Source organism: Methanosarcina flavescens (assembly GCF_001304615.2).
Classification (GTDB): domain Archaea; phylum Halobacteriota; class Methanosarcinia; order Methanosarcinales; family Methanosarcinaceae; genus Methanosarcina; species Methanosarcina flavescens.
Map to the genome: position 1 here is coordinate 1,845,488 of NZ_CP032683.1, position 230,686 is coordinate 2,076,173.

At 41.1% G+C, this 230,686-nt stretch carries 186 protein-coding genes, 1 tRNA gene, 3 pseudogenes and 1 CRISPR repeat array; of the genes and pseudogenes, 88 read left to right on the forward strand and 102 right to left on the reverse strand.

Annotated features, from left to right (window positions below):
* The first annotated feature begins 86 nt into the window (after positions 1-86).
* Both AOB57_RS08220 and rtcA read left to right on the forward strand, forming a co-directional pair.
* Positions 87-1,571 carry an NAD(P)/FAD-dependent oxidoreductase gene (locus tag AOB57_RS08220; RefSeq protein WP_054299018.1) on the forward strand — a complete coding sequence of 495 codons (1,485 nt, stop codon included), beginning with the start codon at positions 87-89 and terminating at the stop codon, positions 1,569-1,571.
* Positions 1,572-1,607: 36 nt separating this feature from the next.
* Positions 1,608-2,603 (forward strand): RNA 3'-terminal phosphate cyclase, encoded by a 996-nt coding sequence (gene rtcA, locus AOB57_RS08225; RefSeq protein ID WP_054299017.1) that lies wholly within the window; start codon positions 1,608-1,610, stop codon positions 2,601-2,603.
* 111 nt (positions 2,604-2,714) lie between these two features.
* On the opposite strand, the gene AOB57_RS08230 is transcribed toward rtcA, so the two are convergent.
* Together AOB57_RS08230 and AOB57_RS08235 are read right to left on the reverse strand one after the other, a co-directional pair.
* Complete coding sequence (locus tag AOB57_RS08230) at positions 2,715-3,338, reverse strand: RNA 2'-phosphotransferase (RefSeq protein ID WP_054299016.1); 624 nt, start codon at positions 3,336-3,338, stop codon at positions 2,715-2,717.
* 92 nt (positions 3,339-3,430) lie between these two features.
* The gene (locus tag AOB57_RS08235) at positions 3,431-4,399 is read right to left on the reverse strand and encodes an MFS transporter (protein WP_226999444.1); all 969 of its coding nucleotides are present in this window, start codon (positions 4,397-4,399) and stop codon (positions 3,431-3,433) included.
* 1,148 nt (positions 4,400-5,547) lie between these two features.
* On the opposite strand from AOB57_RS08235, the gene AOB57_RS08240 reads away from it, so the two are divergent.
* The 6 genes from AOB57_RS08240 to AOB57_RS08270 all read left to right on the forward strand — a co-directional run bounded on the left by AOB57_RS08240 (position 5,548) and on the right by AOB57_RS08270 (position 13,505).
* The gene (locus AOB57_RS08240) at positions 5,548-7,002 is read left to right on the forward strand and encodes an OB-fold nucleic acid binding domain-containing protein (protein ID WP_054299015.1); all 1,455 of its coding nucleotides are present in this window, start codon (positions 5,548-5,550) and stop codon (positions 7,000-7,002) included.
* Between the two features lie 715 nt (positions 7,003-7,717).
* Positions 7,718-8,983 carry a CBS domain-containing protein gene (locus AOB57_RS14530; protein ID WP_226999445.1) on the forward strand — a complete coding sequence of 422 codons (1,266 nt, stop codon included), beginning with the start codon at positions 7,718-7,720 and terminating at the stop codon, positions 8,981-8,983.
* 76 nt (positions 8,984-9,059) lie between these two features.
* The gene (locus AOB57_RS08255) at positions 9,060-9,875 is read left to right on the forward strand and encodes a CBS domain-containing protein (protein ID WP_054299014.1); all 816 of its coding nucleotides are present in this window, start codon (positions 9,060-9,062) and stop codon (positions 9,873-9,875) included.
* A 324-nt stretch (positions 9,876-10,199) separates the two neighbouring features.
* Positions 10,200-11,195 carry a CBS domain-containing protein gene (locus tag AOB57_RS08260; RefSeq protein WP_054299041.1) on the forward strand — a complete coding sequence of 332 codons (996 nt, stop codon included), beginning with the start codon at positions 10,200-10,202 and terminating at the stop codon, positions 11,193-11,195.
* A gap of 518 nt (positions 11,196-11,713) precedes the next feature.
* Complete coding sequence (locus AOB57_RS08265) at positions 11,714-12,559, forward strand: CBS domain-containing protein (RefSeq protein ID WP_054299013.1); 846 nt, start codon at positions 11,714-11,716, stop codon at positions 12,557-12,559.
* A gap of 169 nt (positions 12,560-12,728) precedes the next feature.
* The gene (locus AOB57_RS08270; protein WP_193726261.1) at positions 12,729-13,505 is read left to right on the forward strand and encodes a CBS domain-containing protein; all 777 of its coding nucleotides are present in this window, start codon (positions 12,729-12,731) and stop codon (positions 13,503-13,505) included.
* A 305-nt stretch (positions 13,506-13,810) separates the two neighbouring features.
* Here the strand turns inward: AOB57_RS08270 and AOB57_RS08275 are convergent, their stop codons facing one another.
* The gene (locus AOB57_RS08275; RefSeq protein ID WP_054299011.1) at positions 13,811-14,602 is read right to left on the reverse strand and encodes a TIGR00266 family protein; all 792 of its coding nucleotides are present in this window, start codon (positions 14,600-14,602) and stop codon (positions 13,811-13,813) included.
* 222 nt (positions 14,603-14,824) lie between these two features.
* On the opposite strand from AOB57_RS08275, the gene AOB57_RS08280 reads away from it, so the two are divergent.
* The 3 genes from AOB57_RS08280 to AOB57_RS08290 all read left to right on the forward strand — a co-directional run bounded on the left by AOB57_RS08280 (position 14,825) and on the right by AOB57_RS08290 (position 17,902).
* On the forward strand, positions 14,825-15,997 hold the full coding sequence (locus AOB57_RS08280; protein WP_054299010.1) for an RNA ligase: 1,173 nt from the start codon (positions 14,825-14,827) through the stop codon (positions 15,995-15,997).
* A gap of 260 nt (positions 15,998-16,257) precedes the next feature.
* Positions 16,258-17,334, forward strand: coding sequence for a hypothetical protein (locus tag AOB57_RS08285; RefSeq protein ID WP_054299009.1), 1,077 nt, complete (start codon positions 16,258-16,260; stop codon positions 17,332-17,334).
* Between the two features lie 31 nt (positions 17,335-17,365).
* Positions 17,366-17,902: a gamma-glutamylcyclotransferase family protein gene (locus AOB57_RS08290; RefSeq protein WP_054299008.1), complete on the forward strand. Its 537-nt coding sequence runs from the start codon at positions 17,366-17,368 to the stop codon at positions 17,900-17,902.
* 62 nt (positions 17,903-17,964) lie between these two features.
* Here AOB57_RS08290 and AOB57_RS08295 read toward each other — a convergent pair whose 3' ends face one another.
* The 4 genes from AOB57_RS08295 to AOB57_RS08310 form a co-directional block, all read right to left on the reverse strand.
* On the reverse strand, positions 17,965-18,738 hold the full coding sequence (locus AOB57_RS08295; RefSeq protein ID WP_054299007.1) for a sugar phosphate isomerase/epimerase family protein: 774 nt from the start codon (positions 18,736-18,738) through the stop codon (positions 17,965-17,967).
* 97 nt (positions 18,739-18,835) lie between these two features.
* On the reverse strand, positions 18,836-19,315 hold the full coding sequence (locus AOB57_RS08300; protein ID WP_054299006.1) for an RNA-binding domain-containing protein: 480 nt from the start codon (positions 19,313-19,315) through the stop codon (positions 18,836-18,838).
* 139 nt (positions 19,316-19,454) lie between these two features.
* On the reverse strand, positions 19,455-20,021 hold the full coding sequence (locus AOB57_RS08305; protein WP_054299005.1) for a dephospho-CoA kinase: 567 nt from the start codon (positions 20,019-20,021) through the stop codon (positions 19,455-19,457).
* Between the two features lie 725 nt (positions 20,022-20,746).
* The gene (locus tag AOB57_RS08310; RefSeq protein WP_054299004.1) at positions 20,747-21,991 is read right to left on the reverse strand and encodes an ORC1-type DNA replication protein; all 1,245 of its coding nucleotides are present in this window, start codon (positions 21,989-21,991) and stop codon (positions 20,747-20,749) included.
* 2,303 nt (positions 21,992-24,294) lie between these two features.
* On the opposite strand from AOB57_RS08310, the gene mfnA reads away from it, so the two are divergent.
* The 3 genes from mfnA to AOB57_RS08325 all read left to right on the forward strand — a co-directional run bounded on the left by mfnA (position 24,295) and on the right by AOB57_RS08325 (position 29,177).
* The gene (mfnA, locus tag AOB57_RS08315) at positions 24,295-25,497 is read left to right on the forward strand and encodes a tyrosine decarboxylase MfnA (RefSeq protein ID WP_054299040.1); all 1,203 of its coding nucleotides are present in this window, start codon (positions 24,295-24,297) and stop codon (positions 25,495-25,497) included.
* Between the two features lie 561 nt (positions 25,498-26,058).
* Complete coding sequence (locus tag AOB57_RS08320; protein WP_054299003.1) at positions 26,059-27,153, forward strand: CBS domain-containing protein; 1,095 nt, start codon at positions 26,059-26,061, stop codon at positions 27,151-27,153.
* A gap of 494 nt (positions 27,154-27,647) precedes the next feature.
* Entirely contained in the window at positions 27,648-29,177 is a 1,530-nt protein-coding gene (locus tag AOB57_RS08325) for a TraB/GumN family protein (protein ID WP_054299002.1), read from the forward strand.
* A 499-nt stretch (positions 29,178-29,676) separates the two neighbouring features.
* On the opposite strand, the gene fhcD is transcribed toward AOB57_RS08325, so the two are convergent.
* From fhcD to AOB57_RS08360, 7 genes and pseudogenes are all read right to left on the reverse strand, one after another.
* Positions 29,677-30,570 (reverse strand): formylmethanofuran--tetrahydromethanopterin N-formyltransferase, encoded by an 894-nt coding sequence (gene fhcD, locus AOB57_RS08330; protein WP_054299001.1) that lies wholly within the window; start codon positions 30,568-30,570, stop codon positions 29,677-29,679.
* Between the two features lie 569 nt (positions 30,571-31,139).
* A pseudogene (locus AOB57_RS08335) lies at positions 31,140-31,619 on the reverse strand (chemotaxis protein CheD).
* A 348-nt stretch (positions 31,620-31,967) separates the two neighbouring features.
* Positions 31,968-32,249, reverse strand: a complete 282-nt coding sequence (locus AOB57_RS14535) for a hypothetical protein (RefSeq protein ID WP_054299000.1) — start codon at positions 32,247-32,249, stop codon at positions 31,968-31,970.
* Between the two features lie 105 nt (positions 32,250-32,354).
* Positions 32,355-33,296, reverse strand: coding sequence for a CheR family methyltransferase (locus AOB57_RS08345; RefSeq protein WP_054298999.1), 942 nt, complete (start codon positions 33,294-33,296; stop codon positions 32,355-32,357).
* Between the two features lie 129 nt (positions 33,297-33,425).
* A complete protein-coding gene (locus AOB57_RS08350; protein WP_226999446.1) occupies positions 33,426-35,441 on the reverse strand; it encodes a chemotaxis protein CheA in 2,016 nt (671 codons plus the stop codon).
* Positions 35,442-35,489: 48 nt separating this feature from the next.
* Positions 35,490-36,575: a protein-glutamate methylesterase/protein-glutamine glutaminase gene (locus AOB57_RS08355; RefSeq protein ID WP_054298997.1), complete on the reverse strand. Its 1,086-nt coding sequence runs from the start codon at positions 36,573-36,575 to the stop codon at positions 35,490-35,492.
* A 228-nt stretch (positions 36,576-36,803) separates the two neighbouring features.
* Entirely contained in the window at positions 36,804-37,169 is a 366-nt protein-coding gene (locus tag AOB57_RS08360; protein WP_054298996.1) for a response regulator, read from the reverse strand.
* A gap of 944 nt (positions 37,170-38,113) precedes the next feature.
* Here AOB57_RS08360 and AOB57_RS08365 point away from each other — a divergent pair.
* The 11 genes from AOB57_RS08365 to AOB57_RS08415 all read left to right on the forward strand — a co-directional run bounded on the left by AOB57_RS08365 (position 38,114) and on the right by AOB57_RS08415 (position 49,276).
* Entirely contained in the window at positions 38,114-38,488 is a 375-nt protein-coding gene (locus AOB57_RS08365; RefSeq protein WP_054298995.1) for a response regulator, read from the forward strand.
* A 167-nt stretch (positions 38,489-38,655) separates the two neighbouring features.
* The gene (locus tag AOB57_RS08370) at positions 38,656-40,725 is read left to right on the forward strand and encodes a methyl-accepting chemotaxis protein (RefSeq protein WP_054299039.1); all 2,070 of its coding nucleotides are present in this window, start codon (positions 38,656-38,658) and stop codon (positions 40,723-40,725) included.
* Between the two features lie 105 nt (positions 40,726-40,830).
* Complete coding sequence (locus AOB57_RS08375; RefSeq protein ID WP_054298994.1) at positions 40,831-41,343, forward strand: chemotaxis protein CheW; 513 nt, start codon at positions 40,831-40,833, stop codon at positions 41,341-41,343.
* Between the two features lie 66 nt (positions 41,344-41,409).
* On the forward strand, positions 41,410-42,684 hold the full coding sequence (locus tag AOB57_RS08380) for a GntP family permease (protein ID WP_394339689.1): 1,275 nt from the start codon (positions 41,410-41,412) through the stop codon (positions 42,682-42,684).
* Positions 42,685-42,899: 215 nt separating this feature from the next.
* Positions 42,900-43,361, forward strand: coding sequence for a metal-dependent transcriptional regulator (locus tag AOB57_RS08385; RefSeq protein ID WP_054298992.1), 462 nt, complete (start codon positions 42,900-42,902; stop codon positions 43,359-43,361).
* Positions 43,362-43,617: 256 nt separating this feature from the next.
* The gene (locus AOB57_RS08390) at positions 43,618-44,604 is read left to right on the forward strand and encodes a metal ABC transporter solute-binding protein, Zn/Mn family (RefSeq protein ID WP_054298991.1); all 987 of its coding nucleotides are present in this window, start codon (positions 43,618-43,620) and stop codon (positions 44,602-44,604) included.
* Between the two features lie 88 nt (positions 44,605-44,692).
* A complete protein-coding gene (locus AOB57_RS08395) occupies positions 44,693-45,457 on the forward strand; it encodes a metal ABC transporter ATP-binding protein (protein ID WP_054298990.1) in 765 nt (254 codons plus the stop codon).
* 36 nt (positions 45,458-45,493) lie between these two features.
* The gene (locus AOB57_RS08400) at positions 45,494-46,330 is read left to right on the forward strand and encodes a metal ABC transporter permease (RefSeq protein ID WP_054299038.1); all 837 of its coding nucleotides are present in this window, start codon (positions 45,494-45,496) and stop codon (positions 46,328-46,330) included.
* A 403-nt stretch (positions 46,331-46,733) separates the two neighbouring features.
* On the forward strand, positions 46,734-47,189 hold the full coding sequence (locus AOB57_RS08405; RefSeq protein ID WP_054298989.1) for a hypothetical protein: 456 nt from the start codon (positions 46,734-46,736) through the stop codon (positions 47,187-47,189).
* Between the two features lie 1,137 nt (positions 47,190-48,326).
* Positions 48,327-48,782, forward strand: coding sequence for a hypothetical protein (locus AOB57_RS08410; RefSeq protein ID WP_054298988.1), 456 nt, complete (start codon positions 48,327-48,329; stop codon positions 48,780-48,782).
* Positions 48,782-49,276, forward strand: coding sequence for a nuclease-related domain-containing protein (locus tag AOB57_RS08415; protein ID WP_264371744.1), 495 nt, complete (start codon positions 48,782-48,784; stop codon positions 49,274-49,276). The genes AOB57_RS08410 and AOB57_RS08415 overlap by 1 nt, the downstream gene beginning before the upstream one ends.
* 75 nt (positions 49,277-49,351) lie before the next feature.
* On the opposite strand, the gene porB is transcribed toward AOB57_RS08415, so the two are convergent.
* The 7 genes from porB to AOB57_RS08445 all read right to left on the reverse strand — a co-directional run bounded on the left by porB (position 49,352) and on the right by AOB57_RS08445 (position 54,553).
* Positions 49,352-50,242: a pyruvate synthase subunit PorB gene (gene porB / locus AOB57_RS08420; protein WP_054298986.1), complete on the reverse strand. Its 891-nt coding sequence runs from the start codon at positions 50,240-50,242 to the stop codon at positions 49,352-49,354.
* Positions 50,239-51,447, reverse strand: coding sequence for a pyruvate synthase subunit PorA (gene porA, locus AOB57_RS08425; RefSeq protein ID WP_054298985.1), 1,209 nt, complete (start codon positions 51,445-51,447; stop codon positions 50,239-50,241). Before porA ends, porB begins: the two co-directional genes overlap by 4 nt.
* Complete coding sequence (gene porD, locus AOB57_RS08430; RefSeq protein WP_054298984.1) at positions 51,447-51,782, reverse strand: pyruvate synthase subunit PorD; 336 nt, start codon at positions 51,780-51,782, stop codon at positions 51,447-51,449. Before porD ends, porA begins: the two co-directional genes overlap by 1 nt.
* Positions 51,779-52,327: a pyruvate ferredoxin oxidoreductase subunit gamma gene (locus AOB57_RS08435; protein WP_054298983.1), complete on the reverse strand. Its 549-nt coding sequence runs from the start codon at positions 52,325-52,327 to the stop codon at positions 51,779-51,781. Before AOB57_RS08435 ends, porD begins: the two co-directional genes overlap by 4 nt.
* 725 nt (positions 52,328-53,052) lie before the next feature.
* Entirely contained in the window at positions 53,053-53,352 is a 300-nt protein-coding gene (locus AOB57_RS14540) for a tRNA-dihydrouridine synthase (protein ID WP_264371688.1), read from the reverse strand.
* On the reverse strand, positions 53,298-53,546 hold the full coding sequence (locus tag AOB57_RS14545) for a tRNA-dihydrouridine synthase (RefSeq protein ID WP_226999447.1): 249 nt from the start codon (positions 53,544-53,546) through the stop codon (positions 53,298-53,300). The genes AOB57_RS14540 and AOB57_RS14545 overlap by 55 nt, the downstream gene beginning before the upstream one ends.
* Positions 53,547-53,995: 449 nt before the next feature.
* Positions 53,996-54,553, reverse strand: a complete 558-nt coding sequence (locus tag AOB57_RS08445) for a signal peptidase I (protein ID WP_054298982.1) — start codon at positions 54,551-54,553, stop codon at positions 53,996-53,998.
* An 852-nt stretch (positions 54,554-55,405) separates the two neighbouring features.
* On the opposite strand from AOB57_RS08445, the gene AOB57_RS08450 reads away from it, so the two are divergent.
* The 7 genes from AOB57_RS08450 (at position 55,406) to AOB57_RS08480 (ending at position 65,543) form a co-directional block, all read left to right on the forward strand.
* Positions 55,406-57,331, forward strand: a complete 1,926-nt coding sequence (locus AOB57_RS08450) for a DNA-directed DNA polymerase II small subunit (protein ID WP_054298981.1) — start codon at positions 55,406-55,408, stop codon at positions 57,329-57,331.
* Positions 57,332-57,483: 152 nt separating this feature from the next.
* Positions 57,484-58,512 (forward strand): 4-demethylwyosine synthase TYW1, encoded by a 1,029-nt coding sequence (gene twy1, locus AOB57_RS08455; protein ID WP_226999448.1) that lies wholly within the window; start codon positions 57,484-57,486, stop codon positions 58,510-58,512.
* A gap of 691 nt (positions 58,513-59,203) precedes the next feature.
* On the forward strand, positions 59,204-60,451 hold the full coding sequence (gene prf1, locus AOB57_RS08460; RefSeq protein WP_054298979.1) for a peptide chain release factor aRF-1: 1,248 nt from the start codon (positions 59,204-59,206) through the stop codon (positions 60,449-60,451).
* Between the two features lie 224 nt (positions 60,452-60,675).
* Complete coding sequence (gene argS, locus AOB57_RS08465; RefSeq protein ID WP_054298978.1) at positions 60,676-62,385, forward strand: arginine--tRNA ligase; 1,710 nt, start codon at positions 60,676-60,678, stop codon at positions 62,383-62,385.
* Between the two features lie 244 nt (positions 62,386-62,629).
* Positions 62,630-63,040 carry a hypothetical protein gene (locus AOB57_RS08470; RefSeq protein WP_054298977.1) on the forward strand — a complete coding sequence of 137 codons (411 nt, stop codon included), beginning with the start codon at positions 62,630-62,632 and terminating at the stop codon, positions 63,038-63,040.
* Positions 63,041-63,216: 176 nt separating this feature from the next.
* Positions 63,217-64,254, forward strand: coding sequence for a methionine synthase (locus AOB57_RS08475; RefSeq protein WP_054298976.1), 1,038 nt, complete (start codon positions 63,217-63,219; stop codon positions 64,252-64,254).
* Positions 64,255-64,508: 254 nt separating this feature from the next.
* A complete protein-coding gene (locus AOB57_RS08480) occupies positions 64,509-65,543 on the forward strand; it encodes a methionine synthase (protein WP_054298975.1) in 1,035 nt (344 codons plus the stop codon).
* 242 nt (positions 65,544-65,785) lie between these two features.
* Here AOB57_RS08480 and AOB57_RS08485 read toward each other — a convergent pair whose 3' ends face one another.
* Together AOB57_RS08485 and AOB57_RS08490 are read right to left on the reverse strand one after the other, a co-directional pair.
* Positions 65,786-65,956 (reverse strand): ribbon-helix-helix domain-containing protein, encoded by a 171-nt coding sequence (locus tag AOB57_RS08485; protein WP_054298974.1) that lies wholly within the window; start codon positions 65,954-65,956, stop codon positions 65,786-65,788.
* Between the two features lie 292 nt (positions 65,957-66,248).
* A tRNA-Lys gene (locus AOB57_RS08490) sits at positions 66,249-66,322 on the reverse strand.
* 517 nt (positions 66,323-66,839) lie between these two features.
* On the opposite strand from AOB57_RS08490, the gene AOB57_RS08495 reads away from it, so the two are divergent.
* From AOB57_RS08495 to AOB57_RS08515, 5 genes are all read left to right on the forward strand, one after another.
* Entirely contained in the window at positions 66,840-67,055 is a 216-nt protein-coding gene (locus tag AOB57_RS08495; RefSeq protein ID WP_394339690.1) for a TRAM domain-containing protein, read from the forward strand.
* Positions 67,056-67,111: 56 nt separating this feature from the next.
* A complete protein-coding gene (locus AOB57_RS08500) occupies positions 67,112-67,318 on the forward strand; it encodes a TRAM domain-containing protein (RefSeq protein WP_054298972.1) in 207 nt (68 codons plus the stop codon).
* 57 nt (positions 67,319-67,375) lie between these two features.
* Positions 67,376-67,582: a TRAM domain-containing protein gene (locus AOB57_RS08505; RefSeq protein ID WP_054298971.1), complete on the forward strand. Its 207-nt coding sequence runs from the start codon at positions 67,376-67,378 to the stop codon at positions 67,580-67,582.
* 48 nt (positions 67,583-67,630) lie between these two features.
* Positions 67,631-67,837, forward strand: a complete 207-nt coding sequence (locus tag AOB57_RS08510) for a TRAM domain-containing protein (protein WP_054299037.1) — start codon at positions 67,631-67,633, stop codon at positions 67,835-67,837.
* A 419-nt stretch (positions 67,838-68,256) separates the two neighbouring features.
* Complete coding sequence (locus AOB57_RS08515) at positions 68,257-68,706, forward strand: bactofilin family protein (protein WP_054298970.1); 450 nt, start codon at positions 68,257-68,259, stop codon at positions 68,704-68,706.
* Positions 68,707-68,799: 93 nt separating this feature from the next.
* On the opposite strand, the gene AOB57_RS08520 is transcribed toward AOB57_RS08515, so the two are convergent.
* The 3 genes from AOB57_RS08520 to AOB57_RS08530 all read right to left on the reverse strand — a co-directional run bounded on the left by AOB57_RS08520 (position 68,800) and on the right by AOB57_RS08530 (position 71,479).
* Positions 68,800-69,564, reverse strand: a complete 765-nt coding sequence (locus tag AOB57_RS08520) for an ABC transporter ATP-binding protein (RefSeq protein ID WP_054298969.1) — start codon at positions 69,562-69,564, stop codon at positions 68,800-68,802.
* Position 69,565: 1 nt separating this feature from the next.
* Complete coding sequence (locus tag AOB57_RS08525) at positions 69,566-70,354, reverse strand: ABC transporter permease (protein WP_054298968.1); 789 nt, start codon at positions 70,352-70,354, stop codon at positions 69,566-69,568.
* A 123-nt stretch (positions 70,355-70,477) separates the two neighbouring features.
* The gene (locus AOB57_RS08530) at positions 70,478-71,479 is read right to left on the reverse strand and encodes an ABC transporter substrate-binding protein (RefSeq protein ID WP_054298967.1); all 1,002 of its coding nucleotides are present in this window, start codon (positions 71,477-71,479) and stop codon (positions 70,478-70,480) included.
* A gap of 424 nt (positions 71,480-71,903) precedes the next feature.
* Between AOB57_RS08530 and AOB57_RS08535 the strand changes: the two genes are divergently transcribed.
* Complete coding sequence (locus AOB57_RS08535) at positions 71,904-72,425, forward strand: helix-turn-helix domain-containing protein (RefSeq protein ID WP_054299036.1); 522 nt, start codon at positions 71,904-71,906, stop codon at positions 72,423-72,425.
* Between the two features lie 193 nt (positions 72,426-72,618).
* Here AOB57_RS08535 and AOB57_RS08540 read toward each other — a convergent pair whose 3' ends face one another.
* From AOB57_RS08540 to AOB57_RS08560, 5 genes are all read right to left on the reverse strand, one after another.
* On the reverse strand, positions 72,619-76,056 hold the full coding sequence (locus AOB57_RS08540) for an S-layer protein domain-containing protein (protein ID WP_054298966.1): 3,438 nt from the start codon (positions 76,054-76,056) through the stop codon (positions 72,619-72,621).
* A gap of 165 nt (positions 76,057-76,221) precedes the next feature.
* The gene (gene thiL / locus AOB57_RS08545; RefSeq protein WP_054298965.1) at positions 76,222-77,244 is read right to left on the reverse strand and encodes a thiamine-phosphate kinase; all 1,023 of its coding nucleotides are present in this window, start codon (positions 77,242-77,244) and stop codon (positions 76,222-76,224) included.
* Between the two features lie 601 nt (positions 77,245-77,845).
* Positions 77,846-78,628 (reverse strand): anaerobic ribonucleoside-triphosphate reductase activating protein, encoded by a 783-nt coding sequence (locus tag AOB57_RS08550; protein ID WP_054298964.1) that lies wholly within the window; start codon positions 78,626-78,628, stop codon positions 77,846-77,848.
* A 48-nt stretch (positions 78,629-78,676) separates the two neighbouring features.
* Positions 78,677-81,061, reverse strand: coding sequence for an anaerobic ribonucleoside-triphosphate reductase (gene nrdD, locus AOB57_RS08555; RefSeq protein WP_054298963.1), 2,385 nt, complete (start codon positions 81,059-81,061; stop codon positions 78,677-78,679).
* Positions 81,062-81,139: 78 nt separating this feature from the next.
* Positions 81,140-81,391 (reverse strand): glutaredoxin family protein, encoded by a 252-nt coding sequence (locus tag AOB57_RS08560; protein WP_054298962.1) that lies wholly within the window; start codon positions 81,389-81,391, stop codon positions 81,140-81,142.
* A gap of 750 nt (positions 81,392-82,141) precedes the next feature.
* Between AOB57_RS08560 and radB the strand changes: the two genes are divergently transcribed.
* Positions 82,142-82,855, forward strand: a complete 714-nt coding sequence (radB, locus tag AOB57_RS08565; RefSeq protein ID WP_054299035.1) for a DNA repair and recombination protein RadB — start codon at positions 82,142-82,144, stop codon at positions 82,853-82,855.
* Between the two features lie 217 nt (positions 82,856-83,072).
* Here radB and AOB57_RS08570 read toward each other — a convergent pair whose 3' ends face one another.
* Positions 83,073-84,173 carry an inositol-3-phosphate synthase gene (locus AOB57_RS08570; protein WP_054298960.1) on the reverse strand — a complete coding sequence of 367 codons (1,101 nt, stop codon included), beginning with the start codon at positions 84,171-84,173 and terminating at the stop codon, positions 83,073-83,075.
* Between the two features lie 594 nt (positions 84,174-84,767).
* Between AOB57_RS08570 and AOB57_RS08575 the strand changes: the two genes are divergently transcribed.
* The 5 genes from AOB57_RS08575 (at position 84,768) to ppk1 (ending at position 92,179) form a co-directional block, all read left to right on the forward strand.
* Entirely contained in the window at positions 84,768-85,787 is a 1,020-nt protein-coding gene (locus AOB57_RS08575) for an S-methyl-5-thioribose-1-phosphate isomerase (RefSeq protein WP_054298959.1), read from the forward strand.
* A 292-nt stretch (positions 85,788-86,079) separates the two neighbouring features.
* On the forward strand, positions 86,080-86,247 hold the full coding sequence (locus AOB57_RS08580) for a preprotein translocase subunit Sec61beta (RefSeq protein ID WP_054298958.1): 168 nt from the start codon (positions 86,080-86,082) through the stop codon (positions 86,245-86,247).
* Positions 86,248-86,272: 25 nt separating this feature from the next.
* Entirely contained in the window at positions 86,273-87,244 is a 972-nt protein-coding gene (locus tag AOB57_RS08585) for an alpha/beta hydrolase family protein (RefSeq protein WP_226999449.1), read from the forward strand.
* A gap of 52 nt (positions 87,245-87,296) precedes the next feature.
* Positions 87,297-89,456 (forward strand): MutS-related protein, encoded by a 2,160-nt coding sequence (locus tag AOB57_RS08590; protein ID WP_054298957.1) that lies wholly within the window; start codon positions 87,297-87,299, stop codon positions 89,454-89,456.
* Positions 89,457-89,992: 536 nt separating this feature from the next.
* A complete protein-coding gene (ppk1, locus tag AOB57_RS08595; RefSeq protein WP_082384234.1) occupies positions 89,993-92,179 on the forward strand; it encodes a polyphosphate kinase 1 in 2,187 nt (728 codons plus the stop codon).
* Positions 92,180-92,431: 252 nt separating this feature from the next.
* Here ppk1 and AOB57_RS08600 read toward each other — a convergent pair whose 3' ends face one another.
* The gene (locus tag AOB57_RS08600; RefSeq protein ID WP_167829580.1) at positions 92,432-92,608 is read right to left on the reverse strand and encodes a hypothetical protein; all 177 of its coding nucleotides are present in this window, start codon (positions 92,606-92,608) and stop codon (positions 92,432-92,434) included.
* 1,267 nt (positions 92,609-93,875) lie between these two features.
* Here AOB57_RS08600 and AOB57_RS08605 point away from each other — a divergent pair.
* Positions 93,876-95,534 carry a Ppx/GppA phosphatase family protein gene (locus AOB57_RS08605; protein ID WP_226999451.1) on the forward strand — a complete coding sequence of 553 codons (1,659 nt, stop codon included), beginning with the start codon at positions 93,876-93,878 and terminating at the stop codon, positions 95,532-95,534.
* Positions 95,535-95,590: 56 nt separating this feature from the next.
* Here AOB57_RS08605 and AOB57_RS08610 read toward each other — a convergent pair whose 3' ends face one another.
* The gene (locus tag AOB57_RS08610; RefSeq protein ID WP_054298956.1) at positions 95,591-98,284 is read right to left on the reverse strand and encodes a CHAD domain-containing protein; all 2,694 of its coding nucleotides are present in this window, start codon (positions 98,282-98,284) and stop codon (positions 95,591-95,593) included.
* 626 nt (positions 98,285-98,910) lie between these two features.
* Here AOB57_RS08610 and AOB57_RS08615 point away from each other — a divergent pair.
* The 3 genes from AOB57_RS08615 to AOB57_RS08625 all read left to right on the forward strand — a co-directional run bounded on the left by AOB57_RS08615 (position 98,911) and on the right by AOB57_RS08625 (position 101,215).
* Positions 98,911-99,096 carry a hypothetical protein gene (locus AOB57_RS08615; RefSeq protein WP_054298955.1) on the forward strand — a complete coding sequence of 62 codons (186 nt, stop codon included), beginning with the start codon at positions 98,911-98,913 and terminating at the stop codon, positions 99,094-99,096.
* Positions 99,093-99,827, forward strand: coding sequence for a class I SAM-dependent methyltransferase (locus AOB57_RS08620; protein WP_054298954.1), 735 nt, complete (start codon positions 99,093-99,095; stop codon positions 99,825-99,827). The genes AOB57_RS08615 and AOB57_RS08620 overlap by 4 nt, the downstream gene beginning before the upstream one ends.
* 269 nt (positions 99,828-100,096) lie before the next feature.
* Complete coding sequence (locus AOB57_RS08625) at positions 100,097-101,215, forward strand: ORC1-type DNA replication protein (RefSeq protein WP_054298953.1); 1,119 nt, start codon at positions 100,097-100,099, stop codon at positions 101,213-101,215.
* A gap of 200 nt (positions 101,216-101,415) precedes the next feature.
* On the opposite strand, the gene thsA is transcribed toward AOB57_RS08625, so the two are convergent.
* From thsA to AOB57_RS08650, 5 genes are all read right to left on the reverse strand, one after another.
* The gene (gene thsA / locus AOB57_RS08630) at positions 101,416-103,065 is read right to left on the reverse strand and encodes a thermosome subunit alpha (RefSeq protein WP_054298952.1); all 1,650 of its coding nucleotides are present in this window, start codon (positions 103,063-103,065) and stop codon (positions 101,416-101,418) included.
* 235 nt (positions 103,066-103,300) lie between these two features.
* Complete coding sequence (locus tag AOB57_RS08635; RefSeq protein ID WP_226999452.1) at positions 103,301-103,987, reverse strand: DUF169 domain-containing protein; 687 nt, start codon at positions 103,985-103,987, stop codon at positions 103,301-103,303.
* 95 nt (positions 103,988-104,082) lie between these two features.
* The gene (gene sepS, locus AOB57_RS08640) at positions 104,083-105,702 is read right to left on the reverse strand and encodes an O-phosphoserine--tRNA ligase (RefSeq protein WP_054298951.1); all 1,620 of its coding nucleotides are present in this window, start codon (positions 105,700-105,702) and stop codon (positions 104,083-104,085) included.
* A 393-nt stretch (positions 105,703-106,095) separates the two neighbouring features.
* Entirely contained in the window at positions 106,096-106,719 is a 624-nt protein-coding gene (locus AOB57_RS08645) for a translin family protein (protein ID WP_054298950.1), read from the reverse strand.
* Between the two features lie 604 nt (positions 106,720-107,323).
* Positions 107,324-107,605, reverse strand: coding sequence for a UPF0147 family protein (locus tag AOB57_RS08650; protein ID WP_226999453.1), 282 nt, complete (start codon positions 107,603-107,605; stop codon positions 107,324-107,326).
* Between the two features lie 252 nt (positions 107,606-107,857).
* On the opposite strand from AOB57_RS08650, the gene AOB57_RS08655 reads away from it, so the two are divergent.
* Positions 107,858-108,493, forward strand: a complete 636-nt coding sequence (locus AOB57_RS08655; RefSeq protein WP_054298948.1) for an Sjogren's syndrome/scleroderma autoantigen 1 family protein — start codon at positions 107,858-107,860, stop codon at positions 108,491-108,493.
* A 315-nt stretch (positions 108,494-108,808) separates the two neighbouring features.
* Here the strand turns inward: AOB57_RS08655 and AOB57_RS08660 are convergent, their stop codons facing one another.
* From AOB57_RS08660 to AOB57_RS08670, 3 genes are all read right to left on the reverse strand, one after another.
* A complete protein-coding gene (locus AOB57_RS08660) occupies positions 108,809-111,550 on the reverse strand; it encodes a DEAD/DEAH box helicase (RefSeq protein ID WP_082384238.1) in 2,742 nt (913 codons plus the stop codon).
* Between the two features lie 157 nt (positions 111,551-111,707).
* Positions 111,708-113,510 (reverse strand): glycine--tRNA ligase, encoded by a 1,803-nt coding sequence (glyS, locus tag AOB57_RS08665; protein ID WP_054298946.1) that lies wholly within the window; start codon positions 113,508-113,510, stop codon positions 111,708-111,710.
* A 226-nt stretch (positions 113,511-113,736) separates the two neighbouring features.
* Positions 113,737-114,537 carry a CPBP family intramembrane glutamic endopeptidase gene (locus AOB57_RS08670; protein ID WP_054298945.1) on the reverse strand — a complete coding sequence of 267 codons (801 nt, stop codon included), beginning with the start codon at positions 114,535-114,537 and terminating at the stop codon, positions 113,737-113,739.
* Positions 114,538-115,150: 613 nt separating this feature from the next.
* Here AOB57_RS08670 and AOB57_RS08675 point away from each other — a divergent pair.
* The 3 genes from AOB57_RS08675 to surE all read left to right on the forward strand — a co-directional run bounded on the left by AOB57_RS08675 (position 115,151) and on the right by surE (position 116,936).
* Positions 115,151-115,390: a hypothetical protein gene (locus AOB57_RS08675; protein ID WP_054298944.1), complete on the forward strand. Its 240-nt coding sequence runs from the start codon at positions 115,151-115,153 to the stop codon at positions 115,388-115,390.
* Between the two features lie 169 nt (positions 115,391-115,559).
* Positions 115,560-115,691: a hypothetical protein gene (locus tag AOB57_RS14850; RefSeq protein WP_264371689.1), complete on the forward strand. Its 132-nt coding sequence runs from the start codon at positions 115,560-115,562 to the stop codon at positions 115,689-115,691.
* A gap of 441 nt (positions 115,692-116,132) precedes the next feature.
* Positions 116,133-116,936, forward strand: a complete 804-nt coding sequence (surE, locus tag AOB57_RS08680; RefSeq protein ID WP_054298943.1) for a 5'/3'-nucleotidase SurE — start codon at positions 116,133-116,135, stop codon at positions 116,934-116,936.
* Between the two features lie 165 nt (positions 116,937-117,101).
* On the opposite strand, the gene AOB57_RS08685 is transcribed toward surE, so the two are convergent.
* The 3 genes from AOB57_RS08685 to AOB57_RS08695 all read right to left on the reverse strand — a co-directional run bounded on the left by AOB57_RS08685 (position 117,102) and on the right by AOB57_RS08695 (position 120,368).
* Positions 117,102-117,266: a hypothetical protein gene (locus tag AOB57_RS08685; protein ID WP_167829581.1), complete on the reverse strand. Its 165-nt coding sequence runs from the start codon at positions 117,264-117,266 to the stop codon at positions 117,102-117,104.
* Positions 117,267-117,312: 46 nt separating this feature from the next.
* Positions 117,313-118,311 carry a GTP 3',8-cyclase MoaA gene (gene moaA, locus AOB57_RS08690; RefSeq protein WP_048167652.1) on the reverse strand — a complete coding sequence of 333 codons (999 nt, stop codon included), beginning with the start codon at positions 118,309-118,311 and terminating at the stop codon, positions 117,313-117,315.
* Positions 118,312-119,042: 731 nt separating this feature from the next.
* On the reverse strand, positions 119,043-120,368 hold the full coding sequence (locus tag AOB57_RS08695; protein ID WP_167829582.1) for a hypothetical protein: 1,326 nt from the start codon (positions 120,366-120,368) through the stop codon (positions 119,043-119,045).
* 517 nt (positions 120,369-120,885) lie between these two features.
* Between AOB57_RS08695 and AOB57_RS08700 the strand changes: the two genes are divergently transcribed.
* Complete coding sequence (locus AOB57_RS08700) at positions 120,886-122,205, forward strand: cobyrinate a,c-diamide synthase (RefSeq protein WP_054299031.1); 1,320 nt, start codon at positions 120,886-120,888, stop codon at positions 122,203-122,205.
* Positions 122,206-122,751: 546 nt separating this feature from the next.
* Positions 122,752-123,216: a glyoxalase/bleomycin resistance/dioxygenase family protein gene (locus AOB57_RS08705; RefSeq protein WP_054298941.1), complete on the forward strand. Its 465-nt coding sequence runs from the start codon at positions 122,752-122,754 to the stop codon at positions 123,214-123,216.
* 77 nt (positions 123,217-123,293) lie between these two features.
* Here the strand turns inward: AOB57_RS08705 and priL are convergent, their stop codons facing one another.
* The 4 genes from priL to AOB57_RS08725 all read right to left on the reverse strand — a co-directional run bounded on the left by priL (position 123,294) and on the right by AOB57_RS08725 (position 126,243).
* The gene (priL, locus tag AOB57_RS08710; protein WP_054298940.1) at positions 123,294-124,487 is read right to left on the reverse strand and encodes a DNA primase regulatory subunit PriL; all 1,194 of its coding nucleotides are present in this window, start codon (positions 124,485-124,487) and stop codon (positions 123,294-123,296) included.
* Between the two features lie 3 nt (positions 124,488-124,490).
* On the reverse strand, positions 124,491-125,228 hold the full coding sequence (locus AOB57_RS08715) for a DNA polymerase sliding clamp (RefSeq protein ID WP_054298939.1): 738 nt from the start codon (positions 125,226-125,228) through the stop codon (positions 124,491-124,493).
* A gap of 306 nt (positions 125,229-125,534) precedes the next feature.
* Positions 125,535-125,849, reverse strand: coding sequence for a transcription factor S (locus AOB57_RS08720; protein WP_054298938.1), 315 nt, complete (start codon positions 125,847-125,849; stop codon positions 125,535-125,537).
* On the reverse strand, positions 125,809-126,243 hold the full coding sequence (locus AOB57_RS08725) for an NUDIX domain-containing protein (protein WP_054299030.1): 435 nt from the start codon (positions 126,241-126,243) through the stop codon (positions 125,809-125,811). The genes AOB57_RS08720 and AOB57_RS08725 overlap by 41 nt, the downstream gene beginning before the upstream one ends.
* 606 nt (positions 126,244-126,849) lie before the next feature.
* On the opposite strand from AOB57_RS08725, the gene artA reads away from it, so the two are divergent.
* Genes artA through AOB57_RS08745 form a run of 4 tightly spaced genes read left to right on the forward strand, consistent with a single transcriptional unit; the run spans position 126,850 to position 129,568 of the window.
* The gene (gene artA / locus AOB57_RS08730) at positions 126,850-127,725 is read left to right on the forward strand and encodes an archaeosortase A (protein WP_054298937.1); all 876 of its coding nucleotides are present in this window, start codon (positions 126,850-126,852) and stop codon (positions 127,723-127,725) included.
* Positions 127,725-128,348: a phosphatidylserine decarboxylase gene (locus AOB57_RS08735; RefSeq protein ID WP_054298936.1), complete on the forward strand. Its 624-nt coding sequence runs from the start codon at positions 127,725-127,727 to the stop codon at positions 128,346-128,348. Before artA ends, AOB57_RS08735 begins: the two co-directional genes overlap by 1 nt.
* Positions 128,349-128,350: 2 nt before the next feature.
* Positions 128,351-129,142 (forward strand): archaetidylserine synthase, encoded by a 792-nt coding sequence (locus tag AOB57_RS08740; RefSeq protein WP_054298935.1) that lies wholly within the window; start codon positions 128,351-128,353, stop codon positions 129,140-129,142.
* Between the two features lie 57 nt (positions 129,143-129,199).
* Positions 129,200-129,568 carry a dihydroneopterin aldolase family protein gene (locus AOB57_RS08745; protein ID WP_054298934.1) on the forward strand — a complete coding sequence of 123 codons (369 nt, stop codon included), beginning with the start codon at positions 129,200-129,202 and terminating at the stop codon, positions 129,566-129,568.
* Between the two features lie 81 nt (positions 129,569-129,649).
* On the opposite strand, the gene hisC is transcribed toward AOB57_RS08745, so the two are convergent.
* The 4 genes from hisC to AOB57_RS08765 all read right to left on the reverse strand — a co-directional run bounded on the left by hisC (position 129,650) and on the right by AOB57_RS08765 (position 134,385).
* Positions 129,650-130,750 (reverse strand): histidinol-phosphate transaminase, encoded by a 1,101-nt coding sequence (gene hisC, locus AOB57_RS08750; protein WP_054298933.1) that lies wholly within the window; start codon positions 130,748-130,750, stop codon positions 129,650-129,652.
* A complete protein-coding gene (locus tag AOB57_RS08755) occupies positions 130,731-131,936 on the reverse strand; it encodes an acetylornithine transaminase (RefSeq protein ID WP_054298932.1) in 1,206 nt (401 codons plus the stop codon). Before AOB57_RS08755 ends, hisC begins: the two co-directional genes overlap by 20 nt.
* A 529-nt stretch (positions 131,937-132,465) precedes the next feature.
* A complete protein-coding gene (locus AOB57_RS08760) occupies positions 132,466-133,605 on the reverse strand; it encodes a polymer-forming cytoskeletal protein (protein ID WP_082384231.1) in 1,140 nt (379 codons plus the stop codon).
* A 297-nt stretch (positions 133,606-133,902) separates the two neighbouring features.
* Positions 133,903-134,385 carry a PUA domain-containing protein gene (locus tag AOB57_RS08765; protein ID WP_054298931.1) on the reverse strand — a complete coding sequence of 161 codons (483 nt, stop codon included), beginning with the start codon at positions 134,383-134,385 and terminating at the stop codon, positions 133,903-133,905.
* 397 nt (positions 134,386-134,782) lie between these two features.
* On the opposite strand from AOB57_RS08765, the gene AOB57_RS08770 reads away from it, so the two are divergent.
* Complete coding sequence (locus AOB57_RS08770) at positions 134,783-135,892, forward strand: hypothetical protein (protein WP_054298930.1); 1,110 nt, start codon at positions 134,783-134,785, stop codon at positions 135,890-135,892.
* Between the two features lie 67 nt (positions 135,893-135,959).
* Complete coding sequence (locus AOB57_RS08775; protein WP_054298929.1) at positions 135,960-136,526, forward strand: hypothetical protein; 567 nt, start codon at positions 135,960-135,962, stop codon at positions 136,524-136,526.
* A 163-nt stretch (positions 136,527-136,689) separates the two neighbouring features.
* Here the strand turns inward: AOB57_RS08775 and AOB57_RS14550 are convergent, their stop codons facing one another.
* A complete protein-coding gene (locus AOB57_RS14550) occupies positions 136,690-136,848 on the reverse strand; it encodes a DUF1894 domain-containing protein (protein WP_264371745.1) in 159 nt (52 codons plus the stop codon).
* A gap of 805 nt (positions 136,849-137,653) precedes the next feature.
* On the opposite strand from AOB57_RS14550, the gene AOB57_RS08785 reads away from it, so the two are divergent.
* Together AOB57_RS08785 and AOB57_RS08790 are read left to right on the forward strand one after the other, a co-directional pair.
* The gene (locus AOB57_RS08785; protein WP_054298928.1) at positions 137,654-138,112 is read left to right on the forward strand and encodes a DUF1890 domain-containing protein; all 459 of its coding nucleotides are present in this window, start codon (positions 137,654-137,656) and stop codon (positions 138,110-138,112) included.
* Positions 138,109-138,483, forward strand: a complete 375-nt coding sequence (locus AOB57_RS08790; protein ID WP_054298927.1) for a DUF1894 domain-containing protein — start codon at positions 138,109-138,111, stop codon at positions 138,481-138,483. Before AOB57_RS08785 ends, AOB57_RS08790 begins: the two co-directional genes overlap by 4 nt.
* A gap of 321 nt (positions 138,484-138,804) precedes the next feature.
* On the opposite strand, the gene purM is transcribed toward AOB57_RS08790, so the two are convergent.
* Together purM and AOB57_RS08800 are read right to left on the reverse strand one after the other, a co-directional pair.
* The gene (gene purM / locus AOB57_RS08795) at positions 138,805-139,806 is read right to left on the reverse strand and encodes a phosphoribosylformylglycinamidine cyclo-ligase (RefSeq protein ID WP_054298926.1); all 1,002 of its coding nucleotides are present in this window, start codon (positions 139,804-139,806) and stop codon (positions 138,805-138,807) included.
* A 21-nt stretch (positions 139,807-139,827) separates the two neighbouring features.
* On the reverse strand, positions 139,828-141,246 hold the full coding sequence (locus AOB57_RS08800) for an aspartate kinase (RefSeq protein WP_054298925.1): 1,419 nt from the start codon (positions 141,244-141,246) through the stop codon (positions 139,828-139,830).
* Positions 141,247-141,675: 429 nt separating this feature from the next.
* On the opposite strand from AOB57_RS08800, the gene AOB57_RS08805 reads away from it, so the two are divergent.
* Complete coding sequence (locus AOB57_RS08805; protein ID WP_054298924.1) at positions 141,676-142,872, forward strand: cofactor-independent phosphoglycerate mutase; 1,197 nt, start codon at positions 141,676-141,678, stop codon at positions 142,870-142,872.
* Here the strand turns inward: AOB57_RS08805 and AOB57_RS08810 are convergent.
* Entirely contained in the window at positions 142,865-143,050 is a 186-nt protein-coding gene (locus AOB57_RS08810; protein WP_054298923.1) for a hypothetical protein, read from the reverse strand. The two genes, AOB57_RS08805 and AOB57_RS08810, sit on opposite strands and share 8 nt — an antisense overlap.
* Positions 143,051-143,111: 61 nt before the next feature.
* Here AOB57_RS08810 and AOB57_RS08815 point away from each other — a divergent pair, with 61 nt between their 5' ends.
* Positions 143,112-143,573 (forward strand): Hsp20/alpha crystallin family protein, encoded by a 462-nt coding sequence (locus AOB57_RS08815; RefSeq protein WP_054298922.1) that lies wholly within the window; start codon positions 143,112-143,114, stop codon positions 143,571-143,573.
* Between the two features lie 236 nt (positions 143,574-143,809).
* Here AOB57_RS08815 and AOB57_RS08820 read toward each other — a convergent pair whose 3' ends face one another.
* Positions 143,810-144,790, reverse strand: a complete 981-nt coding sequence (locus AOB57_RS08820; protein ID WP_054298921.1) for a cation diffusion facilitator family transporter — start codon at positions 144,788-144,790, stop codon at positions 143,810-143,812.
* 401 nt (positions 144,791-145,191) lie between these two features.
* A complete protein-coding gene (locus tag AOB57_RS08825) occupies positions 145,192-145,614 on the reverse strand; it encodes a hypothetical protein (protein ID WP_226999455.1) in 423 nt (140 codons plus the stop codon).
* A 345-nt stretch (positions 145,615-145,959) separates the two neighbouring features.
* Here AOB57_RS08825 and AOB57_RS08830 point away from each other — a divergent pair, with 345 nt between their 5' ends.
* A complete protein-coding gene (locus tag AOB57_RS08830; protein ID WP_054298920.1) occupies positions 145,960-146,724 on the forward strand; it encodes a coenzyme F420-0:L-glutamate ligase in 765 nt (254 codons plus the stop codon).
* Positions 146,725-146,888: 164 nt separating this feature from the next.
* Here AOB57_RS08830 and AOB57_RS08835 read toward each other — a convergent pair whose 3' ends face one another.
* Positions 146,889-147,212, reverse strand: a complete 324-nt coding sequence (locus AOB57_RS08835; RefSeq protein WP_054298919.1) for a cupin domain-containing protein — start codon at positions 147,210-147,212, stop codon at positions 146,889-146,891.
* Between the two features lie 60 nt (positions 147,213-147,272).
* On the reverse strand, positions 147,273-147,776 hold the full coding sequence (locus AOB57_RS08840; protein ID WP_054298918.1) for a deoxycytidylate deaminase: 504 nt from the start codon (positions 147,774-147,776) through the stop codon (positions 147,273-147,275).
* Between the two features lie 463 nt (positions 147,777-148,239).
* On the opposite strand from AOB57_RS08840, the gene AOB57_RS08845 reads away from it, so the two are divergent.
* From AOB57_RS08845 to AOB57_RS08855, 3 genes are all read left to right on the forward strand, one after another.
* Positions 148,240-149,145, forward strand: a complete 906-nt coding sequence (locus tag AOB57_RS08845; protein ID WP_054298917.1) for a protein translocase subunit SecF — start codon at positions 148,240-148,242, stop codon at positions 149,143-149,145.
* The gene (locus AOB57_RS08850) at positions 149,142-150,854 is read left to right on the forward strand and encodes a preprotein translocase subunit SecD (protein ID WP_054298916.1); all 1,713 of its coding nucleotides are present in this window, start codon (positions 149,142-149,144) and stop codon (positions 150,852-150,854) included. The genes AOB57_RS08845 and AOB57_RS08850 overlap by 4 nt, the downstream gene beginning before the upstream one ends.
* 63 nt (positions 150,855-150,917) lie before the next feature.
* A complete protein-coding gene (locus AOB57_RS08855) occupies positions 150,918-151,943 on the forward strand; it encodes an AAA family ATPase (protein WP_054298915.1) in 1,026 nt (341 codons plus the stop codon).
* A 759-nt stretch (positions 151,944-152,702) separates the two neighbouring features.
* Here the strand turns inward: AOB57_RS08855 and AOB57_RS08860 are convergent.
* The 4 genes and pseudogenes from AOB57_RS08860 to mtbA form a co-directional block, all read right to left on the reverse strand.
* Positions 152,703-153,959: an ammonium transporter family protein gene (locus AOB57_RS08860; RefSeq protein ID WP_082384229.1), complete on the reverse strand. Its 1,257-nt coding sequence runs from the start codon at positions 153,957-153,959 to the stop codon at positions 152,703-152,705.
* Between the two features lie 324 nt (positions 153,960-154,283).
* Positions 154,284-155,660 (reverse strand): annotated as a pseudogene (locus AOB57_RS08865) (monomethylamine:corrinoid methyltransferase).
* A gap of 19 nt (positions 155,661-155,679) precedes the next feature.
* Positions 155,680-156,333 carry a methyltransferase cognate corrinoid protein gene (locus AOB57_RS08870; protein ID WP_054298912.1) on the reverse strand — a complete coding sequence of 218 codons (654 nt, stop codon included), beginning with the start codon at positions 156,331-156,333 and terminating at the stop codon, positions 155,680-155,682.
* A gap of 915 nt (positions 156,334-157,248) precedes the next feature.
* Entirely contained in the window at positions 157,249-158,268 is a 1,020-nt protein-coding gene (gene mtbA / locus AOB57_RS08875; RefSeq protein WP_054298911.1) for a methylcobamide:CoM methyltransferase MtbA, read from the reverse strand.
* A gap of 441 nt (positions 158,269-158,709) precedes the next feature.
* Between mtbA and AOB57_RS08880 the strand changes: the two genes are divergently transcribed.
* On the forward strand, positions 158,710-159,411 hold the full coding sequence (locus tag AOB57_RS08880; RefSeq protein ID WP_054298910.1) for a class I SAM-dependent methyltransferase: 702 nt from the start codon (positions 158,710-158,712) through the stop codon (positions 159,409-159,411).
* Between the two features lie 683 nt (positions 159,412-160,094).
* On the forward strand, positions 160,095-161,717 hold the full coding sequence (locus tag AOB57_RS08885; protein ID WP_054298909.1) for a methylamine methyltransferase corrinoid protein reductive activase: 1,623 nt from the start codon (positions 160,095-160,097) through the stop codon (positions 161,715-161,717).
* 105 nt (positions 161,718-161,822) lie between these two features.
* On the opposite strand, the gene pylD is transcribed toward AOB57_RS08885, so the two are convergent.
* The 5 genes from pylD to tnpA form a co-directional block, all read right to left on the reverse strand.
* Entirely contained in the window at positions 161,823-162,602 is a 780-nt protein-coding gene (gene pylD / locus AOB57_RS08890; RefSeq protein ID WP_054298908.1) for a 3-methylornithyl-N6-L-lysine dehydrogenase PylD, read from the reverse strand.
* A 103-nt stretch (positions 162,603-162,705) separates the two neighbouring features.
* Complete coding sequence (gene pylC / locus AOB57_RS08895; protein ID WP_193726262.1) at positions 162,706-163,797, reverse strand: 3-methylornithine--L-lysine ligase PylC; 1,092 nt, start codon at positions 163,795-163,797, stop codon at positions 162,706-162,708.
* A gap of 1 nt (position 163,798) precedes the next feature.
* Positions 163,799-164,851, reverse strand: a complete 1,053-nt coding sequence (pylB, locus tag AOB57_RS08900; protein WP_054298906.1) for a methylornithine synthase PylB — start codon at positions 164,849-164,851, stop codon at positions 163,799-163,801.
* A gap of 231 nt (positions 164,852-165,082) precedes the next feature.
* Positions 165,083-166,336: a pyrrolysine--tRNA(Pyl) ligase gene (gene pylS, locus AOB57_RS08905; RefSeq protein WP_054298905.1), complete on the reverse strand. Its 1,254-nt coding sequence runs from the start codon at positions 166,334-166,336 to the stop codon at positions 165,083-165,085.
* 954 nt (positions 166,337-167,290) lie between these two features.
* Positions 167,291-167,686: an IS200/IS605 family transposase gene (gene tnpA, locus AOB57_RS08910; RefSeq protein WP_054297573.1), complete on the reverse strand. Its 396-nt coding sequence runs from the start codon at positions 167,684-167,686 to the stop codon at positions 167,291-167,293.
* Positions 167,687-167,731: 45 nt separating this feature from the next.
* Here tnpA and tnpB point away from each other — a divergent pair, with 45 nt between their 5' ends.
* Both tnpB and AOB57_RS08920 read left to right on the forward strand, forming a co-directional pair.
* The gene (tnpB, locus tag AOB57_RS08915; protein ID WP_054297574.1) at positions 167,732-168,844 is read left to right on the forward strand and encodes an IS200/IS605 family element RNA-guided endonuclease TnpB; all 1,113 of its coding nucleotides are present in this window, start codon (positions 167,732-167,734) and stop codon (positions 168,842-168,844) included.
* Positions 168,845-169,020: 176 nt separating this feature from the next.
* The gene (locus AOB57_RS08920) at positions 169,021-169,836 is read left to right on the forward strand and encodes a DUF1638 domain-containing protein (RefSeq protein WP_054298369.1); all 816 of its coding nucleotides are present in this window, start codon (positions 169,021-169,023) and stop codon (positions 169,834-169,836) included.
* 148 nt (positions 169,837-169,984) lie between these two features.
* On the opposite strand, the gene AOB57_RS08925 is transcribed toward AOB57_RS08920, so the two are convergent.
* The 3 genes and pseudogenes from AOB57_RS08925 to AOB57_RS08935 all read right to left on the reverse strand — a co-directional run bounded on the left by AOB57_RS08925 (position 169,985) and on the right by AOB57_RS08935 (position 172,078).
* Positions 169,985-170,704 (reverse strand): prenyltransferase/squalene oxidase repeat-containing protein, encoded by a 720-nt coding sequence (locus AOB57_RS08925; protein WP_054298368.1) that lies wholly within the window; start codon positions 170,702-170,704, stop codon positions 169,985-169,987.
* Positions 170,705-170,869: 165 nt separating this feature from the next.
* Positions 170,870-171,427, reverse strand: a pseudogene (locus AOB57_RS08930) (universal stress protein).
* Between the two features lie 153 nt (positions 171,428-171,580).
* Positions 171,581-172,078: a universal stress protein gene (locus AOB57_RS08935; RefSeq protein ID WP_054298367.1), complete on the reverse strand. Its 498-nt coding sequence runs from the start codon at positions 172,076-172,078 to the stop codon at positions 171,581-171,583.
* 288 nt (positions 172,079-172,366) lie between these two features.
* On the opposite strand from AOB57_RS08935, the gene AOB57_RS08940 reads away from it, so the two are divergent.
* Positions 172,367-172,591 (forward strand): hypothetical protein, encoded by a 225-nt coding sequence (locus AOB57_RS08940; RefSeq protein ID WP_054298366.1) that lies wholly within the window; start codon positions 172,367-172,369, stop codon positions 172,589-172,591.
* An 88-nt stretch (positions 172,592-172,679) separates the two neighbouring features.
* Here AOB57_RS08940 and AOB57_RS08945 read toward each other — a convergent pair whose 3' ends face one another.
* Both AOB57_RS08945 and AOB57_RS08950 read right to left on the reverse strand, forming a co-directional pair.
* Positions 172,680-173,339 carry a TfuA-related McrA-glycine thioamidation protein gene (locus AOB57_RS08945; protein WP_226999456.1) on the reverse strand — a complete coding sequence of 220 codons (660 nt, stop codon included), beginning with the start codon at positions 173,337-173,339 and terminating at the stop codon, positions 172,680-172,682.
* Positions 173,336-174,610 (reverse strand): YcaO-related McrA-glycine thioamidation protein, encoded by a 1,275-nt coding sequence (locus tag AOB57_RS08950; protein ID WP_054298364.1) that lies wholly within the window; start codon positions 174,608-174,610, stop codon positions 173,336-173,338. The genes AOB57_RS08945 and AOB57_RS08950 overlap by 4 nt, the downstream gene beginning before the upstream one ends.
* 302 nt (positions 174,611-174,912) lie before the next feature.
* Between AOB57_RS08950 and AOB57_RS08955 the strand changes: the two genes are divergently transcribed.
* The 4 genes from AOB57_RS08955 to AOB57_RS08970 all read left to right on the forward strand — a co-directional run bounded on the left by AOB57_RS08955 (position 174,913) and on the right by AOB57_RS08970 (position 181,820).
* Positions 174,913-175,158, forward strand: a complete 246-nt coding sequence (locus AOB57_RS08955) for a YgaP family membrane protein (RefSeq protein WP_226999457.1) — start codon at positions 174,913-174,915, stop codon at positions 175,156-175,158.
* Between the two features lie 528 nt (positions 175,159-175,686).
* A complete protein-coding gene (locus AOB57_RS08960) occupies positions 175,687-178,491 on the forward strand; it encodes a cation-translocating P-type ATPase (protein ID WP_082384156.1) in 2,805 nt (934 codons plus the stop codon).
* A 550-nt stretch (positions 178,492-179,041) separates the two neighbouring features.
* The gene (locus AOB57_RS08965; RefSeq protein ID WP_167829583.1) at positions 179,042-179,197 is read left to right on the forward strand and encodes a hypothetical protein; all 156 of its coding nucleotides are present in this window, start codon (positions 179,042-179,044) and stop codon (positions 179,195-179,197) included.
* Between the two features lie 499 nt (positions 179,198-179,696).
* On the forward strand, positions 179,697-181,820 hold the full coding sequence (locus AOB57_RS08970; protein ID WP_082384155.1) for a heavy metal translocating P-type ATPase: 2,124 nt from the start codon (positions 179,697-179,699) through the stop codon (positions 181,818-181,820).
* A 304-nt stretch (positions 181,821-182,124) separates the two neighbouring features.
* Here AOB57_RS08970 and AOB57_RS08975 read toward each other — a convergent pair whose 3' ends face one another.
* The 9 genes from AOB57_RS08975 to AOB57_RS09015 form a co-directional block, all read right to left on the reverse strand.
* Positions 182,125-182,574 carry a hypothetical protein gene (locus AOB57_RS08975; protein WP_167829584.1) on the reverse strand — a complete coding sequence of 150 codons (450 nt, stop codon included), beginning with the start codon at positions 182,572-182,574 and terminating at the stop codon, positions 182,125-182,127.
* A gap of 385 nt (positions 182,575-182,959) precedes the next feature.
* The gene (locus tag AOB57_RS08980; RefSeq protein WP_226999459.1) at positions 182,960-183,226 is read right to left on the reverse strand and encodes a hypothetical protein; all 267 of its coding nucleotides are present in this window, start codon (positions 183,224-183,226) and stop codon (positions 182,960-182,962) included.
* A gap of 268 nt (positions 183,227-183,494) precedes the next feature.
* Positions 183,495-183,812 (reverse strand): hypothetical protein, encoded by a 318-nt coding sequence (locus tag AOB57_RS08985; RefSeq protein ID WP_054298359.1) that lies wholly within the window; start codon positions 183,810-183,812, stop codon positions 183,495-183,497.
* 238 nt (positions 183,813-184,050) lie between these two features.
* Positions 184,051-185,529, reverse strand: a complete 1,479-nt coding sequence (gene pheS / locus AOB57_RS08990; protein ID WP_054298358.1) for a phenylalanine--tRNA ligase subunit alpha — start codon at positions 185,527-185,529, stop codon at positions 184,051-184,053.
* Between the two features lie 69 nt (positions 185,530-185,598).
* On the reverse strand, positions 185,599-187,074 hold the full coding sequence (locus AOB57_RS08995; protein ID WP_054298357.1) for a tryptophan--tRNA ligase: 1,476 nt from the start codon (positions 187,072-187,074) through the stop codon (positions 185,599-185,601).
* A gap of 288 nt (positions 187,075-187,362) precedes the next feature.
* Positions 187,363-188,589, reverse strand: a complete 1,227-nt coding sequence (locus tag AOB57_RS09000) for a radical SAM protein (protein ID WP_054298356.1) — start codon at positions 188,587-188,589, stop codon at positions 187,363-187,365.
* Positions 188,590-188,800: 211 nt separating this feature from the next.
* Positions 188,801-189,409 (reverse strand): translation initiation factor IF-2 subunit beta, encoded by a 609-nt coding sequence (locus AOB57_RS09005; protein WP_054298355.1) that lies wholly within the window; start codon positions 189,407-189,409, stop codon positions 188,801-188,803.
* A gap of 34 nt (positions 189,410-189,443) precedes the next feature.
* Positions 189,444-189,968, reverse strand: coding sequence for a 50S ribosomal protein L16 (locus AOB57_RS09010; RefSeq protein WP_054298354.1), 525 nt, complete (start codon positions 189,966-189,968; stop codon positions 189,444-189,446).
* Between the two features lie 360 nt (positions 189,969-190,328).
* The gene (locus tag AOB57_RS09015) at positions 190,329-191,462 is read right to left on the reverse strand and encodes a DUF1786 domain-containing protein (RefSeq protein WP_054298353.1); all 1,134 of its coding nucleotides are present in this window, start codon (positions 191,460-191,462) and stop codon (positions 190,329-190,331) included.
* Positions 191,463-191,620: 158 nt separating this feature from the next.
* Between AOB57_RS09015 and AOB57_RS09020 the strand changes: the two genes are divergently transcribed.
* Positions 191,621-192,160 (forward strand): MogA/MoaB family molybdenum cofactor biosynthesis protein, encoded by a 540-nt coding sequence (locus AOB57_RS09020; protein ID WP_054298382.1) that lies wholly within the window; start codon positions 191,621-191,623, stop codon positions 192,158-192,160.
* 77 nt (positions 192,161-192,237) lie between these two features.
* On the opposite strand, the gene AOB57_RS09025 is transcribed toward AOB57_RS09020, so the two are convergent.
* The 4 genes from AOB57_RS09025 to AOB57_RS09040 all read right to left on the reverse strand — a co-directional run bounded on the left by AOB57_RS09025 (position 192,238) and on the right by AOB57_RS09040 (position 195,811).
* Positions 192,238-192,489: a FeoA family protein gene (locus AOB57_RS09025; protein WP_054298352.1), complete on the reverse strand. Its 252-nt coding sequence runs from the start codon at positions 192,487-192,489 to the stop codon at positions 192,238-192,240.
* On the reverse strand, positions 192,483-192,650 hold the full coding sequence (locus AOB57_RS09030) for a toprim domain-containing protein (RefSeq protein ID WP_167829585.1): 168 nt from the start codon (positions 192,648-192,650) through the stop codon (positions 192,483-192,485). Before AOB57_RS09030 ends, AOB57_RS09025 begins: the two co-directional genes overlap by 7 nt.
* The gene (gene feoB / locus AOB57_RS09035) at positions 192,647-194,809 is read right to left on the reverse strand and encodes a ferrous iron transport protein B (protein WP_054298351.1); all 2,163 of its coding nucleotides are present in this window, start codon (positions 194,807-194,809) and stop codon (positions 192,647-192,649) included. Before feoB ends, AOB57_RS09030 begins: the two co-directional genes overlap by 4 nt.
* A 210-nt stretch (positions 194,810-195,019) precedes the next feature.
* Entirely contained in the window at positions 195,020-195,811 is a 792-nt protein-coding gene (locus AOB57_RS09040) for a helix-turn-helix transcriptional regulator (protein WP_054298350.1), read from the reverse strand.
* Positions 195,812-196,425: 614 nt separating this feature from the next.
* Here AOB57_RS09040 and AOB57_RS09045 point away from each other — a divergent pair.
* Together AOB57_RS09045 and alaS are read left to right on the forward strand one after the other, a co-directional pair.
* Positions 196,426-196,686, forward strand: coding sequence for a YhbY family RNA-binding protein (locus tag AOB57_RS09045; protein ID WP_054298349.1), 261 nt, complete (start codon positions 196,426-196,428; stop codon positions 196,684-196,686).
* 504 nt (positions 196,687-197,190) lie between these two features.
* On the forward strand, positions 197,191-199,977 hold the full coding sequence (gene alaS / locus AOB57_RS09050) for an alanine--tRNA ligase (protein WP_054298381.1): 2,787 nt from the start codon (positions 197,191-197,193) through the stop codon (positions 199,975-199,977).
* Between the two features lie 177 nt (positions 199,978-200,154).
* Here the strand turns inward: alaS and AOB57_RS09055 are convergent, their stop codons facing one another.
* Complete coding sequence (locus tag AOB57_RS09055) at positions 200,155-201,237, reverse strand: class I SAM-dependent methyltransferase (protein ID WP_167829586.1); 1,083 nt, start codon at positions 201,235-201,237, stop codon at positions 200,155-200,157.
* Between the two features lie 23 nt (positions 201,238-201,260).
* Positions 201,261-201,743 carry a hydrolase gene (locus AOB57_RS09060; RefSeq protein WP_048167721.1) on the reverse strand — a complete coding sequence of 161 codons (483 nt, stop codon included), beginning with the start codon at positions 201,741-201,743 and terminating at the stop codon, positions 201,261-201,263.
* Positions 201,744-202,123: 380 nt separating this feature from the next.
* On the opposite strand from AOB57_RS09060, the gene AOB57_RS09065 reads away from it, so the two are divergent.
* Positions 202,124-203,446, forward strand: a complete 1,323-nt coding sequence (locus tag AOB57_RS09065; protein ID WP_054298348.1) for a TIGR02710 family CRISPR-associated CARF protein — start codon at positions 202,124-202,126, stop codon at positions 203,444-203,446.
* Between the two features lie 134 nt (positions 203,447-203,580).
* Here the strand turns inward: AOB57_RS09065 and cmr6 are convergent, their stop codons facing one another.
* From cmr6 to AOB57_RS09105, 8 genes are all read right to left on the reverse strand, one after another.
* Positions 203,581-204,528 carry a type III-B CRISPR module RAMP protein Cmr6 gene (gene cmr6, locus AOB57_RS09070; RefSeq protein ID WP_052721876.1) on the reverse strand — a complete coding sequence of 316 codons (948 nt, stop codon included), beginning with the start codon at positions 204,526-204,528 and terminating at the stop codon, positions 203,581-203,583.
* A complete protein-coding gene (gene cmr5, locus AOB57_RS09075) occupies positions 204,512-204,940 on the reverse strand; it encodes a type III-B CRISPR module-associated protein Cmr5 (RefSeq protein WP_048167723.1) in 429 nt (142 codons plus the stop codon). The genes cmr6 and cmr5 overlap by 17 nt, the downstream gene beginning before the upstream one ends.
* 15 nt (positions 204,941-204,955) lie before the next feature.
* A complete protein-coding gene (gene cmr4 / locus AOB57_RS09080; RefSeq protein ID WP_048167724.1) occupies positions 204,956-205,900 on the reverse strand; it encodes a type III-B CRISPR module RAMP protein Cmr4 in 945 nt (314 codons plus the stop codon).
* A 28-nt stretch (positions 205,901-205,928) separates the two neighbouring features.
* Positions 205,929-207,008, reverse strand: coding sequence for a type III-B CRISPR module-associated protein Cmr3 (gene cmr3, locus AOB57_RS09085; RefSeq protein WP_054298347.1), 1,080 nt, complete (start codon positions 207,006-207,008; stop codon positions 205,929-205,931).
* Positions 207,008-208,780 (reverse strand): type III-B CRISPR-associated protein Cas10/Cmr2, encoded by a 1,773-nt coding sequence (gene cas10 / locus AOB57_RS09090; protein WP_048167726.1) that lies wholly within the window; start codon positions 208,778-208,780, stop codon positions 207,008-207,010. The genes cmr3 and cas10 overlap by 1 nt, the downstream gene beginning before the upstream one ends.
* Positions 208,777-209,622: a type III-B CRISPR module RAMP protein Cmr1 gene (cmr1, locus tag AOB57_RS09095; RefSeq protein WP_048167727.1), complete on the reverse strand. Its 846-nt coding sequence runs from the start codon at positions 209,620-209,622 to the stop codon at positions 208,777-208,779. Before cmr1 ends, cas10 begins: the two co-directional genes overlap by 4 nt.
* 47 nt (positions 209,623-209,669) lie before the next feature.
* Positions 209,670-210,344, reverse strand: a complete 675-nt coding sequence (locus AOB57_RS09100; protein WP_054298346.1) for a CRISPR-associated endonuclease Cas6 — start codon at positions 210,342-210,344, stop codon at positions 209,670-209,672.
* Between the two features lie 121 nt (positions 210,345-210,465).
* Positions 210,466-210,732, reverse strand: a complete 267-nt coding sequence (locus tag AOB57_RS09105) for a hypothetical protein (protein ID WP_054298345.1) — start codon at positions 210,730-210,732, stop codon at positions 210,466-210,468.
* A gap of 172 nt (positions 210,733-210,904) precedes the next feature.
* Here AOB57_RS09105 and AOB57_RS09110 point away from each other — a divergent pair, with 172 nt between their 5' ends.
* Entirely contained in the window at positions 210,905-211,396 is a 492-nt protein-coding gene (locus tag AOB57_RS09110; RefSeq protein WP_226999460.1) for a stage III sporulation protein AH, read from the forward strand.
* Between the two features lie 311 nt (positions 211,397-211,707).
* On the opposite strand, the gene AOB57_RS09115 is transcribed toward AOB57_RS09110, so the two are convergent.
* From AOB57_RS09115 to AOB57_RS09130, 4 genes are all read right to left on the reverse strand, one after another.
* Positions 211,708-213,150: a radical SAM protein gene (locus AOB57_RS09115; protein WP_054298344.1), complete on the reverse strand. Its 1,443-nt coding sequence runs from the start codon at positions 213,148-213,150 to the stop codon at positions 211,708-211,710.
* A 121-nt stretch (positions 213,151-213,271) separates the two neighbouring features.
* A complete protein-coding gene (locus AOB57_RS09120; RefSeq protein WP_048167732.1) occupies positions 213,272-213,529 on the reverse strand; it encodes a hypothetical protein in 258 nt (85 codons plus the stop codon).
* A gap of 414 nt (positions 213,530-213,943) precedes the next feature.
* Positions 213,944-220,330: a CRISPR direct-repeat array (repeat unit 37 nt; unit sequence GTTTCAATCCTTGTTTTAGTGGATCTTGCATTCGAAT).
* A gap of 604 nt (positions 220,331-220,934) precedes the next feature.
* Positions 220,935-221,564, reverse strand: coding sequence for a GNAT family N-acetyltransferase (locus AOB57_RS09125; RefSeq protein ID WP_054298343.1), 630 nt, complete (start codon positions 221,562-221,564; stop codon positions 220,935-220,937).
* A 230-nt stretch (positions 221,565-221,794) separates the two neighbouring features.
* A complete protein-coding gene (locus AOB57_RS09130; protein WP_167829587.1) occupies positions 221,795-222,220 on the reverse strand; it encodes a helix-turn-helix domain-containing protein in 426 nt (141 codons plus the stop codon).
* A gap of 538 nt (positions 222,221-222,758) precedes the next feature.
* Here AOB57_RS09130 and AOB57_RS09135 point away from each other — a divergent pair.
* The 6 genes from AOB57_RS09135 (at position 222,759) to AOB57_RS09160 (ending at position 230,299) form a co-directional block, all read left to right on the forward strand.
* A complete protein-coding gene (locus AOB57_RS09135; protein WP_054298341.1) occupies positions 222,759-224,351 on the forward strand; it encodes an ABC transporter substrate-binding protein in 1,593 nt (530 codons plus the stop codon).
* A gap of 569 nt (positions 224,352-224,920) precedes the next feature.
* Positions 224,921-226,528: an ABC transporter substrate-binding protein gene (locus AOB57_RS09140; protein ID WP_054298378.1), complete on the forward strand. Its 1,608-nt coding sequence runs from the start codon at positions 224,921-224,923 to the stop codon at positions 226,526-226,528.
* A 284-nt stretch (positions 226,529-226,812) separates the two neighbouring features.
* Positions 226,813-227,805, forward strand: a complete 993-nt coding sequence (locus tag AOB57_RS09145; protein ID WP_054298340.1) for an ABC transporter permease — start codon at positions 226,813-226,815, stop codon at positions 227,803-227,805.
* 22 nt (positions 227,806-227,827) lie between these two features.
* Positions 227,828-228,685, forward strand: coding sequence for an ABC transporter permease (locus AOB57_RS09150; RefSeq protein WP_054298339.1), 858 nt, complete (start codon positions 227,828-227,830; stop codon positions 228,683-228,685).
* 35 nt (positions 228,686-228,720) lie between these two features.
* Positions 228,721-229,698 (forward strand): oligopeptide/dipeptide ABC transporter ATP-binding protein, encoded by a 978-nt coding sequence (locus AOB57_RS09155; RefSeq protein ID WP_054298338.1) that lies wholly within the window; start codon positions 228,721-228,723, stop codon positions 229,696-229,698.
* Positions 229,688-230,299, forward strand: a complete 612-nt coding sequence (locus AOB57_RS09160) for an ABC transporter ATP-binding protein (protein ID WP_054298337.1) — start codon at positions 229,688-229,690, stop codon at positions 230,297-230,299. Before AOB57_RS09155 ends, AOB57_RS09160 begins: the two co-directional genes overlap by 11 nt.
* Positions 230,300-230,686: the final 387 nt, after the last annotated feature.

The window sequence follows — 230,686 nt, forward strand, 5'->3', positions numbered from 1 at the left end:
CTTTGATAGATTCTGTATTCGATAGCTTGTAGACTTCTAGGGCACTTAAAAACTTATAATAGGCGTGAAACACAACTACTAAGAGTATGGGAAGCCGTTTTGCCACACAAGGTGCTGTAGATGTTGATATTCAGAAGGCGACCGGAGCTAAGGGAAAATTTCAGGAAGCAGTATCCGCGCAGAACCCTGAAAAAGAAAATCCATCAAGGGTAGTTATTATAGGAGGCGGAGCCTGCGGCATGGCAGTTGCCACCAAAATTCGAAGGCAGAGTGATTTTGAGATTACTGTACTTTCAAGAGATTCTCATACTGCTTATAGTCATTGTGGAATCCCTTTTGTTCTGGGCAGGGAAATTGAGAATTTTGAGAAGCTGATAGTAAAGCCCCTGGATTTCTTCCAGAAAAACAGAATAGACGTCAGGCTAAATGAGTGTGCAAGCTCAATAGACCTGGATTCAAAGATTGTTCGGACAGGGAAAGGAGTTTATCCTTTTGACAAACTTGTAATTGCTACAGGCAGCCTGCCCTTTGTACCTCGAATAAGCAGCGCAAATATTCTCCCCTATGGAGTCTTTACCCTGAGAAGCCTCAAGGATGGTATACTTTTTGAAAGAGCCCTTGAAACTGCTAATAGAGTTTGTATAATAGGCGCAGGAACACTAGGAATAGAGTGTGCAGTCGCGCTTGCAAAAAGAGGAGTAAAACCTTTCCTCATAAGCAGAAGCAAAAACTTGGTTTCCAAGCAGCTTGATCCTGATATCTCTGTAATTATACGGGAACATCTGGAGAATATTGGGATTGAGGTTATCACCGGAGCAACTGTGACTTTTCCTGAAAATTTCTGGAAAGAAAAAATCCTGTTCCTTGAGGATAGGAAGCTCCCTGCAGATCTTGTACTTTTTACAAGCGGAGTCAGGCCTGAGACATTCCTTGCCATGGATGCAGGAATAAAAATCGGAAAATCCGGAGGGATAATTGTAAATGAAATGCTCCAGGTTAAGGCGGGAAAAGAATTTCTTCCCTATGTATATGCAGGTGGGGAGTGTGTAGAAGTAACAGACCTTATAACAGGAGAAGCCAGGTTAAGTCAATTGGGTACAACAGCCCGCCATATGGCCGACATAATCGCCAACAATATCACAGGAAAACGTGCCGTTCTCGGGCCGCTTGCCGACCCTTGGGTAGCCGTGGCAGGAGATTTGCAATTTGGTGGAGTTGGTATCACTTCAAAAGAAGCCGAAAGCCATGGAATAAAGGTAGTCACAGGATTTTCCCGAGGACGTACAAGAGCCTTCTATTACCCGGGCAGGAAAGATCTGTACATTAAACTCCTGTTCAAAGATGGGGTTCTGGTGGGTGCTCAGCTTGCAGGAGGAGAAGGGATAAAGGAAAGAATCGATGCACTTTCTCTTGCAATCAGAAAGAAAACAACGATAAGAGACCTCCTTGACCTGGAAACATGCTACGCACCGCCGTTATCTATGCTTGTAGATCCTCTCAAACCGGCTGTGAAAGCTGCAATCCGAAATATAAAGGAAGAAGAAAAAAAGAAAAAGATGGCAGCAGGATAAAGTAAGATCGAATCAGAACAGGAATGGGGGAAGGAAATGTTAGAAATCGATGGTTCTTACGGTGAAGGGGGAGGGCAGCTTGTCAGAACAGCTGTTGCTCTTTCTGCAGTTACAGGCAAAGAGATCAGGGTTATAAATATCAGGAAAAACAGGCCAAGCTCTGGATTAAAACAACAGCATTTAAAAGCTATTGAAACTGCATCGAGAATTTGCGAAGCCCGAGTTTCGGGACTTTTCCTGGGATCTACTGAGCTTTCTTTTGCTCCAGTGGAAATAAAGGGGGGTAAGTATGATATTGATATTGGGACCGCAGGAAGCATAACCCTGCTGCTCCAGTGCATTATGCCAGCTCTTCCATTTGCGAAAGAAGAGGTCGAATTAACGATAAAAGGAGGGACAGACGTGGCATGGTCTCCAACAATACACTACTTACAACATGTGACCCTCAAGGCTCTGGAAAAGCTTGGCTATTCAGGTAGCGTAACCCTGAAGGAACACGGTTACTATCCTAAAGGAGGAGGGAAAATTTCAGCTTTTTTTAAACCTTGCAAGCTTAAAGGATTTCATTTTTTAAAAGAAGAGGAAGAGATAAAGGGGATTTCTCACGCTTCGAATCTTCCTGCCCATGTACCTTTACGTCAGGCTGAAGCTGCCACCGCAAGATTAATAGATGCCGGATATTCCTCGCAGATCGAAACTCAATCTTTTGAAACCTTTTCGACTGGAAGCGGGATAACTCTCTGGACAGGTTATATGGGTGGGAGTGCACTAGGGGAAAGAGGGCTTCCCGCAGAAAAAGTAGGCAAACGTGCCGCAGATGAGATTATTTCTGAACTTAGAGCAGGAGCTTCTGTGGATACACATCTGGCAGACCAGCTAATACCGTACATGGCTCTTGCAGGAGATAGTTCTTACACAGTAAGGGAACTTTCTCTTCATGCTGCGACAAATATCTGGGTTACTGAACAATTCCTTGATGTCAAATTCAGGATAGAGGAAAAAGAAGGCGTTTTTGAAGTATCCGTGAATTGAGATATTAAAGAAAGGACAGATACAGGAAACTGCAGAAAAAAGAGAAAAAAGAGAAGAGAAAAAGAATAGAAAGTAAAATTACAAATCGAAATTTGCTGGAAATTTTTAAGGTCAATCTTCAATGATAAAAAGATATTCAGGGGGTATCTTTTCCGTAAGTACGATGTCGTCAGTTGCAAGTTTGAGAGAGATCCCGTCTTCCTGGGCTTTAAATGCATCTATTTGAAGGATGATAGGGTTTTCAGTATGAATAAGGGCTACTTCTAATGCCTTCTCATATGAGGTGCTGAGGTGGACGTATCTCTGTTTTACCGGAAAAATCCCGTTCTCAAGCAGAACATCGACTTCCTCAGGGCTTGCCCCATAATACAGGTATGGATAATCGCTTTCCTTATAGTCCAGGTCAATATTGACAGAATGCCCATAGCGTGCCCTGATTTTGGAATTACGAATTTCATACCGTCCTTTTTCATCGGATTCTACAAGGGCATAAAGGTATTCCTTTTTCATCCAGTTGTACCGTTTTTTCATAACATCATAGAAAGCATTGAGATTAACCCAGCCGAACATGTCCATTTCAACCCCTGCAGACGCTGGGAAATGCCGGAGAGTGCCTGATACAAACCTGCCAAGCTTTTCTTCCTTGCTGTCGTCCAGCAGGTATCTGCCAGGGCGTTTACACTGCAGACAGCTGCCTCCTCTAAAATAGCCGTGCTCAGTGCATTTCCTAATCATGGTATCACGTACATAATGAAACTTTACTATAAATAAGGTTTTGTTTTAATGTCCTGTTTTGACAAAGCTGCGATGTTAAAGTTTTCAGTCTCTCAACCATTCTCGGTGTTAAAATTGTCTCCAAATATTTTGTAGAATAAGAGACCTGAAATAGCCAGAAAGGCAGCTCCTAATGCTGTTTCCCTAAAACCGAAAAGCTGGGAAGAAACTCCCCCTAGGAGAGCGCCTGCAACTCCTGCAGCGCCAATCATTGAGTTGATAAGACCCGCTACTGTTGCTTTATCTGGATTCAGTTCGACAACTTGGCGGGTGGAGCCCACATACAAAAAAGACCAGGCACAGGCAACGAGAAACATACTGGGTATAATATAAAGATAAAATGGAGCTAGTGCATAACTCACAAAGCCAATAGCTGAAATAAGGTATCCTGCATAGATCAGTTTCCTGTTTTCAAAGGAATCCAGCCTGCACATAATTAAAAACTGGATTGCGGGGTTAATAGCGTAGATAAATCCTATCCAGAAAGCACTTGCTCCTAGCTGCTTAAGATACAGAGGATAAAATGCCCAGACTCCCAGGGCTCCGGTATGGCGGAGGAAAAGAGGAAAATAGATTCCTGAATTCTTCAACAGAGTATTCAAAGAAAAGTATGAAACGCCAAGCCTGGGTTTTAGAACGCTTTTCAATTTTAAGGCCTTTAAAAAACATAATAGGTAAAAAGTGGCAGAAAGCAAGAAGAGTATGTTCATTTTTTTTCCTATAAGACCTGCTAACAGGAAGCCAGCCAGCCATCCCAGAGAACCTAGGGAAATAAATCTTCCCAGGCTCTTTTTCTGGTAGTACACATACATAATCAATGCTCCAGGGCAAATTCCTACGGTGAAACCTGTAAAAGCTCTTGAAAGCATTAGAGAACCCGGATCATTGGCAAAAATCTGAAGGAAAAAAGCTACAGATGAAAATCCAAGACCTCCAAGGAGAATTGTGCGTAAATTATGAAAGTCTCCAAGCCGGCCGAAGATAAAGGAGGAAAGCAAGATCGCAGCTGAGTAAATACTCACTATGAGACCTACCTAAAAATAAGAAGCTCCAAAGGATGTTGCAAATACAGGAATGAAGAATAAAGAAAGCACATTTGCTGTATTCGAGAGGAACTGGATCTTATTTACCTGTATCAAGCAATCAACACCAGAAAAGCATGGGTGCAGTCTATTAATATTGTTTCCGTTTTTGTTAGGAAATACTTTCGTCGGGCACACGGTAGTCTTTAGTAGAACGGCTTGCATACCGTAGCGAGATTTAAGGTATTTTTACTGAACGCTGCATTCAACGCTACTTAAAGCCTGATGGCATATAGATTAAAACTTTCGAAACTAGGTTGAGAATTGGGTCAACAGTCCCACTGAGATGATTTATGAACTTGGATTCAAACATAGTGTAAAGCCTTTATCCAAAAGCCTTTGGATTCAAACATAGTGTAAAGCCTTTATCCAAAAGCCTTATAGGGGCAAAACCTTCTAAATTGCCTGCGAGTGGTTACTGCAACCAGGACAAAAAAACATAAAATATAACTTAGACAATAGGAATTAAAACATAAGATTTAGCAGATTAAATTTAGTAGATTAAAGTTTAAAGCAGTGAAAACACAAGATAAAAAGAATAAAGAGAACTCTACAAATATCTGGCTACAACCTTTGTCTGGCTATAACCTTTCTTGTAGTAGATTCATTAAAAGATATAAATTTTGAGATACGTTACTTTGAAATCTTGTCTGAAATATGTCTGAATATCTGGAACATGTCTGAATATCTGGAACATGTCTGAATATCTGGAACATGTCTGAATATCTGGAACATGTCTGAATATCTGGAACATGTCTGAATATCTGGAACATGTCTGAATATCTGGAACATGTCTGAATATCTGGAACATGTCTGAATATCTGGAACATGTCTGGAAATGCTAAAATGCGCGTAAAACTTAACTGAGACATTCTTAACTTTTATAGTAATACCAAATTTTCTAATCAACTGCTATCATAAACATTTATAAACAATTTTTAGATTGTATACCTTAATGCCGAAACTTGATCCAAAGCAATATCCTCACTAGCAGCAACCTTACCAGCACATTACTGCCACCGGAACTTAAACAAATAAAAAACACTGAAAAAACACTGAAAATAAGAATTATACTTTAAAGGGATAATATGACAGATATTGAATCGATATATAAAAAGCTCAGCCATGTCATCAGTAAAGAAGATTTTCTGCAGCGTGTCCAGAAGAAGATGGAAAGCATGGGCGGGCTTTGTGATGAACCTATGGCTGCCATGCTGGTTGCCAATGAACTCGGATTTTCAGATGTAGGTCGGGACAGTGTAAAGATTGAGGACATTAAAGCCGAGAACGGACCAGTTAACTTTATTGCAAGGGTATTATCGGTTTTTGATGCCAAGGAATTTACCCGGAATGACGGGACGATAGGCAGGGTAGGAAATTTAATTGTCGGAGATGAGACCGGAAAAATAAAGGTTACTCTCTGGGACAATATGGCGGATCTCATTAAGGTTGGAAAAATCAAAACAGGGCAAACCCTCCAGATCAGCGGCTATGCAAAGCAGGGATACTCCGGAGTGGAAGTCAATGTAGGAAATAATGGAGTCATAACCGAAAGTGAAGAAGAAATCGATGTGGCTGCAAGCAGCCAGAAGATTAAGGATGTAAAGGATGGCATGGGAGACCTGAATTTGGTAGGTAAAGTTCTTGAAGTCTCAGAAATAAGGACTTTCCAGAGAAAAGACGGTAGCAGCGGAAAGGTTGGAAGCCTGCTCCTAGGGGATGCAACAGGCACAATCAGGGTGACATTATGGGATGAGAAGACCGAGTTTCTGAACCAGATAGAATATGGAGATACTGTGGAACTTGTCAATGCTTATGCCCGGGAAAATGCATTTAGTCAGAAAGTTGAGCTGCAGGTAGGAAGCCGAAGTATAATCCGGAAAAGTGAGAAAAAAATCGAGTATGAGGAGAAATTTACCCCGATTGCGGATATCAGTGCCGATATGAACGATATCAATGTTTCTGGGAGGGTACTGGACATTGGGGAAACTCGCACCTTTGAGAAAAAAGATGGGTCTACCGGAAGAGTTGGAAATCTCCTTCTTGGGGATTCCACAGGCAAAATCAGGCTAACTCTCTGGAATGAAAAAACCGATTTTCTGGATGAGATTGATTTTGACGAGACAATAGAAGTACTCCATGCCTATTCTCGGGAAAATGCTTTCAACCAGCAGGTGGAGCTGAATCTGGGAAGCAGAGGGATAATCCAGAAAAGTGAGAAGGAAATTGAGTATAGAGAAAAGTTTACGGATATCGCTGATATTGTCCCTGGGGAGAGTTACTCAGTCCAGGGGAAAGTTTACGAAATTGGAGAACTCCGGGAGTTTGAGAGGGAAGACGGAACCGAAAATGTGGTTGCAAATCTGCAACTTAAAGACGAAACCGGCAGCATAAGGTTAACTCTCTGGGGAGAGCAGGCATATGTTATCGAAGATCTTGATATTGATTCCGAGATACAGGTTATTAACGCATATGCGAAATATGGCCTGAACGAGGAAATCGAGTTGAGTGTCGGGAACCGAAGCAGAGTGATTATACTTTGATCATTCCCCTTCTTCGCTTTATTTCCTGATTTACTCCTTCAACCTGTGCTTTATCAAGATAAAAGTTTACGAAGTTGCGTTCCAGTAGAAATTAAGGGGTCTAAAAATTTCCTGTGAGAAAAATAGAAAGCATTACAAATATAATTTGAGTTTTTTCTAAACTGTATAAGCCTGCTTTCTAAAATATACTTTTCCTCTGCACCTATTCTTTATACTTTCTGCAGACGGCTGAAGATATTTCATTCTCAGCAAAAATCTCCAGTGGAAACAAAGGGGTTCTGAAAAAATTCCTGCGAAAATCCCTTAAATTTTTCTTCATGAAAAGCAAAAGGTACCTTAAAAAGAATGCCCTCCTTACTTCTTGCAAACTTCTATTCTCTTCAAAAAAAGCAAATGCCGTTATCGTTATGTACCATTGACTCATATATATAAGTGTCACAAAAACATCCGAAAAGTGTGGGGAAGACACTTAGAGGGAGCGGACAAAAAAAATAAATCCGAAAACTGAGGAGACAAAAGAAATAAATCCGAAAACTAAGGATTTACCGGAATGTCACCTTCAAAAAGCTAATTATTGCAGGATCTGAACCGGAGGGAAGACTAAAGTAGTCTGAAATCTTTTTCCAAAGGAAACTGGAAGCCTGAGATGAGCTTTTGTATCGTGAATTTTATATTGAATTGCCGGAGTTTGGAACGGAAGGGGGAACGGCAGTAAATGGCAGATGGACCTGAGAGGGACATGGATGCTGATAATGGAAAATATGCTGGCATTCACAACAGAGAGATTGAAAGAGAGCTCTCAGTTGCTGAAGTTATGAATAAAGCAGTTATAGTAATGGATATCAACTCAGATATTCCTGCTATTGCAAGGGAAATGGTCAGTCGTGATGCAGGAAGCGTCATTATCACTGAGAATGGTAAGGCTACGGGCATCATAACTGAAAGAGATCTTGTAAAAAGTATTGTTACAGAAAACAGAAAACCAGATGAAGTGAAAGCGGAGGAAGTCCTCTCAAGCCCTCTTATAACTATAGAGCCTGAAACTGATATAATAAAAGCTTCCGAAATCATGTTAAAGGCAAATATTAAAAGGCTGCCAGTCCTGAAAGACAGAACAGTAGTAGGAGTAATTTCGAATACTGATATCCTGATGGTAACACCTGGACTTAATACTATTCTTAAAGACCTTATTGAAATGAATAGAGACGCTCTCCTCTCCATTCCACCAAGAGACGAGATCCCAGATTTAAAAAATTCCAGAATAAATGTATGTGAATCCTGTGACTCTATTTCCATTGACCTCAGGTACCTAGACGGCAGGTATTTATGCGGAAACTGTCGGCATGAACAGGATATAGAGGCTGACAGGGGAAGATATGCTGGTATCCACAATAGGGATGTCGGTAAAGTTTCGGTTGCTCAAGCTATGAACAAGGCAGTCATAGTAATGGACATCGACTCAGATATTCCTGCTATTGCAAGAGAGATGGTCGGTCGTGATGCAGGAAGCGTTATTATCACTGAGAATGGTAAGGCTATGGGCATCATAACTGAAAGGGATCTGGTAAAAGGTATTGTTACAGAAAACAGAAAACCAGATGAAGTGAGAGCGGAGGATATTCTCTCAAGTCCTCTTATAACTATAGAACCCGAAAAAAGTATTGCAGAAGCTTCCAAAATTATGTTAAAAGCAAACATTAAAAGATTGCCAGTTTTGGAAGACAGAACAGTAATAGGAGTAATTTCGAATACTGATATCCTGATGGTAACACCTGGACTTAGTACTATTCTTAAAGATCTTATTGATATGAATAGAGAGGCTCTACTATCTGTCCCATCAATTGAAGAGATTTCAGAGTCAGAAGATTTTCCCTCGGGTATATGTGAATCCTGTTATACTTTCTCATATGACCTTAGATTAGTGAATGGACAGTACTTATGTGGAAGATGTCGGGAAGAAATAGGGGAAAATTACGAGTAATATATAATCTTGAATATAATCTTGAAATAGTAATTTCCAGAAATTCTTTTCTAAAGGGAGTATAGGAAGGTAAGCAATGAACGTTAGCGAGATTATGTCAGAAGAGCCTGTGAGCATCAAAGAGGAGGACTTTGTTACTCATGCCCGTCAGCTGATGCGAAACCACCTTCTTCGAAGCCTCGTTGTTATTGACGAAGAGAACAGGCTTGTTGGAATGTTGAACGACCAGGATATCTTGAGGGTTACATCTACACGCTCAAATATCACAGTAGGGGGGTATGCAAGCCAGTCTCCTACAATCACCCCAGATATGGATATCATGAAGGCTGCAAAGTTAATGGTAGAATCAAAGCAAAATAGAGTTCCGGTTGTTAAGTCAACTACGGACCGCACCGTTATTGGAATTCTCAGCAGTGTGGATATTCTTAGAAATGTGGAAGTCCCAAAAAATGTTCCCAGGACACTGGAGGCTATAATGACAAAAAAAGTCAAAACCTGTTCGCCAGAGGACAAAGTTAACACGGTTTGGGGGCATATGCTTGAGACAGATTATACGGGTATTCCTGTTGTCTCAAAGAAGGGCGAGCCCATTGGAATGATAACCAGAAGGGACATAATCAAATCAGGTGCAGTCCGTATTGAAGTTGAAGACGAAAGACGTACAAGGCCTAATGACAGCCCGAAAGTTGAGAGGGTAATGTCAACTCCTACCTATACACTTTCTGAAAATGACTCAGTCCAGAGTGCAATTGAGATGATTGTTCGCTATGATATCGGAAGAGTTACCATAGTAAATGAAAAGGGTAGAGTTTCCGGAATCGTTGATAGACAGGATCTTCTGGAATCTATTGTCAATGTATGGCCCGAAAAACTCCTCGATAATCGCTTTTGAAAGAAATTATATGGGATATCTTTGGTGAAGATATAGCGACTAACTGAAGGCAACAACTGACAGAGAATTAACCTGAGAAGCAGTTGCGTATTTTCACGCAAAAAGATTATAACATCAAAGATCATCATTAATAATAATTATAAATTCACAAATAAAGGAAACTTCTAGGAAAGATTCGGGAGAAATTGCTTTCAGGTTTTATTTTTTCCAGGAGCAAACCCGTGCCTGCTAAAAATTGAACTGTGGACTTCAGGTAAATTTCTGCAAGACAGAAAGAAAAAGAAACGGAATATGAAAAAAGCAATTAACTGTAACTCGAATTCGGTGATCCTATTGAACAGAAATAATACATTTTCGTCCGTCGATAAGATGAAAGTTCAGCCAGGTGTGAGCAAGTCCAAGAAAGCGCAGCACAAAGACCCGCATACGATTAGCAGCATGGGCACTATGCGAATAGGTCCTGAGTTTAAATCCCGTATTTCAGAACATGAGGGAAAGATCCTGGCCCTGGCAACAAGAAATGTAGTAACCCTCCCTCCTACCGCAACAATCATGGAAGCAATCAGAATTATGACTGAGAGGAGGTTCCGGCGCATTCCTATTACAGACGCCGGAACGAGAAGACTGGAAGGGGTGGTTACTTCCGTGGACATTATCGATTTTCTGGGGGGTGGCAAAAAGAACCTGCTTGTTGAGAATCGCTTTAAAGGTAACCTTCTGGCTGCAATCAATGCCGAAGTAAGGCAAATAATGGAAACTGATATTCCTTATCTCAATGACCAGGCCGACTTTAAAGATGCAGTCTCAATGATGCTCGAAAGAAGGACAGGCGGACTGCCAATTGTGAATAATAACATGCAGGTTGTTGCAATCTTTACCGAAAGGAATGCAATTGAGCTGATGGGCGGGCTTGTGACAAATCGGACTGTTGATGAGTACATGACCGAGAATGTCAAGATGGTATCAACCGATACACCTATTGGTCAGGCAGCAAGAGTAATGGTAAATAACAGACTCCGAAGGCTTCCTGTAGTTAAGGATGGGATCTTTGCGGGAATTGTCACTGCCTCTGATATTGTCCATTTCCTTGGCAGAGGAGATGCTTTCACCAAATTGACAACAGGAAATATTCATGAAGCACTTGACCAGCCTGTAGGATCTATCGTCTCAAAAGAACTGATATGGACTGGACCGGGGACAGACCTGGGAAAGGCAATGGAAATAATGCTTGAGAAAAAGATAGGTTCACTCCCGGTTCTGGAGGATGGGGTGCTCCGTGGCATCATTACTGAAAGGGATTTCCTGAGATCGCTTGAATGAATTCCGGAAGACAATGAATTGATTGGAACCAATCCCTGTTAGTTTGAAGCGATGCGGGACAGTTCGAGCTGGCAAAAATTGACGAAAAACTGTCCCAAACGTCCTCAAACTATCCCGGAATTTGATGCAGTTTAGTGAAATTGGAGTGTAAGAACTGGATCTGAAGTGTAAGAACTGGATCTGGAGTGTAAGAACTGGAATTACAATAGACCCGGAATTAGAATAGGTCCGAAGGTTTTCGGATTTAATCTTTAGAGAGCTTAAGTTTTCAGAAGTTTTGGAGGAAAGAAGATTCCCTAGTAGATAGACTGAGAAGTAACTCGACTTTGAATGTTCAGGATTTTGAAGTGTGGCTCATTTTGAACAGAATTTTTTCAAGTTAGCCCTCACTTCAACAAAAAGCGTATGTTACTTCTCTAAAACTTTAGCGTATATAGCTAAAAATTGTGAAGTCTGCAATCAATTCAAAAACTATAATTATCGATACTTATATATTGTGAAAGTGAAGGAGGTACTTCATGAACGTGGCGGACATCATGAGCTCACCTGTGTATGTTATAAATGAAGATGAGCCCGTGTCACATGCGAGAAAACTGATGTTAAGACATAAAATCAGTACGTTGCTTGTCCTCAACGAGGGCAAGATGGTGGGAATCGTCACAAAATCAGATATCGTTAACCGGCTGGCTCAGGCCGAACCCCTCTGGAGGAGGAGGCCAATAGACCAGGTGCCTATCAAGTTATTGATGACTGAATCGGTTATTACCATCTATCCCGAAGCCTCTATTTCCCAGGCAGCTGCCTTAATGCTTGAGAACAGGGTGCATAACATTCCGGTAGTAAAGAACGATATTGTAGGCATTGTAACCAGGACAGATCTTGTGCGCTATGTTGCGGAAAACGACGAGGAAATAAAAACAAAAATCTCCAAATTAATGACGGAGGACATCATTTCTGTTCACAGACATCATACTATCAACCATGTAATTGACGAAATGAACAGAAATGAGATCGAAAGAGTAGTCGTTAAAGATGATGCAGGAAAACCAGTGGGGATTATTTCCAGCAAAAGCCTTGCTTTAAACCTCTTAACTGACTTTCAGGGCGAACTTTCCACAAAAAACATAAAAATGACTCGTAGATCTTCCCCTGGGGGCCAGAAGACCTATAGATACGTAAAAGAGGTGCCTTTGACTGCAGAAGACATTATGGTTTCTCCGATAGTTTCCATTGACGTAAATGAAAACGTCAGTGCAGCCGCAAAAAAAATGATTGAAGAAGGACTGACTGCGCTACCTGTCAGTGACGGAGAAGATATAGTGGGCATATTAAGCAGAACCGACATTATGAAAGCCATCCTCTGATGTAGTGCGAGGTACATGCTGCATAAAAAATATCGATATAGAAGCTAATAAATCGGCAAAAAGTAAGAGAAAGATGCAAAATTAAAGCACAGGAAAACGGATGAAGAAAACACGCAAAAATTGCGAAAAAGTATAATTCAAAATTCTGGATACGCATGAGGTGAATTGCATGCAAGTTAAAGACATAATGGTACAGCCATATAAAATTAGCAAGTCAGACACCATATCTCACGCCCTAGACCTTATGGAAAAGAAGGATACAAAACGCCTGCTAGTAGTCAACGGCGATCAGGTACTCGGTGTACTTACAATGAGAAGTCTGACAGAGCAGCTCGGAACTCGCAAGAAACTGAGCAAACCTGCATCCTCTCTGCATGTTGCAACAGCCGTATCCGACAACTTTGTAAAGGTTCTGCCCGATACTGATATCAGGGATGCCCTTACCCTGATGAAAAAGAAAAGTGGCGTAATTATTGTCACTGATAACGGAAACGCCCTGGGCTGGGTAACACCTCAGGAATTCATGAAAATAAACCACTTCGCAGGCTTTGTTGGGGAAGTAATGGAAAAAAACCCTATCGTTGTCAGCCCATCTGACAGAGTGAGCCACGCCAGAAGGCTTATTCTTGATAAGAATGTGGGAAGGCTGCCAGTAATTGAAAATGGAAAACTCGTAGGTATTATTGCTGAGGACGACATTGCCTTTGCCATGCGTTCTTTCAGAGACCTGGTAGCTGACAACCAGCAAGATTCAAGGATAAGGAACCTGCTGGTAGGGGACATTATGACCCGCAGTGTCGTAAGTGTCTATACCAATACCCCTCTTGCAGAAGCTGTCCAGATAATGATAGAACACGATGTCGGAGGTGTTCCGGTCCTTAACCTGGAAGAGGAACTTGTTGGTTTCCTGGCCCGGAGGAATATAATAAATACAATTGAGGAATAAGCTCAAATCCAGAAAAACTGAGCCAGAAAAAACTTAATTAAGGCACTAAATCAAATAATTAAGAGAAAGAAAATAATTAAGAGAAGGCCTGTTCTATTAAGGCAGGCCTTTTTCAATTTCTAAAATTTCCTTTAGATTGATTTCTCATTTCTTAATGATTTCCGTTTTATAGTGGACCCCATTTTGCAGCGGGTTCTATCCTGCAGCAAACTCTATTTTGCAGCAAGTCCTGTTTTGCAGCGAATTCTATTTTACAGTAATTTCTGTTTTAGTGTGATTTTTTGGTCTTACAACTATCTTGCGTTTTAAAATGCTTTATCTCCACCAATCAAACCTCCAAAGACATCACTTCCAAGAATGCCGCTCTGTTCTTCCCGGTTACGACCGTAGGCAGAAGCTGCAAAGATCCTGTCAGCGAGGCGGGAGAAAGGCAGGCTCTGCATATATACTGTGCCCGGACCTGTAAGGGTTGCAAGGACAACTCCTTCACCGCCGAAGAGAGCATTTTTAAAATTCCTTGACCAGGTTATATCATAGGTCACAGTTTCGGTGAAAGCTGCCACACAGCCCGTATCGACACGGTATGTCTCGCCAGGTGCCAGATCCTTTCTTATGACTGTACCTCCAATATGGAGAAAAGCCAGGCCGTCACCCTTCAGTCTCTGAAGAATAAAACCTTCACCACCGAATAGCCCTGCTCCGAGCTTGCGGGTGAAAGCGACTTCCACTTCTACCCCGCGAGCTGCACAGAGAAATGAGTCTTTCTGACAGAGGAGGCTGCCTCCAAACTTAGTAAGGTCAATAGGAATAATCTTGCCCGGATATGGAGCTGCAAATGCTACATGCCCTTTCCCGGAACCCCTATGGATAAAGTTTGTAATGAAGAAACTTTCTCCTGTAAGCACTCGTTTAAGTCCTTTTTTCAAGCCTCCGAAAAGTCCACCTCCTTCATTACCCATGCTTGTCTGCATCTGGATTCCTGGTCCCATATAAGCCATAGCCCCGGCTTCTGCCTGGACGGCTTCTTCAGGATCGAGCTCGATTTCAACAATCTGCATATCGTCGCCCATAATCTGGTAGTCGATTTCATCTGCCATTTTACAATCTCCAATTTTTTTGCAAGCTCAAATAAAACAGGATTAGAAACAGATTAGAACCGAATACTTAAAAAGATTTTTTATGTACGGTCATTTCCTAGTATTTTTCAATTTATTTCCTGAAAAATAGCCTATTATAGAATATACCTGATTTGAAGACATGTTCCGAATATATGCCTGAGAATGATAATTTATTTCAGGGCTGAGAACAGATAAATAAACATGAAAAGAGATGGGAATGAAGAAATAGATCCTGAATTTGTAGCTCGGATTACCAGTTACCTGGGGTTTAATAAGGAAAGGGTTCAGCGTCTTTTTGAGAAGAGTTATCTCGCCCGAAACTGGGGAAAATATGAAAATTTGCTCCGTTTCGATAAGGAAATTTCCCATATCGAGAGAGGAACAGTACTTTATGAGAAGGACAGTTCTTTCGAAACCATTATGGGCTTTCCGAAAATCCGACGAGCTATGGTGCTGGATCCTACGATTAAAAAACACTTCAGTGGCCTTGAAAAAGTAGCCGTGGAAGAAAAAATGAATGGATATAATGTCCGTATAGCGATTGCAAAAGATGAGATCCTTGCAATTACACGAAGCGGATATATCTGCCCTTATACGACTCAAAAAGCAAAGGAAAAATTGAACCTGAAATTCTTTGAAGATTTCCCAGAGTTTGTACTTTACGGAGAAATGGTAGGACCTGATAACCCATATGTTCCAAAAGAAGTCTATGATGTCGAATCTGTAGAATTTTATATCTTTGATATTCGGAAGAAAAACAGCGGTGAACCTCTTCCAATAAAAAGGAAGCAGGAAATCCTGAAGAAATATGGTTTTTCCCAGGTAAGGTTTTTCAATGAGTTCCCGCTGGAAACTGCTGCTGAAGAAATTGAAAAAATTATCCGGAAACTTGGGGAAATAGAGCATGAGGGTGTTGTAATAAAGGACCCAGACATGATTCTTTCCCCGTTAAAATATACTTCTTCACAGAGTAATTGTTCGGATCTCAGACACGCCTTTAAGTTTTACAATGAAACAGGCAGAGATTACATGCTTTCCCGGATTGTCAGAGAAGGCTTCCAGACAGTTGAATGGGACGAAGGCGAGACCGAATTTGAAAAACGCTGCATGAAACTTGGAAAAAGCATATTGGGTCCTCTCAGAGAATCCATAAGAAGTGTGAAAAACGGTCAAAGGCTATATGAGGAGGTAAGGATAAGGGTGAGTGACTTAAAAACCGCAGCCGATTTCGAGGACTACCTTAAAAGACTAGGGATCGATGCAGTTTTTGAAGAGCCTCAACCGATTGGAGAAGAGTATCGGATAGTTATAAGGAAAATTAATAAGAGCACCAATGATAAAACTCATGCAATCTTGCAGGGTGAGACGTGGTAATTCTTTCCTCAGAATGTTATTCTCGAGCTTTGAAGTCTTGAGACCCTTTTTCAAAATGCTTCGAAAAGAAATATATTACAGTATAATTATACCAGATGCAAATTTCAAAGTTGTAATATCACTAAGGTCTCAGAGTTGCATAAAACAATTCTCACTTATAAAACAATTCGCACTTACAAAATAACTCATAATAATAAAATAACTTACATTTAAACAGTTTTTAAATATAGCAATTTAAAGAACTAAAAAAGGGATCCAGTATGACAAATCTTGCAATTATCGGGGCAGAAAAAAGTGGAAGAACTTCCCTTGCCGCAAACCTGGGGAAAAAAGGGACATCCTCCGACATAACTATGTACAATAACGATAAGGAAAGTCGGAAAATGGTTTTTGTGGATCCTCACGGCTATCCTAAAGCCATAAAGCCGTTGATTACGGCACTGAATATTTCGGACATGGCGATTCTCTGCATCCCTCCTGACGGCCTGGACAGGGACAATCCTGCAAGTGTTCATACAGGAGAATGTATTGTTGCCCTGGATCTGCTCGGTTTCAAGCATGGAATAATTGCCCTGACAAAGTCCGACAGTACCCATATGCATGCGATCGATGAGCTGAAAAAGAAAATAAAACTAATGACTGCGGGCATTTCTCTCCAGGACTGGGAATGCATTTCCCTGAATACCAATAAAGGTGCAAAAAATCCTTTTGAAGGTATGGAAGATCTTAAAGCCAGAATTAACGGGATTTCGGAAAAGATCGAAGCTGAACAGGCTGAGTTGAATAACCTGCCTGCCAGGGTGTTTATAGACCATGCCTTCAATGTTACTGGAAAAGGCTGTGTTGTTCTTGGTGTTGTCAAACAGGGAATCTCAAAAGATAAGGACAAGACCAAAATTTTCCCTCTGGACAGGGATATTGAAATCAGGTCGATTCAGAGCCATGATGTTGATATTGACAGCGCACCCACAGGCACCAGAGTTGGGATGCGCCTTAAAAACGTGCAGGCCAAAGATATCGAAAGGGGATTTATTATCTCTGATAAGGAAATTGTAAGTACTGACTATATCCTTGAATGCACCATCTCAAAATTTACGCGCGCAATTGAGACCTCAGGTGTGCTTCATCTCTTTGTTGGTCTGCAGTCCGAACCCGTGCGTGTGGAAAAGATTCTGGTTGATGGTCAGGAAGTTAAAGAAGTAAAGCCTGGCAGTACCTGTGTGATGGAACTTTCAGGCAATAAAAAAGTAGCTTATAGCAGAGAGGACCGTTTCCTGCTGGCAAACCTCGATCTACCCCAGCGGTTTGCAGGCTACGGCTTCCCCAAGCTTCCTTAAATTATTTTTTAAGGGAATAAAAGGTAATAATATGGAAAACGACTTAGGAAAAAAGGGAACCATACATGAAAACGGAGAAAATAAGGTAAGGGACAGAACCTTTTATGGGCACGTTTTTCACAGAAATGTCTGCTGGCAGCGTTCTTATGAGAGGCTGGAAGGTGAGGAGCTTATTATGGCACTATACGGCAGCCTCAGAAATGGTCTTTACAACAGCAGGCGTTTCGACCTACCGAACAGGTCAGAATTCCTGGGCACAACAAAAGTGAGAGGATACTCTCTTTACTCTCTGGGTCCCTATCCTGGCGTCTACCCTTCAGAAGAGGATTCCTATGTCATAGCTGAGGTGCGCAGGTTTTCAGGAAAACAGCAACTTGAGGTCGCCAGAACAATTGATTATATTGAACTCTTCGGAGGATACCACAGAGAATATGTGGATCTTGAGGTTGGTGAACAGAAGCTCAAAGGTTTTATTTATGTTTATGATGAGAAGCCCGAGTCAGAAAAGATCGAGCATGGCGACTGGGTCAGATACCTGAAAGAAAGAGGGCTGGAGGAAAGAGAGTAATCTGAATGAAGGAAACAAATAAAAAAGTAGGATTATATTCCTTAAGAAATGAGGCCTGAAAATCACAGGTTCCTTAAAAACTCAAGACTTTCGATTCCTTCTTCTACCGAACTCACTTCGGTAACAAAAATTCCTTTATAATCAGAAAGCTTTTCCATAACTCGTTTCCAGTCTATTGTTCCTTTACCCAGTGGAAGGTGTTCATCTTTTTTGCCCATATTGTCATGGATATGTACATGGGAGATTTTTTCTGTAAGAAGGTCAAGGAAGTCGTCAATAAGCCCAACTGTATTCGCATGACCGACATCAAAAGTAAAGCCAACGTTATGGCTTCCAATAGAGTCTAGCATTTCTAGTATTTCTTCAGGATACTTCCCGAAAATTTTCGGCAGATCAGGCATATTTTCAACGGCAACTAGGATTCCAAAATCTGCTGCAAAATCACAAATCTCCTGGAGAGAGGCAAGATTGGTAAAATAAGCTTCCTGCGGAACCTGCACACCATAAGGGGAAAGATAACCTGGGTGAATTACAGCCAGATTAACATAGTTAGAGGCAAGAGTCAGAAAATGTTTCATTTGCCTGATCACCTCTGCCCTGATTGAGTTATTCAGACCTGCCAGATTCATATCTGAGAAAGGCAGATGCAGAGTTAACTCAAGGCCAGTGGTTTCGCTTATGTTTTTTAAATTCTGGATGTTCTTGCTATTCAGGCATTGAGACCCTTCCTGTACGATCTCCCAACCGGTATACCCGTGATCCTCAAGCGTGTAAGCCCACTTGAAAGGGTCTTCAACGACTGCGCGCGACGAATAGCTTATTCTCTGCAATTGCATAACAAAACTTCATTCCTTTTCATTTATCAATACGTCTGTGGGCGCGAATTGAGATATATTTAACTGAATGTGAATGAACCGCTAAAACTTAAACTCCTCAATCTCTTTGCACATAGTCCATCTCTACTTCAACAACAGGTTTTCCTTCTTCAGTAAGAGGTAAAAGCCATTCAAAAAGTCTTTCCATTTCTTCCTGGGAGTCAGTTCTGATAATAACTTCGATAGATCCGAGAGGTTCTTCCTGTGCAGGAATACTGGGAACTCCGACAATAGCAGCCTGTTTGTTGAGTAAAAACCGGATCGAAAGCCCATCACTGGATAAGCCTTTAATGAAAGCTTTGTTGCGAACACTATCTATGATTTCTTCTCTGCGAATTAGCCCATGCAGAGTATGTAAGATCTCAATTCCTCCCTCAGCTGAAAAGAAAAAAGAAGGAGAAGCCTCTGTTTCAGGTCCTGTGGTTTTAATAACTTCTTTTCTGAGTTTGATGTCATTAAAAAGGGATGAAATAGCTTTAATAACCTTTTCCGGATCTTCCGTAGGGTATACAGCTGTTGAAACTTTAACTCGTATCATAAGTCCGCTCCAATGAATTAAAAAATGGATTGTCTCCGTACCTACCATCTATTTCGTTCAGAAGATCATACCTATAGTATATTTCGTTCAGGAAATTAATTTCGTAGTCTGTTCAGAAAAATTATTTTTCTATCCCATTTTAAGATTTATTCTGTGGGCTCTTTCCTAAGTAGTTGCTCAAAACTTCAATAACATCCTTTCTGAAAGTCTCCAGAGTGAAATTATTTTCAATTTCGACATTGGATGCTTCTATAGCTTCCCCCATACCCCAGCCGAGTTCTCGCTCGTCCCGACGGCGGAGCCCTTCTATACTGTCCATATCATCACTTCGGCCTCGTTTCTTGATTCTGGAGAAACGAACTTCGATAGGAGCGTAAATGGAAATCAAGATGAAACCTTCTCCGAATTCTCGCCTGAAACATTCCACTTCAGCAATCCCGCGTACCCCATCCACAACAATGAGGTCAGAACCTGTTTCATAGATTTGAGAAATGCAGCGTATGGCAACTGCATCCATGCCCTCACACTTACGAAGCTGTGTTGCAACCATCCCGGTATTGGAATCGTTGGGCTCAAGCCCGCGCCTTAGAACTTCCTTCCGGATTACGTCACCCATATTAACAACGGGAATACCCATCTCAGAGGCAATTTTAGCAGCTTCGGATTTTCCAGACGCTGGCATGCCTACGAATGCTATTATTTTCATAAAAAATTACCTTTTAAACTTGAATAATTAGACTTAAGTTATTAAATTGACTGTTAGTCCTGAATCATTGACTGAACTGTTATCAATGATTGAACTGTTATCAATGATTGAACTGTTATCAATGATTGAACTGTTATCAATGATTGAACTGTTATCAGTAACTGAACTGTTATCATTGGATGAACTGTTATCATTGACTGAGCTGCTTTCATTGACTGAGCTGCTTTCATTGACTTATTAAATTTACATTAATAAGTTAAACTACCGAATCATTATATTTGTGTTAATAAGTTAAACACCAGGCATTAGATTTGAATTATTGAGCCATTGGATTTAAATAAGAATCTGGCTGTCATCAAATTTTAATTACAAAGTGAGCAGGATTTGAACCATAACTGAGTAGTAGCTTGAATAATGAAGCCTATATATTAGATGCATAAGTCCATACGTTAACTGCATAGTTGATACGACTCTAGTTACGATTCTAGTCAAACCACAGGATCATATATATTATTTCCTGAAAACTTGCGCTTGATTAATTGGAAAATAAGCCAGAACAGGGAAAACTAAAAATATTGAGAGTTAAAGAATATTGGGAGTTGAAAGTTTAGAAAGGACAAAGCCTGAAGTAAGAGCAATTAAGAGTGGCTGAGGGAAAACTTGAAAAGTAAGGAATCAACGCTGTGTCAGGAAAAAATCAGGATAGAGATAAGAGGGGAAGACCCTCATGAAAACATCTTGCTAAAAACGGATGTTTTAAAATCCACCAGGGGTTTGAGCCTGTAATCCTCAAGGAGTACTTTTCGAGTGTTTTCTACCGGAACACTCAGGGAAATTTCTTTAGTCCTGCCGTAACGACCTTTGCTTACAACCACTGCATTGACTATGCCCAGCATATCAAGCTCGGACATGAGATCGGTAACCCTGCGTTGTGTAAGGATATCTACGTCAATGTGATGGCAGAGCTGGCGGTAGACATTGTACATCTCGCCTGTCGTAACATTCTTACCTTCTCTGCCCCGGCTCCGCAGCAGAATAATGCTGTAGAGTACGAGTTTGGACTGGGTAGGAAGGGTCCTTACTACTTCGACCACGCGATCGATTTCGATTTTTTCCTGAGCACGTCTGACATGCTCTTCAAGAACCTGGGGCTGGTTTTCCCGTTCTGCAATTTCTCCTGATACCCGAAGGAGGTCAAGCGCACGCCTTGCATCACCGTGCTCCTGGGCTGCAAAAGCAGCGCATAAGGGAATTACCATTTCACCTAGAACGCCGTCAGTGTAAGCCATCTTTGCCCTTTGTTTCAGGATATCACTGATCTGTTCAGCATCATATGGAGGGAAAATGAGTTCCTCTTCACCCAGGGAACTTTTAACCCTGGGATCCAGAAACTCAGTGAACTTCAGATCGTTTGAGACGCCAATCATACTGACTTTGGCTTTCCGCAAATCTGTATTGATTCTCGATAGATTATAAAGGACATCGTCACCTTTTTTGATAAGCTTATCGATTTCGTCCAGAATTATGATAATTACCTGCTCTTTTGAGTCAATTGCCTCCTTAAATTTCATGAAGACCTGATCTGTAGGCCACCCGGTCATAGGAACTTCTTCTTCAAAATGTCTGGCAAGATTTGCAAGGAGCCGGTATTGTGTGTCGATTACTTCACAATTGATATAAACAACCGAGCAAAAAAGTGATTTGTCTTCACTTACTCTTTCAAGTTCCTTTCCAACGTAACGAGTGACAGCCGTTTTTCCTGTTCCTGTTTTTCCATAAATCAGCACATTGGAAGGAGTTTCTCCTCGAAGTGCAGAAACCAAGATTGTTGCAAGACCATTAATTTGCTCGTTCCTATGCAGCAAAAGATCAGGCGTATAAGAAGGCCGAAGTACCTCTTTATTTTTGAAAATTGATTTTCCGTCAAGTAATTTTTCGAATAAGCCGTCTAATGATTGAGCTTTTATCATAGATGATCCTCTATAAAAATTTATGATGTCAAATATATTTGGGTTAAGACAGTTGATATACATTTTTTATACAGATAATTTATACAGATAATTGGCACATTTATTTACTTTTAACACGGATAATTGACATATTCAGCGTATAATTAATTTGAATAATACTAATATATGTGGTTAATTAATAAAGTAATATAATATACATAGTTATATAATATACATAGTTATATAATATACATAGTTATATAATATACATGGTTAATTAGATTATAAAGTAATCATGATATACACAGTTAATTGACACAGTATATAACTCGTATACTACCTTTACACACTACTTTCATTTTTGCTTTTACAGCAACTATTTTTAATGTTTTACTGTTTTAAAGTGTTTTACAGCTACCTGAGATAAGAGGATTTTTCACAGGCGGCTCCGTTTTTAATTTTCTAAACCCACAGCATTGAATATTCATGTTTTATTAATATTACAATAACTGTCAAACTATTCTCAGGTAATATTTTTTAAGTGAAGTTATTTTTAGGTAATATTTTTAGACAATGTTATGCTTTTGATCAAAGGGGGGCCTCAGAGCCGTTATGAATAAGATTTTTAATGAGATTTCTGAAAGGGGATTTGGAAAAGAATGTTTTTTTAATTCCAGAATTTCACTTTGAACTTCTAATTTTAAACCTCTAATTTTAGGCTTTTAATATAAACTTTAATTTTAGTTTTTAATTTCGAGTGTTTAATTTTAATTTTGAATTTGAGCGTCTAACTGCAAATTCTTAATTTAGAATTCTTAAACCTATATTATTATTTCGAGACTTCGAAAACTAAACTCTACTTTATGATTGTTGGATTTTTACTACATTGGATTTTTACTACATTGGATTTTTACTACATGATTTTTTTTCTGCTTTCTATGAGAAAGCATATAAATCCCGATCATGAGGAGGAAGAGAAAGAAGATACATATTTCTTATAGTTAATGCCTGAAATTCTTACCTTCTATCAATTGCTCCTAAGACGGCGGGCAAAATTTTACTTATTGAAGCGCATCTCAAGCCTGAAGAAAACCTTTATTCCGGGTCTTCTTTAGCCAAAATTTTAGGTGAAATTAGTATATAAACAAGTAATTTTAAGTTATATTTGCAGTAGATGCAATGGAAGTACACGTTATTAATTGTTATGGTATAGACCCGTTTATTTCCACTGGAGATTGATTTTATTTTAAATATATATCAAAAAACGATAACAAGAAACACAGTTAATTTGAAACAAAATATTCTTGATTCCATAACCACTGGAGGTTAAATTTTTATCCTTCTTTTCGCATGGAAGAAGTTATGAAAAGTTTTTACTCTTTTTCTTAAGTTAAAAGAATAAAAATTTTAAGATAAAATAAGAATTATATGTGAATTTAGTATGCGTGAATTTATTGCTTATGATAAATTGAAAAATTAAGATAGAGAAAATTAGAAAAAATAAAAAATGAAAGAAATGAGTAAAGTGAAAGAAAAATAAGGGAAATAGGAAAATAAGGGAAATAGGAAAATAAAGAAAAATAAAGAAAATAGAAAAAAGTGAAAGAAAATAAGAAAAGACCCCTTTGTTTCTACTGGAAAGCTTATATAACTCCCGGACCCCATGATTTCCACTAAAGGACATTAGGGCTTGAAGCAACAAAATAAAGCTTCGTTTTATTTAGTTGGTGACAAAATAATGTTGTTTGGTTATAAAACTTTTAGTATATATAGTTAACTATTTTAGTTTTTTTATAACAGATTCTTTTTAGATCTTAAAATAGGATTTTTCTTATTCTTCAAAATTCGTTTTACTTATTCATGAAAAAAAATCTCCAATCGAAATAAAGGGGTCCCTCTCTAAAGAAGACATCTCCATGATTAAGATAATCTGCCACTCTTTCTTCTCGTTAAATCTGTTTTAAGTAAACATGATACCTTTTCTTTCGCATACGTTTCTTTATACATTATACTTATTTTATTTTCTTTATCTTCTTATTTCCTTAAATCCTTTAATTCTTTCTTTAATTGGTTTTCATCAATTTAATTCTCTTTTTATGCTTGATTCTCCTCCTTTTATTGCTACTTTAGTGCCTTACATTATATCTCTGTGTTAATCTTCCTACCTTATCCTATCAATAATTACATATTTTTTGTGGGACTTTTTCTCTACTGTTTAATCTTTAAGGCACGACTTGGCTCTCTTAAGTGCATTTAAGTTATCCGGTAATTTTAGCAGGTATATTCCATAAATCTTTTAAATAAAATTGGTTTACTCTATGCATATGAATGAGAAGGGTCTTTCTGAGAAGGAGATATTTTCCTATCTGGAAAATGTAAAGTCAGAAGATACAGATTACTATAAGGTTTTAAGTTCAATGTGTACACGCCCACATAAAATTGCGGTTGAGGCTCACAGGCTGTTTATTGAGGCTAACCTCGGTGACTTGGGACTTTTTGCAGGCGCTCACAGGCTGGAAAGGGAAGTGATTATGATGCTTGGAGAACTTCTCCATGCTCAATCTGTTGATGCTCAGTCTGCTAAAATTCCTTCTGGGAAATCCGGTAAGGGTTCGATTTATGGCTATCTCACAACAGGAGGTACGGAATCCAATATCCAGGCTGTTAGAGGCATGAAAAATCTGGTTACTGCGGGTGAGAAGAAGATAGTGGGGACGCCCAACATAGTTATTCCCGAATCAGCTCATTTCTCGTTTGACAAAGTTGCCAATATGATGGGCATTGAGGTTAAAAGAGCTCTTCTGGACTCTGAATTCAAGGTGGATATTTCATCTGTAGAAAGCCTGATAGATGCAAACACTATAGGACTTGTAGGAATAGCAGGAACTACAGAATTTGGCCAGATAGACCCTATCGAGAAACTTGCAAAACTTGCTCTTGATAATGAGCTATTCCTTCACATTGATGCAGCTTTCGGCGGGTTTGTGATCCCATTCCTTGAAAACCCACAGCCATTCGATTTCAAAGTTTCAGGTGTCACTTCCATTGCGATAGACCCACACAAAATGGGGCTTTCTACAATCCCATCGGGTGCCCTGCTATTTAGATCTCCTTCTTTCCTTGACTCCCTCAGGGTAAACACTCCGTATCTTACAACCAAGGCACAGTTTACTCTTACAGGCACCCGCAGCGGGGCTTCAACTGCTGCCACATATGCAGTCATGAAACATCTGGGCCGTGAAGGGTATAGAAAAAATGTACAGTATTGTATGCAACTTACTGAAAAACTGGTTAAAGAAGCCAGGAAACTAGGTTTCGAACCTCTGATCGAACCCATAATGAATGTAGTTGCTCTGAGAGTTCCAAACCCTGATCTTGTTCGAGAACAACTCCTTAAAAGATTCGGATGGAATGTCTCAATCACCCGTACTCCCAGATCTCTCCGTCTAGTTCTCATGCCCCATAACACAGCCTGGGACATAGAAGAATTTCTGCAGGATTTGAAAAAAATAACAACAGAAATTTAAAACTTTACCCTTTTGTCCGATTCTCCCTGCATTCATTTTTCCTTTGCATCTACATTTCTTCTTAGTATCCTATAATTTACTAATTACTAATCGCCCATAAAGATATGTATAGTATTATCGCCAAATAATAAATGGGATCAACTATCCTTATTAGAGAAAATATTAAAAACTACTTTACGAGGAAAAATTTGCAAGGTAGCCCGCTCAAGAAAATTTATCAAACAACTCTATAATGGAAAATTATCATGGAGACTCATGAGGAAAATAAGGGAAACTGGAAAACCAGGAAAACTTGTGAGCAGAATCAGGATAATCTGTGGCAGAACGAATGGGTAAATCCAATTTCCTGAGAACAATACTGTTTGTGACATTCTGGACTTAATATTTAAGTTCAAATTTGATGTCAAGATTTATAATATAGAAATTCATAACTTAATAAAGATATAATAAGCAGAAACTTCTAATAAGCAGAAACTTTTTGATATCGTTTAGCATTAATCCATACTCAGCGCTAACTATCTGTTCAGTGTTATAACAATTAAAATGGGGGGTGTTTATCTCGTGAAATCATCATTGAAAATTGGAAGTGTGATGGGTATACCTATCATGCTGCACATAACTTTTCTTCTCATACTACCCATATTTACTTATGTGTTTGCAATCAACCCGCAACCTTTCGGTTTTAAGGGAGTTGAGCCGGCTGTCACAAGATATTCTCTTTCAGTCCTGACCGCTATACTGCTTTTTGCTTCAATCGTTTTACATGAACTCGCACACTCATACATGGCAATGCGTTATGGGGTTAAAATTGAGAGTATTACTCTCTTCCTGTTTGGGGGCGTATCGGCTATGGAAGAGATACCTAGGAAACCCGGGGAGGAGGCAAAGATGGCTTCTGCTGGACCCCTTACAAGTCTTGTAATAGGCTTTGTCTGCCTATTTATTTATGGAAACCTGATCTCCCCTAACCCTGCACTTTCTCAAAACCCGGTATACCTAGTTATCTGGATTCTTGGAGTTATGAATCTTGTACTGGGGATCTTCAATCTGCTACCTGCTTTTCCAATGGATGGGGGCAGAGTGCTTCGTTCATTTTACGCAAGAAGAATGTCTTATGTGAAGGCTACCCGGAGTGCAGCGACCGTAGGGAAATTTTTTGCTATTCTTATGGCAATTTTCGGAGTTCTCATAAACAATCTCTGGTTCCCTTTGATTGCACTCTTTATCTATGTCGGTGCATCTGAAGAAGAGCGCTCTACCCGTGCCGAGGTGACGCTAGAAAATATTCTGGTGAGTGATATTATGACCAGAGATGTGGTTTCAGTCAGTCCTTCCATGAGCGTTGAAGATCTGGTCAAATTCATGTTTGAAAAGAAACACATGGGCTACCCTGTAATGGAGGGAGACAACCTCAAAGGAATCGTAACATTTACCGATATCCATCGAATTCCATATATTGACCGCCCCGTATCCCAGGTCTCGGATATCATGAGTAGAAATGTTATCTCGGTACCTCCGGATGCACAGGCCAGTGATGTACTGAAACTGATCACATCTAAAAACATAGGAAGGGTTATTGTTATTGACAATGGGTCAGTAATAGGGATACTCTCAAGAACAGACCTTGTACGGGTACTAAAGCTCCGTTCAGAGTAATATCATATTATAAATGCTCATTAAAGGTTATAAGGCATTAAAGGCTATAGGGCATTAAAGGCTATAGGGCATTAAAGGTTAATAAGGAGATTTTCATCAAAAGATATTTTTATCAAAAGATCTTACTTCCTTAAGATATTAATAAACAAAATCTTCCGAAAATATATTAAATATATTGTATAGTTTATAAAGAATTATATAAAATGAGAACTATAGAAAATAGGGATAAAACCTGAAGAAAGACTTGAAGGAAAACCTGAAGGAAAATCTGAAGCGGTAAAATATTAATTTACAGATTATTACCACCGGTTAATTATCTGCTTATAGCTAACATCTGCTTATGGCTAAGTTGTTTATAACTTGGTTATTTTATGTGAAGATTATATCTTGGTTATTTTATGTGAAGAGCTTAATTATTCATGCGATAAAATACAATCTTTCAGTGATGTATTCTCATGCATCACTTTTAACTCGTCACAACAGAGAGATTAACAATGAACAAACCTGGAATTACAAATTCTCAGGGCAGGGACCCTGAGTACAGTTTTCATAGTTCATCTCAGGAGTTAATATATTCTATGGACAAACTTATGACCGAATCCGCAGAAAACTTTATTTCTGCCGGAAAATCTAGACTTTCTGATTCTTCAATTAACGTGCCACAGGAAGACAAAATTTCTGCACCGGCACCCGAAGTAGAAGCCGACGAGCTTGAAACACGGCTTGACATAAGCTCTGAACTTATTGCAGAATCCATTCCTAATTCTGCCTCTAAAGTTTCAGTTTCCTCGCCTTCCCAGTTATCAGATGGTTTTCAGGCTGAATACCAGCCATCAAAAATTGTGCTTATAGGGACAGCCCATGTCTCGGAAAAGAGTGTTGCTGAAGTTAAGGATGCTATAAGGAATCTGAAGCCGGATATCGTAGCTGTTGAACTTTGCAGGGGACGGTATGACGCCCTCAAGGGTAATGTGCAGGAAAAGCAAGTTCCGATAAAAGAAATTCTCACCGAAGGCAAGGTTTACTATTACATTATTCACTGGCTGCTTGCCTATGTGCAGAAAAAGATCGGTGATGACATGGGGGTAAAACCCGGAGCCGAGATGCTTTCTGCAATCGAAGAAGCTGAAGCTATCGGGGCTAAAGTTGCTTTAATTGACCGAGATATCCAGGTGACACTCCAGCGTTTCTGGGGGAAGATGAGATTCCTGGAGAAAATCAAGATGATCGGCTCTCTGCTGGGCGGTCTGATAGGGATAGGAAAAGGGACTGAGATCGATATCGATAAAATCACGGATAAGGACATTGTGACTGCCCTTGTAGATGAACTCAGAGGTTTTGCCCCGACTGCAGCTGAGGTTCTTATTGATGAAAGGGACGCATACCTTGCAGGGAGCATTCTCAGGGTTGCGGCAGGTGGAAACAAAACTGTAGTTGTGGTAATCGGAGCCGGACACAAACCCGGAGTGTTCAAGTATCTCAAGAATCCGAAAACTGTCCCTTCTCTGAATGCCCTTATGGAAATTCCGAAAAAACGCATAGGAATAGGAAAAGTTGTAGGTTTTGCTTTTGTAGGCCTTATAGTCGGATTTTTCTTACTGCTGCTGCTCTCCGGCGTTGATCTGAGTGTTCTTTTGACGGCTTTTGGGTGGTGGTTCATTATTACTGGAACTTTGAGTGCAGCTGGCACTCTGCTTGCAGGAGGGCATCCTTACTCAGTCTTAACTGCCTTTTCAGTTGCCTGGCTAACCACTCTGCACCCGCTAATTGCTGCAGGCTGGTTTGCTGGCGTTGTAGAAGCAAAACAGCGAAATCCTACCACTGAAGATATAAAAGCCCTGGCAGGAATAGAAACTTTTAGTGAAATGTTTAAAAACAGGTTCATGCGCGTTCTCCTTGTTGCAAGTTTTGCAAATATAGGAAGCATGACAGGGACTTTCCTTGGAGCTTATGTTATGATGCATGTTACTGGTCTTGACCCTAGAGAGATTCTCCTTGCAGGTCTCAACGGAATTGGACTTTGAAGGTCTTATAAGGCTCTAAAATTCAGTAAAAGATGAGCAATAGATGAGCAATCACAAAAATCATTATCAAGATTCCAGATTTACTATGTAGTCAGACCCTGGTAGCTTTCGTTAATCCTATATACGGCATATCTCCCTCATGGAATTCCCAAAGGTATAAAATAATACATGAATAGTCCCATGTTTGCGATTGTAAAAAAGAATTGTTATAATAAGGTCTACTAAATTATTGTTTTTTATTTGTTCAGATTCTCATTCCCATTTCTATTTCTGTATTATCTGAAGAATGAACTCCTGTAAGTATAAAGTTAGATGAATCCGCTTTCTATCACTTACTTTCTAAGATGCACATTACTTATTTCCTAAAATAGAGTTTTTCTTGAAGACATTTATTTCTTAAATAATTTGCTATGTGAAATAAAAATTCATGTGAAAAAAGTCTATTGAAAGTAATAGTTGTAAAAATCACGGACATTAAACAAAAAATAAATTTTTGAGCTCAGAAGAGCTCGTGCAATTTAAACTGATATTTCCCAAGCTTTCCGCCGTAGTTTCCTGCAGAGATTTTCTTAATGCCAGGAACAGTTACAGCGGCTTTAATTCCTGCTTTCATGGCAGCTTTTATGCTTTCTTCATCAAGCCCGTTAATAACAATTTCATAAATAGCATTGACGTCTGCCGGGACTTCAGTGTTCTCAACTTTATCCTTTATGGAAGGGCAGAATTTTTCGTTAGCAGTAGCTTTCAGGAATTTGTATTTGTTAGCACCGGATTTGGATCCGCTGGCTACAATGCCTCCAGGGAAGGGAGTAATTGTACCTTCAAGCTCTGAGATTGCATCGACAGCGGCTTCAGCTGCGGTCAAAGCACTCATCTGGGAGTCCCCGAAGATGAAGAAGTTCCCGCCTGCAATTCCAGCTACAGCGCCTATATTGTCTTCGGTCAGGAAATCCCCCTCCATGATTGGAATTTTATACACCTTGCGACCTGCAATCTGGGTTTCGGATTCCATACCATCTGCGAAGAACTTGAGTTTAAAGCCGATATTAAATTGTTTTTCAGCCTCAGGAAGCGCGTTGAAAACTGCAGTTGTAGGTGCTGTAAGCACACATTGTCCAATCCTCTCAAGCAACTGTTCTTCCAGAGCTTCATATTTGAAAGTGCATATCTGGATATAAACTCCAGGCCTTCCGTCAGGGGTTTCGCTGGGACTTGCTAACCTCTCGATTCCTGCTTCTGCGGGACACATTATAACAGATGTTGCAAAACCTGTAGCTTCAGTAGCTGCCACAAGAGCCCAGCGCTTTGTAGCTGCTGTTATTAGTATCCTTGCAATCTTGATCGGAAACGCTTCTGCATATGTATCTTCGATTTCTACTCCATTAATTTCCATAAAGATTCCTTCTTTGTCTATCACTGTTATTTGGAATTGGTTTGTTAATAGTCAGGTTTAGATTTTCCCTGTTTCTCAGTCTTCTATAAGCTTTCAGAGCTTTCCAGATACCTTACAGAATAACATAATATATCGTTTACTCAAAGTGTCACTGAAAGCTTCAAAGTGCTACTGAGAGCATTGAGTTTCACTGAAAGCTTTTGGAGTGTCACTGAAAGCTTTGGAGTGTTACTTAAAGCCTTAGGGTTTTACTGAAAGCTTCAAAGTGCTACTGGGAGTATTGAGTTTCACTGAAAGCTTTGGAGTGTTACTAAAACACTACTTAACCTCAGACTTAGCCTTAGGCATACATTTAAAGTTCTATGCTAATTTTATTTACTTTGGTTTATTAGTGCGGCTAACAATGTCAATCATAATATTTATATCAAATATATAATTTTTCAAAGAAAAGATAGAAAAATAAAGTGGCTTTACTTAATTATATACAATATAACTCTCAATCTCTCAATATAACTTCAGCGATAATCAAACAAGTAAAATTATATACAAGTAAAAATTATATTAATTTCTCAAATTATCCAGTTCCCTCTCAAAATTGTTCTTACGAGGAGATCACCAGTGGAGGTATCAAGGGTTACTGAGCGCCCGTAATTTTTCCCTGTATCCTCAGCTACAACTGGTATCTCAAATCTTTCCAGGATAGTTCTAGCACATTCTATATTCCTTTAGCCTATGTTCATGTTCCGATTCTCAAACATATGCGCTCCTCCAACAAGTTTTGCTTCGAGCCTTTTTTTGGAAGAGCCCTTTTTTACTATCTCAGTTACGAGATATTCTATCCCGGAATCCGTATATTTAAGGGGGTTATCCTTTATCCGTGTTTGATTTATACTAGGAAGCATCGCATGGATAAGCCCACCTCTTCTCTCCTGCTTATCATATAGTGTTATACCTACACACGAACCCAGTCCGAAGGTCTTAATTTTCACCGGACTTCTAGCTAATGCACAGGCTCCTATTCCCACTGTAATTATGCCCGAGTCAGCCAACCTTAGAAAGCCTCTTGATCTCGAAATCTCCCTAGCTAAAATCTCCCTAGTTAACATCTTCTGGTTAGAAGTGGTCTTATAGCTAGAAGCGATTTCCTGATTATCTCCTGATTAGAAATGGTTTTCTGGTTAGAAAAAGTCTCCCTGGTTAGAGATATCTTGAGTCTATCCCTAGCCTGCCTGATTTTATTAGGATAGGGCATAAAAGTCAGATTTCTCAAGAAATTAAATAAGAATTCCTTAATCATTAATATTAAGCAAGTTAGATCTTCGGTTAATCAAATTTCTAATGAGGTATCTAGTTGATTCGTTTTAACAGGTATTCCTGGGAAGCAGAATCAAAAAGAGTTAAAACATAACCGTAAAAATTTTCTTTTCTTTTATCAGAAACTCTGTATCGAGCAGGAGGGTAAAGTCCGTCTTGTAACTCATCTCCGTAAGCACAGAATTGAGGATAGAGCCGGACATATCATACACTGTATAAGGTGCTGAAATCAGAATTGTGAGATCAAGAAACTTTGAGTGTGCAGTTACATAAGTTCCTGCTAGGATATGGCTAACTTCTTCTATTAAAGACCTGCTCATAGTATCAATCAAATCTGTTTCTTTTTCTATTAAAGGTCTACTCATAGCATTAATCAGATTTGTTTCTTTTTATTTGTTAGCTTATAAAGAGAAATTGCTGAATTTCCGATTCTGATGTCTCCAAGCTCTTTCAAAGCCCCATACTAGTATTCACTTAAATTCCTTAGATTCTCGATCTCTTCTATAAATATCCCTTGAGATTTCTTTTACATACAGGCGCTCTCTTGTATTATAAGGTTTAAATAGACTGGATGCAGTCCCAATCAGTGTTTCCGACTTCCCTATTACAAAAAATCCTCCTTTTTCAAGAGCTTGATAGAAATTAAGTTGCAATTTTTCCTGAATCTCCTTTTTAAAATATATCATTACATTTCGGCAGACAATAATATCAAAACGATCAATTCTTGTACCTGAAATCAGATCATGATGTTTAAAACGTGTTATGTTTCTCAGCTCGTCTATTACCTGATATGCATCTCCCTGCTTCAAAAAATAGCGTTCTTTTGTGCTGAGATCAAGATTTTTAAGTGAATTCTCGCTGTAAACGCCTTTCCTGGCTTTCTCCAGACTTTTGGCATCAATATCTGTACCTATAATTCTTATTTTATATTTATTGAAATCAGTTTTCATTACTCTGTGCAGCAGAATAGCAAGGGAATAGGTTTCTTCTCCTCCCGCACAGCCAGCACTCCAGATGCGGATTGATCGGATCAATGACTCAGATCTGTATTTAACAATAGAAGGAATGATCTCTTTTTCAATTATACTGAAGGTCTCGGGGTTTCGGAAAAATTCACTGACATTTACAGTAAGGGTGTCAACAAGAAATTTATATTCCTGAGGGTCTTTTTTTAAAAGTTTAAGGTAAGCTCCATAACTCCCGGAATTGGTGGCTCGAACGCGTACGTTAATCCTGCGTCTGAAATGAGCTTCTTTATAATGCTCACAGTTAAAGCCGGTCTTTCCAGTAATAATTCTCTTTAACAGCTCAAAGCCCGGATCTATCTCCTGGTTTCGACTGGACTTTGTTTCTCTGTTTATCTCTTTATTTGTTTCATTCTCATTTGCTTTCCTAACTGGATCATTACCCATCTCTTCACCGGCGATTCGTTTATCCAGACACTTTAACTTAATCTTAGTCTATGTACTATATTTTGTCCATTATGCAAACTTAATCCTTTTCGAAAACTTAATCAGTCTCGGTTATTCCAAATGAGGGAGTTAGCACCAATTATCAAAATTTGATATTAAGGCATTAACATCAATTATCAAAATAACGTTTCCGTCGCCCAGAATTGTCGCCCCTGCAAATCCCCTGGTGTTCTCAAGGAACTTGCTTTTGAAACTCTTAACTATTACTTCCTGTTTTCCAAGCAGTTCATCAACAATTAACCCAATATGTTGCCCATGCCTCTCAACCAGAATTACAAAATTATTATTCTTATTCTTATCCTCATCAGGCAACCGAAATATATTTCTTAACCTCAGAAGCGGAAGAACTTTATCATCTATTAAAATGACTTCCTGCCCCCTGATATGCTTGATTTCCTGCGAGCTGATTTCTATATTTTTTACTATATTTGTAAAAGGAATTGCATATCTTTCCTCTCCCACTCTTATCAGCATAGCCTGATAAACTGCAATAGTTAAAGGCAGCTTCAATTCGAATCTGGAGCCAATACCGGGCTTTGACTCTACTTTTACTGATCCTCCAAGATACTCAACTCTGTTTTTTACAACATCCATCCCAATTCCCCGTCCAGAGATATCGGTAATGATGTCAGAGGTACTGAATCCCGGAGCAAAGATAAGCTGCATTACCTCTTTTTCCTGAAGCTGTTCTGCACTTTCTCTTGATATGATTCCTTTTTTCAATGCAACTCTCAGGATTTCGCTGGTATCTATTCCGCGTCCATCATCCTCGATTTTTATAAGGGCAAAATTTTCCTGTCTTGAAGCTGTAATAATTATAGTGCCGGTCTCTCTTTTCCCAAGTTCAGCACGTCTTTCAGGAGTCTCGATGCCGTGATCAACTGCGTTTCTTAGCAGGTGCACCAGAGAATCTCCGATTTCTTCAAGAATAGTCCTATCAAGCTTGATTTCCTTCCCTTTGATTATAAAATCAATTTTTTTATTCTGGGTTCGTGCAAGATCCCTTACCATCCTGGGATAGATATAGGTAATGTGGTCCAGAGGCACCATTCTTGCCTTGATAACCTCATCTTGCAACTCTCTCGTCAGTTTATAAAATTCTGAAAGTGCAATCTCAAGATCCTTCGATCTCAAGTTGATTGTAAGCTCATTTATCCTGCTACGATTAATTATGAGCTCGCCCACAAGATTCATCAATTTATCAAGCTGCCCGGTGCTAATTCTTGAGCTCTGGATAGTTTTTACTTTAAGATCAGATTTTGGAGAAATAGAATTTTTTTCCTTTTTTTCTACCTGATGAGTTCTTTTTTCAATTTCGTAACTTTTTTCAGTTTCGTAAATTTTTCCTTTAATCCTGTAAGATTTCTTTTCAGTTTCCTCAGTACTTCTTTCAATTTGATGAATAGCCTTTGAAATTCTTTCAGTCAATGCCGCTTCTTCAATACTTGATACGTTCTGATTTTTATTGCTCTCCTCTTCCACAAATAAGGATCCGTCTTCTTTTAAGGATCGTTCATCTAAAGACTTATCTTCATTTAAGGACCGGTTGTCTTCATCTAAAGATCTATTTTCATTTAAGGACCGTTCATCTTCATCTAAAGATTTATCTTTATCTTCTTGAAATGGAATTTTTTTGAGAGGCTGATTAATATTTCTTAAAGTTCTCAGCAACTCGTCAATATCAGAATAAGGTTCGTATTCATTGCCTGTATCTTTTTCTATCTTTCCAGAGTTATTTTTATTCTCATCAAGGAAATTTTCAACAAGCTTCTCAAGAGTGTCCATACATATCAGAAGAACATCAATCAGAGAAGAATCAAGTATAAGTTGTCGTGTGCGCAGCTTATCTATCAGGCTTTCCATTTCATGTGTTAACTTGACAATCTGATTGAAACCCATTGTTGCAGCCATACCTTTGAATGTATGAGCTGCACGAAATAGTGTATTCATCTGTTCTGAGTTATCAGAATCTTTCTCAAGTGCAAGCAGGGAATCGCTCATTTCTTTAATGTATTTTTCAGATTCTGCCCTGAAAATATCCATATATATTGACATGTCCATAATTTTTCCCTGCTCTGGTTCCACAAGTTACTTTATTTTTTTATAAAAGTTACTTATTGTTCTTATAAAAAGTTAGCTTATTATTTTTATAATCTCTTCAGCCATTTTGTCCAGAGGAAGCACAAGGTCTGCAAGATTTCGCTTAACAATTTCTTTTGGCATTCCGTAAATTACACATGAACTCTCTGCCTCAGCAATTATTTTTCCTCCCATTTTTTTAACTTCCTCAGCTCCATCCGCTCCATCGCAGCTCATTCCTGTCAGAACGAGGGAAACCACTCTGGAGCCATAAATCGGGGCAATAGACCTGAAAAGGGCATTTACTGACGGTTTTGAGCCCAGTTCTTTCGGGCCACATGAAAGATGCACGATTTCTTTTTTTCGACCGTTTACAGTTCTCTGTATGATTTCCATATGATAATTTCCAGGAGCTACAAGAACAGTCCCTTCTTCTACCCTGTCTCCCTCCTGTGCTTCTTTTACCCTGAGGGCTGTTTTTAAATTAAGTCTTTTACAAAGAGATGTCGTAAAACCTGGAGGCATATGCTGTACTACTAGGACTGCGGCAGGAATGTCGGCAGGAAATGCACTTATGAGTTTCTCCAGGGCTCTTGGACCTCCGGTGGATGCGCCTATTGCAAGCACATTTCTCACGGAAACATTTTCTTTCTGGAGTCTATTCTTTTCTGTTTTTTCTCTCATTCCATTTATTTCCGGCTCTATCAGTTCTTGATTTCGCATGCATTCCAGATTCTCAAGATTGGCTTTTGCAGCTGCCCGGACTTTTTTACAAATTTCTTCTGCTATTTCTGGCATGCTCTGACTGAGAATCCCTTCAGGTTTCTGGATTACATCCACTGCGCCGTATTCAAAAGCTGTAAGCGTAATTTCTTTAGCTCTCTCCCCAAGGGCTGAAACTATCACAACAGGAGTCGGACATTCTTTCATAATTCGAGCAAGAGTCTTGAGACCATCAAGGACAGGCATAACATTGTCTAGAAGAACAACATCGGGCCTCAATTTATCAATCTTTTCAAGTCCGTCCTTTCCGTTAACTGCCGTTCCTATGACCCTAAGATTTGGGTCTTTACTGAGAATATCGGAAAGAAGCTTGCGAATTAAAGCAGAATCATCTATTATGAGTGCGCGGATAGTCATCTCAAGCACTTTTTGTTAAATGTGGAGCTATGTAGAGTTCAATTTTTAATACTTTGACCAGCAATAGTTGAGTTAAAATAATAATAGTTTAATCAAAAGCAACTGGATTTGATAAGTTAATTTTCTATTTGATAATTCAGATTTATATTGATAAGCTAGATTTATCTAGCTTCACTTAACGAAGTTTGATTTAACAGCAACCTGATTTAATGGTGGTTTCAAACCTATCTAATTTGGTTCAGCGATTTTTCGAATTACATCCAGCATTCCATTAGGCTCAAAAGGCTTTACAATAAAACCCATAGCACCTATCTTCATTGATTCGGTTATGAGCGCCTGTTGTCCAAGGGAGGAGCACATTACTATCTTTGCTTCCGGGTCCACAGTAAGAAGCTTTTGCAGTGCCTCTTTTCCATCCATATCTGGCATAATTATATCCATTAACACAATATCGGGCTTTACTTCGAGATACGTCTGAATTGCTTCTTCCCCATCACCGACCTCAGCAACCACTTCATGTCCATGCATAAGAAGGATATCTCTAATTATCATTCGCATAAATTCGGCATCATCCACGATCATAACTCTGGCCATGCATTTCCCTTCTTTCGTTCTTGAACAAGCAACAATATCGGAAATTTTTACACTCTTATTTTTGAGTGCTCCGACACCTTATTACTATGTGTGCCGAATTTCGTTTCTTGCCTGCGTATTCTTCATAAACCAATCTATGAATCAAAACACCTCAGTTGAAAGCTACTCATGGTTAACAAACGTAACCAGCGCAAGTTCTCCTATTAAGGCAAATCTATCCCAATTATGTAGAAAAATATATGCTAGACCTGCTATATTAAACTTTTTTAATTATCTTTTTCAAATTATTAAGTTAAAAATTTATTAAGAAGATTCAAAAAATAGCATGTTAACATTGTCTTCATAAAATTGGTAGACTGTATTATAGACTGTATTTGATTCTTCAGCTTAATCTTGATTTGATCTGTAAATTTAAATAAAAACATTAATAACGTTCACTTTAAAAAGTAAGAATACTACCGCACTTGTTTTTAACCTGGTTTTGCCTTAATTTTAAATCTTTTTTCTAAAATAATAACGCCAAAAATGATACCATAGTTTAAATAAGTTATTTTTATCGCTGTTTATATATTGAAAATATGACTCTATAGTTAGCAAATAAATTTATATTCTCTCAAACTTCATATATGACTAAGTAAATTGAGAAATTCATTCTGATATAATTTGCAGGTCTAAATATGCTTGCTGAGAATATAAATGAGAAATTTCATTTCATATTTTCCTGTATCAGATCTTTCAGAGAAGGTTCGTTATTCAATGCTCCTTTAGAAATCCCATTATATGGAAGCTTGTTTACAAAATTTCTCTTGTAAAAAATCTTGCTTATAAAACTTCCTTCACAAAAACTTTATTTATAGAAATCTTAACGAAGACTACATTTATAAGAAATTCTCTTGTAGAGATCCCTTTACAAAATCTTCAAGTCCCCCCAGGAGTAGATTCTAGTGTTTGAAATCCTGATTGTTGAAGATAATTTACTCAATCTGACGGTTGAAGCTAACTTACTTAAGTCCTTTGGGTATGAACCGAAAAAGGCTAAAAATGGCTTTGAAGCCCTCGAGATTCTCAATAAAGTGAAAATTGATCTAATATTGCTTGATATGGAACTCCCTAAAATGAACGGTCTTGAGTTGCTTCAAAAAATCAAACTTAATCCTGAAACCCGGAGCGTTAAGGTAGTTGCAGTTACAGGTCATTCAGACTCCGATAGTAGAGAGAAGTTTCTTAAGGCTGGATGTCATGCCGTTGTCGCCAAGCCCATAAATTTTGGCAATTTTGGTTCGCAGATCGAAAAGTTTCTTGCAAGTTCAGAATCCTGATAACTAAAGATTAAACATAAACATGGAGTTGCAATCTCAAAAACAAAATATTAATAATTAAGGCAAAGACCTTCTTCAGCAGGTGGTGCTGACAACTTAATAGCTCAATTGCAGGTAGAAAGGGTATAGAGGCAGAGAAGCTGGAGGTACGGGTGAGGGTGAAAAAGATGTATAAAACCACAAAAATAGGGCATGTAGTTGTAGGTTTTGCTCTTCTTCTGATTTTGATTTTTTTTGTTGGGTATACAGGCTATCAGGGTATGAGCGACGTTGAAAAAAAGAGCCGAGCCATTCAAAACATGACCTTTATAATGAATAACATGCAGGGAGCCCTGGGAGCTCAGGAATATTATGTTATTCATGGTGACCCTGATTATAAGAACGAGACTTATAGACGTCTTGATCTTGTACCCACACAGGCAGCTATATCCAGGGAAATATATCTGGACTATCTTGACCCTGCTAATCAGGGTCGAATGGATTCCATTCTGGAGACGTCGGAGAAATTTAGAGAAAATTTTGACAGTTACGTTGAAGCAGAGAGTGAAGAGACTGCCCTGAGGATCGATATTGTCTCAAATGGCGAGCTTATTCTGCAGAAAGCGGATGAGATCTATCAGGACCAGATGCTTCAATATGAGCAGTATCAGGAGAACGGTTCATCGGGTGAGATTCTACATCAAAAATTGTCCAATGCTCAGGAAGCACAGAAAGTCAGCATACTTGCAATGAAAGCTCAAAATGAATATCAGAACTATATAATTACCTCCGAAAATGAACATGCGGAAAACTTCGATCGGCTTATGGAAGATATAATTGAAGTCACCGGGAACCTGGAAGAGCAGATGGTGAGACCTGAAAATGTTGAACGTGGAAATACAATAATTGCCAGTGCCAGAGAAACCCGGACTGCATTTGATCGCCTGAAAGTTCTTAAAGAAAGAAAGGCTGCTGAGATGCAGAATATGGCAATCATAGCCGCGGAGGTTGAAGGGATCGCTCAGGAGGCCAGCGCTGACCAGAAAGAGAGACTTGATACTCTGATAACAGATTCTATGAATAAAATCCTCCTAGTTACTTTTCTTTCAATACTTATCGGTGCCTTACTTGTTTTTGTAATTCTGAATGTCTACAGGAAACCTATTTACGAATTACTTGAAGCAGCCGAAAGTATCTCTGATGGAGACCTCAATGTTCAGATAAAAGGAAATTCCAGGAGTGAAATCTCTCAACTATCAGAGGCTTTTAAATCAATGGTTGAGAACCTTCAAAGTCTGATCAAAGAAATTCAGGAGAGTTCAATTCACCTCTCCACACTTTCGGAGGAGATGTCTGCCTCTTCCGAGGAGGTAGCGTCGGCGTCAAGAAAAATTTCTGATACCGCAGCTGAGATCTCAAACGGGACAGAAATACAGAGTGTAAAAATAGTGGATATAACTCATGCAATGCGGGACATGACCCATAATATCCAGGAAATTGCAGACAACACTCAGAAAGTCTCTAAAAATACAAATCTTGTTAATAATACTGTAAGTAATATTGGAAACGCTTCAAGAGAAATCCTGTCAAAAATGAACCTTATTCGCTCCTCCGTTGATGAGACCGAGGATGTGATAATGGAGCTGGACTCTAAATCTCAGCAGATCTATGAGATTGTAACTCTTATTACCCGAATTGCGGAACAGACAAACATGCTTGCACTGAATGCTGCAATTGAGGCTGCCCGAGCTGGCGAACACGGCCGAGGTTTCTCTGTTGTGGCCGATGAGGTCCGGAAACTTGCTGATGAATCCGGCCGCGCAGCGAATAGTATTTCCAAACTGATCGACGAAATAAGAAGCAACATCAGCGAAACCGTTGAAAGCATAGAAGCCAGCAAGAAAGAGGTGCAGGTCGGCTCACAATCCGTTAACAGCGCGGTTGAAATGGTTGCGGGGATTGTTTCTACAATTAATGAAATCACAAATATGATAGAGGACATTGCAGCCGCTACAGAAGAGCAATCCGCATCCATTGAAGAGATCACTTCCACCCTGGAGGATATTTCCTCAATCTCGGAGCAGTCAGCCGCAGGAACCCAGGAAACTGCTGCAGCTCTCGAGGAACAGAGTGCTTCAATGTCAGAGCTTGCCAATATGGCAAGCGACCTTTCTTTGCTCGGAGAAAAGATGAGAAAAGCTACGGAGAAATTCAAGCTTGGTAACTCAAAAGAAGGTTTGGAAAGTATAGTAGATTAAAATTCGGAATCAGAAGGTTCGGGAAGTACAGTAGATTAAAATTCGGAATCAGAAGGTTCGGGAAGTACAGTAGATTAAAATTCGGAATCAATTTGAGGAATGCAAATGTTTGAAGAAACATTAGAAGAGGATTCAAAGTTCCAGGAAGAGAATCTCCATTTAGTAACCTTTGAGCTTTCAGGCGAAGAGTTCGGGGTAGATATCATGCAGGTCTCTGAAGTTATTCCTGTCCCGAAAATCACCCGCATTCCTCAGGCTCCTGAATGCGTAAAAGGACTCATTAACCTGCGGGGAAAAATTCTCGTGGTAATAGATCTTAATAAGCGGCTTGGCTTTCAGTCAAAAGATACTGACAGTTTGTCCAGAATTCTCATAGTGGAAGTCAAAGATACCGTCACTGGAATGCTTGTAAATTCTGTAAAGGAAGTCATGCACCTGCCTCTCTCCTCAATTGAACCGACCCCTGAGATAATCAAATCGAAAATCAATTCAGAATATCTAACAGGTGTCGGAAAAGTGGGGAACAGGCTTCTTATTCTTCTGAATCTTTCAAAAGTACTTGGAGAAGAAGAAATTGAAGAACTCAATGAACTGTCCTCTGCTAAAGAAAATATTTAAAAACTCATGAGCAAATTTTAAAACATGCATCCTGTGATTATATTTTTTTTCGCCCTTTTCTTAATTTTGCTTCTTACAGCTAGACTCAGGTTGCACCCTTTTCTTAGCCTTATTCTTGTATCCGTGTTTACGGGCATTCTTGCAGGAGAACCCCTGGGTACGGTTGAAGCGATAACCAAAGGGTTAGGCAGTGTTTTTTCCCGTTTTGCTATCATTATTACATGTGGAAGTGTCATCGGACTTCTGCTACAGAGCACGGGAGGAATGTCCTTAATAGCCTCTGATATTATACGTTTTTCCAGAAATCCTCTACTTGCCCTGAATCTCCTTGGTTTTCTTCTTTCTGTGCCCCTGATGTGTTACATTCTTGCCTATGTTATCTTTATTCCAATAGCTAAAGAGTTGGCTGCCAGACTTGATAACCCCTCTATTTCCACTGCAACTGCACTTGCACTTGGGGCTGTTGCTTCGTTTAACCTGGTCTATCCATCACCTGTAGTAATTTCGGCAGCAGGGGAACTCTCAGCTAGAATTGACAGGCTTTTTATTCTGGGGTTTCTTGTCGCAGTTCCGGTTTCCATTACAGGTTACCTTTATGCCAGATGGCTGGGAGAAACTGAACTCAGAAGCATTTCTAATAAAGTAAATGAAAAAAGAGCTGAAATTCGGAGGAAAAATATAGAAGTTTATAAGAGTACTGCCGAAAAACCCCGAAGGCTTGAGGCTTACTCTCCTATCTTTTTCCCTTTAATCTTTATTTTCTTTAAGACAGGTTTTGAACATTCGTACCCTATGCTTGCGTTTCTAGGAGATCCGAATATTGCGTTTCTTACAGGAGTTATCCTCTCCATCTTTTCCGGTAGGAGGCTCGGATCTTCCGTGCTCAGAGAACTGATAGAGAAGGCTGTGAGGAGAAGTGGAGTTGTCCTCCTCGATCTCTGCGGAGGGGGAGCACTCGGAGCAACTCTTGCTATAACAGGGGCAGGGGAAGCCTTGGGCCAGCTTTTTCTGCAATTTAGCCTTCCTCATATCCTTATACCTTTCCTTGTTGCCGCAGCCCTTCAAACTGTACAGGGATCGAGGGTTGTGACCATGCTTATTGCTCCTTCCCTTATACTACCTTTGGCTCCTCAACTTGGACTTCCTCCGGAAATCCTTATTCTCTCAATGGCTTCCGGCACTTTTGTGGTTTCCCATGTCAATGACCCCTTCTTCTGGATTTTCGGAGAACTTGCAGATCTGGAACCCTCAGAAGTTTTCAGGTCAAACACTTTTGGGAATGCTCTTATGGGTATTGCGAGCTTCCTACTGGTATCTGCTACTTATTTCCTATTTTATTAAAAATTCTATCCTAAGAATTTTTCCACCAGGACTTCCTTCACTAAGAGTTCTTTCAGTAAGAAAAAAAATTTTACTGAACATTTCCTTTTACTCCAGGTTTGAAGCTCGACTCTTTCTGTATTTTCATATCCTTTCTACTTTTGCTAAAGCACAACTATAAGTTCATAATTTGGCGTGTGGCAAACAATAAATACCGGTTTTTTGTATTTCTTTATATGAATGAGCAAAGCTACCCTGAATTTACAGGTCTTGAACTCTCCCCGAGAAAGGTAGATTATCTTAAGTTCATTCTTGAAAAAGGAGGCACTGTAAAAACTACAGAAATATCCTCTGGTCTGCAGGTTGACCCTTCAACTACAAGCAAAACCTTAAACGAACTTGCAAGTGCAGGCTACCTGAATCACGTCCCCTACAGGGGTGTAGACCTGACTGAACTAGGAAAGGCATATACTCGATTTCTTATCCGAAGACACAGGATTCTCAGTCTTCTTTTAACCCACTACGGGCTTTCTTCGGAGGAAGCATGTGATGAAGTCTCACGCTTTGAAGCTTTTGTCTCCAGGGATGCTGTAAATAAAATCTGTAACTCGATGGGTCATCCGATGTTTGGAGTATGCGGAGAAATAAGTCATGAAAAGTGCCTGCATGAAGAAAATCATCATTCGGTGCCGAAATAAATGAAGTGATAGATGAAATACTAATACGAAATAAAACCCTATTAATAAATTTTGAGATAAATTTGGGCTTGTACCAAAAAAGTTTCCTGATAACTCAAAAGTTTGGGGTATATCCAAATTTGAATATTACAGACTCTGGGTGTAATAATAAATTCTGGATATTCTAGGTTTATTCTTCCTGATGTAGGTCTTATTTTATCCAGAAGTAAGTTAATTAGCCAAAAAAAGTGAAAATGAAGAAAGCGTGATCTCAAGCATGAATCTGAAAATTCTACCTTTATTGATGCTATTGACTGTAGGTTTGAGCATTTTTGCCAGCGGTTGCATGAGTCCAGGCGATTCCCAGATAAATGGAAGTACAGGACAGACAGTAGAAAAAGCAGAGCCGGGTGAGCCTATAATTGTAGCTGTAAGTGTACTTCCTCAGGTCGAATTTGTAGAAAAAGTGGGCGGAGGTAAAGTAAAAACCATTGTCATTATTCCTCCGGGAGCAGATCCTCACACTTATGAGCCTTCTCCAAGAGAACTGAGGGAAGTGAGCGAAGCTCGCATGTATGTAACGGTCGGAACTGGAATGCCCTTTGAGGAAGTCTGGATTGAGAGGTTTGAAAGCACCAACAGTGAGACTCTTATCGTAAACTCTTCTAGTGGAATTGAGCTGAAGGAGCTTGCTGCCCATGGTGAAGAAGAGGCAAAAGGAAGATCTCCAGGCGAGCCTGAAGAGCACGCGAACGAATCTGTGGCTGATGCTCACAAAGAGCTTGATCCCCATATCTGGACGTCTCCTGCAAATGCAAAAATAATGGTTGAAAATATTTATGAGGGGCTTGTGATAATCGACCCTGAGAACAAAGAATACTATGCCCAGAACAGGGATGCTTACCTTAAGGAACTTGATGCCTTGGATACAAGAATCCGGGAAAAACTCGAGGGAAAAAAGGAAAGGAATTTCATGGTTTTTCATCCATCCTGGGGATATTTTGCAGCAGAGTACGGGCTTACAATGATTACTATCGAAACTGAGGGTAAAGAACCGAGTGCTCAGAATCTGGCGAAAATTATTGATTTTGCAAAAGAAAAACGGGTTAGGGTGATCTTTGTCCAGCCTCAATTCAGCACACGGAGTGCGCAGGCTGTAGCCGAAGAGATAGGTGGTGAGGTTATAGCTGTAGACCCGCTTGCAAAGGATTACATTACAAACATGGACAGTGTATCCGATGTTTTTGCCAGAAACCTTGTGTGAAGGCGATGAAGTCTGCATTCGAGTTTCACAGCTAAATACCAGAAGAACATAATCCAATTATATAAAAACGACACCGGAAGGGAAGGCGATGGAGAAGGTCATAGAACTGAAGGATGTCTGGGTTCGCTACGGAAATCAGACAATTCTTGAGGGAATAAATCTGGAGCTTAAAGAGCCCAACGGATTGCTTGGAATAATCGGACCCAATGGGGGAGGAAAGACCACATTTCTCAAAGTGCTCCTGGGGCTCTTGAAGCCTTACAAGGGCAGTGTGAAGCTCTTTGGGAAACCTCCCGAGAAAAGCAGGGAGCTTGTAGGCTATGTCCCTCAATACAAAGGGTTTGACTTTGATTTTCCAATTAGCGTCTGGGAAGTTGTGCTTACGGGCAGGATGAGCCATACGGGTTTTCTGAAAAAGTATAGGGAAGAGGACAGAAAAGCTGCTGAAGATGCCCTGAAGACGGTAGAGATGTTCCAGTACAGAGACAGGCAGATCGGGCAACTCTCTGGCGGGCAGCGGCAAAGGGTCTTCATTGCACGGGCTCTTGCTACAAACCCTAAACTCCTGCTTCTGGACGAACCCAATTCTGGGCTTGACCCTCATATGCAGGATGAACTTTACCGCCTGCTGGATAGGCTCAAGCATAAGATGGCTATTATCATGGTTACTCACGATCTGAGTGCTGTTTCGATTTATGTTGATAAAATAGCTTGCTTAAACCGCAAACTCCATTACCATAACTCCAGGGAAATCCCGGTTGAAGACCTGGAAGCCACCTACCAGTGCCCCGTCGAACTAATTGCTCATGGTATGCCTCACAGGGTGCTGAGTAACCATGAGGGAAATCCCTGAAGACCAAGTTGGTTGAAAAACGAGGGAGAAACAAAGATGTTTGAGCTTCTGCAATACAGTTTTATCCAGAATGCCCTTGCAGCTGCAGTTCTTGCAAGCATAGCCTGTGGGATTATTGGGGTCTACGTTGTCGTCAAAAAAATAGTCTTCATTAGTGGTGGAATAGCCCATGCTTCCTTTGGGGGCATCGGGCTGGGTTATTATCTTGGAGTCAACCCCATGTACGGGGTTCTTCCCTTCAGTCTGATTTCGGCTCTTATAATGGGAACCGTAAGCAAGAGGTCTAAAATTCCGGAAGACAGCGCTATAGGCATACTCTGGTCGCTTGGAATGGCGCTTGGGATAATTTTTGTCTACCTGACCCCAGGCTATGCCCCTGATCTTATGACCTACCTTTTTGGAAACATTTTGACAGTACCTCGCTTTGACCTTTACTTTATGCTGGCTCTTGATATCCTGATAGCATGTGCAGTTTACCTGTTTTATAAGGAGTTCCTTGCCCTCTCTTTTGATGAAGAATTCACAACTGTGCAGGGCCTTCCTACAGAAAAGCTTTACCTTTTCCTGCTCTGTATTATTGCCTTGACAATCGTAGTTCTTATTAAAGTCGTAGGAATTATTCTTGTGATCGCCCTTCTTACCATTCCTGCTACCCTTAGTCGGAAATTCACTCATAACTTGAAGCAAATGATGCTGATTTCCATAGTCTTCGGAACTGTGATCAGCGTCACTGGAATAGGCCTTTCGTATGCTCTGGATGTCCCATCTGGTGCAACGATTATTCTTGTACTGAGTCTTGTATACGGACTTACAGCTTTCGGGATGGAGTTACTTGAGAATAGAAGAAGCTCCGGGGATTTAGAGAAATCCTGAGCCTATGTTCGATATATGATGTGGAAATTTTAGCGAAATCGAGAACTAATTCTCTCGTAATTATATTTATGGCGTCTTATTAAGACAAAATTTTATATATAGTGAGATATAAGAGCCTAATCGTTTAATAGATTTTATTTTATAGAATCCCAGGACTAAATCTCTCAGCTGGATTCGAAAAGAAAAACGGAATCTGAAGCATCTAACCCATGTGCGTAAAACCGCTTCGAGTGGGGGAGCGACGGATACGCTGGCAAGTTAACATACTGGATTTATCTGGAGCCACCCTATGCAGATCCAGTAAATGTATCTAAAAGCCACCCCAAACAAGTGACTGAACCCGTTATTAAGACGGAACCACCAGACTATTTATTGAAACAGAATGCCACATCAGGGTGATAAAATGGATCGTGATACAACCCGGGATCAAGATATAGAAGAAAAAGAATCTTTTGACGGAAAATACCTCGGCCTTCCGGATATCCCCCTTCCGGAAACTGATAATGTGCTATATTCAATCCTTAACTCCTTAAACCAGAATATTGCAGATTTTCACACTTTTGTGAAATTTAACCCCTATCTGTCTGAGGATCACCTGAACGTTGAACTGCTTAAAAGAAGCATGGGTATCCACAGGGACTTTACAGCCCTGTTCCTGCACACCAAAGAGGAAATGGTATTAACTTACCCTGAATTTATAGAAAAAATAGAAAAACAGTTGTTTAAGGGGAATGTAGGTACCAACTGCATAAAATATACTCAGAAATTATGTGTATCAATAAGCGACTATAAAATTGCCCTACACAGAGAAGGCTATCTGCCTGATCTGAGAAGACAGTTACCGTTAGTTGATCTGTAATTATCCGATAAAAGCCGGATATCGCCAGCTGATATGATTATCCGGTAAAAGCTGGATATCGTCAGCTGATATATGATCATACAGTAAAAGCCAGATCAGCTGATTATGATCATCCGATAAAAGCCGGATATCGTCAGCTGATATATGATCATCCAGCAACTTCCTTTTTTCTATAAGTTACTCTTTTATGATTTAGGAAGGTTTAAACTTACATATTTTAAAAATGTTGTAGAAGCTGTAAAAAGACCTGGGAATTTATTAGTCTTAACAACTAAAGGTGTTTTCAGGCCTGGTTTTTCTTACGTGGAAGGAAATTTTCTTTATTGTTTATTCCTAAACTTTTAATATATTTTACGGTACTTCCAAAACCTTATATTTAATTTTCAGTACATCCGTAAGTTTATATTACTCAAAGATATCTGGATTGCAAGGCATCTGTGAAAAAAACGGTGTCTTTGAAAAACGGTCTTTTTAAAAAACGGCATGCGAAAAACGGATTTATTAAAAAACGGTCTACGAAAAACGGTACAAAAAACGGCATTTAAAACAGATGCCTATTTATATTTGATACGAATCTATTCTTATTTATCCTAATCTTTACCATTTTTTTCTTATTTATCCTAATCTTTACCATTTTTTTCTTATTTGTCTTAATTTTTACCATTTTTTTCTTATTTGTCTTAATTTTTACCATTTTTTTCTTATTTGTCTTAATTTTTACCGTTCCTTTTCTAATTTATCTCAAAAATTTTTCTCATTCTCTGTTCTATATTTCTCACTTTGACGTTTAATGTACTTAAGTTTTAAATTTAGGTTTACCTTTAATCTGTATCTAGAGCGTCTCTATACAATATCTTATTGGCAATAAAATTACACAGGTTAATGTTTTTTGGCTTGAGATCTCACAGGACCATTTATTCAAGAAGTTCGGGTTTAAAAACATAATTTAAATATATAGACAGTCTACTTTTAGAGTATTCTCTACAGATACTTAACGGTGGAATTTAAATCGTTCAAGTCTTCGGGTATTCGGGCGCTGAGAAAAGTTTAATCGAAATTGCCAGAGAACTAGGTTTTCAGTTTAGATGCTTTGATGATATATCCAAAGAGGAAAAACATCTTAAAAACCAGTACAGGTTGAGATATTCGGCTGAATATGATAAAATTGAAACTGAAATAAGAGAACTAGAAGCCGAAATAGGTAATCTTGAAAGAGAGATAGAATCAAGGTCGTTCGAAATTAAGAACAATATTAGTCAGAGGATAGAAGATCTCGAGAGTGAGATATATGAGCTCGAGAATATCAGATTTAGCCTGAGTTCATTATTTTCGTACTTAAGAGCTAAATTAGCCTTATATAATAAGACAATCCTCATTCAGGATTTGAGGCTCAATCCTCAAAAAGAAATCAATAAATTGCTTCGAGAAGAATACTCTGAGTTCCAAAACTTGAATAACAGATATGCCTATTTAAAAAGTAACAAAAATGAAGAGATAAAAAGGCGGCTACAGCCTCTTTCTGAGAACCTTGAGAAGATAAACAAATCAAAAGTACCAATGAATATAAAGGTGCAATTGGAGAGCTTGAGGTAATCAAAAACCTTGAAAATTTATCTGAGAGTTATTTCTTACTTAACGATTTATTTCTGGAGCTTGATGAGTACATAACTTTTCAGGGCTCGAAACTAAAATCAGCCCAGATTGATCATCTGGTTGTGGGTCCAACTGGAGTCTATGTCATTGAGGTAAAGAACTGGAGTTATGAATATATCCAGAAAGTATTCAGAGAGAACTCCTATACACCTTACGATCAAATTCAAAGAAGCAGTTACCTTACTTACAGATATCTGAATAATCTTAAATACGGGAATATGCTTCAAAAAATTTACTTCCGATTTGCAAAAGGCGAGATAAAGGTAAGGTCAATAATAGCTGTCACTGGTGCAGACATTCCCTATATAAAAGAAAAACATACGGCTGTAGTGCGTTCAAACGAGTTAAGTGACTACATAAAAACAGGCTATCAAATTCTTTCTCCTGATGAAGCCCGCGAGATTGCCGAAAAACTAAGCTATCGAGTTCTATAATTCCTTAACTGAAAACGAAGAAAACGATGCCGATTTCAGAGTAAAAACAAAATTAAAAAAGCAGAACTTCAGTTTTCACTGAAGCCCGAAGTATTTTATGTTCCAGTCTGCCATCGCCTGAATTTTCTTTATTTCTTCGTCTCCGCCTTCCATGGTGAAGAGATGCTTGAACCTTTTCTGGGTCTTGAGGTACTCTTCAACCGGTCTTGGGTTCTTGACTTTTCTGACCTGTGTAATTTCCCCGTTTTCCATTTCGTACATAGGCCAGAGGCAGGTTTCGACTGCTAGTTTGGCGATTTCAAGGGTCTTTGAGGTGTCAAAGCCCCAGCCTGTTGTACAGGGGGCGTGCGCGTGGATGTAGGTCGGGCCAACGATTTCGGTAGCTTTCTTGACTTTACGCATCATGTCTCTCGGGAAACCTATCGAGGTTGTGGCTACATACGGGGAGCCGTGGGCTGCCATAATGGCAGCCATATCTTTTTTGGGGCGTGGGTTACCAAAGGAAACTTTTCCTGCCGGACTTGTTGTTGTGCTGGCATCATAGGGAGTCCCACTGCTGCGCTGAATCCCGGTGTTCATGTAGGCTTCGTTGTCCATACAGACATAGGTGAAGTCATGCCCTCGCTCAAAAGCGCCTGATAAGGCACCAATTCCGATGTCCATAGTCGAACCGTCGCCTCCAATTGCTACAATCTTGGTATTGTTCTTTCTTCCCAGGGCTTTTAACGCAGCTTCAATCCCAGAGGCAACTGCGCCTGCGTTTTCAAAGAGGGAGTGGATCCAGGGAACCTGCCAGGAAGAATTCGGGAAAGGTGTGGACATTACTTCAAGGCAGCCTGTAGGGTTAACTACAATGGTGTCAGGACCTGAGCCCATAAGTGTGAATTTCGCAGCAAAGGCATCACAGCAACCTGCGCAGCCGCTATGCCCTGAGCTGATGTATGTTTTTGGTGCGGTTTTGCTCATAGCAACTCCTCCTTAAGATCCAGGAACTGGCTTTCAACTGTAATCCCGGTCTTTGCAACTTTCTTGGTTTCTTCAATAATCTTTGCAATGCTTTCTGCGCGTATGTCCCGACCTCCGTGGCCGACTGTGTAACCAGTTAAGGGTACACGGACCTTGCTGTTATAGAGGCAGGACTTGGTTTCGGTAAAGAGGGCACCTTCATTTGTGCCTATGGAGATATTTTTATCAAGTACGACAACAGCATGTGCGTTCTTAACGGCTTCTCTAATCTGCTCCTTGGGGAAAGGTCTGAAGGATCTTACCTTTAAGACGCCGATCTTTTCTCCTCTTGCCCTGTATTCATCAACAACGTCCTTAACAGTCCCGAGAATAGAACCCATAGACATGACGATAATCTCAGCATCATCAAGCATGTATTCGTCAATAAGTCCTCCGTGGAATCTGCCAAAGACTTCCTCGAACTCCTTGGCCACAGCCTCGATTTTCGGAAGAGCTTTCTGCATTGCCTGTTCCTGAAGATACCTGAACTCTTCATAAGTATCCGGGGTTGCAAAGGCTCCGAAGGTCTTGGGGTCTTCAGGGTCAAGAATATTTTCAGGCTGGAAAGCAGGAAGGAAATCATCGGTCAATTCCTGTTCGAGCAGGACAACAGGTTCGTAAACATGAGACAGGATAAAGCCGTCCATGCAGACCATGCCTGGAAGCATGATATCATTGTCTTCTGCGATCTTGTAAAGCTGGGGCAGGGTGTCAGACGCTTCCTGAACATCTTCTACATAGAGTTGCATCCAGCCTGTGTCCCTCTGGGCAATCGCATCCTGGTGGTCGTTCCAGATATTGATCGGTGCGCCTACTGCCCTGTTAGCCACAGTCATTACAATGGGTAGCCTCATTCCCGAGGCATTAAAAAGCACTTCGTGCATAAGCAGAAGTCCCTGGGAAGTTGTGGCTGAATATGTTCTTGCGCCGACTGCCGATGCACCTATAAGGGCAGAGATTGCCGAGAACTCAGATTCCACATTAATGTACTCACAGTTGGGAATTTCCCCATCTGCTATGAACTGAGCCAGGTTTTCAACAATATGAGTCTGGGGAGTAATCGGATAAGCTGAGATTACGTTTGGACGGCAGATTTTTGCAGAATGAGCCACAGCATAGGAACCTTCCACAACCACCATTTTTTTCTTGTAAGCTGGGTCAATCATTATTTCTCCTCCAGTATCATTTCAATTGCATCCGCAGGACACTCATTTGCACAGATGCCGCAACCCTTGCAATAATCATAATCGTATTCAAAAAAGCCGTCTTCCCTGGGTTTGACAGACATATCAGGGCAGACAATCTCACAGATTCCGCACTTGGTGCATTTTTCATAAATATAAACAGGACGGAAATTTCTCCAGCCACCGGTTTTGTTTTTAAGGGTTGAACCAGGCTTACAGACTCTGCAGCGTGTAATGTTTAAACCCGTTTCTTCTTTTTCCTCGGTTTTCAGAACTTCAGGACGTATTTTACGATCTTGCTCAGATCCGTTACTCATGCTTCTTCCCCCCTGATAAGCTTATAGGCCTTCTGAATGGCGTTTGCATTCTTTTCTCCAACTCTTCCAGGAAAACGAGCCTTTATTGCATGCTGGATAGATTCAACATTGATCTCACCTGTTGCACCCGCAAAAGCACCGAGGAGGACGGTGTTCACAATGGGGACACCTATAATGTCCATTGCCACCTTTGTGGCATCCACGGTCATGACCCTGGCTTTTGTATTGAGTTTCAGGCTTTCCGGCGCTTCGGTTGTGTTAATAATAATTATCCCATCATCTTTTATCCCGCTTGCAACGTCAACAGTCTCAAGCAGAGTTGCATCCTGGACAATAACATAATCAGGAGTATAAATCTGGCTTCGAAGCCTGATAGGGTTATCGCTAATCCTCGTGAATGCCTGCACCGGGGCACCTCTACGCTCTACCCCAAAAGCGGGGAAGGCCTGGCTGAACTTTCCATCTTCAAAAGCTGCAACGGAAAGCAGTTCAGCCGCGGTAACAGAACCCTGGCCTCCTCGACCGTGTATTCTGATTTCCTTCATCTGGATTCTCCTTTTTAATGCGGTTTTATCTATCGTTTTTCTAATGTTTTTCTGTATTTTTGCTGTTCTCGGCAGTCTGTTTGGCAAGTCTTAATTAGCTGTATAGCACACTGCTAGTAATTGAATATTAATCGAGTTAACCTAATATTATTCAATTTATTAACCTGTCAGACACTACAGATAGTATATGCATCTGTTTCTTTCCTCAGGCACTCGCACTAATACTGTAATATACTGTTATAATAATGCACATGCAGGTTCAGGTATCAAAATCCTGGGTGGCAAATTGTTAACCTGCGTCTCCTTCATTAAGTTATAGTTAATATTGAAAGCATTTATTTTCAATTTTGAGTTCACGCCGTTTTGTGCCTGATAGTTCATGGATAATAATGTAGAATATTATTAGGTTTTCGGTGAAATGAAAGAAATTCTTTATATATATTTCTAATCTATAATTATTTTTTTAGCGTAGTATATTATTATTTTTCAGGTTAACCTGCTTCCTGTATTTGTTTTGTCGCATTATAACTGTAAACAAATATCCCTTTAAAAAATATGAGATATTTTATTATTTCGGCTGAGAGAGATCTTTTATTAGCCCAATTAACGCCTTTCCATCCTTCAGATTATTAACCTTTTCCCTGATCTGCCGCGAGCCGCGCAGCCCTTTTGTAAACAAGTGGGTATGCATTCTTACATTTGTGGATGAACAGAGATTATATTCTTCAAGTAAGGCAACATAGATCTTGAAATCCTCCAGTTTGTCGTACCTGCCTATCAACTTCCAGCTTTTCCCCGGTCTCCAGATAGTGCCTTATTCTTTTAAAAATAAAGAGATTTCCCATTGCTGCACGCCCGATCATAAGCCCGTCACAACCTGTAAAATCAAGTGCCGCTTCGGCAGATTCTTCATCCCTTATGTCACCGTTTGTAATAACTGGAATAGAAAGCTCATGTTTGACCGCTCTGATCAATGTAAGGTCCGAACTTCCGGAGTACATCTGCTCTGCCCTCCTGCCGTGCACTGTAAGAGCTGAAGCTCCAGCTTTTTCGATAAGGCGTGCAATTTCAAGGTTTTTCTCTTCCCAGTGTAGGTAAGGTCAGCTCCATTCTGCCTGCAGAGTAGCCTGAAAGCCAGATTTGTCACATCCGCCATAGGCGCAAGAAGAAGGTTCCCAGGAGTTTCGGTATTGCCGATTTTTAATTTATTGAGTTTCATTTTTCCGAAAGCTTTTAACTGTTTTTTGATCGTATTTCATTTGTTTTTCTAATTGTTACTTTCTAATTATTAGGTAGCTGTTTTTCAAGCTATTACTCTGACTGCTTTCTCATTCCCTTCCTTTATTTATCTGTTTTGGAATTGCTTCCTTCCCAGGGATTGAAATCCATATTTTTTCTGTAATTTATGAAATTTTATTGAAATTTATCAGAGTTCTTCGGCTTTTTCAGCTTTTCTTGATTTTGAGGCTTTGTTCTGACCTTTTGATACTCCATATAATTCATCAAAAGTTCTACTCTGATCTGGTAAAGCCCAAAAATCTGCATAAATTCTGACAAAATTCCTGCAACTGGTTAGCTTCAGAAAACAAAAACAGGATGCTGAACGGGCTGGTTAAGAAAATAGGCTAAGAAAGCTAAAAATAAGAGGTTGAGCAGCCATAAACCTGCTCATGAGAAGAAAAGCCTGACATATCCCACATAAGGGATCCTGTACTGTGCAGTACCTATAATCCACTCATCTTTTACAGGCATTTCGTAGCTTATCTGTCCTTCCTGGTCAAAGTGAGTATTGGTTATAACATTATCTCCTTTGGTAATATAGCCGGAATACGGAGCAATGGGACCGTTCTCCCACATAGGCTCTCCGGCATCCACTCTGTACATAGCTCTATGAATTATCGGGGTTACCCCTTCCTCTCCATATGGACGGTAAAGGATCACATCTCCATAATCCTCAAAAGACATATAGCCTGTATTTTTGCCTTCCTCATTCGTGATAATATCCACTCTATCGGCGCTTTTGATAAAAATAATGTCTCCTACCTGCATATGCGGTTCCATACTCCCCGACTCCACCGCAACCATAGGAGTCCAGAGTCCGAATGCCAGCTTGGAAAAGACCATGAAAATGATCAGGACAGCTACAACAGACAGCAAGTCCTTTCCAAGGGAAACCCAGGGGTTTTCCTGTTCCTGGACACTGTTTTCCTTATTAATCTCTCTCATAATCAGCCTTTATTCTTTTGATTTCATTCTTAGGGCGCTGCATTATAGTTCATTCGACTTTATGTTTAATCCGAATATTCGGTTGAAATTTATTTGATTGAACCTTGTAACCTCAGGGTCATAATAAGATCTTCAGGTATCTAATGCAGCTGCAGAACCATTTACAGTTCTACACTCTACTGTTCTGACTTATATAAAGTTAGTCAAAAATTAGTTACTGGATCTTCTCAGTAGATTTACTCAAGATTTGTTTTTATTGTATATTAATTTTCAATTAACTTTTCCATTATTCAATATTTACCGTTTATAATATTTTGTATTTCTGGCTCTGTAGAAAACCTACTTAATCGTCATTAATAGACTTAAAGTTCTCAGCAAAATTGAATCAGGCAATTCAGTTTTAATTTGTTAAGATTGGTTATTTCAGAGGATTTCTACAGAGCCGTATTTCTATATAAATAATAAACAGATTTATTCAATACACAGGAATCAGCATTCATTACATAACAGATAAGAATTGAGATCCATCTGCGACAAGTAAGAATTGAGATTCTTTCTACAGCAAGTAAGTATTGGAACCAGTTTTACATAAATCAGAACTGACATCTGTTCTGGAATAGACAGGGATTAATAAGTATAAGTATTCTACCGGAACATATAAAAGTTTCATAAGGTTCTTCTTTATAGTAATGAATTAAATTTATCATATTATTCTGCATCTTATTAGTTTTTATATGTTAAGCAGGCTTTTGCTTTAATCTCTTCAGTTCAAAAGTGAGACTGGCTCTCATGCCAGACCAGGAATGAGAGATCCGGAAAAATTCTAATAGTCAGAAAGGGCAGGTCGAAATTATGGAAAGAAGTAATATTATAAGGGCTGTTATGGAAAAAGCATATCAGATCAGCCCTGAAGCTGTAGAACTTATCTATTCCAGCGACACTCCCGAAGACCTGCTCGAATATGTCCTCTCAACTGTAAATGATTCTGTTATTGTCATAGGGATCGAAGATATAGATCTTCAAGGCTTTGCTGTTTCCAGAAAGGCTTCAAAACTGATTTACACAGGAAATAAAGAATGCCCTGATTTCGAAACTTCTTCAGAATTAGAACTTATTTCTCCTTCCGAGCCTGTTACCTTCCCAGATCCTGATTCTATTATTGTAAATCCTGATCCGGCTGTAGAATCATCTCAAAACCCTGTCTCTGATGCTATTTCAGTCCCAGATGTTATTCCAGGCTCGGTTCGGAATATGGATTATGAACCGGTTCCAGGTACTCCACCAGATACTTTTAAATCTGAGGAAGTACCGCCTTCTTATCTCGTTTCAAACTCCCCTTCTGCAGCAAAGACAGCACCTCCTATTTTTTCTTCTAGTTCATCCCAGGCTATAAACAGTTTAGCTTCTTCTTTTTTTGGGCAGGAGAACTCTCTTCCCTCTCCTTCAAATCGAATTTTCAGGGAAGAGCTATCTTCCTCCACTCCTGGCAGCGGGCTATTCTCCGACTCCAGAAATGAATACAAAAGTTACCCGGGCAGAAATCCCGTAACCGTAATTTCCGATATAACAGGGCACTCCACCTGCGTTGGAGAGTACATGCAGTTTGTGCAGTATTTCAGGGACAGATATAGCAGGCTTTCGGAGATTATCCGCGGAAGAATCAATGCACGTCCAATCGAAAGTTTAAAAAGACGAAATTTCCGCAGAGGAGGAGACAGAAATTCTGAAGAAATCTCGATCATAGGTATGGTTTCGGATATCAGTAATACAACCAATGGCCACAAAATTCTGTCTCTGGAGGACCCAACAGGTTCTTTTTCAGTTCTTATTCGAAATTCCGATAAGGAGCTATTTGAGCAGGCCTCAAGAGTTCTTCTTGATGAGGTCATAGGGGTAACGGGTTCGGTAACAAATGATGGAAGCCTTATGCTCGCTACAAAGCTAATACAACCCGATGTCCCGAATAATATTCAGCGCAGAACCGGAAGTCATGGAAAAGCTGTCCTGATTTCGGATGTGCATGTGGGCAGTTCCCAATTTCTGGAAGACGCCTGGCTGGATTTCCTGGACTTTCTGAAAGGAGAATCGGATTTAGAAAGTATGCGGGAGCTTGCAGCCAGTATCCGTTATGTTGTTGTTGCAGGAGACCTTGTTGATGGAATAGGGATCTATCCTGACCAGGAAATGGAACTGGACATCCTGAATGTCTATGAGCAGTATAGGAAAGCTGCCGATTATATCAGGGAAATTCCAGAACATATTCGCGTAATAATAAGTCCGGGCAACCACGATGCTGTTCGTCAGGCAGAACCTCAGCCCGCCCTGCCGGAAAGTATTCAGGCAGATTTCCCTGAGAATGTTATTTTTGTTGGCAATCCTGCGCTTGTGGAGCTTGACGGCGTTCAGATTCTTATTTATCACGGCAGGTCAATTGACGATCTTGTTGCGAGTATACCCGGAGTCTCGTATCAGGAACCTGCAGGTGCAGTTCTTGAGATGCTGAAGCGCAGGCACCTTGCTCCTACCTACGGAAGCCGGGTCTCCATATCCCCCGAGAAAAAGGATTATTTTATAATCGATCCTGTGCCTGATATCATCCATACAGGCCACGTTCACACCCTCGGAGTCCAGCGCTATAAAAATGTCCTTCTTGTCAATTCCGGAACTTGGCAGGACCAGACCGAATTCCAAAAGCGTGTAAATCTAGCGCCTGTGCCTGCAAGAGTCCCGATTGTGGATCTAGAAAATTTTGACGTAAAGATTCTTGCTTTTGACTGAGTTTAACTGAATTTAAACCAGACCGAATTCTTTGAACTGCTGGAAAGATACAAACAACCAAAGGTTATTGTTGGTTTATATGGGTTATTGAAGCTATCTGCAAAATTATTTTCCGATCCTTATATATACCACAAAGATTTAATATGCGGAAAGTGCCTATGGAAGAAAAAGAGAGAAATACTGGGGAAGATTTCCCGGAAGTTCAGGAGGAAAATGGTGGTGGAGAGTCTACTTCTCTTCCTTTTGATATCCCTGATTTTAAAACCCTCCTGAAAAAGCAGGGTTACGCTCTAGCAGGCCACCATTCGGCTGTAAAGACCTGCCTCTGGCTCAGACACGCTATGAACGGACAGGGTTCCTGTTATAAATCGAAGTTCTACGGAGTTCAGTCCCACCGCTGCCTTCAGATGACTCCAACGCTTATGTGCAACCAGCGTTGTCTTTTCTGCTGGCGACCAACTGAGGTTCCCGTTCCTGCACCTGAGGAGTGGGATTTACCTGAGAAGATAGTGGAAGAAAGCATTGCCAGCCAGCGTAAGTTGATCACTGGTTATGGTGGTTCTCCGAATGCACTTAAAGAACGCTGGCTTGAGGGCAATGAGCCGAACAATGTTGCGATTTCGCTGTCTGGAGAGCCTACCTTTTATCCTTATCTTCCGGAGCTTATTGAGGAGTACGAAAAAAGAGGCTTTACGACTTTTCTTGTAACAAACGGCACAGTTCCGAGTATGCTTGCAAAAATTTCCCCTTCCCAGCTCTATATGAGTCTCGATGCGCCGGATCTTGAGACCTACCTGAAGGTCTGCCAGCCCAGATCACCTGCGCTCTGGGAAGAGATCAATGAGTCTCTGTCCATAATGAAGCAGAAGAAATTAAGGACAGTCATCCGGACCACACTGGTTAAAGGTGAAAATATGTTCAAGCCTGAGGCTTATGCCAGGCTTATAGAAAAAGCCTCTCCTGACTTTGTGGAGATAAAAGCATACATGCATCTGGGTTTTTCAAGACTCAGGCTTGATCGCTCAGCAATGCCGACTCATGAGGAGGTTCTTGAATTTTCGAAGGAACTTGCAAAACATCTGAGATATGAGATCGCAGACGAATCCGAAATCAGCAGAGTAGTCCTGCTCTCAAAGGATGGGAAAAAGTCTCCTGTTAGAAAGCTTTCCTGCCCTGATTAATTCGTTCTTTAACTTACCTGAATCTCTTAATTGATAACCAGCAATTTATGAGGTCGGATACAGGAAGACTTTTATATGATCATGAATATATAAAATGAGTTAGGAGATAGAAACAAATATAAACTCTGGTTTCAATTAGCATATAATTCCGCCAGGGATTAATCCAATTTTATACTAATTAGATACAGTTTGAGTAAAATTATGTCTCACATCTAGTGATATCACAGAGCACGAAGCAGAACAGGCTTACGCAATCAGGAGCTGTTTTTTACCGGAACTTTGGAGTCTGGCTTTTCCGGAATGCGTACTGTTACTTTTCAGTTTTTCGTGTTCGAAGCGGTTTTTATATTTGGCTTTCGGTTGAGACGGGAACTCGCTGTGTGATTATCATTACAAGTTCTATGAAAACCTTGTTAAGCTAACCGAAAAGCTAAACGAATGACAAACTGAAAAATAAAATTTATCAAGATTCCTTATTAAAAGTTATAATTGATTCAACTTCAAGAAAACTGGAGTTTAAGCAGTTTAAGGCAATCCAATATTCAAGTTTAATCTGCCTTAAATTTATCAAGCTCAATCAAAAAGATATCTCAAATTAATAGTAAAATTAGATAGTAAATTCGATAATGGATTCAATCTCAAATTACCAGAATATCAGATTTTGTTACTATCTTCACGGGGAACTTTTAAAATGACTGAACAATCGGCACATGAGAAATATGAATTTAAAAAGAAGCTTGAAAGCCTGAGGAATAAGAAAGGAAGAAGCACAGAGTTAATTTCGCTTTATATCCCTCCTGACAAGCAGATTTTTGACGTTACAAACCAGTTGAAAGACGAACACGGGCAGGCTGCAAACATCAAATCCAAACTCACCAGAACGAACGTACAGGGAGCTATTGAATCTCTTCTCTCAAGGCTCAGATACCTGGACAAGGTGCCTGAAAACGGAATAGTGTATTTCACAGGAGCTGTGGATATAGGAGCCAACAAAACGAGCATGGAAAGTGAAGTAATCGTCCCTCCGGAGCCCATCACTGTTTATAAATATCACTGTGACTCAAGTTTCTATCTCGAGCCCCTAGAGGATATGCTCAAAGATAAGGGCACTTTCGGGCTACTGGTACTTGACCGCAGGGAAGCTACAGTAGGGCTTCTAGTAGGAAAACGAATCCAGGCTTTACGCAACCTAACTTCTACAGTTCCGGGCAAGCAAAGGAAAGGTGGTCAGAGTGCTCACCGTTTCCAGCAGCTCAGGCTCATTGCTATCCACGATTTCTACAAGAGGATAGGAGATGCTGCAAGTGAGATTTTCCTTGCGGTTGAGCCTAAAGATTTTAAAGGTATCCTGATAGGAGGGCCCTCCCCTACGAAAGAAGAATTCTACGCCGGAGAGTTCCTGCACCATGAACTTATGAAGAAGATCCTTGGACTCTTTGATACGGCTTATACGGATGAATCCGGGCTTTCGGAACTGGTCAATGCTGCCGGAGATAGACTTCAAGATCTTGAGCTCATTGGACAGAAGAATGCTGTCAGGGCTTTCTTCAAAGAACTTATTGCCGATTCAGGCAAAGTAGCTTATGGGGAAACTCAGGTCCGGGCAAACCTTGAGATTAATGCTGTGGATGTGCTTCTGCTTTCCGAGGATTTGCGGGCTGAAAGGGTAACCACCACCTGCAGTGTTTGTGGATATGAAAATAAGTGGACACGGCGCTGGAAGCCCGGAGAACCTGCTCCTACAGCAGGAAACTGTCCGAATTGTGGAGCTTCACTTGAAGTCATAGACGTTACTGATGTTGTGGATGAACTCTCAGCACTTGCTGACAAAAGCAATGCAAAAGTCGTTTTCGTATCTACGGACTTCGACGAAGGCTCACAGCTTATGAACGCTTTCGGTGGCATTGCTGCAATTCTCAGGTACAGTACTGGGGTATGATCTCCCCAGCCTCCTCCCAATACTTTTTATCCAATACTTTTTTAATTAAACCGTCCTTAGGTTATTGATCAAATTAGCAGGTTAAAATTAGCGAATTAAAATTGAAGCTAAAACTAGCAATTGAATTTTAAATTAATTTAATTAAATTATGAGTCAAAACTGTAAACGGAATCTATAAATCAGAATTATCACATAGTTCTCGCACTTTTTACAGGTGATTTGTCTTGTTTCTGGAATTTAAAGCTCAGGCTACATCAATCTTAAAAGACGCTATCCGAAAGGTCGGACTTGAAATCGAAGATTCCGAACTTTATTTCGAGACTTCTTCTCACGCTGACCTTGCAAGCAGAGCCGCTTTCAGGCTGGCAAGCCTGTACAAACAAAACCCGAAAGAGCTTGCGGCCCGTATCGTTTCTGCAATCGAAATTCCAGATGGTTCATATATAGGAGAGATAAATGCTTCTGGCCCTTACATTAACTTTCATGCAGGCAGGCACTATCTGGATAGTACAGTTACCGCAGTTCTGGAAGAGAAAGAGAAATTTGGCTGCGGAATCTCAAAAGGCAAAATCTTACTTGAACATACTTCAGCAAATCCAAATGGGCCGCTGCATGTGGGGCATATTCGAAATTCTATTATTGGAGATACCCTTGCCCGCATTCTCAGGCGAGCAGGATATGACGTTGAGGTACAGTACTATGTCAATGACATGGGCCGCCAGATTGCAGTAGTTTCCTGGGCGTGCGAACGCTTCAAGCTTGATCTTTCCAGAAAACCCGATGCTGCTATTGCCGATGTTTATATAAAAGCCAATACCGAGCTGGACAAAAATCCAGACTATGTAAAGGAAATTGATGCCCTTATGGAAAAGGTAGAAGCCGGGGATGTCAGGACAATAGATAGTTTTGATAAGGCAGTTTCCCTGGCGGTTTCCGGAATTAAAGAGACCCTACTTCGCCTGAACGTTGTCCACGACAGGTTTGTCAGTGAATCAACTTTCCTTAAATCCGGAGCTGTATATGACATCGTAGAGAGGATCAAAGCTACAGGAAGGACAAAAACTGATAAAGGAGCCCTTGTGGTAGACCTTTCAGACTATGGGTTTGAAAAAACCCTTGTTATCCAGCGTTCAAACGGCACTTCCCTTTATACGACCAGGGACCTTGCCTACCACGAATGGAAAGCCAGACAGGCTGACCGCATAATCGATGTTCTCGGAGCTGACCACAAGTTAATCTCAGGCCAGCTCAGGGCTACTCTGAACGCAATTGGGGTCAAGGAGCCTGAAATTGTAATTTTCGAGTTTGTTTCTCTTCCTGAAGGCTCGATGAGCACCCGTCGCGGGCAGTTCATAAGTGCAGATGAGCTCTTTGACAGGGTTACGGAAGCTGCCCTTGAACAAGTGGAAGCTCGCCGCCCTGAAACTTCCTACGAGTTTAAGAAACGAGTTGCGGAAGTAGTAGGAATGGGTGCAGTAAGATACGATATAGTACGGGTTTCACCTGAGAAGTCCACGGTTTTCAACTGGAAGGAAGCTCTTGACTTCGAAAAGCAGGGCGCTCCCTATATCCAGTATTCCCACGCCCGTGCCTGCAGTATTCTCGAGAAAGCAAAAGAAGAGGCAGCCTGGGACCCCTTCATAAAAATTGAGCCTGCTCTGCTTGTCGAGGATACTGAAATCGATCTTATAAAGAAGATGGCAATGTTTGACAGCATAATCGACCTTGGAGCCCGCGAATTGAAACCTCATGTGCTTGCAATTTATGCCCGTGAACTCGCCGATGCCTTTAACCAGTTCTACCGCTTCGTCCCTGTAATTGCTGCTGAGGACGAGAAAATCAGGGCTGCAAGACTGGCCCTTGTGGATTGTGCAAGAATCGTGCTTGCAAACTCGCTTGATACGCTTGGAATCGCAGCTCCTGAATCAATGTAAAGGATAGAATCCAAAAAAAGAAAAATCGAGCTGAAGATTTCTCTATCCTTTTTTCTTTTCTTCTTATTGTTTCCTTAGTTTACTTTCTTACTCTACTATTTGAGTATGATTCAGATACTTCTTGATGTCGTCTGGACTACTAGCTGGTGAAAAACTCATATCTGCTCCCATATAGAGGAATTTGAGAAAAATATAAAATCTTTGCAGCAAAAATAACAGTTTATAACTACTGCTGCTTGATATTATGACCACGATAAACGAAGCTTTTCGGATGTTCTTGGATGAACAGGAAGCCAGCTTGAAGCCTGACGTCTTCCTGGATCTTGAGGACGTGATCCTTCTCTATGAGGAATTTCTGGAATTCAGTGCCGAAGATTCCTTTTCCGAGGAAGACAGAGAGCTTTACGATGTCCGACACGAACACGAGAATAAGAGTTACTGCGATATTTTCGGCCCTGAGCATCTTACCCCCTACGGAATTAAGAGTTTTCTCGATGATTACGTAGTTGAGGTTGGAGGAGGCAAGAAGTTAGTTGGAACAGCTGCCAGAGTCCTGGAAAAATTCTTTGAGTGGGCTCTGGAAAAAGATTTAATCGACGAGAAAGCTTTTGAAGTAAACAGCGAGCTTCTCAGGAAATATAAGAAAAAGTATTGAGTAGCATAAGAAAAGGTATTGAGTAGCATAAGAAAGGGTATTGAGTAGCTTGAGAAAGATGGATATTTACAAATAGAGCTGTTTATAATAAAAATCTGCTTTTCTCCTTTACTTTGAATTTTTACTCAAGTTAATTCCAATACTTATAATACTTGATACTGTCTTACATAGCAGGTATGCAGGACATTATTTTTATTGATGGAGGCAGCCTTCCCACGCCAGAGGGCACTACAAGGGAATGGGTAAAGACTGCGGCTGAGAATAGGGATGAGGATGAGAAACTTTTTTCCGTGATAAGGGAAGCTTTCCGGAGGAAAATCGATGTGGGAGTGCATGTGCCCACTTATCCTCAGTTCAGGGATATGATAGGGCAGTTCCTTGATATCATCAAAGACGAAAAGAACTGTTATGAGCCATATGTACTCAAAGAGGAAAATGCAAAAATCCTCGAACTGGAGATAATCGACGAAGTTGCGAAGCAGTACAGGGAAGAAACAGGAGAAACGCTTGAAGTCAGGGTTTGTGTCGCAGGTCCTACAGACCTCTACCTTCAGGCTTTCGGGGAAACGGATTATGCCGATGCGTATCACGTTCTTGCGCTGGATATTGAAGATTTCATAAAGCAGGCATTCGTGGCTGCGAAGAATTTCAAAATAAAGGTTATAGCCCTGGATGAGCCAAGTCTAGGGATAAATGACAGAATCCAGTTTTCTGATGCTGATATTGTATCTGCTCTCACCGTTGCTTCGGCTTATGCAAGAAAGCAGGGGGCAGATATGGAAATTCACTTGCATTCCCCGCTAAAATATAAGCTTGTTTGCGAGACGCCTATCAATGTTATAGGTTTTGAATATGCGGCAAGTCCTTCCTATCTGAGCCTTCTGGATAAGCAAGTGCTTGAGGACTCAAATACTTACATCAGGCTTGGTGTCTCAAGAACCGATATCTCCAGCCTTATAGGCATTGTTAATGAAACATACGGGGTCAATGCCTGGAAAGACAGGGAATATATGCAAAAAATCGTTACAGATCTTGAAACCCCTAAGGTTGTAAAAAAGAGGCTTGAAACAGGTTACTCCGTGCTTGGAGACCGGATAAAGTATGCAAGTCCGGACTGTGGGCTGGCTTTCTGGCCGGATCAGGAGCTTGCTTTTAAGCTGCTTGAGAATACCGCAAAAGGTGTCAATGAATTTAATGCAGAAAATATAAGGTAGGAAGAATAACCTTTTCCTGAATAATTTAATAGCCGGACGAAAACTGGTTTCTTAAATTTTTCATTTTATTTATTTGATTTTTTCTTTTTCTAGCATTGTTTCCTTTTTTATTTATTCAATTTTTCTTTTTTTACAGCATTGTTATCTTTTTATCTATTCGGTTTTTTCCTTTTCTATCAGTATTTTTTTCTATATTTTTACTTTTTTTCTGTCTTTCCAATAACGCTAAATCCTTACAGGTCTACTAAGAGGACATGGAAGAAATCATCTTTGACGATATTGGAAGTTATCCCCTTCCTGAAGGAGTTAGTAAGGAATGGATCCAAGATGCCTTTAAAACAAGAGAAGAAGATGAGAAACTCTTTACGGTTATCAATGATGCCTTTCAGCAGAAAATAGATGCAGGTGTGGATGTTCCTACCTATCCACAGTATCAAGATATGAACGAGCAATTCCTGAAGGTTATCAGGGATTCTAACTGCTGTGATAGCCCTTTTGAGGTGAAACTTGAATGCGCCAGGATTGAGGAACTTGAGGCCATAGAGAAGGTTGCAAAAGCCTATAAAGGGCAGTTTGGAGAGAAACTTAAGGCCCGGATCTGTGTAACCGGTCCGACCGAACTTTATCTGAAAGAATTTGGAGGCACACAGTACACGGATATTTATTCTCTTTTTGCAAAAAGCGTGAACAATTTCGTTAGAAATTCCATGAGATCTGCAAAAAATTTCAAGATAACAACGGTTTCTATTGATGAGCCAAGTATCGGGTTGAATCCCGAGATAACTTTTGATGAAAATGATATTATCTTGGCTCTTACCAATGCCTCAAAGGCGGCAAGTAAATGGGGAGCCGATGTAGAGATTCACCTTCACTCTCCTCTCTACTATAATCTTGCCTGCGAAGCTCCCACAATAAACGTTATAGGAGTAGAATCTGCAGGCACGCCTTCCTATCTGGAACTGATAGACAGGCAAATACTGGAAGACACGGATTCTTTCCTGAGACTCGGGATTGCAAGAACTGATATCTTCACTCTGGCAGGAATCCTTAATGAAATGTACTGTACCAATGTCTGGAAAAACCAGAAATATCTTTCGGAGATTGTTAGCCAGCTTGAGACCCCGGCTACTATAACCAAGAGGCTCAGGGTCTATTACAGGCGCTTTGGCAATCTAATAAAATATGTGGGTCCTGACTGCGGGTTGGGCTCCTGGCCTAACCAGAGGATGGCTTTTATCCTGCTTTCCAATGTAGCTCAGGGTATAAAAGATTTCAGGGACTCCCTCTAATCCTGAACTCTTTAATTAGCTTTTATATGAAATAAATTTCAAAAATTCCTGTATTGAAATGTTTGCAGCCTGAGATATCAGGCTCCATTTTTCTTTCCAGTGGAAGTTACACTAAGTACAGGATTTCTTAAAAAATAGCCGACAGATGTCGAAGCACAATGGAAACAAAGGGGTAATTTTTATTATTTATTTTTATAATTATTTTTCCCCGGGTTTTATTCGTCTCTACTTATCTCTTTTAATCATTTATCGAGTCTCCCATGCCTTCTATCGATATCGTCCATTATATCCAGCATCTTTCTAATAGCAGTTCGGATGGCGTCAGACTGGCTGACAAACTTCTTGTTATCTCCTACATGCCTGTTAAGGTCATCCAGAAGCTCCTGAGGAATTTCAACGCTTACTTTTGGCATTAGAGTTGCACCCATTCAGATTTTTATGCATTGAAGTTGATTGAGCAATTAATTTATTTCTAAATATATTGCTCTTTTAATGAGATAAGATCGAATAAACCTGCTTAATGAGTTGTTGAGTTGAAAATTCGACTATTGGAATGAACAGATTTACTATTCATGATCATATGCCCTTTAATATTTTACCTGCACCAGACGATATGATATCTGGACACTGTATTATCTCACTGAGAAAAAACCTAATAAAATGCAGGCTTTTAAAGCGGAATTTCAATAAAAAAGATGATAGTAGCGGGCCCGAAGGGATTTGAACCCCCGGCCTATGGATTAAGAGTCCATCGCTCTGCCTGACTAAGCTACGGGCCCACGCATTGTTATTCTCACTGAATGAGCGACTCTCAAAATGTATCTTTAAATATTTATAAGTTTCGGCACAGGCTTTTATCTCTCAAATCTTTCCGAAATTGAATCCGAATCTATAGAACTTGTTTAGATTTCTCAGGAAAAGTTGCTTTACAGAAATTTTTACCTTTAACAGATAAATATCTTTTATTGTAATCAATTTTATTTTTTATAGGAATTGACCTTACTAAGTATCTTTGAGATTGAAAATCAGAAGTCTGAAAACCATGCACATTATATTTTCCTAACTTTATTATTTTTCTTTTTTTAGAGATATTAATGCAAAACGTTATATACAAGCGAATATGAGTATGACCAATTAATTGACTTATCCGAAGCTCTGTTGGGGATTAGTTAATCAAATAGATTAAGTAGAATTTGTACTTCCTGAATTTGGGTTCTCAAGTTTGGCTTGTTAAGTACTTTTTTACTCTTTTCTGTCGATAGAGCTTTCTTAAGCTGATTAATAGAAGTTAAAGGAATGAATGTAATGTTTAAAGATGAACATACTTCTGTGCCCGTTGAAGAGGGCGAAACCTACGATGTAACTATTCAGGATATTGCTCGCCTGGGAGACGGCATTGCCCGTATCGAAGGTTTTGTAGTTTTTGTCCCGAACACCAGTGTTGGCGATGAAGTCCGGATTAAAGTCGAAAGAGTGCTTCCCAAGTTCGCATTTGCAAGCGTTGTCGAGTAAATGCAGGGAAATAAAATAATCATATTAAATTAAGGTAAATTAAAGGAATGGTTTTCATGTTTAGAGAAGAAATTCGCTCAATCCCTGTCGAAGAGGGCGAAGTTTACGATGTAACAATTCAGGACATTGCTCGTCAGGGAGATGGCATTGCTCGCATTGAAGGTTTTGTAGTCTTTGTCCCGGGCACTAAAGTTGGTGACGAGGTTCGGATTAAAGTCGAAAGAGTACTTCCCAAGTTCGCATTTTCAAGCATTGTCGAGTAAATGCAGGGAAATAAAATAATCACATTAAATTTAAGGTAAATTAAAGGAATGGTTTTCATGTTTAGAGAAGAAATTCGCTCAATCCCTGTCGAAGAGGGCGGAGTTTACGATGTAACAATTCAGGATATCGCTCGTCAGGGAGATGGCATTGCTCGCATTGAAGGTTTTGTAGTCTTTGTCCCGGGCACTAAAGTTGGCGATGAAATCCGGATTAAAGTCGAAAGAGTACTTCCCAAGTTCGCATTTGCAAGCGTTGTCGAGTAAGTGCAGGGAAATAAATTAACTTTAGTTAAGTTATTGGGAATGATTTTTATGTTCAGAGACGAAAGCAGCTCTGTTCCTGTTGAAGAAGGCGAAGTCTACGATGTAACAATTCAGGATATCGCTCGTCAGGGAGACGGTATTGCCCGCATTGAAGGTTTTGTTATCTTTGTCCCGGGTACCAAAGTTGGCGATGAAGTCCGGATTAAAATCGAAAGGGTTCTCCCCAAATATGGTTTTGCAAGCATCGTTGAATAAACAGGATGCTCCAAATGAAAAAAGCAAGACTGAAGAATCAATAGTTCTTCAGTCTTTTTATCATTCATCTTATTATTCCAGTCTCTTTACCATTCATCTTATTAATTAATCTCTGGAACTTTAAGGCTTGGAATTACTTTTCTTTAATCTGTTCCTTGTTTTGATATAATTAGATATTCTCAGTATATTTGATCTATTGTATTGTTTTCAATTCTTTTTGACCGGACCGTTTTTTGCTCATTTTTCAGTACAATGTATGTTCTATTATCCATGGCTTCTGATAGTGAACATTCGATGCTATTATATAATAGATATTCAATCTATTTTGGGAACTCAATTGACAAAGTTTTGTAAATGCTTTACAGAACAAGTATTTGCTTTACTCTGTAGCCGGGAAAAACAGCCCGGAGTGATTTCTAATGATTCGTTTTATCAAGTACCACCCCAGGTCCAATACTTACGTGATTGAAAAACGAGCTTTTCTTGAAGAGGACCTTACTCTGGACGGCAATGTAATTGTCGGGCAGGAAGTAAAATTCTGGAAGAACCTCACAGTGACCGGCAGGCTTGAACTCGGAAAAGATTCGATTGTTAAGGGTAATGTAAAAGCCAGAAGTGCTCTTGTTTGCGCCGGGGCAAAAATTCTGGGCAATATCGAAACAGTTTCTGAGCTTGTCCTTCTTGATGGAGCTAAAATAAATACCGCGGCCTGTCAAGGAGATATCCGCGCCAGACCCGGATGCGCTCTCAACTCAGTTAAAGCAGACGGTACGCTTGAACTCATTGGAAAAGTTAATGTCAAGAAAGTAGAGCCATTAACCAAAGTAATTATTCGGGCTGAAGAATCGGGATTCTCCAGCAGTACTTAATGTTTTTTCCCTCTTTTCATTCTTTTTGTATCTTTTTATTCCGTTTTCATTTTTGTACAGCGGTTTTATCCCTTTCCGTCAAGCCGTAAAAGTTTACCTTTTGAACCTCTCTTCTTTGAGAAGTTTCAGGACACGGTCCCTTAAACGGTTAGCTTCAGGACTTGTCCTACACCGCGGGCGAGGCAGGTCAACGGGCACAATCTCTCTTATTCTTCCAGGTCTTGCGGTCATGACCAATATCCTGTCTGAGAGAACAACCGCCTCATCCACACTATGGGTCACGAAAATGAAGGTAACGTGTTTCTGTTCCCATATTTTCAGGAGTTCGTCCTGAAGACTATTTCGAGTCTGGGCATCCAGTGCCCCAAAAGGCTCGTCCATAAGAAGCACTTCGGGTTCATTAGCAAGAGCTCTTGCAATTGCAGCCCTCTGCTGCATGCCTCCGGACAGCTCATAAGGATAGCTATTTTTAAACTGTCCCAGACCTACAAGATCTATATACTTCTCCGCATGCTGCCGGGCTTCAGCTTTACTAATTCCCTGCATATCTAGCCCGAAAGTGACGTTATCAATAACTGTTCTCCAGGGAAACAGGGAATACTGCTGGAAAACCATGCCCCTCTTGGGATCAGGACCAGTTATAGGGACTCCATTGAGTGTAATTTCTCCTGAAGTCTGGGTTTCAAGCCCTGCAATAATACGGAGCAGGGTTGTTTTTCCGCAGCCAGACGGTCCAAGAAGGCAGACAAACTCGCCGTCTTCAACATCAAAGCTCACATCATGTAGAGCTTCCGTAACACCATTTTCTTCTTTTTTAGTAAATATACGTGAGACATTTTTTATACTTACTCTGCCCATCTTATACCACAGTTCCTGCTGTCCATCTAAGTAATTTTGCATCTACATAATATCTGAAGAAGCGGTCAATTAAAAGACCCACGAACCCAAGCAGAAGCATGTAAACGAGCACGAAATCCATCCTGTGCAGGTAGTAATTGTGCCAGATCTGATACCCAAGTCCATTATCGCTAACTCCGAACATTTCCGCAGCTACAAGGCACATCCAGCCTACTCCCATGGCAATCCTGATTCCTGCAGCAATTGAAGGCATAGCTGAAGGAATTGCAATATAACGTATAAGATCCAGATCCCGAGTACACCCAAGAACCTTTGCTGCCTCAACATAAACTTTCGGGACGTTTTTAAAACCTGTGTAGGTATTGATAATAATAGGAAAGACCATTCCCACAAACACAACGAAACCTGCAGCCTGGCGAGTAAGCCCAAACCATACGATTGCAAAGGGAATCCAAGCAAGGGGAGGAATTGGGCGCAGGATTTCGATTATAGGATCGATTGCCCTATTTGCTTTTCTGAACCATCCCATAGCTATCCCGAGTGGAATTCCTATTGTAAACGCAGCTATAATACCAATTGAGAAATGAACCAGACTTGTTAACGCATCTGTGTAAATTAGCCCGCTTTCGACAATAGTAGTGAAAGATTTTACTACATCATAAAAACTGGGCAGAAGAAACTTATTCTGTACTATTCTATCCGCTACAAGCTGCCATATTGTAACTGCGATTATGAGAGACAATGCTTCAATGCTATTCTCTTTTATTGTTTTTATGAAACGGTTCTTCATGTCTAATTAAAAGAGTTCTTACTTTTTTACCTTTCCGGCAGACTTCATTTCTCAGAAAAAAGAAAAGTTAAGGTTGCCATCATATATAACAAAGGCAACCGAATTTATTTTAACTTATTCTTATCATTCCTGAGTCTGTTCTTCACTCATGACTTTCTCATAGAAGCTTGTATCAAAGATATCTTCCCGTGTCAGGGATTTTGGAATAATACCAAGTTCATACTGAGTGTTTGAGTAATTGACAGCCGAACTTTCAATCAATGCAGGATCTGTAATCCACTCTCCATCCCATTCTTCAAGGGATGTCCTTACAGTCTCAAGATCCTCTGTGGTTTTATTTGAATAAATCTGGGCGGCTTCGTCTACATTTGCCTGGTTGTACTCTGTTGCTTTAATATGGGTCCTTACAATCTGTTCCACAATATCCGGGTGCTCTCTGATAAGTTCTCCACTTACGACAAGTACACAGCAGGAGTGATTTGCTTCCATCTCTCCAGATTGCACTATAGTACGCCCGTTACCTTCCCTTTCTACAACCGTTGGGGATGGATGAGGCAAGAAGACAGCATCAACCCGTTTGGCCGAAATAGCGGTGACGGCGTCTCCTGGGGTCATTCCGAGAACTCTCACATCTGTCTCAACATCAAGCCCGTTTTCACTGAGCCAGTTCTTGAGCAGGGTATCCTGAATCGTTCCTGGCGGGAAAGTAGCTATCGTAAGTCCTTTTAAGTCTTCAGGGCTTTCATATTCATGTTCGGGCCGAAGAACAAGACTTGAGCCGTTTATCTGTACAGGCGTAACAATCTTTGCGTCAAGGCCCGGTTCCTGGCTGAGAGCTGCAACTACAGGGGCTGCCCCGACATAAGCGACATCCAGGTCTCCGGACATCATAGCCTGCATTTCAGGGGCTCCTGTCGGGAATTGATATTCTTTAATTTTTTCAATTCCATATGGTGCAAGGTCTTCTTGCCACCATCCTTTTTCAGCCGCAGTCATGTATGCGATCTGGTGGGTACTCGGCTGATAGCCAATGTTCAATTCAGTAAGATCATCGGATGCGCAGCCGGATACGAAGATTGATGCGAGCAACAATAGAGTAAGTGTGAGTATACCTATTTTTTTCAAAATCTCACCTCGTTAATCCCTATAAATGATAATAGTCCCTATAAATGATAATCCCTATAAATGATAATAATCCCTAAATGACAGACCTCTTTCTCTAAATAATATTTTTTGAGTTCGGGTCTTCTTAAGGAAAAATTAATAACTTCTCCAGCTTTCCCTTTATCAGCTTTCCATAAACTTCTTTGCGAAGAATTTCTTTTTCTTCAAATAAAAAATCCTGGTAAAAAATAAAAAGTAAATGTGTGCATTGATTGTTAATATTTTTTAACATTTCCTATATATAGCTTCTCAATGCCGTCATGATTATACCCCAAATGTATTAATACAACGGGATATATTTCTCATTAAGGACTAAATCTTCTATGAAATGTAGATTATTTCCCAAAAACAAAAATTTTCTACAGGGTTTAAAAGGTTGAATTTTATGAATGTTGCAGACAAGGTTATCAAATCCGCATTCGAATCTGATGAGGTTTTTCAAAAAACGCTTTCCACTGTAATTAAAGAGGATCTTAACCTCACTGCTGTGGATTTTGCCAAAAAAGCAAATATCCCCCCAAGCACCCTTTACAAGATCTTGTCAGGGAATCGGGATCCCAACATTAAAACCCTCCGCCAGATCGTGAAAACTATCCGTGATATTAAAGTATCAGATAGTGGAGAATTTATTGCTGTCATTGCAGCTCGCTCTGTGCTTGACAATATCGTGGAGACAAAGAGAAAGATAGCTGGCAGGCTGGTTACAATCAGGGAATACTCGGCAACTTCAATGGAAGAAGCTATAATAGCAGCCGTTACCGCCGAGAGAGACGGAGCAAAAGCCCTGGTCTGCGCTCCCATAGTGAGCCCGACTGTAGAAAAGATCCTAAATATTCCGGTCACGACAATTATCCCGAGGAACAGTCTTATAGATGCGATTGAACTTGCGCTCAAAAAGATGGAGTGATCGTTAGGAAAAAAGCAGTATGACATTTGAAGAGAGATAAAATCTGGGAAACTGAGCCAAATCTAAATTCTATTAAAAATAAAAAGACCCGCGTTAATTCGAAACGCGGGAATCCTGAATCTAATTAACTTTTGTTTCTTTGGCTTTCTTTATCTCTGAATTTTATTTTACTACCGCTTTTATCTCCACTAATTTACTTCTTAAGCTCCCTTATTTTTTCCTGAATCATTGAGATATCCCCGCCACCTTTTGTAAAGAAATAGGCAGCTCCACCTACTATTAGCAGGATAATGGCTACTAGGGCATAGAGCAGTAAGGAAGACTTCTCTTTTACAGTGTAGGTTGCGGTTTCTCCTCCAACTTCTACCCTGTAGGTTCCAGGCACCTCTTCTACGTGCTCAAAGGTTACAGTGGTATTATTCCCTACATCCAGGGGAATCTCTTTTGATTTGGTTGCGTTTCCGTTAATAAACAATTCCACACTCTGATTTCCTGCAGCGTTGCCAATGTTTCTGACGGTAATTGAGATTGTTGCAGCCTTTCCTGCACTTACTTCTAAGGGCTCAACTAACAGGTTTGAGAATTCGAAAATGGCTTCAGGGTCTCTTACTCTTATATTTTCTTCCTGATCCAGGAATCCTTCCTTTGTTACGCTCAGTTTAAGAGTGCCGCTTTTATCTGTCGTATAGGAAACTTTTCCATCAGGTCCTGTTTTGTTAACAAGGTTCCCGTTAATCGAAACATTTGCACCCTCAATTGGGTCGCCACCGATTGCTCTGACAATCTCAATATCCAGGGTATCGCCTACATAAACCGTTTCAGGTGATACACTAACTGACATCTTCTCTTTCGGAGGAATTACATTGACGTTCTTGTTTGCAGTTGTGTATCCATCTTTTTGTGCGGTCAATTTAAGGGGTCCGATATTCTCTGCAGTGTATTCAACAGTCCCATTAGCGTCGGTCTTACCTACATTAGTCGTATTAACATTTACGCTGGCACCTTCGACCGGGCTCTCACCTGCAGTCACTCCAATATCAAACGTATCACCTACAACGATCTCATCAGGCACACTGATCTTGAGCTCTCTGCTGGCTCCACCTTCGTTCTGGATTTCTACAGCGGGATAGAACCTGAGAACACTGTCATCAGCTACTTTGAAGCTGATATTGCCCATGATCTCGATTGTTTCTCCTCGATCAAGCCCGATATCGTCATCATTCTTCATTTTAATGCCGCTTTCGGAAACACTGCTAACTTCCATCTCGCCAAAGCTTTCCCCGTTTTCGATCTCAATGTACTCATCCGAAATCTGGAAAATGCCCTGTGTGAAAACAGCCGAGGTCTCACTTCCTGCGAAGACTGTGCCGAAGTGGACTATGATCAGGGGTATATCCTCAGCTTCTCCAATGTCGGTCTCGTAGATATAATCCTGATTGGAGGCAACGAAAGCATCATCTACCACTTCTCCATCCTTCTCGAGCTGCACCCAGACAGTATCCCCATTAATATCGACTTCCATGATATTCAGGGAATAGCCGTTCTCAAGCACAAGAGCAGAACCTGAGTACATGGACTTCCTGTCATCGCTATCTGTAAGGATTTTAGCAAGAATATTATCCGAGAGAAGGCTTACGTCATCTACTGCTCCGTTAACGGCTCCATCTTCATATCCTGCAAAATACTTGTCTGCCATAAACCCTACGACCATGAAATTGCCCCAGTTACTGTATTCGAACTGAACTTTCTGAGGCTTGGATTCATAGACCAGTTTATCGGATGGGATAGTTCTGCCTTTCAGTTCTTCGACTTTAAGCTCTTCGGTTCCGATTCCCTCATCTATATTATAATAGAAACCTTCAAAGTTGAAAGGATTCCAGGCAGGAGTAGAGTTTCCATCTTTATCTTCATCATAAACAGTTCCGCGGAGCTCGTAAGTTCCGGATTCTGAGGTATCGAGAATGGGAGCAAAACGCAGTTTACTGTCATCGGCAACCTTGAGCTTTACCTTACCCATGAGGTCGATAGTTTCGCCTTTATCAAGTCCGATATTATCTTCATTTTCCATTCTTATTTCATTACTGCTGATGGACTTTACTTCCATTTCTCCGAAGGTGTCTCCATTCTGGAGTTCCACATAATTGTCCGAGATCTGGAAAACTCCTTCAATAAATGCAGCCGAGGTTTCAGTGCCTGAAAAAACTGTGCCGAAATGGGCAAGGATTATAGGTACATCTTCAGCCTCGCCAAGGTCAGTCTCATAGACATAGTCCTGTCCAGAGGAAATAAAAGCGTCATCCACAACATTTCCATCTTTCTCAAGCTGTATCCAGACAGTTTTCCCATTAACGTCAACTTCCACGACATTCAGGGAATAACCGTCTTCGAGGATAAGAGAATCTCCTGCATACGCCGACTTTTTATCATCGCTATCTATGAGGATCTTGGAGAGAATGCCGTCAGAGATCAGGCTAACATCGTCACCTATAACTGAGGAATTTTCACTGTAGCCTGCAAAGTATTTCTCTGCCATGAACCCTATAACCTGGTAGGAACCCCATTTATTATATTCAAAATCAGTTTCAGTAGGTCTTGTTATATACTTGATGTTTCCTGAATCTATACTTCTTTCTATATTCTCAATCTTCATTTCTTCTGAGGATACACCGGAATCAAGGTCATAGTAGAAGCCTGAGTAACTCTGTGCGTTCCATGTATAGGTAGTGGGCATCCCCTCTTCCCATATTCTGTTCCCACTTGATGGGGCTTCAACCGTTATATTCCAGGTTTGTGTCGATTGGCCGTATACGCCGTTGGGATCACTGGCTACTGCTTTGAGTGTATAATTAGCCGAATTGTCCCCTCTAAATTCGTATGAAGAAGAAGTCACGTCTGTATCAGTTTTTTGATTTATATCATTGACAAACCACTCAACGTTAATATTCTGGTTGTTTGTAGAACTTACACTGAAGGTCTGCGACTTTCCCTGCTCTACTTTAACCGTTTCCTCAGAGGGGGCAAAATTAACAGGCATTCCTCCTGCTGATACTGTCCAGTCCCATCTATAGCTCGCAATTTCTGCACCGCTCTGAGCTACAACAGTAACATTATATACGGCTGCTGAAGATGTAACATTTTGAAACGTATCTGACATTACTCCAGTGGCGAATTTAACTTGTTCTCCATCTATATACCAGGTGACGTCTGCTACCTTGTTTGTCTCAATGCTAAATTCCTGGGGTTCTCCTATTCCTGTACTTGGATTACTCTGAGGATTTTGGTTTGTAATCGCCAGTGCACCTTCAGTACCTTCTACATTCCAGATTATTGGATCTAATCCATCTATACTGGCTGTCACCTGGTACGATCCCAACTGAAGAGTATGATTGAGGGTTGCAACATTATTGCTATCGGTTTGTGTTGTTGTTGTCTCTTCTCCTATATTCCATGTGACAGTGGCACTTTCATTTAAAGGAATAGCAAATGTTTGAGGTGTACCTGCTGTCCCTGTAACAGTCGAATTCGTCGAGGGTGTAGGGTCTGCTACCAGACCCGGGGCTGCTGTTACAGCTCCGCAAAATAGCCCCAGCACCAGAATTGCTGTAAATATCTGTAAACTAGCTTTTTTCATAGTCGATCCTTCTGAACCTTGTGCATAAATTATATTATGAATTTAGTCAGTTTAACCCGAGTTTACTCAATTTTTGTGATCTAAGGGGATTAATCAATCAAGAATTTTTAATTTTCTTCTTTCTCACCCCGGGCTTCTATTTTGTGGGGGTAACTTAATTTTTAATCAGGAGGATCCATCAATTGTCTCGGCTTTTAGCTGCTGGTATCCTCGCTGTGCTATAGTTGTAAGCTTGCATTCGGGGGATTCGAGTACAATGCCCGCTTCATACATTGTGCATTCTCCTATAACAGTTAAGTTACATATATTTTGTACTTTTTTCATCTTTTGCGGGTCAATTGTAAGAAGAAGTTCAAAATCTCCGCCTGTATAGAGTGCAAGTTCCCTCAGCTTGTCGGGGTTTGAGGCGAATTCCCTGACTTCTCTGAGGATAGGAAGGGAATCTTCCCGGATCCTGAAGCCTACATGGCTCTGTCTGGCAAGGTCGTAAAGAGACATTGCAAGACCGTCACTTGTATCAATCATGGATGTGACTGCCCCGGACTCGGCCATTTGTCTGGCTTCCTTAATGCGCGGAATTGGCTCAAAAAGTGCCTTCAGGACAGTTTCAGTTACTGATTTTTTCAATTGTAGGGCTTCCAGAGCTGCCCCCGCTGAGCCTGTATATCCGGTGACGCAGACAAGATCACCTGGTCTTGCTCCGCGCCGAAGAAGGAGCTGGCTTTTCTTTACCTTGCCCAGCGCCGTCCCTGTAATCGTCAGTTCTGCATGGGTGTCAAGATCGCCTCCGATAATCGCAGTTCCACAGAATTCAGCACACGCCTGCATACCTTTTGCAAGTGCTTCAACAAAAGTAATTTCGGTATCTAACGGCATCCCGATTGCCATAATAAGCCCTGTGGGTTCTGCGCCCATGGCTGCAATATCACTGAAGTTTACCGCTGCTGACATCCAGCCCATTTGCCAGGGTGTCATCTCCTTCGGAAAATCCGTGGTTCTATGCAACATATCGGTAGTAACAACCAGGCAGTCTTCGCCTTTCAGGTCAAGGACGGCGCAGTCATCCGAACCTGCACCAATAAGGATTCCTTCCTGCCCTTTTTCCTTGCCATCAGGGGCTTTAAAAATCTCGGATAAGATGGAGATTAGAGCGCGTTCTCCAATTGAAGATACTCTTGTGTCTTTCATGGTCTTTTTTGAAAAAGGTAACCTTTGCTTTTACTTTTATAAACACATGCCCTCTGTGAGCCAAAATGCACTGAGTTTCTCTCCTTTATTTAATTTGTGTAACGCGCAAAGTTACACAAAAAGTTAGTAATATTAACATAGAGATTTTTCCATATTCAGAGAGATTTTTCTATATCTAATGAGATTCTTTATTACATGAGACGTTATGCCCGAGTTCTCATATATCCTACAAGCATCGAGACGATAACTTTCTCAAATTGGGTCAATTTCATGGGTTTAGGGTTACAATCTTTTGAATAATTATTTCGAATAAAATTCTTAAGTGCTCAATTTGCCTTTTATCTTTTGAAATCCATAAAACTTTTGTAAACTTCAAATTCACTCGAACCTAAATTATGGTTTTTATAAGGAATCTGAAAAAAGCTTAAAAAAGATGTTTCAGAACTGGAAAAAATAACTGATGAAAAAGTCAAAAAAATTAAGAAAAAGAAGCTAAGAAAAAACTAAGAAAAAAACTGAAGATAAAGACTAAAAAGCAATAATTAAAGATAAAAACAGAGTCAAAATTAAAGATAAGAAATGAAGAACAAGAAAAACTGGATTACATTGAATCAAATATAATTTCTTCTCCGTTTTCTTTTGTTCTTATTCTCACATCATTCAGGTAGTTTTTTGCTACTCTCCCCAGTTCGTACAGTTCTTCTCTTTCAAGCACCTGTGTCTCCCTCAGACTTTCACGCAAGCTGTACTCCGGGATGCCCTGCTGCAACACGTACGTAACTTCCTTGTTCTTAATATTTTCCGAGATCCAGGCAGCTATGCTGGCAATTTCTTCCCTACTTCCGATAAAGTCCCTGATTAGTGTCGTCCTGAGTTCCAGTTCCATGCCGCAGGAATCTACAATTTCGAGAGTATCTATTAAAGACGCAGTGATCTGTTCAGGTGTTTTTTTTACAGCTTCATATTCTCCATAGCCCGTAACTTTCCCGTAAAGCTTAGGATTATCTGGTGGAGCTTTTATATCGATAAAAAATTTATCAACCAGCTTTCGTTTAACCAGTTCATTTGCCATCCCAGGGTAGCAGCCGTTTGTGTGAATTCCTATTGCAAGCCCCACTTCTCTTACAAACTCTGCAAGAGGCACAATTGCGTCCTGCATCAGAGGCTCTCCTCCTGAAAATACAACTGCACTCACAAAGGGCTTTGATTTTTTAATTTGATCTTTTACAAAGTCCAGATCTACAGGGTTCAACCCGTGGAGATAGGGATGGTTCTGGCAGTAGGTACAGCGAAGAGGGCATCCTCGAAAAAAAATAGTAGTTGCGGCTTTTCCTCTCCAATCCACGGTCGATAGCGGGACTATACCAGCATAGTTTAATCTCATAGTCCACCGTTTCTTACAGTTGTACGCATAAAAGGGGTTAAGGAACTCTTACCTGAGTTCCTGTGTGCTGTATCTTTTTCTGTCCAGGAGCTCCTGGCGCTTGCCTTTGTTCCATCCTTCTACGGATTGAAGGTATCCTGTGATCCTTGAGAGATGCTGCACGTTTTCAGACTTGCACTTCGGACATCTGTCCAGCAGACCGTCGGCTACATATCCCTCATCAATGCACACAGTCATATCCCGAGTAAAGGCAAAGTAACCGGTCTGGGTATTCTTTGCAATATACATGGCAAGTTCCTGCAGACCGTCAGGGTCCGGCTTTCCTTCTCCTAGCCAGATATGCATGATATTTCCACCGTCCACAATTGGGAAGAAAGTATGTTCGTACCTTATCCTTTCGGGCAGAGATACATCTGCATCAGGCGGAAGATGAGTCCCATTGGTATAGTAAATCGGCAGGTCATGCGTCTGATTCAAATCCCGTTTTGCAGCCTGCACATTTCCTTTGATTGTACTCTCTGCTTTGCCAGCATACTCCTTATGCAAGAGGTCCGAGACTGCAAAACGCTGGGCTGTCGTTTCAGCAGGCGTCCTTGCAAGAGCAATTTCCATTCCGGTTTCCCTTGAGAGCTTCTGAGCATGCATCTTCATCTCAAACATAGCCCTGATTGCAAGCTTATAAGCATCTGGAGACTGATGGATCTGATAGCCTGTATGGTACTGGACCATCTCATTAATCCCTACTACTCCTATGGTATATACCAGGCTTTCAAAATCCACAGCCATTGCTCCTTTTTCCCCGGTATTTGGGTCTTTAGGACGCTGGGCTGCAAATGGAATTCTGTTTTTCTTGATCAGGTTGTTCATCCATTTCCGTTTGATTTTGAAGACTTCCACTCCCTTGTTCATCAGGGATTTGAGCTCATTAAAGAGTTTCTCATCATCATGTTCAGCTCTGTATGCAGCTCTTGGGCAGTTCAAAGACAGAACCATCCATGACCCCATTGAGAAGTGCTTTCCGTCCTTAAAATGAAGTTTGTCATTGAATTCGACGTCATCTGTAGGATTTGCAGAAAATTGATAGGCGCAACATTGATAGCATGAGATTCCCTTTCCTGCACCCCTGTACTCCGGAAGCTGGTTATCAAAATAAGGAGTCCCGAATTTGGCAGCCAGCTCGAAGGTCATCCTGTACAACTCTTTATAAGTCGGAAGATCGGGGTGAGTCCTGTTGAATTCCTTGTCTTCTTCCATAAAGTCAGGCTCAATGGAAATTTCGGGTTTGGGGAAACTGAAAGGCTTGCCCCAGGCATCTCCTTCAAGCATGACATCCATCAGAGCCTTAAATCCAAGACGAACCTCTTTTTCAAACTCCCCGTAGGTTCTCAGAGGAGCCTGTTTACCATCCCAGATCTTACCCATAGCGACAATCGGAATATTTCTCCAGAGCTTCGGAACCCCGGGGGAGAGCTGTACGGATGAAAAAACCGTCTGTCCGCCTCTTGCGCACATCATCTGCATCATTTCATAGACGAACATCTGCATAAGCTGTTTTATCTCGGTTTCAGACTTACCTTCCAGATAGGGAGCCATAAATGTCAGGAAATTGTAGAATCCCTGCCCGCCTGCGAAATTTGTCTGAGCCGAGCCCATAGCTTTAACTGCATGAAGAAAAGCTACTTCAGCATTTTTTGCAGGCTTTGCTACACTGGACTGCGTTCCTACTCCATCAGGCATAAGCCCATAGTAAAAAAAGTAACGAAGATCCCAGTCCTGGCAAAAAGGCCTTGTGCCCATATATTCAAGATCATGGATATGGAAATCCCCATTCAGGTGTAAGTCTGCAAGCTCTTTTGGCATCAGGAGGAGATTCTGCTCCTTGGACATCTTATCAGCTTTTCTTTTATGTGAGGTTTCGGCATTGTTCAGCTGGTTTGCATTATCATTTGCTTCAAAGCCGTATCCAGTATCGATTTCGTAGGCATCGTAGACCGAAGCTCCAACCCTAGTCATGATATTTCTCCACTCGACATGTCCCCTGTCAAGCAGGATATTGTTGACGATTTCCCGTATAAGAGGGCCTGAGAGAAACTTTATGTTCATCTTTTTGATGATCTTTTCCGCTTCCTTTGCAATATCAACGGCTTCTTCTTTTGTTATTGAGGGTTTACTGTAGAAGATCTCGCTTAATTTTGTTTCTTTCAGGAGCCGGTTTACAATGATATTCCTGTCCCAGTTAAGAATGAAGCCATCTGTTGTCCTTACCTTGGGGAGGGGGGAGATGGACAACCCGTCAAGGGTCTTTTGCACTGGCTGGTTGTCAGATAACTCGTCATCATCGTGGAGTGGAGAGACGGATAACTCTTCAAGCGGCGTTTGCGTTGATTGGTTGTCAGATAACTGGTCATCGTGTAAGAGAGTCTCGCCTGTCATTTTCTCATCTTCACTATCTGTTTTAGAATGGAATTTGCAGGATTATTCAAATTATTCTGATTTTCAAGATCGCTTTCATCACATGATTCCCTGGATTTTCTCAGGGTTTACTTCTTCCCCACGGAAGAGTTCCTCGTGTGTAAGAAAAGTATCATTGATCTGTAAAACAGGCGCTGTCACTGTGAAGACCCCGTTGAAGCGCAGTTCTGTTAGAGCTTCTGGAGTAGACATATCTGCTACCTCGAAAGCAATTGAATGTGTTTCCAGGAAATTTTTTAATTTATTACATTTCGGACAGCGGTCCGTTGTGTATATTATTATTTTTGCCATGCTTTACGTCCCTCTGATTTTTACTCTAATTCTTAATCTGATTTTTAGTTACCGTTTTTGTACGGGTTTTGTTCCCGCTCTACATATTGTTTTTATTTACATTGTTTGCGGGGTGAGCGTGCAGATGCAGAGTGCATTATAGCAATAAAACAAAACCCATGCGGGTCATTCCTCAACTAACCCTTGTAAACCTTATAAATGTGTATTTTTAATTATAAGTAAGCAATATCGGAAAAAGGTGCAGTTTCCAGGAAGCACCCCTCTGATATCCTTTTTCCCACTCTAATAAGTGGAAATGACCTTTATTTTCAGGTAAATATTCTAAATGCCATATCACTTAATAATGGTTTTTCACTCAGGTCTGGATACAATAACACCTTTGTTTTGTATTCAAAGATTCTCTATTTGTTATCAGATCTGATAACAGATTTAAGGATTCCTGTTTTTGAAAGGCTGCATTATATAAGGAAACAATTTCAATCACGGAGGGCTTTAACAGATATCTGCAACCTATTTGGCGGGTACAGGTATGGTTAAGATGTATAAGGCATTATTCCTTGGAACTCTTTAAAATACAACTAAAAAATTTTATCTGTTTTCAGCGTACTATTGTGAAATCTTTTTTTCTTCTGCTCAGTATTGGGAATCTATACCTGGGCATTTACTTTATATTCACTTTATCTTTTTTATTCCTTTTAGAAAATCTTTAATCTTCCTGAAAGATTGGAAATTACAAAAAAGCGTTATATCATGGTTCAGTTATATCTCATCAAGCAGAAAAAGAGGTGTCACTTCATAGAGAAATTATTATCTTCCGGCTGCAAGCCCCTTGATGAACTCCTGGGAGGAGGTTTTGAGAAAGGCATTGTAACTCAAATCTTCGGACCTGCAGGAACCGGGAAAACAAATATCTGTATCCAGCTTTCGGTGGAATGCGTAAACCAAGGGCAAAGAGTCATTTTCATAGATACTGAAGGACTTTCTCCTTCACGTTTCAGGCAGATTGCAGGGGAAAACGCAAAAGAAATAGCAAGGAGCATCATTATCTATGAACCCATGAATTTTGAAGAGCAGTATGCAGCCGTAAGAGAGGTGGAAAGAATAGCTGGCGAGAATATCGGTCTCGTGATCCTGGATTCTGCAACCTCATTTTACAGGTTCGAGCTTGAAGACGATGAAACAAGCATGAGAAGCCGCAGAGAACTTGCCAGCCAGATAGGATTTTTACATGCCCTAGCCCGCAAACATGGTTTTGCCGCAGTCATAACCAACCAGGTATATTCAGATATTACCTCAGGAGGGGTGCGCCCTCTTGGTGGCAGTTCCTTGGAGCATATCTCAAAGACGATTATTAGACTGGAAAAAACAGGTGAAGGAACCAGGCGCGCCATCCTGTACAAACATCGTTCCCGTCCTGAAGGCTCGAGTGCTGAATTTACAATTACAGCTGAAGGAATTCGCTAAGTAGGCCAATTACTAAACAATTGCTAAGCAGAGCAATTGCTGAGAAGAACAGGAGATCAGAAAAGTTCTTCAAAAAGCCTTTTAATAGTTATTGTAGACAGAGAAAAAGTTAAATTCTGGCTGAAAACAAACTTAAGTCTGAATAGGAAACATATAAGATGCCCGGATATCCAGGACTTCTCGAGGTTTGCTTTTGCAAGAATCTTTTCTCTGAATTTTAACGTTCCCGGGTTCCGGCTATAAATTCTTCAGTCCGCCTGTAAGCCTCATCGTCAGGGTACTGAATAGCAGGATGTTTCATGAAGTAGGAAGCCGGAGAATATAGCACTCCTCCTATCCCGCGGTCAAGAGCCAGCTTGCAGCAGCGAATAGCATCGATTACCACACCTCCAGAGTTAGGGGAGTCCTCAACCGAAAGCCTGAGCTCAAGGTTCATGGGCACATCCCCGAAGAGTTTTCCTTCCATTCTCAGGAAGCATACCTTATTGTCTTTCTGCCAGGCTACGTAGTCACTGGGCCCTATGTGAATATTATCGTTCTCAAGCTTCCTGGAAAGTACGGACTGGACGGCTTCGGTCTTCGATTCTCTCTTGGAGGCAAGCCTATCCCTGTTAAGCATGTTAAGAAAATCGGTGTTTCCTCCGGTATTGAGCTGGTATGTTCTTTCGAGCTTTACGCCTCGCTTTTCGAAAAGATCCGCAAGAACTCTGTGTGTAATAGTAGCTCCAAGCTGGGCTTTGATATCATCGCCAATAATCGGAATATTTTTCTCCTCAAATTTTTTAGCCCATTCAGGATCGCTTGCAATAAAAACGGGCATGTTGTTTATGAAAGCTACCCCTGCTTCAAGAGCACACTCAGCGTAAAAACGAGCTGCTTCTTCAGAACCTACAGGCAGGTAATTGAGAAGCATTTCGGCACCTGAATTTTTAAGCTCGTTTATGATATCCGCTTTTGTAGCTTCCTGTTCTTTGCTGGCAACAAAGGTATAATTTTCATCATAATTTTTCATATGTTCAGAGACCCCATCAAGGACTCTACCCATCTTGACCTTCACACCTGTGGATGGAATATCGGGACAAAAAACCGCTGTGCAGTTCGGGGGAGCAAAAATAGCCTCGGAAACATCTTTTCCTACCTTCCTAGCATCGATGTCAAAGGCGGCAGCAACTTCTATATCGCCCGGCTTATATCCTCCAATCTCCCTGTGCATCAATCCTATGGGCTCTTTATCCTCGGCCTTATAATACTCAATGCCCTGTATCAAAGAGCTTGCACAGTTTCCGATTCCTGCAATTGCTATTTTTATTTTTGTCATAAGCGCTTACTCTCCGATGAATGCCCAGATTCTCATAAACCGCATTAATGGAATGACAGATCTTTTACGATTTCTGAAATCTACAGATTCAAGGATTTAAGGATTTAAGTTCACTGAGTTCAGGAGTTATATTCCTGAAATTACGACTTCCTGTATCTTAACTATGGATTTTAAACCTTGTCTTATTTGTTCTGTTACTCTATAAATCTATTATATGTAAGTTTTCCTTTCTAGGGAAAAATATTACATTTATTTATATACTACATATACCTTGTTCATTTTTTAGACAAATTTCTATTCTGATGATTGGATGCAGGGAACTTAACCTGCCACAATTTTTTCAGTTATTCTGGAGTTTAAGGACAATTTCTTTAACATAATTCTGCTTTAATTGATATAGCTGTATTTTAGTTAATATATTCTCGTTTTAATTAACATAATTTATTTTTAAATTTCTCAAGTTGCACTAATAATGCAAAAAAAAGAGATTAACGAACTCTGCTAGTTGAATAGGTTTTTATCTTATGGGAAGCTTGAAAGGAAAACCGGAAATTTCACCGGCAGAACCTGACGCTTACACTGGAAAGTGATCTAATGAGGACAATTGATTGGAAGGATGAATCGAGTTCCGTGGTGCTGGTAGACCAGACCCTGCTCCCAAAAGAGTACAGGATAATAGAATGCAAAACCCTGAGTTCTCTCTGCGAGGCTATAAAATCTCTCAGGATAAGAGGCGCGCCTGCCCTCGGTGCAGCAGGAGGTTTCGGAATCGCCCTTGCAGCCTTCCTGAGCGAAGCCAGAGATATCGAAACAATCACAAGAGATCTCGAGGTTGCAGGAAAAACCCTTAAGTCAACTCGCCCGACTGCAGTAAACCTTAGCTGGGGCGTGGACAGAGTCCTGAGAGCTATATTGGATGCCTTTGATGTACAGGGAGTCCGGGATATTGCCCTTCAGGAAGCTAAAGACATTGCGGAAGAAGATGTAGCCACCAATAAGTTGATAGGCAAGTTCGGGGCAAAACTTCTGAAAGATGGGGATACCGTACTCACACACTGCAATGCAGGCAGGCTCGCTTGTGTGGATTGGGGCACGGCTCTTGGAGTTGTGCGCTCGGCAATTGCTGAAGGCAAAGAAATCAAGGTTATTGCCTGTGAGACCAGACCTCTGAACCAGGGAAGCAGGATTACCACATGGGAGCTGATGCAGGATAAGATTCCGGTAACCCTTATTTCGGATTCCATGGCTGGATGGGTAATGCAGCAGGGACTCGTAGACAGCGTGCTTGTAGGAGCTGACAGAATTACCCAGGACGTCGTTTTCAATAAAATAGGCACATATTCCCTTTCTATTCTTGCAAAAGAGCATGAAATTCCCTTTTATGTAGCAGCCCCTATCTCAACCTTCGACTTCAATGGCTGGGAGGGCAGTGTAAAAATTGAAATGCGAAGCCCGGATGAACTTCGCTTTTTCGGCTCTGAGCAGCTTGCCCCGAAAGATGTGGAAGTTTACAATCCTGCTTTTGACGCAACTCCTATGGAAAACATAACTGCAGTAATTACTGAGAAAGGAATATTTTATCCGCCCTTCCTGCTGGACGAAGTACTTGTTTGAGATTGCCTGCCTAAATAGCACGATGTATGCTTTTCAACCCTTCCGAGTCCTGGCTGTCAAGATGTTTCTCTGCTGGATTTATATATCAGAAATGTAAATTATGTGATGATTACTAAAGTTAACAGGAGATTTAACAGTTATGTTAAATTTTCCAAATTTCGATTGCGAATTTCCAGATAATTGTTTTATCATGCACTAGGGCAATCTTTTACAGGCAGATATATAGCAATGCAATTCATATTCTAATTAAAGAAACTTATATTCTAATAAATGCTTTCACAGGTGTTAACATATGGCTAAAAAATCAGGTACCGGGCTTCAGTCCTCTGCAGGGCTCATGCGCTATTATGAAGCAGATAAAAATGCAATTCAAATACAGCCCAAAACAGTGCTGATTGTCGGCGCCATTACCGGTATAGCAGTATTATTCTTGAGTGCTGCAAACGGCTTCTGGCCGTAACTGTAATTTCTTCGGCAGGGTTCCCTTGAGCAGGCAGAATTCAGGGAAAAAGGCAAGCAAATACAAGGCTTCTTCAGGGATCAAAGCCTCTAAACCCACAGTTCTTCTTCTGGGTTTTCTTCTTATACTTGTGGGTGTTTTTGGAATTCTGTATAACCCGTCAGGCTCAGCAGGCGCTGAAGCTTCCTGGGAGGTCTCGGAAGCAGGCACCTTAACTTTTCCGGATCGAGAGGAGCCAGTTTTTTCAGTTCAGGAAATCGAAGATACGTACGCCCCTGAAAATTCGGATACTTTAAAACTGCTGTCTTTTGAAAGCCGTGGGCAAAAAACCCAGGCTCTCTTAAGAATTCCTGCAAATTCCTCCTCTTCTCCGGGCCTTGTCCTGCTGCCTGGAGCAGGGATTAGCAAAGAAGTCGAGCAGGGTCTGGCTGTGGAACTCTCTAAAATGGGGTATGCGACTCTCACTCCCGACCAGCGTAACCTCGGCAGCATAAACATAGACAGAGATTTTGAATTTTTCAAAGCCGGTCTTGAGCCTCTCGAATACACCATGGTTTACGATGCCCTTAAAGCCTCAGACGTGCTTGCATTCCAGCCTGAAGTTGATCCTGAAAGGCTTGCAATTCTCGGGGAAAGTAACGGCGGAAGACTTGCAGTTCTTGCCTGTGCCCTTAACCCTTCCCTTAAAGGAGTTATCGTGATCAGCACCGCCGGCTACGGCACTGAAAATTCCGATTCTGCACTTGCAAACGATTCCGAAGCTTACCGTTTTTCTCGCTCAATCGATCCGAACACCTATTTTGAAACCCTGCCGCCTGCAAAATTCGTGCAGATTCATTCTTTTAATGATACCGTAATCTCTCACGATCAGGCACTCCGAACCTTTGCCCTTGCAAGAGAGCCAAAAGCGATGTATAACGTTACTGAGGAAACACATGGATATACGGCGTCAATGCGCCCCTATCTTGAAAAAGAACTTGCTCTTATTTTGAAGTAAAGGACATGGGCTTAATATCCAGCCGAAATTAGTGAAATAAAGTGTCTTGTATATGAAAAGTGTTTTGAGTACGAAAACTTCTCAGCCGCTCTCAAGCTTGCGGGAAATTCATGGAATTGGTGAACGGGTAGCTGACAGGCTGATTAAGCATTTTGGAACAGAAGAGGCAGCTCTTCAGGCTATTTGCGAGGGAGATGTAGCTTCACTTTCCGAAATCAATGGGATTAGCCATAATTTTGCCCTTTCCCTTGCCAGAGAAGCCAGATCCAAGACAGAGGGCTGTTCGATTTCTGATTTTCTCAAAACAAAAGAAGCTCTGGAACTTTATTCACGCCTGCTTGAGCTGATAAAGAGTTTTGCCCATACCACACATGCCAGGGACAGGTTGAACCTTTTTTACCCTTTACCTGCTTCTCGCATGGATCTGATACAGGAAAGACAGACTTTCATAGGAGAGTATCTTGAACTGGGAGAGGCTTTTTCTGAAAACTCCGAATTTCTGAACTTGCTTTCCAGGGTCAGGAAACTTAAACCCGTGCCGGCAAACCTGAAGATCAGAGACCGGATAATCCTTTGCGGAGATCCAAAAATCCTGGAAGCAGCCAAAGAAAAGTTCCAGGCTTTTTTGCCTGTGCAGGGCGTAGAAGACCTCTCGGAATTTGTGGATCTCGCAAGGGGTTATTCAAGTGTTATTGTTTTTGATGATACCTATCTTGGCTTTGACCTGCCTGAAGGTATTGAGCCTGAGTATTTCCAGGACCTCTCTAGAGCTGAATTCTGGCAAGTTTTGCCTGAAAAAGAACTGGCATTTTTTGCGAGGAATCTTGATTGCGTCCGCGCCTGTTTGAATATAGTCTCGGCTCTGCGATCCCGGGAGTTCGGATTCTTTGAGGGGTTCTCGGAAGAGAAGCTTGACATACTCAATGCAGCTCTTTCAAAGCTCGGAGAAGATGGAAAGCCTGTTGAAGGTTTTGATCCTGAACTTGATAGGCTTGGGGCAGCTCTGCAAAACCTTGACTCTGTATTGACCTCGGCTCTGAATGAAGCTAACCAGCGCATGAACCGAACTCTTGAGGCAAGTTCGCTTACCCTGAGCGGGCAGGAACTCATCAAGCTTGTAAGCGGGGGAATAGAGATTAAAGACCTGCTTGCAAAAGAACTTAACAGGATTTATAAAACTGAGATTGAAGCTGTAAAAGAAGAGATCGCTGACAAGCTTGGGCTTCAGAAGCAGGAAAAGCTAATGCTTGAGAGTCTTTTTCCTGATGAGATTTCCTATCCTCTGAGTGTGGACCAGTCACAACTCCAGCTTCTCAGGCAAAAGTTGAACAATAGCCTTGAAAAAACAAGGCTTGCCCGAAAAAGAGAGCTTGCAAAAACGCTCTCAGCCTTTCACCAGCCTGTAGAAAAACTTGTCAGAGAAATTCTAGATTTCGATCTGGGGTTCTCAATAGCCTGTTTTTCGGCAAAATTTCAATTGAAGCTGCCGAGACTGATTCGTGAAACAGGAATAGGTTTTGAAGCTGGGGAAAACCTCTTTTTAAAAGCCCGCCATGGAGAAATCGATCCTGTGAGTTATTCCATCGGAAAAACCGGTTTCTCTCCCGCTGGCCTTGAAAACAGGGTTGTGCTTCTGAGCGGAGTGAATTCCGGGGGCAAGACTTCCTTGCTTGAGCTCCTTGCCCAGTGCGTAATCCTTGGGTATATGGGTTTTCCGGTTCCTGCAAAAGAACTTGAACTTGGACCTGTTGAGGAATTTTACTACTTCGGAAAATCAAAAGGAACCCTGGATGCAGGAGCTTTTGAGACTACCCTTAAACAGTTCTCGGTACTTTCCGAAGCTTCAGGAAAACTGGTGCTTGCGGATGAACTGGAATCAATTACTGAGCCTGGAGCTTCTGCACGGATTATAGCAGGAATCCTGGAATATCTTACCAGAAATGAACAGAGTTTGGGAATTTTTGTTTCCCACCTGTCAGAGCTTATCCTTGAAAACACCGGGGCAGAGGTAAGAATAGATGGAATCGAAGCCGATGGTCTGGATTCCAATCTGGAACTTATCGTTAACCGTAACCCTGTATACAATCGCATTGCCCGAAGCACTCCCGAGTTGATTGTGGAACGGTTGCTCAGAAAAACCACCGGAAAAGAACAGGAATTTTATTCCCATTTAAAGGATAAATTTAAAACTGGCATAAAAACGGACTCCTAAAGTAAATTTGAAAAATATTCTAAAATATATTAAAAGAGACCTTCTATGGGAGTTTCCAGTTCTCTCTGATAATCTTCCAGTAATTTTTTCCTTTTAACACAGAGTCTTTTTTGCCTTTGTCTAATCGATCTTAAGAGATAATGTTATAAATCTTTAGTACTATATATTAATAAATAGTAGTGAGTTGGCGGAGATTCCGTAGAGTTCTGAAAATTCGGTCGATATAAAAATTTGTATAGGCGTTGGTGTCAATGCATCTCCGATAACTTAATATGGAGATTGCCTTCCCACTATGCAGAGAATTCAAAACTCTAATCGGTTAAAAGGTTGAATGATTAAGGAAAAATTTGTTTGAGGCTACTATCTCAAGTTATTTAAGTGCACCCGGGGGCTATCTCCTTTTCAACCCAGTAAATCCGGGTGACAATAAGATAATGAAATCAAATTATTAAATGCAGAGATTCTATCTTCAGGTCTTCCATGGTTTTTAAAGACAGATTTGAAGAAGTGCAGAACCCAGGCCACGCGTGATAGTAATGGAGCGGAACTTCCCCATTCAGTGTTCAGATTTTGATAGGCTGGTTATGGATAACGTTGAAGGAGCTCGGGCAGAAGTTTCCGGTATGCCTGACCTCAGTGACCCGTGCTTATATACGGACCGGGAATACAGCTGGCTCCAATTCAATAACAGGGTACTTGAAGAAGCTTTTGACGAGCGCAATCCCCTGCTTGAAAGAGTCAAGTTTCTTTCGATTTTTGGAAGTAATCTTGATGAGTTTTTCATGGTCAGGGTTTCAGGCGTCCTGAAAAGAATAGCTGAAGCTCTAAAAGATGACAGGACAGACGAGCTGGCGCAGGAACAGCTTCGTATTATCAGGCTAGAGCTTCTCAGGCAGCTTCCTCTCACTGATAAATGCTGGAATGAGATCCTTGAACCTGCTCTCAGGGAAAAAGGAATTAAAGTTCTTAATTACTTTGAGCTTTCAGGGAAGGAAAGAGAAAAGCTTAGAGACTATTTCGAGAGAAATATTTTCCCTCTACTCACTCCTCTAGGTTTTGATTCAGGACGTCCTTTCCCTCATATTTCCAACCTCAGCCTTAACCTTGCAGTACTGATTGATGACCCTGATTATGGGGAACGCTTTGCAAGGGTCAAGATCCCTCCAATGTTCACGAGACTTGTAGTCGTTCCTGAGGATGACCAGGAGAGAATAACCTCCAGTCTGGAGGAACTGAAAACAGGACGTTTTGTCTGGCTTGAACAGCTTATAGCTGCAAATCTTGACCTCCTGTTTCCCGGACAGCATATTCTCGGAGCCTACCCATTCAGGATCACACGCGATGCGGACCTCGGTTTTGATGAAGATGGGGACAAAGATCTTATGACAGCTGTAAAACAAAGAGTCGGCAGGAACTACTTTGGGTCGGCTGTCAGACTTGAGACCGATTATACGATGCCTCCGAGAGTTTCGGATATTCTTCTTAAGAATCTGGACCTTACTGCTTCCCTTATGTTCAGGTCTGCAGCTCCTCTGGGGCTTTCAAGTCTCATTAAACTTGCACAGATTAACCGCCCTGAGCTTAAATACGAGCCCTTCGAGCCGAAAAAACACTCTCAACTGACGAAAAAGAAGGAAATTTTCTCAGTTCTCAAAAAGCGAGACATTCTGCTTCACCATCCTTATGATAGTTTCGAATCGGTAATTGACTTTGTGGAGGAGGCTGCCGACGATCCTGATGTTCTGGCGATCAAAATGACCCTTTACAGGGTGGATGACAATTCCAGAATTGTCCAGGCTCTTATGAAAGCAGCCGACCGGAGGAAGCAGGTAGCGGTTCTGGTTGAGCTTAAAGCCCGCTTTGATGAGGAAAACAATATAGGTTGGGCAAAAGAACTCGAACGCAAAGGGGTTCATGTAGCTTACGGTTTTCCGGGACGCAAGACTCATGCCAAGATGTGCCTTGTGGTGAGAGCCGAAGAGGAAGGCATCAGGTATTACGTGCATATGAGCACAGGAAACTATAACGCTGTCACAGGAAAGCTCTATACGGATATTGGTTACTTGACAAGTGATTCATTCATAGGCAAGGATATCTCTGACCTTTTCAATGCCCTTACAGGATATTCGAGAAAAGACCATTATATCAAACTCCTTGTAGCCCCCCAGACTCTAAGGCATCAGATCCTGGAACGTATCAGGCGTGAAATTGACCTGCATGAGAAATGTGGAAACGGACACCTGATCTTCAAGATGAATTCCCTTGTGGACTACCAGTGCATCCGGGAGCTCTACAGGGCTTCCAGAGCCGGAGTAAAGGTAGACCTTATTATCCGGGGAATCTGCTGCCTCAGACCAGGTATTTACGGGCTCAGTGAAAATATCAGGGTTACCTCGATAGTTGGCCGCTTCCTTGAACACTCCAGGATTTACTATTTCAGAAACGGCGGAAAAGAAGAGGTCTTTATGGGAAGTGCCGACCTTATGCCGCGCAACCTGGACAACAGGGTAGAAGTGCTCTTTCCGGCATCTCCAGAATACATCCCCATCCTGAGAGATGTGATTCTTGGCATCCACCTCAAAGATAATGTAAAAGCCCGCCTTCTGCTTCCGAACGGCAGGACTGAGAGAATTTACCCGCAGCCCCAGGAAGAAGAACTGGATTCTCAATTGTGGATGCTTGAGAACAGCAGAAGCTGGGATTTAGGCTCTCAGAAAGGCTGAAGAGGGAGATTCCTATTCCTTTCATTTCTTTTTAAAAATTTTTAATGAAAAAAGATTAATTTTTCTGTGGGATGAATCCTTAAAATATATTTGTTGTAGAAAAGTTATCAAAAAACTAAGCACTAATGTCTTTTTATTTTTTTTTAAACATTGAATGTGCTTATTTTCTTATTTATCAAAGACTCATCCCAATCGCAAATAAGAGCTTATTTACTTCAAATAAGAGCTTATTTACTTCAAATAAGAGCTTATTTACTTGCAGGTGTCAAGAAGACCTCTCTTTTTACCTCCCCTGCTTTCAGAGGGGTGTATTGGTTCAACTTTAGCTTCTTCTTCTTTTGATTCTGCCTTCTTTTCTTCATTATGGTGGGTCATAAACTCAACTCCTAAATTAATTTCAACTCCTAAATCAATTATATTTTTAAACAATTTTCTTGGATTTTTTGTTCAAATATCCTATTAACCTTCAAAGGATTTCTAATTTTTACGTCATATCCAGATTACTTCTGCCAACATTTTTTTTACTGGAACTAAAGAAGGATTTATGTCCTTAGCAGTTAGCAAATAGTATTCTGTCTGGTTCTCATTTTGCAATAATAAATCTTTGAGCCCAAAGATTCTATTCTTAGATAGATTGATAGTTTTTTCATCCCCCCATTTTATTAATAAGAAACCAACTGGACTAAATTTGAAATATACACAACTATCAAAAGATTAGAGAAAGCCTGGAAGATTTGCTGTTTTTATTACTTATTTTCGATAAACTAACCCAAAAAAATAATCCTCAATATATTTTTTTAGATTAGAACCTCTTCCAGGCAACTCTTTATTCACATATCCAACCTGTCACTTTCCCATTTGTGTTGATCCATCCTTTTTTCCTTAGCGGTCTGTGCATCCGCTTTGGTTCTTTCGTTTGGGTCTCCTCTCTTATTTTCGTGGGGTTGCAATCTATAATAATTCCCAAACTTATTTAAAATAAATTATATGAAAAATTGGCTGTGAACAAATAATATTCAGATTTAAAATGTTATTTTATCAAACAATATTTTAAATATTAGCTTAATTCAGATTCTCTTAAATATTTGATTTCACTTCAGATCTTAATTCCGATCTTAACGCCTACACATCTGGCTTTCTCTGAAAAACATCTCGAAAAGTAATCTCAGCAGAACTTCCGTGATTAAAAATAATGAGTCTCTAAGATGGTTACATCTTTTCTTTCAAGAAATTTCTGTAAAAACTTCCTGCGCAATAGTGTGCACAATAGTAATGTAAGCTGATAGCCGGACAAGGTTACCATTCTAAATTTCGAACTCGGGGATTTATTTCTCAAATTTTGCTATTCCATATGATACATGAGTACAGGGTACGTGACCGATAACCGCGGCATGAAAAACAAAAATATTTCAGATGCAAACAGGTACACTTTTTTCCATCACAAGAGCTTAGTTTCTTTATAAAGGACTACAGAAAAAAGTCTGAAAATTAGCTTTCTTAATGCCCTTTCTTTATTAAGTGTATAAATAAGCAATCTATCCAATACATAGAATTATCTGTGCAGAAATAACAACAATTACAAACTTCCAATACACTACCAAATAATCTAAAATAGAATAAAAATATGAACTAGTAATGTGAAGCTTATTTTGAGTTTCTCGATTCCTTCGAGAAAAACAAAAAACAGGGCTTTCAGGTGGTAATAACGGAACCCGAGAAAATTTCCGAAGGCAGAGTTGTTGCGTTTATCGATATAGGTACTAATTCAATACGGCTTCTTCTGGTACGTATCAATCCCAATGGGTCTTACTTTCCCCTAACCAAGCAGAAGGAAACAGTCAGGCTTGGGGATCAAGGATTCATAGACCGGATTCTGCAGCCTAAAGCGATAGAACGCGCAGTTGTTGTCTGTAAAAAGTTCATGGAACTTGCCAGGGCTTACAGGGCAGAGGAAATTATAGCTGTGGCAACCTCAGCAACGCGGGATGCAAGCAATAAAGTTCAGCTTCTTGAAATGCTGAAAAGGGAGGCAAACCTGGAAGTCTGTCCAATTTCCGGAACAGAAGAAGCTCGCCTCATTTACCTCGGGGTTTCAAGCGGGCTCAGACTTGGGAGCTCAAAAGCTCTGTTCATAGATATCGGAGGTGGGAGCACTGAATTATCAATAGGGGATCAGACCCGATGTTATTCTCTTTACTCCCTTAACCTTGGATCCATCAGGTTGACAAATATGTTTTTACCGGATGAAACGGGGCCTGTTTCCGAGGAACAATATGAGCGGATTAAAGAATACGTCCGTCATAAGCTTGTAGATGTAACAAAAGATCTTTCCAGGCACAGCGTAAACTGTTCTATTGGAAGCTCGGGAACAATTGAAAACCTTGCTAGGATCGCTTTTGTCTACCTGCACAAAACATCCCATGAAAACTTTGAGAAACTCGAATATGAAGACCTTAGGAAAATAGTCAGGGCAATGTGTGCTATACCTCTTGAAGAGCGGCGCAAATTCCCAGGAATTAATGCACAAAGAGCTGATATTATAATTGCGGGGGCTGCAATTATTGAAACTTTCATGGAAGAGTTTGGGCTTTCAGAAATTAGAGTAAGCAAACGCGGGCTTCGGGAAGGGCTGCTTGTAGATTATATATCAAAGAGCGAATTCTCCTATATGATTACGCAGATGTCGGTAAGAAAACGCAGCATCATGCAGCTTGGACTTACCTGCAACTTCGATGATGAACATGCCCATACAGTAACCAGGCTTGCCCTTGAACTTTTTGACAGCATTCAAGCGCTTGGGATTTACGAGTTCAGGGCAGGGGAAAGAGAACTTCTTGAGTATGGCTCAACCCTGCATGACATAGGAACTTTCCTATCATATGATACCCATCAAGCACATGCTTATCACCTCATACGGGCGAGCAATCTTCCGGGTTTCCAGCCTGAAGAAATCGAAATAATAGCGAACCTTGCCTACTTCCACAGGAAAAGCACTCCTAAGAAGAAACACCCCAATCTCATCGGGCTTAACAAAGAAGTAATAAAAAGCATCAGGATTCTGAGTGCCCTGCTCCGCATTGCCGAAGGTCTGGATCGCTCGCATAATGGAATTATTTCCCACGTTCGGTTTTATCTTGCTTCTACAGACAGCCTGGTGCTTGAGATGCACGCTCAAAGGGAGTGTCAGTTAGAGATCTGGGAGGTAGAGAAACAGAAAAAGTACTTCAAAAAAATATTCGGGTATAATCTTCAATCTAAAGTTATTATAAAACGGGATGAAAGCGTTCCCTTAGTCCTTGAAGGAAGTGCTGAACTTGAGGAAACCTCGGGAGTTGAGGTATCTTCAAAAAGTTAATCAACAGGTTTTCAACTAAAATAAATGAGTTATCGAATTAATATACATCTATCGCGTTAATAGAGATTTTTTATTGCACTTTCAATCCGTTCCCTGAAGTTTCCATTTCTTACCCTTTTCCAGGCTTCGGGAAAGGTGTTAAGTAATGTTTGGAGTTCTTCCTCCCTGTACGCTAGATAGGCTTCTATTCCTTCTGCGCCTGCAGGGAACTTCTTTTTTCCTGAATTTTTCTCATTTTCGGCAGAGCCCCATTCCCCGGTTCTCAGGTAAGAACTCAGCAGATCAACTGCAATCACCGCATCGTGAAGATTTCCAAGGTGATCCTGAAAGGTTTTAAGCTCCCTAATCAGGTTTTTTATATCCTCCCCAAGTACACTCTCAAAAAATTCGAGGGTATAACGCATTTCCTTAGCTGCAATCCTGAGCCTGTGCAGGCGTTCAACAGGAAGATAAGGCCCTTCTACCCATTCGGAGTAAGCACTGATATCTGCTAAACGTGCATAAAGGATAGACGGAAGAACATCTTTTACCCTGTGTGGCAAAGCGTCATGTTTTTCGTTAGTTACAGGACGGATCAAGCTTTCTGGAGAGGCAAGTGCATCCGAAAACTCCTTCTTGAAAGTCCGGTATTTTTCGCTTTCAAGATAATCAAGCATATTTTTCCTGGCTTTTTTTCGCTCGTCGGCAAGCACTGCAAAAAGCGGGTCCAGATCATGCTCATGTCTAGGAGGAAGGGTTTTCAGGTATTCTTCGGTTTTTTCGCGGAAAACGTCGAGATCCCTGACTTTTCCAAGTGAACTAAGGGTCCTTCTGAGTCCTTTGAGGTGAGGTTCAAGCTGTCTGGAATCAAGATAAGTCTCAAAAACCTTTGCTGCCGCTCTCATCCTGCGGACTGCGACCCTCATGTTGTGTAGTTTTTCAATATCTTTTCCTTTTACAGTTCCTCCCTCATAGGAGAGCATGCTGGAAAATTGATAAGAAAGTATCCTGCAGGCAAGCCCTGCCATAGAGTCAGCAGGTTTGACAGTTATCTCTGCAGGTGGTCTGCACTTTCTCTTTTCTTGTTTCTTTTCCTTTTCATCTTGTTTTCCTTCTGTTTTTCTCTCTTCTAGCTTTTTCTCTTCTCTGGATTGCTTCTTTTCTGTCTTTTTCTTTTCTCTGGATTGACTTTTCTCTGTTTTTTTCTCCTTTCCAGCTGGTTTCTTTGTTCCTATTTCCTTTGTTTCGGATTTACTTCCGTCCAGGGGTTCTTCTTCCTCAGTAATCTGAGAAAATATAATTTTGCTTCCATAGAGAAATTTCCAGAATTTACTTTTCGCCTCAAACTTTTTTGCAGCTTTTTCAGTTATAGTTCCTGTTATTTCTATTTCCAGAGCGTCTTTAAGCTGCCTTGTCTTTATAGGTCGGGCATCGGAAGCTTCGAGAAGGGTTGCAATTGACATAATGGCTGCAAGCACCAGGGCTTTACTTTGGAAATCGGGGGGCAGCTTCGTATGGAAACCTTTAAAGACTGAGTTTAGATCTTTTTCGTTTAAACATGAATCCTGAATCTCAGCGATCAGGGCGAGCATTAAATTCTCGTGGAGCCTGAGTCCTTTTATGGAGTGAGTCATGAAGATTTCCCTGTTTATACGGGCGCTCTCTTCGGGAAAGCTTGAGTTACCCGCATCCTTCAGGAGAGCTGCAAGCCCGAGGAGCTTTCTCTCATCCTGTCCAAGTCCGTGGTATAAAAGCAGCTCATCAAAAAGTGTAAGAGCATATTCCCTGGTTTTTTCTGCCCTGATTTTATTTATCCCATAATACTCAAGCAGGCTTTCAGTGTCCCATTGCTTAAACTCTATTGCTTTCTTTTCATCTCTCAAAACAAAGTTTTCTCCGGATTGGAGATGGAACTCACGGTCTTTTTCTTTATATGTGGCAAAAGGAAAAATAGAAAGCCTCTTTTCTTTAAATTTTGAGTGCAGGGCTTTGATTTCACCTTGAGAGACATTTAGAAGCCTGCTGAGCTCTTCGCAGTTCTGTCCCCTGTCGAGCCCTGTTAAAATTTGAGCCTGCTTTCCATATACGTTTTTCTGGCCTGCAAGCTGTGAGCAAAAAGCCTTTTCTCTCAAACTAAGCAAGGTTTTCTCAGGAAGATTTTCCATGAAAAGAAAGGCTCTCTCGAACTTGGAAAAAGGGCTTTCTGTCAGGTTATAGTGCTTGAGCAGGAAATTCCGTATACTCTCAAGATCTTCAGAGTTTCCTTCGCTTTTAAGTTCAACTTCAAATTCATTATAGTGTTTTTCTCTGCCTCCACTTCTCAGGTTTACCCTGTCCAGGTAAGCTTCTGCTACAAACCTATTCCCTATTTTTATCTGGCGTATCATCCTTTTCTGTTTGAGGGACAGAAGTGGAAAAAATTCAAGTCCTGCCGTAAGTTCCAGAACCATATTTCTGATACGGAAATCAGGACATTCGATCACGGATTTCCCCTCAGGTAGGAAACTTACATACTCCTCTCGCCTGTGAGTCCCACTTTCAAAACCTCCCAGGCTTTTAATGGTTACCCAGCTTCCCTCTTCCCCAAACGCTTTTCTTACTCGCAGATAATAACCTGAAGCCATAATAGCCCGATTCTCAGTATCAAAGAAAACATCCTCGTTTAACTGGACTTTCGGCTCAGAAAGGGTGTATGAAGCAAGCTCAGAGAGGTTTTCTAGAGCCTGAAAATCCGCTTCTTCAATTACCAGAAACTTCGACTCTATCTCCATAATTATTCTCTTCCGCCCGAGATGCCGCCCGGGTTAAGATTAAGTTAATACATAGACGTATGTTTAAAACTGCGGTAGGTTGGTTAAGATATTATAGATCTCAGGGCTTCTACATAGCTATTTTAAGTTATTTTTTGATTCTTTGAATTATTTTTTCAGTTATTCCCTGTAATAACTGCTCAAATCCTTATAAACAAATCTAGTGTTATTCTTTCTATCTGTTGGAAGCAATTAATTCACGGCATTTCCTGTTGAACCTTTAGTTGATTCTACGGCTCAATAGCTATAATGAATGAAAATTCAAAAAAGCTAAACGTAGTAAAGCATATCTATTAAAAATTTAAAAAAGGCTATATATTTATCAATCCTTAAGCTTCTAAAGAGTAAATTCGCTCATAATTAACTTATTATCTTGATTAAATAAAGTCAAAATATATTAAGTCAAATTAGAATATTTTAAGCCCTTGCTAGATATTATTACGTTTAAAATTAGTAGGGATTCATCAATCCATAATGGAGAATTATCTTATTAAGATCTATAAAATATCCATGTGAAGCGCAGCCAGTGGAACTTGTTGAGTAGTGGAATTTGTTGAGAGATAACCATTACTGAAGAAAAAGAAATTTTGGATTTGTATGCTGGTGTAATTGATGATAAACCGGATTTAAAAACAGTAGATCTAAATGGAAATGAATATTCGAAAAACTATACGTTCCCAGACTGGGGGTCGATAAAAATAGGTGGGTTGGTAAAAACTGAACTAAATCCACACGGTATCTGGTATGATAGCAAAATGAGGCAGATAATATGATAAGCAAGGAGTGCGCAAAAATATATGCAAATGTATATAGTGCATACATGTATGCAAAATTAAAAACCCTTGGCCCTATAGTGGTCGCGAGTACAAAGCTAGGGATCTCAAATCACGGATTTGATTGCCCTGTGTGCGGGTACAGCGGTCCCTTTTTAAATATCCGAAGGAAAAACGCATCCTGCCCACAATGTGGTTCTGCTGAAAGACATCGCCTTCAATTTCTTGTGGTTCAAAAGTTGCAGAAAAGATATGATTTTTCAAAGATGGCTATGCTGCATGTGGCTCCTGAACAATGTTTCTATAAATTGTTTAAAAAACAGTTTGCAAAATATACAACAATTGATATAGAAAAAAAGGAAAATATAGATTATCAAGCAGATCTTTGCGACCTTCCATTTGAAAACAGTTCTTATGATTGCGTTTTTGCATCTCATGTACTTGAACATATCAAAGAAGATAGAAAAGCCATTTCTGAGATAAGGAGGGTATTGAAGCCTGGTGGTTTTGCTATTCTCCCTGTCCCAGTAACAGTACAAAAAACAATTGAATATCCAGAGCCAAATCCATATGAAGCGTATCATGTAAGGGCGCCAGGGTTTGATTACTTAGATAGATATTTAGAATATTTTTCGCGTTTGAAAACGTGGAGTTCTGAAGACTTCTCAAAGAGATATCAATTATATGCTGGAGAAAAAATTGTTGAGTATACCCCTGTTTGTTTCGTTTAATGTGATTGAGTTTATACGACAAAAGAATGGAGGAGGGTATACTCCCTTCTTAAACGGCCTGTGCAGGCCAGTAATCAGTCGTATCAGATGTTGGAGCGATTCACAAGTTTTTATTTCCTGCCCCTTTGATTCATTAAGCTTTGTTCCAGCTAAAAACACTTTCAAAACCCTGCGCATTTAACGTTACTGAGCTCTATTGCCAAACTTTCAATATAACTAAGCTTTTCAACTATTAATAACAGATTAACTAAACTATGGAGTAACTTCCCTTGACAGGTAATGATATACTACTTTGGGATGAGACCCTATTTAAGGACCCCTCCGTGCTTGAGCCTGATTATCTTCCTGATTATTTTCCTCATAGGGAATCCCAGTTGAATGCGCTCAAATTCGCGCTCAAGCCAGCCCTGCGCGGTATGCGACCTTTGAATTGTTTGCTTGTAGGTCCTCCCGGAACAGGAAAAACCAGTGCGGTTATGAAGATATTCAGGGAAGTTGAAGCCCATGCACCTGGTGTCGTTACCGTTAAAGTTAACTGCCAGATTGATTCCACACGTTTTGCGGTAATATCCAGAATTTACAGGAAGCTTTTTGGAATTTCTCCTCCCAACTCGGGAGTTGCATTCAGAAAGATCTTTGAAACTGTTGTTAATTTCCTTGTTTCTTCAGAAAAAGTTCTGATTGTTGCTCTGGACGACCTCAACTATCTCTGCTACGAAGGGCATGCCAATGAAGTGATGTACTCACTTTTAAGGGCACATGAACAGTACCCTGGAGCAAAGATAGGAGTAATCGGGATTGTAAATGATGCCTCAGATCTTTACTGCCTGGATTCCAGGGTTAATTCGGTTTTCCTGCCTGAAGACATTCCTTTTCCGAGATATGGAAGTGCTGAGATTCTTGACATTCTAAAAGATCGCACAAAGTACGGCTTTTATCCCAAGGTAATTTCTGATGAACTGCTGGAGCTTATCGTCTCGTATGTAGAAAGGACTGGAGACCTCAGGGTTGGAATTGACCTCCTCAAACGTTCTGGTTTTAATGCTGAGCGCAGGGGAAGTCGCACAATCTCTTCTGAAGATGTGGAAAAAGCTTACGAAGCATCCAAGCTGCTTCATCTCTGCAGGAGTATAAGCCTCCTGTCTGATCCCGAAAAGCGCCTGCTCGAATTAATAGCAAGAAAAGGAGAAATCCAGGCGGGTGAGCTTTACAAAGCTTTCCGTGAATTAACGCAGCTAGGATACACACGTTTTTATGGAATTGTCAACAGACTTCAGGTGCTTAATTACATAGATGCGGATTTTACAGGCAAGGGACAGAGAGGCAGGACAAGAATTATAAAAACAAAATTTGAGGCTGAGGATGTTCTTAACTGCCTTGAAAAATAGTAAGTGCAGAATTTGAATAGGAATCTCTGGATCTCAGAAAATTAAAAAGCCTGAAAAAAGGAGAGATTCACACGGATTCTGATGAGAAGCCAGAAAAGAGTTTTCAGACTTTAATTTCTGAGGGTTAAAAGGAGGACACGGCTTGAAAACCGTGCCTTTTCCTGTTTATCCCAAATTGTTTTGTGATTTATTTTTCAGGATTACATCATTGGAGGCATTCCGCCGCCCATTCCACCTTGCATTCCGCCTGGCATACCACCCATTTCTTCTGGGCCTGGGGCTGCACGGGTGGAAGCTATGACATCATCGATCCTGAGGATCATGGTTGCTGCCTCAGTAGCTGCATTGATAACCTGGGTCTTGACTCTGAGAGGTTCAACTACAAAGTCTTTCCACATGTCAACGACTTTTCCTTCAAAAACGTTGAGTCCTGCAGTTTTTACGCCTTTCTCGTGCTGAGAGCGAAGCTCCATAAGCATATCAATGGGGTCAAGTCCTGCATTCTCTGCAAGGGTTCTTGGAATGATTTCAAGAGCTTCGGCATAGGCTTTGACTGCAAGCTGCTCTCTACCTTCGAGGGTAGCTGCATATTCCTGGAGCCTGAGTGCAACCTCAACTTCTGGGGAACCGCCGCCTGCGACGAGCTTTTCGTCCTCGATTGCAACGCCGACAACACGCAGGGCATCCTCAAGAGCGCTGTCAATGCTGTCAACTACATGCTCTGTGCCGCCACGCAGCAGGATGGTTACAGCTTTCGGGTTGTCACAACCTGTGACAAAGGTCATATTGTCGCCGCCAATCTTCCTCTCTTCAACAAGTTCTGCATATCCGAGGTCTTCGGGAGTGATCTCGTCCATGTTGGTAATCAGTTTGCCGCCTGTTGCTCTGGCAAGCTTTTCCATGTCGCTCTTCTTAACTCTGCGTACAGCAAAGATACCTGCTTTTGCAAGGTAGTGCTGGGCAAGCTCTTCAATTCCCTTCTGGCAGAAGACAACATTTGCCCCGCTGTCGATAACCTTCTGGACGATCTTCTTGAGCATCTGCTCTTCCTGATCAAGGAAGGACTGGAGCTGGTCAGGAGAGGTTATGGAGATTTCTGCATCTACTTCGGTGTCCTTGAGTTCGATTGCGGAATTGAGAAGAAGGATTTTTGCATCCTTGATTTTTTCAGGCATGTTGGGGTGAATTCTCTCCTTATCAATAATCATGCCCCGGATAAGCTCGGAATCCTCTACCCTGCCGCCGACCTTCTTCACAACATTGATGTTGTCTTTGTCAACGCTTGCCTTTCCGTTTGTGTCCACAACGCTTGTAACGGCATCTACGGAAATCTCGGAGAGGAGCCTTTTGGAGGATTCTGCACCTTTTCCAGTCATTGCGGTTTCAGCGATGCTGATTAAAAGGTCCCGGTTAGACATCTCTACTGTCATTGCCAGGGAATTCAGGACTTCTACGGCTTTATCTGCTGCAAGCCTGTACCCTGACGCGATGATTGTCGGGTGGATTTCCTGCTCGATTAAATCTTCAGCTTTGGTTAAGAGCTGGCCTGAGACCACAGCTGCACTGGTAGTGCCGTCTCCTACTTCTTCATCCTGGGTCTTGGCTACTTCAACTACCATCTTTGCTGCAGGGTGTTCAATGTCCATCTCTTTGAGGATGGCTGCCCCATCGTTTGTAATAATCACATCACCCATGGAGTCCACGAGCATCTTATCCATGCCTTTAGGTCCAAGGGTTGTTCTAACGGCTTCGGCTACTGCCTTTGCAGCCATAATATTGTTACTCTGGGCATCCCTGCCTCTGGTTCGCTTACTTCCTTCTTTTAAAATGAATATTGGCTGACCTGCCATGATTTAATCCTCCATTAGTGTGAGTTTGGAATAGCTCTGATTAAAATCGCATTTTACATGTTTGTACTTCTATATAAACTCATCCCATTGAAGGCTCTGAATAATATGGATTTTATTTACAGCTCCTCTCAAACAAATGTCAGGATAAAACAATCTCATATTCGGGTTTTTACAGGAAAACCATATGCATCACAAAATCTTGATTTTAAGGGTAATAGAATAATTCCATCGTTCTCTACTTTCTTGTTTCGGGAAGTTTAGAAAGAGCGTCTTCTATTTCGATCGCTTTCTCAAAAGAAAGCCCAAGTGGAACTTCAAAGTCTTCATATCCACTATGCTTTCTTGAGCCCTTGCACCCGAATGATAGGCCCATGCCCTGCCTGTAGGCAAGTACGGTACAGTCCCCGCAAATTGAGGCTGCACCCATCGTATCCAGTACTGCCCTCTTTCCTTCCGAATAGGCACCCGCCTGAACAATGCGCATAGCTTTTTCAGGCTTCAGAAAAAGAATCATCACATCAAAATTACCTTTATTCAGGGACAGGGGTTCTACTTTTATAAAGCAGAACCTTTTTTCCAATCTCGGAAGTGATAAAGCTGCATTTTCCGCAGCCTTCGAGTTCTTATATCTTCCGGAGTTCAGGTAGTAAGCAGCAGGACTCTTCTCTGAGAAACCCAGTACATAATTTCCTGGGGAGCATCTCTGCCCTGAGACAAGGAACTCTTCTCCCATACGGGCTTTCTGCACAAGTTCGCAAAAAAGAAAGCGGGATTTTTCAGGAGAATTTTCATCTCCTACGTCGGACACTCTCTCCAAGGCTTTCCCGTTGACATCTCTTTTAGTTTCATGCCCTATTTCATTCTCTAACTCACTCTCGATTTCATTTCCGACTTCGTGCCCTATTTCAAAAGTTACACACACAGGCTCGCCGGTCTACATCAGCCGGCTGAGCTCAGGATATCTCGAGAAAGGGCTTTTTCTGGTTTGCATGCGCCTGCTCCTGTTTTTTCTGACCTTCAGAGGAATTCCGCTTTTACAGACGTGAAAACCGGGCCCCTCATATCTATTTTTTTCTTTTTGCCCGTGATATAGCGCTGAGCAACAGGATCTATTCTCAGATTGATTTCTGAAGGAACTTTGGCGATTCTTACCCTGACTATGTGCTCGGTCGCTCCCGACATTGCAGCTTCTTCAATCTCCTTGGCAGCCTGGGCTGCAAATGCTTCTATGAAACGGATTCCTGCTCTTGCAGAGTGGTTTTCAAAAGCTTTTTGCCACTTTTTAGTGTTTGGAATTCCTATGAGGTCTCCCTGATAGGCTACAACCTCATTGAAAGCCGCAGGTCCGCAAAGCTTTGTATTTTCTTCAGGCTCGATCACGGAAACTTTTACTTTTCTGCCGCAGACTTCTCCTTCCCAGGCAGGGAATTCACAGGGACTGGGTTCTTCTCCATGCAGCTCGCACTGGGAAACGATTGCAGTTGCAATTGCATTACCTTCTTGAGTTTCAGGCACTTTATCTACGAAAACCTGTTTTGCAAGTTCACCATCTGACATCTCCCATTCTGTATACTGTGGAATCTGAGGATAAGTAAGGGAACGTACATCAGGAGCATCATGCAGAATCATTGCCAGCCTTTCCACTCCAAGCCCGAGATTCATGACAGGATACGGAATATCATATTCTGCAAGAGCTGTTGGGGAATATATTCCGAAAGTTGCAACCTCAATCCAGCCGTCCGAGTATTTTGAATTAGAGCCTACAAGTTTCGGATGGAAGGCAAATACCTCGGTTTGAGTGTCTGGAATATAGTACTTACTGCGCTTTTCATCGGGCCTGAAAAGGAATTTTTCAAATCCAAACTGGGAAAGCAGTCCTTCTGCAACAGCTTTTCCGTGATCAACAGTCACATCCTCATCCATTATTACGCAGGAAGCCGAGTAGTAGGTCATGAGCCTTGAGGCATCCTCCTGCTGTTCTCGCCTGAAGCAGCGATCTATGGAGAAAAAATGGAAAGGAGGCTCCTGCCTCTCGAGGAGGGCGCCAAGGGAAATGAACCAGCCGCTAGTCATGTGGCTGCGGAGTGTCTTTGTGCTTGCTTGCGGCACAAGTTCTTTAAACTCAGGAAAAACCCTGTCAATCATATCGGCAACAAGGGCGTCGGATACTCCAAGCATCGCTGAAATCTCAGGTACAAGATCGTCTCCTTCAATCTTTCCTTTTTTATATGAATGGAGAACCTGCCTGATCTTATTTATCCCTTCATCGCCTATATCTCCGAGAATTTCTTTTATCTGCGCGATGCGCTCATCGGAAATTCCAACATTAGGCCTTGGCAAGCCTGCAAGATAGAAACAGCGATCCAGAACTGCAAGAGCTTCGCTTCCAAACTGTTTGCGTACCTCTTTATCATCTACAATCAGAGGATTCATCATCTCTTCAAAACCCATTCTCAGATAGGCTTCTCTGAGTTTTTGGATTGTATCGTAAACCGGATGTGCTTTTCCATATCTCAGAGTGATTCTGGGGTAACGTTCGTTCAGAGTAGGTGTCCTGACCAGTTTTTTACCTTCGTTCCAGGTAAGGTCGAAGTTCTCCCTTGCATCCTTTTTAATTTTTTCCGGATCAAATTTCATGTATATCCTCTTATAACAGATTATTGGAATTTATATCTTATAACAGACTAATGAAATTTATATCTTAACTGAAATTCTGAATCGATATACTGGAAGTTTAAACAGATCTGCTGAAACTTTAAATCTGTGAAACTGGAGTCTAAACAGGTTTAGAGAAATTCTAAATTAGTCAATTTGGAGAAATCTCGCGCATAAAACTTAAATTAAACAGTTAAACTGCTAAACGGCTGAGTAATTGTTAAAACAATAAATGGTTTAATAGTTATCGGGTAAGCTTTATATTAACGGGTTGCGATTTAATCCTCTATTCTAACTCTCAAAGCTCAAAAAATGCTGGACTATTCAATGTTTTACATTCTTCTATCTAAACTTTTCTAAAGTCTATATATGTCTCTAAAGTCTGGATTCCAGATTCTGCATTGCGCTTTCAAGCCTTTTCTGACCGATTGCATTGACAACATCGCCGCGTGTCTTTTCTAAAAGGGAGCGGGACACATCGGTTTTTCTTCTCAGTCCCCTGGTTATAGCATCAGGATAGTCAAAGTCCATAATCATTGCATGGATGTTTTCCATGATGCCTAAAAACGCTTCGGCTTTCTCAAAGGATTCATCTCTTATAAGATCAAGGACATGTCTCCTGAGCTCACCTACAACGTCCCCAAGACCGTTAAGATAGGCTGCATATTCAACTCTTAAGTCATCAGGAGAGGGAATATTTTTGTCTTCCTTCAACAGGCTGCTGAGGACTGAGACTTCCGTATATTCCTGCTGGGCATGTTCTACAAAGCCTGCATGATAAATGTCGGCATGCCCCTTGAAAAGAACCTCAAGTCTCTCAAGCGCTTTCCCAGCAGTTTTAATACTTTTGTCCGCCTTCTCGAAGTCCTGACTGTGAAGAGCAAATGAGGCTGTCCTGCATTCCCTGACAACTTCGCGGGATATCTTCAATCCTTCTTCCCTTATACTATCTTTAGCCTCAAAATTTTCCCTTATTCGGGCAGAAATCTCTTCAAACATAATTTTAATACCCCCCTTTAATGTTTCTCAGTCTCTTCATAGTTTACTTCTCTACTAAAACTGAGTGCTCTTATATATTCTGTCTGTTTTGTATTTCACTTATTTTGTATAATTCACATATTTTCATGTATTTTATATTTTTTAATCTCTTTTTTGAGATTCCAGAAACTCTCCTCTGAAAATTTTTTCTAATTGTATTATGTCTATGATAATGTATCAACGGTAGATAATTTCACTGTGCTAACCGAATCAGAAATTGTCTATTCTCTTTCGAATATTAAACTCAATCTAGCCATAAAAAGATTTAAAAAATATTTAAAAAGATTTAAAAAAAGGAGGAAAAAAGTTTTTCCTTGTCGATATCCTCTAACCCTCCGGAGTAATTCCAGAATCAGCTCGAAATAGCCAGTAGAACAGTAAGGTTTTTTCCTTTCGGCTCTTTTTTTAGAATTAGCTGGAGTTTGGGATTTTTTAACAGGATCATCTCAAGAGACGCACCTGAGCTTGCTTATTTTCTGGAGCTCATCTGTTCTCAGATCGCGCCCCGAGTGAATTCCGCTTTTATTTTTTAAAGAATCTATCTTTACAGATTATTCATTACAGGTTATTCATCTACAGGAATGGTCTCAAGCTGACTTGAAAGATTCCATATCAAAGTTCTTGTGTGCAGAGGAAGGTTAGGATCATTGCTTATATCTTCGAGAATGGAAATGCTTGATGCTGCTCTAAGAAAGAGAGGTTCGGATTCGTTGTTCAGTATGTCCATAATTTCATTCACGGAACGCCTGATATTTCTTGGAACTGAAGAGTCGCTGTTTATACTTTCTAAGACCTGAAGACATTGTCTGATAACTTCTGCTGAATCATTTGATGACACTCGAATCACCTTCGCAGTCAATTATTATTGTAAAAATTAGAGCTAATAGATTAGTCTAAGACAGGCTTGGTATATAAAATATTATCGGTGATTTTCAAGGTTACCTGCTTTAGAGTCTGCCCTTTGTGGTTCTGAGTTTGTTGCTTTTTTCAGGCTGCGTAGGGTGATATTAACCTCATACCCAGCGAGTTACAGGAAAAATTTTATAAAATAAATGAGAAGCAAATGAATTAGAAGTTGTGAATAAGGAAGGTCAGGTAAATGGATTCCGAAAAAGATAAAAAAGTAAAGCGAATAGCACGTTTCCTTGAAATCGGAGGAACAATGCTTGCTGAGCATTGTAAAGTTTGCGGGGCCCCAAAATTCCGTTATCAAGGTAAAGTAATTTGTCCTGTATGTGATGTCCAGGAAGAGGAAGAAGCTCAAGAACCAGCCTTAGATGCCCAGGTTCCTGAGTCCAGATCGTACACAGAAAAAGGCAGATCTTCTTTTGAGACCAAAAAAAGAACCCAGGCTCACAGGCAAAAACCTCGTTTTGGGCTGAGAACCTCTGAAGCTGCTGTAGAAGAGGAAAAAGCTATTGAGCCGCTAGAAGAGGAGATTTCCAGGGTACCCCAAGATAAAGAAGAAACAGGAAATACAATGCCTGTAACTCCAGTGGCTCCTGCAACAGCTGCAACCAAGGCAGCACCCACAGGAAGAGTGGAAAAACTGGCTGCCTCATCGAAGGTATCCGGAACTTACGGAGACCGGAAAATACTGGAAGACCTTCTCTTTAAAAAGATGATCGATATTGCAGATTCCCTCCAAGATGAAACCGATCCGCACAGTATTGCCGAGGATTTAGGGCTAATTGAAAAAGGACTTGGGCTTATAGAGCGCCTGAGACAGTTATAATAGTAAAAAGAAAGGAAAATACATGAAAGTAAAGTAGAAACAAATAGAAGATATAAAAGTAAAGTAGAAACAAAGAAAATACATGAAAGTAAATTAGAAATAAAGAGAAGACAGGAAAGTAAATTAGGGACAAAGAAAAGACATGAAAGTAAATTAAAAACAAAGAGAAGACAGAAAAGTAAAGTAAAAACAAAGAAAAGACAGGAAAGTAAAGTAAAAACAAAGAAAAGACAGGAAAGTAAAGTAAAAACGAAGAATAGAAGAAAACAGGGTAGGGAAGAAGAGAAAATATCTAAGGAAACCTGGCTCCTCAACTTATCCGTTATAAGGGGTTTCAAGGATCTCCCTGATTTTGGCTGCTCTCTTTGGACCTATTAATTTTACTTTCTTGAGTTCCTTGGCATCAGCCTTCATAATAGCCTCCACAGACCCAAAATGTAAAAGAAGGTTTCTTGCAGCTTTCGGCCCTATGTCTGCTATCGCGGAGACAAGATACTCCTGCTGCTCAGTAAGGGTATGGGTTGACTTTTTCCCGTGGGGGTTTACTTCACGCTTATTATCCGTCTGCTCACGCTTTGCAAGCATTTTTAATATTGCAGCACTCTCTTCCTCATCTCTTGAATATAACAGTGAAACTCCAAAATCAATGGCAATGGATATCAGGGAGCCGTAAATGGCATTTGGATTGATTTGTCGTGAAGTGAAAAGTTCCGTTCCTTCAATAATAAGAACGGGTTTTTGATACGCTCTTGTAAGGTCCGATAACTGCGCAAAGAGATTACGCTTTCCGGCAATAAGAGAATTTACAAAGTCATCCGTGCGCTTTCTTTCCACTGCAAGTCGATCGCTTACAACGTAATCCCCAATTTCAAGTGCTGCAAAACTGACTTCTACTCCAAGCCTGTCAAGAACATTTGCAACCCCGCTTTTTGCTTCCCTGTAATCGACCACTATTTTAAGAGTTTCGGGTGTGGTCTCTATCCCGGGCACTTCTACGGCTGGTTCAGGTTCATATTCCTCTTCAGGTTCTTTTGAAGCTTCAGATCCAGATTCAACTTTAATTTCAGATTTCTTTCCAGAAATAGTTTCGAAATCTACTAGGGTCTTTTGCTTTTCTTTTACAATTTCCTCTTTAGTTTTCTCCCCATCCTTTTGTTCTTTCCCTTTTTCGCTTTTTTCCCATATCCTGTTTTCTTTTCCTTCTCTGTTCCCGGCTTCGAAGCTATTTTCTTTTATTTCTTCGTTCTCCCTGCCGTAATCTGAGTCTTCATCCGTGTTCCTATTACCTAAAGTTATATCTATAGTTAGATCATTGCTGTCTGTAGTTTTATCCTTACAGTTTACAGCTAAATCGCTGGTCTCCCGTTTTAGATTGAGATTTTTCTGCACTAAATCTCCGATTCCCTGTTTTAAACGTGTAATTTCCGGCTCTTTGGCTTTATTATGTATGATTACCGTTTTATCAGTTTTATTATTTGAAATTAGAGCTCCGGATTCAAAATCAGAAATTTTAGAGCTCTGCTTTGTGTCATTAGGAACCAGCAGGGCTTCAAGCCCCTGTATGCTATTAAGCATCCTTTTTTCCTTGTTCTTGCTGCTCCAGTAATAAGCTTCATCACGTGTACCTTTTGTCACAAGTACAATCACTCTGCCTTTATGCTGTCTCCCTGTCCTGCCTTTGCGCTGGATGCTCCGGATTTCCGAAGGAATGGGTTCGTAAAAGAGTACCAGGTCTGTAGAAGGAATATCAAGTCCCTCTTCGGCAACTGAGGTAGCTACAAGTACATTATATTCTCCTGCCCTAAACTTATTGAGGATCTCTACCTGTTGCTTTTGCGTAAGCCCTTTGTCCTTGCGGCGCGAAGCCTGTCCCACAAAGCGGGTAGGTACAACTCCCGGAACTTCGGATAGGGCATTTGTCACTAACTCTGCTGTGTCCCTGTAATTCGTAAAAACAATTACTCTGGACTCAGGGCTTCCTTTCAGTTGCTCGGACACGATCTTTCGCGCAAGTTCGAGTTTAGGATGTTCGATCTCGCATTCCTTTACCCTGTGGAGGGTTTTTCTCATAAAGAGATCATCCATTAATCTTTTTGCAGCTTTGCTTGCACTATTTGAAGAGGCATCTGCATCCAGTTTCTCCAGATACTTCCTGAGGGTTTCAAGTCCCTGAGTCTCAACCATCTCCACAGCATGGTTTACCTTTACCATTTCAGCAAGCACTGATAGGGCAGTAAAAACTGCAGGATCGCCCCCCATTCGGATCTCACCCTGAAGTTTCTTCTGGAGAAGCAGGAGGTCTTTTTTGGAGACATATTTCCCGCTGCCTGCCGAAAAACCCAAGCCTCTTATTATTCCGAGCCGGTCATCAAAGATTTTTTCAAGATAGCCCCGGATCTCAGCCATCTCGGAAGGGAGCTGTACCTGAAGCCATTCTATCTCCTTTTCCTGCACATAAGGGCGGACATCTCTGTCTTTCTCAGTCTTCACCGACACATTCTCAACATGCAAATTCTGACAGACCTCCGAGATTTTCTCATCCGAACTGCCAGGGCTTGCAGTAATTCCGAGCACATGAGGATTTTTTGCGCTCTCGAAATATTTTTCCGCAATAAAGGTATAAGCATAATTCCCAACTGCCCTGTGAGCTTCATCAAAGGTTATATGGCTTACATTCTCAAGGCTGATTCTTTTTGTAAGAAGGTCATTTTCAATTACCTGAGGGGTGGACACTATCAATTTTCCCTGCGCCCAGAGCTTTTCCCGTTCTGCAGGGGGAATACTGCCAGTAAAAGCCAGAATCTCTTCTTCGGGAAGAGTCATAACCTTTTTTAAAAAAATCGCATGTTGCTCCACAAGCGGTTTCGTTGGAGAGAGAATCAGGGCTTTACCCCCATAACGCTGAAGTCTGGAAGCAATCACAAAAAGAGCTATAATAGTCTTTCCTAACCCTGTAGGAAGCACAACAAGGCTTGATCTTTCGAGTGCCTTCCCTGCAAGGCTCAACTGATAGAGCCTCTGCTCAACAGTATCAGGCTTTATCAGCGGGTGCTTCATGAAGGCTGGCTTCTCAGAAAAAAAACTCTTATTCATTCTGCTTCAGGATCATTTAGTTTGTTTCAGAGTCTTAATTCAATCATAAAAATATAAACAAATTAAAAGTTTTGCTGCAAGCTTTTCAGCCCACAGCACAGAAACTGCTAATTTTCTGGTTTTAGAAGTTAAAGGGCTTGCCTGCGGACTCGAAAGCTCTGTCTTTGTAAATGAGCTCATATAGGACGTTTTCTATCCCTGTGATCGGAGCCCGGATCTGGCGCATGGAATCCCTGTCCCTGATAGTTACAGTTCCATCTCCGAGGGTATCGTAATCTACAGTAACGCAGTAAGGTGTACCAATCTCGTCATTTCTCCTGTAACGGCGCCCGATAGTTCCTGAGTCATCATAATTGACAAGCAGATTCTTTTCCCTGAGTCTTGCAATGATATCTTTTGCGGGATCTGCAAGCTCTTCACGGGTCAGGAGCGGGAGAACTGCAACCTGTATCGGGGCAACTCCACTTGCGAAATGCATTACAAGGCGGGTTTCTTCTTCTCCCTCGGCTTCGGACTCTTTTCCAGCTTCTTCCGTGCCTTTAAGTCCGGATTCGGCAGCCTTCTGAGCCACGTTTTCGTCATCATAGGCATGCTCCATGATGCCGTAGAAGATCCTGTCGATCCCGTAGGAGGGCTCGATTACGTGAGGAATGACATTCTCTCCGCTGACTTTTACAGTCTCTTCTGCAAAATCTACAGCGTCCGAGCTGACTGTTAATTCTTCCCCATCCACAGTAACTTTTATCTCATCTTTTGAAAGCTCCTCTTCGGAGAGCTGTCTTAAGGCGTCTGCAACGGCTTTCGCCTTTCCTTTAAAAACAGGACCGAGCTTGCCCATGTTTGGCTTCACAGTAAAGCGAGTCACCATTTTCGGCTCCTCATATTCTACATATACATAAAGTTCGGTCTTGCTCACTCTTGCATGGGCTTTAAGGTCGTAATCTGCCCTGTCGGCAATTCCTACAATCTCGACCCAGCCGAACCTGTCGGTCTCAATTTCGGCATCCCAACAGTCGACTGCATAGTGTGCCATCTCGTCGGTCAGGTGCTGCCTGAATCTGAGTTTTGCAGGATCAATTCCCACCTTTGTCAGGAATTCATTGGTAAGTGCGATATTGTAGCCCAGAACCTCGTGTGCTATAACTCCAGTTTTTACAGCATCCCTGACCGTCATCCTGAATGATTCGCCTTTTACCTGTCCCTTCTGTGAATAGAGTACAAGTTCTTTATCCGCAAAGCGCTCAAAGTTGGGATGCTTCTTGTTCCGCGGGTCAACAAAAATCTCGCATTCGGCTTGCGTGAATTCCCTGAGCCTGATTACACCCTGCCTGGGCGCAATTTCGTTTCTATATGACTTCCCTATCTGCACTGCTCCGAAAGGCAGTTTATCCCTGTAAAAGCGGGACAGCCTCTGGAAATCGACAAACATTCCCTGCGCCGTTTCTGGCCTGAGAAACCCCTGCCGTCCTGTACCGGGTCCGATGGTGGTTTTGAACATCAGATTGAATTCGTAAGCTTCCCCAAACTCGCCGCCGCATTCCGGACAGGTGATTCCTTTCTCCCTTATAACCTTTGTAAGATCCTCTGCACTCAGGGTCCCTGCCGCATCCGTCACATCTTCTACAAGGTGGTCAGCCCGGAATGCCTCTTTACAGTTCATGCACTCGCACAGGGGGTCAGAAAAGCCTCCAACGTGTCCGGAAGCAATGAATACTTCTTCAATCCCAATTGTCGGGCACTCAATCTCCATAAACCCTTCCTGGATAACGTAAAACTCTCTCCAGATCTGCTCTATCCGCCTCTTCAGCGCACTCCCAAGAGGCCCATAATCATAAAATCCCCGGCTTCCGCCATAAAGCTCAAAGGAGTTCCACAAAAACCCCCGGCGTTTAGCCAGCTCGAATACCTTCTCGTACTTGTCCATTTTATAAATCCTCGTGAAATTGATCGGAGATATTGGATAACTGTAATATTAATTTATAGGAAATACTAGATGGATAACGGCATCATTATATTAAATTTACACTGCTCTTCATCTATAGAAGATTTATCTGCAAGTCTCAAAATTTCGGATTTACTACCTTCTCTTCCTGATAACTTTGACCGGAAAAACTGGTTCTCTTAAAAGAAGAATTAAGAATTTTGATAGATCATAACGAATATTCAGCTGTTTTTTTCCATTTGGCTTTCCATAATAGTGCAATTCCTAAAATAGTAAGGATTAGCATTTGCCAGTTTTGTGAAAGCGGACCTAAACCGACTGATCCTTCGAGGGTATCACGAACCTCATCAAATGCGGCATGATATACGGTCGATACGGCTAAACTTTGAGTGCTTGACCATATGTAGGCAAATACAATTGCATGCATAATTGTCGGTATTAAGCTTATAAGTATAACAAGCAGCACTGAAACAAAAGGGTTAGCCTCCATTCGCGTTCCCATTACAACCAGAACTGGTAAGTGCCAGACCCAGGTGATAAAGCCGTGTAAAAGTAGTGCCAGGCGGGTACTGTATCGCGCAAATAAATGAGGCAATAAATATCCACGCCAGCCGAACTCTTCCCCAAATGCTGGAATGAGTGTGATTGTAAAGCTAAATAAAAACTCAACCAAGATGGTTGCGGTGCTTACATCTTGAGGACTTTCATAAATTCCTAGCAGTTGTTCAACAGCTCTCGGGAAAGCCCACAAAAGTAATGCAAGTCCAAAAGCGTATACATAATGCCTGGGTTTGCCCCATCGCCAACCTGCGTTCTCAAACCCATCCTTGAACACAAACCTGCCGGCAATGTAAGTGCCAACAGCGACCATGATCATTGATAATAAAAGGATGGGTTTGAAGGCTTCCCCTAGAAACGGGTAGGCAATCTGAAAGGGCCATGAAAGTATGATGATAATTAGCAAATAGACTTTCAGTGAAAAGGGGCGATCAATAATCTCGTTTTTCATAAAGATAAATAGTTTAAATTACAATAAATATTTTTTTAAATTTATCTCTGCGCCAGGTGATATTGTCGGTATGGAGTGCTTCGATCCAGTGGGATACTTCTCTGCATCGCCTTCAAAGTCGGTCTTGCCGAAAAGGCACTCAAGCCACAATTAAAAGATATCATTATGAAGGATGTTGTTTATGCCTGAGGGAGTTTTCTGCTCTATCCTGTTTTGCAGGGCACAGGAATTAACTGAAGAATACTTTTTGTTGCCTCTTGTTTTCGATTTGTGGCTTATATCTCGATTCTGAACTTATGGTTTATACTCTTTTACCATCAATGTTCAGGTTCTTTCCCATGTTCGTTAACGAAAACTTTGATCGGATCACTCGAATATTATTTATGTGATCATATAAAATTCTCTTATACAGGGTCAACAACTTTTAATATAACAAGCTTGTAATGCTAGAGACGGTGGGGTAAATAATGCACTTTCGATATGAAGGTGCCTTTTTGAGATTACGTCGGATAGTGTATGCTATGCAGGGCATTTTCGAACATAAAGTGCCTTTTTGAGATACCGTTGGATTTTATAGGGTACATATTCGGAGCACTTTCTAACAGGGAATGCTTTGAGACAATACTATATAGAATACCATGTAGAATACATTATGGGTGAGGTTTTGAAAATGCTGTTAAAGACTTTAAAAGAAACTGTGAGAACCGTAAAAGAAAAAGAGATTTTACATTCTGAAAAACTTATAGAAACGACACACTGGCTCCATAGCCTGGAGTTTCTGGTCGTAAGAATGATGATGTTTGCAATAGGTGTTCACCACCTTTATGTATACACCATAAAAACTGTATTCTGAGCTTAAATCTGAACTCAGCCTACCGTGCAGGCAAATCCGTCTCCTTTCCGATAAAAAACCTTTGCTACCAGAAATCGGGGCCAAAATGTGGGGGGAGCCCGATGTGGAGGTGGTAAGGATCGGTTTATAATTTGGAGAAAATCGCTAGCGTGTAGCGCTATGAGGATTTATGCAGCTTTTATGTAACCTGATCCAGAATTGCAAACCCGAGCTTCTAGATTGTAAAGGCATAGAGCTTTCCCGGAGCTTGGAAAACCTGGATTATCCGATCTGGCTTCTTAGCTGCATAACCCTATCGTGAAAGAAGAGGAATTTGTTCCATAGATCCCTCAAGTTCCATCAAATACATGATGACTTCTTCAGTGCCCTTATTTAATACCCCATCGGTAGACGTCATTCGGGTTAAAACAATTGGTCTTAGACCATAGAGGAGACCTTTAATAATATCATCTGCAGACAAAACACGCTAGTCGGGATCCTTTTCAAATTAAAAAGTAGGGCTCGGAACTGTTAGAAAACAGCCCTTAAACTTACTTTTTGTGGCTTTTTATTTATCCCTGCCACTTATTTTTTACAACTTGATATTTCTGGCTTGATATTTCTGTGTACTTATCATATCTGTACATTTATTATCCCTGTTGGTATATTAATATTTGAATATATTAATATTTGAATTAAATTGATTTCTCTGAACTTTCACTCCATGCAGCCATTCCATTAATTTTAAATTATCCGACAACTTATGGGGAAGCTGATGGTCCCAAAAATTCTTGTTACTAACGATGATGGTATTTACTCCACAGGTTTGAAAGCTGCATTTGACAGTGTCTCGGACCTTGGGGAGATTACGATATCGGCTCCTGCTGTCCAGCAGAGCGGTGTTGGGCGCTCGATTTCTATCTTTGAGCCTCTTCGAATCACGAAAACAAACGCAGGAGGCATACCTGCTTATTCTGTGGGAGGAACTCCTACCGATGCCGTAATTCTGAGCATCTTCGCAATCCTAAAGGAAATGCCTGACCTGGTGCTTTCCGGTTTCAATATTGGGGAGAATATAAGCACCGATACCATTACTACCTCAGGAACCATCGGAGGAGCCCTTGAAGCTGCGAGCTATGGCGTGCCTGCGATTGCCGCCTCCATACAGGTACTTGACGAAGGTCAAAAATTCGATGATCCCAGGGACTACCATAGAGAACGTTTTGAAGTCGGGATAAAAGTAGTAAACAGGATTGCTCGAAATGTCCTCAGGCACGGCATGCCAGAGAACGTGGACCTCCTGAACATAAATATTCCTTATCACGCTGAAGAGGATACGCCTGTAGAGATAACTCGCCTTGCACGAAAAGTCTTTAAAACGGATGTCGAGGAAAGGCGTGACCCCAGGGGCAGGCCCTATTACTGGATTGCAGGGGATCTGATCCGGGAAGAAGAAGAAGGGACCGATGTGCACGCTATCATGCAGAAAGGGTATATCTCAATAACTCCGATCTCCCTGGATTCAACTGCCAGGATAGACTTTTCTGAGATCGAAAAGTATCTCTAAAAGCTCCGTTATCTCTGGGTTGCAAAATTTTAAGTGCTCAAAGTCCAGGAAAATCTAAAATTACTGAAAATCCTGAAACTATAGCGACCTCTAAATATCTAGATGAAAAGGTTTAGTACTAAGAAGCCCTGATCTTCTACTTTATCCGAAAAAGCCCTTCTCACTTTATTCCTTAATTTCATCTCTTTCAATATGAATGGAGATTTCCTTCCATCCGCTGTCGACCGTATGTAACGTTTCTACCATTGCCTTAATAACGCTTATCACTATTTTCTGGACAAATTCGTTCATAGGGATTCTTCTCCCGTCTACTGAAAGCTCAATCCTCATTTTTTCCCTCCTCATTTGCATATTGATCTCTGCATTGTTCTTCATATCATATTTTCTTTTTCTTCTCAGGAACCCTAACAGGAACGTAGTATGGCTTCCTTCGGCTTACTGCAAGCTCGAGCAATTTCTCAATCTCTTCGGGACTTTTTGCATCACTGACATCTACTAAATTGTCGTTTACAAGCAGGCAGGGCTTGAATTTTCCGTCGGCTGTAACCCTTAGCCTGCTGCAGTGGGCGCAAAATTCCGAGTTATCCATAGGTCGAACAAATTCTACTTCCGCCCCGTCGATAATATATTTTTTTCGATGGTGAAGGTTTCGTACCTTGATTTCGCTTGCCTTCTCAGCCAGGCTTCGTTCAAGGTCTTTTGAGTCAATAATGTATTTTGAAAGCCTGGGATCAATATCCATAAGCTCTATAAGTTGCAAAATTACCTTCCCTTTATACTGTCGGATAAAATCCATCATTGAATCGATTTCGTTATCGTTTACACCTTTGAGGAGAACCATATTCAGCTTCACAGGAGTCAGTCCAGCTTCAACTGCACTGTCAATACCCCTGATAACCTTCTCAAGTGAGCCTGAGGGCGCTCCGGTAATTGCTTCATACTTCTCAGGCACAAGAGAATCCAGGCTTATGTTTACCCTATCAAGACCTGCCGCCTTCAGGGCTTTTGCACGTTTTTCAAGCAGAATACCGTTTGTGGTGGCAGAAACCTCTTTTAATGGAGGAAGGCAGGCAAGGATCTCCTCAAAGTCTTTTCGGAATAGAGGTTCGCCTCCTGAGAATTTCACTTTGTTGATCCCGAATTTTACTGCTTCCCTGACAATCCCGCAAATTAACTCCGGCTTCATTTCCCTTCCTACCGGGCCGCAGGTAGAGCAGTCTGCACCTTCATTATGGCAGTAAATACATGAAAGATTACACCTGTCAGTTACCGATATTCGAAGCCCTGTAACCTTTCGTCCATAAGGATCCTTAAGAATTTTCTTTGAGTCTTCTTCCGCAACTTCAGGAGCTTTTTCTGGATTTTTCTGCTTCATGGCTGATTAAAATCTCCTATTAAACATTTGACATGCAGCTCTTTGTTAAGTTATATTTAAGGTTCACTGATATTCAGGAGTTTATCCTTGTTATATGCGGACAAACACTTTATATCTGAGACGATTTGCCCATAATATCCTGATATCAAATTTAATTGGCACCTTTGAGAAAAAGCCCAGAACAGGAAATAAATTAAATTGAATTAGCAAAAGAGTTACTTCAGCTTATGGAGTAGAAGCCTCTTTTCTCAATCCTTTCCTGAGACTCTAGCTGCTCTACTTTAGAGTAGGTATAACCTTTTACTTAAGGTTAATGTGCACAGGCGAAGGAATATAAAACATTCGGATTTCTCAAAAAAGACTATCAGTCATAAAAATGATCATTCGGCATAGAGATAATCTGTTTGGCATATAATTTCATTTTCAAACTAAACTGCCGTGTTAAAGTTAGGAGTTCAGAGTAAAAGAATATTGATAGGCAAAACCATGTGCACGGAAATTTAATTATATAAACTCAACAAGATTAAATCTTCTGTGACCTTTCCTCTTAGTAAATTCATAAAACTCCTGAAAAATGAGCAGCTTATAAAGTTTGGGCAAAAACTGAATTTAAATATGTATAGCCTGAGAAGGCTCATTTGAAAGCTAATTGTATTCGATTGTTAAATGTCAACATTTTGTGTGGAGAGTTAGTTATACTCTCCAACACATATGCTATTTTCCTTACTTATTTATTTACACTCTACCGGAGCTTCTTCTACTTCCTCTGTGTCCTCACATACTGGAGTTTCTTCACATACTGGGGCTTCTTCTACCTCTTCAGTGTCTTCACATACTGGGGCTTCTTCTACCTCTTCAGTGTATTCACACAATGGAGCTTCTTCACAGACTTCTTCTTCTGGAACTTCGCATACTGGAGCTTCTTCACAGACTTCTTCTTCTGGAGCTTCACATACTGGAGCTTCTTCACAGACTTCTTCTTCTGGAGCTTCACATACTGGAGCTTCTTCACATACATCTTCTGGAACGTCTACAACCTCTTCTTCACATTCTTCTACTGGAACCTCTTCTACTTCTTCTGGAGCTTCTTCTACTTCCTCAGTGTCTTCACATACTGGAGCTTCTTCTACTTCCTCAGTGTCTTCACATACTGGGGTTTCTTCTACCTCTTCAGTGTCTTCACACACTGGAGCTTCTTCACAGACTTCTTCTTCTGGAGCTTCACACACTGGAGCTTCTTCTACTTCCTCAGTGTCTTCACATACTGGGGTTTCTTCTACCTCTTCAGTGTCTTCACACACTGGAGCTTCTTCACAGACTTCTTCTTCTGGAGCTTCACACACTGGAGCTTCTTCTACTTCCTCAGTGTCTTCACATACTGGGGTTTCTTCTACCTCTTCAGTGTCTTCACACACTGGAGCTTCTTCACAGACTTCTTCTTCTGGAGCTTCACATACTGGAGCTTCTTCACATACATCTTTTGAGGCTTCATTACAATCTACTGGAGCCTCTTCAACATCATCAAGCTTAACTGGGGATTTCAGTAACTCCTTCTCGCAGACACTTGCTGGAATCTCTACAATGTCTTCACATTTTATGATGTCTTCACAGTTTTCTGGAGCTTCTTCAATTACCTCGGAGTCGTCTTCTTCACATTCTATAATGGATTCACAGTCACAGGATTCACAGTCACATTTTGACTGGTCACATTCCAGAACAGATTCGCAGTCGCAAGAATCACAATTTCCCTCGTTGCAGTCTGCGTGGTCTTGAGAATCCTCCTCTTCAGAGTCGTCCTGTTCGCTGTCTATAATGGAATTGCAGTCGCATAGTTCGCAGTCACAGTTTATTTGCTTACAGTCTGCAGCAGATTCACAGTCACATGAGGTACATTCTTTGTCACAGTCGGCAAGAGAGTCACAGGAAGTTGCAGAATCATCTGCAGATTTTGTAAGAGTATCACAGGAAACTGCTCCTGCAGTAATTAAACTTGAGATCATTAATATAGAAAAAATAGATCCCAGAATTTTTGCAATTGATTTTCCATTTGAATTCATTTTTATTCCTCCGATTAGTTCCTCTGATTTCATCTGATCTTGCTCATCTGACTTGAGAAGACCTGGAACTAAAAGCCATCCATTCAATTATATATATAAGAATACTTACATTAAGAGCATTATATAAAAATTTATAAAATTTGTTTAACACTTTATAAACCCAAAAAAAGGAGTAAAAACGCATTTAAAGCTTTATAATGCTTTATTCATTTTTACAATTATTTTATATGTTTTGAGGTAGAAATCGGCTGACTTTAGTAAGATCGATAGATGCCCTTCACTTTAGTGAAGGGAGTAGTCACTAAATGCTGACAATAGGTTTTTGTTAATAATTGTTGCTACTCTTCAAGCTGCTTTAATAATATCTTTCCTCATAAATCTAAACATATTAAATAATTTGCTTAGATATCGGTAGACTTCCTTGGTGAGATTCTTTCTTCTGAAAATAATTATAGGGTGCTTTAAAGCAGCAGCATTAATAGCTTTAATATATTTTAATGGCAACAATATTCAGCAGATGACAAAAGGAATACTTATTGCAGGGACCCACAGTGGGGCCGGAAAAACGACAGTCTCCATGGGTATTATGGCTGCTCTAAAACACAGGCAGCTAAAGGTCCAGCCTTATAAGGTAGGGCCTGATTATATCGATCCTTCTCATCACACTGCAATTTGCGGGCGTCCCTCACGAAACCTGGATACATACATGATGGGTACCGACGGAGTTGGACAGACGGTAGCCCGGACGGCTGCAGATGCGGATATTGTGGTAGTAGAAGGAGTTATGGGACTCTTTGACGGAATCGACTCTACCGAGGTCGCAAGTTCCGCACATGTTGCAAAAACACTTGATCTACCTGTAATTCTGGTGATTAACGTGCATGGCATGTCCAGAAGCGCCGCAGCCCTCCTGAAAGGATATTCTGAGTTCGATCCTGAAGTCAGGGTTGCAGGCATTATTCTGAATCAAGTAGGCAGCACAAGGCATGCGGAACTTGTAAAAAATTCGCTTCCTAGGAATATACCTGTTGTAGGAACGATCCCGAGAAGAAAAGATATCGAGGTTCCTTCCAGACATCTTGGGTTGTATATGGCCCATGAAAAGGATTATAATACTGAGGAGATGGCAGCTTTCATCGAGGAGAATGTTGATCTTGATGCCGTGCTTGAACTTGCTGAACCCTGTTCTGTGCCGGAGATCAGGAAAATACAAAGACCAGAGGCAGATCTCAGGATAGGAATTGCTAGGGATCCGGCTTTCTGTTTCTACTACCATGATATGTTTGACGCTTTCAAGGATCACGGAGCTGAAATTGAATTTTTTAGCCCGATGGCAGGAGAGGTTCCGGATGTCGATGGAATTTACTTCGGAGGAGGGTATCCCGAACTTTATGCAGAAAACCTTGAGAGATCCGAAACTACCCGGAAACTTAAAGGCCTTGCAGCCGACGGCTTGCCCATTTATGCCGAATGTGGCGGTCTGCTTTACCTTTGCGGGAGATATGAGGTAGAGAACAGGATCTATAAGCTTGCAGATATTGTGCCTGCAAACACACGCATGACAGACCGGCTCAAAGCCCTCGGATATACCGAAGCTCGCTCTCTGGATAAAAACTTCTCTTCTCATAATATCAGAGGTCACGAATTTCATTACTCTCTTACAGAATGCGACCACGATGCAAAGTTTGCATATGAAATGCTGCGAGGAAAAGGCATACAAGACGGTTTTGACGGTCTTATCGAGCACAACACCCTGGCAGGTTATATGCATTCCCATCCTGCTACCTTTCCGGTGGAAAAATTCGTTGAGAAATGCAGGGAATACAAAAGAAGGTAAATAGAGATAAAATAAAGGTTAAATGTAAGAAAAAAGACTCAGCACCAGTTAAAGATAAAAGTTCAATATAAGGCAAAGACTCAAACCGGTTAAAGATACGGGGTAAGTGCAGTTGCTTGCTTTGCAAGCAACTTTTTAATTTTTAGAACCTATATTCACTTATTTTTCTAGAGATTTTTAAAGTTTGCCCAGAATTTTTAACGAGTTTCTGCAAGTTTCTATAAAATTCTCTGTGGAAATTTTCAGTCTCAATAGCATGGTCGCTGAAACTATTATCCGGAATTTACAAAAAATACTTTCATTCTGTCAGGCTAAGATTAATAAAGAAGAATAGATGAAGAATAGGTAACTTTATGAATATTAGAGCAATTTTACAGAGTAGCTTTTTTGGAGTAAAGATAAACACGCAGGAAGAATAAGCTGAATCAGAATAAATCTATAGAGATACTCAGATGAATTATTGAGCCTGTCTGAAACTTTTACATGAACAGCTCGGGATAACAGCTTGTACTCAACGCTTTGTTTACTTACAAAGGAGGGAATAAAATGAGGTTCTTATGTCCACTCATTGTCGTTAACAATATAGAGGCTTCCAGAAATTTTTACGAAAAAGTCCTTAATCAGAAGGTACAATGTGATTTCGGTGAGAACGTATCATTTGAGAGCGGCTTTGCAATACACTTGAAATCCCATTTTTCGGATTTAATAGGTATAAACAAAGATGACATAGCTCAAAAATCAAATAATTTTGAACTATATTTTGAGGAAGACGATTTGGATAGTTTCCTTCAAAAGTTGAAAGGCATGGACTCCATGGAATATGTGCACGAACTAAAAGAACAGCCATGGGGACAGCGGGTTATCAGGTTCTATGATCCTGACATGCACATCATTGAGGTTGGTGAGCCCATGGAAAGCGTGGTAAAAAGATTTTTAAATAAAGGTATGTCAATTGAAGAAACCGTAAAGCGAACTTTAATGCCAGAAGAGTTTGTCAGACAATATCTGTAAACGATGCAAGGTATTCTGAATTATAAAGCCCCTTTTCATTCTCATTTCTTTTTTCTTTTATCTTTTCTTTTACCATTTTATTTTCTGTCTCTTTTCCTTCTCCCTTTCCAGTTTTTCTCTCCTTTTTTCTCCTTTACGCTTTCCTGCGCCTTTGATTCTTCTGCTCCTGCTTTTCTTTCCTTCTTTTGTTCCTCTACGCTTTCTTGCATCTTTCCTTCTTCTTTTCCGCTTTCCTTTTCTTGCTCTTTTCCCTTTTCCCTTTCTTTATTTTTCAGATATATCTTCTTCTCATAATACGCGAGAGGATGATTGATTTTTTCACATAACCTATCTTTTCCTACGCAGTTGCCATAGGTTCTCATGGTATCACATGCAGGAGGCTTGTATACATTCCCTGTTGCACCTGCAATGTGCTCTATCTGGTAAAGGGTCTTTTCTGCGTCAAAATCAGGGGAGATATTAAAGAGATTAAGTATCTCATCCACGGACATGCCTACGCTGAGCAGGAATGAAGTCATGGCAAACCGCATAGAATGGGCAAGATTCACTCCGCCCTGTACGTTTGCAAGGGCATGTGATATGCAGGGGGGAAAAAGTTCAGGTTTCACTGTCCCAAAGTCCGTTACTCCAAATTTTTTCTTCTGGATCTCAAACTGGTCCTTTATTTCGGCAACATAAGGGGCACAGAAACGTGAAATCTCGGCAGGAATTTCAGGAATTGGAAATGACTGTTCAATACGTTCCCTTATAGCTTCTTCAAGAAGCCTTGCAAATTCTTCTTTTGTAATTCTTACCTCTCCAGCCCTGAGCTGGCGATTTGTCAGTTTCCAGGCAGGATCTTTCAGGGAATTTGAAAAGCGGATATAGTCCGTAAAATGCATACTGAAATAGGAATCTCTGAAGCCGGCTGAAATTTCAAAATCTTCCCCGAATTTAAGCAAGAAAGCCGGAGTTTCATTTCTCAAAAATGTATAGGCAGCTTTGGCTTCTGCCAGAGCATAGCGCCTGGTAAAGAGCTGATCGTCCACACAGGCAACCAGTATTCTTGCAAAAGGATAGGAGAGAAGTTCCGAGAGAATCTGGGCTTCTCTGGAAACAGGTGGCTTTTTAATTTCCCCTTCCAGAGCTTCTTTTACCCTTCTTACCCCTCTAGCTCTTGCAGCCCGGTAGGCCCAGGAATTAAGCAGACTATCCAGGGAAATCCCCAAATTCTCAACATGGATAGATGCTTTTGAGATAAAAGGGTAATATGCGAGTTTGTCAACCTGCATGGATTATTCCGACTCGATTCTCGGAGCCAGGAGATAAGAAATCCTACCTGCACCATTTGCAATTTCGAAATCTATGACTATCGGGAAATCTTTTCCAAGGGAAAGAGTTACCTCATTGACTTTATTCGTAGGCTTGACTATATCGGTCAGATAATCCAGAGAGAAAAGTGAACAGGCTTCACCTGCCTTCAGGTCGATCAGCTGATCCCTGCCCATCTCCAGGCGAACCTGGTCTGTATCACCTTTTGCTTCCATATAGAAGGTATCATCAGAAACCCCCATTAGCAGATGGTCACTTATTTTTTCTGCAGCTTTCACAGCACGCCTGAGGTCAGCTCCATTCAGGACAACTTTTGCAGGCAACTCTAGCTGGGGAACTCTTGGTTCTGCCCGAATTGTAGAAGGATCGAGAAGAGAAAGTGTATAAGACAGCCCTCCGACATCAATCAGGAGTTTATGATTCCCTTCTTCAAGTTCCATCCGGACTATGTCGTTCTTCTCCGCAATTCCCAGCAGGTCCATAATCTTGTTCAGGTCTATTCCTATTTCAGATTCATCAGCACTATATTCATCGAAAGCGGATGATCCAAGCTCAAAAATTCCCATTGCGACATTGGCAGGATCAACGGCTTTTACCGAAATACCTTCCGGCTTTATTTTAAGTCTGACCTCATCTATAATTACAGCCAGTGCGGCAATCGCGTCTCTCAGAAGCTCTGCATTAATTGCTGCCTTGAACATAATTCTTCTCCAATAAATAAATCTAATCTTAAGCTCTTTATTACCTTTGGGATATATAAATTTCTTTACAGATTCGGATGTCCTCGCTCTATTTGAGGACCAATTTTCCGGCTAAAATCAAATGGGTTTCTGAAATCGGAAAATTACTAGATTCAAACTCCCGGCAACTATATAAATCTTGGTCAGAAAACAGGGCGGCTTCAGGCTCTGTTTGAAGCAGAAAGGAAGCTGTAGCCTGATAAATCTATAAATCTATTTTTTCCGGGAAACATATTTTTCAAGGGTGGATAGAAGAACAATTAAACTTCAGTCGTATTCTCTCCAGGTAAATCCACATTTCGTGCATTTGAAGAATCGGGTTTCGGATTCATCAGCAGACCTGAGCTGTCTGAGCCACCAGAATGCAGTGTTATTTCCACACTCCGGACATCTTGCATTTGTTGTTGGCAGACCTGAAGTCTGTTCACCTTCCAGAACCACTACTTCGCGGTCATCGATCTTGGCTTTGGAAACAAAATTTTTTTTATTGCCTTTTATAGGTATTATGTTCCCGCATTTCCTACACTCAAAATTGCCGTTTTTAGGAAACATCATACTTTTGCATTTTGTACAGAATTGCATTAATATCACTTTTAGCGTCATTTATAATTTTGTTGTGATCAAAAGCTAATTCAGGAATGGAATCAAGCTCAAAAAGATCGACGGAATCTGCATCAGAACCTGATTTTAGCTCTCCTGATCCTTTTGCGAGGTAACATACCGAAACCGTATGCCCTCTGGGGTCGCGGTGTGGGTCGGAATAGACACCTAAGAGTTTGATGATCTTTACTGAGAGGCCTGTTTCTTCAAAAGCTTCCCTAGCTGCTGCGTTTTCTGTGCTTTCCCCAATTTCTACGAAGCCGCCGGGAAGGGCAAATTTTCCCTGATAGGGGGGATTTTTTCTCTTCACGAGCACAAGCCTGTTTTTAAAGAGGATTACTGTATCAACGGTTAAACTAGGAGTTTGAGGTTTCATAAAACGCCTTCGTATTATTTTCAGGGAGATCTCTTTTTCCGCCATCAATCCCTTTCTGAATTAGCTTTTCCAGCAGGAGTGCCAGAATAAAATAATATTATTATTGTGCATAACGTAGAAACTCGTCATCGTATTTCAATATTGACATTGTAAGTCAAGTTTCTGTCAAGCAGAAAAATTCCTTATGCAGTAGCTTCTCTTAAATGTTTCTCTTTTATCGAAACAATAAGTTTCTATCTTATTCTTGAAACTTTTTGATTTTTACGCTTTTATATAAATGAGAACATGTTTGTAACGTTATTCTTCTATAATAGGAATCTATTATCTTATTTGCAGGCTCAATCACTCTTTATGAGTATCCTAACGGAGGTAATAATTCTACAGCTTATAGGTAAAGAAAGTAAAATCCATAACCTTTGAATTCCTTACTATTAATAACTATGAACTATTCAACTTATTAGAAACTTATATGGAAATCTATTAATTATTTTAAATGATTTTACATGCCACTTTCCGAAAGTTTCATAATTTGCCTGAGGCTTTTCTGAGCCTTCAGAAACAAAACCTAGAATTAAGCTTTACCTCTGGCAAAAAGGTGCGTGAAAAATGATTGAAAGTATACTCTGGCTCGCAGTCGGGTTAATGGTTGCGTCATCCGTCATCCCCAGAACCCTCAGGGTTCGTAAACTGGTAGGAGGGATTGGATGGGGTGCATTTTCCATCCATTGGAGTTATCAGCCTCTCCATTATCTCGAGATCCAGGACTATGCCAATGTGCTCCTCACAATAGTGGTAACGCTGTTTTGTCTACTTGTAGCGTATATCATGTGTCGGGAGTATAGAAATGGCCCTTTTTATATAAGAAATAATAGAGAAGTGCTGCATTCGAAGTTTTCAGTTCAAGGTGAAGCGGATTCCCTTGATATAACCTCAATGCTTACCAGTGCCAGTGCACTTGGAGCTCTAGTTTATTTCCCATTTGCGAATTTCACCTCTCTAAATACCTGGATTATAGGAAGAGTCACCTCCCAGATTCTCTGGGTTCTTCAGTACTTTGATATTCCTGCATATATGAAAGACTGGAATATGATAACACTTAATGGATACACTGTTGAGATAATACTGGCCTGTACTGCAATTGAAAGCATTGCCCTTTTTATGGGGCTCATAGGTGCAGTGAGAGCTCCCTTTAGCCGCCTGGCTATGGCTTTTATCGCGTCCGTGCCAGTTATCTACATACTTAATCTTATCAGGGATATTTTCGTGGTAGTTGCTTATGGGGAGCAATGGTTTGGAGCTGACAGTTTCATAATAGCACATAATTATATTGCAAAGGCGGGCTCAGGCATTGCCCTTTTTGCAATTTCGTATGTGGTGCTTCGTATTCTGCCCGAACTATTCGGAATGATTGATGGTCTTTGGGTCATATTTTCTCAAGAATTGAGATCCCTTCTGCACAGATCCGGGGGGGATTTAAGCTAATGCTTGCAAAGGGCTCAGAACCCTGGCTTTTTACTGCTGCACTTGTAACCATAGTGTTTGCAGTCCTCTCCAGGGCAATGAACAGCTCCCATCTAACTCACGCTGCTTACATAGCAATGGCACTGACTTTCTTTATGGTTCTTTTCTTCAGAGATCCCGAAAGAAAGGTGGAAGTTTCGGACACTTATATGGTTTCCCCGGCCGACGGCACTGTCATAGACATTCGAGGCCGGAAAGTCTGTATCTTCATGTTTCTCCAGAATGTACATGTAAATAGAGCTCCAATTTCGGGAAAGATCAGGGAAATTACTTACAGGAAAGGAGGATATCTTCCTGCTTTCTGTAAAGACTCTGAAAGAAACGAAAGAAACGAGTTTATTATTCACAGCAAGTATGGGGATGTCAGTGTCACGCAGATTGCAGGCACTATTGCCAGACGAATTGTTTCCTATCCTCGAGTAAATGACATTATCGAGCAGGGACAGCGCATTGGAATGATTCGTTTTGGGTCAAGAGTTGACGTAACGATTCCTCATGACTTTGAAATCATAGTACGGAAAGGAGAGCGGGTACTTGCAGGCAAGACCATTATAGCAACAATAAAAAATGACAGGGATTTTTGAACATGAACGTATTTCAAATGTTAAGGCTCCCGGACCTGGTCTCTCTCTTGAACCTTATCTGCGGAATTAGCTCAATTGCGGTAGCTGCCCAGGCTACAGTCCAGGTTGCCACATCTCAAACTGCGGCGGCCCAGAATGGATTTTCCCTGGCTTTGATCTTACTTCTTGTTGCAGCAATTGCAGATGGAGCGGATGGATACATTGCCAGGCGATTTAAAGGAGGAAATCTTGGGGAACAACTTGACTCCCTGGCAGATGCAGTTTCTTTCGGGGTCGCTCCTGCTCTTCTCATATATCTACAGTTCGGGCAAGTAAACCCTGTAGTCGGAGAACCGGATCCTCTTATCGCGATATTTCCGGCTTTTTATGCCGTTTGCGGTGTGCTCAGGCTTGCTCGTTTCAATTCTGTAGCTTCCTGTAAAACAAGCTTTGAGGGCCTTCCCATAACTGCAGGCTGCATCATGCTTGTTACATACATGCTGCTGAACGAAAATCTTGTCAGAATAGACTTTCTTTTAGCGCTCACCCTTGGTCTCTCTATTCTTATGGTAAGCTCGGTAAACTACCCCAAGATCAGGAATGTCAGGGTTCTTGCATTTATATCTTCTATTTTCGGGATAACTATATTTCTCTACCTGTATAATGTCGAATATATGCGAATTTTCTCAATCCTGCCTTTTATCCTTATGTTGATATACATTTTTTCTCCATTTTTCAAGATCCCTCTATTAAATAATCTGGGTAGCAAGGAGTATAGGAACAAAGGATTGAGCGCCAGGAAGGAAAAAAATTAAAATCGGTTCACTTTAGTAAGACACTGACTAACGAATTCCAGGAAGGGAGAGATTTATTTGGTCCAGGAAAAAATAACTGACAGAGATAATGCACTCTTTGAAGCAGGAATTAAACTCGGAGCTCTTTACCATCAATTCACGGGCTCTCCTGTAAACTTGAACACGGTCTCAAGCCTTGAAATGGCTATCCAGGAAAGCATTTCAGTTCAGCCCTATGTAGAAGAAATCTCAGTAAAAATTGATAGGGACATGCTGAGAAGTAGGCTGAATAATGAATTTGGTTATTCCGAACTTCAGGGTACCATGCTTAAGGTAAAGATAACCGTAAGGTACGGTTCTTCAAAGATAAAAGTTGGAATGGAGTATGACCCTGAACTTAATTACCCGTTGATGAAAATTCTAGAAATTAAAGAGACAAATGTTTGAAACAGCTAATACTGGAAATTGAGAAGACAAACGTTTGAGACAGACAATTCTGTAAAAAATAAGCCGTAAAGAAAGAGGCTTTTAAACTTCATTCTTTACAGTCTCAAAAGCCCTGATAACTTTTTCGTTCTGCTCCGGAGTCCCGACTGTTACCCTGATAAAAGTGTCTCCTGCCCCCCTGAAGGAGTCACAGGAACGTACAATAATTCCTTTTTTCAGGAGGCTCTGTGTAACAGCTTTTGCTTTTAAAGGAGCAACGTCTACAAGTACAAAGTTTGCCTGAGAAGGATAAGCCGTAAAAGGAATCTTTTCTTTCAGATATTCTCTGCCCACTCTTGTGATTTCTATGCTCTTTCTCAGGTGGTCAACATCCGAAAGGGCAGCTATTCCTGCTTTTAACGCCGGAAGGCTTACTGAGAACGGAGTTGCTGCCTTTATATACTCTTTTGCCAACCACTCGGGCATGATTCCGTAACCTAGCCGTAGACCTGCAAGCCCGAATGCCTTGGAAAAGGTTCTGCCCACAACAAGATTATCGTATTCCCTTACAAGTTCAGCAAGGTTCCTGTCCGCAAACTCGACATATGCTTCGTCAACGAACACAAGAGCTCTTGTATTTTCAAGGATTATCCTCAAATCGTTTTCAGGAAGGAGATTCCCAGAAGGATTATTGGGAGAGCAGAGGAAGATTATTTTTGTCCTTTCTGACTGAGCTTCCAGAACTTTTTCAAGATCAAGTGAAAAATCCTGTTTTCTCCTGACAAAAACCGGTTTTCCTCCGCATGCCCTTGCTGGCAGCTCGTAATAGGCAAAAGTCGGAGTAGGAACTATGACCTCATCTCCTTTTTCAATGATCAGCCTGCAAAGCCCATCAAGAAGCCCATCCATTCCCGGTCCTGAGGCTATGAGGTTTGAAACCGGAAAACCTGTGTATTTCGAGAGAGCTTCCCTGAGTTCTATAGCATCCGCTGAGGGGTAAATATTTGCGCAGGGAGCTGCATCCACCATCGCCTGAACAGCTTTCGAAGAGGGTCCAAGCGGGTTTTCATTTGAGCCAAGTTTGATGATCGAAGCTGGATCAAGCCCGTAAGCAGAAGCTATTTCTTCAATGGATTTTCCTGGAACGTACTCTGCAATATCAAAGATCTCTTTTTTTATAAGTTCAGGCTTGCTCAAGAACATCAACTACCATATCGATCTGTTCTTTCGTAATCACAAGTGGAGGAACCAGACGGAGCACAGAATCCGAAGTACAATTTAATAGCACGCCACATTTCCTTGCAAACTCTACAAATTTGCTGCACGGATATTTTATCTCGACTCCTATCATAAGGCCTTTACCACGGACTTCTACAACGTCCTCCCTGTCCATGTTCCTGAGTTTCCCCATGAAGTAAGCCCCGTTTTCTTTCGAGCGCTTAAGGAGCTCTTCTTCGCGAATTGCTTCGACCGAGGCAAGTGCGGCTGCACAGGCAAGTGGCCCGCCTCCGAAGGTAGAAGCATGCTGTCCGCGCCCAAAGCTGAGTCCCTCCCTAGCTGCGATAGCACCCATTGGGAAGCCTCCTCCTATTGCTTTTGCCATGCTCATGATATCAGGTTCCACGCCGAATTGCTCTTTACAGAACCATGTGCCTGTCCTTCCAAAGCCTGTCTGCACTTCGTCAAAGATAAGGAGGGTTCCGGTTTCGTCACAGATTTCCCTGACCTCTTTGAGGTAATAGGGATCCGGGATATTTACTCCGCCTTCGCCCTGAATGGGCTCAAGAATAACGGCTGCCGTATTTTCCGAAATAGCCTGCCTGATAGCCTCAGCATTGGAGTACGGGACGAAAGTGGTCTCGGAACTTACGGGAGGCATGAAAGGGTCCCTGTACATGCTCTTGTGGGTTACGCTGAGTGCTCCTATAGTCCTGCCGTGGAAGGAATGTTCAGCTGCGATGAAGGCGCTTTTTCCCGAAGCCACGCGGGCAAGTTTCATTGCAGATTCAACAGCTTCAGCGCCTGAGTTACAGAAAAAAACACGCTCCATACCTGTTATTGAGACCAAGGTTTCTGCAAGCTCGGCCTGAATTTCAGTATAATAAAGGTTGGAGACGTGCATCAGTTTCTCAGCCTGAGCCTGGATTGCTCTGACAACCCTCGGGTGGCAGTGCCCAACATTGTTTACTGCAATCCCTGCTACGCAGTCAATATATTCTTTTCCATAAATATCCCTGACAATTGCTCCCTTCCCTTCTGAGAGTACAAGGGGCTGGCGCCCATAGGTCTGCATGACGCATTTTGAATCTTTTTCTATGATTGAATCATATTTTGCCTGTAGATCCTCAGGCTCTGAGACAATCTCAGATTTTATAATATTCTCTGTCAACTGAATTCCTTCCTGAAATTTGTTCATTTTAACTGATCGAAAAATCTGGCGAATAAAGTTTGGATTATCTTGAATATGTCAATCAAGAAATTCTAATAACTTGAATTAGATATGCTATTGAAATCCTGGGAAATATTCTCTCTGAGTATTTAAGAGATTTGCAATTAATCTCACGTTTGAGTTTCAAAATCGAATTTCACAATCTAATTCCGTGGTTGAATATTATAATTAAAATTCAAAGCCCGACTCCACATTTAATCATTTTTTTATTTTATTCAGAGTTCGGTTTTCTCCAGAATCCAGATAATTCCCTGATTCCCTAAGAATGTTACTGCTCCTTCTCAAAAAAAAGATGTTTTCCCACAATTTTTTGTCCCTGGGGTATGAGCTTACATTCTGCAGAGGCAGAATTTGACGCATTTGGAATTGAAATTAAGAAAAAGGCTATGATTAAAGAAAATTCCAGATTTTTCAGGGTATCAAAAACTCGATACTGCTGGTCGAACTGATGTCTCAGGTTAATTCCTGATTATTCTCCGGATTTTTGCTCCTTTCTGTAAGCCCTGGCTCCTGTGAAGCGTCTGCTTCTTTCCAGTGCTCGGGCTCTGGCAGTTTTTCGTTTTCTACCAGGCACAAAAATACTTCCGGGATTCGCGCTTGATTTAATAGGTGAGTTCTCTTCTACCTGATCTGCTACTTTGATGGGTTCTGCCGGAGGTAAGTTTTCAGGCAACTCACGCTTTTCTCTCATGAATACTTTCCCTAAAGCGTTGACCTCTGCAAGAGCGGGCTTTTCTGCGGCGTCCCGTAAGAAAGACACTCCTGAAGGCGCTTTTATTGTGCCGTCTACCCTTGCATTTTCATGCAGTATTACTGAGTCGGCTTTTATTCCGCCAAAAATCCGGCTATTCCGACCGATCTGTACAGATCCTTTTGAATAAAGATTGCCATAGATAGTGCTGTTTTCCCCTATGTTGACCTTGCCTTCTGAGTAAATGCTCCCTTTGAGGGTAAGATTTTCCCCTGTGTCAACGGCATGTGCCCTGATATTTCCTGTTAAATGGCAGTTGTTCCCGATTATAGTTTCCCCACCAACATTAATAGTTTCAGGGGAAAGCTTTGCATCGGCAGGTATAATCAATATATTTTCACCAAGCTCCCTTATTTCAAAGTCCTCATCGTCTTCGGAATCTTCAAAGAGCTCTTCTACAGCCTTTTCGATTTCTTCGCCTTTACCAAGGCGCATCATTTCCTTTATGTAAAGGAATAAAAATATGATTACAGGGACTGGATTCCTTACCACTATCCATCCTTTGGCTTCGAACCCTCCTCGAATTTTAACTTCTTTTCCTACGTCAAGATCCCCTTCTACGAACAGCTTCCCATCAATTGTTACAAATTCTCCCAGATAGGCGTTTCTGCCGACCTCCACCTTGCTTCCCAGCTTTGACCACATGTCAACTCTGATGTCAGAACTAGCCGCGATATCCCCGGTAACGGTCACTCCTTCTCCCATTATAACTGTATCGCCGAATATGCTGTATCCAATATTAGAGTGATTGCCGACAATAACGTCTCCCTTGACTGTAATCCTGTTTGCTTCGACTCTGGTGTTATCTGGAACCAGGAAGTACTTTAGAATTTGTTCTGGCTCTGGAATAGTGCTCACTCTCCGGGAAACTGCTATCTCTTTAATCTCTGGATTTCAGGGTTGAAACTGCTCTTTTAAAGGGCTTTTTTATGAGTAGTATTCATTCAAAAGTTACTATCTAACATATATTCTTATTCATTTTATTCTTTCATAGGATATTTCATCAATATAAATAGCGTTTTATATACTGTATTTAACTATATGTAAATTTGTGTAAAACTTAAAGAATTCAATCCTCAGCATAAAGTTTTATATTTATTTTCCTTTTTCTGCGTCTATTTTATATCTTGAAAGATTCTTTTTGAAATTTCGGGTTCATTTTTCTTTTTTCGAAGCAACTCCTGCTCTTACATCTACAGCTGCCCCGCTGTCAAAAGCCATAATTTCTGCAGGAGATAGAAGCAATTGCCCTGTTGCGAGCAGTCTGTCAGCTTCATCTATAACGAGTACCTCTTCGCCTGCCCTCAGTTCAGGATCAATTTCAACTACATGTTTTATAAAAGCGGTTTTACCTTTCTCTACAAAAGGAGCAGCTTCCTCCGAGACTACGACCCTGAGCCTTTTTCCCGGCAAAAGCTTATGGACAACGGAAGCACCTTCAATACTGAGGGTAAAAAAGCCATCCTTTGCTCTTGCCGTAGCTATACGCTTTCCTGAATGAAGGACCTGGCGTATTCTTTTTGTCCTTGATAACTGGAATGTTGAGCCGTCAGGAAAGAGTTCTTTTCCTATGCCTTTTCCGAACTGATAATCCGCAATCATGCGGACTCTGGTAAGTCTTTCGGTGTTACTATTCATGGGACTAGGTAATATGTGCAGACCTTAAAGCAATTCCGGTTATTCCAATCTTCCGGATTTGTACTGAAGGTAATACGCGCTTCAGGCTGCTCAAAATTCTCCTATAAATTTTTGCCTCAAATTTTTCCAACATGATGTATATTTTTAGTACATTATCCCCCGCTCGAGAATACTAAGTTTCCTTCTTTAATCTCGCTCTTTATCCTGCTGACATCGTTTGTTCTTTTAACCTTCCTTCTTTATTATCTTTTATCATGAATTTTTTGTTTTCATGACTAGCAAAAATATTAAGAAGTAGGAGCACCAATCTATTAACTGGTTTATGAAAATTAGAATGTGCATATGCTAGGAAATTTAAACTGCTTGTGGTCTCAAGAAGGCAAAAGAGGGAATTCCCTTGATAGTTCGAAAAAATATCTCTATTGACCAGTCCTACGTGGATAAATTAAAACCCTTTCTGGAGAAAAATAATGGAAATTTAAGTGCGGCAATAAGGGATGCTATCGAAACTGCTTCTCTCTCTCTGGCTGGAAGCACCGTTGAAAGTGGGGAAAAGGACTCAGGTAAGGTTTCACAGAATGCTGAATTCCGTAACAAGTTGATTGAGGACGATGAATTCCTTCTTGTTCATCATACGCTGCTTGAATGGCTTATAAAGAAGACTTCAGGGTTATTAATTGATGAATCCATTGTATATGAAATAATCAATCCTTATAAAATAAAACGGATCTCTGACATTGTCAGTTACATAAACTCGCTCAACGAAAAAATGGGCTGGAAAATTAAGGTTGATGCAGAATATAGTCAGGATTCGGAACCGGAATCTGCAAGTCTTACTCTCTCTAACGGGAACCCCTACTTCAGGGAAATTATGGCTCACAACCTGGCTCTTTATCTGGCAAAACAAATGAAACTGGATGTTCAGGGTCTTTTCTGCAAATCAAATGTGACAAAGATTTATTTTAAAAGATTTGAGTTTCTTGATTATCAAAAAGTCCCTAAAGGACTTGATAAATATTTTGGGCAAATGGAGATTGTCTTCCGGGAAATCCAGAAAAAACCGGAGTTCTGGAAAAACCTTATCAAAATCTATAAGCAGCAGAATTATCAGAGGCTCAGCATAAACAGAAAAACTTTCGAGGCTTTTGTCTCAGGGGATCTCCCATCCTTGGCTGAAATAACAAGGGATTTTGAACTGGATACAGGCAAGCCTCCTGAAGCTTTCACTCTTGCTGAGCATATTATGATTTTCAAAGAAGTTTACCTGACAGACAGCATAGGTAGTGATATTGAAATTTGTACGGTAAAAGGCAGAGAATATGTGAAACTCATTCATGACTATTCTGATAAAAAAGTCTGTGAGATTATTACAAAGTATTATTCAAACATCCTCAAGTCTACTGGCTACCCTTTTACAGTTACTACCAACCCCCATATGATCCTGTTCGTGTTCGGGAAAATGCCAGGTTCCACTTGTTTTTCTGAATTGAATACTCTGGAATCCTGACTTTATCGATTCTCTAATATTCATTAAGATAGATAAATTCATATGTAGGAGTTCCCTATCCTTTTTCATGAGTGATGTAATTTTGCTCTGGGACTGCCCTCTTCTCTTTGAGAAACTATTTGTGGAGTATGGGCTTGAATGCAGTCGTGCGCTCTCAACGTCCCTTGGTACTCCTTACTTTCCTGCCTGCAAGGTTCTGATCCTGCCGACAGGTTTTGCAAATAAACAATATACAAAAACAGGCACAGGACTCGCACGCGGCAAGCAATCCCTCGAAAAATTCGTGAAAAAAGGGGGAACTCTTCTTGTTTTCAGTCCCCTGGTACCGGAATACGAATATGAATGGCTTCCTTTTTCTCTGAAGTATATAATGGAAGAGAACCCATGCACACCTCAGCCTGTAGGTAGTCACGATGCCCAGAAGCTAGTGGAAAACCTTGTCCTTCCTGCAGGATGCGACGGTTACTTTTCAGAGACCGATGCCGATGTCGTGCTCAAGGATGACAAGGGAAGGCCAATAATGGTCGTAAAAGGGATTGGAGAGGGCTTGATTGTTGCAACTACTATACATGAATTCCCTGCAGCCGGATTCTTTAAGTGCAGGGTTGAATGTACAAAAAAAGTGAAAGCCTGAAATAAAAAACAGGATAAAAACTAGAAAAGGTCATAGATTTAGGCAAAAACCAAAAAATGTCATAAACTTAAACAAATACCAGAAATAAACATAAGTTAACTCTCAATAAAATAGACATTTACACGCAATAAACAGCCACAGCCGGCAGTCGGTTTATTAACTCTCACTTTATTTTTTTTACATTTTTGTCCTTTTTATACTGATTCCCGAGTTTTTGTATTTCCTCAACTTCGTTCTCCAGTTTAATTACGAAGAATCCGAAGCAGGGCTTTATAAACTGGAATATAATATCAGTTCTTGAGAAGCCAACAGGGGATGTCATACCAAGCAAGGTAATACCTTTACCTTATACCCACCAGGCACAAGGTATACGTCCTCAGAATGCTCTTTAATGTAATTTTCGCATTTTTTGGAGTTGCATTTTTCAGGAGAATTTCATATCTGTATTCTCTTAAGCACGCCATTCTGCACCCTTTATGTCCTTATATCAGCTCCAATGCTCTAACAGCCATTAATCCCTTAATTAACTGCTATTATTTTCATAAATTAAAATATAAAAAAATAATATATTAGGCATTTCATTCTGAAAAAGGGTTATAAGATTCTGTAAAGATTCTGCAAACCGTTACCTGATCCAGGTTATTCTATCCACTCTTCCTATATCGTCTCAGACACCAGATGATAGAAAATGGGAATAAATATCACCTGGAAGAGTAAGAGGTTTAAACCTGATGTCAACAATTTAATATATAAATTATTGATAAATGGGCTCTGTAGAAAACCTACTTAATCGTCATTAATAGACTTAAAGTTCTCAGCAAAATTGAATCAGGCAATTCAGTTTTAATTTGTTAAGATTGGTTATTTCAGAGGATTTCTACAGAGCCGATAAATGGGAGCGGCTAAAATTATATTCTGGAAAAATTGAGATAAGACTTGCTATGGAATTTTAAAACTGAAATAATATTAAAATTAGATTTTAAGAGAATGAAACCTGGAAACATAAACTGGCTGAATTAAAGTATTATCCTACTTTTAAGAATTTATACCAAAGCTTTAATTGCAAAGGTTGAAATTAGGATTAACCCTACATTCTTAAAGATAAAACCTGTTAGAGATGAAATTTAATGACTGGCGCAAAAGTGCTTCTTATGATGGGATGTCCTGAGGTCCCAATTCAAACAAGTATTGCCCTGTATCTTTCCCACAAGCTCAATAAGTCAGGATTTGATGTGACTGTTGCTGGGAATAATGCCGTAATCAAGCTTGTAAAAGTTTCGGATTTCGATGGCTATTATGTAAAAAAGATGGTAAATCTCGACAAAACCCTGGAGGATATTATTGAGAAAAGATTGGATTTCGATATCTGCTTTGCCTTTATGCACAACGACTCTGGATTGACTTTTGCAGCGACAATGAGCGCCATTTCTAAGGCCAGAATGTACTCTGTAATTTTTGGCAAGAATGCGGAGGCTCTCGAAAGAGCCATTGAGTTCGACTGTGTGAAAATAGTCGCAAGCGATGTTCATAATCCTATCCGGCTCAAGAATAAGCTGGATAAGGTAATTGAGGAGATAGTTAAATGAGCTGTATTGAGCAGATGAAGTATGAAATCCTTCTGCAAAGGATAAGCTTTAAGGAAGCTAGAGAGTACATTGAGAAAAACTCTGATGAGGTTTACTATGTATCCCCTGGCTACAAAATCTTTAAAGATTACTACATAATAGGAGTGCCGCCCATTGCAGTGGGCGCAAAGGGCAATGCTCTGATTTTCCCCTATACAAAGCCCTGTCACGGAAGCTTCGTCCTGAGCATCGAAAATGAGGACAGTGTAAAGGAGATCAACAGGCTCAGGGAGACCGAGAAGGAGATGGGAGCACTCTCACCGAAGAAAGGCAAACCTCCTAAACGCCCCAGAACACCTGCAACCAGTTATCAGGATATGTGGAAAGAATGAAATCCAGGAAACTGCATGTAATCAAGATGACAGAATAATGGGAAAAGTTTCCAAAAATAGAGAAGAGTTGAGATCTCAACATAAGAAAGAATAGGAAATTTAAGTACGGAAGGGAAAAATAGAGAATTTAAGCACGGAAGGGAAAAGGATAGAAAATTTAAGTTTGGAGTGAAAAGGATAGAAAACTTAAGTTTGGAGTGAAAAGGATAGAAAATTTAAGTTTGGAGGGAAAAGGATAGAAAATGTGAGTATGGAAGAAAAATGTCTGGGAAAAAATTCCTCTTATTTTCCTTGAGGTTTTGATAATTATATCTTGTGTTTTCATTCTATTACCAGGTCTTTGACCCTGATTCCGCTTTCTACAATTTTCCCTACGATTTTTCCACCGGTAATTTCTACAGCTTTTGCAGCGTCTTTTTCCGGCAGGATGATAAGGAAGCCCATGCCCATGTTGAAGGTTCTGTACATCTCAAGATCTTCTACCCCGCCTTCCTTCTGAAGGAATTTGAAGATCTCCTGAGGCTCCAGGGGATCGTAGAAATTAAACCCGAGTTTTGTCACTCTTCTCAGTTTCAAAAGTCCGCTGCCTGTTATGTGGGCAAGCCCGTGGACTTCGCATGCCTTGAGGACGTCAAGAATCTCAATGTAAATTCTTGTTGGAGTCAGGAGCTCGTCTCCTATTGTTTTTGAACTGTCATACGGACATGGATCATGGTAAGAGTAGCCGGATTCCTCAATGATCTTCCTTACCAGAGTGTATCCATTGCTGTGAATGCCTGAACTCGGGATACCTACAATCACATCACCTACGCTGACTTTTCCTCCCTCGACAATCTGGTCTTTCCTGACAATTCCCAGGCATGTACCTGCAAGGTCGAAACCTTTAATTATTCCGGGAAGGGTTGCGGTTTCTCCTCCTACAATGGACATTCTGGAGATTTCTGCGCCTTTTACCAGCCCTTCTCCTATCTGGGCGGCAAAGCCTTCTTCATGCTTTTCCACGGCAAGATAATCTACAAAAGCTACAGGTTCGGCTCCTATGGCCAGAAGGTCATTAACATTCATTGCGATACAGTCTATGCCTACTGTGTTCCAGCGCTGCATTTCGTTTGCAATAAGAACTTTTGAGCCTACTCCATCCGTTGTCAGGGCAAGGGCATATTCTCCGAAGTCAAGAAGCCCTGCATAATGCCCTATTCCTGTAAGGGGGGCTCCTATGCCTTTTCGAACGTAGCTGAGCTTTTCAATAAGTGTTTTGACCGTTTTTTCTTCTTTGGCAATATCTACGCCTGAATCTGCGTATGTTAAGTGCTTTTCGCTCATTTCTACCCCTCCCTGCCTATTTTAAAGCTGTTTTTCAATTCCATTTCCGTTATATAATTCGAATTCATCGTGTAGGGTCTTGACTGCGGCAAATGCATCATCTTCCCGCACAACAAAAGAGATATTGTACTGAGAAGATCCCTGGCTGATCATGATAATATTAATCATAGAATTTCCAAGCGCTCCGAAGACCCGCTTTGCTACGCCTGGAGTCCCTGCCATACCTGCGCCTACGACTGCAACCACGCAAACGTTTCTGTCCGAAGTGATCTCTTTTACGATTTCCCGGTTGAATTCTTCATGGAGAGCTTTTAAAGCGGGCTCTAAATGTGTCTCACTGACCACGAAAGAAATATTGGATTCGGAAGATCCCTGGCTGATCATAACTACATTAACGCCTGCCCTCGCAAGTGCTGTAAAGAGCCTGGCTACAGTTCCGACTGCTCCTGCCATCTCTGCGCCTGCAATATTGATGAGAGCTACGTTTTTGATCAGGCTTACAGCTTTCACAACGTGCCGACACTGAAACTTTTCCGCAACCACGAGTGTGCCAGGTAACTCAGGTTCAAAAGTATTCTTAACCCGCACAGGAATATGTTCACGCATAGCGGGTTCAATCGTGCGCGGGTGCAGTACGTTTGCTCCAAAATAAGAAAGTTCCATGGCTTCGGCGTAAGAAATTTGAGGGATAGTCCTTGCTTCTGGTACGATCCTCGGGTCGGTAGTCATGATTCCGCTCACTTCTTTCCAGAGCCAGATCTCATCGGCTTTCAGGGCTGCACCAAGGATAGAAGCTGAGAAATCAGACCCGCTTCTTCCCAGTGTGGTAATGATCCCGTCCTCATTTTCTCCTATAAATCCTGTAACCACTATAATCTGGGATCCGAGTCTGCATTCAAGTCTCTTTTTCACAAGTTCGTAGGTTTTTTCAAGGGGCCTGGCATTTCCGTAATCTGATGAGGTTATAATCCCTGCTTCTCCACCTGTGAATTCGGTTGATGAAATTCCAAGGGAACGGATAGCTCCTGAAACGATTGGAGCAGCTAGCCGTTCTCCATAAGAGCAGATGTAGTCAATTGACCTTGGTGTAAGCTCACCAAGATAGCAGATCCCGATCAGGGCTTTTTCAAGCTCGTCAATGCGGAGGTCAAGAGTCTGGATAACTTCTTTTGCGACGGTTGGGTCATCAATGGCATCCTTCACGGCTTCGTGGTGTTTATTTGTGATTTCTGTTTTAAACTCCTTCACAAGGGCTATTTTGCCTTTTGTTGAGGCAAAAAGTGCATTTTCCAGAAGCCCATCAGTCACTCCACCGAGCGCCGAGGTTACTACCACAATCTGGTTGCCTTCCTCATGATACCTTTTCAAGAGCTGGGCAACATGACGGATTTTTTTCCCGTCCCCAATAGAAGTTCCTCCAAATTTCATTACAATTTTCATGATCGGACCACGTTTTAACATTAACTGGTAATACTTACATAACTGGTAAAACTCACATAACTAGGAATGCTCACACAATTTACTTAAACTGATAATTTAGTTTTAACTTTCCTCATTATTCGGATAAGAATGAATAATAGTCCGGAAATTCTACAGGTCTATAAAGTATATCTCAACAAAATAATTCTTTGTAGAGAGCTATATGCCAGCTCTTTTGCCATTTATATATTATGCTGAGAAGCTGTGTGTATAGGATATGGATACTATATTATAATGTTTGTGTAAAATGAGTTTAGAAATTAAATTTCTGGATAAACAGAAAAACCTGCTGACAAATGTTCTGTAAATTTCGGTTACAGGCATCTGGTAGAAAACAATATATTCAATTCCCGAGATGAATGACTAAAACAGTTGGAGACAGGTGAAGTAATGAAATACGCTGTACTTATAGGAGACGGAATGGCTGATTACCCTATAGAGAAACTGGGCGGAAAGACCATTCTCCAGGCAGCTCGAACCCCTGCTATGGATTATATTGCTGCTCACGGGAAAGCCGGGCATGCAAAAACTATACCTGAAGGTTTTCCCCCAGGAAGCGATGTCGCAAATATGTCTATTCTCGGGTACGATCCGGCGGTGTATTACTCTGGTCGGGCTCCTCTGGAAGCTGCCAGCATGGGTGTGGCTCTTGCACCTGATGATGTGGCTTTCAGATGCAATCTTATTACTATTGAGCATGGAAGAATAAAAGATTACAGCGCAGGGCATATCAGCAGTGAAGAAGCTAAGATTCTCATTGAGACACTTGACGCGGAACTCGGCACAGATGAGTTGAGTTTTTACCCGGGAATCAGCTACAGGCACCTGATGGTTGCCAGAAAGAACCTGGGGGCTGAAACGGATTGTACTCCTCCTCATGACATTACAGGAAAGAAAATTGATAAATATCTGCCCAGAGGAAAGGATGGAGCCTTCTTTTCCGACCGGATCAAAGCGTCTATGATTGTGCTTGAACTGCACCCCGTTAATCTGAAAAGGGTTGAAGGAGGCAAGAATCCTGCAAACTCCATTTGGGTCTGGGGTCAGGGACATGCTCCAGAGTTTACTCCGTTTCAAGAATTGTATGGGAAAACCGGGGCAATAATTTCAGCAGTCGATCTTTTGAAAGGCATTGGAATTTATGCAGGTCTGGATGTAATTGAAGTTGAGGGAGCAACGGGTTATCTGGATACTAATTACGAAGGGAAGGCAAATGCTGCAATTGAGGTTCTTAAAACCAAGGACCTTGTTTTTGTCCACGTGGAAGCTCCGGATGAAGCCGGACATGAGGGAAGTGTTGATAAAAAACTAAAAGCTGTCGAAGACTTCGATAGCCGAATAGTAGCTCCTATCCTCAAGCATGCCCAGACTTCAGACGAGCCCTTTACAATTCTCATACTGCCTGATCATCCAACTCCAATTTCCATAAAGACTCACACTCAAGACCCGATTCCCTTTGCAATCTACAGAACTGACAACAAGGAATCCGACGGAGTACAGACTTTTGATGAGGACTCGGCTAAAAAAGGTTCCCTGGGTCTTGTAAAGGCTTCGAACCTGATAGGAATGCTTGTAAAGGCTAAATAACTGCCTTTCCTTCTTTCTTCATTTTATGTTCTATTTGCTCAGTTCCTTTGAATTTTCCGGAGACTTCCTTCTCTGAATTTTTTGGGACTTTTTTCTCTTTTTTCTCTTTATCATTCAGGTTCTTTTTCATGCCACATTTTTTGAAATTACTCAGGAAAATATATATATCCTTTCTCAATATATTCAGAATAGCACATAAAATTCTGTGTTGTCATTTTAACTTAGGGGGTATTTTAAATATGAGATGGCCTATGAGAAGAACATTTTCAGGTCCTGCATGCTGGGACCCCTTTGAAGAGATAAGAAGAACACAGGAGCGCCTCAACCAGTTATTTGAAGATTTTATGCCGATGGAAGAATGGGGGGGCGGAAGGGTCTATACACCTGCTGTTGACATTAAGGAAGAAGAAGACAAACTTGTAGTCACAACCGACCTCCCCGGTATCAATAAAGAGGATGTTGAAATCAACCTTAAAGAAGACATGCTTGAGATAAGAGCAAAGACCGGGAAGGAAAAAGAGACTGAAGAAGAAGGATACATTCGCCGTGAGAGGGCATACACTCAGTTCTACAGGGCAGTCCGTCTGCCTTCGAGCGTTAAGGAAGAAGGAAGCACTGCAAAAATGGAAAATGGCGTCTTGACAATAACGCTGCCGAAAATGCAGCTTGAAGAGCCGTCAAAGAGAATAGCTATCGAATAATCTTCTCAGAGCGGGAAGATGGACTTTAATGTAATGTAAGGCTGTGGGTGAGACTCACAGCTTTTTCTTTTTGAATTATTCTGTAAAATTGCCTGTCTTATCCCGATCCAAACCCAATTTTAAACCCAATTTTAGAGTTCTGTCCCGGTTAATCAGCTGAATAGCTGCCCTATATTTTAGACACTAATAAAGAGGTCTCCCAATCCGGTTCCTAAGTTTTATCTCATGGTCTTATCCTATTTTTGGCTTCTGACATGTCGAGTATAATACTCGGAATCAAAACATGGCTCTACATGGATTGAGAAGTGGCCGTTTTTTCCGCAGGTTTCCTTTAACCTGTTTTCTATCTGTGTTGAGATTTCATGTGCATCCACTAGACTTAAATCCCGGTCAACTTCAATATGGACATCTGCAGCCATGGCATTCCCTATTTTTCGGGTTTTTAGATCATGGAAGCCTAAAACTCCTTCGGTGGAGATGAGTATCTCTTCAATACTTCTATAAGTCTCGGAATCAAGCGAAGCTTCCAGCAGTTCATTGAGATTTTTATAAGAGATATCGAATGCAACTTTAAAGATAAAGAAGCTCAGTATAATTGCAGCTACTGGATCAAGCACGACCCACTTTCCTCCAAGAAGGATTGCGCCCCCGATTCCAATCATAGTTCCTATGGAAGAGAAGGCATCAGAACGGTGGTGCCAGGCGTTTGCAATAAGGGCATCGCTCTTAAGTTCTCTGGCAGATGTTATGGTATAACGGTAGAGCCATTCCTTTAACACAATTGAGAGAACTGCCGCAATAAGTACGATTGAACTTGGAGCTGGAAGTGTCTCTCCCCGGAAAAACATAAAAACTTTCTCAAGCCCACCCCAAAAAATTCCAAGCGCCACTACGGCAAGGACAAGCCCAATAAATGCAGCGGCTAAAGTCTCAATTTTTCCGTGCCCGTAATTGTGCGTACTGTCCCCAGGTTTCGTAGCAACCCTTAAACCCACTATTACAGCAATGTCAGTCATGAAGTCGGATAAAGAATGAGTTGCATCAGCAATCATTGCTGAACTGTTTCCTGCAATCCCTGTAACAAATTTAAAACCAGTCAATAAAAAGTTTAAAGCCATTGAAACTTTTGTTACATGGGCTGCTCGGGAGTATCTGGTATCTTCGTCTTCCTCATAACTGAAAAGAGTCTCTTTATTTCTATCTCCAGTACCTTCCATAGTTTCTCATATCATCTTGATTATTGAACAGATTTGAGATATTATATCTTAATATATATTATTATACTATTAAGCCAGAGCATAGGAATTAGCAATGAACAGATATAAAGTTATCTTCCATTGATTAAAGAATTTACAAGACCCTATTTTGGTTTTTGTAGATTAACTTTACTTCTAAATTGACAAAAAATTATAAAAGTATTGGCTTTCTTTCCATAAACTGGCAACATTCAGTAAATTTCCAAAATAGCTACTCTCTTCCGAGAAATTAGATACGTAAATATAATATAAATGTCTCTTGCTAATTTTTCTGTCAATTCACATATTTATCTGACTATCAGCTTTTCGTCATCTTTCTGTCCAGTTGCCAATTTGTTAAAATATATATATTCAGCTGACATTCAGCGATAGTGTGGAAATATGTATTTTATTTCCTTGATTCTCTCTTCTTCTTTTCCTTCTACTTCGTCAGGAAATTCATTACTTTTCAGGGCTTCAGCCTGCACAACTTCAGGGTGCTGTTTTAGAAATTCCGTTGAATACTCAGTCGTTTCCTTTGCTGACAACTGAAAAATTTCATCAATTTCTTCCCTGCTAAACTGCCCGTGATAAAGAAGAAGCTGGGTTACTTTTTGTCTGGTAGCCTGAGGCTCGTTCTCATAATCCAGCGAGTAATACAGTTTGCTTATGATAACTCTTAAACTCCAGACTCTACTTCGTTTGTTGTTCTTTAGCTGAAAAGGCTCTTTATCCTTTATTTTTCTTATAATTTCATTCAGGTCATACTGGGTAATGTTAGCACCCCTATTAAATTTGGCTTGCAAGCAGATAAAGGCTCTTAAATCTCTCCTGAAAAAGGTATTATCAGTAAGTAAGGAAAGTAAAAAATTTATGTAAGAATAGAAAGTTGTTAAACCAGAATTCACTGTAACTGAAAAAATAAGGCATCGAAAATATGTGAAAAGCGCGGCATCAGGAAATTGCTCTCATCATCTTTTGCTCAGCTGGGGTAACTCTCATCATCGCCGCAAGACCCATTATATCGGTGGTCTTATTTATGGTTACTGCCTTTACTGCTGCAAATTATTGGTTTAATGGATTACTTCTTGTATCTAAAGGAATAGAATTTAGTTGCTCTTATTTGTTTCAAAGACTTTTGAGGAAAACACTTGAAATTTGAAGCCATAGCCGTTGAGAATATTCCCCTTATACATGCCGGGGACAACCTGCCCTCAATAATCTGTGAGAATATTGAGCTTCAGGACAGGGACATTGTTATCGCTGCCTCGACCGTTGTTGCTAAAGCTGAAGGAGAGATCTTCAGGCTCGAGGATATTACCCCAGGGAAGATATCACTTGAAATCGCAGCACGGGCCGGAAAAGATGCCAGGTTCATCGAGGCTGTACTTTCCCGTAGCAGGGAAGTCCTTGTGGAGAAGCCCTTTATGCTTGTGACAACTCTCTCAGGGCATACCTGTGTAAACGCAGGAATTGACGAGTCAAACATTGAAAATGGATTTTTGCTTTACCCTCCAGAAAGCCCGGATGCCAGCGCTTCAAGGCTTGGTCAGGAGCTCGAAAAGCTGAGTGGGAAAAAATTAAGTGTTATTGTCACGGACACAAACGGGAGAGCTTTCAAGATAGGACAGACTGGAATTGCTATAGGGATTTATAAAATAAAACCTGTAAAACGCTGGATCGGGGAAAAAGATCTTTTTGGAAAAGACCTTGAAATCACGGAAGAAGCAATTGCCGATGAACTTGCAGGTGCCGCAAACCTTCTGATGGGAGAAGGCGCGGACGGGATTCCGGTGGTTGTCATTCGCGGGCTAGATTACTATTGTGATAAGGAGACCTATATAAAGGAAATGTACCGCCCTGAAGAACAGGACATAATTAAAAAAGGGCTCCGCTGCCTGCAAAAAAAGAGTTGAATTCAAGAGGGAAGAACTTCAGAATTCGGGTACCTGCCTCAAGAATCTCAAAAATACCGTTTAAGAATCTTGCAGTATCAAACTATCCAACTAGACTATTCAACTTTTTACTTAGATAGTTTATGGCAAGTTAAATGGAACTCAATAGTAAGAGCTCAATAGTATTAAGATCTGATCATAGTTAGAATCATCTTGAATCTTTCCAGGGCATGAAGTGAGTGAGGTTCTCCAGCAGGCATTATGATCATATCCCCTTTCTCCAGAACATTTTTATTCCCGGAGATGGTGATTTCTGCTTTCCCATCCATTACCTGAACCATGGCGTCGAAGGGGGCAGTATGCTCACTCAGTCCTTCTCCTTTGTCAAAAGCAAATATGGTCACTGTCCCGGTATCCTTACGGATAAGCTCTTTACTTACAACAGCTCCTTCCTGATACTCAATTAAATCTTCTACCTTTGTTGGTCTAGCTTTTAGTTCTTGAGACATCGGTACACCTCTTTCTCCTTACGATCCAAACCGTTAATTTATCTTTTCTGGATAATGAGTTCAGGAGGTTGTTAAGTCCTGTAAGTCATTTCCACCTGAGATCTCATGTTTCAGTTTAAAAGGCATATATTCCACTTCCACACCCGCATCCTTGAAAAACTTAAGTGAATCTGTGTCAGGATAGAAAGTTGCATATACCACTCTTTTGATATTTGAGTTGATAATCATTTTCGTGCAAAGAATACAGGGCTGATGTGTGCAATAAATAGTTGCTCCTGCTATACTTACTCCATGGATTGCGGCCTGGATAATTGCATTCTGCTCTGCATGCACTGCCCTGCATTTCTCTTGTCTCGTGCCTGAAGGGATCTTTTCCATATCCCGAATACATCCGATTTCAAGGCAGTGTTCCATGCCACTGGGTGCTCCATTGTATCCGGTTGAGAGGATTCTTTTATCCCGGACGATCACAGCCCCCACATTATTTCGGAGGCAGGTTGCCCGTTTGCCTACCACGAAGGCAATCTCAAGAAAATATTTGTCAAGGGAAGGTCTTTCTATCATTATTTGTAATGAACAGTAACTGGTATATAGCTGTAACGTTAGAAAATGTGCCATTTTTAAGAGTTAATTTTAAGTGGAATGAACTAACGATATAGAGAAAAATTGGTTTTCAAGAAAGAATTAATATAATCTGTGAGAATACAGAATTAAAACAAATTAACTTATTTATAATATTAACTTAATTATAATATTAACCTAATTATAATATTAACTTAATTATAATATTGACTTATTATAATATTGATCTATTATAGTATTAGAACATCCAGAACGTCCAGAACATTATCCCCTTACCTGAACCCGAATAGCCAGGATAGGTTGAAGATCCTCAAACAAATCTGATTCTAAATCTGGTTACAAATTTCGCGTTCTCTATCATATATCTGAAATGTATATCAGATGTAAAGAGCTGTTCGGATAAGTTCAATAAAATAACAGATGCATGTATCCGGAGTATTAAATTATGGCAACAGGTTTGACCGAACTTTTAGATAATTTCGTGAAAACTCACGATAATCGCCAGTTGCTGGCAATCCCCCTCGCGATACTCGCAGTTTCTCTAGCAATACTGCTGGTTTCCTTTATAAGTAGTGGGTCGCCAGTAGACCTGGGAATGGAATTCCAGGGTGGTACCCAAATTTCGGTAGAGACGACTGACTCTCCTGCTAAGCTTGAGGAAATGTATTCTTCTTACGATCTCACGGATGTCCGGCAGGCTGGAAGCAGGGTTATTATGCAATTCGGGGTCATGGACAATGAACAGCAACATCAACTTGAAAATGATATTACGAGCCGTTACTCGAATGTGCAGATCCAGCAGGTTGGACCGATCTATGGCCGTGATCTGCAGGTACAGGCTGTCCAGGCTCTTATCATTTCCTTTATAGGGATGTCTCTTGTAGTATTCTTACTCTTTCGGACCCTTATACCTTCCTTTGTAGTAATATTTGCGGCCTTTTCAGACATAGTGATTGCTATGGCTTTCATGAAGGTTGCAGGGATAGAACTCTCCCTGGGAACACTTGCCGCCCTGCTCATGCTTATCGGTTATTCTGTAGATAGTGATGTTTTGCTCACAAATAGAGTTCTTAAACGCCGGGGCACGATAGAAGAAAAAATTTCTCGGGCTATGAAAACCGGTATTACTATGACTACTACAACCCTTGCAGCGCTTGCAGTTATGTACATAGTCTCAACTTATTCCTACCTTGTAATCCCTTCATTTACACAAATTACATTGCTCTCGCAGATTTCAATTGTGTTGATTGCAGGGCTTATTGCGGATATGACGAATACCTGGCTCCTGAATACGGGAATTTTACGCTGGTATGTATCAAAGCCCGAATTCAGAGGGAGGTATAATAGATGAGCGATATAAAAGGTCTTTTTAAAAATGTAAGAGTCATTATCTTCACCCTCCTCCTGCTTGGTTCTATAGTGGCAATACATCCAAGCTATACTCCCGGAGAAGGAGTGACTACTAACCTGAATTTCGGACTTGACCTTGAAGGTGGTTCCTGGCTACAGATTAAACTCGAGGGAGCACTTGCCCAGATAAATGTAAATACCGAAGAACTGGTCAGCGGAATAATCGAGCCGGTAATTGGTGCCCCTATTGAAGTCACAAGTAATAACCTTGATATGGGAGGCTCAGATTCTGCCGGTAAATCTGTAACCTTTACAACTTCTGCTCCGGTTAGTGTATCCCAGATTGAATCTCTTGAACTGGGCACTGTAAATGTAGATAAGCTGAGTGATACTCAAACTCAAGTAACTATCTCTGATACCAGTAAGGAAGCTATGATTACAACCTATCTTTCAAAGTCCCTTGATACAGAGGTAGTCCCATTCCGTACTGAGGACGGAACTGTTTATGAGATAAGAACTGCAGTTTCTGAGCAGCAGCTTGAGGACCTTCTGGAAAATTTTGGAGGATCAATCGTTAAGAACGAAGATGGGACTTCAACTTATAAAGAAGGAGTCACCCGCGAGACAAGAGATCTGACAAAAGAAATTCTCAGTGATAAGCTCAACTCTCTTGGCCTGAAGGACATTCCTGTCAGGACTGTAGGAGATGAATATATTCTTATTGATTTTGCAGGCATTGATCTTGCGACTGCCAAGGAAATTGCCGAAAAACCAGGAAAGTTTGAGATCCGAATTCAGACAACAGGAAATGAAACTCGACACGTGCTTTATGGTGACTCTATTGTAAGTGTGGGAATTCCGAGTTTCCATGATGGAATGTGGCATACCCCTTTTACCCTCAATGAAAACGGAGCACGGGCACTCCAGAAGGCCTCACTCGAAACTGGGGCAATTGATAATCCGGACGAACATTACCTGAACATGTACCTGGATGATGTCAAAATTTACGGGGCCCCTTTGAGCCCGGATGCGGCCGCCAGGTTGAGGGAAGCCCCAATCTATTCCTGGGAAGCTTCCACAGGTCCGGATGAAGCTGCCGAAGCCGAAGCTAAAGCCCTTCAGATCCATCTCAGGGCAGGGGCTCTTCCTGTCAATGTCGTACTTGTAGGTTCAGGGCATGTCGACGCGGGGCTTGGTTCTCAGTTTAAAACCGCATCCGTGATTGCAGGCATTATCTCCCTTATTGCAGTAGCAGCCGTGGTTTATTTCAGATATAAGAGGTCTGAAATTCTGATACCTATGGTTGGGACTTCTTTCAGTGAAGTTATTATGATTCTAGGAGTTGCAGCAGTTATAGGCTGGCAACTTGACCTGGCATCAATTGCAGGTATTATCGCTGCCATAGGTACGGGGATTGATCACCTGGTAATTATTACTGATGAGGTGCTTTACGAAGGCAAACTGCCTACTACGAAGGTTTTTGTCTCTAGGATAGGAAAAGCTTTCTCAATTATCTTTGGAGCAGCTGCCACAACGGTTATTGCAATGGCTCCTCTGGTGGTTATGGGCTTCGGAACTCTTAAAGGGTTTGCTATTACTACTATCATTGGTGTCTTGATTGGAGTGGTTATTGCAAGGCCTGTTTACGCTGTAGTGATCAAAGAGTTCCTCAATGTAGCTGAGAGCGGAAACGGAAGTATAACCGAGTAAGTTTGAGGGAAAAGATAAAGATCCTCAAATTGGTATTCAAAAACTAAAAATAAGGTGGAAGGTATGCAGGATCTCTGGACTTTGAAATACAGGGCACTTACCCTGGAGGAAATGCTTGGAAACGAACAGGCCGTAGCCACGCTTTCCGAACTGGCACAGTCAGGGACTTTACCCCACCTTATTTTATATGGTCCTGAAGACTCCGGAAAAACGACAGCTTCTCTTGCTCTCGCCAGGCAGCTTTACGGAAATACTTGGAAAAACAATTTTACGTACTTTAATGCTTCGGACTTTTTTGACCAGGGAAAACGTTATCTGGTTCGGGATAAACGTTTTGTACGCATTCTGGGCACTGATGATCCAAAGAAAATCTACAGAAGCGTAATTGATGTTTTTAAGGAGATTATCAACGAATATGCAGGGATGGCTTCAATTGATGCCGATTATAAGTTGATCTACATCGATAATGCCGAATCCCTCAATTCAGACGCACAGAATGCCCTCAGGCGAATTATGGAGAAGTATAGTGCAACGTGCAGGTTTATTCTTTCCACTACCAAACCTTCCAAGCTTATTGCTCCGCTCCGCTCAAGAGGCCTTCAAATTTTTTTCACATATGTACCTGATTCTGTTCTGAAAACCCATCTCGAAAAAATCGGCTGTGCTGAGAAACTGGAGCTTTCGGAAGACGCATTAGATGCGATCCTCTATTCTGCAGGGGGAAATGTTGCAAAAGCGGTGCAAACTCTGCAGCTTGTTTCCCTGCTTGCACATGGTTTGGTAATTACCGAAGAGATGGTATATGAAGCCAGTCTGAAAGGCGGGGACGAAAATATAGATAATCTGCTTTCTGCGGCTCTTTCTGGAGATTTTTCCAGAGGGCGGCAGCTTATTGACGAAATGATAGTCGAAAAAGGGCTGTCAGGAACAGAGATTCTTGAGAGACTTTGTGAGGCTCTTGTAAATTCGGGAGAAACGGATGAAGATGTTGCTCGCCTTATTGTGAAAATCTCCGAAACCGACGCTTGTCTTAAGGATGCTGCCAATTACAGAATCCAGCTCGAAAAATTGATTTCTAATTTTTCTTAACTTTTTGTTAATCTTAAGCATCTCTGACACCTTTTAATTTTTATAATCTCTGCAGTTCTTTGAGGCTTTTCCTCCTTCCAATACAGGTTTCAAAATATATTATATATATGCTTCCATCTAACGCTCTCTAAAAATCCAAAAATATATATACTATAGCCTGATAACCAAAACTATAATGATAAAGTATATATATGATTAGCTTTTATCTCTTATTGCAGATAGGCCAAAAACTCAGGCTTCTCAGAAGTTAAGGGGCTCCATTATATTTGTTAAGGGATGTACGGACCTGGTTTCAGGATATCCACAGGTGTGTTTTACTCCCAAAAAACGGTTCAGAGCCTGGACTTCCTTGAGTAGAAGCCGGATCTGGCCTTTTTAAAAATCCACAAATCCCTCCATTTCTCCCTGAATAGCTCCCTCTTTTCAGGGAGGTAATTTTAATAGTAGAATATGATTCTGGAGTATAATCCTGAAATTTGCCTGAGAAAGGTAATATTCTACAGCTTTGAAGAAATCCTCAAACTAGCGTTTACTAAAAATATAAAAAATAAGGTTTAAAAATGCTCCTTTTTTCCCCTACAAAAATATGAGCAATCTCTATTGTCATTAAATAGATTCAGTAGAAATTAGCTTTACAGAGTACGCAAATTCACTGTTCTGGCTGGAACCTGAAATTTTGTGTATTCGACTATAAATGCTTATTCTACTGAATTTTTCTTTCGTTAATTTATCTGACTTTATTCAAGAATATCAATAATATTACTCAACCGTTTTGGAAGTCAGAGTATTTCCGGGTGTTCCTTCATCTGCAACTCTAAAAGGAAGTGGTTCCGGGTCTGGATGCCATCCAAGGAAAATGCTATCATCGCTGAACAGATCTTTCTGTTCCATTTCTCCTCTCGTGGCTTTCAGGATTATACCTGTTATCCCTCCTGTAACAAGAGAAATGACAATAACACCCACCAGGCTTATTATATTAACAAATCCAGCCGCAAATATTGCTCCAGCTACTGCACCCCATATTCCAGGGATTCCATGAAGGTTGTGTACTCCCATTACGTCAAAGACACCTGCCTTCTCACAGAGCCAGGGGTGAAGTTTTATGAAACAGGTTGCTGAAATTATTCCCGCAACTAACCCTATTCCCAATGCAGTCCAGGGACCCACGGAAATAAGGGGCGATCCTATTGAAACCATTCCTGCAAGTAGAGCATAAGTATACACTAATGGGTTGACCTTTTTCTCAAAGGCTACGCATGTAAGGTATGCAGAAACTACTGATCCAAGTCCTGCCATATAGGTTGTAATCATGCCCCAGGTTACCTGATCTCCAGGAAGTAGTGCAGTGACAAAGGAAGGCCACAATACAAACAAAAGCATAGAGGCGAGCCAGACAAAAGAAACACTGTGTGTAGTTGTGTCAAAAGGTTCTTCAAAGGACCTTTTTTCCTGAATCGCGATTAATGCTCCCCAGCCCCAGTATGCAGCAACCATGTGCACCAGCATAGATCCTCCGGGATCCACAACTCCTTCAAGGTAGGTAAACATGAACCATTCGATTGCAAGCCAGGCGGGAGCAAACAATATTCCTACTAATAAATACTGCCATGTCTTGATGGTTCCCAGGAATACTCCAATAGCTATTACGACTGTAATAGCACAAAAAATACCCATTATGATGAAATCCTGATTCCATGCTTGTCCAAGAACAAACTGTCTGATTGCAGAATGACTTATAAAGGACCCTGCAAGTGTCAGTAAAGTGGCTAAGCAGACTCCCCATTCAAACTTCTTTATGAAGAGCATCAGGAAGGCCACAAGCATAAGCATGAACCAAACGTCCATGTTTCTATCGAACTTGTGCATTTCATCCTGTATCATACTTGTGTCCTGGGTTAAACCTTCTTCACCAGTGGGGGTAATATATGATGAGGCAGCTGCAGGTGCTATAGTTTGAATCAGGCAAAGTAAAATAAAGAATAGAGAAAGATATTTGAATACCAATTTAGGTTTCATATGGTTTTCTCCTCTGTATTCTATATTCTGTATTTATATATTTTATTAGTTCCGAGTTTTAGGGTCTTGCATCACAGGTTTCGTTTCTTTTTTTCGTTTTCCTACTGTTTGTGTCTGTTTTCAACTCTTCCATTCAGGAGTTTATAAAACGGGAAAGAATAGTGACCAGAGCAAACAGGATTTCCGATGTCTAAAACGTTAATACTTTATTATTGATGCTTCCCGTTCTTCGAAACTTACATTAAATCCAAGGCATTTTTTTTCAAAAAAATTGACCAGCGAAAAATTCGCTGGTTAAATACCTTAAGTTTAATCTTAACAAACTTAGAATACAAGTCCGAGGTCTTCGAGCTTCTTTCTTGCTCCTTCATAGACCTGCACGTATTCATCAGTTGGGGTAATGGTTTTTACATCGTAGCACTCCTGGAAAGTCTTTCCAGCGGGTGCATTTGCAAAGTTCTTCTCGTAAAGTGGCACAAGTGCATCGAGGATCTTGTTAACTTCTGAGATCTCCATGCCTGCAGTTGCTCTTGCAACTTCTCCCATCATTCTGGCTTCCATACCTGTAGTCTTGTCGGTCACGACACCTTTTGCAGAAGCTACTCCTGAGAGGATTTCTCTGCCTGAGGCTGTGTCGGTCATGGACTGAGCTGAAGCTTCAAGGAGACACATCTCAGTGCACGGGCCTGCACAGGGGTAATACTGGTTACCTGATAGTAAGTCTGTGAACTCGGAGATTGTTGCACATGCCCAACCTGCAATCATCAGGGTTTCCCTGGTGTTGGTTGAGCCCCAGCGGATGTGGACAGGACCATCAAGGTGCCAGCTTGCACTGCTCATAACAACGGAGTTGATGTGGGTTGCAATGTCGACTATTGTGGTTTCTTCAATGCCGCCTGCGTAACCTCCGAAGATTGGCATCTGTTCGTCCATAATAATGTCGCTGTTCCCCTTGTAGTGGGCAATAACGGCGATTGCATCCAGGTCGATTTTGAGTTCGTTAAGCTGGGAGACTTCGTGGCTGTCTGAGGAGATCTGGCCGCCATAGCAGTCAGATGATATATTTCCCTGAGCGGACAGGGAAGTCTCTGGGCCCTATATGCCCATGCCTGGGCGACCTGCCAATGCGCATGCCTGCTTAATCAGACGGGTTTCAGTCTTTGCGGCAAGGACTTCATATGGGCTGCCAGGTACTGGGGACTTTCCGCGGACAGAGGTCATGACACCGTCTACAATTGTGTCAACTTCCCTTTCTAGGGCATAGCTCAGGTGAACAGGTATGAAGACTTCTTCGGAAATCGGAGAGCCTGTAGGTCCACCCTGTATGATTGGCTTTCTCTTGTCACCAACGCTTCTCTTTCTTACATTTACTGCATCTCTGCCGGTACCGAGTGTGAATTCCTTCTGCACATTGTTGATTGCATCCCAGATTTCGTCTTCGGTATACTTCACAATCCTGTGAGTGTCAGTACAGTAGATACCACATTCAAGCAGCATGTCAAAGCCTGCGTGGAAGAGTTTTTCCATCATGTCCTTATCTGTCGGGACAAACTCTCCCTTGAAGTCAAGACCATACTTCTGCTTGAGTTCCATCGCTTTCATCGGGATCCTCATAAGATCCCATTCATCCTGGGTGCACTTTTCTCCTACTTTTGCCCTGTCATAGAAGTCAAAGCAATCAAATGATTTTTTGAATGTCATGCTATTTTGCCTCCCAGGATTATTTCATCATCTCAAGTGCTACTTTTGCAGCCTCGGCAGCGTTTTCTGCAGTTGCGTCCGCTCCAATCTCGTCAACCCATTTCTTGGATACAGGAGCTCCTCCAAACATGCACTTTACACTGTCCCTGAGGTTTTCTTCCCTCAACATGTCCATCAGGTCTTTCTGGCCGAGCATTGAGGTTGTCATGAGAGCAGAGCCAACAAGAATGACTTTTTCTCCCTTGTGCTTTGCTGCTTCTTCAACAACGGTCTCGTTGAGAACGTCAACTCCAAGGTCGAGGATTTTGAAACCGTTTGCTTCGAGCATTGTGCTAACAAGCCTGTGTCCGATGTCGTGGATGTCTCCTTCTGCAACAAAGGTAATGGCAAGTCCTGCTTCTTCTCCTTCCTTCTTGTTCTTTTCAAGTTCTGGAGTAAGAAGTTCCATTGCATTGTTCATTGCTTTTGCAGACATCATAATCTGGGGCAGAAATACTTCGGCCGCTTCAAACTTGTCACCGATAATCTTCATTCCAACAGAAAGGCCCTTTGTAATAATGTCAATAGCTGGAATTCCTGCATCAAGGGCTTCCTGGGTCAACTGTTTAATGCCTGCGACGTCCTGGTTTACGATTGCATCGCGTAGCTTGTCTAACATTTCTTGGTTTGCCATTTTTTATAAACCTCCATTGAGACTAGCGGTTCTGTGCAGTATTGTTGGGCAGTACAATGTCTTCGACAAATTTTCGTAATGATTTTAGTTTGAGTACAGACCCAAGCTCCGCTAGCTAGAAAAGAGCATTTGCATGGGGTTCTCAATTTATGGTCAAATCCTTGCAGCCTTACATTTTTCAGCCATTAGGCGCGAGGAAATGCTTTATAAATCTCCGAATTGTCTACAACTGAAATTATTCACTATCATGTGCCATTTTATCCGAATGCATTCGGATTTTTTGTGAATAATTCCTCTCTCCTGACATTGTTACTGAGGAACTTGTTTGCCGGAAATTGCAAATTCCCAGTCAAATTAGGGGATTATATTCCAAATTTCCCAACAGTTTACCTGCTGGAACTGCCTGGGATTGTTCTGAACATTCAGATCCAATCCTTAAGTTCAGATTGAAAATTGTAGTATATAAATGAATACTATATTTATCGATGGTATATCAATGTAAAAAGTTCTAAGTGAGAAAAATCGGAAATTTCTACTCAAAGAACCCTGGTTTTTTTCCTAATTTTTTTCCTAATAATCCCAGACCAGGGTATGAAAACAAAAAATTTAAATACTAGAATTTCTATCCACCGCAATTTACTTCAATATATGCAAGCTCCGACTTTAAAATTCAGTCTCTGCAAATCTTTCTAAAAGGAAATCTTTAAGTAGTAGATTTGATGTGGGCGACAGAATATGTGTTCTCTTCTGAAGATACAGAATTGGCGAGTAAGAGCAAGCCAGACACGAAATAGCTTTCGAAAAGCTGTTAAAAAATGAGACCGGCTTTAAAGCCGGCGGCTTATTTTCTTTCAATCAAGTGCATTCTCAGTATCCAATACATTCCTCAGCGTCTGGATATGTTCAATAATATTTTCAGTACGTGTGGCTTTTTGCGCACTCGACCATTTTCTGGAGGTTGGCAGTTGGAGTCATGCTGACAATTCCGCAGCCAACTGTAAGCAGCCCGACACCTGCGTCGAGTACTTTCTTCGAGGCTTCGGCGACATCTTCAGGAGTTCCGTTCCAGAGTACGGCTACAGGATCAATGTTGCCTACAATAATTGAGTTCTCAACGTTGCCGATTGCGGTCTTTATGTCTACCCTCTGGTCTACGCTGATTGCGTTTACGCCGGTCTTGTCCATAATTCCAAGACCGTTGGTTGTGTTTCCGCAAATGTGGAGAACTGTAGCCACATCGAGTTCTTTCATTGCGTCAACTATCTTCTTTTGATAGGGCAGGGCATACTTCTCGTAGAACTCTCCACCGATAAGCTCATAGCTTGCGGTCGGGTCAATAATAGCTATAGTATCTGCGCCATTTTCAACCATTGCTTTTGCATATGCTACGTTGAAGTCTGAGCAGAAATCCAGAAGTGTAGGGACAATTTCTTCTCCTGTGAACAGATTGCCAAACCAGGCATCTCCATTGATGTGCTGGGCAAGAGAGAAGGGACCGATCATGGATCCTATCACAGGGAGTTCTTTTCCGTATTTGTCAGAAAGGATCTTGACGGCATCAAGGATTGCTCCGATTCTGCCTTCTTTCAGGCTGTAATTCCTTATCTTTTCCAGATCTTCCATATTGTTGACACTGTGTTTGATCACAGACGGCTGCTGTTTCTGGTCTCCGGCTTTAATCCCACAGCCAAAAAGTTCAGCTTCAGCTGTGATGTCAAAGGGAACTCTGACCGCTTCAAAACCTACTACAGTGTGCCCTGCTTCCGCAAGAGTTGCCATCTTCTCTGCGTCGGAATGAGCCTCTGGCCAGTAGGCTCCGCAAGCTTCCATCTGTTCAACAGTTGCAGTCTGAGTGAAACAGACAGCTGGCATTCTGTCAATCTGCTGTTTCCTTAATGCACGATATAATCTTTCTTTTGGGGTGTAATCTGTCATCTATAATCCCTCTCTAAGTTATATAAACGGAACTAATTTCAAAAATCCATAGTATAAATAGATATGTATTATTGTTCTTTAATAAAAGGATACATTATAAAAAAATACTAATTAAATAATCGAGATTAGCTGGAAATTTCTTTAAAACAAGTAAGCTTGTTTTGTTCGCACCTGCTGGATAAAAAGCTTAAAATATGTGATAGTTTATTGTTTTGATTCTTGTTTTTTTGATTCTTGGGAACTAAAATTAATTACTATCTGCGATTAAAGAACGTAAAAGGAAACATTCTTGCTATTTTCAAATTCGACAAGTGAAACATCTCCAAATAGGATTGGTAGCATGCTTTTTTCTCTCAGTAATAAATTTTTTGTAATTGGTAAACGAATAAGGTAATTTGTCACAAACTAAGGTAACGAGCTATACTAATTGAAGGAACTGATATGCCCCAGAATCCAGGATGGTATTATGATGAATTCAAACAGATTGGAGTAGATTATACAGATCTCAAAGAGGTAGAGACTTACGATTTAAGCATGCAAAAACTGAGAGACATTGAAAACGAGGCTAAAGGAATTTTGGAGCTTCTCAAAATAAAAAATACGGATCTGGTTCTTGAAATCGGAACCGGAACCGGGGAACTGGCGCTCAAGCTTTCAGGGCATTGCAAAAAAGTTGTAGCTATCGATGTTTCGAGGACTATGATCTATTTTGCAAAAACTAAGGCTGAAAACCAGAAGAAAACGAATATAGAATTTCATAATGCTGGTTTTTTAACATATGAAAATCATGATGAACCGTTTGATGTAATTGTCACTCAGCTAGCTTTACACCATCTTCCAGACTACTGGAAAATGATGGCTCTGAAAAAAATCTACGGAATGTTGGAAGATGGGGGGAAACTCTATTTGCGTGATGTCGTATTCCCTTCATTGGTTCAGGATTATGAAGACTTCTTCAGTAAAATCATAACTGATCTGAAGGGATCCCTGGGGGATAAGTTTGCTGAAGAAATGGAAATCCACATAAGAGATGAATTTTCAACACTTGATTGGATTATGGAAGGTCTTCTAAAAAATGCGGGATTTTGTATTGAATTTGCTAAATACGATGGTTTTATGGCAAGCTATCTCTGTAGAAAATAATATATTTAATGAATATAGATTTGAAGAATTCTTAAGAATAAAAGATTTGACAAATGACAGTAACTTGATAACAAACCATCTATATTCTCTAACCATTAGTGGGTGTTTGATAGTCGATTGGTAATAGTTTATATATTTCAAGTTTATATAATTCATAAGTTCTAAAAATTGCTATTATTCTTTTCCGCATTAATGTCGAATTCGGAATTGCATAATATTAAAAAATGGCAGTTTCCGCCAATAAATTGGCAGGCATGTACGGTATTTCAATCGAGGTCATACTACCATGGAGCCCCAGTTTATTGTTACTCGCTTTCACCGCTGCAAGTTTTACCTGTAGAACTTCTCTACAGAACCCTATACTTAGAGTTCAGAGCAAAGTCTGATTGACCTTTGTAGTAGTTCCAACTTCTAAAGCAAGGAACAGGCAATAAAGTATAGGTTTATAAGCTCAAAAAACGCCATCAGTGGATGTATCATAAAAGGGTTAACGAATTCGCCCCACCACTTCGTTGGTGAGAATTCTCCTTCACTCTTCTAAAAATAACGAAGCTAAATTATTAAACTAAAATTACAAGATTATACCAAATCAAAATTAAGAAATTGAAATCATATTCCATTCTTTATGGGGCCGTTTATGTTGCCTGATGCCCCACAATTTTGTATCCCGGAGGATCTGAAAAATGTACGGAATAGCCCTTGATCTGGGTACCAGCGGCTTTAGAGCTCAGATTATCGATCTTGAAACGAAAGAAACACTAAAAACGGTAATAACCATGGGACACCCCCTTCCAGGAGGAAATGTTATGGACCACCTGGACTTTGCAATCACAACAGGCGAAGACGTGGCTCATGCGGTGATTCTTGAAACTATCAGAAGGATGTTTCAGAAATTCGATGTTGACCTTTCCAGGGTAGAACGGCTGGCAGTATGTGGAAATCCCATTCAGCTATCCCTTTTCCAGAATATGGAAATAAGGGACCTTGCCTATGCAGGTGAAAATAAGCAAAAAATGCTTGGAGTACAAGATGTAAAAAGAGACGCCCGTATTTTTCCTGCTTCTGAGATTTTTGTAGAAAATGACCTGCCCAATTGTGAGATTATTGTGCCTCCTGCAATTAAACACGAGATTGGGGCTGACGCCCTGGCAATGATGCTTGAGACCGACTTCCTTATTCAGCCCGAAATCTCACTTGTTACGGATTACGGGACGAATGCCGAAATGGCTCTTAAAATCGGGGACAAAATTATCACAGCAAGCGCGGCAGCCGGGCCTGCAATTGAAGGACAGGGAATAAGCTCAGGTATGCTCGCAAGCCCTGGCGCGATCTGTGACGTAAAACCTGAAGGTGAGTACTGGAGAATTATGGTTCTTGACAGGGGAATGGAAAAGAAGAATGCTTACCTTATCCACCCAGTTACAGGGGAAGTAAAAGAATCCTTCGGCTATGAGGCCGTAGGGATTACGGGTACAGGCGTTATATCGGCTTTTGCGCTTGCGCTGAAAAGCGGGCTTATAGAAAAACCTCCTAAACTCCCGAATGGAAAACTGATTCTTGGCCCAGGAATTGAGATCACTGAGAAGGATGTGGAGGAAGCCGGAAAAGCTATAGGGGCGATCCGTGCTGCTCATCTGACCCTGATCGTTGAATCCGGGATTAAGTACGAAGATCTTGAGTATGCGTATATGTCAGGAGCTTCGGGAGCCTATGTGGATGCTGAAGACGCCCGCAGACTTGGAGCTGCCCCAGGTTATGCAAAGAGAATTGTCCAGTTCGGAAATACCTCGCTTGCACTTGCCCGGGAACTTGTGCTGGATAAGTCCAGACTGGATGATATAATCAGCATTGCAAGAAAAATTACTGCCAATCATCTCATGATGGCAACTAGCGAGACCTTCAGCAACTTCTATCTCTGCGAACTTTCTTACTGGACCATGGGAATGCCCCTTGAGATGTACAATGAGATGCTTGAACTCTACGGCCTGCCTCCCCTTCCAAAAATTCTCGAACACATAAGCATCGAAAAGCGAGTTAGCAAAGACATCGAACAGGTAGGATCAGGAGGGCTTACCATTCTCAAAGAAATAGGCATAATCCTTGAGGTTCCTGTGGAAAAATGCATCCATTGTAAAAAATGCGCACAAGAATGCCCTGAGGCCGCTCTTGAAATCCTCGAAATCGACAATAAAAGGATCGCAAAATATGACAGCCAGAAATGCCTGGGCACAAGCTGCCGCCGCTGTGTCGCTGTCTGCCCCGAGAATGCCATCGACATAACAAAACTCAAAATCACAGCAAAATAAATACGGTGGGTATTAAATTCCCACCCATTTTCTTTTATTCTTGCCTTTCCTTCACTCGGCTCTGCCTGAATACAATCTCTGTCCTCCTGGGACGGGACTCGGGTATCACAACACAGAATACAACATCGATGCAGTTCCTATTCCCAGGGGCTCCATTACAAGTTGCACATCGTATTTCAGTCGAAGCTCCTCTGAGATTGCACAGGGAATTCCAGGGGTGGAAAGCACACAATTTTTTGAGATTAAAGTTTCAGGAATCGTGTTTGCACATGGGGTCGCTTCAAAAATAGTGGAAAACTTTTTTGGGCTTTCAATGTCGAGAGGAATAATTCCAAGGCTTGAAACCGCTCGTTTCAGGAGGGTTCTATCAGTATCATACCCATATACCCTGAAACCTTTGTGTACAAGGTGTACTGCTCCGGGAAAACCTACCTTCCCAAGCCCCACAACCAGTACATCCTTTGAATCGGTTTTTTGATTCCTGGAGGCGATTTCAGCATAGATTATGCCTGTGGAGGGCTGGTTGTTGGCTATTTTTCCGTTTTTGAGGTTATGCGCAAGAAAGGTGTGGTCATCTGCCATCAGGATAATATCGGCTCCACTTCGAACGGCTTCATAATAGCCGCTAACATCCGACATATTCGTAACAAAACTGTCAAATCCGAAGTACTGCGTAATTGCATGCAGGGAAGCTGAAAAATTTCCTATTATGCCATTTCCTGAAGTTACAGGCACGATACCGACTTTCTCAGAATTCGGAGAGGTGCCGTAAAGAGCTTTGCAGACGCCTTTTATGTCAAGCCCGGTTACTTTCCATACAATAGAATCAGCTTCCTGAAGTTGTTTGTTAATATCTTTCAGATCGTCTGGGGTTAAGAGTGCCATTTTATCTCCATTTCCTGTTTTTGGGAAAATATAATTTCCTTTCTCTTCTCAGTTTTTTAACTTCCTTTCGAATTTTCCCTTTCCGGTATCCTTCTTTATTCCTTTATGCAGCCGCCCCAAAGCGTTCTTTGATAATGGAAAGTCCTTTGCATTTTAGTGTCTCGGCTTCTTCCTTATCCTTGCCCCAGAAAACCAGAGTGAATACCGGGTTCTTCCCTTTGCAAAGTAAAATCTCGATGCCGGGTTCCTCATAGAATTTCCCGTAATCGCTGCCCATGGAAAGTACCTGTTCTCCCACAGGAGCAAGAACCCCGTTCTCTTCGAGCATAAGGTGCTCGTAAATGCAGTACTTATCTTTAGGGAGAGCCCTGATCTTCTCTATACCGTCAGTAAAGGCCCGGAAAAGAAGTTCTATCAAATTAATCCCTGAAGAGTGGTAAACGGCTGTCGGGGTCTGGCTTGGGAAGCGGGCGTCGATTTCGATTACCTTGAGCCCTTTTGGGCCGGAGATTGCTTCCACATCCATAATCCCTTTGAGGGAAAGATTTGCTGCAAGAGCATGGGAAATTTGCCTGAAGGAAGGGTCAGAAGGAAGAGAAGTTACCATATGGCAATCGTAAGTTTCGTCGATATGGATCTGGGTCTCTTTTACTACGGCAAAATTATTTCCATCTCCTACAACTTCGAGGGAGACAACCTTACCTTCAACATATTCCTCAACCAGCATGTCGGGTTCAAGGATTGCAAGTTCTTTTTTATCATAAATTATTCTTGTTCCGACACTGCTGCTTTCGCAGGGTGGTTTTACAAAAAAAGGTGGTTCTAAGGGATTGTCCTGTGGAGTCGGGATTCCTATGGACTTAAAGTAATCTTTTGAGCTTTTCTTATCCCTGCTGATCCGGTAAGCTTCAAAATCAAAAAGAACAGGGCAGGAGATTTTTTCTTTTATATAACTTAGAAATTCAATGCAGGCGAAATTTTCGTTGACAGGAAGCAAAGCGTCAACTCTTTTTAAGAGATCCAAAAGTTTTTCAGGCTCCTTTATTACATCAAAGCAGTAAAATTCGTCCACATAATTCCGAATCAAAACTTGTGGATTTTTATCTACTAGAATAACTCTCATTCCAGCTTTCTTAGACAGATATGCAGCTTCGAAGCCCTGGAGTCTCCCTCCCACAAGGCAGATTGTCTTCAAGCTAGCACCCCAGGATTGCCTCAAAGTCCGCCTGCCTGGCAGGTTCCATACCTATGGACTCAAGTTTTTGGATAACGCTTTTTATGTCCCGGTCCCGCTCCTTAAGGTTGCGGTCATAGTTTGCAACGCCTTCCAGTCTGGAGTCCGGCGGAAGAATGGAGGTAACAATATTCGCCCCTGCGTTTAAGCGTTGAACCATGCCGTCAATGCCTTCTAGATCAAGGGAGGCAGGAATGAGGCGTTTCGGGAACAATAATCTAAGTACTGATATAATTTTCAGTTCCGAGAGGCTCGATTTATCCCTGAAACCCTCAAGCGGGGTTCCTTCCTGGGGCAAGAAGGTCATAACTCGTACCATATCTGGATTGTTTGTACTCATCCCTCTTAAGGACAGGATGGTAGACTCGATATCGTTTCCAACGCCTGTGAGAATTCCATCTTCAATACAGTATCCCTGTTCTTTAGCAAAAAGGCGTGCATGGACACGTCCGTCGAATGACTGTCCGACCCTGAGTTTTCTATAGAGTTCGGTATCATATGTTTCTTGGTAAAGTGCCAGGAAGTTTGCTCCTTTTTCCCTGGCTTTGAGAAGAGTGTTATTATCCATCAGGCCCGGAGAAATCATTATGGGAAGCCCTAGTTCTTCCTTTACTATCTGGATAAGCTCAACAAACTTATCAGGGTCTTCATAGTAATAGGGGTCTTCTCCCATGGTCAGGTCAACCATATGAAAGCCTGCTCCTTTCAGGGCTTTGCAGGTTTCTTTTATCTCCTCTCTGGTTAACCGATAACGATTGATCTCGTTTCTACAGTTATAGTAGCAAAAAGAGCATTGATTCTTACAGTAAGTGGAGAAATAGATGAAACAATTAAGAAATACCTTATTGCCGAAATAATAATCTCTGACTACTCGTGCTGCGGAATAAAGTTTCTCCAGGTCTTCTTCGGATTCAATGGAGAGCAGAGTCCTCAGATCATCGTCAGATAATTGGTAACCTTCAATGATTTTTTCTCCTAGCCTGTCAAATAAATTAATTGCCATTTTCTGGATCAAAATTTCACCCTCTCGTAAACATCTAATATTTATTTTGACCGATTCGGGGTCGAGCTGCCATTAGTATTGTTACTTAACCTGTTTTTCTATCCATGCTGCCACTTTGTTTTTGTGATCTGGTATTGCCATTTGTTTTTGTGATCTGGTATTGCCATTTGTTTTTGTGATCCTGTATTACCATCCCATTTTCTGCCGTTCATTGTTCCAGGCTGTTTCAACCGGAGTTCAAGCTTAGAGACTGGTCGAAATCCCGTTATAGTAAGATTCGGATCTTGCCGCTCTCTTAATGTTTTTAAAGCCGTGCATAACCTTGAGCAAGCGTTCAAGCCCGAAACCTGCACCTATCCAGGGTTTGTTAATGCCCCATTCCCTGTCGAGAGGAATTGGACCGATGACTGCCGACGAGAGTTCCAGATTCCCGTGCATTACATCAAGAGTGTCCCCATAGACCATACAGGAATCCCCTACGATTTCGAAGTCGATTCCCAGGTAATCTAGAAATTCCCTGATCAGAGCCTCGAGATTTTCCCGGGTACAGCCTGAGCCCATCTGACAGAAGTTCAGCATTGTGAATTCTTCAAGATGTTCTTTGCCTTCAGATTCCTTTCGGTAACAGGGACCAATTTCAAAAATCTTTACCGGATCAGGCAGAACTCTATCTAATTTCCGAAGATAGTTATAAAGATTCGGGGCAAGCATTGGTCTCAAGCAGAAATTTTTATCCACCCTGAAAACCTGCTTTGAAAGTTCACTGTCGCTATCAATGCCCATTCTCTCGACATACTCTGCTGGAATAAGGATAGGAGACTTGATCTCTAGAAAACCCCTGTCCACAAAAAATTTCGTAATATCACGTTCGAGTTTTCCAAGATAATTTTCCCGCTCATTGGCATAGATTCGCTGCAAATCGCCCTTTCTTCTTACCAGCAGTTCGGACTCAAGTTCCCTGAAAGGCTTTGCCGCATCCAGAGAAACTTTGTCTTCCGGACTCAGGAGGGCCTCAACCCTATCAAGCTGGCTCCGCGTAAGTGCAGGAGCAGGTACTGATGTAGAAGAAGATGAATTTGAAGCCGATTTTGCATGTACAGATCCAGATCTGCTCGCAGATGTCTGTGCAGATACGGGAGTTTCCAGAGGCTTTGGAGCCCTTGAGACTGATTTTGGCATGGCTTTTTTTACCTTCGGAGCAGAAACCACCTTAACTTTCACACTTGAATTGTTTTCGGTTGATTTTGTGAGGAAATTGCTGATATCTTCATCCGAAACCTTACAGTACTTGCAGGTTTTCCTGTACTTGTGATGCCTGAATGCTCTGGCTGTTCGGCAGTTCCTTGAATTATTTACAACAAGTCGGTCTCCACACGCCATTTCAATATAGATTTTCCTTTTTGAGACTTCGTGATGCTTGATCTTGTGAAGTGTACCAGTTCTGGACATCCAGAGCCCGGTCGCAGATATTAGAACATCTAATGGTTTTTTATCCATAGTGTCACCCCTGGTGAATTAAAAGCCCGGATGATCTCCAAGAAATAGTATTTCAGAATCCCAGCTTACTGAATATAAGCACGGAGCAGTAATTTGCTAACAGCTACCCGGAAAATAAAAGCGATTCCATAAAGAAGAAACAATTTATAGGCTCTGGGAAAAATCTCCAGATTCATAAAATATTTCAGTGGAATGTTACATATTACCATTCCGGGATTCAGAAATATGGCGGAAACCCCGGGAATCTAACCCGGCTGAACGGATTTAGAGTCCATTCGATCTACATGATCAGGTTTCCTCCTAGACAAAATAAGTTTAACAAAGCGTTTTGCTTCCTGTTATAGTTGTCTTATTATCTAAATTAGTATTATAAAATGATATTGTCTAATATATATGTTTATTGGTGAAATCCCAGAGGAATTTACAATTCTTATTTATAGTTGTTGCACACCCCGCGTCCTATCTCGCCTGAGTCTCGTCTCGCCCGAATTGCGCTTCGGGAGCATGCTGCCCTTTTCGCTTCGCTCAAGAGGGCTTAATTTATGAGACAGATTTTATTTATTTTTAAAGCTCTGTAAGCCTTTTCACGAGCTTTTTAAAAAGGGTTTTACCGCAAACTTTTTCAAAAAAGGCTTGGGCGAAAACGACATAAGCATTGGATTTGAGAACCTTATCCCCAAACCCTATATGGCGTGATAAACACAAACTTTTTAGAAAAAAGTTTGATCAAAAACCGGCGTGGTCAAGCGGCGCAACGCTTGGTGATAAACACAAACTTTTTAAGAAAAAGTTTGATCAAAAACAGCATTTTCGGTCAAGCCTTTTTTGAAAAGGCTTGTAGCGTAACGGTTTCGGTCAAGCCTTTTCGTAAAAGGGTTGCAGCGCAACGGTTTCGATTTATAGGAAGAAGCGTAAAACCACTAGGTCTTTAGCCTAGTGGATGTAAGCGTCAACTTAACCTTGGTTCCTGATGTATGCCTCAGCTATTTCCTTACTAACATTTCCTATAGTTGAGGCAAAATACCCATCACTCCACAAAGTCTTTTCTCCCCAATAATATCTTTTAAGATAGTTGCCTTGACTTTTCCATAACCTATTTGTAGTCTCTTGTTTCAGTTTTCTAACTATAGATACAACTGAAACTTTAGGCTCACTCTTAATTAACATGTGGATATGATCTTTGTCAGTTTCCATTTCCAGTATTTCAAAGTCAGACTCTTTTTCAATATCGTGAATAGTCTGTTTAAGTTCTGCGTTAAGTGGTTCTAATATCTTTTTCCTGTACTTGCAAACAAAAATAACATGGTACATAAGCAAAAACTTACTGTGATTCTTGTGCTCATACTCCATATTTACCAAAAACTATATATGTTGGTAAAGCATATAATACCATGTATGATGAAAGCGTTCAAGTTTAGACTATATCCGACAGAAGCCCAAGCTGGTAAACTTAATCAGCACATAGGTAGCTGCCGCTTTGTCTATAACTGGGCACTCAGTCAGAAAATTAAAACATATGAACAAACTGGAAAGTCTATTTCTAGGTTTGACTTAAACAAATTAATTCCAGCTTTAAAAACCTCTAATGAATGGTTAGGTGAGGTAAACTCTCAATCATTACAGGGAATGACTAAACAAGTAGAGTCCGCTTTCACTAGATTCTTTAGAGAAAAGAACGGATTCCCTAAATTTAAGTCTAAAAAGAATCCTATACAGTCTTTCCCAGTACCTCAGCACTATAGTGTTGATTTTGAAAACAACACTGTTAAGCTTCCTAAAATTGGAGAGATTAAAGCAGTTCTGCACAGACACTTTGAAGGTGAGTTGAAAACAGCAACCGTTTCAAAGACTTGTAAAGGAGATTACTACATTAGTATCCTTGTTGAAGATGGAAAAGAACTTCCAGTAAAGGAAACTTTCACAGAATCAACAACAGTAGGAATTGATGTAGGTATCAAAGACTTTGCTGTCCTTTCAACAGGAGAAACGGTTGAGAATCCAAAGTACTTGAAAAACTCTCTTAAAAGGCTCAAAGTATTACAGAAAAGAGTATCAAGGAAACAGAAAGGCTCTAAGAACAGAGCAAAAGCTAAACGAAGACTTGCTGTACTCTATGACAAAATAACAAATCAGAGAAATGACTTCCAGAACAAACTCTCTTTTAGACTTGTTAGCGAAAACCAAGCTGTAGCTCTGGAAACTCTAAATGTTAAAGGCATGGTTAAGAATCATCATTTAGCACAGGCTATAAGTGATTCTGCATGGAGTAGTTTTGTAACAAAGTTGGAATATAAGGCTCAATGGTTTGGGAAAACTGTTCTGAGAATAGGACAATTTGAACCCTCTTCTAAGCTCTGTAGTGTGTGTGGATACCACAATAAAGAGCTTCAATTGAAAGATAGAGAATGGACTTGCCCAGATTGTAAAACAAAGCATGATAGGGACATTAACGCCGCTATCAACATTAAGAAATTCGCTCTCATAGATCAAAACCTAATAGGGGTTTGAAACCTATTCAACACCTGCGGAACGCGGGGAAGAGCCTGTTGACTTGCTTTCAGTAGAAAGGGGAATGAAACAGGAAGCCACTGAGTCTTTAGCTCAGTGGTAGTTCACAATATCATAGCCTTGATCAACTCATTGCTCAAAAAATCAGGTAACATAATTTCTGAGGAGATACTCCAATGTCCACTATGAGTATTATTTCATGCAAGATACTGCAGGATGAAATTGTCTGGATTCTTGAAAATGATTCTTCTATTGATGAAATTATTATAGTTGATAATAAAAATATTCAGGAATTCATTGAAAAACTGGATAAAGTGAGTCTTCAGTATAAAGTACTCTCTCTAGAAGATATCTCCTCTTTTCCTGAGGTCAAAAATGAATGTAAGAAATATACAGTTTTGATACATCTCATGGAATTGGGTCTTCATAGAAGCCCTAAAGAGTTGAAAATTAAGGTATATGAAACTATAAAAGCTCTTGCTCCTTTTTCGTCGGGGATATTGCTTTTTTACGGTTTATGTGGGAATGTACTAGGGGACGTTGAAAAAGACTTTGAACATAGTTCAATCTCATGTCCGGTCCGTATTCTTAAAGACAAAGATCACAGAATTGTAGATGATTGCATAGGGGCTACTGTAGGAGGAGTCAAGAACTATCTAAGGATACTCAAAAGTGTCAGTGATGCTGGAACATACCTCTTTACTCCCATGTACAGCAAGGGATGGAGGGAACTACTTGACCTGAATAAGCTAAATAAAGATCCTGCCAAAGCATTGGAATTAATGAAAAAGACCCATGAAATGATTGGTTACAAAAGAGTTGCTAAGATTAATACTGGCCTCAAATACACTGAAAATTTCGACGTTTCTATTCGGGAATTTGCAAAAATGTTTGATTTCGAGATTTTGGAATTCGAAGATGGTAATCAAGAAATTTTTAAAGATTGTTATAAAGAACTTAAAATGGAGATTGAGGATAAATCAAAATGTTGAGAACTTTTATACCTTAAATACACGGTGAATGGATGTATAACGATACATATGATCTCAATGAAGGTTTCTTGAAAAGTATAACAGTTGGTGAGTAAGCTGAAAGATAATGAAGGGAAATAACAAAATAAGGAAGACAAATTTTCCCTTTTCAAGTCTTATTATAAAGCCCAAGGGTGCTTAGAGTCAGTGCAGTAGCGTTTACATCGTCGGTCTGATTTCCCCAGGAACCGCTTTCGTGGACATTTTTAAGGAGCCAGCGGATCGAAGGTTCAAGTTTGTTTTTAAAGCCTGTGAGGAGCAGAGCCTGAAGTGCCAGATTGCTTGTGGAAATGTGTTGCCAGCCGCCATCGTTTGATCTTTTTGAAAGGATCCATTCGGCTTTTTCCCGGATAAAAGTTTCAAAGTCTTTGCTTTTTGCCAGATTATCCTGTTTTTTAAGAGCAGTAATGAGGAGGGATGTTGTGCCTACCTGTTCCCAGGAAGGGCAATAGTGCTCATATAGCCAGTTGCACCCGCTTCTGTCCTGAGTTCCAGTATCTGCAAGAGCTGCAAGGGCATAGGATGTATCATAAACATCCCTATTCCAGGAATTTTTTCTTTTTCTGGCAAGCAGCCATTTTACTGAGGACATAAACACAATTCCTTCCGTTGAAAGGGCTGAGCAGGCTCTTGCGGTATCTCTTATTGAAGAGTTCCAGGAACCATCATTTTCTTGTTCAAGAATCAGACGGGTTATGTAAGGGTTGGGAAGCCCCCAGAGGGCGTGTGCGGATAAAGTACTTGAAAGTTCCTTAACTGAGTCAATTTTTTGGGTAGAGAGCCATTCAAAGCCTCTTTTCACGATATCGGGTTCCAGGTTGCTTGACATTTATCTATGCTTTTCGGGCTCCATCTATTAAAACTTGACTGAACACCTTGCTGAAAGATTTATTCTCTTCTGCAACTGCTTTTCTGGAAATCGGGGATTCTTTTCCTCTCACTTTTTCTCTTACAGGTTATCTCAAAGCCCAAATCTTCCCTATAAAGCTTCTTTTTATAAGTTCTCTTCTTGATCCAGCTTTCTGATCCTGAACTTGATTTTTTCACGGCATTTCCTCACGTACGACACTGGCGGGACTTTTTCATTCTCCTTGTTATAACTGAAGAGCCTCTCAGGTTTAATCCTCTCATGTACGACAATTACCGGGATTCTTGAGTACCTCACGACCTTTTCGGATACGCTTCCAAGCATGAAACGTTCAATCCCGCTTTTTCCAGTAGAGCCCACAACAATCATGTCAACTTTCTGGTTCTCTAAAAAATCCAGAATTTTTTCAGCCGGATTTCCTTTAAGGATTATGGGCGCAGCTTCTACTCCTGCAGCTTTTGCATTTCTTTCTATACAACATATTGCCTCACGGCCAACTCTCTCAAACTGCGCTCAGGCATTTTTTACCCGCGAGTCATCCATCAAAATTGAATCAAAAAGAGTTAAATCGATAGCGTATAAAGCATAAATCTTTGCCCCGTTCAACTTCGCAATCTCTACCCCGAGATCCACTACGTTTTCACAGGCTTTTGAGCCGTCAGTAGCGATAAGATCTTTCTGCACAGCCCTCTCTCCATACCCTCTCTCCTCCCCACTTACTCTTTTTAAGCTAATTAATTAATTAATTTAACGAGCTGATTCTGTAGATAAGAACTCTACTCAGAATCAGCTTGTTTTATTTATCCTCTCACAGGGCTTATTATGCCCATAATGGGATTATGCCTGTATCAACTTCTTCTCACTTTTGTGCCTTTCCCGGACAACCAGCACAGGAACTCTCGCGTGCCTCACGACTTTTTCGGACACACTTCCAAGCACGACTTTTTCGTATCCTCCTTTCCCAAGTGACCCCACTACAATCATATCGACATTATTGTCTTCTGCAAAAGTCACAATCTTTTCTGCCGGGTGCCCCCTTAGCACCCTGGTTTCAACCTCCGCTCCCGCAGCTTTTCCAATCTTCTCTACATAAGAGGTTGCCTCAAGCCCTGCTCTCTCGAGTTCATCAAGTGTCTCTTTTGACCATATCTTATCCAGCGGAATTGACCGATAGGGTGTCGTGTCGATGACATACACGGCGTACACTTTTGCCCCACTGCACCCAAACATTTCCATCGCAAAATCTGCGGCTTCGTTTGCGGTCTCTGAGCCATCTGTAGCGATCAGTATCTGTCTTCTCGGATTATTAGATACGACATCAATGTTTCCTTCCATAACTACCCCTCATTTTCTATTTTACTATCTCTGGATTGTGTTCCCGTATTCTGGATTTCCATCCTTTTTACAGGCCTATGTTCTTCCAGTAACTTCAGAGCTACAAGTTACAATTAGAATTTCAAGCTTGCGCTCTATGCTCTGATCACAATATTTTACTCTTTACCTGAATATTGATGTGTTCATATTAATAATTTTCATCCATTTGTTTCCTAAGGAAAGAAGAAGTCCTCCAGAAGGCAAAAAGCATATACATTGAAATATAATCAATACAGTGGAAGGTAGATCTTGAGAAAATTGGAAACCAAGTTAGCTCAAAGCTTATTTTTAAAAAGCCTGTTTTTAGCACTTTTTATCGTTGCCTTCACCTTCGGAAGCGGCTGCATAAAGGATTTTGAAGAGGAAAGCTACTATGGTGTCAGGGATATGGATATCTCAGCAGATCGCACAGGGGCGGCTTTTGTAGACCTGAATATTACAACATATATCGAAATTATCTTTTTGTCCTACTAGTGAGCCTGTATATCATAAGGCTTTACATCGTAAGGCGCTGAAAAAAAATCTGAAAATTAGAAAGTGCTGATCTGAGGAGCTTGAAGTCTCATATCTCTTCAATCAGCTTTTTTACGGTCTCAAGCACAAGGATTGCATCTTCCCTTTTTACGTCAACCTCGTTACTTGCACAGAAATCCAAAATAATTTTTTTCTTTTCTTCCGGGATCAATTCTCTTTTTGCTCCTTCCTTTACAAGCCCCAGATAGCTCCTATCAGGGTAGTAAGTGTCAATCGCAAGTTGCAGGAGACCGCTATGTTCTTCTTTGTTCAAAAGACCTGAGGCAAGTGCAGCTTTCAGGGTTTCCCTTATATTAACAAGGGGCACGGAAATGGGCTCGAAAGTATCAGGGTTTGTGCTTACTGCTACCTCATCATCGGATTCGATAACACCGTCTCTGTACCATTCATATACTTTTCCTACACCTATCATCCCATGGGTATCAAGCTCAGAAGCTCGGAGGGCTCCCATGCTGGCGCCTCCTATTACCTTTACTCCTGCATCAAGTGCTGACAGAATTTCCCTGTGCCCAACAGCAGCCCTGTCAAAAAAGATCCCGTCTATTATTCCTATGACTTTATACCCTTTCTGAACGAATTCCTCAAGCTGGAACCTGCGTACAGGAGGCTGGTAATTTGCCCTCAGGATTTTTCTTGCGTCCTCATGGCTTATACTGTTGCCTGTAAAGATTACTGCTCTTGCTTTCATCTTCTCTTCCACAGCTTTTCATTTCTATCTCTGGAAAATTCTTTTTTTCTCTTGGAACCGATCCTTTTTCCTTTCCTGTCCCGATCAATGGTGAAAAGTTCAAAGCCAGGGATTATTACACGGACGACAGGCACATTAACCTCTTCTCTTGAGAGATCTACTACCAGCGCTCTCTCGGCAAGGCCCTTAAGTTTTTCGAGTATAACATCAATATTCTCTGCAGGGCTTTTTCTGGACAGATCCTGAACTTCAGAAAGTGAAATTTTTTCTCCTTCTTCGAACCAGAACTTGTTCAAACGTTTCATACGGTCATACCCTATACTTCGGATGAAACCTTCCCTATCCGTATCTTCCCTTGCACCCTGAATCTGGACTACCCGCGATTGGGCAGCTTCAGTTATTGCTCGTGCAACCGCAATTTCGGGCTTCAGGTGGGAGCCTGCCCCCATGACAAGAAGAGCCGGGTCTTTGAGTTTTACGTCATCAGTTACCGCAAGTACTGTCGGAATGCCGGTATCGGTCGGAACCAGCCAGACCTTGAGTTCTATTCCTGCGTCTTTAAATTTGCTGGCAAGTTCATACAGGTGCCCATCCTCTTTAGTCAGCACGATTTCCTTTCCCAGGTTGTGGGAAAACTGCGCTATGCTGATTGCATCCCTTTCTATAACCTCAAGCAGCCCATGGAGAATAGCTTCCTCAATCACATTTCCGGAGGCCAGCCCATTTGTGTTGCTCAGGAAAAGTTTCTGGCACTGTCCTGGAGAGTCATATGGATGATAAACCGCATTGGCGTTTACGAAGACCTCTTCGCCGTTAATCAAATCGTATGCTCCAACCCACTCACATAGGGATTGGGGAAGATAGGGCTGGGGTAGAAGCAGTGTTGACGGGTCAAGCACTGTGAAACTTTCTTTAGCGGTGTTATAGGATTCCACAAGTGAAGGGGCTGAAATCTCGCCTTTAACATTTGCGTTCAAGCCGGGCCTTTCTGCCAAACAGCGCTCAAAACTCTCCATTATTACTGAGATTCGAGCTCTCTGCTCGGTCGAACCCTTGCCTGAGTAAATACTGATCGCTCCTTTTGCGGCACTGGGGCGGATTGCCGAGAAAACAGGAATTCCAAGCCTGTCCAGGTTCGTAATGTCAGCAATTCGGGTGACGCCTATTTTTTTTATCTCATTTTTAGTGTTTTCCAGAGTTATGGCTTCGTCATATACTCGCTGTGTGCCCTCGAGATATGAAATCGATCTGTCAATTTTTATTTCAGGCATAATTAGAAACCTTCCATTTCTTCTTATATATTTTGTGATTTTCTGGGCATCGAGTTTTATCAGGGGATCTTACGTAATTTTCCTCTGCAGATTCTTCAGTGATATAAACATAATACAAACACTGCAAATATGTACAAATATATCACACATATATTGCAGACTTGCTACTCTTATAACACAAACACAGCACAAACTGGGTACAAACAGAATAATACTATATATGAAGACTCTATAAGTATGTAATAGGGTTTATAAGGGGGTTTTGTCCGACGAATCTCAAGAAATTATTTCTGGAAGAAAATGTGGGAGGCTTTGATCTCCTGTTCCGAACTGTATATGGAATACTTGCAACTCTCGCACTGGCAACGGGCCTTGTGAAAAAATCTCCCTGGAAGTGGATTGTTGCGGGTATAGCTTTTACAGGGCTTTACAGTTCAATCCTCAGACATTGTACTCCTTATGCAATTCTCGGGATAAGTACTGCAGAAAAGAAAAAAGCTCCTTTACAGGAAACCTGCATTAGTGAACAGTACGTCAAGAAATGTTAATTCTCAATCAAGAGATGTTGATTCTCAAATTTCTTTTTCAATGTATACTTCTAAGGCAAAACAGACATTAAAGTTACCTACATTAAGTTATTAGTTTTTCCAGCCTCTTTTTTGATTGAAACTTATCCTTCATTCCTGCAGGATACATGAAAATTAGATCTATAGGAGGCTTACTAATTTTTCATACATTATTAGTATAACTAAATTTTTATAAAATCATTAATTTATGTGAAGACCAGGTATAAGGATTATAGATAAAAAGAGGATTAATAGAGATAAAAGAGGGAATTTTTAGATACCGCCTTATCTTAAAATTGTGCTGGAAAGAGACAGCCTGCAGGCTAGCCTACCGGAAGAAATACTTTCATCACTCGAGGCTCCTGAGTGGGAACGGTAACCGCACCTATGGCGGCCACAGATTACTTCAGGGTTTCCAGCATGAATAGAATATTATAAATATTGCATAACTGTTGATGAATGCACTTGTGAAGCCTCCAGGACAGGCTAAAAGGATTAAAGATGAATGCCATGACCATTGAACATGATCAGATTGTTCCTTATCGGCAGTCGGCTAACGAAGTGTTGACCGCACTCGGCACGGATGCGCGGACTGGTTTGAGCGAAAAAGAAGCACAGGCGCGGCTCGAAAGATACGGCAAGAACGAACTGACAGCAGAAAAGCCCGTGACTGCGTGGAGGAAATTCCTGGCGCAGTTTCAGGACATGCTTGTTATCCTGTTGCTTTTCGCAACATTGATTTCGGCAGGATTGTGGCTGTATGAGCGCGATTCTGCATTGCCTTATGAGGCTATTGCCATTTTTGCTGTCGTACTGCTAAATGCGGTCATGGGTTACGTTCAGCAGTCACGGGCTGAGGAAGCGATGGCTGCACTGCGCCAGATGACGGCAGCACACGCAAACGTTATTCGGGACGGGACACGGCAGAGCATTCCAGCGGCCGATATCGTACCCGGTGACATTATAATCATCGAAGAGGGCAATACTGTCCCGGCAGACGCTAGAGTGATTCAATCAACTGCACTGCAAACAGCTGAGGCAGCACTGACAGGTGAGAGCCTGCCTGTTTTAAAAGACAATCTCACGATTACGGAAGAGGTAGGGCTCGGCGACCGGGACAATATGATCTTTAGCGGCACTGTGGCTGTCTACGGGCACGGGCGTGCAGTGGTCACAGCAACTGGAATGCAGACCGAGATGGGGCGCATTGCCGGGATGCTTAAAGAAACGCCAGTAGAAACCACTCCTTTACAGGAGGAACTTCACCGCGTTGGCAAACTGCTCGGGATTGTCGTTATCGCTATCGCTGTCGTGATAATCTCAACGATCATCTTGGTCGAAGATGTAAGAGGTTTCTCAGCCCTTTTTGATGTGCTCATTTTGGGCGTGGCACTTGCTGTCGCGGCGGTGCCGGAAAGTCTGCCCGCGGTAGTGACAGTTGTCCTCTCTCTCGGTGTGCAGCGTATGGCACAGAAAAATGCCATAGTGCGCCACCTTGCAGCTGTCGAGACTCTCGGCTCGGCTAATGTCATTGCCTCTGACAAAACAGGAACTCTCACGAAGAACGAAATGACGGTACTTGCAGTAGTTACAGCAAGCGGCCGAGTCAATTTAGATGGTACGGGTTACGCTCCTGAAGGTGAGGTGCGCAGGGAAGGCGGAGGGAAAATTGATGGCGCACTTGAGTTCGAATTTGTGCGTGCACTTGCAGCTGCCGACAGGGCTAGCAATGCCGTGCTACATGAGCGTGACGGTCGGTGGATGGTGCATGGCGACCCAACTGAAGGAGCATTGATAGTAGCAGCGCGTAAAGCCGGGCTGGAAGCTGAGGTGCTCAATGCGCGGCTGGAACGCATTGGAGAAGTGCCTTTCTCCTCCGAACGTAAACTGATGAGTACGGTCCATACTGATACAGAGCAAAAGGAACGCCTCCTTGCATTTACCAAGGGTGCACCGGATGTATTGCTTGCCCGCTGTACCCAGGAACTTGTAGGAGAAGAGATCAAACCTCTTACAGCGGAACGCCGCGCAGAGATTTTGAAGAAGAATGAGGAACTGGCAGGTGAAGCTCTGCGGACAATTGCTGTTGCTTTCCGTACGTTGCCGAAAGATGAGTTTACGCAGGAAGAGCTTGACGAAGATGTCGAGAAAGAGCTCATCTTCCTGGGATTGATCGGTATGATCGATCCGCCGCGCAGAGAGGCAAAAGATGCAGTTGCACGTGCAATGTCTGCAGGAGTTCGCCCGATTATGATTACAGGCGACCATCCTAAAACTGCTACGGTCATTGCTGAGAGTCTTGGCATTCCAGCTCACGGGAAAGCTGTCACAGGAACTGAGCTTGAGAAGATGCCGCAGGAGGAACTTGACCAGACGGTTCAAACGGTATCGGTCTATGCACGCGTTAATCCAGAACATAAGCTTCGAATCGTGGAAGCATTAAAACGTACAGGAGCTATTGTGGCGATGACGGGTGATGGTGTCAACGATGCACCAGCTTTGAAAACCGCCGATATAGGGATAGCAATGGGTATTACCGGAACAGATGTCTCCAAAGAGGCATCCGATGTTGTGCTTGCTGATGATAATTTCGCAACTATTGTAGGGGCTGTCGAAGAGGGAAGAGCGATTTTCTCCAATATCCGCAAATTCTTACGTTACCTGCTTTCATCAAACCTCGGGGAAGTAATGATAATGTTCTTCGGCTTGCTGCTGGCAGACGTAATCGGATTAACTGCCAACGGCGGAACCGGGATAGTGTTACCGTTACTTGCTACTCAGATTCTGTGGATCAATCTTATTTCAGATGGCCCACCCGCGCTCGCGCTTGGGGTTGACCCCGCAGATCCGGGATTGATGAGAGAGCCTCCACGCCCGCGGGAAGAAGGAGTGATCACCCGCAGCATGTGGGTTGGCAACCTCTTTACTGGCGCAATCATGGCAGCTGGGACTCTGCTAGTACTGGATGCCAGCTTACCTGGGGGTTTGATCGAGGGTTCGGGTAACCTGCAATATGCGCAAACAATGGCCTTTAACACAGTGGTCTTCTTTTCACTATTCGTTGTTTTCAATGCACGTTCAGATAAACAGAGCGCGTTCGTCGGTTTGTTCTCAAACAAATGGCTGTGGGGAGCAGTCCTGTTGTCCCTCTTACTGCAAGTAGCAGTAATTTACATCCCGTTTCTGCAGCAGGCGTTTTCGACCGTTAGCCTTAGCCCTGGTGACTGGCTGCTCTGTGCGGCAGTAGCAAGCTCGGTACTGTGGCTGCGCGAATTAAGCAAAATTGTTGTACGCGCAAGGGAAAATCGAACATAAGGAAGTCATGTTTGCCGGTTTATGCTGCACTTCTCAAGGCATTTAAGGCAGGCAGCCCACATAACCGGAGTCTTCCTTTCCAGACAAACAAATAAAGAGTTTCTTCAACCTCTTCAATTTTTCAACCACGTCTTTAAGCTAATGAAGCTTCACGACAATGTAAAATAAACCCTCAAAAGTTTTTTAAGCAATAGGAAAGTTTAATGTTTTGACAAGAAAAGAGAAAGTTATCCCCTCCATGTTCTCTTTTCTTTTCCTTTTTTTCAACTTCACTTTTGGAACGAGGGGTTAGAGCCTGTATAACCTGTCCTCAGTGGAGGGAAGTATGACTCAGGAAGCTGGCTAGTCTTAGCTTAACTGTAACTCACATACTGTTGTTATAAAAACGGAGCCAAATGGCTTAATCCTAAAATCTACGAAAGTTTCACCTCTAAATTTAGATTTATGCATGGTGCATGGTGCATATTTGAATTCTGAAACCTTAAAGCATTTATTTCCTTGTATAAGACAATTAGATAAGTTTATTACATCCGAGCGCGTAGATTAAAATATGTCCGTATTGCTTGAGGACTACGGGTCTATCAGTCACATTCCCCTGGACGTAGCCTTTAGGGATGCCATTTTCATCGGGATCTTTAGCATCATTATTTTCTTTATTCTGGTCCTTGCTGTGCGCCGTGGTATCCGGAAAGCGCAGAGCATTTAAATCCTATCATATGCATGTTTTTCTTTTATTTTCCCTTTCAGGATGGCTTAAAGTAGCTTTGCTCTGGTTTTTTTCCTTCGTTTGTTTAGAGTATTTTGAGTATTCTTTTCAAGTTTTTCCTGCTTTTTATCCTTTAGATATTAATCCTCTAGACTGACTGGTCGTAAAGGTTTATCTTTCCTGACTCAGGATATTTGGTTCTTTTATTTTCAAATATATTAGAAATTATAATACTTAATAAAATCAAAATCAGGGGAATTGGGTAGATATGCAGGCTGAAAAGAGGGGAGTAGATACTGATAGTTCTAGAACTGAAGTAAATGATCCTCCTCTCATGAATAAAAGTCATATCTCGGGAAGAGAAACGTCAGGGAATTCCTATGAATCTCATGGAGAAAGTGGGAATAAACCTGCGGGAAATACGATACATCAGGGACATCCTGAGGATCAAACAGTGCGTACCAAAGAGAAATCGTTGGGTCACGGACAACATGAAGAAATGGGACTTGGAAGCCCTGAGCAGCATGAAGAGATGAAGCAGGCAGAGATGAAACACGGACAACATGGTGAGATGGAACACGAGGGTCACGAACCACATGCAGAAATGAGACATGAAGGAACGGAACATGAGGGTCACGGAGCTGCCGGCGGGAAAGGGCATGGAAACCATCATGCCCATATGCTTGAAGATTTCAGGAAGAGATTTATTGTTTCCTTAGTGTTGACTTTCCCGGTTTTGCTGCTTTCATCTACTATCCAGGATTTTTTTAACTTTGAGCTTCGCGTACAGGGTTCGGATTATCTCTCCTTCTTGTTTTCCTCGGTCATTTATTTCTACGGCGGGTATCCATTTCTCAGGGGAATAAAAGAGGAGCTTTCCGAAAAGTCACCTGGAATGATGACCCTTATAGCCATTGCAATCAGTGTGGCTTATTTTTACAGCTCTGCTGTAGTTTTCGGGCTGCATGGCGAGGTCTTTTTCTGGGAGCTTGTGACCCTTATCGACGTAATGCTGCTCGGGCACTGGCTTGAGATGCGTTCCGTAATGGGAGCCTCAAGAGCCCTTGAAGAGCTTGTAAAGATCATGCCTTCAGTCGCCCACCTGAAGAAAAATGGAGACTTTGTCGATGTGGAGGTTGACAAGCTGAAAATTGGGGATGAAGTTCTGATCAAGCCCGGAGAAAAGCTGCCTGTGGATGGGACAGTTGTGGAGGGGACAAGCAGCGTCAACGAATCCATGCTTACCGGGGAGTCGAAACCTGTCACGAAAAACCCTGGAAACGACGTTATCGGCGGTTCGATTAATGGGGAGGCAGCTTTTGTCGTCAGGGTAGAAAAGACCGGCAAGGATACCTATCTCAGCCAGGTTGTCGAGCTTGTCAGGACTGCCCAGGAAAGCAAGTCAAAAACTCAGGATCTGGCAAACCGAGCTGCCCTTTATCTCACAATAATAGCCCTGACTGTGGGAACTCTCACCTTTATTCTCTGGATTCTTTTCGGTCAGCAGCTTGTCTTTGCGCTTGAAAGGTCAGTGACTGTAATGGTTATTACCTGCCCACACGCCCTTGGGCTTGCAATCCCTCTCGTAGTTGCAGTTTCAACATCTCTTGCCGCAAAATCCGGTCTCCTTATTCGGGACAGGCAAGCATTTGAAAAAGCACGCAATCTTCAGGCTATTATTTTTGACAAAACTGGTACATTAACCGAAGGACGGTTTGGGGTTACAGACGTAGTCTCTCTTTCAGGCGAAGAAAACAGAACCGGAGAGAATAATGACAGAATTTTAAGCCTCGCTGCTTCTCTGGAAGCCAGTTCGGAACATCCTATTGCAACAGGCATTCTGGAAAGTGCACGGGAAAGAGGGCTGCAAACCCAGCCTGTGGAAGAATTCAGCTCGATTCCAGGAAAAGGGATACAGGGCATGGTTGAAGGAAAAAAATTCCTTGTTGTGAGTCCTGGCTATCTTGAAGAAAAAGGGATTGCCCTCAAGAACGAGGAGATTGAGGAAATCAAAGCGCAGGGAAAGACCGTCGTGTTCCTGCTTGAGGGAGATAAGGTACTTGGAGCCGTTGCACTTGCCGATATTGTCAGGAGAGAATCGAGGGAGGCTATCTCAAGACTTAAAAGTATGGGAATTAGATGCGTCATGCTTACAGGGGATAACCGCTATGTGGCAGCCTGGGTAGCCCGAGAACTCGAGCTTGATGATTATTTCGCAGAAGTCCTTCCTCATGAGAAAGCCGAGAAGGTCAAAGAAGTTCAGGCTCAGTACATCACAGGCATGGTCGGAGACGGGGTTAATGATGCGCCTGCCTTGGCTCAGGCTGATGTCGGAATAGCCATAGGAGCAGGTACGGATGTTGCAATCGAAACCGCTGATATAGTCCTGGTAAAAAATGATCCGAGAGATGTAGTTTATATCATCGGGCTTTCAAGAAAAACTTACTCCAAGATGTATCAGAACCTTCTCTGGGCAACAGGATATAACGTTTTTGCAATTCCTCTTGCAGCAGGGATACTCTATGGATACGGAATCTTACTGAGCCCTGCCGTGGGTGCAGTTCTAATGAGCCTGAGTACTATAATAGTAGCAATAAACGCGAGGACTTTAAAGATGGGGTGATTTAATGCTTGGAATATTCCGCAGTATAAAGAAGTTGATCGCTTTAGCTGCACTAGCTTCTGCAGTAATCGGATTCATTTCAAGATTTACTGGGAAGAAAAGGAAAAGATAAATTTTAAAGCTTTAGACCAGGGGTTATATCGGAAAATTCAAAAAGGCTGCTGGAAAAGGATTTATTCTAGAAATAGCTGCTAAAAGCAGGTAGATTTTACTTTCCAGCTTCTACATAGCTTTCCGGTAACTACGGGTTCAAACTTTTACCTTTTTATCAAATTTTTATCTTTTCATCAAACTTTTATCTTTTTTATTTAATTTCGGTTTCATTCTCTATGGTTGCCGGGGAAATTTCGATCTCGCTTTTATGCAGGTTGATTCCGCTTTTGTCCTCAATTATAGTTTTCAATTCATATTCGGAATTTTCCTTTCTTGGGAATTCAAGTACAATCGGATTTTCAACCGAAACGTTCCCGTAAAACTTTTCACTAACGTTTTCGAGGGAATTCCCGTCTTCCCTGAACTCATAACTCATGTAGCAGTCAAATCTGGAACCTGGATTTCTTGGGGTATAGGTAAACAAAAACCTGTCTTCGTAGCTGTGGGATTCGCTTACGAATATATCCAGAGAACCCTTCCCCATAATTCTTTCTCGCTGTACTGCTCCCTTTTCTCCTAGAGGCTGATCAATCAGTTGTACAACTATTACTGCAGTCACGACCATGAGAATAATCATCAATAGCTTGGTTGTATTACTCATACTAAACCCCGGTCTAAGATTCCACTTTATTTGCCGGAACTATAAGGTTAGATTTTTTTAGTTACAGTCGTTTCTCAAGATGTAGTTTATCTGGTTTAAAACATACGATTTAAATATGTAACTCAAACTTTCTCTGGAGCCCAGAACTCAGGCAATGAGAATACCGAATCTATTCCTGGTCAGTGTCTCAGCTTTTTTCAAAATACCTGAGCCGGAAATCGAGCAAAAAGACAGTGTAGATTACCAGGCCTGCAATTAAAAAAGAAATTCCGGCAAGCATTTCATATAAAAGACCACCAAGGACAAGCCCGATGATGGCAGCAAGACTTCCGAAACTGCTGGCAAATCCCTGTATAGTGCCTTGATATTCTCGCCCTGCAACGTTTTACTTCTTGTGGACAGTTTGCTCTTTAATTCTCAGAATATCAGCCCAGGCTCGTTTCCCACACTGCGGGCATTTCACATATTTTTTATTCCCACCGTTGGGGCTGAGCAAATCTTCAAATGTTGAGACCTCAAAGACATCGCCGCATCTGGGACAGAGGTAGGCGGAGTTTTTTGCATGCCATGTTACAAGCAGGGCAGCACCTCCGACTATTATAGTAAGCCAGAGATACCAGCAGTCAGGAGGAAGTAAAACCGATGCTATCACAACTAATGCTATGAATGTAAAAAGTATCAGAGCTTTTCCGTACCAGTCGCTTTTCGAGATTTCACTATACCTGTTTCTATCCGTAGCTTACCCCCCGGCTGTGCTCTTTCCTGGATATTTTATGCTAGAAAATAGGGTTTGGGGTTATTTAATGGTACTTTTTCCCCTCTTCGGGTTAAGATGCGGAAAAACTTTGTAAATCGTAAAGTATTTAAAAACTTTTTCTGACAATAAAGAGATTCTGAATGGAGCAATCATTTAAGTTTACTTATTTTGTTCTTACTAACAGTCCCCGAATCATGTCTCCAGAGTACCATACCTGAACTTCCAGACGTTCTGGACATTTGCAGAAGGCATCCTGCACTGCGATCTGAGTACTGGGATCCGGGTTATCCAGATGCCTCCACTCATCATTAACAAAAAGCCATAAACTTCTTGTACTGCCTTCTGGATAGGGTATCAACTCAAGCCAGTATCGAGTTGCTATGCCAGTTTCCACAGTCTCTGGCTCGATTTCCTTCTGGCTTTCCGGATTATTCGGCAAGCCTTTAGGTAAAGCCTCAGGTTCTGATGAGTTATCTGTCATTTATTTATCCCCTTTTAATTAACTGCAGGTATCATATAATCATGCCTAATTTACCAACTAATACTCATATAATTATATATTTACTAAAGGAAATGTGTTTAGAAACTAAAATCCCGCAAGGTATATACCCCCAAATTTTTACCTCACTGGTTTTCGTGACCTTACTGGTCTTAGATTTTTACTGAGGTTGAAAAAGTTTTAACCTGAGATTCTCAGGTTACAAGCCTGGATTCAGATTTCAGGTTCTGCAAACTTCACTCTTCCTGAGCCAGTCAATATCAGACTGGTAAAGGAGTCTGAGATCCTTAAGTCCCAGCTTCAGCATGGCAAGCCGGCTGACTCCCAGCCCCCAAGCAAGGACAGGTTCTTTAATTCCTAAAGGTTCAGTAACTTCTTTTCTGAAGACGCCTGCGCCTCCAAGTTCAACCCAGCCCAGGCCATCCACGTAAACCTCGGGTTCTACGCTCGGCTCGGTATATGGGAAGTACCCAGGGCGGAAACGAACTTCCTCGAATCCCATCCTGTGGTAGAATTCTGCAAGCAAACCCAGCAGGTCTGCAAAGGACATATCCCTATCCATTACAACCCCTTCAAGCTGTTCGAACTCCGGGGTATGGGTAGGGTCGATAGTTTCCCTGCGGTAAGCCCTGTCAATGCAGAAGGCTTTTACAGGCGGTTTGGGATTGTCAGCCAGGTACTTGACGGTTACGGCTGTTGTGTGTGTTCTCAGGACATTGCGTTCTGCAAGTTCTCTGTCCCAGATCCCACCCCAGCCGCAGGAGTCAATATCTCCTCCGCGTTCGTGCATTGCAGCTACCTTTTCGGTAAAATCAGCCGGAAGCAGGCAGGTTGTATCAAGGTGGAAAGTGTCCTGCATATCTCTTGCAGGGTGATCTTGCGGCTGGAAGAGGGCGTCGAAATTCCAGAAAGAACTCTGGATAATCCCGCCTTTAATCTCGGTAAAGCCCATTTCCAGGAAGATCTGGCGCATCTGCTCAATAAGGCGCCTGTAGGGATGGATTTTAGCCCCGTAAAGAGATTTTGGGATAATATCAAGACGGTAAGGCCTGAATTTTTTTCCCTTCCAGGCACCGCTTTTCAATAAATCGGGTGTAAGCTGGGCAATTTCCTCTTCAAGCACAAGCCCCTGAGCTGCAAGTGCGTTCCCGGCATCAGTTATGGAAACAGTCCTGAACTTTTCTTCGTGTTTTATGATGAGTTTGCGCTTGAGCAGGTCTTTTATTGTCCCTTCGTCGGATGCAAGTTCTTCGAGCGTTTTTGCTTTGCCTGTGAAAGCTGCAAGAGTTTCTTCATCTTTTCCTGTATACACATTTCCAGACGGCACCATTCTCCCGTTTTCAACCTTTGCCCATCCTTTTTTTACGAGCCAGCCTGTTGCAATTCCAACTGTTTTCGGAGAGAAACGGCTTCTAAGTTCTTCAAGCGAGGTCGGAGCTTTGAGGGAGTCGATAATCTGGCGTTCGGGAAGCCCATTTTTTGTGTATTCTTCCCCTTCCTTTGTAAGGGAATAACGTTCCATGACCTTTTCGGAGATTGAAACCAGCCCTTTTTCTTCAAGCATGAAAGCTGCCTGCATTGCTGCATCTACCTGCAACCCCGATTTCTCCTCCAATCTTTTGGGAGATGCGGATCCCAGGGCTTCAAGGGCAAGCAGGACTTTTTTCTCGTTGATTGTGAGGTTTTCCTGAACACTCATGTTATGATCACATCCTGAAATTCTGAAATCTTAAATCCAGTATTCTATGATAATTGAATCCTCTAAAGTTTACTTTTTGTAAATTATTCTGTATTCGTCAAGGTGCTCCCTTGCAAGCTCCCTTTTCTCCTGATGGTCTTTAAGGAACTCGGACATTTTTTCGGCTGCTAACTGCTTGCATGAGCCGCACATCCTGGTACCGGAGACACATTCCTGCCTGATTTCCAACAATTCCTCATCGTCTTCAAGCAGGTGGAAGAGCAATAATTCGAAGACCGAACATTCTTCTGATATTCCTCCCAGCTTTTTCTGCTCTTCAAGGGTAACACGACCTCCTGTTTTTGCCCTTTTTACCTTTTTTGCGCCTTCCTTCGGGTCGTCAGTAAGAGCTATGTAACTGTCAGGAACACTGCTTGACATCTTTCCTCCCTGCAGTCCGCTCATAAAACGATGATAGGTAGATGCAGGCGGAATGAAGGCATAGCCTCCGAATTCAGCGGCTATTTCGGCAACGATTTGCTCCAGTATTTTTTTGGTGAGTTTCCAGATTTTCCTGAAAACGAAGTACTTTTCGTACTCAGCGAATTCAGGTGGCTTTGCGTCTTCCATAAACCTGGAGACACTTTCGATTTCAGCCAGATACTGGTTTTTTCTATCAGCTTTTCTGACCTCTGAGACTAGCCTCATAAGGAATGGGTAGTCAGGAGTCTGGAGTACATCAATATGTTCTTCATAGAGTTTAACTTTTCCAGGAATTCGTTTTTTGAGTTCCTGTAAGGCTTCCTTAGGAGCTCCTTTTCCCCTGACACTAAAATATTTCCATCCGTTTGTGTTTTCTCTTTCTTCAATCCTGAACATATTCATTTTGCCTGCAAGTCCCCTTGTAAGGCGAAGGTGAGGATCCTGGTCTGGACCAACAGGAACTACAACCGGTTTTGGACCTCCGAATTCTTCAAGCTGGGGCTGGAGGATATCAGCAGCCTGGGTTGCCACACTGATCATATGAGAGAGGTTAGTTTCTCCTGAAAATCCATAAATTGCGCTGAGTTCTGAGAAATTTACCTTGACCCCGAGTTCAAATGCCAGGTCTTTAACGCTTTCACAGCCTGACTGGAAATAAATAAGGCCGTCTGGCTTGAAGCCGAGAGCTATCAGGCTTAATATGTATTCTTCTGTCCCGATTTCCCTGCATTTCTGCCAGGAAAATCCGCGTACTGAGAAAGCCTCTCTGTCCGCAATCCCCACAAAAGCAGATGCTCCCATTTGCTGGTGCCAGATTATCTGGTCCATAACCATCTTGTGCCCGAGATGGATTTTTCCGGAGGGCATAAACCCATCCATTACGGAAAATGGGGCACCTGTCCTCATGGCCTCTGCAATCTGCTCGTAATCACGGTGCCCGAAGATGACCCTTCTCCGCATATACGTGCTGGGGGAAGGAACTTCCGGAAGAATCTCATCAAAAGGAGAAATCCCGAATTCTTCGAATAACTTGGAATAGTCAGCAATGTCGCTTGAACTCCAGGGGTCAAGTGTATTAGTCATTAAAATCCCTCATTACTGCCGTCTCATGAAGAAAAATCTTCAGAAAACAGCCTTTTCTTGCTGAAAACAATTAAAGGTATGACACAGTTACAACTAATCTGTTCTTTAAAAATATCTGCTTATATGTAAATGTTTATCTCCAGGTAGGCAATTTCAGGCTGATATCGGCGCTCCAATGGCAATCTGCTTTCAATTTTTTTGGCTTACACTGTCCAGCTGAAAAAACTAAAAGGAAACTAAATGTTCCAGAGAGAAAGCGGTAAAGAGATAACGACAGATTATTCAATTTCATCTTATATAGACTTTCTCAAAAGGATAAGGCAGTTTTGCTCCTTCAGGAATTCTGTCGACAAACTCCAGAAATTCCGGGTCATGCATAGGACTCAAGCTTTTCTGTTTCTGGAAGTAAGGGTAACTCCGAATTTTCTGCCAGGCATCTTTTAAGGATTCTTCTTTTATATTTCCGAAACTGAAAGGCGGATAAGGACCGGGTTTTACGTCTCCATCTGCCGTTATATGCATCCAGCGCCTGCCTTCCATTGCGCCCAGCATCTGTCCTTCAAAGTAAGTATTCGCAAACATACGTGGGCCGCTCGAACTGGCGTTTATTCTTTGATACATATCAAGAATGGCTTTTCTGTCTTTATCTGTAATTACAGGTTCCTTACTACTTTTTGGCATTGCTTCCCATACAGAAAATTCATGGACTCCAAGTTGCGATGCAAGTGAGTAAAGAGCAAACAGCTCCTCAAGGTTTGAGGGAGAAACATGTGTTGTCATCACAACCATGAGCCCGGCTTCAAGTGCAAGTTTTATTGCAGAGACTGCTCTATCATATGCTCCTTTGGATTTTCGGACAGCATCATGTTTCTCAGGGTCAGTGGAGTAAATCCCCACCATAAGGGAATGGAGCCCTGCTTCTTTCAGGCGGAAAGCAGTTTCTTTTGTAAAATCCGTGCCCCAGGTTGAACAGTTTACTATAGCCCGCTTCTTGTCCACATACCTGATTAGCTCAAATACTTCTCCGCGCAGCAGGGGATCATTCTCGGTAAATGTGAGAATGAAAGTGCCGTATTCAAGGGCTTCATCTATTATTCTCTTTACAGTGTTCGCATCCAGCTCGTCTACAACCGTCCCTAGCGAATATTTCGAACTATTCTGTCGGGTAAGTTCGATGGACACAGTTTCAGGAATGTATCTCCCGAGAGCAATCTGCATCTCCGCAAAAATAAGACGTTTGAAGACCGGACCTGGTATAGGTGGGAGCCAGGCTGAGGGAATGACCTTGTCTTCCTCCATAATGGCTAGCTTTTCTTCTTTCAGGCGGGAATTGATTTTTTTCAGAATGGGGCTACAGGCTGCTTTCAGAGTCCCGCTTGCTGAAAACTCTAAGCTCTCTCCTGCTTGCCGAAGATTCACTGACAGCCCGGGCATTGAAAGAATTTCTATAGTTCTCTCCTTTGCTGGGATATCTTTCAACGAGACCTCCGATGAATCCTTTTTTTCAGAAGTCATTTCTCCTCACCGCAAACCTTTTCTGAAAAGAGCTTGACCGCAAACTTTTTAGAAAAAATTTTGATCAAAAACCGGCATGATGACGTGATAAACCGGTGCAATGGTCGCGGCCAACGGTTGAATTTAAGCTGCCCGGGCATGAAAACGGATGTAACCAGCCTGAGCTGCTTAAGTATATTTAAGGTGCTTACTTAAAAAATAAGCTTAAACCTCAGACCCTTTCCGAGAAGGCGAGGTTTCCGCTGATTTTCTTTATTTTTACTTTGACCACGTCACCTTTTGCGGCTCCGGGCACGAAAACCGTATACTTATCGATCTTTGCTATACCGTCACCTTTGGACCCGACAGCATCGACCCGGAGTTCATAGGTTCCGCCTTCTTCGATGGCATCCCTGACAACCACATTACTTACCTTTCTCTTCTTAACAGGCCTGTGAGCCCCGCAAGCAGAACATCTCAGGACAAGTACTCTTTCCACCTTGACAAGCTGGGTGTCCGGGCGTCCACATTCCGAACACATGACGTATTCGTCCACATAAGCCTGAATGTTATCTGAAATCTGGGCTCTCGTAAACCTTCCCTGGAAGACTGCGCGTGTGCCTTCTATTTTCCCTGCAGTCCCCAGTTCCCTCGTGAGATATTTCATCAAGTGGTCAGGGTCCCGGTTAAGGGTATCTGCAATATTTCCGAAGTTTTCCAGAATTGTGGTCTTGCCTTCGGAGAAGAGTCTGGGTTCAGGGATTACGAATCGAGCATCCGTAGTCTCGGTTTCAGGCATTTTTGCCATTGCACGGTTCAAAAGCTCTTCGTAATCGTACATATTATACTCCTTTTGATGTTAACAGTTTAACTGATTACTGTACCAGTTCTGCTCCCTGGTCGATAACGATTCTAAAGGGAGTTGGTAATTTCTGTCCTGCATGCCAGAGGGCTTTCTTTGCGGCTTCAAAGTTTTGCTTCTCAACAGCCACTGTAAAGATCTTCTGCATTGGGTTTACCCTGGCTGCAGTACCTACGTTCTTTCCAAAAGCCCTGCGCATCCCACTGGATACACGGTCAGCACCAGCGCCGGTTGCTTGCTTGTTTTCCCTGAGTACTTCGTGGGGATAGACACGGAGTTTCATGTAAAAGCCCGTCTTTCCTACATCTGAAGTAAGGTGCCTGTTTGCTGTAATACGGGCTGCTTCGAGAGCAGTGTGCCTTATCTGGCACTTTTCTTCCGCAAGCAGGGAGATTCTTATAGGGAAGGCATCGCTGTTTGCCTTGTCACCCATGTCGTAGTGAATAACCTGACTGCCTGGAACACCGCCCATGTATTTTCTTCTGGTAAATGAGCGCTGCCTCACGTTCCTGTACATACTTCCTGGCTTTCGTACCATAAGCTTGATTCTCCTGAAATTGATAAGTTTAATTAGCTTAATTTATTTAGTCAAATAGTTTATTTAGTCTAATTGAGTTTAACAAAAATTTATTATAACGGATTTCTTTCCGCATATAAACGTTTGCATCAAGTTCCCAAAAAACCGTTTAGCAAACCACTCAGTATGAGATATGCGCATATAGAGATAACTGCCTGTATTTACATTTATCTGTAAACCGGTCCCTACGGATTTAGCAAACAATCTCTATTTTCCCTGCCCTTTTGCTCTTTAAAAGTATCAGGGACTGGGATTTTGCTTGAAATTCGTAACCCCTTAGAATTTACATATTCCGGGCGTATGTGACTTACTTCCTACTACCTAGTGGTTTATAAATTTTATTGATGATCCCGGATATTTTTCAAAAAATCCTGCAAGCAGCCCAAAACAACCTGATAGCATCATGCTTCCGAAAGGTGCGGCAAAATGCAGCTTATTTGATATTTCCTTCCTGAGCCCGGATTCTGAGAGCTTTTCAAGCATCTGCCTTTTTGGGCCGGTGACCATTATAGATCTAACCTGCTCAAAGCCTACTGCTTCTTTTATATATGCACCATGTCCCCCATCCTCAAATACTTCATCAAAATCAAGGCTTCCGTCGGCAAGCCTTATGATATAATCCTGAAGTTTTTCCGAATTCATATTGGAGCTGTGATGTTCAAAAAGCGCCGTTACCCTGTTTTCAAGCACAAGGGCTCCCAGAGTATGCCCGTTTCCTATATTAACCACGATTGAAGGCTGGAGTGCGGTGGGGTCGGTAAGAGCCCCGAAAATAGCTGCAGGACCGGTATCCATGAAGACAGAGCGAATTTCAGGGTTCCCTACGGATTTTACAAGAGAATCTGCCTGAGCCTTCATTCTGGTAAAAGCGTCTGGAATCTCTTTGGGCGTGTATACAAAATTCTCAAGCTTGCCTCCCCTGTCAATAAATTTCTTGAAAAGTTCAAAACGGTAAACCCTGTTACTTTTCTCAGGGGCATTTCCGTGATCCTGCACTGCCACAGCATAGTTTTCAGGCATGGAAACGCCAAAAGCTGAAAGTGCAGATGAAACGGATTCCGGATCGAAGTCCTGCATAACAATATTTACTTTATCTTTCTTTGCTTCTCCTTCGCAGGTAAGCTGCTTTGCCTCCTCTTCCGAGACAATCCGGATTCCAAAAGCCTTTACCTTCTCAATACTATCGTGGATAGTCAAAGCAGCCTTTTCAGTAGCATATACCGGAAAGCCTGCCTTCAGATGAGCTCTGACAGCAAACGCAGAAGGCCCTCCCCCCATTATGTTTCCGGTAAGCACTATTGCTTTTCTTTCTCTGGTCGCTTTCCTAATCTTCTCTGCAATAATCCTGGTCGGAGAAGGCATGACCATAAGCAGGCTGTTTTCTGGCTCTTTTTCCGAATCAAAAAGCAGGATATCCTGTGTCCCTGTTCCTATGTCCGCTGCAAGTATGCGCATACCTGTGCATTGGCTGATAAGATATTAAAATATAGGCAGGTTAGTAGAAGTAAACACGAAGCTGGATAACAGGAACATATAAACAGGAATCCGGATAAAATAGAATTCAGATAATAAAAAGCCGGATAAAAGGAACAAAAATGGAGAGTGTTATTTTCATGAAAGAATCCACCCCGGAAATCCACAAAAAAGGAGCAAAAAAATCCTTTTCTTTTGCCCTAATTACAATTTCTACCTCCAGATATGAAAAGTACGGAGATTCTGATTCGCCTGAGGAAGCCGAAGACTTCTCAGGAAAGGCTATGAAAGAGCTTCTTGAAGCGGCTAACCATGAAGTTACATTCTACAGGCTCATTCCCGATGGAAAAATCCCGATTATAGAAGCTGTGCTTTCCGCTCTTGAAAGTTCCGCAGATATTGTAATTACAAGCGGGGGCACAGGGCTTGCACCAAAAGACCTTACAATCGAGTCGATAACCCCTCTTTTTGAGAAGGAACTCCCAGGCTTCGGAGAATTGTTCAGGTATAAAAGCCTTGAAGACATAGGGACGTCCGTAATCCTTACAAGAGCCTCAGCAGGTGTAATTAAAGGAAAAGCAGTATTCTGCCTGCCGGGTTCGCCAAATGCCGTAAGACTGGCTCTTTCCGAGATCATAATTCCCGAAGCCGGACATATTGTCAGGCATGTAAGGGAATAAGCTTCCCTTTTTGCCATGCTCTTTCTTATGCATTTTTCTTTTTATTACTTTTCCTTATATTTTCATAAACTAGCGGATCAGTAGCTAACATAAATATGGTTCGCGATTTCCCTATCAACGGCATACTTTGTCTGGTCAACCTCAAAAAGGTATGATGGAGACCGCCGGAGCAAAGTAACGGGCATGCCTGGCAGAATGCCCATTGATACGAGTTTCTTCAGGATGCCGGGGTTTTTAGTCTCAAGATGTGAGATTTTCCCGGTTTTTCTTGGTTCCATTGTGCAGAGTGTTGTAGTTTCCAGGGTGAGATGTACATTTTTTGTTACCATTTGAATAGCTTCCTTATAAATTGTATTATCTTTGCTTCTTTTACAAGTTCGTATCCGCAGCTAGGACAGCACTGCTTGTTGCAGTTGTGAAGCTTTCCGCAGCCGGCACATTTTGCTTCGTCAGCTTTCTCAAATTCATTTCCGCAAAGGGGACACTTCACAGGTTTACCCCCAGTGCGGTCAGTAAAGTATTTACAATAGAACCTGTGAGGAACGCAGACGGGAAAATGAATCCTGAGATTACAAGGGCTGTTTTCAATCCTCTCTCCTTTATTGTCATCATGAACTGGGCTATGCAGGGCATGAAGAGGGTCAAAGTAACGGCTGCAACTACAAGCTGCAAACCTGTCAGCAGTCCTGAATCATACATTCCATAAAGTCCGGCTGCTCCAAAATCTCTCCTGAAGAAGCCGAAGAGAAAAACATCAGCCGCATTGGGGGGCAAGCCAATCCAGACTGTCGGGTATTCCATTACTTTTAAGGCAAGGTCAAAAATGCCTGTCAATCTTCCTATCCAGATCAGAATACTTGCCACAACAAAAAGGGGCAGGACTTCAAGGAAGTACCAGTGCATCCTTGAGTAAGTTTTTACCAGTATATTCGAGAGTTTTGGACGCCTTAGAGGGGGCATTTCAAGTATGAATGTCGGAGCCTCTCCTGGCAGGATTCTTGAAGCCAGGTAGCCTATCAGTATAAATTCAAGCACAATAACACCTGCCCACACAGACAATCCTCTGGGGTTTCCTGAAAGGATTGAAAGGATTATGCCCAGCTGTGCCGAACAAGGAATTGCGAGTGCCAGCAAGATATTTGCAATGAGCCTTTCCCTTTTCGTCTCAAGGGTTCTGGTGACCATAGTAGCCATTGTGGAGCAGCCAAATCCAAGTACCATAGGAATTACTGCCTTTCCACTGAGCCCTATTTTTTTGAACATGCCGTCTAGAAGCAGGCTAAGCCTGGGTAGATATCCGGTGTCCTCAATAATGGAGAATACCAGGAAAAAGGCTCCAACTATGGGAAGTATGAGAGCGATTGCGTATGTTACTGCCTGGGTGAAAATACCATATTCTCCCACAAAGAGATCCTGCAAAGCAGGATAGGGTACAAGCGACACAAACCTGGCAGTCACCAGCGGATTTATATATTGCCCAAATAACGTGTTTTCCAGGAAATCAACAACAGTTCCAGCTGCAAAGACACCTACAAACTGGTAGAACCCGAGGTACAGAATTAAAAATAACACGGGTATCCCGAATACAGGATGGATAAGAATGCTGTCTATTTTCTCGGAGAAACCAATGTTTTTCTTCGGAGTTTCTGTCTTTTTACCTGTTCTTATTCCTGCTTTCTCGCTGCTTCTCTCTGTCCCCGCTATTCCGGTTTTTCCGAGAGTTTTTCTCTCCACCCTCTCAGGTATTTCCATTACCTGTTCCACGATTTCGTTCACACGTTCCTGGCGTTTCAGAGTGAACAGGTAGGAAAGAGGGACTGCCGCTGCCTTTGAAGCTGCTTCTACAAGTTTACGGATCTCTTCATTATTTTTTTCACTGCCTGCTTTCACATATTCAGGCGATTTTTCAGCCCTGAGGAGGTATTCAAGAGCTGTTCTGTCTTCCTGGAGTAACAGAAGTGAGAAAGCTCTCTTTGAGATTCCGAATTCTTTTGAAGGACCAAGTAAATTTTCGACACTCTCAATGTATGGCTCAATTTCTGTTCCATAATCAAGTTTCTGGAATTTTTGGATATCCGGGGTATTGTTTTCGGGGACAAATTCTGATATTGCGGTCTTAAGTTCATCTATCCCTTTCCCCTCATTTGAAACTGTTCCGATAACTGGGATTCCCAGAAATCGGCTGAGTTCAGATATATCGATTTCAATTCCCCTTTCTTCAGCCTCGTCCATCATGTTCAGAACAAGGATGAGAGGAAGCCCGGCCTCAAGAAGCTGCAAGGTGAAGGAGAGCATGCGCCTGAGATTTCTGGCATCTACTACATGGAGGTAAACCAGAGGGTTTTCCTCAAAAATTAAAAGCTGGGAAACCCTTTCTTCCTCACTTACGGGAAGCAAAGAATACATCCCTGGCGTGTCAATGATTTCATACTCCCTTTCTCTTATCTTTGACTTCCCACGGCTGATTTCGACTGAAGTTCCTGGATAATTGGAAACCAGTGTATAGCTTCCGGAGAGGGCATTAAAAAGGCTGCTCTTCCCAACGTTAGGACTACCGACAAGTACGATTTTCGGAACCCCTTTTCCTGGAACGCACCCCCTGCTTCCATGGCAACATTCTCCTTCAGGACAGATAACTGGGAGTTTCATATTTCCACTCTCGTTTTTAGGTGAACCTAATTTAGGATTTTATTCATATTTAGGCATACCTAATATTTAAGGCTAATGCAATTGCATCATCCTCTCAAATTGTTTACCAAAAATAAGATTATTTAAACAGTTTTTAAACCAAAAAAAAGTCTTTAACTTAAATTCTAACTTATATTATGAGCCGGCTACCTGCGGGTTGATACGTGACTTCTATTCGATTTCAATTTCTCTGCTCATAGTTCTGTAATATTCGAACAGCTCTTCTCCCCATTTTATTGCACGAGGTTCGGAACTTCTTACGTACTGGCGGTCAAACCTTCCACTCTCGTTAAACAAGCCAAGAACCATTATCCTGTCAGTCACAGCAATAAGCACAGGAATCTCCACTCCTTTTTTTCCAAAGATATAAAGGCTTGTGTTTTCCATTTTAAGGAATTCTTTCCCTTCTTCTTTGAAATCTTCTATAAGCCGTGAGTATACAGCCTCACTCAGGACAAGGGAGACCTCAATGCCTTTTCTTGCAAGGTTGAGATAAAGCGCCGGAAACTGAGGGTGAAAATAAGAGAAAAAGATGCGAGTACGGCTTGAATTTGAAAGATACTCTACAAATTTCGGGTTCAGGTCAAATGTATGGCTGAGGTCTGGCTCTATAATGCGATAGTCTCCAAGTTCATTGATTCTTTTTACAAGCTTGGGCGGAATAGAGGCAAGCTTTCGGTCAGCCCAAAATTCTTCATTTTTCTCGAACACTGCTAGGGTATCAAGCAGAGGCTGCATTTTTTCTACAATAATTACCCCTATTGCGCTGAGCCGGTACATTCCATCTTCATGTATTACCAGTTCTTCTTCTTTCAATTTTTTTATCTGGGGGAGAAGAGCTGTCCTGGGAACCTGAAGTCTCTCAAGTATCTCTTCAATATCCTTTGGGCCTTCTTTCAGGAGCAGGAGAAAATTTTTTCTTTTCTCTGAAAACAGGATAAGATCAAGCAAGCCGGGATTCATTTTACAGTCGCCGTCCTGAACTTAGAAAAAGAGCTTTGTTCACTGGTTCCATTTTTATGGTTCAATTTTTTATAATCCTTAATGAGTGGCAAATTGCTAATAAATGTGTCGAAATTATTTGAGAACTCTGGCCTGCCTCTTCTCAACTCGAGGGAGCAGTCATAATTTGGTGAATCTGCTAACAAAGACCCTGGTATAGCCTTATATCCTTTTATCTACTTTATTATCAGCCTTCGGGAATAAATAGACACGAATAATCTGGATGACAACACCTATAAAGGAACTTATTTAAGTCCCAGCACAGGACAAGCCCCAGCACAGGACCTGAAACCTGGCTGATCTCATAATCAGATCTATAAAGTTAACTGGCTTCTTTCCAGTTTGCTAGGAAACGTTGATATAGGTGCTGATTAGAAAAGGGAGAGAACTGGATAAATGGTAAACTGTTCAGGATGAATGACAGGATGCATGATAGATAACTTTCAAAATCAAGTACTCTTTTTATTATAAATTGTGTAATTTTTTCATAATAGAATTATAATAATATGAGTACCAATATAGGTGTTTCGTAATTGACAGAATGAGTTTTATGCCTGTCAATGTGAGGAAGAGTAATGGAAAAAGAAAAGTTATACAGGTTGAAAGCCGAAGCAAACCAGCTTTCTCCAATTCTTAATATAGGGAAGAACGGGGTAACGGACACTCTGATCGAAGAACTGAACAAGCAGATAAAGGCTAACAGGCTTGTGAAGGTAAGGGTGCTGAAAAGCGCTGAAGAAGGAAAAGACTTAAAAGACATCGCGGAAGAAATCGCAGCCGCTACAAGATCCAATCTGATAGAAGTACGTGGAAGGACAGTGGTTCTTTACAGATGAGAAATCAGGCGTAGAAGCACCTTTTTCCTGACTCTGATTTTTAGCAGACCTTCCAATATACTGCCTATCTTCTATTCCAATAAAAATAACTCCCGGCTTTTTAAAATGAAGAATAAGGTTTTTGTATAGAATATCTGTATAGGTTAAGATCTATCGTATAGGTTAAGATCTATCGTATAGGTTAAGATCTGTATGTATGAAAATACATAATATAAAATTATTATTTTATTATCTTGGTAAGTTATTTATGTTGCAAAGGTGACTTCAAGTTGCTAACTTGGTCATACATCATTTACAGACATTTCATATTTCCGGTTAATCCCCTACGTCTTGTACAAAAGTTAACGGATGAATGAGTCAAATTACTGAAATAAACTTAAATTTCCATCGTACGTGCACTTAAAGTGCCTGGAAGTTTCTTGAAACGGTTGAGCTGGGGTATTTCTCCTTTTGTTCTCAGATACACCAGGGCAGAGCAAACCCCCACCCTCCGGAGAGATTGTTATGCTTGAAGATGAATATCAACTTGAATTTTTCAAAAATAACGGGTTCGTCCGGAAGCAGTGCCAGTCATGTGGCAAGTTTTTCTGGACACGCGATCTTGATAGAATGACATGCGGAGATGCGCCCTGTGATCCTTATTCCTTCATAGGGAACCCGGTATTTTCTAGGGAATTTGATATCTCCCAGATGCGTGAGTATTATCTCTCCTTTTTTGAGGAGAGAGGGCATACAAGAATTGATCGTTACCCTGTAGTTGCCCGCTGGAGGGACGACATTTATCTTACCATTGCATCCATTGCAGACTTCCAGCCTTTTGTAACCTCAGGGCAGGTTCCCCCACCTGCAAATCCTCTCACGATCTCCCAGCCCTGCATTCGCTTGAACGACCTGGACTCTGTGGGCAGAAGTGGGCGCCATCTTACAAATTTTGAGATGATGGCACATCACGCCTTCAATAAAAGGGATCATGAGATTTACTGGAAAGAACATACCCTGGAACTCTGTGACGAGCTCCTGAACTCACTTAAAGTAGACCCCTTTGCCGTAAGTTACAAGGAAGAACCCTGGGCAGGCGGAGGAAATGCGGGACCCTGTGTTGAGGTAATTGTGCACGGGCTTGAGCTTGCTACCCTTGTTTTCATGGACCTGAAAGCCGATAAAAAAGGCGATATCCTGATCAAGGGCGAGACCTATTCGAAGATGGACAATTACATCGTGGATACGGGATACGGGCTTGAGCGGTTTGTCTGGGCTTCGAAAGGTTCTCCTACAATTTATGATGCACTTTTCCCTGGCATAGTAAACGAACTTATGGGACTTGCAGGGCTCGAGCATGAACTGGATAATTCCGAGTATGCAAACATCCTGGCTCAGAATGCAAGGCTTGCAGGGCTTATGGATGTCAGTGAGAAGGCAAACCTTATGGAATTAAGGAAAAAGGTTGCCTCAAGCATCGGAATGACCGTGGATAAACTCTCGACTATAATGGAACCTGTAGAAAAGGTCTATGCGATTACTGACCATACACGCTGTCTGACTTTCATGCTTGGGGACGGAATTATTCCCTCGAATGTAAAAGCAGGATATCTTGCAAGGCTTGTCCTCAGGCGGACTTTACGCATGATGGGCGACCTTGATATCCATATCCCTCTTTCTGAAATTGTGGATATGCATATAAGAAACATGCCTGAGTACCCTGAATTCAGGGAAAATTTCCCGGTCATACAGGATATCCTGGAATTGGAAGAAGAGAAATTCAACAATACAATGGAAAGAGGACGCAGGATCATTCAGAAATCAGCATCCCACTTCAAGAAAACCGGGGAAAAAATTCCTCTCTCCCAGTTAACCGAACTTTACGACTCTCACGGAATCCCTCCCGAGATGGCAAAAGAAGTTGCAGCCGAAATCGGGGTAGGTGTGGAATTCCCTGACAATTTCTATTCCCTGATCGGTGAACTGCATAACAAAGCCGAAGAAAAAGAAACGGAAGTTGTTCCATTTGCAGACCGCATTAAACACCTCCCGAAGACGAAGCGCAGTTTCTATGACGAGCCAACACGCATGGAATTTGAAGCTGTTGTGCTGGACGTTTTTGATAACAATATAGTGCTGGACAACACATTCTTCTATGCTGAGGGTGGAGGTCAGCCTTCAGATATCGGGACAATTACTTCCGGGTATGCGGTATACAAGGTGGTTGATGTCCAGATCTACGACGGCATAATCGTGCATACTGTAGAAAATCTTGAAGGGGAGCTTGAGATTTCCAAAGGTGATATTGTCACCGGAAAAGTGGATGAAAGGCGCAGGATAACCCTTGCCAGGCACCACACGGCAACCCATATAGTAAACGATGCAGCCAGGAAGGTTCTTGGAAAACACATCTGGCAGACAGGTGCCCAGAAGTTTGAGGATCATTCGAGGCTTGACCTCTCGCATTACAAGCATATCTCCCCTGAAGAAATCCGGCAAATCGAACTTCTGGCAAACCTCACGGTTATGGAAAACAAGCGGGTTGTTACGGAATGGATGCCAAGGACTGAAGCCGAGCAGCAGTACGGTTTTGGGCTCTATCAGGGCGGAGTGCCTCTCGGAGATAAGATCAGGATAGTAAAGGTCGGAGACGATGTTGAAGCCTGTGCAGGTACGCACTGTGTCAGTACAGGAGTTATCGGCCCGATCAAAATCCTGAAAACCGAAAGAATTCAGGATGGTGTGGAAAGGATCGAGTTTGCGGCCGGAGCTGCAGCCGTACGCGCCATGCAGAAGATAGATTCTCTACTTACCAATTCGGCAAAGGTTCTGAGTGTGCCTCCTGAACAGCTTCCTGCAAGCGTTGAGCGTTTCTTTGGGGAATGGAAGGATCTCAAAAAGGAAAACGAGAGACTCAAGGAAGAACTTGCTCGTGCAAGGGTTTACAGGCTGCTGGGAGAAGCTTCTGAGGCTGCAGGCCTTAAGGTCATTGCTGAATTCATCCCAGGGTCCGATTCTCTCGAACTCCAGAAAATCGCCACCGAATTCTTGAAACACGAAGATGTGGTAACTCTGCTTGCAAGCGATGTAGGAGGGGCCCAACTCGTAGCATCTGCCGGGCAAAAAGCCCTTAACTGCGGAATCAATGCCGGCAGCCTTGTCCGCGAAATGTCAAAGCTTGTTAGCGGAGGCGGAGGCGGAAAGCCTGCCCTTGCTATGGGCGGTGGGACTGACCCTTCAAGAATTCAGGATGCACTTGCCCGTGGGCTTGAACTTGTAAAAGAAGCCGCCTGCAAGGAAGCTTGCAGGTAAATTGAAAGGAAGTCAACAGGTAAATCTGAGAGTACCGGGCTTCTAAATCCCGGCATTTTCTTCTCTCCTTTTTTCGATTCTCTTTTTCTATTTTCTTCTTTCCTTTTTTCCTAATTTTTGTTTTTCCAATTCTTTGACAGATTTTCTATTTCTCTCAAATCCCCGATCAACAATTTTTCATTCGTTAAAAATAACTTCACAAAGGATTGCAGTTCTGCCTTTTACAAAGAGATGCACGGTTTTATTTCCTTCGAGACCTTTCTCAACCTCATTCCGGACTTTCCAGTAATCTTCGGGTTTTACGCCTGCCCTGAGCACAACGTTTCCTATATTCCGGTCTTTAAGGAATTTGTTAATCTCTTTTGGTTCAAAAGGACAGACTTTAAGCACAAGATAGTGATTTTTGATCATCGCCTGCTTTATCAGGGCATCCGAGGTTAATAGAAGCCTTTTCTTGTCAACCCTGAAGAGTTCGAAAACCCCCATAAACGGCCCTGCCACCTGCATCATGGATTCCACAAGTTCAGGCAGCAGTTCGGCTGCAACCACCGACGGCTCTGGTTCATAGGCACAGAGTTTCATCTTATCGGTTTCTTTTATCTGTGGAAGCATCCCGTATTTTGAAACCAACCCTTCCCCTGCAGGCAGAGCCACAGCCATGCGGTCATGCTGTTTCAGCCCGCCAAAGTAAAGGGTAAGCCGGTTGAGCTGCCCATCCAGTGAGATGTATTCTTTTTCGCAGTCAAAAGGAATCCTTTCAGGCGGCATCTGGGGAGGAGCTTCAAAAGCGAAATTCCTGGTCTTTTCCCCATACGCAGCCAGCACATTCGGAATTCCCGGCTCAAGGCTTGAGACCTGCCTTTTGCTTTCTTCAGCCGGGCGGAAAGGATCCGAAAATATCACATCAACAGCCGGGATTTGCTCTATTATTTTCGGGTCAAGGGCGTCCCCGCAAATGAATTTAACGTTGCTGAGCCCGTACATTGCGCAGTTCTGTTTTGCATACTCGATTTTCTTTGGGTCGATTTCCACTGCATACACGAACCCGCACTGCTGTGCAAAAAAAACAGTCTGTCCTCCTATCCCGCAACTGATATCAGCAAGAGTTTTTGCTCTCAGGCGCTGCGCCCTGTAGCGGGCAATGGGCTCAGGGGTCGCAAAGCGAAGGCTTTCCTTATCCCCATGCAGGGGCTTCTCAAATTGCTTTTTCCTTGCCACGTCGATCAGGAATAGTAGATAGGTTATGGGATTTAAAGGCAACTGAAAAAAGTATAGTTGAATTTTTATTCCACTTCAGAAATAATTACAACATAATTCTTCCCATATTTTTCAGCACAGGCGGGACAGGTGGTGTACCACATATACCATTTTTTGACTGCAAGCCCTTTACTTTTTGCATAATTTTCAAAGTCGCTGCACCATTCTGCAGTCTTCTCGAAATCTCCCTCATACACTTTGCTCAGAAATTTCCCGCTGAGTGTTACGTTTTCGGCGCCGTCAACTTCTTTATCGACAGCCAAGTAAAGGTCCATATTGCTTTCCGAGGTATGGTCTGACAGGCAGAGCCAATCCGGCATTTCTGCACCAGCCCTGGTGACTTTCTCGCTCATCCTTGTTATTACCTCTCCAAAATTTAGAGGCATATAAAACTGTGTGGTAACCGAATCTTTGATGAATCTTTTATTGTTCCATTCAAAGAGTTTTCCGTCCCAGGGGACGGGGTCGAATCGAGGACAACATTCCTGAGTCTGAATTTGGCTGCTCATAATTTTTCACCCTGTTAATAATGACTTTTAAGGTTATTTTAGGTTTTGGTTTTTAGATTTTGGTTGGTGAGACCTAATTTGAATTATTTCTGTAAACAACTGTTTGAAACAAAAACTTGTTATGAAAGATATCAAAAAGCTTAAATAATTAAAAAAGTATTCTTCTGTATTTATGAATAATTTGAAAATTTTTGTCAAAAAGTTAGCTGTTAAGATGCATTGTTGTAGCTTTCTTGTTAAAAGCTTGAATAATAGGCTCATTTGCGAGCAAGCTCAACTGAGACAAAGATTAAGGCTTGGGTTATACACAAACTATTTTGAACAGATTAAATCTGAAAATTTTCATTACTGGGTTAAGGTAAACTTGTGGAGGTAAAAATATGAAAGTACTCGTTATGACAGTAGGAGGCTCTTGTGCCCCTCTAGTTACGTCAATCCGACAAAATAGGCCTGATATAATACATTTTCTCTGTTCAGAAAATAGTAAGAAAAGTATTGATGGAGAGGGAAAAGTTTGCGGAAAGGATCCGGAGAATCCAGATCAGCCGAATGTATTAACACAATGTGGGATAGCTGAAAATGAGAAAAACAAACGGTTTTTCATTCATCTTATTAGAAACGAAGACAGTTTAAATGACTGCTATGTAGATAGCCTTAAAATTCTAAACGAGATCTTGCGGGATAATATAAACACTGAAATAATTGTGGATTATACAGGCGGAACGAAATCAATGTCTGGAGGACTTGCTGTAGCATCTCATGATTTTTGTGGTATTAAGCTTTGTGTAGTATCAGGTAAGAGAAATGATCTTATAAAAGTTCAGGATGGAACTCAGCGAATAAAATTAACTCAGGCAAATTTTGCTTTTCTCAATAGGCAATTTGAACAGGTTAAAAAATTAATAGACAGATACGACTATGTGGGAGCTTTAACTATTTTTGACGAGATCATTATGGTTCCTGACATTCCAGAAGATTTCGATAAAAAAATCCAAAGGCTTTTTTTGTTTTCAAGAGCTTATTTAGCTTGGGATCATTTTGATCACGTTAAAGCATGGGAACTATTGTACCAAAACCGTGGAGTTGCTCCTGAAAATATTATGTTTTTAGAGGCTGTGGTGAATAGTAGAATCAGATTTGATGAAGGGTTGAATAATTGTAAAGTTGAGGGAATTAGCTTATCCCCAAAGGGTTGTGGGTATGAACTCGTTGAGGATCTTGTATTGAATGCAGAGCGACGGGCAAGTCAAGGCAGATACGATGATGCTGTCGGAAGGCTGTACCGAGCAATGGAAATGCTTGTGCAGATTCATTTATGTAATAACTATTCGATCGATACTGGGGATGTAGATCTTGAAAGGCTTCCAGAAGCATTAAAGGTAGAATACGAAGCCAGAAAAGGAGCAAATGGGAAGGTAGAAATAGGACTTCGAAATAGTTATGAACTTTTGAATAAGCTAAACTCAGAAGATGAACTGGGGAAGCTTTATATCAGAAGCCAGAAGAAACTAATTAATTCTCTTTCCATCCGCAATAAATCGCTATTCGCACATGGAATGACCCCAATTTCCAATGAACAATACGAAATATTCTATGAAGCTTTTGTGAAAGAGGTTCTTGATCCTTTTCTCAATACTTTAGGGAAAAGGTACGTTAAAAGAAACCAATTTGCGACTGCAGAAAAACTATTGGAAAAAATCTAAAAGAGGAAAATCGGGATTGTTTCTCAGCAAAAGCCTATTCTATGTCAACACCTTAACCGCATCTTTGTATTCAGGCATGAGTTAATTTCTTTTTTTGAAGTGTATTTTATATTTCCAATTTTTCTATTTAATTTTTAAACATTTTTTATAGTAGATTCTAAATCAATATTTTCCTCGAAGTACCCGTATCCAACAGAAGTTTTAGCCCCAATACCATGTTCTTTGAGAGTTTTATTCATCCAATCGTAGGCAACTGATAACAAATTTGTGTTTTTTGATCCAACTGTAAATTCAAATTTCGTATCTTTCACAACTAAAAAGAATATGGGCTTTGGATCGTGATAATCAGCAGGAGGTACCGTGTTTGAACTATCAGAATAGTATTCAGAAAAATGAGGGTTCATTATTTCAGGTTCAATTTTAGGTTTGGATAAGGGTAAAGCATCAAAAAATATCACTTTTCCCTGCCTGCTTTCTTCATATAAACTCTCTTTTGGACACCCGAATATATCACAGAATTCTTGATCTTCTAATGCACGAGCTTCAGCCTTTTTTAAATCAAGGTTTCCATTTTTATCTTTACCGAATTTCTCTAAAATTATATGACTTCGAATAGCGCCCTTAATTGAACTTCCAGGAATGTATGGGATGCCATATATGTGATGAAGCTTTATCGATGTTTCATAAACGGATTCATTCCCAAGACCAATTGCAAGTTTCCAATCAATTTTATAGATGCCTGATTTAACTTCTAAACCTAATTTTTTGAGGCTGTCTCTATATCTATCTGAAAGAGCCGAAAAGTTTATGCCAGAAAAATTGGGTTCGATGTTTATCAAGACATCTTTCTTATCCTTTTCAAAAAGCTTAAATTTCTCCTCTTTATAGTCAAAAGGAGAGGCTTTGTTTAATTTTAAAGCATAATTGTCAATTGAGCCAATATTTCCCTCAATTAACTTTCTAGTATCCGAGGGCATGATATATTCAAAATACTCATTGTTGCGCCTGTTTTTCCTAGAATTATTTTCAGTACGTTTTTTTCCATTGGAATTAGGATGAGTGGACTTAGACTTGCTTTTCATCTTCGGGTTCTCCTTCAATTAGTCCTTCTGAAAAACGAGAAAGCCATTTAAAGAGGGATAAAACCTCGTTTGTGACAGCGCGATAAGTTGGAGAATCAAGTGAAATTATCCATTCTACCAGATCTTTTTCTTGTTTTAAAAACCCACTTTCTTTTAACCACTGAGAAGTCTGGTCATATATTAAATAATAGGCATAGCCCGGCTTATCAGTTTCTTCAGCCCTTTTGACTTTCTTTGCTTTTACAAAAGCAAAAGTTTCACCCAGTCCATTAGTCTTAATCAATGTTGGTATCTTTCTTACGTAGGCTTTATACTCTTTTTTTCTTTCTTCTTTGCTCCCTTCCAAAGCTTTCTCATATGCAAATTTCGCTCTTCCCTGCTCAAGCCCTTTTCTTGTACTTATTTCACTCATCCAATGCTACCCCCATTAGAGATCCATTATTCTGGTTCTGACAATTCCTTTGCCAATAGTAGAGTTTCCTCCCAGCTGGATTACAGGAGGTAGTCCTTTGATAAAGTACTCCATCACCAAATCTTCTTCATTTTTCCCGTTATTTTTTGCAAAAACTTTTTTGTTTTTGTCTTTACCTACAAAAATGGGACTTGTTAAAATCAGAGAGTAAAGAATAGTTTCACTTGGAAGGTATTCTTCAGTGAACAAAGCGCCTGTTTGGACAGTTCCAGTTTCGTTATTGATCTTGACTCTTGTAATCACTTCAGTTGAAAGATTTACAAAATCTTTAAAATCATCGTCACTCAAAATAACAAGATCTTTTTGCAGTTTTTGTGTCCAGTAATTGAAAATCTGACCCTTTGGAATCACATTCTTTGAAAGCCAGTGAGCAAACTTTGAGCATTTCTCATCCATTTTCACTTCAAAAGTGTATTCTTCTAAGATGACCTTATTCCCCTCAAATAATAATTTACAGTCATCTGGAACTGTATTCTCTTCTGGCAATTTTGGAATTCCTTGGACATTAGCTAGACTGAGATCAGTAATAAAACGCCCTAATACCTTTGGACATGTAATCCATGCAAAAACTCCTTTCATTGATTTCACTGGGAAGAGTAAAAGCCTAGCGTCTGTAAAACCAATTGCAGATCCATGATCATCTCCATTTTCCGGCCCAAAAACCAGTGAAATAACATCTTTATCTGATATTTTGACCTCCTGAGAATTTACTTTTATTTCAGCATGATTAGTTTCAAATGCTTCTCTTATCCCTCCTTTTAAACCGGAGCCCTCAAATTTAGGAAACCCGGTATGTCTTTCTCTTTGAATGGGTAAGTCTACAACACCAAGGTCAGTACCACTTCCAGCATGGAGAGGGGTTTCTACAGTCAAGAAAAAAGGCCTTACTCTTTTGAACATTTTCCCACCAGTAATCCGAATTTATTTTTTATTCATTTACTTTTCCAACAAATGTTATACCAAATCCCTGTTTAGCATACTCGTCTGAAATTGATTGTTTATTGAACAAAGAATAAATTTCCTTGATATCTCCTTCGATAATTTTAAAGTAATAAACACTCCCAGCAGGAGTAGCCCTCCACATAGGTTTGGGTTTCTTCTGTTTAAGGTCAAAGCCTCCAATGTTCTGATATTTTCCGATTGAAGCCGTCAACAACTTAAATTTCAAATTTTTGTACTTACCTTCTAAACTATTCATATCTATCCAAGAGGGGAGCCATCCTTGGTGGAAGATTGCAGGAGTTGACAAATATAATTTGAATTTTTCAATATCTTTATTGAGATTCTTTTCAGAATAATTACAATTTATTAATTGCTCCGAAATTTTTTCGTAAGAAGCAGCTTTACCTTCTCCCCCTAATTTTAGCAAGCCCTTCTCAGGAATCTCCAGACCCTCAAATTCAACCAAAAAGCTGAGATTTTTTAGTCTTTTCATACCCACCCTGTATATTTTAGATTCATCGGCTGTGTGGGTCTCTCCGCTCAAGCCTATACCTATCTTCGGCTCAGTAATAACTCTCGAATTCAATCGTAGAATGGAAAAATTTTTGCTATTACAAGATAGATACCCTTTCAATAATTCCCCACTTATCAGACCATTATCAATAGCTTGTACTCCTTGATCTCCTTTCAAAACATGAGAAGTAGGACAGGAACTTTTCAGTTTTAGCTCAACAAGAGAAAGGAGGTTTACTTCATTTTCCATCTCAGCTTCTACATCTTTTTTTTGGACCAAGTCAAGAGGTAATGGTAAATACAGGGTATTCTTATTTTCTAAATTGTCTAGGAAGTAAATTCCTTTTATAACCAGATTGTTAGTAGGGTCTTCTTCAGTGTTTGCTTTTTCAAGTAGGTCAATGTGATTTGAAAAATAAACAGTCCTTATAGCGCCATATATTACTGAGGGAGAAGGCGGGAATATGCAATTTCCCCAAGTGTCTTCTCCCATAGAAAATGGTTTTCCATCTCTAAAAAAAATTGTGTCCAAAGGATCAATTTTTATCAGCATTAATTAGACCCCCGTTCAATAAAAACCGCAGTATTTAAAAGAGACAGGAAGTTCTCCAAAGATTTGCTTTCTCTAGCTAATGCATATAACTTCTCTGTTATATCTTCAATTGTTTGCTCTTTTCTGGTGTAAAAATCTGTTTCTGTTTCTCCTGTTTTCTTAACCATCATACAGGACCTACTTATTAATCTTTTAATCTCAGTCTTGAGCAGTTTAAACTCGGAATAGTTGCCATTTTCATCCATTAATAAATTAAATTCTTCATTTAGTTTTTTTACAAAACTATCTGAAAAGGATGGATTTCCTGAAGAATTTGGGGATCTTAAAAGGTTAATTAATTCTTCTAAAACTTCGATAGTATCGAAAGTTCCATACTTCCATTTGAATACAGTTTTGTGTATTTCTCCAGATCTTTTGAGCACAGCAATTGCAAACGCGTCTTTCTCATTATTGCCATCAATCGACTTCGCCTCATGTTCCATTTTTCTTGCCCATGAAAGGACTTCCTGAAGGGGCGTTTTGTAATGAGCAATGCAAACACCACATGAAGCCGATGATTTTTTTCCTTGTTTTATGTAAGAAAATTCTTCAAATGCTGGGAAGTTCTTCCTTAATTCTTTCATTACAGGTAACAAATAATTAAGGTTGATAAAAGCAAGAACATCATCCCCACCTGAATAAACCAGTTTACCTTTTGGATTAACTTCTGAATCAACAATGTTTTTTACTTCATTTGCATATCTACCAAGTTTTTCCGTCAGATAACTATGAAATCTCTCAAGTTCTGATTTCCCCTTGTCTTCCAAAAATTCTCCAGAGAGCCACTTCCCCATGTTATCTCCATCAAGACAAAGCAAAGCATAATAGTTTGAAAATTTTAATCCCATTTGTTCTGCAGTGTTTGTGATTTTAGCTAATTTTTCCAAGCTAACTTCTGGATCGGCTTTAATTCCATTTTTTTCAAAGTATTTTTTAGTCAAATTATCTTTAAAGTACAGCTGTTCATCAAAGTCTTTACCAAAAAAACTCTTATACTCTTTTAATAGCGAGGAATCAAGTTTTGAGAGTGTATCCATTAATGCAATTTCAGCCGTTGATGGATAATTTCTCTGATATTTTTTCTTAAAATGTTCGCCAGCAAAGCGTTTGGAAAGGCACACTGCACATAGACCCTCTCCATCACTAATAAATTTGTTAGAAACGTGGGTTACTTTTTTCGCATCTTGAACATATGCTCTCTTCTCGTCACCACCATAAAAGAGTACGTTTCTTTCACCACATAGTGAGCATTTTCTGCCAGATTCTTGAAATTGTTGAAAACGGCGTATATTTTTTACTGCTCCTAAATAACTTTCAAGCTCACTAAATTTTGAAGCATAATCTCCTTCTTTAAAGTCCAATGCAATCCAGTGTAAGTCCAATAAATTGTCTATTTGCTGGCCAAAACCATCTGGAATATTTAAATTTAATTTTACAACTATATCTCCGCATATTTTCCTGTATTCATTTTGGACAAAGTTGCACAATTCAGAGCCAATTTTTTCAGGATCTTCACATTCAATTTTGGCAATAAAACGACTTGGTTTAGAATCTATCTCTTTATCTGGGAATATTATATCGCATGAGTCGACTAATCTACTCAATTCATCTATCGCTGCATCTGATAGATGTGATAATAGGAAGCTTCCTGCGTAAAGATCCTGTGTTTTTCTGGCTTGGGAAATATAAGATTGAACCGGTCCTATTGTAAAAAGAAAAAGAAATTGACTCATAATATCATCGCCTTGAACTTATCCTGAACCAGCTTATCCTGAACCGAGAAGTTCGCTTTTTTAGTAGAATCTTTATTAAAGACTGTGTTCAAAGTTGAGATAATTGGGAAATACCTTCCATTTGAGTTTTTCAATACTGATACATATATTGGTGAAGCAAGCCTGCCTTTAGATGAAGTAAATCCTAAAGAGCGATTACAACATTTGCTTGAAGCTGTTCCTATACTCTCAAGTACTTCCTCCCACTTCTCATATTCTCCTCCAAAAATTACTTCTTTTAAATAGGGGTATTGAGACTCTTGGAGGAAGCTTTCCTTTAAAACTATCTTCTCACCCTTCATGTCATAATTGCTCGAGCCTACACGATTGATTAATTCTAAGATATCTTCAATTTCAAGATTGATATCCTCGGGCTCTAAACTCCCAAAACCTCGCCGAGACCTTTTACCAAATCCGCCCAAAATAAGACATAGGTTTAAAATATCGCTATAATCTTGAATATTAGAATAGCTCGATAAAATTATTGAAAGATCTTGATTAGGAGATATAACCTTAACACGTCCCATATTCTTATGAGGTAGCAAGAAGTAATTGCCTTGGTCTAATTCCCCACTTTGGATCCGAATCCTGATCTTGGATTTTCCTACTTTTTCATTGCTCGCACCAAAAAGATCAGATTCCCTCTTTTTTAATTCTTCAAGGGACAAATGTCCGTTTACAGCTCTCCACCAGAATCTCATCATACCTTTAATTGAAGGAGGTCTTAACTCTGGAGTACGACCATCTGCCCCAGTCATGAGAAGAGGAGTAATAATTTTACATTTTATTTTTTCTATTTCCAACTCGTGCCCTCCAAAATAAAATTATTAAACTTATATCGATTGAGTTTTCACATCCTTATTTTCCTCACAGTCCCAAACCCTTTTGCAACTCCTTTTCCTATTCCAATAAAATCCGGAATCAGAAAATTGGTCATAAAACCGCCTGTAAAAGAAGTAAAATCCAGATTTTTGTACTTTGAACGCTTGACTTCCACATTGACATCACATTTTATGGTATCAGGAACTGTATATCCAAAAGCCTTTGACATAGAGAGCAGGTTTCCTACAAGCGTCTTCCTGAGGATTTCCTTTTGTTCTTCAGGGTTTCTAGTCTCAAAGAACTTTTCTTTGTTTTCTTTGTTGAGGGCAAGCCAGGGAGTGAGAAATTCGTAAAAGTAAAGGCTTTTTGTCAGGCCGAAATCCTGTTTTTTAAGCCTCAGAGACCGCTCTGTGATTTCAAAGTTTTGATGAGGAAGAGTGACGGTATCAAATTTGTCAAATAAACCTTTCAAAATTTCTGCCCCTTCATTTATGCCAACTATAAGCAGCATCCTGTCAAGAACCTTATATTGTACCAGAGGGTAGCGGTAATAAAATCTGTCAGTATTGTGGTTATGGAGCTGGTCGTATTCATTGAATTTTGACGCAAAGAAACCGCGGATCTGATTTGCATTACCCCTGAACTCCTCTGGGCCTTCAAAGGTCATTTCAAGAGTCTTGAGTTTAATATTTTCCGGAGTCATGAAATATGGATAATTTTTTAAATAATATCTTTTCTAATTTTGTTATTATTTTCTCTTATCATATATACATTTTGATATTTATAAAGGAGAATCTGTAACAAAATAAAATCTTCGTATATATTTAAATAATGTTTTGTATTTTCTCGCCAAGACTCCGCTCAATATTTTCAATTCCAGCCGCACAATCCGTATGCTTGTAACAGTTTATCCAGAGAACAATAACTTTGTATATATTTTTGATCTTATTATTGAGCGACTTATCTTCTTCTTTATAGACAAAGTCTTCTTTTTCTGTGCGTTCAATCTCTTCTATGCTCTCACTTATCTTTTCAATCGACTCTTCAGTGGGTATAATTCTTATACTACTTCCTGTCCCATTTTCCTCCAAACTTATTAATAAAATAGAGAAAGAACTATGTACTTAATAACTGAATAATTTTAAACAGAATGTTGTCTTTTGCCAGAATATGTCTGCATAATTCAAAGATTCCTTTGAATAATTAATGATTTAATCGTATTTGCATGGATGGTTACAAATCAACTTTTACGGAGAAAACTTGATGTACAGGAGAAACTTGATAGATATCGCTTCTGAACCCAAAAACGATGTTTATAGGCACCTGATAGATCTGGCTTTTGATTTATGTGATAGGTTTACTCTCGTTGTATATGAAGAAACTAAATTAGACGATAAGGGTAAATCCATATTGGAAAAGCTAAATGATCATTTAATAGAAATGAATAAGCAATCAGAATGGCCAGGCACAATACTATGTGACCAGTTTGCATATGTTTATTATTACCGTGCCAGTCCGGAAGCCAGAGAGATAATAAAAGAGGTTTCAAATTCACTTTACAGTAGTTGGATATGGCCTCTCGAAGACTTGAGTTTTTATAAGAATGGTAAACCATGGCTAGTAAACACAGCTCATGAAAAAATTAGCTATATTCTTAGCGACGACGAGTCTGAGATCGACAGAATCATGAGCATAGAAGGCCTTAAGGCAAGAAAAGCAAGCGGGGCGTTTAAAACCCTGTCTAATTGGTATTGATGAAGATCGAGGTTTCAATTCTTGTTTTTACAGCAGCTTATATCTTCTATATTTCTTATGTGCCTGTTCAGCGGCCAAAATATCGAAGATATGTACTTTCTTTTCTTCTTCATCAATTTTATAGAAAACCCGGTAGTTACAAACCCACAGATGGTAAGTAACTATTCGGTTCCTTTGAATTGTTTTTTATTTCCGTAACTATCCGGAAATTTTGCTGATTATAAAATCCCGGAGTTGGATTGAGATCCCTGCAGTCCGCCGGCCATGTTTTTATTTACTGCCAAATGTATTAGCTTCTATCCACAGCCATCTCAGGTTAATCTGTAAGCTCCCACCGGCATCTGGGGACAGTCCGGCGGTGGGTGGTGTATTCTTCCGTAGGCGAATAATGCATCTCTGAAGCAGTAGCCTTTATCATGGATACAATTATTGAAATCCGTGCAGAGTTGACACGGGGTGCCGACAAAATTCTCCCTCGGCGGGCAGATGAATCTGAGAAGCTCTGGGGAGTTCCAGACCTCCATTATCGACTGTCTTTTAAGGTCTCCAAAGAAGTACTTTGCATCAAGGGGCATCTGTTCGCACAATACAGCGCTTCCATCAGGTGCGATCCCAAGCGTAGTTCTGCCTGCAGAACAACCTGCTCTGGACTCCCAGTTTTTTCTCCTCTCTTTTTGGTTCTCAGGACTAGGGGGAGTATACTTTACTGCATCTCCTTCTATTATCAGGTCAGGCCAGCTCTCCTTTGCAGCTTTTAAGAGATCTGAAGCCTTCAATTTCATTTCATCAGTGAGGAACAGATGATCATCATGGCGGTAGTGACTTCTTGCATAGTTGGTGAACTGGAAGGTTCTAATACCAAGCTCAGAAAAGGTTTCGACATGATCATAGGCCTGATGGTAATTGATTGGGGTCAAAACGGCCTTGACCTTTGGCTCTATATCTGCATCCATGAGATTCTGCAGCGTCTCTGTCGCTCTGCTGAGGTAGCCTTTACACCTCATTAAGCGATCAGCTGTTTCCGGGTCCGGGCTATCAATGCTGACCTGAAATTCTCTGTTGACGCCATTTACGGGGTTATTCCATCCAGCTTCAGCCAGTCGATTAGCATCATCCAGACTGACATAGCACTTTGTAGATGCCAGGAATATGAATCCCATCTCTGTAAGCCTTGCCAGAAACTCCGCTGAGTTCGGCCTGCTCATCGGGTCTCCCCCTGTAAGCTGGAGCATACGTATGCCGAGATCCCTGGCCTGCTCCATTATCTCCATCCATTGTCCCAGGGACATGTGATTAAGCTTACGCATGTTAGTAAGATCTGCATAGCAGTAGATACAGTTTGTCTGGCACCAGCCGCTGAAGTACAGCATCAAAGTCAAGGGCCTGGCTAGCCTGTGCTGGCATACGAACTCTTCCGGGGATACGAGGAAATCCAGAGGATTATATTCTACAGCCGTGGTGTCTGGAACGTCAAGTACATCGATTTTCTCTAGCTTATCGTTGAGCACGTTAACTATGTTTTCTAATAGTGATCTGGATGAGTCTGTGGATATATCGAACAGGAAGCCTATTGTCTTTGTCAGATCCCCTACACAGCGCCTGCCGTTTATCAGGCTTATAACCGTGGCTGTTACTGGATCTAATATCTGGTATTCTATGTTCTTGGTGGAGGTTAGGTAAAGTATGACCTTGTTACCGTCGTTTCTTAAAACCCATTCAGGTTTCAGCTTGAGGTAATTATCATCTTTCAGCATGTCAGGTCTCCAATCATTCCGTCAAATCATTCCGTCAAATGTGAGCCCTTGGTTAAGCTTTGGGTAAAAATAGTTGGATAAGGGGTTTTGTACCCATCTATCCCTAATTGATCGCTTCCTTTTAAGAATAGGCTACGCAGTCAGTGCAGGCAGTTATGCATACTTCACAGAAGCCGCAGCCCACAGCAAGAGATGGCTGACTGCCAGGGGTTCGTCCGCTTTCTAATCTGATGCCTTTGCTACGAATCGCCTCTTTTATCAAGCCCATGGCACTCCTGTCAAACTCAGCTTTCAACTCTTGGTACTCTTTTATGCCTGACAGCTTGCTTTCAAATTCCATCTTCAGCTCTATAAGCCCTGGTATTTCACGTTCCTTCACTCTAATACCCCTCCAATTATTTGTATAGTCTGTCCTTTTTATAAACAGAGTTTATGCAATTGAAGCTCAAAAACAAGCACATAGACATTAAGGTTTTAATGTAAATTTAATAATTTAAAGGTCTAAAACCATTATTTTAAATCCAATCGCATAAGCTCTGCTAAACCCCTATACGTGTAATTATATAAGAAAAGTAAAGAATAAATCTTCAGGATTATAAGTATCTTATATTAGCCTACATGTTTGTGTATATTATATCTGACAATATGCTTAGATACTATATCAGGTACATTATAGGATCTTATTTTCAGAAGGTTATTCCAAGTTCTATTTCATTCGACAATTATAATAAAATATCTGGCAGATTTGTTCGCGAATATGATATCGCCACGCAAAAACATTACGAAGTAAAATGTTTCAATCCTTGTTTTAGTGGATCTTGCATTCGAATGATGAAACAGGGGAACTTTAAATCCCGCTTCGAAAGTTTCAATCCTTGTTTTAGTGGATCTTGCATTCGAATTAATGTATCTTGCATTCTACAAGTTCCTCCCATCCAGTTTCAATCCTTGTTTTAGTGGATCTTGCATTCGAATAAGTGCCGCCTGATACATACCATGACCGGCAATAATGTTTCAATCCTTGTTTTAGTGGATCTTGCATTCGAATATTGAAATACTCTAGCATTATTTGAGCTTGTTTGTAGTTTCAATCCTTGTTTTAGTGGATCTTGCATTCGAATAAGATATATAGATGTACGAACTGTGGGAGGATTTTTTAGTTTCAATCCTTGTTTTAGTGGATCTTGCATTCGAATTCGATTAGGGAAGTTGGAACAAGCAAAATATAATCAAGTTTCAATCCTTGTTTTAGTGGATCTTGCATTCGAATGTGACGAAGCCGACCAGAGAGAAGCGACCCTACTTTTGTTTCAATCCTTGTTTTAGTGGATCTTGCATTCGAATTGTACATTATGGTTGCCTATCCACCGACCCACATGGTTTCAATCCTTGTTTTAGTGGATCTTGCATTCGAATTACATGGAGAAAATAAAGGGCAGCCGTATGTAGTGAGGTTTCAATCCTTGTTTTAGTGGATCTTGCATTCGAATTTCGCTACACAGTCCCGTTTCTTCGTCAATGCTTTGTTTCAATCCTTGTTTTAGTGGATCTTGCATTCGAATAGGACACTGTATTACCAGGTGACAAGTTCAAAACGTGTTTCAATCCTTGTTTTAGTGGATCTTGCATTCGAATGAGGCCATAAGGTCCCGATAATAACGATTACAACCGGTTTCAATCCTTGTTTTAGTGGATCTTGCATTCGAATAATGATTCTAAATCTCACACAACACATAGCAACCGAGTTTCAATCCTTGTTTTAGTGGATCTTGCATTCGAATTATTCATGCCTACGAACATGACAACCCTATACGCTGGTTTCAATCCTTGTTTTAGTGGATCTTGCATTCGAATCAAAGCTAAAAACTTAGTGAAGAAAAACGAAATGTAGTTTCAATCCTTGTTTTAGTGGATCTTGCATTCGAATTCGTGGATTATTTTTTCCTCGGGTTCAATCACTTAGTTTCAATCCTTGTTTTAGTGGATCTTGCATTCGAATAAAAATGACCGATGGGAAGAAGTCAAAAACATCGGCTGGTTTCAATCCTTGTTTTAGTGGATCTTGCATTCGAATTTTTGCGAATGATGATCACTCAAAACAGTATGAGCCGTTTCAATCCTTGTTTTAGTGGATCTTGCATTCGAATAGAGAACTATTCTAAATTTCTGAGAATCACGGGAAGTTTCAATCCTTGTTTTAGTGGATCTTGCATTCGAATACCGCCACTGAGCAAATAGGACATACCCTGATAGAAGGTTTCAATCCTTGTTTTAGTGGATCTTGCATTCGAATATCATGGGGTCGGCTAGGAATGCTTCTTTTCTGAGGTTTCAATCCTTGTTTTAGTGGATCTTGCATTCGAATCATGCTAACTTTCAGCTTGAACGGGCAGAACATTTGTTTCAATCCTTGTTTTAGTGGATCTTGCATTCGAATCTTATAATCCTCTATGGTCACAAGATCCCCTATTAGTTTCAATCCTTGTTTTAGTGGATCTTGCATTCGAATCATTCAATCACTGTTTTAATGCGTACAATACAATCGAGTTTCAATCCTTGTTTTAGTGGATCTTGCATTCGAATCTGGATAATATCGCGGAGTCTGTGAAAAAAGCATGTTTCAATCCTTGTTTTAGTGGATCTTGCATTCGAATAATGAACATCGGGACCGGATATACACTTTTTGCAAGCGGTTTCAATCCTTGTTTTAGTGGATCTTGCATTCGAATTCAATAAACTCGTACTGTTTAGAGTTGGATAAGATGTTTCAATCCTTGTTTTAGTGGATCTTGCATTCGAATCATTCCATCCCCCGACGGCAATACCTGCATTATAATGTTTCAATCCTTGTTTTAGTGGATCTTGCATTCGAATCCTCTTCGTATCCTACAAGTGAAGCATATTTATCAGTTTCAATCCTTGTTTTAGTGGATCTTGCATTCGAATTTATGCCTGGGAACCATTGAAATTAATTTATCCCGGTTTCAATCCTTGTTTTAGTGGATCTTGCATTCGAATCTTTCGGGGTGCTGCTCGGCTGCTGCAATACCATTGATGTTTCAATCCTTGTTTTAGTGGATCTTGCATTCGAATGCAACACAGGTTAATGCAATTTTGAAAGCTTGTCTAGGTTTCAATCCTTGTTTTAGTGGATCTTGCATTCGAATCAATCAACGACTAGATTACCTTTATTTATGGTACTGGTTTCAATCCTTGTTTTAGTGGATCTTGCATTCGAATGGGTGCTATATGGCATGATGCCCCCTGCCGGAGGATGGTTTCAATCCTTGTTTTAGTGGATCTTGCATTCGAATGGATTGGTTGGAGAGGAAGATTAAGAAGGTGTTTGTTTCAATCCTTGTTTTAGTGGATCTTGCATTCGAATAGATCTTCCGCTTCAGGTTGTAGATACAGAAAAGGGAAGTTTCAATCCTTGTTTTAGTGGATCTTGCATTCGAATGGCTCTTTGGGGAATGCGCCCTCCAAAGGGTCTACTGTTTCAATCCTTGTTTTAGTGGATCTTGCATTCGAATCCTTCTCAAAGATTACAAAATTATTACATCTGATAAGTTTCAATCCTTGTTTTAGTGGATCTTGCATTCGAATAAGCCGAGTATTATAATCATCGTTCTTATTAAGTGCAGTTTCAATCCTTGTTTTAGTGGATCTTGCATTCGAATCCCATTTCGTCCCGAGCTGGAAACGTGCACAGCATCTGTTTCAATCCTTGTTTTAGTGGATCTTGCATTCGAATGTAAAAATGGGTTATTCGTTTTCAGTCTTCAATGTGAGTTTCAATCCTTGTTTTAGTGGATCTTGCATTCGAATCACGAAATATCTTCTTGAAGAAAAGGAACACATAAAGTTTCAATCCTTGTTTTAGTGGATCTTGCATTCGAATTTGCATCCTTCTTTTTTGCTGGGCTTGGACAGATTTAGTTTCAATCCTTGTTTTAGTGGATCTTGCATTCGAATCAGGCATACCAATCTGGGAAGGCTACGCAATGGGCTGTTTCAATCCTTGTTTTAGTGGATCTTGCATTCGAATATGCCTTCGGGAGATTATGCCGTTGCAAACATCTGTGGTTTCAATCCTTGTTTTAGTGGATCTTGCATTCGAATGCAGCGAAAGCAAAATTATCCTGATTATTTTTTTTCGTTTCAATCCTTGTTTTAGTGGATCTTGCATTCGAATCCCTTGTTTATGTGCCTTCTGACGGGCTTACAAAAGGTTTCAATCCTTGTTTTAGTGGATCTTGCATTCGAATATTGCCTTCCGGCAATCCTAACATCCTCCCTCTAAAGTTTCAATCCTTGTTTTAGTGGATCTTGCATTCGAATCCCTGTATGCGGATTTTGAATCAGACGACTTTATGAGGTTTCAATCCTTGTTTTAGTGGATCTTGCATTCGAATGGGGTACTCGGCTGCACATCCTGAAATTGAGCAGTTGTTTCAATCCTTGTTTTAGTGGATCTTGCATTCGAATTCGGCTGCATACCTTTAAAAAATTTAGTCCCAACCGCGTTTCAATCCTTGTTTTAGTGGATCTTGCATTCGAATCCTATCAGGTCGTCTTCATGCCAGCGAGTCGCCGGTTTCAATCCTTGTTTTAGTGGATCTTGCATTCGAATAGCTGTAGGCACGATTGAGTATCAAACTGTAGGCAAGTTTCAATCCTTGTTTTAGTGGATCTTGCATTCGAATAAAAGTTATATCTTGAAAATATCACGAGCGAGAGAGTGTTTCAATCCTTGTTTTAGTGGATCTTGCATTCGAATCCTGGATTGAGGCCTCATTCCTGGAGTTTCGCATAGTTTCAATCCTTGTTTTAGTGGATCTTGCATTCGAATATTCAAATCGCTAACATTATTCAGGAAAATGATGAGTTTCAATCCTTGTTTTAGTGGATCTTGCATTCGAATTAGTGCGCTTATCCCGCCTGTAGCTGCGTCAACTGAAGTTTCAATCCTTGTTTTAGTGGATCTTGCATTCGAATGCGGATAGGCTCATCTGAGCGTATTTTTGCAATGCAGTTTCAATCCTTGTTTTAGTGGATCTTGCATTCGAATCACTCGACAGGGCGACTGAAATCGCAATAAAACTATGTTTCAATCCTTGTTTTAGTGGATCTTGCATTCGAATCTGGATCAGGTACAACCTGCGAAGCTGCAAGACTGTGTTTCAATCCTTGTTTTAGTGGATCTTGCATTCGAATAGAACATCCAAGACTGTCCAGATTTAATAATGACAGTTTCAATCCTTGTTTTAGTGGATCTTGCATTCGAATAATGCAGATAGTTATGCAGATGCAGACCCTGCAACAAGTTTCAATCCTTGTTTTAGTGGATCTTGCATTCGAATCTTTGAGCAGAAAAACGGATTTACCTTAATGTTTGGTTTCAATCCTTGTTTTAGTGGATCTTGCATTCGAATAAGGAAAGACACTTGCCTATCAGACTTGGATTTGTAGGTTTCAATCCTTGTTTTAGTGGATCTTGCATTCGAATTTCCCAAATCTGCCGAGATGCTGTAGACTCTTATCTGTTTCAATCCTTGTTTTAGTGGATCTTGCATTCGAATCGGGGCTTCTCGTTTCAGGACTCTTTCACAATTTCAATGTTTCAATCCTTGTTTTAGTGGATCTTGCATTCGAATTTTCTTTTTGTTACCTTATCCGGTAAAATCGTTATGGTTTCAATCCTTGTTTTAGTGGATCTTGCATTCGAATCGGAATTGAATGTATTAACTGCTGAAGGGCGTTCGGAGTTTCAATCCTTGTTTTAGTGGATCTTGCATTCGAATTCGTATCTCAAAATTACTTGCGTTCATTCGAAAAAGTTTCAATCCTTGTTTTAGTGGATCTTGCATTCGAATAGCACCGTATAGACTTAGTTCAGGTCTTGAACTTAGGTTTCAATCCTTGTTTTAGTGGATCTTGCATTCGAATGCGAGAAAGAAGTAGTTTCGACAATCGAAAATAAAAGTTTCAATCCTTGTTTTAGTGGATCTTGCATTCGAATCTAGAGAGTCGTATCAGGGAGTTATAGAGCGACTTATGTTTCAATCCTTGTTTTAGTGGATCTTGCATTCGAATTCGCATTCCAATGCTGGCGTAAGGAGTGCTCTTAACGTTTCAATCCTTGTTTTAGTGGATCTTGCATTCGAATCTTCCAGAGTACCGGAATCTTTGAGTTTGTCAGGGGTTTCAATCCTTGTTTTAGTGGATCTTGCATTCGAATTACAAGGAATTGGTACAGTAGTACCGGAATGAGGGTTTCAATCCTTGTTTTAGTGGATCTTGCATTCGAATAGGAATCGCAAGAAAGCAAAATACCAGAACAAGGTGTTTCAATCCTTGTTTTAGTGGATCTTGCATTCGAATCTCCTGTACTCCAAGCGGCTGTAGAAGTTGCAAAAGGTTTCAATCCTTGTTTTAGTGGATCTTGCATTCGAATTCAGAAGTGCGCTCAGTTGCGACCTGAACAATGGTTGGTTTCAATCCTTGTTTTAGTGGATCTTGCATTCGAATTTCGCCGGTTGTGGTCGAGAGAAGCCGTTCCTTAAGTTTCAATCCTTGTTTTAGTGGATCTTGCATTCGAATTCTAATCAGTCCTTAGAGGGTTGCCCTGATCCACGTTTCAATCCTTGTTTTAGTGGATCTTGCATTCGAATTTATTATAACAGGCGACTCCCTTAGAAAATCTAATAGTTTCAATCCTTGTTTTAGTGGATCTTGCATTCGAATGATTTTTTATAAAACACTACTGTATTAATTCCGGGTTTCAATCCTTGTTTTAGTGGATCTTGCATTCGAATTTCGCCAACAAACACGGGGATGTTGTTGACTAGTTTCAATCCTTGTTTTAGTGGATCTTGCATTCGAATCTGTGGGATTTCCTCGCTTTCCCGTTTTGAGAAAGCAGTTTCAATCCTTGTTTTAGTGGATCTTGCATTCGAATTTGTATATATACCTTCCTACTTATCCTAAAAATTAAAGTTTCAATCCTTGTTTTAGTGGATCTTGCATTCGAATCATCAAGGATTAAGGGGGCAGGGAGGTCAAAGCCGTGTTTCAATCCTTGTTTTAGTGGATCTTGCATTCGAATCAGTGGATAGCAACACATCAGCCGTCAGACTTCTCGTTTCAATCCTTGTTTTAGTGGATCTTGCATTCGAATAGGGGAAAATTTTCCTTTATTTGGCTAGAAAAAGCCTGAGATTAGTCCTATATTAAAACTAAATTTCTTGTTGGGATATTATCAAACCCTTTATAAATACAAGAAAAACAGCGTTTTTTAGAGGTTTGGAAATATCTCGTTATATGCCTTTCTTTCTATTAAACTTTTGTATTTAAGGCTCTGTAGAAATCCTCTGAAATAACCAATCTTAACAAATTAAAACTGAATTGCCTGATTCAATTTTGCTGAGAACTTTAAGTCTATTAATGACGATTAAGTAGGTTTTCTACAGAGCCGTATTTAAAGTCATTTTTAATAAATTCAAGGAACAGCTTATATAGTAATTTTTAACATTTCAAAAACGATAATATTTAGACAACTCCGTCACTAATCTTTCTTACTCTTATACTCTTAATCTTTCTCCAAATTCCTTTTGAGCCTTAAAAAGAGTTTTTGAATAAAACAGATTTAAATCTCGATTTTTTGCACATTTTTTGATTAGCAGCTTGCTCATGAATTAAAAATGGAATAAGAAGGCTGATAATAGTAGAAAATAAGAAAAAATGGGAAAAGGGTGTTCAACTACACTTGAAACAATAACAATTTACTGGACAATGCCTTTTCTACTGCTTGATTTTCCAGTCTGATTAATTAGATTAACCATGCTCAAAAAGTTCGTACCAGCCTGTTTCAGTTTCCCTCTTACAGAATATCCATGTTTTTTATATAATTTTAGAGCACCTTTGTTTTCGGGTTTAACAATCAATGAGATTTTAGAAATGCCAAGTTTATGAGACTTGAGAGTAGCTGCTTTTAGCAATTTACTTCCAATCCCACATGCTCGGTACTGTGGATAAACTGCAAGTGAATCTATATAATATTCGCCAGGTTCCGCCTCTTTTGTTTTTAACATGGGAACTACTTTTCTTTGATAATCTTTAGCATCGGATTTATAAAATTTAGGAAGCTTTTCTACCAATAGCTTACTCAAACGTGGAAAATGGTCTGAGGGAAATGATAAAATCAAGCCTGCTATACGGTTACGTACCTCGGCGACATAAATATTTTGATAACTCAAAATATTATCTGGTTGCTTATAGAATTTCTTTATAACCTCTTGTGCAACCTTCTGATTATTAGAACCTGCGAGCACATAAGCACATTCTCCCCAGGCCATGCAAATTAATTCTGCCGCTTCTTCTGCATCTTCAATTTTAGCCTGTCGAATATTCAAACATATCATACCTCATAAATAAAAACACTTACTTCTTGTTTTATTTTCATTATCTTTTTCCAATATTCTATATTTTTTATATTTTTCAAATTATATATATACATTAAACTTTTTTTATAATTTAACTCTAAATAAAAAAATCTCAGAATTACTTTTTCATGGTCGGAAATTGATAACCTCAAATTCAAAATTAGAGAAATAACTTTGAGTCACGGATCAATTAATTGTTTTCACCTGCTCTTACCTGCTCTTTTTAAACTTTGAAGAATAATCCAGACCTGTTTGAGGCTGTATTCGACACCGAATTCTTGAAGAATCAGATCCTGTACTTCTCGAGTTCGCCAATTATTCCGTTCATTAAGCATTTCCTTTAACTTAGCTTTCTGGAGGTCTGAGAGTTTTGAGGGACTTCCGCCTCTAAATTGAGGTATTAAGCCTTCGTAACCCTGAGCGTTCCATCTCTGTTGCCAGATATTCCCATTGCTTCTGGAGACTCCAACAATATTTGAGGCTTCTTTAACACTTTTGCCTTCATAACGGGCTTTAATAAATATGAGACGTTGGACAATTCGGGGATTTTTCTCAGCCTTGATCATTTTAACAAGCTTGTCATAACTTAGATGGCGAGTTACGGGGATCTGTTCAGGTTTGGACACATAATATAATATGGCATATATGTATTAAAGTTTGCGTAAAAAATGTAGTAACCCTGGTTCAAAATCACAGGATAACAATGTTTTCATAGCTAGTAGACTATGTTTTTATTTTTACTTTGATAGAGTTTATTTTTAAGTTTTACAGATTACAAAATATCTAATACATTAGTCAAGTTTTAATCCTTATTTTGGTAATCGTGATCACGAATAAAGGGATACTGTGCCCATAGTTGAGTTAGATTTTGTAACACAATTTCTTCTAAAACTACTAATTTAGTATTACATATATTTAGGAAAGTATTTATACAAAATGGTTTTATTAATCTTAATTTTAGCTTAAAAAGTATTGCTATAGTATTAATTTTTATTTTATATGTGTTATTTTATAGGTTATAAATTATTTAAAATGCCCCCAGTAATGTAATACTATTGCAATAACTCAAATAATAGAGAAAAAGGAGGAGTTTAAATTAAGAAAAACCAGCAATATCTCTTAATAGGGGTAATAGCCCTAATTGTCGCGGCCGCTTTTGCTTTCATGCCGGCTGGCGAGTCAGTCAGCCCGGTTCCTCAGGTCTCTGATGGATCTGTATCCGGATATTCGGATAAATTAGTTTCTGAGGGTTCGGATGAACTTGTGGTAGCAGTAGGTACACATGGAGGAGAGCCAGAAGCAGGTTTTGACCCGATTGCCGGCTGGGGAAACAGCAGGGAACCTCTGGTTCAGAGCACTCTCTTCAAAAGGGACAGCGAGGCAAACCTGATTAATGACCTGGCTACAAATTATACGGTCAGCAGCGATGGACTGAAGTGGACCGTTACAATACGGAACGGTGTTAAGTTCCATGACGGAATGCCTTTAACAGCCAGAGACGTAGCATTCACGTTTAACACGGCAGCAGATGCAAGTGGAAGTATAGATTTATCCATGCTGGAAAAGGCAACAGCAACCGATGATTATACCATTGAATTTGAGTTGAACGACCCTCAGTCTACCTTCATCAATAAACTGGTAGCTCTTGGCATTGTCCCTGTGCATGCTTACAACGCTGAGACTTATGGGTCCAATCCAATAGGTTCGGGCCCATATAAGTTTGTGCAATGGGACAAAGGGCAGCAGGTAATCTTTGAAGCAAATCCGGATTATTACGGACAGGAGCCATACTTCAAAAAGTTAACTATGCTCTTTATGGGATCAGACTCCGCTTTTGCAGCAGCAAAGGCAGGACAGGTCGACCTGGCTGAAATTCCTGCTTCTTACGCCAATCAGGAAGTAGCTGGGATGAAAATAGTATCCCTTGATTCCATAGATGCCCGTGGGATAAGTTTCCCCATGAATCCGAATACTGGAGAAAAAACCGAAAACGGCTATGCAATCGGAAATAATGTGACTTCTGACCCTGCAATAAGAAAAGCTCTGAACATCGGGATAGACAGGCAGGCGCTGATTGAAGGGGCTTTAAATGGGCAGGGAAAAGAAGAATTCACTGGCGTAGATAAACTGCCATGGGGTAATAAGGAAGCTATTTTCGAAGACGGAGATATAGAGGAAGCAAAGAAAATTTTAACCGAAGGCGGTTGGATTGATACTGATGGAGATGGCATTGTTGAGAAAAATGGCTTGAAAGCCGAATTTACTCTTCTGTATCCTGCAAACGCCCAGGATAGGCAGGCATTAGCGGTTTCAGTAAGTGAAGAAGCTAAAAAACTGGGTATAAATATTAAAGTCGAGGGCAAGAGCTGGGATGAGATTTACTCCCTTTGCTATTCGACTCCAAATGTTTGGGGTTATGGATCATTGGACCCGACTGACATATACTTAAGATATTACAGTAAGAGCTACGATCCCTCAACCCATAACAATGTAATAATGTACAACAATTCTGCTGTGGACAGTTACCTGAGAAAAGCCATAACCAGCCCTGACCAGGAAACTGCCAACAAAAACTGGCAGCAGGCTGCCTGGGACGGAACAACAGGATTCTCCGCAAAAGGGGACGCTCCCTGGATGTGGATGGCAACCATTAATTATGTCTACATAATGGATGAAGACCTTGATATCGGAACTCCAAAAATACAGCCCCATGGAGCAGATATCTTTGGTAGCATTCTGGAATGGAAACGTGCATGAGATTAAACAGGGATTTGAGGCATTCACTCAAATCCTCTTATTTTTTCAGGTTATTCGGGAAGACTCTTTTCATTCAATAGAATGAATCAAAATTGATAGATACGGAGATAAAAAATTCTTTGGTAACGAAATAAAAACAGAGACTATTGACCCCCTGTTTAGATAATATAAAATTATATTTTTCATTTATAGAATACTTATTAAAAGACCCAGTAAGAATTCGAGATTTAGATTTAGTATTACTATATTTTCTAAAATTTAGATTAAATACTACATATTTATGACAAAGTACTTATAGAAAAATTAGTGTTAATCCATTTAACATTACTTTGAGGAAAAGTAACACTTCTACAAATTTTCTGTAAAATATTATTTAAAAAACTCTCTTTATTTCAGTAAAGATTCATAGAAAAACGCTATGGATTTCAGTCGAGGGTATTCAGGATACTAATATATCAGGAGGAGTTCCGATCAAGAAAAACCAGCAACATTTGTCTGTAGGGGCATTGATAGTAACTATAGCAGTTATTGGTATTATCAGTTCTATGTCCGGCTGTGTATCCAGCTCGATGGATGATTCTGGGCTAGCTTCTGCACCAGACTCAGAATCAGGTTCTGTATCAGCCAGCTCGACTTCCAGGGCTTCCGATGAACTGGTAGTAAATGTATATTCGCATACAGGAGAACCGGAAACAGGATTTGACCCTCTTCTGGGATGGGGATGCGGTCATGTGAATTTTGAGCCATTAATACAGAGTACCCTTTTTAAATCAGCGGATGATGGCAGTATAGTAAATGACCTTGCTACAGGTTATTCTGTCAGTCCTGATGGGAAGACATGGACTGTAAATATAAGAGACGATGTAAAATTCACAGATGGAGAGAAGTTAACAGCTGAAGATGTTGCATTTACATTCAATACTGCAATTGGGAGTAATTCTGAACTCGATATGAGTAACCTTGAAAACGCCAGGGCAGTAAATGAGACTGCAGTTGAATTCAAACTAAAAGAGCCCCAGTCCAGTTTCATCTGGAGGCTCAGGTATGTTGGAATCGTGCCTGAACATGCCTATAAAAAAGAGACCTATGGAGCCAGCCCTATAGGGTCAGGCCCGTACAAAATGGTACAGTGGGATAAAGGTCAGCAGGCAATATTTGAACTTAATGACAATTACTATGGACAGAAGCCGTATTTCAAAAGAATAACCATGTTATTCATGGACAAGGACACTGCATTTGCAGCTGCAAAGTCCGGCAAAGTAGACATAGCTGAAATCGATATCATCCATGCAAATCAGACCGTAGATGGCTATGACATAATCTCGCTTCCCTCCTCAAGAGCATTCGGAATTTCTTTCCCAATGCAGAACGATACCGGCAAAAAAAGCCTTACAGGAGACCCTATAGGCAATAATGTAACATCGGACATCGCAATTAGAAAAGCATTAAACACGGGGATTGACAGAAAAGCAATACTTGACGGGGTAATATACGGAAAGGGAGATGTAGAATATACAGGTGTGGATCAGAGGATCTTTGGAAATCCAGAAGCAAGGATCAACGACTCGAATCCTGAAGAAGCTAAAAAAATACTTGAAGATGCAGGCTGGAAAGACACAGATAGCGACGGTATCCGGGAAAAAGACGGAACTAAAGCAGAATTTGACCTGTATTATTCTTCATCCGACCAGACAAGACAGGCTCTTTCAGTAGCCGTAAGTGAACAGGCTAAAAAATTAGGTATAAAAATAAACCTTGTCGGTACAAACTGGGATGAAATATACGCAAACCAGTACAGTTCAGCCGTTTTATACGCCTACAGCAGTATAGATACTTTCAATCTGTACCAGCAGTATCATACTAAAGAAGCTGATGATACATACAAAAACCCTGGCCTTTACAGCAATCCTGTCGTAGACGGGTATCTGGAAACAGCTTTGAGAACTTCAGACCAGGATCAGGCTATCAAAAACTGGCAGCTAGCTGCGTATGATGGAAATACAGGCTTTGGGCCTGCAGGAGATGCTACATGGTTATGGCTTGTAACAATGGATTATCTCTATGCAGTTGATGAAACCATAGATATAGGAACCCCGGAGAAAAACGCCGGATCAGATATTTTAGGAAATATTTACGAATGGACAAGGAAAAACGCAACCGATCCTGCTCAAAAATGAGTGAAGCTTAAAAAAGTGGTGATTCAGAGCGAATGATAATTTAAAATAAGTACTCGCAAAGTGAGAGATTTTCTTTAAAGTGAGAATTTCTCTCATTTTTTAAACTGCGCTTTGAATTCCCTTTTTTTATTCTTTTTATTTTCGACCATGACCGAGAGTAAATAGTTAGTGTGCATGGAAAATCTATTTCGACTTTAAAGTATGAGCTTTCATTAAATTAATCGCAAATATTATGGTTGTTCCAAAGTAAATTTAATATCGAGTAATAATAGTGAGGGAAGCGTGTGTTGGATACCGAAAAAATAGCAAGTTTTGCAGGGAAAAAAATACTCAGGCTGGTAAGTCTTCTTGCTGTAGTTTGTTTTGTAAGTTTCATGCTTATTCAATACTCTCCCATAGACCCTGTTAGAGCCTATATAGGCGAAATGACTGTCAGTGAAGAGCATAAAACCAAACTTGAAGAATACTGGGGAGTCAATACCCCTCCGAAGGAAAAATTCCTGAACTGGGCAGGAAATATTCTCAAAGGGGATTTTGGAGTATCATTGATTTACCGGACGCCGGTCGCCGATGTGATTAAAGAAAGATCTATGGCCTCTTTCGTCCTTATGGCAACTTCATGGCTGTTCTCAGGAGTACTGGGTTTCATTCTGGGGATAGTAGCAGGAATGAATAAGGGCACATGGGTTGATAGAGCAATAAAAACTTACTGTTACGTGCTGGCAGCCACTCCGACATTCTGGCTGGCACTGGTTATGCTGATGGTATTTTCCGTAAGTCTAGGGTGGTTCCCGATAGGCTTGAGTGTGCCCATAGGGGTTACGGCTGACAACGTGACTTTTTTTGACCAGGTACGGCATTTAATTCTCCCTGCATTAACCCTGAGTTTACTGGGAGTAGCCCAGATCGCAATGTTTACCCGAGAAAAACTAATCGAAGTTTTGTCCAGCGATTATGTGTTATTTGCAAAAGCACGAGGTGAAAAAGGGCTGGACCTGGTGTTGAGACATGGAATCAGGAACGTTGCACTTCCTGCTATTACTCTGCAATTTTTAGGGTTCAGCGAATTGTTCGGAGGAGCAGTTCTGGTTGAACAGGTTTTTTCCTATCCTGGAATAGGGCAGGCAGCAGTAGCAGCAGGATTGAGGTCTGATGTGCCTCTGCTTTTAGGGATAGTCATCTTCAGTGCAATATTTGTCTTTTCCGGAAACCTGATTGCTGATATTATTTACGAATTCGTTGATCCTAGAATAAAACAGCAGGAGGCAACAGTATGAACATTATAGAGGAGGCTGGAATATGAGCACTGCTGTTGTAACAGCTAACAAAGGAGTATTCCGGGGACTGAACCTGAGGCAGAAAACCCTGTTGATAATAGGTCTGACATCACTTTTGCTGCTTACGATAGTGGTTTCAAGTGTCACTCTGGATGAAGATTCCTTAAAGACTGATTTTGGCTCCAAAAACCTTAACCCTTCAGCTGAACATCCGTTTGGGACAGACTGGATGGGAAGGGACATGTTTATACGGACTGTCAAAGGGCTTGGTTTAAGCATTCTGGTCGGAGCTTTTGCATCTACAATCAGTACCGTACTGGCTGTAGTTCTGGGCTTGCTATCAAGCGCAGGAAAAGTTGCAGATTCCTTTATTTCCTGGCTGGTAGACCTGTTCCTTTCGATTCCTCATCTTCTATTGATAATCCTCATTTCCATAGGGCTCGGAGGAGGGGCTTATGGAGTCATTATGGGTGTCGCGTTAACGCACTGGACAAGCCTGACCAGGGTAGTAAGAGCAGAGATCAAGCAACTAAAGACCCAGGAATACATCCATATTTCGAGGAACCTTGGAAAATCAAAATGGTGGATAGCTACAAAACATATCCTGCCCCATTTAGTTCCCCAGATATTGCTTGGCGCGATTTTGATGTTTCCTCATGCCATTCTTCACGAAGCTTCGGTCACATTCCTTGGCTTTGGGCTTTCCCCACACGAACCGGCGATTGGTATCATTTTATCAGAGTCTATGAAATACCTTTCCGCAGGATACTGGTGGCTTGCATTTTTCCCTGGGCTATCACTCCTGATTGTGGTTCTGGCATTTGATATGATAGGAGACAATCTGGGAAGAATAATTGATCCGAAAACTGCTCATGAATGAGTTGTATGTGAAAATTTCAATCTAAAGGTGAGAATATGAAAAGTAAAGCAGAAATTAATGCTGAAGAAAGCAGGAAGACTGAAGCACTGTTAAAAGTAAAAGACCTCTCACTTTCCTTTGTTCAATATACCTCAGGGCTCAGGCAGACTGAATTAAAGGTAATCTCCAATTTGAGTATAGAGGCTTATAATGGAAAAATTTTAGCTGTAGTGGGATCAAGCGGTTCCGGAAAAAGCCTTCTTGCCCATGCGATTTTAGGAATTTTGCCTTCAAATGCAAAACTCAATGGTAAGATAGAATATGATGGCGAAGAGCTTACCCAGGAAAGAAAGGAAGCATTAAGAGGTAAAGAAATAGCTCTGGTTCCCCAATCCGTAACTTATCTGGACCCTTTGATGAGGGTTTCCGATCAGGTAATAGGGTGTGTGGAGGAAGAAAAAGCAGGCTTGATGAAGAAGCTCCAGAAGGAAATCTTTCAGAGATACGGCTTAAAACCGGATGTTGAAAAGATGTTTCCACATGAGCTCTCAGGCGGGATGACCAGAAGAGTTCTGGTTTCCACTGCAGTAATAAGATCTGCAAAGCTTGTAATTGCAGACGAGCCTACTCCTGGATTGGACGAAAAGACTCTGAATGAGACGCTGGATTATTTCAAAGACATGGCAAATAAAGGCTGTGCAGTAATAATTATAACTCATGATATAGAGGCAGCACTGAAGATTTCCGATAAAATTGCCGTCTTCTATGCAGGCACAGTCCTGGAAGTAGCTAATGTTGAGGATTTCAAGAACGATGGCGAGAACTTAAGGCATCCATACACCCGAGCCCTCTGGAACGCGCTTCCCCAAAATAAATTCCAGGTAATTAAAGGTCATCAACCAATGCAAGATGAAGTCATTGACGGATGCATCTTTTATGAAAGATGTTCCAAAAAGAAAGCTCTATGCTCTCAGGGTATCCCTGAGCTTAGGCAGGTCAATGGAGGAGTGGTGAGGTGCAACAATGTATCTTAAAGGCGAAAATATAACTTTCGGATACAAAAAGAATAATTTAATTTTAAAAGACGTTAATATTTCTTTAGGCAGTGGAGAAATACTGGGACTGGTTGGAGATAGTGGAAGCGGGAAATCGACCTTATGTAAGATATTAGCTGGCTATGAAACCAGGTATAAGGGAAAAGTGAGTCTGGATGGAAAACCTCTCCCGTCAAAAGGCTATAATCCGGTTCAACTTATCTTCCAGCATCCGGAAAAAGCTGTAAATCCCAAATGGAGAATGGAAGATATCTTAAATGAGGGGCATACCGTTTCACAGGATATTTTAGACTCATTCGGAATAAAAAAGAGCTGGCTTAACCGATGGCCAAATGAGCTTTCCGGAGGAGAACTCCAGAGATTCGCCCTTGCCCGGGCTTTAAGCCCTAAAACCAGGTTTTTAATTGCCGATGAAATAACTACAATGGTAGACGCTATTACTCAGGCTCAGATCTGGAATGTACTTTTGAGTATAGTTGAAGAGCTTAATATTGGAGTACTGGTCGTGAGCCATGATAGGAATTTAATTAATAGATTATGCCACGATACTATTTATTTAAGAGATATATCCAGTGCTTGAGTAAAAATAGAACTTTTAGAGTGGTTAATTACATAAATTGTATAAGATTCTTAAATAACTCTTCCCTCATTACACCCATTCCTCAATAATTTTTCGGAGAAATAAACTATACCAATTACTGATGAGTACACGAAAAAGATGCTGACTAAAACTGAAGCTTGCACTCTCGTTATCCTGAGAGCTGCATAAAATCTGAACAAGTCTGAGGCTGAAAAACTAATCTGGGAGCACGGGAGAAGGGATTTTTTTCCCTTCGGGAGGAAGGAAAACTGTCAATCATCTGTCCTGTGATTGACGATACCGATGTAAAAGGAGTAGGAATTTTCAGCACAAATGAAGAAGAAATCAGAAAATAATGGAGGACGATCCTGCTGTAAAAGCTGGGAT

What these genes read in the sequence shown, in the direction of transcription:
- AOB57_RS09100 (WP_054298346.1), bottom strand. Translation starts at nt 210,344, where the DNA reads ATGACTCCGGAAAATATTAAACTCAAGACTCTTGAAATGACCTTTGAA.
- AOB57_RS14550 (WP_264371745.1), bottom strand. Translation starts at nt 136,848, where the DNA reads ATGACATCCCCTGTTGGCTTCTCAAGAACTGATATTATATTCCAGTTT.
- AOB57_RS08860 (WP_082384229.1), bottom strand. Translation starts at nt 153,959, where the DNA reads ATGAAACCTAAATTGGTATTCAAATATCTTTCTCTATTCTTTATTTTA.
- AOB57_RS08965 (WP_167829583.1), top strand. Translation starts at nt 179,042, where the DNA reads ATGTCCGTATTGCTTGAGGACTACGGGTCTATCAGTCACATTCCCCTG.
- AOB57_RS08935 (WP_054298367.1), bottom strand. Translation starts at nt 172,078, where the DNA reads ATGGAAGGAAACATTGATGTCGTATCTAATAATCCGAGAAGACAGATA.
- AOB57_RS08705 (WP_054298941.1), top strand. Translation starts at nt 122,752, where the DNA reads ATGAGGTTCTTATGTCCACTCATTGTCGTTAACAATATAGAGGCTTCC.
- mtbA (WP_054298911.1), bottom strand. Translation starts at nt 158,268, where the DNA reads ATGACAGATTACACCCCAAAAGAAAGATTATATCGTGCATTAAGGAAA.
- AOB57_RS08375 (WP_054298994.1), top strand. Translation starts at nt 40,831, where the DNA reads ATGTTTGAAGAAACATTAGAAGAGGATTCAAAGTTCCAGGAAGAGAAT.
- AOB57_RS08970 (WP_082384155.1), top strand. Translation starts at nt 179,697, where the DNA reads ATGGGACTTGGAAGCCCTGAGCAGCATGAAGAGATGAAGCAGGCAGAG.
- surE (WP_054298943.1), top strand. Translation starts at nt 116,133, where the DNA reads ATGGGGAAGCTGATGGTCCCAAAAATTCTTGTTACTAACGATGATGGT.
- AOB57_RS08575 (WP_054298959.1), top strand. Translation starts at nt 84,768, where the DNA reads ATGAGGACAATTGATTGGAAGGATGAATCGAGTTCCGTGGTGCTGGTA.
- AOB57_RS08285 (WP_054299009.1), top strand. Translation starts at nt 16,258, where the DNA reads ATGACAAATCTTGCAATTATCGGGGCAGAAAAAAGTGGAAGAACTTCC.
- AOB57_RS08985 (WP_054298359.1), bottom strand. Translation starts at nt 183,812, where the DNA reads ATGACAGATAACTCATCAGAACCTGAGGCTTTACCTAAAGGCTTGCCG.
- porA (WP_054298985.1), bottom strand. Translation starts at nt 51,447, where the DNA reads ATGATTGACCCAGCTTACAAGAAAAAAATGGTGGTTGTGGAAGGTTCC.
- AOB57_RS08500 (WP_054298972.1), top strand. Translation starts at nt 67,112, where the DNA reads ATGTTTAGAGAAGAAATTCGCTCAATCCCTGTCGAAGAGGGCGAAGTT.
- AOB57_RS09025 (WP_054298352.1), bottom strand. Translation starts at nt 192,489, where the DNA reads ATGGTAACAAAAAATGTACATCTCACCCTGGAAACTACAACACTCTGC.
- AOB57_RS08645 (WP_054298950.1), bottom strand. Translation starts at nt 106,719, where the DNA reads ATGTTTGAAGAGATTTCTGCCCGAATAAGGGAAAATTTTGAGGCTAAA.
- AOB57_RS08360 (WP_054298996.1), bottom strand. Translation starts at nt 37,169, where the DNA reads ATGGCCAGAGTTATGATCGTGGATGATGCCGAATTTATGCGAATGATA.
- AOB57_RS14545 (WP_226999447.1), bottom strand. Translation starts at nt 53,546, where the DNA reads ATGAAACTCAATAAATTAAAAATCGGCAATACCGAAACTCCTGGGAAC.
- cmr5 (WP_048167723.1), bottom strand. Translation starts at nt 204,940, where the DNA reads ATGAGTGAAATAAGTACAAGAAAAGGGCTTGAGCAGGGAAGAGCGAAA.
- AOB57_RS08495 (WP_394339690.1), top strand. Translation starts at nt 66,840, where the DNA reads ATGAATGTAATGTTTAAAGATGAACATACTTCTGTGCCCGTTGAAGAG.
- AOB57_RS08255 (WP_054299014.1), top strand. Translation starts at nt 9,060, where the DNA reads ATGAACGTTAGCGAGATTATGTCAGAAGAGCCTGTGAGCATCAAAGAG.
- AOB57_RS08800 (WP_054298925.1), bottom strand. Translation starts at nt 141,246, where the DNA reads ATGAAAATTGTAATGAAATTTGGAGGAACTTCTATTGGGGACGGGAAA.
- AOB57_RS08790 (WP_054298927.1), top strand. Translation starts at nt 138,109, where the DNA reads ATGAGCTGTATTGAGCAGATGAAGTATGAAATCCTTCTGCAAAGGATA.
- AOB57_RS08290 (WP_054299008.1), top strand. Translation starts at nt 17,366, where the DNA reads ATGGAAAACGACTTAGGAAAAAAGGGAACCATACATGAAAACGGAGAA.
- AOB57_RS09040 (WP_054298350.1), bottom strand. Translation starts at nt 195,811, where the DNA reads ATGAATCCCGGCTTGCTTGATCTTATCCTGTTTTCAGAGAAAAGAAAA.
- AOB57_RS08700 (WP_054299031.1), top strand. Translation starts at nt 120,886, where the DNA reads ATGACAAAAGGAATACTTATTGCAGGGACCCACAGTGGGGCCGGAAAA.
- AOB57_RS08470 (WP_054298977.1), top strand. Translation starts at nt 62,630, where the DNA reads ATGACCACGATAAACGAAGCTTTTCGGATGTTCTTGGATGAACAGGAA.
- purM (WP_054298926.1), bottom strand. Translation starts at nt 139,806, where the DNA reads ATGAGCGAAAAGCACTTAACATACGCAGATTCAGGCGTAGATATTGCC.
- AOB57_RS09010 (WP_054298354.1), bottom strand. Translation starts at nt 189,968, where the DNA reads ATGGTACGAAAGCCAGGAAGTATGTACAGGAACGTGAGGCAGCGCTCA.
- AOB57_RS08390 (WP_054298991.1), top strand. Translation starts at nt 43,618, where the DNA reads ATGAATCTGAAAATTCTACCTTTATTGATGCTATTGACTGTAGGTTTG.
- AOB57_RS08850 (WP_054298916.1), top strand. Translation starts at nt 149,142, where the DNA reads ATGAGCGATATAAAAGGTCTTTTTAAAAATGTAAGAGTCATTATCTTC.
- AOB57_RS08995 (WP_054298357.1), bottom strand. Translation starts at nt 187,074, where the DNA reads ATGACTAATACACTTGACCCCTGGAGTTCAAGCGACATTGCTGACTAT.
- AOB57_RS08515 (WP_054298970.1), top strand. Translation starts at nt 68,257, where the DNA reads ATGATTCGTTTTATCAAGTACCACCCCAGGTCCAATACTTACGTGATT.
- AOB57_RS08395 (WP_054298990.1), top strand. Translation starts at nt 44,693, where the DNA reads ATGGAGAAGGTCATAGAACTGAAGGATGTCTGGGTTCGCTACGGAAAT.
- AOB57_RS14850 (WP_264371689.1), top strand. Translation starts at nt 115,560, where the DNA reads ATGCAGCTTTTATGTAACCTGATCCAGAATTGCAAACCCGAGCTTCTA.
- porD (WP_054298984.1), bottom strand. Translation starts at nt 51,782, where the DNA reads ATGAGTAACGGATCTGAGCAAGATCGTAAAATACGTCCTGAAGTTCTG.
- AOB57_RS08695 (WP_167829582.1), bottom strand. Translation starts at nt 120,368, where the DNA reads ATGAATTCAAATGGAAAATCAATTGCAAAAATTCTGGGATCTATTTTT.
- AOB57_RS08485 (WP_054298974.1), bottom strand. Translation starts at nt 65,956, where the DNA reads ATGCCAAAAGTAAGCGTTGAAATTCCTCAGGAGCTTCTGGATGACCTT.
- AOB57_RS08720 (WP_054298938.1), bottom strand. Translation starts at nt 125,849, where the DNA reads ATGCAATTCTGTACAAAATGCAAAAGTATGATGTTTCCTAAAAACGGC.
- AOB57_RS08295 (WP_054299007.1), bottom strand. Translation starts at nt 18,738, where the DNA reads ATGCAATTGCAGAGAATAAGCTATTCGTCGCGCGCAGTCGTTGAAGAC.
- AOB57_RS08785 (WP_054298928.1), top strand. Translation starts at nt 137,654, where the DNA reads ATGACTGGCGCAAAAGTGCTTCTTATGATGGGATGTCCTGAGGTCCCA.
- priL (WP_054298940.1), bottom strand. Translation starts at nt 124,487, where the DNA reads ATGCAGGTTGACAAACTCGCATATTACCCTTTTATCTCAAAAGCATCT.
- AOB57_RS08660 (WP_082384238.1), bottom strand. Translation starts at nt 111,550, where the DNA reads ATGAAGCACCCGCTGATAAAGCCTGATACTGTTGAGCAGAGGCTCTAT.
- AOB57_RS09065 (WP_054298348.1), top strand. Translation starts at nt 202,124, where the DNA reads ATGAAAGTACTCGTTATGACAGTAGGAGGCTCTTGTGCCCCTCTAGTT.
- AOB57_RS08310 (WP_054299004.1), bottom strand. Translation starts at nt 21,991, where the DNA reads ATGATAAAAGCTCAATCATTAGACGGCTTATTCGAAAAATTACTTGAC.
- glyS (WP_054298946.1), bottom strand. Translation starts at nt 113,510, where the DNA reads ATGGACAAGTACGAGAAGGTATTCGAGCTGGCTAAACGCCGGGGGTTT.
- AOB57_RS08655 (WP_054298948.1), top strand. Translation starts at nt 107,858, where the DNA reads ATGGATTCCGAAAAAGATAAAAAAGTAAAGCGAATAGCACGTTTCCTT.
- AOB57_RS08275 (WP_054299011.1), bottom strand. Translation starts at nt 14,602, where the DNA reads ATGGCAGATGAAATCGACTACCAGATTATGGGCGACGATATGCAGATT.
- AOB57_RS08975 (WP_167829584.1), bottom strand. Translation starts at nt 182,574, where the DNA reads ATGAGTAATACAACCAAGCTATTGATGATTATTCTCATGGTCGTGACT.
- AOB57_RS08540 (WP_054298966.1), bottom strand. Translation starts at nt 76,056, where the DNA reads ATGAAAAAAGCTAGTTTACAGATATTTACAGCAATTCTGGTGCTGGGG.
- AOB57_RS09160 (WP_054298337.1), top strand. Translation starts at nt 229,688, where the DNA reads ATGTATCTTAAAGGCGAAAATATAACTTTCGGATACAAAAAGAATAAT.
- AOB57_RS14535 (WP_054299000.1), bottom strand. Translation starts at nt 32,249, where the DNA reads ATGAGTAGACCTTTAATAGAAAAAGAAACAGATTTGATTGATACTATG.
- AOB57_RS08270 (WP_193726261.1), top strand. Translation starts at nt 12,729, where the DNA reads ATGCAAGTTAAAGACATAATGGTACAGCCATATAAAATTAGCAAGTCA.
- AOB57_RS08345 (WP_054298999.1), bottom strand. Translation starts at nt 33,296, where the DNA reads ATGGGTAATGATCCAGTTAGGAAAGCAAATGAGAATGAAACAAATAAA.
- AOB57_RS08855 (WP_054298915.1), top strand. Translation starts at nt 150,918, where the DNA reads ATGCAGGATCTCTGGACTTTGAAATACAGGGCACTTACCCTGGAGGAA.
- AOB57_RS08550 (WP_054298964.1), bottom strand. Translation starts at nt 78,628, where the DNA reads ATGAGATTAAACTATGCTGGTATAGTCCCGCTATCGACCGTGGATTGG.
- AOB57_RS08570 (WP_054298960.1), bottom strand. Translation starts at nt 84,173, where the DNA reads ATGACAAAAATAAAAATAGCAATTGCAGGAATCGGAAACTGTGCAAGC.
- AOB57_RS08880 (WP_054298910.1), top strand. Translation starts at nt 158,710, where the DNA reads ATGCCCCAGAATCCAGGATGGTATTATGATGAATTCAAACAGATTGGA.
- thiL (WP_054298965.1), bottom strand. Translation starts at nt 77,244, where the DNA reads ATGAAAGACACAAGAGTATCTTCAATTGGAGAACGCGCTCTAATCTCC.
- AOB57_RS08560 (WP_054298962.1), bottom strand. Translation starts at nt 81,391, where the DNA reads ATGGCAAAAATAATAATATACACAACGGACCGCTGTCCGAAATGTAAT.
- pylD (WP_054298908.1), bottom strand. Translation starts at nt 162,602, where the DNA reads ATGGCACTCTTAACCCCAGACGATCTGAAAGATATTAACAAACAACTT.
- AOB57_RS08765 (WP_054298931.1), bottom strand. Translation starts at nt 134,385, where the DNA reads ATGAATAGTAACACCGAAAGACTTACCAGAGTCCGCATGATTGCGGAT.
- AOB57_RS08870 (WP_054298912.1), bottom strand. Translation starts at nt 156,333, where the DNA reads ATGGCAAACCAAGAAATGTTAGACAAGCTACGCGATGCAATCGTAAAC.
- AOB57_RS08305 (WP_054299005.1), bottom strand. Translation starts at nt 20,021, where the DNA reads ATGAAAATAATAGCATTCGTAGGCATGCCAGCGTCTGGAAAATCCGAA.
- rtcA (WP_054299017.1), top strand. Translation starts at nt 1,608, where the DNA reads ATGTTAGAAATCGATGGTTCTTACGGTGAAGGGGGAGGGCAGCTTGTC.
- AOB57_RS08525 (WP_054298968.1), bottom strand. Translation starts at nt 70,354, where the DNA reads ATGAAGAACCGTTTCATAAAAACAATAAAAGAGAATAGCATTGAAGCA.
- fhcD (WP_054299001.1), bottom strand. Translation starts at nt 30,570, where the DNA reads ATGGAAATTAATGGAGTAGAAATCGAAGATACATATGCAGAAGCGTTT.
- AOB57_RS08480 (WP_054298975.1), top strand. Translation starts at nt 64,509, where the DNA reads ATGGAAGAAATCATCTTTGACGATATTGGAAGTTATCCCCTTCCTGAA.
- AOB57_RS08725 (WP_054299030.1), bottom strand. Translation starts at nt 126,243, where the DNA reads ATGAAACCTCAAACTCCTAGTTTAACCGTTGATACAGTAATCCTCTTT.
- AOB57_RS08385 (WP_054298992.1), top strand. Translation starts at nt 42,900, where the DNA reads ATGAATGAGCAAAGCTACCCTGAATTTACAGGTCTTGAACTCTCCCCG.
- AOB57_RS09140 (WP_054298378.1), top strand. Translation starts at nt 224,921, where the DNA reads ATGGATGATTCTGGGCTAGCTTCTGCACCAGACTCAGAATCAGGTTCT.
- prf1 (WP_054298979.1), top strand. Translation starts at nt 59,204, where the DNA reads ATGACTGAACAATCGGCACATGAGAAATATGAATTTAAAAAGAAGCTT.
- AOB57_RS08835 (WP_054298919.1), bottom strand. Translation starts at nt 147,212, where the DNA reads ATGTCTCAAGAACTAAAAGCTAGACCAACAAAGGTAGAAGATTTAATT.
- cmr3 (WP_054298347.1), bottom strand. Translation starts at nt 207,008, where the DNA reads ATGCTGATAAAAATTGATCCTTTGGACACAATTTTTTTTAGAGATGGA.
- AOB57_RS08740 (WP_054298935.1), top strand. Translation starts at nt 128,351, where the DNA reads ATGAACGTATTTCAAATGTTAAGGCTCCCGGACCTGGTCTCTCTCTTG.
- AOB57_RS08435 (WP_054298983.1), bottom strand. Translation starts at nt 52,327, where the DNA reads ATGAAGGAAATCAGAATACACGGTCGAGGAGGCCAGGGTTCTGTTACC.
- AOB57_RS09150 (WP_054298339.1), top strand. Translation starts at nt 227,828, where the DNA reads ATGAGCACTGCTGTTGTAACAGCTAACAAAGGAGTATTCCGGGGACTG.
- AOB57_RS09110 (WP_226999460.1), top strand. Translation starts at nt 210,905, where the DNA reads ATGTACAGGAGAAACTTGATAGATATCGCTTCTGAACCCAAAAACGAT.
- AOB57_RS08450 (WP_054298981.1), top strand. Translation starts at nt 55,406, where the DNA reads ATGGAAAGAAGTAATATTATAAGGGCTGTTATGGAAAAAGCATATCAG.
- AOB57_RS08370 (WP_054299039.1), top strand. Translation starts at nt 38,656, where the DNA reads ATGTATAAAACCACAAAAATAGGGCATGTAGTTGTAGGTTTTGCTCTT.
- AOB57_RS08685 (WP_167829581.1), bottom strand. Translation starts at nt 117,266, where the DNA reads ATGAGGATTGAGCTTTCAGTAGACGGGAGAAGAATCCCTATGAACGAA.
- AOB57_RS08300 (WP_054299006.1), bottom strand. Translation starts at nt 19,315, where the DNA reads ATGATACGAGTTAAAGTTTCAACAGCTGTATACCCTACGGAAGATCCG.
- nrdD (WP_054298963.1), bottom strand. Translation starts at nt 81,061, where the DNA reads ATGACAGGCGAGACTCTCTTACACGATGACCAGTTATCTGACAACCAA.
- cas10 (WP_048167726.1), bottom strand. Translation starts at nt 208,780, where the DNA reads ATGAGTCAATTTCTTTTTCTTTTTACAATAGGACCGGTTCAATCTTAT.
- pheS (WP_054298358.1), bottom strand. Translation starts at nt 185,529, where the DNA reads ATGAGTGTTCAGGAAAACCTCACAATCAACGAGAAAAAAGTCCTGCTT.
- radB (WP_054299035.1), top strand. Translation starts at nt 82,142, where the DNA reads ATGGTTCAGTTATATCTCATCAAGCAGAAAAAGAGGTGTCACTTCATA.
- hisC (WP_054298933.1), bottom strand. Translation starts at nt 130,750, where the DNA reads ATGTTCTTGAGCAAGCCTGAACTTATAAAAAAAGAGATCTTTGATATT.
- AOB57_RS09060 (WP_048167721.1), bottom strand. Translation starts at nt 201,743, where the DNA reads ATGAGCAGCCAAATTCAGACTCAGGAATGTTGTCCTCGATTCGACCCC.
- thsA (WP_054298952.1), bottom strand. Translation starts at nt 103,065, where the DNA reads ATGGCAGGTCAGCCAATATTCATTTTAAAAGAAGGAAGTAAGCGAACC.
- AOB57_RS09045 (WP_054298349.1), top strand. Translation starts at nt 196,426, where the DNA reads ATGGAAAAAGAAAAGTTATACAGGTTGAAAGCCGAAGCAAACCAGCTT.
- cmr4 (WP_048167724.1), bottom strand. Translation starts at nt 205,900, where the DNA reads ATGTTCAAAAGAGTAAGGCCTTTTTTCTTGACTGTAGAAACCCCTCTC.
- AOB57_RS09115 (WP_054298344.1), bottom strand. Translation starts at nt 213,150, where the DNA reads ATGCTGAAAGATGATAATTACCTCAAGCTGAAACCTGAATGGGTTTTA.
- AOB57_RS08950 (WP_054298364.1), bottom strand. Translation starts at nt 174,610, where the DNA reads ATGCCTGAAATAAAAATTGACAGATCGATTTCATATCTCGAGGGCACA.
- AOB57_RS08400 (WP_054299038.1), top strand. Translation starts at nt 45,494, where the DNA reads ATGTTTGAGCTTCTGCAATACAGTTTTATCCAGAATGCCCTTGCAGCT.
- AOB57_RS08520 (WP_054298969.1), bottom strand. Translation starts at nt 69,564, where the DNA reads ATGGGCAGAGTAAGTATAAAAAATGTCTCACGTATATTTACTAAAAAA.
- AOB57_RS08580 (WP_054298958.1), top strand. Translation starts at nt 86,080, where the DNA reads ATGGCTAAAAAATCAGGTACCGGGCTTCAGTCCTCTGCAGGGCTCATG.
- AOB57_RS09000 (WP_054298356.1), bottom strand. Translation starts at nt 188,589, where the DNA reads ATGACTTCTGAAAAAAAGGATTCATCGGAGGTCTCGTTGAAAGATATC.
- mfnA (WP_054299040.1), top strand. Translation starts at nt 24,295, where the DNA reads ATGAATGAGAAGGGTCTTTCTGAGAAGGAGATATTTTCCTATCTGGAA.
- tnpB (WP_054297574.1), top strand. Translation starts at nt 167,732, where the DNA reads ATGATGAAAGCGTTCAAGTTTAGACTATATCCGACAGAAGCCCAAGCT.
- AOB57_RS08240 (WP_054299015.1), top strand. Translation starts at nt 5,548, where the DNA reads ATGACAGATATTGAATCGATATATAAAAAGCTCAGCCATGTCATCAGT.
- AOB57_RS08405 (WP_054298989.1), top strand. Translation starts at nt 46,734, where the DNA reads ATGGATCGTGATACAACCCGGGATCAAGATATAGAAGAAAAAGAATCT.
- AOB57_RS08715 (WP_054298939.1), bottom strand. Translation starts at nt 125,228, where the DNA reads ATGTTCAAGGCAGCAATTAATGCAGAGCTTCTGAGAGACGCGATTGCC.
- pylS (WP_054298905.1), bottom strand. Translation starts at nt 166,336, where the DNA reads ATGGATAAAAAACCATTAGATGTTCTAATATCTGCGACCGGGCTCTGG.
- alaS (WP_054298381.1), top strand. Translation starts at nt 197,191, where the DNA reads ATGCTTGAAGATGAATATCAACTTGAATTTTTCAAAAATAACGGGTTC.
- cmr6 (WP_052721876.1), bottom strand. Translation starts at nt 204,528, where the DNA reads ATGAAAAGCAAGTCTAAGTCCACTCATCCTAATTCCAATGGAAAAAAA.
- AOB57_RS09155 (WP_054298338.1), top strand. Translation starts at nt 228,721, where the DNA reads ATGAAAAGTAAAGCAGAAATTAATGCTGAAGAAAGCAGGAAGACTGAA.
- AOB57_RS08820 (WP_054298921.1), bottom strand. Translation starts at nt 144,790, where the DNA reads ATGGAAGGTACTGGAGATAGAAATAAAGAGACTCTTTTCAGTTATGAG.
- AOB57_RS08840 (WP_054298918.1), bottom strand. Translation starts at nt 147,776, where the DNA reads ATGATAGAAAGACCTTCCCTTGACAAATATTTTCTTGAGATTGCCTTC.
- AOB57_RS09015 (WP_054298353.1), bottom strand. Translation starts at nt 191,462, where the DNA reads ATGCGCATACTTGCAGCGGACATAGGAACAGGGACACAGGATATCCTG.
- AOB57_RS08610 (WP_054298956.1), bottom strand. Translation starts at nt 98,284, where the DNA reads ATGGAGATAGAGTCGAAGTTTCTGGTAATTGAAGAAGCGGATTTTCAG.
- tnpA (WP_054297573.1), bottom strand. Translation starts at nt 167,686, where the DNA reads ATGGAGTATGAGCACAAGAATCACAGTAAGTTTTTGCTTATGTACCAT.
- AOB57_RS08885 (WP_054298909.1), top strand. Translation starts at nt 160,095, where the DNA reads ATGTACGGAATAGCCCTTGATCTGGGTACCAGCGGCTTTAGAGCTCAG.
- AOB57_RS08925 (WP_054298368.1), bottom strand. Translation starts at nt 170,704, where the DNA reads ATGTCAAGCAACCTGGAACCCGATATCGTGAAAAGAGGCTTTGAATGG.
- moaA (WP_048167652.1), bottom strand. Translation starts at nt 118,311, where the DNA reads ATGAAGCAGAAAAATCCAGAAAAAGCTCCTGAAGTTGCGGAAGAAGAC.
- AOB57_RS14530 (WP_226999445.1), top strand. Translation starts at nt 7,718, where the DNA reads ATGGCAGATGGACCTGAGAGGGACATGGATGCTGATAATGGAAAATAT.
- AOB57_RS08775 (WP_054298929.1), top strand. Translation starts at nt 135,960, where the DNA reads ATGAGTGATGTAATTTTGCTCTGGGACTGCCCTCTTCTCTTTGAGAAA.
- AOB57_RS08445 (WP_054298982.1), bottom strand. Translation starts at nt 54,553, where the DNA reads ATGAGAGAGATTAATAAGGAAAACAGTGTCCAGGAACAGGAAAACCCC.
- artA (WP_054298937.1), top strand. Translation starts at nt 126,850, where the DNA reads ATGATTGAAAGTATACTCTGGCTCGCAGTCGGGTTAATGGTTGCGTCA.
- feoB (WP_054298351.1), bottom strand. Translation starts at nt 194,809, where the DNA reads ATGAAACTCCCAGTTATCTGTCCTGAAGGAGAATGTTGCCATGGAAGC.
- sepS (WP_054298951.1), bottom strand. Translation starts at nt 105,702, where the DNA reads ATGAAATTTGATCCGGAAAAAATTAAAAAGGATGCAAGGGAGAACTTC.
- AOB57_RS08220 (WP_054299018.1), top strand. Translation starts at nt 87, where the DNA reads ATGGGAAGCCGTTTTGCCACACAAGGTGCTGTAGATGTTGATATTCAG.
- AOB57_RS08920 (WP_054298369.1), top strand. Translation starts at nt 169,021, where the DNA reads ATGTCCACTATGAGTATTATTTCATGCAAGATACTGCAGGATGAAATT.
- AOB57_RS08945 (WP_226999456.1), bottom strand. Translation starts at nt 173,339, where the DNA reads ATGAAAGCAAGAGCAGTAATCTTTACAGGCAACAGTATAAGCCATGAG.
- AOB57_RS08265 (WP_054299013.1), top strand. Translation starts at nt 11,714, where the DNA reads ATGAACGTGGCGGACATCATGAGCTCACCTGTGTATGTTATAAATGAA.
- AOB57_RS08355 (WP_054298997.1), bottom strand. Translation starts at nt 36,575, where the DNA reads ATGACTATCCGCGCACTCATAATAGATGATTCTGCTTTAATTCGCAAG.
- AOB57_RS09005 (WP_054298355.1), bottom strand. Translation starts at nt 189,409, where the DNA reads ATGTACGATTACGAAGAGCTTTTGAACCGTGCAATGGCAAAAATGCCT.
- AOB57_RS08280 (WP_054299010.1), top strand. Translation starts at nt 14,825, where the DNA reads ATGAAAAGAGATGGGAATGAAGAAATAGATCCTGAATTTGTAGCTCGG.
- porB (WP_054298986.1), bottom strand. Translation starts at nt 50,242, where the DNA reads ATGAGCAAAACCGCACCAAAAACATACATCAGCTCAGGGCATAGCGGC.
- AOB57_RS08805 (WP_054298924.1), top strand. Translation starts at nt 141,676, where the DNA reads ATGAAATACGCTGTACTTATAGGAGACGGAATGGCTGATTACCCTATA.
- AOB57_RS08325 (WP_054299002.1), top strand. Translation starts at nt 27,648, where the DNA reads ATGAACAAACCTGGAATTACAAATTCTCAGGGCAGGGACCCTGAGTAC.
- AOB57_RS08815 (WP_054298922.1), top strand. Translation starts at nt 143,112, where the DNA reads ATGAGATGGCCTATGAGAAGAACATTTTCAGGTCCTGCATGCTGGGAC.
- AOB57_RS08535 (WP_054299036.1), top strand. Translation starts at nt 71,904, where the DNA reads ATGAATGTTGCAGACAAGGTTATCAAATCCGCATTCGAATCTGATGAG.
- AOB57_RS08590 (WP_054298957.1), top strand. Translation starts at nt 87,297, where the DNA reads ATGAAAAGTGTTTTGAGTACGAAAACTTCTCAGCCGCTCTCAAGCTTG.
- AOB57_RS08620 (WP_054298954.1), top strand. Translation starts at nt 99,093, where the DNA reads ATGATAAGCAAGGAGTGCGCAAAAATATATGCAAATGTATATAGTGCA.
- AOB57_RS08230 (WP_054299016.1), bottom strand. Translation starts at nt 3,338, where the DNA reads ATGATTAGGAAATGCACTGAGCACGGCTATTTTAGAGGAGGCAGCTGT.
- AOB57_RS08510 (WP_054299037.1), top strand. Translation starts at nt 67,631, where the DNA reads ATGTTCAGAGACGAAAGCAGCTCTGTTCCTGTTGAAGAAGGCGAAGTC.
- AOB57_RS08505 (WP_054298971.1), top strand. Translation starts at nt 67,376, where the DNA reads ATGTTTAGAGAAGAAATTCGCTCAATCCCTGTCGAAGAGGGCGGAGTT.
- AOB57_RS08475 (WP_054298976.1), top strand. Translation starts at nt 63,217, where the DNA reads ATGCAGGACATTATTTTTATTGATGGAGGCAGCCTTCCCACGCCAGAG.
- ppk1 (WP_082384234.1), top strand. Translation starts at nt 89,993, where the DNA reads ATGGAGCGGAACTTCCCCATTCAGTGTTCAGATTTTGATAGGCTGGTT.
- AOB57_RS08960 (WP_082384156.1), top strand. Translation starts at nt 175,687, where the DNA reads ATGACCATTGAACATGATCAGATTGTTCCTTATCGGCAGTCGGCTAAC.
- AOB57_RS08845 (WP_054298917.1), top strand. Translation starts at nt 148,240, where the DNA reads ATGGCAACAGGTTTGACCGAACTTTTAGATAATTTCGTGAAAACTCAC.
- AOB57_RS09135 (WP_054298341.1), top strand. Translation starts at nt 222,759, where the DNA reads ATGCCGGCTGGCGAGTCAGTCAGCCCGGTTCCTCAGGTCTCTGATGGA.
- AOB57_RS09020 (WP_054298382.1), top strand. Translation starts at nt 191,621, where the DNA reads ATGAAAGAATCCACCCCGGAAATCCACAAAAAAGGAGCAAAAAAATCC.
- AOB57_RS08735 (WP_054298936.1), top strand. Translation starts at nt 127,725, where the DNA reads ATGCTTGCAAAGGGCTCAGAACCCTGGCTTTTTACTGCTGCACTTGTA.
- AOB57_RS08670 (WP_054298945.1), bottom strand. Translation starts at nt 114,537, where the DNA reads ATGAAAAACGAGATTATTGATCGCCCCTTTTCACTGAAAGTCTATTTG.